Raw genomic sequence first — 230,686 nt, forward strand, 5'->3', positions numbered from 1 at the left:
CGTATGGAACCGGGTTTTCCTTCCAATTGGGAGCGATTGCAAAAGTCACTAAAGAATTTCGCTTAGGGGTAGCATACGAATCTCCAACCTGGTATGAGTTAACGGATGAGAGATATCAAATACTTACCACCCGTGGATTTAACTATGACGGAAATCCTGCTCTTTCAAATGCAACTCCTGATTCCGATGTGGTCCTTATATATGATCCTTATAAACTTCAGACCCCAGGCAAATGGACCGGAAGTTTCGCTTATGTATTTGGAAAAACGGGACTGTTGAGCATCGATTATTCCCTAAAGGATTATAGCAATACACAGTACAGACCAAAAGATAATTATTTCAGACCTTTAAATAATCAAATGGCAGAACTACTCGATGTCAGCAGTGAAATACGTATTGGTGGTGAGTATAAAATAAACCAATGGAGTTTAAGAGGCGGTTACAGAATCGAGCAAAGTCCTTATAAAGATGGAAAAACGGTAGGTGACCTAACCGGCTATTCTGGCGGTTTGGGTTATAATTTTGGCTCAACCCGATTGGATGTTGCTTATTCCCGTACTGAAAGAGATATTCAGAAACAATCTTTCTCCCATGGTTTCACAGACAGTGCCAAAATCAATAGTATTAATGATAATGTGACCGTGACACTGACTTTTGAATTGTAACATACCTATTTACAAATCAGCCATCCGTTTCATCTTTGGGACGGATTTTTTTTAGCCCTGATGGCAGCGGCATCCTTTGCTTGCTTCCTTTAAGCAAGGAAAGATAAAGCGCACAGCAGGATTAGCTTCATAAAATTTGCTTAACGATAGTGCTTCTATGTATAAAAAGCGTAATTTTGCACTCCAATTTATAATTCTATGAGAACCAAGTCTTTAAAAAAGAACAAAATCAACGTAATCACTCTTGGATGTTCGAAAAATGTGTATGACAGTGAAGTACTGATGGGGCAATTGAGAGCCAGCGGAAAAGATGTCGCGCACGAAGCTCCTGCGGCCGAGGAGGGGAACATTATCGTAATCAACACTTGTGGGTTTATCAATAATGCGAAAGCCGAGTCGATCAATACGATTTTGGAATACGTTGACAAAAAAGAACAAGGTCTTGTAGATAAGGTATTTGTGACCGGATGTTTGTCCGAGCGTTACAGACCGGACCTGGAAGCAGAAATACCAAACGTAGACCAATATTTCGGAACTACAGAGCTTCCCGGATTATTGAAAGCTTTGGGTGCCGATTATAAACATGAATTATTAGGAGAGCGTTTGACGACAACTCCTAAAAATTATGCGTATTTAAAAATTGCCGAAGGTTGTGACCGTCCGTGTAGTTTTTGTGCTATTCCGATTATGCGTGGAAAACACGTTTCGCAGTCGATTGAGAAATTAGTTAAAGAAGCGGAAGGTTTGGCAAGAGATGGCGTAAAAGAGTTGATTCTTATCGCACAGGATTTGACCTATTATGGTTTGGATCTGTACAAAAAACGTAATTTGGCTGAATTGCTTGAAGCGTTGGTAAAAGTAGAAGGAATAGAATGGATTCGTTTGCATTATGCCTTCCCTACCGGTTTTCCGATGGATGTGTTGGAAATCATGAAGCGTGAACCGAAGATTTGTAATTATATTGATATCCCGCTGCAGCATATTTCGGATAATATCCTGAAGTCGATGCGTCGTGGAACCACTAAAGAGAAAACAACGAAGTTATTGAAAGAATTCCGCGAAGCAGTTCCGGGAATGACCATCCGTACGACTTTAATCGTAGGATATCCTGGGGAAACACAGGAAGATTTCGAAACCATGCGCGACTGGGTTCAGGAAATGAAATTTGAACGCTTGGGTTGTTTTACTTATTCTCACGAAGAAAACACCCATGCTTATTTGTTGGAAGATAATGTTCCGGAAGAAGTAAAACAAGCACGGGCAAATGAAATCATGGAGATTCAATCGCAGATCTCATGGGATTTGAACCAGGAGAAAATCGGCCAGACATTCCGTTGTATCATTGACAGAAAAGAAGGCGCCCATTTTGTGGGAAGAACTGAATTTGACAGTCCGGATGTGGATAATGAAGTATTGATCGATGCTGCTAAATTCTATCTCAAAACGGGAGAATTTGTAGACGTTAAAATATTGGACGCTACAGAATTTGATTTGTACGCCGAACCGGTATAATTCTTAAGAAATATTAAAAAAAAAACGCACAATAAATTGTGCGTTTTTTTTGTTTATCAACACATTTTCATCATGAATGCTGAAAATTTTTTATGTAAAAGTAAGGAAAAATCTTATAGCAGCATTTTTATCACATGCGTGTTGCTGGTCAAATTTGAAAGGCTAATCTTATATTTTTTACTTTTAGTAATCTAATCCCATCTGCATTTAGTTTTTTTAACATTTCATGCGGAAAAACCGTAATCTACTTTCTTAGGATAATATTATTATTGCGGAACAATTACTAACAAACATACTGTAATTGCGTTAAAAAAGAAAAAATCTATAAAGAGATAAATTATGATTCCAGAAACTCTATCCGTTGTTGAAAGACAAATTTTAGCCAATCAATTTCGCATCTTGTCGAAGATGGAAAATGATCCCCAAGCCTATGAAACTAAGATAGAAATCCTTGAAAATGGCTTTACTGAGAAGTATATTGAAATTTTCGATTTAAATACTGAAGAAATCCCGATGGATATCTGTGAGGAAACCACGCAGATTTTGCACATGTTCAGACGAATTAATACAGCCATTGAAGCGTTATCCCATATCGAGAAAACGGAACTGGAGTTGGATAAATTGCACTTCGAAGGCTTTGACGCCAAAAGAGATCCGCATTATCATTACCTGCAGTATTTAATCAATACAAACGAATGGAGGGACTTTAACGTGATTTATTCGGGTGGTGAATACCAATTATCGAAATACAGAAGCATGTTGGAATACCAAATATTCTTATTGGATAATGACCATTACGATTTAAAGAAAGAAAATTTGGAGCATTTTATTGATGTGGTCATCAATCCAACTAAAAAGAGTGCATTTAAATTAGTAGTATAGATATCTGTTTAAAAAATCCCTGTTCTGCAGGGATTTTTTAATACCAATGGACCCAATCAATTAATACTTGAGAACACAAATCTTATGGCGAGAACTCTATTTGGGATTATTAGTATACATCCGTATTTAACGCCTCAGCGATTAAAGCAAATAATTTTTCTTTATTAATTGGCTTACTGATATAACCAACAAAACCGGCTTTTTTTATCTTTTCATATTCATCTGATGACGAATAAGCCGTTTGAGCAATAACAGGAAGTGCAGGTCTTATTGATTTAATTCTTTCAAATGCTTCGTAACCGCTCAGCTTTGGCATTTTTATATCCATCAGAACTAAATCGATTTCCTCGTTATTTTTACATATTTCTACTGCTTCGTGTCCGTTTACAGCCCTGATGATTTTACATTTTTTTAACTGCATCATTTTCTGTAACAATAAAAAATTGATGTTATCGTCTTCGGCAATTAGAATGGTTGTATTTTCTTTAAAAACCGGATCATAAATTCCGCCGGGCTGTTCTGGTTTCGATTTCGTACTTAAATCTGGATTTAAAGGTATAGAAAACGAAAAAACAGACCCTACTCCTACTTGAGATTGAATAGAAATTGTTCCTCCCAGCAATTCTGCATAAGCTTTACAAATAGCCAATCCCAGACCCAGACCGCCAACTTTTATTGAATAATCACCGTCTACTCTTCTAAATCTATCAAAAACTATATTATGAAATTCTTTATCGATTCCTAAACCGGAATCCTTAATGGTGAATTGTATCGTTGCGTCTGTTCTATTTATTTCATAACCAAAAGCCACAAATCCTTCGTCTGTAAACTTTATGGCATTGGTTATTAAATTGTTTAAAATTTGTTTTAATTTTATTTCATCAGTAAATATTCTAAAAGGACCCGGATTTGTATTTTCAATTAAATAAAAATCTATTTTTTTTTCTTTTGGAATGGTTATTTTGATCGTATCATACAATTCTTTTATACAAGATTCAAGGTCCACACTCCCATAATTGGGCTTAATCTGATTGGTTTCAATCATTGACATTTCAATAAGATCGTCAATTATCGAAACCAAATCGGCACCACTTTGATTGATTACTTTTATATACCCTAATCGGTCCTCTATCTCCAGATTAGGATTATTAAGCAAATTAGAAAAACCGATGATAGCATTCATCGGGGTTCTGATCTCGTGAGACATATTAGTTAAAAATGCTGATTTAAGTTTTTCACTTTCTTCCGCTTTATCCTTTGCGATTTCCAATAACTTCCTCTGGTGTACATTTTCTTCAAAAAGATTTCCAATATATCCAAATTCACCCGGAATTTTAATCAGAGATGCTATCGCATTTTTGTTACCCGTTTCTAAAACACTGGTAATTAATTTTAATGGTCGATTTATCCATTTTTTAGAAAAAAACAGATATAAGAATAGTCCTGTAAGAAAAGCTATAATAAATATATATAGTATGTTTTTTGTGCCCTTAAAACTAATGTCGAAATGTCTTTTAAAAAGTAACGTAGCAACAGTGTGATTTTGCCAATCTTTTAAATTTACTGACACCAAAATAGATTTCTTATCCTCAAAATTTGGAACTTTATCACCGATAAAGGTGATCTTAGAGCTACTTATTTTTTCCAGATTATTAAAATAATTCGCATCTAATACCCTAGCCATAAAGAAGTATCCCCGGGGTCTGGATTTTCTTAATGGGTCATTCGAAGGATGAATTGTTGCGCCAAAAACCTCAATAATCCCTTCAGGCATTTTCATGTAAAATTTAGTGAACTTTGATTTATGCAATCTACGAATGACTTCCTTTGGAATAAAATCATCTGACTTGATTTTAGAAGAAGACGCTCTTGTTATAAAATCCGCATTTAAATCGTAGATAGAAATGTAATCTACTTTATTCAGAGCTAAAGTACTCCTTATGGATTCATCAAACCATTTTGGGCTTTTGGTGTCAATAAACTCAACCAATTCATCCCAATAGGTCATATCCTGAATGCTCGAATTTTGAGGGGATGAATTAAGCGCCAACAGCGAATGTGCCTCTTTTTTAAATTGTTGCAGTGTCGTTTCGTAAACTTCCTTTTCCTGCTGAACGGTGTAATAATAAATAGATATCAGTAATAAAATAAAAAACACACTTGATAAAACTATCAGCGATATTATTTTGGAATAAGTGGATGTGAAATTAAATTTTATCATAATGCCTATTTAATGTAGCATAACAAAAAGCGAGTTTTATTTTAACTCAGAACAAGCAATCCAAATTCTCTCAGCACATGAATTGGTTTCGAATACCAAAATAGTTCAAAATTCTCTAAATCAGTCTCGTAATTTCCTTTAATCTCATTAAATGTATGAACTTTATTATTGGAAACAGCTATTTTCTGCAGTATTTCTACCAGCCACGCGCCTTCCTTTTTGTCGGTCTGGATACTGAAGCTTTCTTTTTTATCATGAAAAGTGAGCGTCATCAGCTCCCAGGAATTTCCTTTTTTGGATTTTGTAAAGGTTTCCACCAGAGGCTTCCCTCCTAACCAAACGACTTTTGCCGACGGTTTGATATTAAATTGGGTATCATCCTGTAATGCTTCAAAGATGAAGTCTTCGGGGATTTTTGTTTTGGGGATCTTAAAGTCAAACCAATCCTGCAGCGAATAGTCGAAACAGATTCCGTGCATATAATTGAATAATGATTTCTTTAATCCAAAACTAAATTTGCCGTGGTCAATGCCGGTAGCATCGGTATAATTAATGTCATTATTGGCGAAAGTTCCAATAGTTTCGGTTTCTTTCACAACACCAAATTTTTCGGGATACAAACCGACGGGACTGTGGGCCGTCATGGCAAACTGATGCCAGAATCCCGACTGCAATACGCCCGCTTCAAACAATTGACGGACCATTTCGAGACTGTCTATTGTTTCCTGAATCGTTTGCGTTGGATAACCGTACATTAAATATGCGTGAACCATGATGCCCGCTTCGGTGAAATTGCGCGTCACTATGGCAACTTGTTCCACTGTAACTCCTTTATCAATCAATTGTAATAAGCGGTCGGAAGCGACTTCCAATCCACCGGAAACTGCGATACAACCGGATGCTTTCAACAACAAACACAAATCTTTCGAGAAGTTTTTCTCGAATCGGATGTTCGTCCACCAGGTCACGGTGAGTTTTCTGCGGAGGATTTCCAATGCCAAGGCGCGCATTAATGCCGGTGGTGCCGCTTCATCCACAAAATGAAAACCATTCTGACCTGTTTGCAGCATCAATTCTTCTATCCGGTCGCACAGTATACTGGCAGCTACGGGTTCGTATATTTTGATGTAATCCAGTGAAATATCACAAAAGGTGCACTTTCCCCAATAGCAACCGTGCGCCATCGTTAATTTGTTCCATCGGCCGTCACTCCACATGCGATGCATCGGATTGACGATTTCGATAACGGAAATATATTTATCCAAAAGCAAATCGGAGTAATCGGGTGTACCGACTTCGGATTGCTTGTAGTCTTTTTTAAGCGAATTGTTTTTAAACACCACCTTACCTTCTTCCAACAAAAAGGTTCTTTTATAGGAGTTGTGCGTTGAATCCTGAATATTGGCAACCAATTCTTCAACTGGGGCTTCGCCATCATCGAGGGTGATGAAGTCGAAGAACTCGAATACCCTTTCGTCGGACAGTGACCGCAATTCGGTATTCGGGAAACCGCCACCCATCGAAATTTTGATATCCGGATACTGCTTTTTGACCCATTGTGCACAACGGAAAGCCGCATATAAATTCCCCGGAAACGGAACAGATATCAGAAACAAGGAAGGTTTTATGGTTTCTATCTGGTGTTTCAGAAGGGAGATAAACAGTTCGTCAATGTACGTGTATGGCTGTTGTAATGCATGGTACAATTCATCAAAACTGTTTGACGAGCGACCCAAACGTTCTGCGTACCGACTGAATCCGAAGTTCTCATCGACACATTCGATAATCAGATCGGAAATATCTTCCAGGTATAATGTCGCGAGATGTTTGGCTTTATCCTGTGTTCCCATGCTTCCGAAAGCCCAATCCAATTCTTCCAATTGGGAAAACCGGGAAGCTTCAGGCAGGAAATCTTCCTGGCAAATCTGTAGCGCCAATGTTGGATTTTTACCCTGAAGAAAAAGAATAACCGCATCAATGGTCTTGATGTAATCGTCCTGCAAGGCCACGAGACGTTGCGCGTTGAACGACAAGGTTTGGTTCTGTCTTTCGACATACTGAAATAAATCCGTCAGGCCTTGTTTGGAGAACAGCTTCAATATCGTTTCAATCCCCAAGTCTGCCTGCACTGATGCGATACCTTTCGTATTCAGAAAGCCTTTGATATAGGCCGTTGCCGGATACGGAGTATTCAGTTGGGTGAAGGGCGGGGTGATGAGAAAGATGCTTTTCATTGGATATTATTGGGTTGCAAAATTACTCCATATTTTTAATGATGTCATGAATTTGCTGAATTTTATCGACGGGCATCGCATTTATTTTCTCTGTGATTTCGTTCGAAATAAGTTGTTTGGTCAAGGAACGCAGAGGATGATCCTCGGCTATTGTGTCATTGACATACAGACGGAAATCGAGGATGTCGTTGGGTGTGCAATTAAAATCCCTGCAGAATTTTTCCAGTCGGTCGAGGTTGATTTCATGTACCCTGTTATTGGCAAGCTTAGTGGCATAACCGCCGGAGTATCCTATGGACGTGAGGTATGAGAACGGCCTGTTGATACCTTTGAGTTTGAAAATGCGGGCGAAATTGAAGAATAGCATGGGTTATATTTTTAAATGTTGATTGAAAATTTCCGTTAGGAGAAGCTAAAAGTACACATTTATTCGTTAGATGCAAAAACAAACCCACAAGTAACAGCAATAAAGTCGCAAGTAGCAGAAACAAACTCGTAAGATGTCTTAATAAAACCTTAAGATATCTAAATAAACTCGCTTTAGGTAAAAACAAAGTCGCAAGTAGCATAAATAAAATCGCAAGAGGTCTGAATAAACTCGTAAGATGCAGAAACAAAGTCGTAAGAAGTCGAAACAAGGTTGGCATATTTCCCAATAAGGTAGCGTGTATTATAAGTGTACCCGCTAATTATCTACGACATCCGCATTTTATCTTATGTGAAGTACCGAAATCACTGGGATGAGCTGAAATAATTCAATATTAAGTTGCAAAAAATGAGGTTTATCTTTCAAAGTGCTTTATTTTTGCCGCCTTAATCCACCTTCTACTGTTAATGATTATGGATGTAAATACATTGTAACTTTTCACAAAAGATTGGAGACTTCATTACCCTAATTAAAAATAACCATAGCTCATAAATGTTAAATTTTCAAAAATTTATTTGTTGTATCCTTCTAATTTCAATATTTTCTACCAAACTGAATGCACAAACAATTCAATGGCAAAATACGATAGGTGGCAGTAATGTAGAATGGACAGATTTTATCGAGAACACAAGGGATGGAAATCATATAATTGGCGGTTATTCCTATTCCAATATTTCTGGTGATAAAACTGCAAACTCTAAGGGACAAGGCGATTTTTGGTTAATAAAAATTGATGATACTTCTGGCAACCTTTTATGGCAGAAAACTATCGGAGGAAATAATTTTGACCACCTTGTATCAGGGTCAGAAACGCAGAATGGAGACTATATACTGGGAGGTTACAGCTCCTCTGCAATTTCGGGTGATAAAACAGAATCCTGTAGGGGAATGGATGATTTTTGGGTTGTAAAACTGGACGCCAACCGCAATATTATCTGGGACAAAACCTATGGTGGCAGCGGTGTTGACCGACTTGAAAAAGTCATAGAAACAAATGACGGTGGTTATCTCTTGGGAGGATTTTCAGATTCTAATATTTCTGGTGAAAAAAGTGAAAATTCAAAAGGAGATTTAGATATGTGGATTATAAAAGTTGACCAATCAGGCAACATAATGTGGCAGAAAACTTTGGGGGGAAGCGGATTGGATTGGTTGGATTCCATGATTAAAACACCGGATGGGGGTTACATTTTAGAGGGGTCATCTCTGTCTAATATTTCCGGAAATAAAACTGAAAATTCAAGAGGTCTGGGAGATTATTGGATTGTAAAAATAGATTCTTCAGGAAATATTGTATGGCAACGTACCATTGGGGGTGATAATGGTGATTATTGCAATTCCATAGTCGCTACTTCAGATGGTAATTATATGGTTAGCGGGTTTTCTGCTTCTAATATTTCAGGTGAAAAAAACGAAAATCGTTTTGGCAATTCCGATGATGCCTGGCTCATAAAAATAGACGGCAATGGACAAATTCTTTGGCAAAAAACCATCGGTGGAAACGGGTCAGAGCATAACCCAAAAATAATAAACACAATAGATAATGGTTACGTTCTTATAATGATATCTGGTTCGGGCATTTCTGGTTATAAAACAGAAGCCTTACGAGGAGGCTCCGACTATTGGATTGTAAAACTTGACAGTTCAGGTACTGTACAATGGGACAAAGACCTGGGTGGCAGTCTATATGATGATGCCAAATCCATTGTTCAAACCAACGATGGAGGCTATATTGGTATAGGGCGCTCAATATCTAATGTTTCGGGGGATAAAACAGAGAACTCCAATGGAGCAGATGACTTTTGGGTTGTTAAACTTCAGGTATGTGCTCAAAATAACACCAGTATTTCTGCCAATGGCCCAATTTGCAACGGGAACAACCTGGAATTATCAGCTACTGGCGGCACCACTTATTCCTGGACGGGGCCAAATAATTTTGTTTCTACTCAACAAAATCCAATTATTGTCAATGCAAATGCATCACATAGTGGTCTTTATAGCTGCTTAATTACAGGAACTGGCGGATGTGACGGCACCACTACTGTTACAGTTACTTTTGGTCAACCGATTCCAACTCTAACATCTCCTCAAACCTTTTGCATCCAACAAAATGCTACCCTAAACGATGTTATCATTTCCGGACAAAATATAAAATGGTATGATGCCTTAACTGCAGGTAATCTGTTGCTTACTACTCCTGTTTTACAGAATAACGCTACTTATTATGCTTCGCAAACGATTGCGGGTTGTGAGAGTACCCGTATTCCTGTTGCAATAAATATTCAAAATACACCAGCTCCAAGCGGAACGTCGGTTCAAAATTTTTGTGCCAATTTTAATTTGACTTTGAGTAATTTGGCTGTATCCGGAACGTCTATCATTTGGTATGACAGTGCTGTGGGTGGATCTGTTTTGCCACTTTCATATCCGCTTGCAGACGGCATGACCTATTATGCTTCACAAACGTTGAATGGTTGCGAAAGTCCGCTTAGACTGGGTGTTACCATTATGTTAATAAGTTCGTTACCCTCAAATAATTATGCGGTATCGTTATGTGATAATTTAAATGACGGTTCCGAATTTGTAGAGCTGACGAGTTACAATGCCAACCTAATTGCGAATCCGACCAGCTACACTTTTACCTATTATAATACTTTAATAGGTGCAGAAAATCAGGACACTGCCGATGCGGCCAATTCTTCATTCAATCCCGCTACAGGATTAAATACGATATATGTCCGCATTACAAATTCGAGCGGGTGTGCAAGTATTGTTACGCTGGCGCTTACGTTAGTGCCAAGTCCGATTATCACGATGCCAGACGAATACTATTTGTGTAAAAATTCGGTTTTACCCATCACCGCTCCTAATGGATTTGAGACCTATACCTGGTCTGACGGATCAATAAACCAGAGCATAATCATCAATCAGGCGGGCGTTTATACGTTAACCGTAACAAAAAACCACAACACCCCATCGGGTATCATTACTTGCAGCACGACGAAAACATTTATTGTCATACTTTCGGATGCGGCAACAATACTGCCTTTTGAAACCAACGATTGGACTTCAGACAATAATATCATTACGGTGAATGTAACTGGCTTGGACTTGGGTGATTATGTATATTCTTTAAATGGAATCGATTACCAGCAAAGCAATGTTTTTTATGATTTAGGAAACGGGGAATACACGGTGTATGTGAAGAATAAAAATGACTGTGGCATTAAGACGGCCGACACCTATTTATTGATGTATCCGAAGTTTTTCACTCCTAATGGAGACAGTTATAATGACTATTGGAAAATTAAATTCTCGGACAACGAGCCCAATCTGACCGTCAAAATTTTTGATCGTTATGGCAAATTCATAAAGCAGTTCGGAATCAATTCGGCAGGATGGGATGGGACTTATGAAGGATTGCCAGCCGTTTCAACCGATTATTGGTTTGTGGTTACCCGACAAAACGGAAAGGAACACCAAGGTCATTTTACATTAAAGCGATAAAAAATGTAATGTTTCATTCGGTGTTAAACCCATTTTCGATACCTTTACTTTCGTGAATTCAGCAAAAAACCAAACTATGCCAAGCGACTGTATCAGCTATCAGAAATCCGGATATTTTTCAAAACTCATTGTCGATTATCTGAATCAGGATGCCAACTTACAGTCGTTGTACCATCGTTTCCCCACCGTAGAAAATTTCGAACAACAAATCCTGGAGAAAAGAGACAGCTTTGACCTAACCCACAGAAATGTGCTGGTATCGGTGTTGAAAAAGCAATATGATAAAAGCGCCGTGTCAGCGTTGACCCAACAAAACATTGAAGCTTTATCCCAACCGAATACGTTCACTGTTACTACAGGCCACCAGCTGAATTTGTTTACGGGCCCCTTGTATTTTTTGTATAAGATTATTTCGACGATCAATCTAACCAGGGAACTAAAAGAAAAATATCCCACTTATCATTTCATTCCGATTTACTGGATGGCAACCGAGGATCATGATTTTGAAGAAATCAATTATTTCAGTTTCAAGGGTAAAAAAATCCGATGGAACAAAGAAAGCAAAGGTCCCGTAGGGAGATTATCCACCGAAGGCCTTGACAAAGTATTGGACGCTTTAAAACTGGAATTGGGTACCGGGAATAATGCGACTTCCATAAAAAAATCGTTTCAGGATGCCTACCTGAACCATGATAATTTAACCGATTCCACCCGATATTTGGCCAATATGCTTTTTGGAGACTACGGGATTGTCATTTTGGATGCTGACAATGCCGACCTTAAGAGGGAATTCATTCCTTTTATCAAAGACGAATTATTACATCAGACTTCAAACAAATCTGTGTTGGAGACAGCGCAAAAATTAAAAGAGTACACTATACAGGTCAACCCCAGGGAAATCAATCTTTTTTATTTAGAAGATAATTTGAGGGAACGTATTATTTTAGAAGGTGGAACTTATAAAATCAATAATACTTCAATAGCATTTACGCGGGCTGAAATTATAGCCCTGCTGGAATCTCATCCTGAAAAGTTCAGTCCCAATGTGATCATGCGGCCCTTATATCAGGAAGTCGTTTTACCCAATCTCTGTTATGTTGGAGGTGGAGGAGAAATTTCATATTGGCTGGAGTTGAAATCCTATTTTGATGCTGTAAACATCACTTTTCCTATTTTGCTTTTGCGAAACTCGGTTCTGTTAGTTACTGAAAAACAATACGATAAGGCAGAAAAATTAGATTTGACCTGGGAAGATCTTTTTGCCGGACAAGAAGATTTGGTGAATAAAAAAGTGAAAGTATTTTCCGAGTTTCCGATAAATTTTTCGGAGCAGAAATATTTTTTAAAAAAACAGTTTGAAGATTTACATCGTATTGCAAATCAAACAGATAATTCATTTTTGGGTGCTGTAAATGCGCAGGAATCAAAACAATTGAAAGGATTAGAACATCTGGAGAAGAGATTACTGAAAGCACAAAAAAGAAAACACAGCTCCGAATTGCAAAGAATCACCGACCTACAAAACGAACTTTTCCCTAACCACGGACTACAGGAGCGGACTGCTAACTTTTCTGAATACTATATTGAATATGGAATTGGACTCATAAAAAGACTTACTGACGAGCTCCAACCTTTAGACAAGAATTTTTCGATAGTTAAACTTTAGACCTCCATTGCTTCCCTTTATATTTCTGATTCCACAAATTGGTCAGGTTTGTCATACAAAATAAAAACATCATTTTTTAGCCTTAAATTAGAATTAAAAAAAAATATTTTTAATTCACAAATTAATGTTAGTTTTGCCATCTATTTAACAATTTATTAAACTTTCGTTAATATGAAGAAAAGCTACTTATTAATTTCTTTTTTGATTACCACATTATGCCCAATCGGCGCTTACGCCCAAATGACTGATCTGGTTAAAATTGAGGGAGGCACCTATTTGATGGGTTCCAAAGACAAAGACGATGTTGCTGATACGGACGAACAGAAACAACATGAAGTCAAGGTTAATAGTTTTGAATTAAGCAAATTTGAGGTTACGGTATGGCAATGGAAAACATTTGTTAAGGAAACCAAAGCAAAAATGCCACAGAAACCAATTTGGGACTGGAAAGAGAACTTCCCAATTAACCAAATAACTTGGGAAGAAGCAGTTGCCTATTGTAACTGGTTAAGTAAAAAAGAAAAACTACAACCCGTTTACTCAAAAAAAGGTCCTAATTATGTTTGCAATTTTAAAGCAAACGGGTACCGTTTACCTACTGAGGCAGAATGGGAATATGCTGCTAAAGGCGGAAAATTATCTAATAAGACACCATATAGCGGTGGTACTAATCCAGACAAATTATCCTGGCATAAAACAAACAGTAATAAGGCTCCCCATACTGTGGGAACAAAAATGCCTAATGAATTGGGTTTGTATGATATGAGCGGGAATGTTTGGGAATGGTGCTGGGACTGGTACAATGAAGATTTTTACAAGACCGAAACCAAAAACAACCCCACTGGTCCTCAAATGGGAGAAAAAAGAACGGTAAGAGGTGGTTCTTGGGATAGTGATAACAAGTACCTGCGTCCGGCAAACAGGATTTCAACCTATCCAGACAAAACACATGAATTTTACGGATTTCGTGTTGCACGATCAATCGTACAATAAATTTGATTAAATTGTCGGTTTTAGACAATAAAAGCCTAATTTTGCAAAAAATTAAAAACATATAATGGCAACGAATAGAACATTTACAATGATTAAGCCAGATGCTGTCGCTAACGGACACATCGGTAACATTTTAGCAATGATTACAGACGGAGGTTTCAAAATTGTTTCTTTGAAATTAACGCAATTGACAACAGCTGATGCACAGGCGTTTTACGCAGTACATTCTGCAAGACCATTCTACGGAGAATTAGTAGAATTTATGTCAAGAGGTCCTATTGTTGCTGCAATCTTAGAAAAAGAAAATGCGGTAGAAGACTTTAGAACTTTAATTGGTGCTACAAACCCAGCTGAAGCGGCAGAAGGAACTATTAGAAAAGCATACGCTACTTCTATTGGAGAAAATGCGGTTCACGGTTCTGACAGTGATGAAAATGCAGCTATCGAAAGCGCATTTCATTTTGCAGGAAGAGAGCAGTTCTAATATAGAATTATAATTGCATAAAAAAAATCCCATTTCAATTGAAAAGGGATTTTTTTTGTGTTGTAATTTAGAATTTATCTCAAAATAACGTCTTTAACCAAATCCCTGCGCAATTCCTCGTTGATCATCGCAATGATTTTGGATTTGCCATGTGATAACTCCTCCCGAAGTACCGCAGAGGTCAATTCTACGTACAATGTCGTTCCTTTTAAGACAACATTTTTGGTATAACTGTTTACGCCATTACCCATTAATGACGCCCAGGCCTCTTTGACAGAAATCTGGTCCATTCCGGGTTGGAGTTTGTTTTGCTGGATGATTTCTTTCAGAACATCTCCAATAGAACTTTCGTTATTGAGTCTTTTTGCCATCTTCCAAAAGATTTATAGGTCCTGCTTTTTTGTAATGATAGGCAGAATTTTGTGAATTTATTATCACCATCTTTTCATCGGAAAGCGATTTTAATTCTTCTTTCCACTTTGCATATGCAGTGCTGTAATTTATATAGGTTTTTTCGTTTTTAAAGACGATCTCCAATTTTCCGGATTGGTCATCCACTATGAAACGTCCATTCAATTGCGGCTTTACTTTTTTTCTGAATCCTATATTATTTTTTATTTTAAAATATTCAAACGTTTCATTAATAGAATATTCCTTTTCACTGCCATCAGGAAGAACGACTTTTTCAATTTCCCAATACCCATTCATTTTTGAAATATCTTTTTCAGTAACTTTTTGCTGACATGACATCAAAACCAAAAGACATAATAGTGCATATATTTTTTTCATTGAAAAGCATTTGCTACAAATTTACTTTTTATCCGTTTGAAAACTACATTTAGTTATGAACAAAAAGACTTTCCATTAAACTATTTTATACTTTTAAAGTCCTATCCCGAACATTCATCGTATGAAAAAAATATACATCCCGTTTTTACTACTGACCTTATTTATAGGTTGCAGTTCAGAAGAAAGTCCCACTGCCACTCAGAGCATGTATTTCCCGCCGATTGATGGAAGTACAATTTGGGAAACGAAATCTGCAAACAGTCTCGGTTGGAATGCCAATGCCGTTCAGCCCTTATTGGACTATCTGGAAGCAAAACATTCCAGATCCTTCATAATACTTGTCGATGGTAAAATTGTAATGGAGAATTACTTTAACGGACATTCAGCGTCCACGAACTGGTATTGGGCCAGCGCCGGTAAAACATTGACCTCAGCCACGGTAGGGATTGCACAACAGGAAGGTTTTTTAGATATCAACGATAAAGTTTCGGATTATTTGGGAACCGGATGGACCAATGAAATCCCGGCAAAAGAAAGCCTCATTACCAACAAACATTTATTGACTATGACTTCCGGCCTTAACGATGCGATCGGAGATGATGTTTCTCCTTCCAATCTGCAATATACCGCAGATGCCGGTACCCGCTGGGCCTACCATAATGTTTTCGTGAAGCTTCAGGATGTTGTGGCTGCCGCAACAAACCAAACATATGACAGTTATTTCAACACCAAATTAAGGGACAAAATTGGCATGAATGGATTCTGGTTTACCTCCGGAAGCAACATTGTCTACACCAGCAGCACCAGAAGCATGGCCCGTTTTGGATTACTGGCACTGAACAAAGGCAAGTGGGAAAATGAGCAAATTATAGAGGAAGATTATATTACCCGGGCAACCACAACCTCTCAGGACATTAATCAGGCATATGGCTACTTGTGGTGGCTCAATGGCAAAAGTACCTTTCACTTACCGCAAACACAATATCAATTTTCGGGAAGTATAATCCCGTCTGCACCTAACGATATGTACATGGCTTTAGGCAAAAACGATCAAAAAATCTATGTAATTCCAAGCAAAAAAATGGTCGTTATCCGTATGGGAGATGCTGCCGATGAAGTGAACGCGGCGTTATCTACTTTTGACACTGATTTATGGGTAAAAATAAAAGCGCTGTATGAATAATACAACGCTGTTTTGGATTATTGTTTCAGTACTTTTTTACTGATTACTTCTTTAGTGGTAGTCACGTTAACTAAATAAACACCTGGCGCCACATTGAATGGAATTTCAATAGTTTTAGTGTTTGGCACTTTTTTCATAGTAAACAGTTGCCTTCCGTTAATATCATAAACTGAAATTTCTCTTATTTCAACTGACTTATTTTTAACGACATACAATTTATTTTGTAAGTCATTATTATAAACCAGTAAATTTGATTCCGATAATTCATTTTCTCCTATTATTGTTGATGGCCTGTCTGTCTGAAAAGTTAGTTCAAAACGATTATTAAAAGTCCCCGCCGACAATTTTACTTCAGCAGGTGTTTGAGTAATATCATAATAAATAGAGGTTTGCTTATCGTAGATGTATATTTTTTGATTTGCAGGTAAGAATTGTGATTCATCAATCATAAACTTAACCCGACCTATTGTGTCCATTTTTACCCCTAACGGATACTTTTTCCCAACACCAAATGCGCCAACTCCTTGAATAGTAAATTCCTTATCATTAATCATAAAATAAACATCGCTAATCTGAGTATCCAATTGACGCCCATCATATCCCTGATCTAAACCGTCTGTGGCGTTTTCATTCATAAACCCAATTAATAATTGTCTGTGCAAATTAGTAGTGGTAACAAAACCTAGCCTAATTTTTGGGTTTTTAAAATTATAAACCCGATCGTTAGAATTATCAGAAAAAGGGTCAACTGTTATATTACTATTATTACGGAACGTCGTATTAGAAATTTGCAGACCGGCATCATCAAAGGCATCTTCCTTAATAAAAGATCGTTGATTATTGTTAAACAGAATAGGTTCAGCGCCGCTGATTCCAATTTCTCCCTTCACAAAAAATCCTTGACCAACAGGAATATATTGGTATGGCACCTTAGTAGTTCCCGCTCCAACACCATTAATACCAGCGGGCGCAATTGGAGGAGTTCCACCTGTCAGCGTCAACATCGCATAACCGCCGGTATACCCCGCGAGGTAATGAGAATTGTTATTAGGGGAATGCTGCCAAAAATAAAGTGCTCCTGTAATAATTCCCGTTGCGCGATACCCTCCGTTAGCTATCGATATGTTATCCTTTATAAATTCGAAAGCATCTATAGCGGAAGGATATGGGTTTCCAACCAAAAATAAATTATCTGCTAATATTGAAGTGCCATTTATAAAACCATTATTTGGTTTCCCCACAAAGGTATAATTTTGGGTTATCGTATTGGTTTCATCTACGGGCCCATCTCCTTTCAGAGTGAAACTTTGTGAAGGGCGGATAGGGGAATTTTCATCAATTTGCAGCCAATTGGCATATTGTGTACCATTTTCAAATTTATACAACCAATATCTGGCTAAACTAATTGGCGTACCCGATGAACCGTCATATCCGCCAATCCAGTTTATGTTTGAAGGTGTGGCTGTTGTACCATCTTTAAATACTCCATTTATCGTATAATCATTATTATTTGTAACAGCATTAATAGGACCTACGGGGGACGACCAGTAGTTATAGTTGTATTTATTAACGGTACCTTGTTGGCTTCTTTTTATAAAACCTTTACTTGTGGGATCCAAATCGCTGTTGAGAGTCTGCACCAGTTGAGAACGGCCTGTTAAGTTAAGTAGACCGTCTAATTTTAAATAGTGCGAAACTTCCACCTTAGTGTTATTATTGGCTAATAAGGTTTTATAGGTTACTACATCCGTACCTTCTATAATCAACCCTAAAAGAGTTTTATTTCCGGTCGATTCTACGTTGTGCAGTATTTTGACAATGTTACCATTTATCTTTTGGTTGGGAAGATCCGTTATAATCGAAAGATTATTAGGTATCGTTTGTAAAGATCCGTTTTTCCAAATTGCCGAATTGCTCCACAATCCGTCCGCAACTGTTTCATAAGGAAGCGGTGCGGTTTGTGAGCTTAACATTTGCTTGTTTTTATTTAAATATTTTATTCTTAAATAATTGCGATCATCGGTCAAACCTTCCGCTACTGTACCATAATAGGCGTTAAAATCGTAATATGCGCGGAGTTTACTCCACAGAATTGTTTTCAGTTCATTCTTTGCTATATTCTGAGGAATAACTTTTCCGGTGACGGTATTGTCCGTATGCTTCATGATTTCCTGATTCATGATATAATTTATCTGGTCTGACGTCAATGCCAAATCCCAGATTTGAAGTTCATCTATTTCACCTCTAAATGGAGAGACTACGTTATTTTTATCAATATAAAGATTCCCAAGTGAAAACCTAGAATAGTTAGGGGTTGGATTCGAAAGATTGAAAGTAGACGTTTCTACAACGCCATCTATGTAAAGATCCGCACTACCCACATAAAATACTCCAACGATATAATGCCATTTACCATCTGCTACCGGCGTTTTCGAAACAAAACGGGAAGCACCATCCCAAAAAGCCTCCACTTTATGTTCCGCATTTAATTTTAACTCTAAATTGGCCCCTTTACTAAATATAGTTCTACTAGCGGTACTGGAACCGTCATTTCTTAGCCAACAGGCCACTGTAAATGAACCGCTATTTAGATTTAAGGCATATTCTCCAACTAAGAAATCAGGGCCAGCTGCAATATTAACATGGTATTTTCCCTCTAATTTTAGGGCCTTACCAAAAGTAAAATACTTCGTTCCATCAAAATCATACCAGGTTTGCAAATTACCAACTCCGTCCGATTTCAAAGGTATAATATCAATTATATCAGCATCACTAAAATTGGCATTGTCACTAACAATTAAAGCGTACTCTTCATTAGATAGTTTTGGAAATGCACTAAAGGCCGCAGCTGGAATACCTATGTATATATTTTCAACATCTCCGGCGGCATCCGCTTTTGTTTCAACAACTTTCCATTTTTTGTTAATTCGGGTAGTCGAAGTAGTTACTCCGGCACCTAAAGTTGACGTATTGGTGCCGCTTGCTGTATAAGTACCATTATCCGAACCCCATATTAAGAAATCGCGGTTCTTTTTAAATTGGTTTATATTGGCTTTGTTAGTGGTGGAAATGACTCCCAAACCAATCGTAACTTCATTACTATCATTAAGGCTTTTTGATTGTTTTTGACTTAAATCAGAACCTACATCCTCGCCAATACCTGCAATGTTATAGTTGTAACCCGCATTTGTGGTACTGTTCCATATGACACTTCCACCAGAATCCACATAATTTTTACTGGTTCCGTTTACACCTAAAGTGATACCATATTTTAACGCCAAATACGTTTCTATCTTAGGACGATCGGCGTCAGGAACCCGGGAAGCATATGAAATTACCTCAGCCACTCTACCGTTTAGATTGCCATAGGTGGCGTCATTTATATTCTTACCGATATTGTAAGGAGTACCTTTCCATAGTCCACTGTCATCATAACCAACATTGGTATAAGTAAGACTGGTACTTATATTAGTTTGATTGCTGACGTTATTAGAATTAAATAATAAATCGATCCCGTTAGCCGGAGTACTGGTTTTATTTCGAGTGTTTATAATCCCTGCTTTGATATAACTTCCTAAATCATCCGCAATAGTGTAGTGAGGATCGCCCGTGGTTTGCCATTGATTAAACCATAATTTTTCATTTGATAATCGGCCGGTAAAATCGCCTAATCCGATTCCTGTATGTTCATTAGGAACTGTTGGATAGGCCGGAAATGCAGCGGAAGTTCCAGAAATAATTGTCATGGGGCTACCTATGGCGCCATCAGCTTCCATCACTATGAATGTTTCGTGAGTGTAATATCCATTTTCTGTGTTATATAAAAATTGGTTAAGCATACTCCCATTATTTTCAAATTTCACTACCGGGTTAAAATTGATGTTACTACTGGCGGCATCAATATAGGTTGGCTGGTTTGCAACTACCGTTTGTGTGGCATCTTTACCTGTTGACCCCAAATCTTTCCAAAGCGCAACTTTAGAGCCTGTGGCCAAATTGATTCCTCTCGTGGCCTTTAGCCAAAGCCTGAAATCTGCATTTACACCACCCGGTCCGGTTATCGTTGGGTTGTATCCATCTCCTTTGATAACAAAATTATATGGATTTTTGGTTGCATCATTATTGGGAATTGTGATAATGGCCCATTTAGTACCAGTGGACTGCGGTGTAAACCGGACGACCAGATAACCAACCCCTCCGGGGGCAATATTAGCTGAAGTAAGCGCAATGATTGCAAAATCCGGAGATGGCAATCCCGTTTCAGGATTGTAGGTTAAACACGTTAAAGAATTAAGCGTTAAAGGACATGTACCTGCATTGACAATCGCATATGTTCTTGTTGTGGAGGCCAATACATCAACTGTTCCAAATAATGTTCCATTAAAAGAAGTAGGGATGGTTTGTTCATCTGGAACAGGTTGCGTTGGCGTACCGCCCAACACAGAAATTAACGGGGCGTTGGTAAAATTTATTGTAAAAGAAAATACCGGATAATTATTCGCGTTAGAATTGATCGTAATCACCGTAGATGCCGGAACGGAATTGCAATTAAAATTATTTTTTCTTATCTTAAAAACACTAAATTCATCTCTTTTAATATTAACTCTTGTAGGCGGAGATGAAATTACAAAATTTGTATTACTTAAGGTAATTGACGGATTTTGCAAAACCAGAGACGAATTACCATTCGTGGGAACATTTATTATGGTAAATGAAATTTCTGTTGAGGCACCAAAACTAATGGTTCCATTGTTTGGAATATTAATCGCAGGATTGCCATAACTTACAAAAATTTGCGGACTGCCTTGAGAAAAAAGCACGGAAGACCAAAGAAATGTAAAGGCAAGTAGGAATTTGGTGAGGGTAGAGAATTTCATAAGTTACTATTTTTAAAATGTATAAAAATTAACACAATTCTGCTTCCTTTAAGGTAAGACAATTATTAACCAATATACAATTATATCGACAAAATCACATGTTTAATCGACGAAATACATGGTTTTTAACATTTATGGTCTCTTTTATAAGCTGTGATAATGATTTTATCTTTATATTCTTACGAACTTCATTTACCATATCATCATCAATAAATCATAATAAACAAAAACCCATTTCAGGGTGAAATGGGTTTTTGTTTTGTCTTACGCATGGTCAAATTTTTTGATATAAAAAATGACAAAAATTTAAAGATGTTTACTATTTCTTAATTCTTTTCGTCATTCCCCAAAAGAACAGGATAACTCCCAACACCAGAAAGACAATATAAAACGTGTGATAGTCATTTTTAAGAAGACTCGACCCGACAATACAGATAATACTGGATAAGTATAGGTGCATCGGTTTTAAATTATTGAAAAAATTCATGTTTATTATTTAAAAAAAGAATCTACGAATTCATATTTGTTAAACACCTGAAGATCTTCGATACCTTCCCCTACTCCAATATATTTCACCGGAATCTGGAATTGATCGGAGATTCCGATTACGACACCGCCCTTTGCCGTTCCGTCGAGTTTGGTAACTGCCAATGAGGTTACTTCGGTAGCGGCAGTAAATTGTCTGGCCTGCTCGAAAGCATTCTGTCCGGTAGAACCATCCAAAACCAACAATACATCGTGAGGTGCTTCGCCAATTACTTTTTGCATAACGCGTTTCACTTTGGTCAATTCATTCATCAGATTGATTTTGTTATGCAGACGCCCTGCAGTATCAATGATGACAATATCGGCATTTTGAGCAACCGCAGATTGCAGCGTATCGAAAGCTACGGAAGCAGGATCGCTACCCATACTTTGTTTTACCAAAGGCACTCCTACGCGATCAGCCCAAACCTGAAGCTGATCGATGGCAGCGGCACGAAAAGTATCCGCAGCGCCTAAAACGACGTTAAAGCCCTGCTTTTTGAATTGGTATGCTAACTTACCGATTGTAGTAGTTTTTCCCACACCGTTAACGCCAACCACCATTAAGACATAAGGCTTGGTGTTTATTGGAATTATAAATTCGGTTGCATCTCCGGAATTGGTTTCCGATAAAAGTCCTGCTATTTCTTCCCGGAGAATCTGATTGAGTTCGTCGGTGCCTAAATATTTATCTTCGGCAACGCGTTTTTCGATTCGGGTGATGATTTTAAGAGTCGTATCGACACCTACATCGGATGAAACCAGGATTTCTTCGAGGTTGTCCAATACCTCATCATCGACTTTGGTTTTTCCGGCAACAGCTTTGGTTAATTTGGAAAAGAAAGTGGTTTTCGATTTTTCGAGACCCTTGTCCAAGGTTTGCTTCGCCTGTTCGCTTAGGTTCGTCTCTTTTTTTTCTGAAGAAAATATTTTTTTAAAAAAACTCATTTTTATGGATTGTTAGATGGTTAGATCTTTAGATTTCCGAAAAAACGGAAATTTAGTTTTAGCAATCAACTTTAGCCCTGATAGAAGCGGCATCCTTTTTCTGGCTTCTTTAGCCTGGAAAAGATATAGCGTATAGCAGGAAATAGCTCCGTATTAGAAACTACTGTAAATATAAAAAATAAAAAAGCTACTTCCGAATGAAAGTAGCTTTTCTATATACTGTTATGCTGAATTATTTCTTTTTCAAGAATTCATCAACTGCTTCAGGAGCCATAATAGATTCTACGAATGTATATGCGCCAGTCTTAGGAGATTTCACCATTTTGATGGCTTTTGATAATCTCTTTGAAGATGTTTGTAACGATGCTACGGTTTTCTTTGCCATGATTCAATGTTATTTAAATTTCAATAAAACTTCAAATGTGGACCATTTGAGATTTATAAAAATCTCTAATTATTACTTAATTTCTTTGTGAACTGTTACACGCTTCAAGATTGGATTAAATTTCTTAATCTCTAATCTGTCCGGAGTATTTTTTTTGTTCTTTGTTGTTATGTATCTAGAAGTTCCCGGAACACCTGAAGTTTTGTGCTCTGTACATTCTAAAATTACCTGAATTCTATTACCTTTCTTTGCCATCTTGCTATATATTTATCTGGAATGGATTATTTAATAAATCCTTCAGTCTGCGCTTTTTTCAAAACTGCAGCGATTCCATTTTTATTAATTGTTTTTATTGTAGATGCTGCTACTCTAAGAGTAATCCATCTATCTTCTTCAGGAAGATAAAAACGCTTCTTAACTAAGTTTACAGAAAATTTTCTCTTAGTTTTGTTCATAGCGTGAGAAACGTTATTTCCTACCATCGCTCTTTTACCTGTAAGGTCACAAACTCTTGACATTATCTTATCTTTTATCGTTATTCAAAATCAGGGTGCAAAGAAACAAAAAATAAACCTATAATACAAAATAATTAAAGCAGATTTTTTAAAATTTCTTTCTGCAGCAGCTCTAAACTTTTATTTACCGCCCTATCTATCACTTTTTCACGGGGTTGACCGAAATTAAATTCTTCGACAATAACTTCGTCCGGCGTTGCCAAAGCGATAAAAACAGTACCGATTTCGGCATCTGAATCGCCTTTGGCCGGTCCCGCGTTTCCGGTTGTCGCAATCGCGTAATCCGTTTTCATCAAACGTTGGACTGCCAGTGCCATTTCTTTCACTACCGGAGCACTTACAACCGAATACTGCTTTATCAGCTGTTCCGACAATCCTAAAACATCAATCTTAGCTTCCGTTGAATACGAAACAATACTCCCTCTAAAATACGCCGAAGCGCCACTAACCGAGGTCAGAACCTGGGCTATCCCCCCCCCGGTGCAGCTTTCTGCTGTCGCGATAGTTTTCTGCTGCTGGGTTAATAACCGGCCCAAAACGACCTCAATCGTGTCTTCTTCTTCAAAGCCAACAATGATGTCTCCGATGATCTGGGTTAAAGTATTTACGTTTTCAGCAATAGCTATTTCCAGCATTCCTTTATCGGTTCCCCGGGCCGAAAGCCGCAACCGTACTTTCCCCGGGCTTGGCAGATACGCCAACTTGATGAACTGCGGTAGGTTATTTTCCCATTCCTCAATACGTTCGGCGACCAGACTTTCGCCTTGCCCGTAGGTCAGGATTGTTTTATGGATGATGTAGGGACGTTGATATTCTTTCACGATTTTAGGGATGATTTCATTTTCAACCAGGTATTTCATTTCATACGGCACACCCGGCAACGAAATAAAAACGGTGTTTTCCTTTTTCATCCACATTCCGGGAGCCGTTCCTACCTGATTGTGCAGCACCGTGCATGTCGAAGGAACCAAAGCCTGGTCCTTATTGATTTGTGAAGCGGGACGATTCATTACCCGTTCAATAAGATCGATGACATGAGCCTCAACTGCTGCATTGACCACCAAAATATCGTCCAGGTACTCACATAATGTTTTTTTGGTAATATCATCCTTTGTAGGACCTAAACCACCAGTAATCACCACCAGATCAACCTGATTCTGAAGTGCCGACAACGTATCTAAAATGTGCTGTTTATTGTCGCTGATCGAAAGTATTTCCTGAATCTCGACTCCGACGCGATCCAATGATTTGGCTATAAAAGCCGAATTGGTATCTACGATCTGCCCTATCAGAATTTCATCCCCAATAGTTACTATGGTTGCTTTCATTGGTATTTTATATAATGCAAAAAGACAAAAAATACCAAGATGATAGTTTTTGCCTTCCAATTAATTTTTTATCTATAAATTAAAATCTTTCTTTATCTCTTTGACAGCTTTCTCGACCTGGTTGGCCACGCTTTTAAAAGTTTCCTTGATTTCTTTCTTCTTTCCTTCTGTTTTGGACCAGGCCTCAATCTGAAGTATGTCCTCGTATGCGAGATTCAACCCAAGCAAATCAAGAGAAGGTTTTATCTTATGGGCGAAACTATACGCCATTTTATAATCTTTCTCTTCAATTCCCTGTTTTACCTGTTCCAAATCCATTGGGACTTCAGTAACAAATAAATTAATTATTTCAGATACAAATTCCGGATCGTTGTCCGAAAGTGCATACACTTTTGCTAAGTTGTAATGTAAAGCCATTATTTTACCTGGATTCTAAATAGTTTATTTCCCTCTAAATACCCTTCTAAAACATCTTCCGATTTCACAGCCGCAACGCCTTCCGGTGTTCCGGTAAAAATAATATCCCCGATTTTCAGTGTGAAAAATTGCGACACATGAGCAATCAGCTCGTCTATCTTCCACAACATATGACTGGAATTTCCTTTTTGGACTGTTTCCCCGTTTTTTGTTAATTCAAATGTAAGATTTTCTATCGAACTAAACGTGTTTTTTGGCATAAATTCTCCAATAACGGCCGAACCATCAAAAGCTTTGGCTTTTTCCCATGGCAACCCTTTGTCTTTCAGTTTTTGCTGTAAATCCCGGGCCGTAAAATCAATCCCGACGCCTATTTCATCATAGTATTTCCCGGCAAATTTTGCATCGATATACTTCCCTACTTTATTGATTTTCACGATTATTTCGAGCTCATGGTGAATATCATCCGAAAATTCCGGAATCACAAACGGATGCTGCTTCAATAAAACGGCCGAATCCGGTTTCAGGAACACAACAGGCTCTTCCGGTCTTTCGTTTTGTAATTCCTCAATGTGTTTGGTGTAATTCCTACCGATGCAGATAATTTTCATAAGGCTTATTGGAGCTATTCCTGCTGTCCGCTATATCTTTTCCTGGCTAAAGGAGCCAGAAAAAGGATACCACTGCTATCAGGGCTATTTTGATTCTAGCTTAATTTATTGTTCAGTTTTCTGAGTTTAATGGCGGTCAGGACTTTTTTGGTATACAGCGGGAAATCAGCATTCTGAATCCAGCTGAAATAGCCGGGTTCGCTTTCCAAAATATGATCCACCTTAATGCCTTTGTGCTTCCCGAAAGCAAAAATTTCCTCTCCATCTTTGTCAAATGCAATCATTCCTGCAAAATCCGCAATCTTTTTTCTGGTCGAGAATTCCGATAGCGATTTCACGTCATTTTCCAATTCAGGGTAACGGTCGAGTTGCGCTTTCAGTATTTCGTATGTTGCCATCGTATCTGCCTCCGCAGAGTGTGCATTTTCCAAGGTCTGTCCGCAATAAAATTTTAAGGCAGCACTCAATGTACGTTCTTCCTTTTTATGGAAAATAGTCTGAATATCAACCGAAACACGGTTCTTCATGTCAAAATCTACTCCGGCGCGCAATAATTCTTCGGCCAATAACGGAATATCAAAGCGATCCGAATTGAATCCAGCCAAATCCGAATCTTTAATCATATTATAGACCTGCGGCGCCAATTCGTTAAAGGTTGGCTCATTGGCTACTTTTTCATTTGTAATTCCGTGTACGGCTGTAGTTTGCGACGGAATGGGAATAGTTGGGTTAACCAGCCATGTTTTGCTTTCTTTATTTCCGTTTGGAAAAACCTTAAAAATTGATATTTCTACAATTCGGTCTTTTCCGATGTCAATCCCTGTAGTTTCCAGGTCGAAAAAACAAATTGGCTTGTTCAGTTTGAGTTCCATGGTTTCGTTTTAAAAAAGCAAATATACTTCAATATAAAACAATATGAAAAACAAACGGCAACACGTCTTTTACTCTTTAACGATTTTGACAACAGAAGCCTTACTCCCATCTGAAATATTCAGGAAATAAATACCTTTTGACAATGTTGACGGCAGTTCCAGTTTTTGGAAATTACTACCTTCAGCAAATGTTTTGTCGTTTATCAAACGGATAATTTTCCTTCCACTTGTATCATACAAATCTATTGATAACAGTTGAGAATGTTTTAGTGTGAAAGTCAAATTTACAGTCTGTTGAACGGGATTAGGATACACCGAAAACGACTCCGCCATATTAAATTCCGAATTATCCAGTTTTAAGGTGGAATTAAACCGCGAAACCGCAAAATCGACATGAATAGGATTTCCCGAGCCTCCGCCTATCAAAATCTTACCGTCATCTTGAACAGTGATTGCATTTGCCTGACTGTTTTGATTGATAAAATCAGTGGTGACTATACCGTCTTCTCCAAAAGTCAAATCCAACCCTCCGGTGGCTAAAAAACGTATCAATTGAATATCCGCACTGGAAATACCTCCAGTAGCATGATATTGAGCGAGCAAGATTTTCCCATCGGTTTGCATTTCCATGGCGGTTACTTCCCCGACGGACAGGGGTTTAATTATCACTCCACCCGTTCCAAAATCGGGATCCAATTCGCCTTTCGGCAAAAGATGCATCATCAGGAAATTATTTGGCCCTCCGGTCGGTCTGGCATTACCTGCAACTATTATGGTACCATCCGCCAGACTTTCAACCAGCAAAGCAGTATCAAACTCTTCATTGCCTTCTGCAATAAGTTTTCCATTGATTCCAAAAGTGTTATCCAGACTTCCGTTACTATTATATCTCACTACAGCAAAATCCTGTGCATAATAACCCAGTATCGGATCATATACAGCACGGGAAGATCCTGCCAGAATAATTTTACCGTCAGCCTGTAAGGTCATCGCTTTAACAACATCATCTGCCTGTAGCGATGTAATGACAACACCATTATGCCCGAAGCCCGTATCTAAAACACCATTGTCCAGATATCGCAGCACCACAAAATCAGAGGTTGGATCACTGTAAATCATGGTGTCTCCCCCCACAATTATTTTTCCGTCGGCTTGAATAATAACAGCTGCCATATTACTAACATCGCCAATTGTAATTGACAATACTTTTCCGTTTACACCAAAACCGGTATCAATACTCCCATTACTATTGAATCGCATGATTTCGAATTGCTCATAAGGCAGTCCGTTGAAAAACGTATGCGAACTCCCCACCGCGACTATTTTACCATCGCTTTGAATAGCCATCGCAGTAAATTCGAGACGTAAGTCTGAAAAGTCAGATACTGCTTTTCCGCCAACCCCAAAAGCCCCATCGAGCGATCCGTCCTGATTGTATCGCGCCAAGGCAAATTGATTATAAATAGTGGAAGTTGCAAAAACACTTCCGCCTGCTATTATTTTACCATCAGGCTGGACTGCCAAATCGTGTACACTGGAAAGATTGGATCCGAAAAGCGTAACAACTTTCCCATCTACATCAAAAGTGGTATCAAGAGTACCATCCTGGGCAAATGAAATCATTGTTGTGGTTAAAATCGATACTAAAAATAAACGTTTAATTCTTTTCATAATTTCTGCAATTTTATCATCATTATTAATGGATAGCTGTGCAAGTGATTAAAATAGATAGAAATTGGAGCTGTTATTTTACGATTTTTACGACGGCCGTATATTCCGCGTCTGAGACGCTTAAAAAATAAATCCCTTTGGACAGGGTTCCGGGCAAATCTAATTGTTGGGAATTATGCCCAGATTGAAAATTTTTATTCTTTAGCAAATTCGAAATTTTTCTACCGTTGACATCGTATAAATCGATTGACAAATCCTCCGATTGATTAAGATTAAAATCCAAATTGACGATTTGACTGACAGGATTGGGATACACGGAAAATGTATTTTTATGTCCTTCAAATTCATTGTCGGTTAATGTTTGACCTAAACCATATCTTAACAATAATGTGTGAGGATGACAGGAAAGATGTGCTTCACAGAATGTAGATCCAATGACAAGTTTCCCATCAGACTGCAGGCAAGTTGAATTTGACATATTTCCACCACCTAAATTATCATTTGGAATAAGCAGAAGACTATTCTCTCCAAAAGTAACATCCGGAACACCAGTCACTAAATACCGGACGATTCCGATTTGATCAAGACTATACCCATATTCATCAATATAGGGATGTCTGCCGATGGCGACAATTTTTCCGTCAGATTGTATCACTATTGAATCCGGGGCATTATCAGTCAATGCAGAATCAGGTGAAACAGTTAATACAATCATACCATTTTCTCCAAAGTTCGCATCCAAATCCCCATTAGGCAAAAGCCTGAATATTCTATAGTGGTCATCGGAAATGGTGTACGGTGAATCGATAAAATGATAGGAACGGCCAATAAATAAAATTTTATTATCTGGTTGAATTTTTACAAAACGCAAATTATCCACATCAATATCTATGGTTAGAGTGCCATTATTACCAAACGTAGCATCTAGTGTACCGTCATTTAAATATCTTGTAAAAACAAAATTCCCATCACTACTTGAAATTAGTATTTTCCCATCTTTTGTCAGTGCTACTTGTCCTATCGCAGTAATTGGTACAGCACCATTGATGCCAAAACTACTGTCCGGATTTCCATTAGAATTATAGCGAATGAGGCTGTGGGTCACGCCCAAAGCAGTACTTCCATAACTTTCGGCAGCCAATATTTTTCCATCAGGCAGCAGTGCCAGCGAGTTTATGCCATTTGTATTTTTAATAATTACACCGTTAACACCAAAAGTACTGTCTAAAATGCCGTTTTTATCGTATTGGACTAAAAAAGACCTGCTTGCAAAAATGCCTTCAAAATAGTCATATTCGCGGGTTGCGACAATTATTTTACCTTCAGATTCCTGTAACATTCCATTTACATAATACCCTCCAAAGTCATTAATCACTTTTCCATCTGCACCAAATTCGTTGTCCAACGAACCATCTTTATTGTATCGCAACAAAGCAAATTTGTTATACCCACTTTGGTTAAAGATTCCACCCGCCGTTATTATTTTACCGTTGGACAAAACCGCTATATCTTTTATATCCGATAAATATCCTCCAAAATCAGTCATTACAACTCCGCTATTCCCAAATGTTGTGTCCAGCGTTCCATCTTGCGCAGAAGAGTCCGTTGCGACCATTAAGATGAATGTCCAAAATAAATGTTTAATTCTCCCCATAATATCTCCATTTTTGATTTATAACAAAAGCCTGTCCGTTCCGAAAAACAAATGCTTCGGGTGAACAGAAAAACTAACAAATTGATTAAACAGAAATCTGGGGATTATTTAACAATTTTAATATTTGTGGTATTTATGCCATTTGAAATTTGCAGGAAGTAAATACCGTTCGCTAAAGTTCCGGGCAGTTCCATTTTTTGGGAATGTTTACCTGATTCAAAAGCGGTTTCTTTTAACAGATTTGCGACCTTTCTTCCGTTGCTATCGTATAAATCAATGGACAGTTCGTCGGATTGATTAAGATTAAAATCTAAATTAACAACTTGATTTACCGGATTGGGATAGGCTACAAAGTGCTTTTTTTGCATGTCAAATTCAGAATTTGACAACAATCCTGAATTATAGCGCAGTATCACAGAATGTGGATGTGACGAAAGGAATGCCTCGCTCACGCTCCCCCCTACTATTATTTTACCATCAGTCTGCATCGACACTGCGTTGGCACCACTTCGTGAACTTGCTCCCAAGGACGTAGTGACAATTCCGCCTGTTCCAAAAGTGGAATCTAAATCACCACTACTTTCATAACGTGCTAATGCAATATCACTGGAACCTAGCGAATTTTCATAAGTTCCGACAGTTACTATTTTTTCATCGGGTTGTATTTGGATCTCATTTCCTAAGGGCAACGTAACTATTCCGTTTGTCCCAAAACCAGTGTCAATATTCCCATCTGACATCAGACGGAATAATTTGGAATAACCTAAGAAAACAATTTTTTCATCTTTTTGAATTTTTACAGATCGTGCTACATCGCTATCCTCCATATCAAACATTACGATACCATTACTGCCAAAACCGACGTCTAAAATTCCGCTTTCAAAATACCTTGCGATCACATAATCAGTTGTAAATCCGCTGCCGGAAGATGTGGCCCCGGAGAGAATTATTTTCCCGTCCGTTTGCAGTGCTGCTGAATATCCAAAATCCCGATCCCCAATAGATGTGGTTACTATTCCGCCGATACCAAAACCAGCATCCAACATTCCTTCTTTTGTATATCGAATTAACTGTATATCCCTGTCGGACCCATCAAATGAAATTCCGGCACAGACAATTTTTCCATCGGGCTGTAACACTAACGAACTAATATTATTGGAGTTTGTAATTACTTTCCCTGCAACTCCAAAAGTGGGATCTATAGTACCATTTGAATTATACCGCACTAGAAGAGATTGAAAATTTGGGTACACACCAGACACATTGCCTCCTGCTATAATTTTACCGTCTGTTTGTAATACCATACAATTCAAAAGTGAATTCTCCAAAAAGGCACTTATGATGATCCCGTCAGTACCGAATGTGCTGTCAAGTGTTCCATTGGCATTGTATCTAGCCAAGCCAAATTGGTTGTATCCACCATGATCAAATACGCTCCCTGCGGCTATAATTTTCCCGTCTGGTTGTATTGCTAAAGAGTGTACTTCTGATTCGTATTGCCCAAAAAAGGTGATCACTTTCCCCTCATCCCCAAAAGTATTATCAAGTGTCCCATATTGGGCGCATATTACATTTGAGTAAAGTAGAGGTACTATAAACAGAAATATTTTAATTTTTTTCATGATGGCTGCTGTTGATTCGCACATTCACTTCGTCCAAACAATTGCTATTCATTTGCATACTTTTAAATATATGTACGCTCCACTCTAAAAATGGAGGGTTTTATATAATTTTATTTAACAATTTTCAGGTTTGAGGTACTTTTACCATTTGAGATATTTAAAAAGTATATCCCTTTAGTTAAATTTTCGGGTAACTCAATTGTATAGGAATTGGTCCCTGCCGGAAAATCTTTGCGTTGAAGGACATTTTGAATTTTTCTTCCATTGAAATCATATAAATCCACCGTTAATCCTTGGGAATATTTCAGATCGAATGCTAGATTGACAGTTTTATCAACAGGATTTGGAGATATGGAAAAGATATTTTTCTCATCAGCCTGCCCTTCCACTTTTACTCCTGAAATATACCGAAGTAATGCAAAATCCACTTTGGAACTACCACCCGCATAACCTCCGGCCATAATTCTACCGTCAGCCTGCATGGCCATTGAGGCAGTCCCGCTTCTAAGATCAAAATCAGTAACAACGACACCATACTTCCCAAAGGTCCAATCTAATATTCCATCGGAACCGAATCGTTTCAAAATAATCTCTTCATCTTTTGTTGCATAGCGAACCAGACCGCAAGTCAAAATCATTCCGTCTGATTGTACCACTAACGATTTTAATTGTTCACTATTTGCTGCCTCCGTAATTGCTAGACCGGAATCCCCAAAATCGGAGTCAAGATCTCCGTTTGGCAATAGACGCGCCAGCATGAAAGAATAACTCAAAGGCGGTTCCGATGTACCACCAACTACGATTTTCCCATCAAGAGGCTGAATTTTCACAGTTTCGGCAGCATTATCATATTTGGCATCCACAACTACTACTCCTTTATTTCCAAAATCAGTATCAAATGAGCCATCAGACAGATAACGCAAAATAATAATATCTCTATCGTTAATTCCAAGGATATCAGCAGATACGACTATTTTATTATCATTTTGTACAGCAACGGATATTTGGGCGCCTAAACTTCTTATTTTGGTTTGTACCACCCCATTGACGCCGAAGCTATCGTCCAAAGTTCCGTCCTGATTAAATCTCATTACCATCAATACATAATTGTTGGGTTTGAAAAAATGGTGAACGGAATAACCAACCAAAATAATTTTCCCATCCTCATGGACGGTCATAGAGGTAGAAAAAATTGAATTTAGAAGCACTTTACCCGCGGTGCCAAATGATAAATCTACAGTACCTTCAGAATTGTATCTTCTGAGTAATGAAAATGATGTTTTACTTTTACTGGGAAATTCAATTCCTGCCACTAAAATTTTATCATCAAGTTGTAAACTCATGGAATGTAAATGCATTTGCGTACCGGAATTTTCAATTATTCTTCCTTTTAAACCAAATTCCTCGTCGAGCGATCCATCGCTATTGTAACGGGATAATGCGAATTGAGAAAATGGACGGTTAGTGTCAAAGATATCTCCTGCAGCAATAATTTTGCCATCAGGCTGAATAACTATAGATCGTACCGATGAATGAAATTCACCAAAAGTTGTTAAAACTTTTCCATCGTCACTAAAATCTGAATCCAGCGTTCCAAATTGAGAAAAAGACGCTGGCGCTAACAGTAAAAGGACGGATAAAAATAAAAGTCTAAATTGTTTCATAATTTCATCTATTTGATTATTAATTGATTACTACTAATTTACAACTTTTTAAAATAGTATTTAATAAATTGACACCAAAAAAAAATGACCTCAAATGAGGTCATTTTATATCAATTTATTTATTATATTTTAGAAATCACGATTGCTGTCGAAAGCTTCCAGGTAATCTGCTACGCGTTTTACGAACGAACCTCCAAGAGCTCCATCTACAACACGGTGATCATAACTGTGTGACAAAAACATTTTTTGGCGGATACCGATAAAATCACCCTCCGGAGTTTCAATAACTGCAGGTACTTTTCGGATGGCTCCAAGAGCTAAAATCCCCACTTGTGGCTGGTTGATGATTGGTGTTCCAAAAACACTTCCAAAGGTACCCACATTAGTAACAGTATATGTACCTCCCTGAGTATCGTCAGGTTTCAGTTTTCCTAATTTAGCACGGTTTCCTAAATCGTTTACCGCTTTTGCCATTCCCACCAGGTTCAATTGGTCTGCATTTTTAATTACGGGAACAATCAAATTTCCATTTGGCAACGCTGCTGCCATTCCCAAATTGATATTCTTTCTTTTGATGATATAATCGCCATCTACAGAAATATTCATGCCAGGGAAGTCTTTTAATGCTTTGGCAACCGCTTCCATAAAGATTGGTGTGTAAGTCAATTTCTCCCCTTCTCTTTTCTCGAATGCATTCTTAACTTTATCTCTCCATTTCACGATGTTCGTCACATCCACTTCGATGAACGATTGGACGTGTGCTGAAGTTTGAACAGAGGCCACCATATATCCGGAAATCAGCTTACGCATTCTGTCCATTTCTACGATTTCATCACCACCATTTACCGAAACAGGAGCTGCTTTTTGCGCAACCATTGCCACTTTTGGTGCTTCAGCTGCAGGAGCAGGAGTAGCTGGCTGGGATGATCTGTTTTTAACGTATTCTAATATATCATTTTTAGTAACTCTTCCGTCTTTACCAGCGCCTTGAATGGCTTCCAGTTCAGCAATAGTAACCCCTTCTTCTTTGGCAATATTTTTCACTAAAGGTGAAAAGAATTTTTCTGAATCAGAAAAATTTACAGGAGCAGCTACTGCATCTTTAGCAGTTTGCTTCGCCTGTTCGCCGCTCAAGTCAACTGTTTTAGATACTTCAGTTACCGCCTGAGCCGTTTCTTTCGCAACCTCAACAACACCGCCTTCAGTCTCAATGATTGCAATTGTCTGCCCTACTAGAACCACGTCGTCTACATTGAAAAGAATTTCAGTCAATACGCCGCTTACTTCCGAAGGAACTTCACTGTCAACCTTATCAGTTGCAATTTCCAATACGGCTTCGTCCGCGTCGATTTTTTCACCTACTTTTTTTAACCAGTTGGTAATGGTTGCTTCCGCAACGCTTTCGCCCATTTTGGGTAATCTCAATTCAAACTTTGCCATATCTTTAAACTAAAGTTGTTTTTTCGTATTTGGTTTGCAAAATTACTAATTATTTTAAATTATTATTCCACAAAATGTAAATTTTTACTCTATCAGAATAATCTCTCCCCGATCATTACTACTATTGCTTCCAATGATAAAAGAAGCGTTTTTGGGTATGATTTTGAAAGTGAATCCCTGATTTTTATTTTTTTCAAAAAAAGAAATGATTTGACGGAATGAAAAATGAGCATTATCCAGTATCAATTCGCTTTGCCTGACTTTTGAAATTTCATGCGAAAATAAAACATTTTCGTCTACGTTTGTTAAACAGTGGAGCTTTTTTTGAAACTGTTTTTTCAATTTCTGCTTCAGATTTTCGTCCGAAGAAAATAGAAAATATTCTTCCGGTTTTATATTGGCAGCGGTCTTATTTTTCTTTGCCAATGCAAAAAACCACGTTCCGACCCTCATAAACCAATCAAACAATAAAGAGGCACCGAAATGTTTCCGGTAAAAAAACTGCATGGCTTCGCGGAATCGTTGCATGTACGTCCCATCCTTAACGGTACTTTCTCCTTTATAGTGGATGACTGTTGTTTCGTGGAAATAATAATTCGTTTTACCTTTCTGCAATACCATGTAAGACAGATCAATATCATCGGAATACATAAAACAATCCTCATCAAAACCACCGACTCCAAGATATAATTCACGTTTCATCACCATAAAAGCCCCCACCAGGATATCCACTTTTCCTGTTTGATTCTCCATCAGATTTTGGGCGTAATATTTATTGAACAAGGTTGATTTTGGGAATATTTTATAGAGCCCAATAATCTTGGTAAAAGCAACCCAGGGAGTTGGAATCCCTCTTTTGCTTTCGGGAAGAAAATTTCCCGTTCCGTCAATCAGTTTGCAGCCCACAATTCCTAGGTCGGATTGTTTCCTGGCGAAGTCCAACACTTTGGTAAAAGTATCTTCGGCAACCACAGTATCCGGATTGAGAATGCAAATATACTCTCCTTTGGCAGCTGCCACACCCATATTATTCCCTTTTGGAAAACCGGAATTTTCTTTGTTTTCAATAAGTTGAACATTGGAGAAGCGTTGTTTCATCATTTCGCAACTGTCATCGGAAGAATTGTTATCGACTACAATGATTTCGCCGTCAATGCCTTCGAGTGCATTTTGGACACTTAAAACACATTGTTCCAGAAAATACCGAACGTTGTAGTTGAGAATAATGACGGATAGCTGCATTTTTCAAAGGTATATTTAAAGTCGTAAAGTTGCAAAAAATTAAAAACACAAAAGACATTTATCTTTTAGCCCCGATGGAGCCGGTATCCTTTGTGAGGAACGAACAAAGATAAAGGGGAAGGCGGGAAAAGCATTCCTGAAAAATCCCAAACTTTTCGCTTCAGACTGCCTAGTTCCTCGCAATGACAAGAAAAGATTGCTTCGTTCCTCGCAATGACCTACTTTTGCACCCGAGACCGCGAAGGTCGAACTGTACGAAGTAAAAAAATTACCGCTGTGAATTACCTATCTGTTGAAAATATCTCGAAATCTTTTGGTGAACGTACTTTGTTTAAAGACATCTCGTTCGGAATTAATAAAGATCAGAAAATTGCTTTCATTGCCAAAAATGGTTCTGGAAAAACGACCATTATGAATATTATCAATGGTTTCGATGAACCCGATACAGGAAAAGTAGTTCTGAGAAAAAGTATCAAAATGGCATTTTTGTCGCAAGTAGGCAACCTTCAGGATGAGCTGACTATTGAAGAAAGCATTTTTGCTTCGGATAACGAGACTCTAAAAGTCATTGAACAATACGAGAAAGCATTGGAAAACCCGGATGATTCTGAGGCGTACCAAAAGGCTTTTGACCTAATGGACCAGCATGATGCCTGGGATTTTGAAACACAATACAAACAGATTTTATTCAAATTGAAGTTGGAAGACTTCAAACTGAAAGTAAAAAACCTTTCGGGTGGGCAGAAAAAACGGCTGTCATTGGCCATCATATTAATCAACCGTCCGGATTTACTAATTCTGGATGAACCCACGAATCACCTTGATTTGGAGATGATTGAATGGCTTGAGAGTTATTTTGCCAAAGAAAACATTACGTTATTCATGGTGACACACGACCGTTTCTTTCTGGAACGTGTCTGTAATGAAATCATCGAATTGGACAATGGAAAATTATACCAATACAAAGGAAACTACTCCTATTATTTAGAGAAAAAAGAGGAACGCATTGCCTCAGAAAATTCCAGTGTCGATAAAGCACAGAATCTTTTTGTAAAAGAACTGGAATGGATGCGCCGTCAGCCAAAGGCGAGAACAACCAAATCGAAATCCCGCCAGGATGATTTTTATACAATCAAGGAAAAAGCACAAAGCCGTCGTAAGGAGAATGTGGTGGAACTTGAAATCAATATGGAACGCATGGGCAGCAAGATTATCGAGCTTCATAAAATCTCCAAACGTTTTAAGGACCGTGTGATTTTGGATAATTTCAGTTTCGATTTCCAACGAGGAGAGCGCATTGGAATCATCGGGAAAAACGGAACCGGAAAATCAACTTTTTTAAATTTACTGACTGGGAATGTTCCGTTAGATGGCGGAAAAGTCGTTGTGGGTGATACGATTAAAATCGGTTATTATACCCAAAGCGGAATCAATCCAAAACCGGGACAGCGCGTCATCGACGTAATCAAAGAATATGGCGAATTTATTCCGCTGACCAAAGGAAAAATTATTTCTGCTTCCCAATTATTGGAACGTTTCCTTTTTGACAGCAAAAAACAATATGATTTTGTAGAGAAATTGAGTGGTGGTGAACTGAAACGGTTGTATTTGTGTACGGTTTTGATTCAGAATCCGAACTTTTTGATTCTCGATGAGCCTACCAATGATTTGGATATTGTTACCTTAAATGTTCTAGAAAGCTTCCTTTTGGATTATCCGGGATGTCTGGTAGTAGTGTCACACGACCGTTACTTTATGGATAAGATTGTCGATCATTTATTTATCTTCCGAGGTGAAGGTGTAATCGAGAATTTCCCAGGTAACTATTCTGATTTCAGGGCGTATGAAGACAGTACTGATGTGGCCCAGAAAGAAGAAAACAAAGCCGAAAAGAAAGACTGGAAACAAAATAATCCGACAGGAAATCTGACGTTCAACGAACAAAAGGAATTTCAGAAAATTGAGAAAGAAATCAAAGATTTGGAGGTTCAGAAAATTGCTATTGAACACCTTTTCTCTGAAGGCAAAGTAGCCGATGCTGATATTGAGAAAAAAGCGAATGAATTACAAAACATCATTGCTAAAATTGAAGAGAAAGAAGAACGCTGGTTTGAACTTTCGGCGAAAATTGAAGGGTAAAACTTAGTCAGCGACTGATATATACTTATGCTGTTTCATATAAAAGCTTATCTGAAATTTCTTTGGCACTCCAAAAACGAGCATGGAGTCCATTCCCCTTTTGTGTTTAGTCTTGTCACGAAATGTTTTTATGATAAAAAACCAAAGACAGACTATATTCTTCTAAAAAAATACAGAAATTCCCTTTTAGAAAACAACAAAACGATTAACGTAATAGATTTTGGTGCGGGTTCGCGTGTTTTTAAAAGTAACATGAGATCCATTTCCAAAATTGCACAAACTGCGGGAATTACAAAAAAGAGGGCTGAATTACTGTATCGGATTGTTCATTATTTTAAACCGAAAGATATCTTAGAAATAGGGACTTCATTAGGATTGGCGACAGCAGCACTGGCGTTGGGAAATAAAAATTCAAGTATTGTAACGCTTGAAGGCTGTCCTGAAACCGCTACTATTGCCCAGCAACAATTTAAGAAGTTTGGTTTGGACAATGTAAATGCTGTCGTAACCGAATTCGGAAATTACTTGCAGACTGTTTCTGATTCATTTCAATTCATATACTTTGACGGGAATCATTCCAAAACGGCCACTTTGGATTATTTTGAATTGTTACTCCCAACCATCACCAATGACAGCGTCTGGATTTTCGATGACATTCATTGGTCCCCCGAAATGGAAGAAGCGTGGAATGTCATAAAGCAAAACCCTAAAGTAACGGTTACAATCGACACCTTTCAATGGGGATTGGTTTTCTTCAGAAGTGAGCAGGTAAAAGAAAACTTTGTTATTCGGGTCAATTAATATCAAAAAAAAAATGACAGCCATTACTGACTGTCATTTCTCTCGAATTAATAAATAACTTATTAGTTTGCTTCTTCTTTGGCTCTTTCGTTTTCTCCAGATTTAGCACCTATTCTGTTAACTTTTAACATTGGTGCAAATTTGATTTTCAAACTAGCGATTTTTCTGTTGTCTTCAGAAGAAAGACCTTCTCTTTCAACAGTATTTTTTCTAGTGTCAAGTGCTTCATACATAACTTTGATTTCATCCCAGTCTTCACGGGAATAACTGTCTTTATTGTTCTCAACAGTGTGAATGAATTGTTGGTAGACACCATGGATATTATCTTTATTTACCCAGTCAAAATTCATATCGTCACCCACTTTTCCTTCACCGAATAAGGCACTTCTTAATGCCATTTTAGGGTTTGCAGGTGCTGCTGCTTCCGCTGGCTGCATATCTGCTTGCATTTTAGCTTTTAAAGCTTCATATTTAGCTTTACTTGCATTTATTCTTTCTTGAGCTTTTTCTCTATCTTTCAGATTTTCCAAAGCTGCTTCAGCTTCGCTCATTCTTAATTGGTAAGAAGCATCAATGGCCTGCCAATTTGTTTTTGCGTCAGCTTCGGCTACGTTCCCTAATGAATCAACGTAAACAACGTACGTATCAACCTGTTTCTCTGCTTGTGTTTCTTTTTCATCTTTACAAGATGTAAATGCTAAAGCGATTATCGCTAATCCTAAAAACAAATTTCTGTTTTTCATAATTAATTGGGTTTTAAATATTATATAAGTAAATGTAAGAAAATTTGTTTGTTAAACAATGTTTGCCTTAAAAATTTAATAATAATTTAATATTTAACTTAAAATTATTTTAAAATATGAGTATAACATAACAAAAATATATAATTGTATAACAATTATGTAAGAATTTTTATTCAGCACAGTTTAAAAAAAACACTTACTTTTATCTCAAATTAAAAAAAATGACTGCGCCACTTATAAAAATCAAAAATATTACGAGAGATTTTATTCTGGGAAATGAAATCGTTTATGTATTAAAAGGTATCGATTTAAAAATAAACAAGGGAGAATATGTCGCTTTAATGGGACCTTCAGGTTCTGGAAAATCTACTTTAATGAACCTTTTAGGCTGTCTCGATACGCCTACATCAGGACAATATATCCTAAACGGCAAAGATGTCAGCCAGATGAAGGACGACGAACTCGCCGGAATCAGGAACAAGGAAATCGGTTTTGTTTTTCAGACCTTTAACCTTTTACCAAGAACAACTGCCCTGGATAATGTGGCCCTGCCAATGATTTACGCCGGGCATTCGAAAGCGGACAGAAAAGCACGTGCCGAAGAAGTTCTGACACAAGTAGGATTGGCCGACCGCATGGATCACCAGCCCAATCAGCTCTCGGGAGGACAAAGACAGCGTGTGGCCGTTGCCCGTGCTTTGGTAAACCGTCCTTCCATTATTTTGGCAGATGAGCCTACCGGTAACCTCGACAGTAAAACGTCGGAAGAAATTATGGGACTGTTCAATGAAATTCATGCTCTTGGAAACACCGTTATTTTGGTAACACATGAAGAAGAGATCGCCAAACACGCGCATAGAATCATTCGTTTACGCGACGGAATTATTGAAAGTGACAATTCAAACATTATTGAAAAAGAACTTGCTTCTTTGTAAACCGTCATGAATGTAGCTTTACTTACCTGTGCCAAACTGCCGTATCTTAACCCTGAAGACCAGCTTTTAATTCCAGAATTGGCGAAACATCAGATTCATGCAAAAGCAGTGATTTGGGATGACCCAACAATTAATTGGAACGAATTTGATTGGCTGATTTTTCGGAACACCTGGGATTATTTTGAAAAGGAACAGGAGTTCAACCTTTGGCTTGACCAAATAGAACGTTCAGGGATTAAAACCTTAAATCCGATTGCTGTCATTAAACAGAACAAGCATAAATTTTACCTTCGTGACCTCCAGCAGCAGGGAATTGCTATCATCCCTACTGTTTTTATTGATAAGACTTCTAATCTGAACCTTTCCGAAATCATTCCGGCTCATTGGAAAAATGCAGTTATCAAACCCGCTTTTTCGGGAGGTGCTTATCAGACAACTCTTTTTGATGTTATCGAGACAGCATATATGAATGAAGAATACCGTACAATTGCTTCCGAAAAAGAATTGCTGGTACAGGAATTCATGCCGGAGATTAAGGAATTCGGAGAAACATCATTTATCTTTTTCAATAAAAAATTCTCGCATTGTGTCAACAAAAAACCAATGGCAGGTGATTTTAGGGTGCAGGTACAATTCGGCGGGCAATACACCGCAGTAAAACCCACTGAAGAATTGATCCAAAAGGCACAACAAATTGTCAACACATTCGATGACCAGTTGTTATATGCCCGGGTTGATGGCATTGTCATTAATAATGAACTGCATTTAATGGAAGTGGAATGCATCGAGCCTGATTTGTATTTCAATTTAAGTGAGGGCTCACAAACCAGATTCGTTTCAGAATTACTGGAACTTATACACTAAATGCTATTTTTTTCAAAAATCATCAAACAAATACCTCAATGAAAGTATATACTAAAACAGGAGACAAAGGAACCACGGCACTTTTTGGAGGCACACGGGTACCGAAAGACCATATCCGAATCGAAAGTTACGGCACCGTCGATGAACTCAATTCCCACATTGGACTAATCCGAGATCAGGAGATGAATACGCATTATAAAGAAATATTGATCCAAATCCAGGATCGGTTGTTTACTGTTGGCGCAATTCTGGCCACTCCGCCAGAAAAAGAAATCCTAAAAAACGGCAAGCCAAGATTAAATATTCCCAAAATCATAGAGGGTGATATTGAATTGCTTGAAAATGAGATTGATGAAATGGAGAAAAGTTTACCTCCCATGACTCATTTTGTACTTCCGGGTGGTCATACGACCGTGTCATATTGTCACATTGCACGTTGTGTTTGCCGCAGGGCAGAGCGTCTGTCTGTCCATTTAAATGACATTGAGCCTACAGATGAGCTGGTGATTAAGTATCTGAACCGACTTTCTGACTACCTTTTTGTCTTGGCACGGAAGTTGTCCCATGATCTAAACGCTGAAGAAATAAAGTGGATTCCTCAAAAGGGTTGATCCATTTTTTTGAAGCTGTTTCCTGCTATCCGTTGCAATCTTTTGCTTTAAAAAAAGCAAAAGGATTTCCACTGCTATCAGGGCTAAAAAACACAAAAAATTGACGTTCTTAACTTTTTTTAAAATAAATCGATTTTTACTTGACTTTTTCAGTAAAAAATTTATTTTTGCATAAACTAAAATCGATATCAAATGTATTGGACATTAGAATTAGCATCTTATTTAAGTGATGCACCGTGGCCTGCGACCAAAGATGAACTTATCGACTACGCTATTAGAGCTGGTGCGCCACTTGAAGTGGTTGAAAACCTACAATCTATAGAAGACGAAGGGGAGATTTATGAATCGATGGAAGAGATTTGGCCTGATTATCCAACCGACGAAGATTATCTTTGGAACGAGGATGAATATTAAAAAATAAAATCAATGAAAAAGTCTCATCAGAGGCTTTTTTTTTGGTTAATTTTACACACTTGATTATAAATAGAAATAGAGATAAATAATATGAGTTTCATAAATAGCATTCTTAAAGTTTTTGTTGGGGACAAATCCGAGAAAGACGTCAAAGCCTTACAAGGTAATATCACGAAAATAAAAACTTTCGAAAGTGCCTTAGAAGCATTATCTCATGATGAATTGAGAGAAAAAACTGCCTATTTCAAGGAAAAAATAAAGCAGGCCCGTGCCGAGAAAGATGCGAAAATAGCCGCACTTCAGGTGGAAGTGGAAACCATCGAGGACATCGATAAAAGAGAAGACCTTTACATGGCCATTGACGCTTTAGAAAAGGAAGCTTACGAGATTTCTGAAAAAACATTGGGCGAATTGCTTCCTGAAGCTTTCGCAGTAGTGAAAGAAACCGCCAAAAGATTCAAAGACAATACTTCAATCACAGTCACGGCTACTCCAAAAGACCGCGAACTTTCTGCCACAAAAAGCTATATTACATTGGATGGGAATAATGCAATTTGGGCTAATTCCTGGAGCGCTGCCGGAAAAGAAATCACTTGGGACATGGTGCATTATGATGTCCAGTTGATTGGTGGTATGGTACTTCATGGAGGTAAAATTGCAGAAATGCAGACTGGGGAAGGAAAAACGTTAGTGGCAACTTTGCCTCTTTATCTGAATGCCCTAACCGGAAACGGGGTGCACTTGGTAACCGTGAATGATTATTTGGCAAAACGTGATAGTACTTGGAAAGCGCCACTGTTTGAGTTCCACGGTCTGACAGTAGATTGTATCGACAATCACCAGCCTAATTCTGACGAAAGAAGAAAAGCATACGAAGCCGATATTACCTACGGGACTAATAACGAATTTGGTTTTGACTACTTAAGAGATAACATGGCGCATTCGCCGGCAGATTTGGTTCAGAGAAAACACAATTACGCCATTGTCGATGAGGTCGATTCGGTATTGATTGATGATGCGAGAACGCCATTGATTATTTCGGGTCCGGTTCCACAAGGAGACCGTCATGAATTTAATGAGCTGAAACCAAAAATCGAAAACCTGGTAAGTCTGCAAAGACAATTGGCCAACGGGTTTTTAGCGGAAGCGAAAAGATTAATTAAAGAGGGTAATACCAAAGAAGGTGGTTTCAATTTATTGAGAGCCTACAGAAGTTTACCAAAAAATAAAGCCTTAATCAAATTTTTGAGTGAAGAAGGGATCAAGCAATTGCTTCAAAAAACCGAAAATCAGTATTTACAGGATAACAAACGTGATATGCATATTGCAGATGAAGCGTTGTATTTTGTAATTGAAGAAAAGAACAATCAGGTCGAATTAACTGACAACGGAATCAAATTTCTTTCTCAGGATACCGACAGTAGTTTCTTCGTTCTTCCGGATATCGGAACCGAAATTGCGGCTATCGAGAGAAAAAAATTAGACAAGGATGCCGAAGCCGAAGAGAAAGAAAGACTGTTTCAGGATTTCAGCATCAAAAGCGAAAGAATCCACACGTTAACGCAACTACTGAAAGCGTATAGCTTATTCGAAAAGGACGTGGAATATGTAATCATGGACAACAAAATCATGATTGTAGATGAGCAGACTGGACGTATCATGGATGGCCGTCGTTATTCTGACGGTTTACACCAGGCGATTGAAGCGAAAGAAAACGTAAAAATTGAAGCGGCAACCCAAACTTTTGCAACAGTCACATTGCAGAACTATTTCAGAATGTACAGCAAATTGGGCGGTATGACCGGAACAGCTGTTACAGAAGCAGGTGAGCTTTGGCAAATTTATAAATTGGATGTGGTAGAAATTCCTACCAACAGACCAATGTCGAGAAAAGACAAAGAAGATTTAATTTATAAAACGACACGCGAAAAATTCAATGCTGTTATTGAAGATGTATCTGAATTATCTAAGGCCGGAAGACCAGTATTGATTGGTACCACTTCGGTAGAGATTTCGGAATTATTAAGCCGAATGCTGAAAATGCGCGGTGTAGCCCACAACGTTTTGAATGCCAAAATGCACAAGCAGGAGGCACAAATTGTTGAGGAAGCAGGAAAAGCCGGAGTAGTGACTATCGCAACCAACATGGCCGGTCGTGGAACGGATATTAAATTATCTGCTGAAGTGAAAGCTGCCGGTGGTTTGGCAATTATCGGTACTGAACGTCATGATTCGCGTCGTGTCGACAGACAGTTACGTGGTCGTGCAGGACGTCAGGGAGATCCGGGAAGTTCCCAATTCTATGTTTCTTTAGAAGATAACCTGATGCGTTTATTTGGTTCTGAAAGAGTAGCCAAAGTAATGGACAGAATGGGATTGAAAGAAGGGGAAGTGATTCAGCATTCAATGATGACCAAATCCATCGAACGTGCCCAGAAAAAAGTAGAGGAAAACAACTTTGGTGTCCGTAAACGTTTATTGGAATACGATGACGTTATGAACGCACAGCGTGAGGTAGTTTACAAACGTCGTCGTCACGCATTGCATGGGGAACGTCTGAAACTGGATATTGCCAACATGATGTATGACACTTGCGAGGTGATCGTGAATGACAATAAGATGAACAATGATTTCAAAAATTTTGAATTCGAATTGATTCGCTATTTCTCCATCACTTCCCCGGTATCAGAAAGTGATTTCGGTAAATTGACAGAAATAGAACTGACCGGTAAAATTTACAAAGCAGCTTTACAGTATTATGCTGAGAAAACGGAGCGTAGCGCCCGGGAAGCTTTGCCTATCATCAAAAATGTTTACGAAGATAAAAACAATCAGTTTGAACGTATTGTAGTACCATTTACAGATGGTGTAAAATCACTAAGCGTGGTTACCGATCTGAAGAAAGCCTACGAAACAGAAGGAAAACAACTGGTTGCCGATTTCGAGAAAAACATCACTTTAGCAATTGTGGATGAAGCCTGGAAAAAACATTTACGTAAAATGGACGAGTTGAAACAATCGGTTCAATTAGCCGTTCACGAACAAAAAGATCCATTGCTTATCTATAAATTTGAAGCTTTCAATTTGTTCAGCAGTATGCTCAATGGGGTGAATAAAGAAGTTATTTCATTCCTGTTCAAAGGAGATTTGCCACAGCAAACGGCTCCCGCAATTCAGGAAGCAAGAGAAGTTCATCATCAAAAGGAAGATTATCAGACTACCAGAAATGAAATTCAAAGCAGCGAAAGTGCCAATCGTGAGGCCGGACAAACACAGCCTCGCCAAGTGACGGAAACGATTGTAAGGGATATGCCAAAAATCAACCGTAATGACAATGTTACCATTAAACATGTAATGAGCGGTAAAACCGAAACCATGAAATTCAAAAAAGCGGAAACGATGTTGGCTTCAGGTGAATGGGTTATCGTGAATGAATAGATTTCAGTTGAAAATAATAAATAGTACAATCCCCAATTACAAAATGTAGTTGGGGATTTTTTTTAAAACCAATTCTAAAATAGTTCATATTATTCCACATGCGTTTTTTCGTATCTTAGTCATTACTAAACAATAATACATTTGAAATACATCACGCGTACTGTCTGGATACTTTCATTGGTCAGCTTATTTACTGATATGGCAAGTGAGATGCTGTATCCAATAATGCCGATTTATTTGAAGACCATCGGGTTTTCCATTGTGCTGATTGGTATTCTGGAAGGCGTGGCTGAAGCTACTGCAGGTCTGAGTAAAGGCTATTTCGGAAAACGATCGGATGCATCCCAAAGGCGCGTGCCGTTTGTTCAGCTGGGATATACGTTCAGTGCAATTTCAAAACCCATGATGGCCGTTTTGGTACATCCGATGTGGATTTTCTTCGCCCGGACGGTGGATCGTTTTGGAAAAGGAATACGGACCGGTGCCCGGGATGCAATTCTTTCCGACGAAGCCACTCCTAAAACGAAAGGGAAAATCTTTGGTTTTCATCGCTCGATGGATACGTTTGGAGCCGTATTGGGTCCTTCATTGGCGTTACTGTATCTCTATTATTATCCGGAAGATTACAAAACATTATTCTTGATCGCTTTTATTCCGGGTGTTTTGGCAGTTTTGGCTTCGCTATTTCTAAAAGAAAAAAAACATCTCGTTCACAAAGAAAAGAAGTCCGTTTCATTTTTTTCCTCTTTCAGTTATTGGAAAACTGCACCCATCGCCTATCGCCAAGTGGTCATCGGATTATTGGCATTTACATTGTTTAATAGTTCAGACATATTCTTGCTTTTAAAAGCAAAGGAATCCGGTTTGAGTGACATCCAGGTCATTGGCCTTTATATTTTTTATAATTTGGTTTATGCCTTGTGCGCTTTCCCTATTGGGATCCTGGCAGATAAAATTGGGCTGAAGAAAATGTTTATCTACGGCCTATCCCTCTACGCTATCGTCTATTTAGGTATGGGATTGAGCTCTCATACTTATGTCATTGGCGGATTTTTTCTGCTGTATGGAATATATGCGGCGGCGACTGAGGGTATTTCAAAAGCCTGGATCAGCAATATCACCGATAAAAACGATACCGCGACAGCCATCGGAACGTATTCGGGATTTCAAAGCATCTGTTCGATGTTGGCCAGTTCGTTAGCGGGATTGATTTGGTATCAATTTGGTGCTGAGGCAACGTTTCTGGTTACCGGAACTGTATCATTATTAATCATACTTTATTTCAGGTTTTCCGTAAAAGAATAAGATGAAACATTTTATTCGTGCAATCTATTTCCTATGACAAAAAATAATTTTACATTTACTTCTTATAAAGAGATAACAATAATCAAAAATAAATATCATGGCAAAAAGTCAAGACGCAAAGAAAACAGAAAAAAAAGAACCTCTTAAGACCGCCAAGGAAAAGAAGGAAGCAAAAAGAGAAAAGAAAAACAGTCCAAAAAGAGACTAGAACATTAACCCTTTCCAAAATCAGAGAGGGTTCTTTTTTACAAGTAAACGCAAAATTTAAACCTACTATTCAATGCCAAATACAGCAGTATTCAATAGCTTTTTCAATCATGTAAGGAGCAGTATCAGCGAGGGTACTTTCGCTAAATTAACCTTGGCAAAGACTATCGGCAATACCGATCTGATGAATATTTACATGCGTTCCATTCTGGAAGAGGATATATTGAAATTCACCTTGACCTTCAAATTCCAGCAGGAAGAAGTAGTGGAAACGCATTCTTTGGAAACGGCCATTGAGAGGATGATCCCGTATATAAACAAGCCTTTTTTGTCCGCACTTTTGTTTACCACGAAAGCGGACATTACGATGAAACTGAATAAAAAAAGAGTCGCATCCATTACGGAGCAATCCAATACTTTTAAAAATGCCGATCCGGTTTTACTGGAGTATTTGGCAAAATAACCAAAAGAAAATTCATCTATGGGAATATTTGACAAGCTTTTTGGTAGCAAATCAAAACAACCTGATCCAGAAAATTCAAGACTTTTTGAATTACTGAGCATTTATGAAAAGCAGAATGGTGAAGGTGATAGCTATAAAAATGTTGTTTTAGAATTAATGAACGGTAATTCATTTTTACTATTACCTTCAAAAAACGACAACCAATTTTCGGACTCCTGGACCACCACAAAAGGCGATACAACGTTGCAACTTTCATCTGTTTTTAATTTAGACGGATTAAAAGTTTTAGGTGCATTTACTGACGAAAAGGCGTTGTTAAATTGGGCAAATAAACCAACTCAATATACTGCATTATCTTCAAAAGATGTTTTGAGCCTTTGTGAAAGAGAATTAATGGACCGGATTGTAATTAATTCTGATTTACCAACCATGTTTGTTTTAGAAAAAAATAGGGACAATATTGAAACTTTAAACATCGAGGAAGACACAACTGTCCAAGTCGGCACACCAAATAATCCTTTAGAAAATAAAATTATCCAAAAACTTATCCAAAATTTTAAAAGAATTACAGTCATAGAAGAAGTTTATCAATATGGACAAACCAAGAACAATGAATTTAGCTTGGTTTTAGGCTTCAAACTTTTAACTAATTCTGAAAATGCAAAGACTGCGACAATTAATTCAGTTCAGAATGCATTACAAGGAGAGAAACTTAATCAACCCTTAGACTTATTCTTTATTGAAGATGCTAATTGGTATCAGACAATTCAGAATGTTGAAAATTCATTTGTATATAAAAAATAATCATAGAAAAATTACATTTGATCGGGGAATATTTTTCCGGGATTTAAGATTCCATGAGGATCAAATACTGATTTAATTCCTTTCATCAGCTGAAGTTGCGCTTGGTTAAACGCAATATCCATATAGTTTTTCTGAACATAACCGATACCATGCTCTCCGGATAAGGTTCCTTTCAGGGAAACTGTCAATTCAAAAATTTGACGGATTCCTTTGGGTATTTCTGTTGTCCAATCGGCATCGGACATCTCCCCTTTGACGATATTCACGTGCAGGTTTCCATCGCCGGCGTGACCGTAACAAACCGATTTGAAACCATATTTATTTCCGATTTCCTTTATTCCGTACAATAATTTTGGCAATTCGTAGCGTGGCACCACGGTATCTTCCTCTTTATAGATGGAATTTGATTTTACCGCTTCACCGACCGCCCGACGCATTTTCCATAATGCGTTTTTCTGGTCTTCGGTGTCTGCAAACAGTACTTCATCAATTTTAAATTGTTCTACGACTGTCATAATTTTTTCGGCTTCCGTAAAAAGAACATCCGGATAATTACCATCCACTTCAATTAGTAAATGGGCCTCTATACCGTCTTTTATTGTTACACTCACATTGGGAACAAATTTCAGCGTCCAGTCAATTGCATCGCGTTCCATGAACTCCAAAGCACTTGGGACAACTCCGGCCCTGAATATGGCAGAAACGGCTTCACAGGCCTCATTGGCAGAATAAAAAGGAACCAACATCAAAACATTGTGTGTGGCTTGTGGCAATAATTTCATAACAATTTTAGTGATTACTCCCAAAGTGCCTTCACTCCCGACCATCAATTGGGTCAGGTTGTAACCGGTAGAGTTTTTCAACGTATTGGCGCCTGTCCAGATAATTTCCCCGTTGGCAAGCACCACTTCCAGGTTCAGGACATAATCTTTGGTGACACCATACTTCACGGCACGGGCGCCTCCGGCATTTTCGGCGACATTCCCTCCTATCCAACAACTTCCCTGACTGCTGGGGTCCGGTGGATAAAAAAGACCTTTCTCGGCCACGCTTTCCCGGAGCACCTGCGTGATAACTGCCGGTTCAACGGTAACCTGTAAATTCTGCTCATCAATATGGAGGATTTTATTGAAGCGTTCCATCGATAAGCCAATTCCCTGATGGATTGACAATGCGCCTCCGCTAAGACCGGTCCGGCCGCCAATTGGCGTTACAGGAATTTTATTTTCGCTTGCTATTCTCATAATAGCCGAAATTTCTTCGGGAGTACCTGGTTTCAAGACTACGGCAGGAGGAAAAACATAATCTTCCGTTTCATCGTGACCGTAATGGTTCCTGGTTTCCTGATCCAAAAAAATAAAAGAGGACCCCACAATTTGTTCCAATTGGGCAATCACGGCAGTATTTAATTCATTATAAGACATAGCAGTAAATTCAACTGTAAAGGTATTAAAAATACTATTATTTGGGGTAATTGGAAACCGAAATCCCTAGCCCTGATCGAAACGGCATCCCACGCTTTTTTTGCGTGGATACAGTGGAGAGCAGGAAAAGCTCCTGAAAAACTATTTCTTTTTTAAATTGGGTAAAAAGAAAGCGATTATTCCAATTAATGGAAGGTAGGCGCAGATGTGATAAACATAGATGATGCTGGTATGATCGGCTAAGTTTCCTAATAAGGCTGAGCCTAAACCGCCCATTCCGAAGGCGAATCCGTAAAAAAGACCGGAAACCATTCCTAATTTTTTGGGTAATAATTCCTGTGCAAAAACCAATATTGCCGGGAAGGCTGAAGACATAATGGTTCCGATGATGACCGATAATATTCCGGTCCAGAATAAATCGGCATACGGTAATAATAACGTAAATGGCGCTGCGCCTAAAACAGAAAACCAAATAACATATTTTCTACCGAAACGGTCGCCCAATGGTCCGCCAATCAAGGTTCCCAATGCGCAGGATGCGAGAAATAAAACTAAATGAAACTGTGCTTCCTGAACTGACAAGCTGAATTTTTCCATTAGATAAAAGGTAAAATAGCTCGACACACTGGCCATGTAAAAGAATTTTGAAAATATCAGTACCATCAACACTACCACCGAAAGTATAATCTGATTCTGCGATAACTTGGGCAGATCAATAACTGCCTTTTTAGTAGAACGCAGATTCAAGTGATGTTGGTACCACAGAGCAATCCTGCTTAAAACCATTAAGCCAATAATAGCGAAAACGGCAAACCAAATGATATAATATTGCGTATTGGGAACGACAATCAACGCCACTAAAAGCGGACCCAGTGCAGTTCCTGCGTTGCCTCCCAACTGAAAAATAGACTGTGCGAGTCCTCTCTTACCGCCGGATGCCAGAAACGAAATCCGGGACGCTTCGGGATGAAAAATAGAAGAACCGATACCCACAAAAATCACCGAAATAATAATCATCTGAAAACTGGACGCATATGACAAAAGCACGATACCGGACATGGTAAAAAGCATGCCGATGATCTGGGAATAAGGTTTTGGTTTTTTATCAGTATAATATCCTACCATTGGCTGCAGTATTGAGGCCGCCATCTGATAGGCGAAAGTGATTAACCCGATTTGGGTAAACGATAAATTGAAGTTTTCTTTCAATATTGGATACGATGCCGGAATAACCGCCTGCAGCAAATCGTTCAATAAATGCGCAAAAGCAATGGAAAACAGAATGGAATAGACCGTTTTTTTGGCTACTTCCTGGGTATCCATCGGGGCATTCATTTCTGCTACAGCTTTCATAATCCTAATTTTATGCAAAAATACTAAATTCAAAGACGGATTTAAAGTAATTTATTTTTTTAAGGCAATTAGTGTAATTCGGCTTTAAGTACTAATTTTACTAAAACGATTTAAGTTTTGGAAAACAAAAAAATAAAACATTCGGCATTGCAGGTAAAAGATGGTGTATCACCACCTGAAATTATCAGTTCGAGTGCTGCGGAACATATCAAAAACCTTAAAAAGAAGCAGCCTTCTTCAGCCGAATTAATTTCAGGAATACTAGCGGGGAATATTACTGCTCTAAGCCGGGCGATTACCTTGGTGGAAAGCACTAATGTATCTCATTTAGCCAAAGCTAATGAAGTCATCAATGCGTGCCTGCCGCATGCGAACAATTCGGTGCGCATAGGCATTACCGGGGTTCCGGGTGTCGGGAAAAGTACTTTTATTGAAGCCTTTGGAAAATACCTGACGGGCTTAGGAAAAAAAGTAGCCGTGTTGGCAGTAGACCCGAGCAGTACGATTTCGCATGGAAGTATTCTTGGTGATAAAACACGGATGGAGGAATTGGTAAAAGATACAAACGCGTATATCCGTCCGTCCGCTTCAGGGGAAACCTTAGGAGGAGTGGCGCGCAAAACCAGGGAAGCAATTACCCTTTGTGAAGCCTGTGGTTTTGATACGATTATCATTGAAACGGTGGGTGTCGGGCAAAGTGAAACGGCAGTACACAGCATGGTGGACTTTTTTCTGTTGCTGAAAATTTCCGGTGCCGGAGATGAATTGCAAGGGATCAAAAGAGGTATCATGGAGATGGCCGATGCAATCGTTATCAATAAAGCCGACGGGGATAATATCAAAAAAGCCAATTTGGCCAAGACGGAATTTAATCGGGCGCTTCATTTGTTTCCCGCAAAAAAATCAGGCTGGACACCTACCACTTCGACCTGTAGTGCGATCACACATGATGGTATCGATGCGGTTTGGGAAACGATTCTGAAATTTTTGGAACTGACCAAGAACAATGGATATTTCTTTGAAAAAAGAAAAGAGCAGAATCAATACTGGATGCTTGAAACCATTAATGAACAGCTGAAACTGAACTTTTACAATCATCCGACCCTTTTGAAATTATTGGAAGAAAATAAAAAAGCAGTGCAAAACAATGAAATATCACCTTTTGCAGCTGCTCAGTTATTATTGGAAACGTATTTTAAAAAATAAGCTATTCTTTTTCGTAACGCTCCATTTCGCGGTCATAAAACGCATTGGCCAGTTCGATTAAGCCTTCCATTTCGGTATTTAATTCGGCTTCATCCAAGTCTTCCGCCTCTTCCATAAATTCTACCTCATCATCTTTGAGGTTGATTATAAATCTTGGGTAATCAAGATGAATAATGAATATATCGTCCGGAAAATCGGTATTGTCGCCTAGTAAAAATTTTGGTAATTCCATGTATTGATTTTGTAATTTATAATTGTTCGAAATTATTTGTCGGAAATAATTACCGGTGCATTTCCTTTACTGTTCATAAAGATGATTTTCGTATTCGGAGAAGCAGCCAATTCCTTTTGTGCCTTTATTTGTTCGTATTGCAATTGTTTATCAGACAATCCGGTTGAAATTATACGCTGGTAATCTGCAATACCCTGTGCTTCCACTCTTTTACGTTCGGCTTCCTGCTTTTCTTTTTGCAGGACAAATTGCATTTTCTGGGCTTCCTGTTCAGCGTTGATTTTAGACTCAATCGTAGTTTTTACAGAAGCAGGAAGATTGATATTCCTAATTAATAATTGCTCCAAAATCAATCCTCTGCTTTTGAAATCATCTTCAATGCTTTTGAAAATCCGTTGTTGGAATTCATTTCTTTTCGTCGAATATAATGCGACAGCATCATAATAAACAGCATTGTCCCGAATACGGGTTCGGGTTACCGGGCGGACAATCTTATCGGCATAATTAATACCAATCTGTTTGAATATTTTTGGGGCATCATTTGGTGAAATACGATACAAAACGGTCAGATCGATGACCACTTCCAGTCCATCATTTGATAGCACACGGATCGCGTCATCTCCTTCTTGCGCACCTTCAGAATGAATAGCCGACATCGTGTAGTTTTGCGTCTGGATGTCAAAATTAGTAACGTCAACTAATGGATTTATGATATGCAGTCCACTTTGAAGAATGTCTTTTTCCACGCTTCCGTACAACGATTTTACGCCCACATTTCCGGCATCAATCTGTTTGAACATCGAGGAGAACAATCCTAAAGCGATAATAAGAGCCGCCGCAACCTTAAAAAAAGCGGAGTATTTGGACATTGGCGAAGCATTGCTTTTTAATAATGTTCCCACTATAAATAAAATAAGACCGAGTATTATTGTAAAAATGACCATAATAATTTTAATAAGTTAATGGGTTATCCCTAACGAGTTTTTTTGTGAGTTTATCAAAGCGAATATACAAAAATATCGCGGCAGCTGTAAGTCCGGCTAAAAGTCCAATCCATACGCCTACGGATTTTAATTCGGTATATTTCCCCAGGTAAAATGAAATCGGAAAACCGACAATCCAATACGCCACGAAAGTAATGTACATTGGAATTTTCACGTCCTGCAATCCACGTAACGCCCCCAAAACCACTACCTGTATCCCATCTGAAATCTGAAAAACCGCCGCTACCAATAATAATTTGGATGCTATGGCAATAACTTCAGAATTATCTAGTGCTTGCGTAGTATCGTTCATATTAAGGAAGAAATGAGGCAGGTAATTATGGAAAACCACGAATGCGATGGCGAAAATCACTTCCAAAATAATGGCCAGCAAAAATATGGATCGGGCAATAACAATGAGGTTTTTGAAATCCTTCAATCCTTTTTGGTTACTGACCCTGATCATTGCCGTTACATTAAGTCCCATCGCAAACATAAATGTAATGGTGGCCAATGTCAGCGCAATCTGATTTGCCGCCTGACTGGTTTTTCCAATCGAACCCGTAAGCCAAATGGCAGCAGTAAACAATGCCACTTCAAACAACATCTGCATGGCAGAAGGCATTCCAAGATTGATTATCTTTCTTAAAATCGATTTTTTTATTTCCTTAAAGGTGAAATTTTTGAAATAACGGTTAATCTCTTTGTTGTTTTTTAGCAGATAATGCATGAAAACCAGCATCATAAACCTTGAGATTACCGTTCCCAATGCTGCCCCAGTAATTCCCAGTTTTGGAAAAATCCATACCCCGTAAATTAAAACGTAATTGAAAAAGATATGGACCACATTGGTCATAAAAATGGCATACATCGAATATTTGGTTTGCGACAGACCATCAGCAAACTGTTTATAGCCTTGGTAAATAATCACTGGTATCAATGAAAAAGCTACCCAGTCTATATACGGTGATGCCAGATCAATTACCTCTTGCGGCTGATGCATCAGATACATTATTGGTTTGGATAAAACAATCAGGATAAACAGTACTACTCCCAAAACAGTACACAAAAGCAAACCATGGTGGAAAATGGTACGGATTTTCTTTTCATCTTTTTCGGCATCAGCAACAGCGATTATCGGTGTTATCGCAGTGGAGAACCCGATTCCGATAGACATGGCAATAAAAATAAAACTGCTGCCCAACGAAACTGCGGCTAATTCGGTAGAGCCCAAATTGCCGACCATGATATTATCTACAATACCAATTAACGTATGTCCCAGCATTCCTAAAATGACCGGATATGCCAGTTTAAAATTATATGAAAACTCTTTGGTATATTTTGAAAAATTCACTTTGATTTTATTTATGTCCGCAAAGGTAAGCAGAACAATTTGAAGAAAAATACGCAAAATTAAGGCAAATTTAACAAGTACCGTAACTTGTTACAAACCAAATACTTATAAGCTAAATAATTACACAATTAGCAATTTTTGACTACTATTCAAGAGCATTATTACAATAAAACATCATAAACAAGGGTTTTAATACTGAAACAATAATATTTATGTAACAAATTGAAATAATTGTGTAAGACCGGTCCCTTATCCAAGTATTACATTTGCAACGTTGATTTGATAGGGTTATCATCAACGATTTTTTAAACACTTAAATTCTTTTATTATGAAAATCCACACACTAGTATTATCCGCTATTTCGCTTTTATTTGCAAGTACTGCTATCGCACAAGATGTGCCAGCGGCAGAAAAAAATTATGATCAAAGTTTCCGTTTAGGATTCGGTTTAAATGGTGGAATTCCGACTGATTCTGACACGTACAACTTTTCTCTAGGTGCAGATGCCCGTATCCAATATGACTTAACCAAAAGAACTTCATTGACATTCACTACAGGTTTCACCAATTTGTTCATGGATAAAGACGTTAAGGACTTAGGTTTTATTCCGCTGAAAGCAGGTTTTAAAGCCTTTATTTGGGAAGATCAATTCTATGTTTTAGGTGAAATTGGTGGTGGTATTGCCGTTACGAATGATTATACTCAAAACACGTATTTATGGGCTCCTGGAATTGGGTATGCTAATAAAAATTTCGATTTGAGTTTACGTTATGAAGCGTATACAGAATATGATACAGATCAGATTGCATTGCGTATAGCATACGGTTTTGAATTGTAAAACCTGATTTACACATATAAAAATGCCCTGATTGATTTCAGGGCATTTTTTATTTAGACGATTTTTTGTCAGTCAGCGTTTTCATAAAGGCAATTAATTGTTTCTTTTCAATTGCAGTCAGATTCAGTTTATCTTCAGGCAAGGTTTGATTAGGAAGTTTGAAACCCAAGCCATTCCCTCCGCCATCGTTATAAAAATCTACAACCTCTTCTAACGTTTTAAAAACTCCGTTATGCATATAGGGAGCCGTTAACGTTATATTTCTAATCGTAGGCGTTTTAAAAGAATGCCGGTGAATTATCGCTTTTGTCAATTCGAATTTTCCCAGATCTGCATCCAGTTTTTTGTTTTTATCCGGAACACCTAAAACTTCGCTTTCAGATTTTTCAAAATGTGGAGGCACCGTTCCGTTTGTTAATGGAATAAAATGGCAGGTCGCACATTTCGCCTTTCCGGAAAACAAATTGAATCCCGCTTTTTCATAGGCATTCAACCGCGCTCTTCCCCGCATGTATTCATCAAACCTGGAATCGTATTTACTCAACGACCGGATATAGGAAGCCAACGTATTTTTAATTGTAAATTCACTGATCTCTTTTTCAGGAAAAGCTTTCTTGAATTTTGCTGCATACCTTGGATCCTTTTTTAATACCAAAGCAGATTTGTGTAATGATCCGTGCATTTCATTCTTGTTGGCAATTACAGCCAACGCTTGGTCCTCCAAATAATTCACTCTCGAATCATAAAAGAAAACCCTCTGAAAGGCAATATTAGAAAGAGTAGGCGTATTTCTTTTTACCAAAGATTTACCATCAAGTGCAACTGCCTTTTCCCGACCATCTGTAAAAGCATTTTCGGCATTATGACAGGAAGCGCATGAACGCAAATTATTCCCTGACAGAATAGGATTATTGAACAGCAGCTTGCCTAATTCTATTTTTTCAGGTGTTGTTTCATAGTCCGGGAATGCCGAAAAAGCTTCCTCATCAAAGGCATCTTTATCAAATAATGTTTGAGCTGTCGATTTCAATCCTCTTGGCTCTTTGATAAAAGGGATTTTAAGTGCTCTTTGCGTACTGTATATATCTATACTTAACGGATTGGCAATTTTCAAAATAAAATCGGCCCTGTCAAATGTGTTAAAATCACTGTTCTTTGTCAGATACTGTTTTCCCTCTTGGATTATTTTTAAAACTCCTTTAAAATTGGAATCATTTTCGGCATACACCTTAAAATACTTTTCAATACTTTTTAAAGAAACAATCGCTTCGGGAATGGAATTTTGCGCAATCGGAGAATCAAATCCCGTAATTCCCAAAGTGATGATTCTGAAAACCTCCAAACGCATCGCATCAAAAACATGTGAATCCGTTAGCTGATTGGTTTGAGCAACTTTATCTAATCTTTTTAAATTGGCCGACAGGATTCCAATCTCTTGCAGGAGTTGGGCTTTACTTTCTTCATTATAGGCTGGAAAAATAAATTCCTCAATTACCTGAAAGCCTTCCGGTGGAATTGCTTTTGAATCGTCCTCTTCAAACTCATCTACTGCAGGACCATTAATGGCTTTCGATACGGCCGGAAAATAATATTCGCTAATCATCTCCACACGCTTGTAGCTCTGATGGGCTTTTAAAAAATGCGCCTGGATTTGGGCCACTGATGAGTCGGAAGCAACTACATGTTCCAACTGGGATACTTCCTGAATTAAAAAAAGAATATCCGTATTATATAATTGGCTTATTTTGGCGTGCTTTTGCTGATTTTTGCAGGAGAAAAATGAAAATACTATTAAAAAGAGAAAAAACTTTTTCATATGAAGTTTAAAAATGTTGGAATGATAAAAGCAGCAGCCACAATTCCGTATTGAAACCGTGGACAACTGCAAGGATTTAATTTAGAAGTAAATTATCTTGGTAAACCTTTAATTACAACAATTTGGCTTGCCTGATCTTCGTTAGGACGGTTTGAACCACCATCAACACTTTTATACTGTGCTCCTCTCCAAGTATGAGGCTGAACACTCAATAAGAATGTATCTTCAATTCCTAATTGTTCAGAAACATCAATTAAAGCACCATATTCCCAATCCCCAAAATTAGACATTCCACTTGCATTATATTTAGTACCATCTGTTTCCAAACGACGGTGATCTAATTCGAACACAATCTTCAACTCTTTTGTAGTTAAATTATATTGATAGATGTAGGCATCGTGCGTTTCATCACCATAACCATTGGCATCTTCCTGTATGTAGGCATAGTTTTTGGTCACGCAAATATTATCCGGATTTTGGAATTTCCCGCTAATTCCGGTACGAACATCTCCATCAACTGCAACTTGTAGAGTTCCTGTTAAAGGATTGGCAGGGTCTAAATTCAATTTGTAAACTCTTCCGTATTTTGCCCGTGAACCATCTGCATTGTTGCCGGAAATCTGTTGGCCTGTTACATTAAAATAAATTTCACGATCGGCAGACTGCCCTCCTTTTCTATAATCCAAATCTTCTACTCTACCGAATTTTATAGCTTTTAATGTATTTACAGAAGCATTAATCTGGGCTCCGGTCATCGTCTTGTGATTATCAATTTTCACAAAAGTGACATTGTAAGTCTGATTTAAAACCAAATCCTTTTCTCTTTGATTGTCGTCGTTTCTTTTCATCATGTATAAAGAGCCGTTTTCTAAATCCCCGACGGTATTCGAAACATACATAAAAAGCTGGCCACCATTGGTTCCTGAATCGTCATCACCGATCACAATTACCGTTTTTCCTGCAAATGCCGTCTTGTTTAATGGTAAAGCATTTTCAGCGCTTAATCGGCCTAAACCTGGCAACTCTCTGGAAACACTTGCTGAGCCAACAGTTCCAAAGGGATCCAAACCATGCGTACGGGATTCTTCACCGGATTCCCCACAAGTTAAATAAAGCGGCCCAAAACCATGTTCCGCAACAGTAGCCATCGAGGCACCGCAAAGTCTCCATGTTCCTCCGTTAGAATTTAACAAATATTCCCCTTTGGTAGGTTTGAATGTTTTGTCTAGCGTGATTCTTGAAACCGAGAAATTATCTTCATGATTCACTAAAAAAGTAAAAGTTCCATCTGTGTTTTTCAACAAGCCTGATCCGTCAGCTGACCCTCCAAAAACAAAAGCAGGGCTGCCTGTCAAAACATCATCAGATGCAATAAGAGAAAAAAGATTCAGATTCTCAAAACCGCTTTGTTTTTTCAATAAAACTGGCGTTACAGAGTGGCTGGCCAAAACTACCTCAGTAGTTTCAGTCGCAGATTTAGAATCATTCTCACAGGAGATCAATGACGCTAAAAAAAACAGTGGTAAAATAATTCTTTTCATTTTGGTATAATAGTTTTTAATTCGAAGCAAAGTAATAGCCTGAATTTTAACTCCAAATGAATAGAATATTAAAAAAATATGAAGTGTTTTTTTTTAATAGACTTAAAGAAACCAATAAGTTTACATGCTAACTTTAAGATGACTCAAGCATAAACTTGAATTAACATTATGTCAGAAAATACGCTTAATTTATTTTTCTTCCTTCAGCATTTGTTTATACATTTTAATATTGTCCAGGATTTCGTCATCCATTTTCGGTTCCTGAATATCGGTATGCTTCTGCATTTCTTCCCAGATAATCTTCCCTACAATATAACGTGCCATTTCCTTATCATCTGCCGGAATGATATACCAGGGCGCAATTTCAGTTGATGTTTTATTGATAGCTTCTTCATAACAATGCATATAGTCATCCCAAAGTTCGCGTTCCTTCAGGTCGCCGGTCGAAAACTTCCAATTGTGTTCCTTTTCTTCCAGTCGGCGTAACAACCGTTGTCTTTGCTCCTCTTTACTCATGTGCAAGAAGAATTTCAAAACCAGCGTTCCATTTTGCGATATATGCTTCTCAAAATTTCTGATCTGCTCCATTCGGTTTTCCCAAAATTCGGGCGTGATGTCATCGACCTTTTCAATTCCCGGAAGGTTTTCATTCAGAATATACTCGGGATGCACCCTGGTAACCAAAACATTCTCATAATGCGAACGGTTGAAAACGGCAAATTTGCCCTTTTCGGGCAATACCAGATAATGCCTCCATAAATAATCATGATCCAATTCGGCCGAGTTCGGTGTTTTAAAACTATGGACCACCACTCCGCGGGAATTGAGTTCCTTGAAAACCTCCCGTATCAGACTGTCTTTACCCGATGTATCCATGCCCTGCAGACAGATCAAGACGCCATAGCGGTTGTGTGCATACATCACATCCTGTATTTCGCTTAATTTCATTCGCACCTTGGCCAGTTTATGTTCCTGATCATCATCATCGCCGCCTCCATCGAAATGCGTGGGTAAATTGGAAAGCTGAATCGGGCCGGTAACTTTATAATCTTCGGGATCAATAGACTTCATGGGAAATAATTTATATTTACAACTCAAATATAAGCAATTATCAGGAGCTATTTCCAGCTATCCGTTGCAATCTGAGCCCAAAAACGCAGGATTTCCACTGCTATCTGGGCTAGGGCTTGACGTTTTCGACTAAAATTATGCAAAAATTCACCTTAGAATTACTATTTCAAATCATCGGGATCGGTTCCGCATCGGGACTTGTTTACAAAGACCATTCGGCATTTATCATTGGCGACAACAGCGGCTATCTTTACGAATACAATCTGGAGAACAAGGATTTAAAACGCCATGCCCTGATACAAAATCCAGCGGAAAACATCGCTAAAAAAGACAAACCTGATTTTGAGGCCATAACGCATTTCGGAAATGACTTCTATATTTTCGGATCGGGTTCTACCGAAAAACGTAATACGATGGTTCAGATCAATGCAACAACAAAAGAAATCATTGCTACTACCGACTTAACTAATTTATACTTGGTCATGCAGAGTTTCGGAAAAATCAAACCAGAAGACTTTAATATTGAAGGCGCCATTTATAACGGGGAGAATTGGTTTTTACTGAACCGTGGAAATGGAAGCGCCTATAAAAACATTGTTTTTACCATTCAGGGAAAGAACCTGACGAATGAATTTAATATCCTTTCCAACGAATTCACCCTGCCCAAAATAAAAGGCGTTCGCTCAAGTTTTACCGATGCGGTTTTGGTGGATAACAAAATCTATTTTTTGGCTACAGCCGAAGACACCAACTCCACTTACGACGATGGTGAAGTATCGGGAAGCCTGATCGGGCGTATTGATATTGATACCATGGAAATCGACTTTACCCATAAAATCAGCGATACCCATAAATTTGAAGGATTGTCGTTATATAAAAGTACTGATGATAAACTGGAATTCCTGCTTTGTGACGACAACGATACTGAGGAACTTAAGGCAAATATTTACAAATTGACTTTAGACAAGTAAAAAATAAAAATTTACAAGACCTTTAATAATAAGGGATTGCGAATAATTTGAATTATTTTTCATTTGGTTTCCAACCTTTTTCCCTTTTTCCACCTCTTTAGTATAAAGACATCAATTGTGATAAACGAAAATCTTATAACCGCCTGTAAAAAAATGCACCGCGATGCCCAGCACCAGGTGTATGCACTTCTGGCGCCCAAATTATATCGTACCTGCAAACGGTACCTTAAAAATGAGGAAGAAATTGAAGAAGCACTATCGGATGCATTCTTTACGATTTTCACTAAAATGGATCAGCTAAAGGAAGTAAAAGCTTTTGAAGGGTGGGCACGGAAGATTACGGTAAACCATTGTCTGGCAACCATCAAGAAAAGCACCAACTTCAATATGTATCTGGATGACGTGAAAATACTTTCCCAACCCTTTACAGCTGAAGTAACTGAACTGGAAGAAGACGATTTACTCAATTTACTCAACCATATTCCGGAAGGATGCAGAGCGATTTTCAATCTCTTCGCTATCGAAGGCTATGGTCATAAGGAAATAGCAACGATGCTTTCGATTTCAGAAGGAACATCAAAATCACAATTGAATGTTGCGAAAACCAAATTAAAGGAATTAGTAAATAATTTGTATTACCAAAAAGCAAGATAGTCATGGACAATCACGATAAAATATTTGAACAATTTAAGACCGCTTCCCATAAAGCCGAAACCAAAGACTTTCCGGCTATGGATAAGGTGTGGTCAAGGATTGACGGAAAACTGGATCGGACCCAGATAAAAAAAGAAACCAAGTTATGGAAGAAAGTGGCTGTTGCGGCTTCCCTGCTTTTGGTCGCCTCTGTCGGATATCAATTTTTAAAATCAGATCCCGAAAACATCCCAAATCAGAATGTCGTTATAATCGACAGTACCCAAACAGTAATTCCAAGTCCTATTTTAGAAAATAATGCAATTGTAGCAAACGAGACCAAAAATGCAATTATAAAAGAAGACGCCAATCAGATTCTGGAAGAACAGATGATAAGCCAACCCGATGTTGCATCGGTAGAAATTGTTCCTGCAGCTGAGAGCATCGCAGATACGGAATATGACAAAAGAGCTGAAAATCTTGAAGAAAAAAGCTCCGCGAGTTTCGTTGCCAAAAAGAATACCAATGATATCGTGAGAGGTCGAAATTACGAGGCGGTAAGTGTTCAGCATAATCAAATGGAAATCCAAACTATGGATAGTGAACCGGCACCCAAAACGGCTGCTAAAACAAATGCCCCATTGGTCGTAATTGATGGCAAGGCAGATAAAAAAGGGCTTTCCAAACTGAAGGACGACAACATTGAATCAATTGTAGAACTGAAGGAACCTTTATATATTATCAATGGCGTTCCTTATTCGGAGAAGGAATTGTTTGGTAAGAATCCCACCAGTCCATATGCACCATTAGACCAACAGGAAATAGAAAAAACAATTGTACTGCAAGGTGAAGAAGCAATCGCACGCTATGGAGACAAAGGAAAAAACGGTGTTTTAATCATTACCACAAAAAACGGGAAACCTGCAAAGACTCCGAAATAAAGTCGTTAAGAAATAATCTAACTTTTTAAAAAATCACACCATGAAAAATCTCAAAACGTTTTCATTAGTCCTTACTATGCTTATATCTTTCCTGACATTTGGTCAGAAAGACAAAGCAGTTATCGGAGAAAAAACAATAACGGGTATCGTTTCGGATGCTTCCGGTCCCTTGCCAGGTGCAAACGTAGCTGTAAAAGGAACTAGCAGAGGAACCCAGACTAATTTGGAAGGGAAATATTCCATTAAAGCAAAAACTGGGGAAATCCTCGTTTTCAGTTTCATCGGCATGAAACAGAAAACGGTAAAAATCGGCACGGCATCTACTATCAACGTAAAATTAGAAAATGCTGTAGCATTACAGGAAGTTGTAGTTACCTCCATGAGCATAAAAAGGAAATCAAAAGAAATGCGCAGTGATCAGATTCAGAATGCTCCTGTGGTCGGATATGTCCAAGGGCTACAGATAAACACACCCAACCCGAGTTCCCATATTACAATAAGAGGAACGTCAATTTCTGATAAAAAAGATCAAATTCAACATCAACAAAACAACCATACAAATCCAATGTATGAAGGTGATGAAGATTATGACACTTTTGTAGAAAACCCTTTCGAAAGTCCAAAAAACGCCCCGTTATCTACTTTTTCTATAGATGTGGACAACGCTTCATACACCAATGTGCGTCGTTTCATAAACAATGGGCAGGTGGTTCCAAAAGATGCAGTTCGTGTGGAGGAAATGATTAATTTTTTTAAATACAATTATCCACAGCCCAAAGACCAGCATCCGTTTTCCATCAATACGGAATACAGCGAATGTCCATGGAACATGAATCATAAACTGGTCCGGATAGGTTTGCAGGGAAAAAATATTCCAACAGATGACCTGCCTACTTCCAATTTGGTCTTCCTTATTGATGTTTCGGGTTCCATGAGTGCGCAGAACAAATTGCCATTATTGAAAGAATCATTTAAAGTTTTGGTGGGGCAATTGCGCCGGGAAGACAATGTCGCCATTATAGTCTACGCAGGTGCTGCCGGTTTGGTTTTGCCTCCTACGTCTGGAAGTGAAAAGCAGACCATCATCAACGCTTTGGATAATCTTTATTCCGGAGGAAGCACTGCCGGTGGTGCCGGAATCGAATTGGCCTATAAAACTGCTGCAGAAAATTTCATCAAAGGAGGTAATAACCGTGTCATTCTGGCAACTGACGGTGATTTCAATGTAGGGTCTTCATCCAATGGTGAAATGCAGACCCTGATCGAAGAAAAAAGAAAATCCGGCGTTTTCTTAACGTGTCTGGGTTTTGGAATGGGCAATTATAAAGACAGTAAAATGGAAATCTTAGCCGATAAAGGAAATGGAAATTATGCCTACATTGATAACATACAGGAAGCCAATCGGTTCCTTGGAAAAGAATTCAAAGGTTCCATGTTTGCCATTGCAAAAGATGTAAAAATCCAGATTGAATTCAACCCCAATCATGTAAAAGCTTACCGATTGATTGGTTATGAAAACAGAAAACTGCGTCCCGAAGATTTTAAGAACGATGCTATTGATGCGGGAGAATTGGGAAGCGGCCACACGGTTACTGCTTTATACGAAATCATTCCGACAGGTTCCATAAGCGACTTGTACAGTGAAAATACCGAATTGAAATATACCAAAGTCGAGCCTACGGGAACAAAATATGCCGATGAACTGGCCACGATAAAATTCAGATACAAAAAAACGGATGGAGACAAAAGTATCGAAATGGTAAACGTGATTGCAGACAAACCTGTAAAATTAGAAAACACACCGGATGACTTTAAATTCAGTTCGGCTGTAGCCTGGTTTGGATTAAAAATCAGGGATTCGAAATTAGTGATCAATAAATCTTCTGATGATATCAAAAAATTGGCGAAATCAGGTTTGGCTTACGATGAGCAGGGATACAAAGCCGAATTTATCCGATTGGTGGAGGCCGTTCTTTAATTGAAAAATGCCTGACAAATTAACTGTCAGGCATATTTTATTTTAATGAAGTTAAACTATTTCTCAATTTCTCGCATGCTGTCCATTTTCTTGTGAGCCAGGAAACCGGTGATATCTTCGAAATGTTCTTTCACGCGCTTGTTACCGAATTCAAAAACCTTGGTAGCCAATCCGTCGAGGAAATCACGGTCATGAGAAACCAGAATCAGTGTGCCGTCAAAATCACGCAAAGCATCCTTGATAATATCTTTGGTCTTCATATCCAAATGGTTAGAAGGCTCATCCAAAATCAATAAATTGACTGGCTCCAACAATAGTTTAATCATAGCCAGACGTGTTTTTTCACCTCCTGAAAGGACTTTTACTTTTTTGGTCACATCATCACCGTGAAACATAAACGCGCCTAAAATATCTTTTATTTTGGTACGGACATCTCCAACAGCAATATCATCAATCGTTTCAAAAATAGTGGCATTCTCATCCAAAAGTGACGCTTGATTTTGTGCAAAATAACCAATCTGAGCATTGTGGCCGATTTCGACACTTCCGCTGTTAATTTCGATTTCTTTCATGATGGCTTTGATCATAGTCGATTTACCTTCACCATTTTTCCCAACGAAAGCAACTTTTTCACCTCTTTCAATTACCATATTGGCATCCTGAAAAACTACATGGTCCCCATATGATTTCGTCAAATCCCTTACAATTACAGGATATTGTCCCGAACGCGCTGCCGGTGGAAATTTCAATTTTAGTGCTGATGTATCAACCTCATCAACCTCAACAATAACCAGTTTTTCCAGCATCTTAACCCGAGACTGAACCGCATCTGTTTTAGAAAATGTTCCTTTAAAACGGTCTATAAAAGTCTGATTATCGGCAATCATTTTTTGCTGTTCGTCGTATGCTTTTTGCTGATGCACGCGACGGTCTTTTCTCAATTCGAGATAATGGGAATATTTGGCTTTATAATCATAAATCCGTCCCATAGTAACTTCAATGGTACGATTGGTAATATTATCAACAAAAGCACGGTCATGCGAAATCACTACTACTGCTTTTGCAGAATTTATAAGGAAATCTTCCAACCATTGGATGCTTTCAATATCCATGTGGTTTGTTGGTTCATCCAGTAAAATCAAGTCCGGTTTTTGCAAAAGTATTTTAGCCAATTCGATTCGCATTCTCCATCCCCCTGAAAATTCAGAAGTCTGACGCGTGAAATCTTCACGTACAAATCCCAAACCTAATAAGATTTTTTCCACTTCGGCCTCATAATTGATTTCGTCAATGGCATAGAATTTCTCGCTCAAATCCGAAACCCGTTCAATGAGCTTCATGTAGGCATCACTCTCATAATCGGTTCGAATAGTCAATTGTTCATTGATTTCATCGATCTCGGCTTTCATGCTGAAAATTTCTCCATATGCTTTTGATGCTTCCTCCATCACCGTTGCCCCGTCAGTAGTCAATAAATGCTGTGGTAAATAGGCAATGATAGCTTCTTTGGGTGCGGAAATATTTCCGGTAGAGGGTTTGCTTTGTCCTGCAATTATCTTTAGAAGTGTCGATTTCCCGGCACCGTTTTTACCCATAAGGGCAATTTTATCATTTTCATTTATGGCAAAAGAAACATCGCTGAAAAGCGTCGTGCCACCAAATTGCACCGAGACATCATTAACTGTAATCATTTTTGTGGAGTATTATGTTTTCCGATATTAAAAAATCGTTTTTTTAAAGGCGCAAAGATAAGCTAATTTGAAAATGTGACAATCTTAAAATGAGGTCCCGCTGTCTGATATTTTTGAGGTTGGAATTTTAGTCCAAGAATAACAGCATAAAAAAAACCACAACTTCAATTGTGGTTTTTTTATGTTCTATTTTTAAATATTTAGACGGAACTCTTCGATAATTGGATGAGCCTTTCCAAAATCGATTTCCTGGATAAACAATTCGACTGCCTGTCCTGAAGTGCCAAAACCGGCCGCTTTCGCGGATTGTATGTTGTTTTTTAAAACCGTAGCAATGCCAATTGCTTCAATTTTTTGCTGCAATGCTTTCGCTAAAATTTCACTGCCTGAAAATATTTTCATTAATCCCATGTCGTTCTGTTTAGATTTGATTTATTATTCTTCGATTTCAAAAAGAACCGGTTCCACCATCATTTTTTCTGCTAAAATTTCTATCCTTTCTGATATTTGTTCTGAGAAAAGAATGCGTTGTGTACGCGTAATACTGTTTGATATCCGCATGATTTTCGTCTCATGACGCAATTTCAGAATCGCGTCGGCATCATCAATAATGAACATTTTCAATCGGTTGACATTGTATCCTGCGGTAGTGAACATATCGCTGAGCTTATTTGGAGTGCCTATCAGCACGTCAATACCGGTAGAGATGTAATTTTTGTCGAATTCCGTATCGCCTTTGTCATGAACTCCATAAACCCTTAAATTAGTATAATTACCTAATTTTTCGAACAGATCTTCCATTTCCAAAACTTTAGCCTTGTCTTCCACAATAATCAATGCACGAGGGGATTCCTCACCTTCTTCGACTAACTGCTGGATAACATTGAGCACGATAGTGGTGGTTTTTCCGCTCCCTTTCGGGGAAAGGATGATGCAATCGGCTCCGCTTTTCAGTGTTGAAAATGTTTCCTGCTGCAGTTCATTGGCTTCGCTTAAACCGTTTTCAAGTAGTGCCTGCTGTAACTTTTCGTTTATTTTTTTTAATTTCATTTTTATACTGGTATATGCTTTGGGTTAAACCAACGCTAATTTATTTACTGGCAAATAATTTGACATCATTTTCCGAAATCTCATTCCCCCCAAGGATAATCAACCGCTCCACCACATTCCTGAGTTCACGGATGTTTCCTGTCCAATCGTATTCTTTTAGTAAATCGATTGCCTTATCAGAAAATTGCTTGATGACTGTTCCCTGTTCCGAAGCAATTTTTTCGGCGAAATGAGAAATCAACAATGGAATATCATCCCTTCTTTCATTTAGTGCAGGCACCTTGATAAGGATAACCGCCAAACGATGGTATAAATCTTCTCGGAAACGCCCTTCGGCAATTTCGGTTTTTAAATCTTTATTTGTGGCGGCTACTACGCGAACATCCACTTTAATGTCTTTGTCGGCACCAACTCGGGTAATCATGCTTTCCTGTAAGACACGCAAAACTTTGGCTTGCGCCGAAAGACTCATATCACCAATTTCATCCAGAAAAATGGTTCCTCTATCCGCTGCTTCAAACTTCCCGGCGCGATCCTTTACTGCCGATGTAAAAGCACCTTTCACGTGTCCGAACAATTCACTTTCAATCAGTTCCGAAGGAATGGCAGCACAGTTTACCTCGATTAAGGGATAAACGGCTCTTTCACTTTTTTCGTGCAATTGGTGGGCCACCAGCTCCTTCCCGGTTCCGTTGGGTCCGGTAATTAAAACGCGTGCTTCAGTTGGTGCGACTTTATCAATCATCACTTTGATATGATTGATGGCATCGCTTTCGCCAATCATCTCATAGTTTTTACTGACTCTTTTCTTCAGGATTTTATTCTCAACTACCAGTTGTTTTTTATCCAAAGCGTTACGTACGGTGTTCAGCAAGCGGTTCAAATCCGGTGGTTTAGAGATGTAATCAAACGCGCCCAGACGCATCGTATTGATGGCCGTTTCCATATCCCCATGACCGGAAATCATAACCATCGGAATTTCTGGTTTTATTTTTTTGACGGCTTCGAGCAGTTCAACCCCGTCCATTTTAGGCATTTTGATATCACACAATACCAAATCGTAATCATTATTTTTTATTTTTTCAAACCCGGCAACCCCGTCTTCTGCATCCTCTACCTGATAGGTGTCGCTTTCTTCTGAAAGTATTTTACTAAGTACCCTTCGAATGGCGGCTTCGTCCTCTATGATTAATATTTTTGGCATCTTTAATATTATAATAATTATTATTTGCTTGATTAAATGAACTATAACTCCTGCTTTTTATTAAAATTACGAAGAAAAGTTACAAGCCAACTATTTCTACATTCTTCCAAAATTAATTTTTTGGATTAATAATGTGAACATCTCTTTGCGGAAACGGAATTGTTATTCCATTCGCTCTGAATTGAGCATCAATTTCAAACCGTAGTTCGCTTTTTATTGCGGGAACCGTGAAGGCATCATCAAAGAAAAAATACAACATAAAGACTAAAGAAGAGTCGCCAAATTTTTCAAAAATAACCATTGGTTCCTCTGACTCCAGCACTGATTTATTATTTTTAGCACTTTCCAAAAGTATTTTTTTTACCACTTCTGTATCTGATCCATAGGCTACGTTAACTTCGATGCTTTCTCGTATAACATTGCTGTTTTGAGTCCAGTTATAAAGGATGTCGGTCAAGAATTTATGATTTGGTATAATCAACACTCTTTGATCTCTGGTTACTGCGATGGTAGAACGAAGGTGTATTCTTTCGACTTTACAGACTTTTCCATCTATTTCGATAATATCTCCCACATGAAGAGATTGGTCCAAAATTATTAAAATTCCTGAAATTAAATCTTGAAATAATTGTTGCAATGCAAAACCAAGTCCCAGGAAAATAGCTGCCGATGCCGTCAACAAAACACTGATGTTTACCCCGGAAGCATTTAAGGTAAACATAATTACAATTATGTAGGCAATATATTTAATGAATTGAAATATACTTACAAATTTACCCTTGTCTTCTTCCGGAATCTGATTCGTCACAAACTTTCTTATCATTTTAAGAATAAAACCGGTAATGATAAATACAGTGACTAAAGCTATTAAAGTTCCCAATGTGAAATTAACATCCTCCGTTTTGATAATACTTAATCCAAAAATATCTCTTATTTTTTCAATGATTTCCATAATTAATACTTCAACCATTTATATAATTCTCCCCACGTCGGCTTTTTGCCGTACATCAGGATACCTACCCGGTATATTTTGGATGCAAACCATACGGTAAAGAAAAATGTTCCAAAAAGAATAAGAATCGAAAGGACCAGTTGCCACCACGGTACACCAAAAGGAATACGCATCAACATCACGATGGGTGACGTGAGCGGAAACATTGAGAATACGGTCGCGATGGTTCCGTGCGGATCATTCATAACCGTAAAAAAACCGATGTAAACACCCAAAATTAATGGCATGATGATTGGCAAAAGAAATTGCTGGGAATCGGTTTCACTGTCAACCGCCGCACCAATAGAAGCGTAGAACGAGCTATATAAGAAATAACCTCCGATGAAATAAATCACAAAGCTGATGAGTAAAGTGGCAATCGGGAGGTTCCACAATTCCTTGATATACATTTGGGCTGTTCCGGTGTATTGTGCTTCGGCAGCCTGCATCACCTCAGGAGATATTTTGGCTGTTGGACTCACATTGACACCAAAAAATGCGGAAGCGGCAAACATTAGCGACATTCCTATAATGGCCCATATCATGAATTGCAGGATTCCGGCTAAAGAAGTTCCGATGATTTTTCCCATCATCAACTGAAATGGTTTTACCGAGGAAATAATGATTTCGACAATACGATTTGTTTTTTCTTCAATGACACTACGCATCACCATATTCCCGTAAATAATGATAAACATCATTATCAGGTAACCAAAAAAGCCACCTATACCAATTTTGATTTCGTTGAGACCTTTGACGCTTTCTTCTCCCGAAGATTTCGACAGGCTGATATTAACTTTAGCTTCAGCATTTTTAATAGCTACAGTATCTAAATTGGCTTTTTCGAAATTGCCTTTAGTGATTTTAGCAGCGATAATATCTTCGACATTTTCAACAAAAGACAAACTTGGACTGTCGTTTGAAATGTATTGTATTTTATTCTCCAGCTGTTTATTATCGGATACTTTTGGGATAAAAATCAATCCTTCATAACTCTCATTGGTAATGCTGTCTTTAATAATTTGTGTATCAATAGCGGACAAATTGATGTACTTATACTCGTCCGAATTTTTGAATTCATTGACAAATAAACCGGTTTCATCGTGAATGGCGACCAATTTCATGTCGGCTTTCAAGGTGCTTAAATAACCCACAAAACCGGCAATACCGACGAAAAGCAATGGACTTAAGAAAGTCATCACGATGAACGACCGATTGCGGACTTTGGCTATGAATTCCCTTTTTATGATTAATGCTATTATAGACATTTTAGATTATTAGATTGTTAGACATTTTAGATTATAAATTCTTAAGAAAGTCTATTTACTTACCGTCTGAATGAAAATATCGTTGACACTCGGAATTTTTTCAACGAAATGTGTTACCTGCCCTCTTTGCGTCAGGATATGCAGCAATTCATTTGGTGTAGCGTTGCCTAACTGGATTTCGAGTTTCAATTCGTCGTTCAGTGATTTGAAATTCGTCTGGCCTACAGTGAATTTCTGGGTAATGTCGTACATCAGACCTTCGATATTATCACTCAAAATACCGACTTCGAAACTATTGGTACGGTATTTTTTCTTGACATCGTCTAATCTTCCTTCAATCAATTTGTTCGACTTGTGAAGCAATGCGATATGGTCGCACAATTCTTCCACGCTTTCCATTCGGTGGGTCGAGAAAATAATCGTCGAACCCTGCTCACGCAAGGCAAGGATTTCGTCTTTAATCAGATTGGCATTGACTGGGTCAAATCCCGAGAACGGTTCGTCAAAAATCAACAATTTCGGCTTATGCAAAACACATACGACGAATTGGATTTTTTGGGCCATCCCTTTGGATAACTCCTGTATTTTTTTGTTCCACCAACCTTGGATTTCCAATCGTTCAAACCAATATTCAAGTTGTTTTTTAGCTTCTGCTTTAGACAATCCTTTCATTTGTGCCAGATACAGGCATTGCTCGCCGACTTTCATACTTTTGTACAAGCCTCGTTCTTCGGGCATGTAACCGATATATTGCACATGATTGGACTGCAGTTTTTCGCCGTCGAGAATGATCTCGCCGCTGTCGGGCATTGTAATCTGATTTATGATTCGGATCAGAGAGGTTTTTCCGGCTCCGTTGGGACCAAGAAGTCCGTAGATACTTCCTTTGGGAACCGTGATTGAAACTTCGTTAAGTGCCGTATAATCACCGTATTGCTTGACGACTTTATTAACTTCAAGTATATTTCTCATCCTATTTTTAAGATTTATGTAAAAGTAAAGAATTAGTATTGAAAAGGGTACGAATGTTTCAAAAAAAACCCATCCTTATTTACACAAGGATGGGAAAAATTGTCATGATTAAAATCATCACAATAAAAAAATTATGAAAACATGTCTTTCACTTTTTCAAAAAAGGACTTATCTCCTTTTTCCGGGTTTGGGATGAAATTTTCATCGGTCAACGCTTTTTCGAAAAACTGTTTTTGTTCTTTATTTAATGTTTTTGGCGTCCATACATTCACATGAACCAATAAATCGCCATTACCGTAACCATTAATACTAGGAATACCTTTTCCTTTCAATCTTAATATTTTACCGGATTGAATCCCCTCTTCCAATTTAATTCTGACTTTTCCGCTAACGGCATCGATTTCTTTGGAAATACCCAGGACCGCTTCCGCAAAACTGATGTATAAATCCAAATGAAGATTCTCGCCTTCACGTTTCAAGGTTTCATGTTCTATTTCTTCAATAACGACAATTAAATCTCCAGGAACACTGTTACCCGGAGCATCGTTACCTTTATTGGCCACTTTCAATTGCATGCCATCCACTACACCTGCCGGGATTTTAATCGAAACGGTTTCGTCTTCCAAAATCATTCCCTGAGTATCCGCCTCGGCTGGTTTTTTATCTAATATCTGACCGGACCCCCCGCAGGTAGGACACGTCGAAGCCGACTGCATTCTACCTAAAATAGTATTGGTAACACGCATTACCTGTCCCTGACCATTACAGGTAGAACAAGTTTTATACGATACACCGGGTGCTTGTGCTTTACGTTTTACTTTAACTTTTTTCTCCACTCCATGGGCAATTTCTTCCAAAGTTAATTTGACTTTGATACGAAGATTACTTCCTTTGGTTCTGCGTTGGCCTCCTCCGCCACCGCCAAATCCACCGAAACCACCTCCGCCACCGAAAGCACTTCCAAAGATATCACCGAATTGGCTGAAAATATCGTCCATATTCATGTGACCGCCACCACCGTAACCACCGTTACCGTCGAAAGCCTGATGACCATACTGATCATATTTTGCTCTCTTTTGTGAATCGCTTAAAATTTCATAAGCTTCTGCCGCTTTTTTGAAGTTTTCTTCAGCAGCTTTGTCTCCCGGATTTTTGTCAGGGTGAAACTCAATCGCTTTCTTACGGTAGGCTTTTTTAATTTCTGCCGCATCAGCATTTTTAGAGATGCCTAATATTTCGTAAAAATCTTTTTTCATTTTTATTTTTCTAATTTTTATGACGATGCAACTTCACAAACGTGTTGTGCATCTAGTAGTGGATCTATTGTCCGATTACTACTTTAGGAAAACGAATGATTTTATCACCCAATTTGTATCCCTTTTCAAGAACGTCAACAATTTTCCCTTTGGAATCCGGAGCTGGGATTTGTGTAATTGCCTCTGCATAATCGGCATTAAATACGTCTCCGGGACGTACTTCAACTTCTTCCAATCCTTTTGAAACCAATGTATTTTTCAATTTGTCATATATCAATTCCACACCTTTCAACAAGACGTCGTCTTCTGACTTTTTGATTTCGATTACCGCTCTGTCAAAATCATCCAAAACAGGAAGCATCGCCTGTAAAACCTCTTGGTTTGCGGTTTTAAACAAATCGATACGTTCTTTGGCAGTTCTTTTTTTGTAGTTTTCAAATTCAGCAAAAAGCCTTAAATGCTTGTCTCTTTCTTTTGCTAGATCCTGTGTCAATTGTTCTTCAATACTTAATTCTTCTATAATGAGCTGCTCCCCATTAGCATTTGTCTCTAATGTTACATCATCCAGTTCCTGTTCCATTTCAGTATTTTCAGTCGTCATCTTGCTTGTATTTTTAAATATATTTTTAAACATCGGTTTTTTATTCTTTTCTTGGGATTGCAAAATTACTGCCATTTCTTTGAAAATGTCAAATTGTCACACTTTTTTTATCAGGTATGTAGAAATAACAGGTTTGGTAAATTTTAATATAAATTTAAGAAAAATTCCTGATGCTTTTGATATGTTTGTTTTGGTAAAAATTCTTTTGACAAAAGTAGGATTGAATTTAACCGACGGTTGCGGAAACGCTTCCATATTAATTATTAATTCAAATTGCAGTATATTAAAAAAAAAGCTCCGTTTTTAAATGGAGCTTTTTTATGGAAAAAGGTTTTCAAATGCTTTGAATAATGTCTTGTATTTAAATAAAAACCCTGCATCGATGACCTTTTGGGGACTTAGCTTTTTATTTTCGAATAATAATTCATGCATGTCACCCAGAATAAATTTCATTACGAACTGCGGAATATTAGGGAGCAGTAACGGTTTCCTCAAAACAGTAGCGATTGCTTTTGTTAATTCTTCGTTGGTTACAGGATTAGGTGCCACAGCATTATAAACGCCATCCAACTTATTTTCGACAGCAAACAAATACAATGCGGCCAGATCATGAATATGAATCCAGGACTGCATCTGTTTTCCGCTCCCAAACGGAGCCCCCACACCCCATTGAATGGGTTTCATCATTTCGGGCAAAGCTCCACCTTTATTGGAAAATACCAATCCCGTGCGTAATATACAGACCTTAACATTTAATCTTTTAAAGGCGTCCACGCTGTCTTCCCACTTTACGACCACAGTACCTAGAAACCCATCATCAAATTCAGGTGAATCTTCGGTGTAGACTATCGTATCGCTGTTCGGATAGATACCCGAAGCCGAAGCGGAAACAATTTGTTGAACCTGATGCGGATTGTTTTTGAGTGCCTTAAAAAGTACGTTAGAGGATAGAATCCTGCTTTCGAGAATTTCCTCTTTATAGGCAGTGGTCCATCGTTTAGCGATAGTGGCTCCTGCCAGGTGAATGATGGCATCGACTCCCATAAGACAATTTTCGTCAATAATTCCCTGTTCCGGATTCCAGAAAAAACCCCTGTAATTCGGTTGGTTTTCAATTTTTTTCTTGGATGTGGTAAGATAATGAATGCTGATTCCGTTTTGCAGTAACAAGGAAACGATTTCATCTCCAATCAAACCTGTTGCCCCTGTAATTAATACTTTCATGGTTTCATTTCTATCGATCCTTAAAATTACGTTCGAACGGATAAAAATAAATGTTAATTAAGTACGATTTAACTTTCTTTTTATTTTATAAGTCTTACAAACAGGACATTACTATTTACTTGAGCCTTATGCTCCATTCGAAATTCATCTCTGAAACGGGATACCCTTTTTCATCGGTTCCGATTGATTTCATCCAAAACGTTTGCCCTTCACCCGTCGCAATCGTTTGTCGAATGGCATCTTCGATAAGGGCTCCGTCTTTACAGGAGAAGGTAATTCTTCCGGTCGCTTTTTTGGTAAAAGTGCTATTGTTATTGGCCACGAGCATCGAAATGTTTTTACCGCTTTTTTTAATCTGATACATTACCAAAGCGCCGGTGGTCAATTCAGCTGCCATTGCCTGCACCGCAAAGTACATCGATTTGAATGGATTCTGATTAAACCATCTGTGTGTTACTGTTGCAACGCATTGTTTATTATCAATTTGTTTTACGCGAACCCCGCACCAGAAGGCGGAAGGTAGCTTAAAGAACAGAAAAGTGTTTAATTTTTGAGGAGAAAGTTCCATGGCTGCGCATTTTTTTATAAAAATACGAAAAATACTATGCACTCATATAAAATTCCAGAAAACCTTCAAAACTCAATAAAGACAAGCAATAAGCAGGAGTTTTGCTTAATTTATAAAAACAAATTTGTTAATTTTTTGTTAATATTTGGTACTATGCAAAACAAGATACTGTCTTTTAGACATATATTTGTATAAGAAATTACTATATACAATTTAAAGTCATGGAAACAACAAAGCACCAGAACACCGCAGCCTTAATTCATTTAAGCACTTTGTCACAGTATTTTATTCCGTTTGGGAATTTTATTTTTCCGCTTATTCTTTGGAATACGAACAAGCATAAATCAGAATATGTGGACCAACAAGGAAAACAGGCAGTAAATTTTCAATTAAGCTTGTTCCTATATGCACTCGTACTTTGTCTGATCTCGCTGCCAATTTTATTTTTCACAATACTGAAAAATCTTCCGCTGAACGAGATTATAAATGGGAATGAAATCGGCATCGAAAATTTCCATATTCCGAATCTAACAGGAATGGCAATACTGGCCGGAGTGGCAATATTTCTGGTTGTCATTATAAAAGTAATTGAATTTTGCTTAATCATCTATGCTACCGTGAGAACATCAAACGGAGAACCATTCAAATATCCGGTAACCATTCCATTCATTAAATAATATATAAGCCGCAAATACGAAGTCAATCATCAAAAATCATCATCAATCATCAATCAAAAATGGACAGTTTAATTAAAAACAAAAAAAGGAATTATGAACATTGAAAACACAAAAGCCCAGATGCGAAAAGGTGTTCTTGAGTTTTGCATCTTATCTGTATTAAAAGAAAAAGATGCTTACACCTCTGAAATATTAGACACTTTGAAAAACGCTAAATTACTTGTGGTCGAGGGAACTGTGTACCCCCTGCTGACAAGATTAAAAAATGACGGACTGCTCAATTATCGTTGGGAAGAATCCACATCGGGACCGCCAAGAAAATATTATGGATTAACCGAGATCGGAAAAACATTTTTAAAAGAATTAAATAGCACCTGGACGGAACTGTCCGATGCAGTAAACATAATAACAACACAAAAATAATAGTCATGAACAAAACGGTAAACATAAATTTAGGCGGAATGTTTTTTCACATTGACGAAGATGCATACCAAAAATTAACGCGTTATTTCGATGCCATCAAGCGTTCATTATCGAACACAGGCGGTCAGGACGAAATTATAAAAGATATAGAAATGCGTATTGGTGAATTAATCACCGAAAAACATACTAGCGAAAAACAGGTAATCAACCTGAAAGAAGTAGATGAAATCATTACCATCATGGGACAACCGGAAGATTACCGTATTGACGGTGATGATGATGTACCAGCAGATTTCAGTGCGCCAAAAAGAAGAAACAAAAAATTATACCGCGATACTGAAAAAGGATTAGTCGGTGGTGTTGCCACCGGATTGGGACATTATTTTGGGGCGGATGCAATATGGTTCAAAATTATGTTTCTGATATTTGTTTTTGCAGGTTTCGGAACGGGAATCATCGCTTATATTATTCTTTGGATTGTAACTCCGGAAGCGGTTACAACCACTGAGAAATTAGAAATGACCGGAGAACCGGTTACGATTTCCAATATAGAAAGAAAGGTTCGTGAAGAATTTGAAAATGTTTCGGAAAGACTGAAAAATGCCAATTATGATGCCATGGGAAACCAGGTAAGAACAGGAATGGGAAGAGCTACCGATAATTTGGGTACCGCATTCATTAAGATTCTCGGGATCGTTGCAAAAATTTTAGGTCTGTTCATGGTATTGTTTTCTTCTGTAGCGCTGATTGCTGTAGCGGTAACATCCATAATCCTGATGTTTTCATCGTCTTTACCGGATATGACTGTCCTAAACCATATTAACACACCGATAGGACTTGAAACACCACTTTGGGTACAGGGAATATTATTTCTTTTAGCGGCCGGAATTCCATTGTTCTTTATTTTAATCTTAGGTTTAAAATTATTGGTAACCAATTTAAGACCTATCTCCACTATGGTGAAATATAGTTTGCTTGCGGTTTGGATTATAGCTATAGGAATCGTTATTTCATTAGGAATAAAAGAGGCCAGCCAATTGGCTTTTGATGGAAAAGTAGTTCAAAAAGAAACGATTGCATTGCAGGAAACCGATACCCTTTTCCTGAAATTTAAAAACAACGATTATTATTCCAAAGACCTCAATAATCGCAGTGATTTTGTTTTTACACAAGATTCAGCCAATACCGAAGTAATTTACTCAAACAATGTTAGATTCTATGTATTGAAAACAGACGAAAAGGTACCCTACATCCAAATTGAAAAATTGGCGGAAGGGAAGTCAATTCAGGAAGCTAAAAAAAGAGCTGAGAAAATCAAATATGCTTTCAAAATTGAAGGAAATCATATCATATTGGACAATTATTTATTGACAGAAGCTGCAAACAAATACCGCAACCAGAAAGTAGAAATCTATTTATACCTTCCTGAAGGTGTGGCATTCCAACCGGATATGAGTGTACAACATTACGACCATTCTGATTACGGTTTAGAATTTAATTCTTCTAATGAAGTGTATAAAATGCACAATGGAGAACTGGATTGTACTAACTGCATCGTCGATAACGAGGGAGAAGATATGGATCCAGATATGGACCCAGATATGATTCAAACTGAAACTATTTCAGGAGATGGAAACGATACTATAAAAACAGTTACTCTAAAAGTAAACGGTAAGGAAATCATCCGCACCGAGACCAAAAAGAAAGGATCCTTAACAGTCGATGGCAACGGCGTAATTATCAAAACCAATTAAAATCTAATGACAACTCAATCATCAATCAAAATCACATTATTAGCATTCACCATATTTTTGACATCGCAAATTAGCAATGCACAGCAGAATATTAAAATCGAGCACAAACCTGAGCGTCCGTTAAAAGAGAAAACAGGGAGTAATTATAGTCTCAATTTTGATTTTGTTGTCGAAAATAATTCGGCTGACACGTTACGACTGACACGATTGGAAGTGCGGTTGCTGGATAAAAACAATATCGTTATCCAACAAAAGTTCCTTGACAATAACGGTACGGCACCAAGTATCAATACCATCCCTTCCATTCAATGGGATGGCGTTTCGAAAAGTATGTTGTTCAACCCGTTTCCGGAAATTAATCCGGTAACGGAAAAGCTCGAGTATATCTTTACTTTCAATGACAACATAGAAGTAAAAGATGTTGTAACCCCAAAAAATTACGAACAAGTTCAGGAATTTATCCTGCCACTTAAAAATAGGATTTTAGTCTATGACGGACACGATTTCTATTCGCACCACCGACGCTTTAATTACGAATTCGTTCCTATCAAACAATTGGGATTCACAGGAAACTTCATGCGTTATGCCTATGATTTTGTTCCCTTGAATGCAGATGGAAAACAATTTGCAAATAAAGGGGAAAACAACACCGACTGGTATGGATTTGGAACTGATGTACTTGCGGTAGCAGATGGAGAAATTGTCGCCTTGGAAACCAACCAGAAAGACGATAAAAAGTTCGATATTCCGGCTTTGAAAAACAACCCGTTAGCCTTGTATGGTAATTATGTCGTCATCAAACATAGTGACAATGTTTACAGCATGTGTGGTCATTTACAAAATCAAAGCTCAGCCTCTCTGAAGGTGGGTGATAAAATTAAAAAAGGTAAAAAAATTGGCGCTATAGGAACATCAGGAAGTGCATTTTTTCCGCATCTGCATTTTGAAGTGCGGAATACGATCGGACATGAATCGGAAGGTATACCGTCCTATTTTAACAATTATTCCCTAATTTTGGGTTCTATAAAGAAAGACATTAACAAAGGAACCCTTGCAACCGGGGATATTATTCAATCAAAATAATTAAGCAACCATAAAACACAAACTCATGATTAATTTTTTAAAACTTTCCGGCAAAGTAGCAGCAATTGCATCAGTAGCACTAGTATTTACATCTTGTAAAGCTGATTTTGGGGGCATAGACGGAAACGGAAATGTTACTACGGAAAACAGAAGTACAACTGGTGACTTTGCAAGTATTGAAGCCAGCAATGGCCTGGATGTGTACTTGGAACAGTCCGCCGCCAGATCAATTACCGTGGAGGCCGATCAAAACCTGCAGGAGCATATCATCACTAAAGTGGAAAACGGGGTTCTGATAGTAGAAACTGATGTAAGTATTGATGAGTCGAAAGCAAAAAAAATAACCGTGAAATTACCGAATATCAGCTCTGTAAAATCAACAAGCGGTTCAAGAGTTTCTGCTAATAATATTTTAAAGAGCGAAGCACTTAAATTGGATTCGGCTAGCGGAAGCGAAATCGAATTAGCTCTTGAAGTAGATACCATAACCTGTGAAGCTTCCAGCGGAAGTAACATTACTATCAGTGGAAAAGCATTAAGCCTGCAAACTTCGTCTTCCAGCGGAAGCGAAATCAATGCCGAAAAATTATTGGCAAACGAAGTATCTTCACACACCAGCAGCGGAAGCTCCACAAGTGTGCACCCAATTGTCAGTTTAAAGGCGAAAGCATCCAGCGGAAGTTCTATCAATTACAATAATATTCCCAAGTCAATCGCCAAAGAAGAAAATTCGGGAGGCAGTATTTCTCAGGAATAACCAAAAACAATCAACAATCAATCAACAATCAATCAACAATCAATCAACAATCAAACAACAATCAAACAATGAAAAACATTTTTTTTAAAGCCGCATTTATTTTGGCATTAGCTTTTGGAGCTTCATCTGTTCAGGCACAACAGCAAAAATCAGCTGCCCTGACTGCGAATAAAGCAGCATCAAAGTACGAAAGTTATTTAGGCCAGTTTTCAAGTAAACAGGCCCCTTTTAAAATAGTCTTATCCGACATTAAAGGTGATCTTGTGGCTACTCCAACCGGGGATATGCCTCCGGTTATCCTGGATTTAATCGGTAAAGACAAGTTTATTGTGGAAACGGAAGGTCTTGAATTCCAGTTCAATGAAGCTAAAACGGAGTTTACTGTGAGCAAAAGAGACGAAACCTATTTGTTTACAAGGGATTAGGCTTTAATTCATAATGAAAAAAAACGCAAACTGAGAAGTTTAGCGTTTTTTTTATTTCTTATTACGAAAATATGTCAGAAAATTAGTCACAATATACACCCGTTTTTAAAAATCAATCAATAATCAATCAATAATCAACTATGAAAAACAATCCAATCAAAAGAAACAAAATCTTAGCTGTGCTATACGTAGCCCTAAGCTTTGGGATGACAGTACAGGCCCAAGAAAAACCAGCAGAAAAAGCAATTTCAAAATACGATTATACTGCTGTCTTTGGACCGAATTTTTATACCAAAAACAGCACCCCAACCCATTCCGCAAGTGGCCAGCCGGGTGCGAAATACTGGCAAAATAAAGCCGATTACCAGTTAACGGCAACCCTGAACGAAAAAAACAATGAGATTATCGGTTCAGAGATTTTAACCTATACCAATAACAGCCCGGACAAAATTTCTTTTTTATGGCTGAATGTAGATCAGAATTTATTCGAAAAAGGCTCCCGCGGAATGGCTACAACACCTGTAAGAGGAAGTAGGAATGGTAGCAATGGTCAGGTTTTTGACGGGGGCCATAAAATCAAATCCGTAAAAATACTGACCAAAAAAAGAGGCAAACTGACAGAGACAGCTGCGCAATTTGAAATTACAGATACCAGAATGCAGGTTTTTCTTCCGGAAGATTTGGATTCAGATGGAGGAACTGTATCTCTTAAAATTGAATTCTCGTTTATTTCCCCAAATTTTGGTGCAGACAGAATGGGTGTTTTGGAAACAAAAAACGGTAAAATTTTTACAATAGCGCAATGGTATCCGACCATGTGTGTGTATGATGATGTACTGGGCTGGAACACAATGCCCTATCTGGGCGCTGGTGAATTTTATATGGAATACGGCGATTTTGAAGTTAACATTACAGCTCCCGCCAATCATATAGTAGTTTGTTCAGGAGAATTAATGAATCCGTCAGAAGTGTATACACCAGAGCAACAAAAACGTTGGGCGGCAGCTTTACAAAGCGATAACACGGTGATGATCCGTTCATCTGAAGAAATCTTAAACCCAGCTTCCCGCCCATCTGGAAAATCAACTTTGACATGGCGTTTTAAAATGACGAACAGTCGCGATGTTTCCTGGGCTTCTTCAACAGCTTTCATTGTGGATGCCGCAAAAATCAATTTGCCAAGCGGTAAAAAATCATTAGCCATATCGGCATACCCTATCGAAAGTTCCGGCGAGAAAGCTTGGGGAAGATCGACCGAATATACGAAAACCTCCATCGAAAATTATTCCAAAAGATGGTTCGAATATCCGTACCCGGCAGCCATAAACGTAGCTGGAATTGCAGGCGGAATGGAATACCCCGGAATTGTTTTTTGCAACTACGAAATGAAAGGACAAGAATTATGGGAAGTTACCGATCATGAATTCGGCCACATTTGGTTCCCGATGATTGTAGGCTCCAACGAACGCCAATTTGCCTGGATGGATGAAGGATTCAACACTTTTATCAACACTTTGAGTTCAGTCGATTTCAACAAAGGGGAATACAAATCACGTGTAAAAAATATGCACCGGATGGCTAAGGTCTTCACCAACCCGGAGTTAGAACCTATTATGACCATACCCGACGGATTAAAAAACAGGAATTTAGGGATTTTGGCTTATGAAAAACCATCTTCAGGATTGGTAATGTTACGGGAACAGGTATTAGGCACAGAAAAATTTGACAGGGCATTCAGGATTTATATCGCCAGATGGGCCTTTAAGCACCCTACTCCGGATGACTTTTTCAGAACAATGGAAAATGCAGCGGGAGAAAACTTAAACTGGTTCTGGAGAGGCTGGTTTGTAAATAATTGGCGTTTAGACCAGGGAATTACTAAAGTAGAATATGTGCAAAACGACCCGAAACTGGGGGCAATTATTACTATTGAAAACCTGGAAAAAATGGCGATGCCTGTAACCGTAGAAATTAAAACCAAAAGCGGAGCAGTGAGCCGTATGCAACTTCCGGTTGAAATCTGGCAACGCACTGCAACCTGGTCATTTAAAAATGCTGCTACTGAAGAAATTGAATCAATCACTTTAGATCCGGATCATGTCCTGCCTGATTCCGACAGCGCCAATAACGTTTGGAATGCAGAGAAAAGTGAAGTAAAAAAAGGGGTCGCTTTAACAGGTTATCTCGGAAATTACTCCAGTAAACAAATTCCATTGAAAATTGCTTTTACAGAAAATAACGGAACGCTCGTGGGCACCCCGGAAGGCGACTCGGGACTTTCTTTTGATTCTATTGGTAAAGATAGATTTGGTGCTGAACAGGCAGGAATTGAAATTCAGTTCACTGAAAGTAAAAAGGAATTTACCTTAAAAATGAACGGTCAGGAATTCTTCTTTACCAGGGTTTAAAATCATCCCGATGCCAATTTGAATAAAAAAACATCCGAATCGCAATTCGGGTGTTTTTTTTTATATTTTTGACAAAACCAATTAGCCATGATGATGAAAAAAATTACTATTCTACTGATCGCCGTTTTATTTACGGCTGTATCATTTGGACAAAAAAGAGAAAAAGTTAAGGGATCCAAAATCGTGACGGTGGAGCAGAAAGAAATTGGCTCATTTGAAAATTTAGAAGTCGAGGATAATCTGGAAGTATTTCTTGTCAAAGGAGATAAATGTGCCCTGGAGATTGATGCTGACGAAAACCTGCATAATGTGATTAATATTAGTTTAACCGGAAATACATTGCGCCTGACCACGGCAAAGGAAGTTTCAGGATTTAAAAAATTCAGCGTGAAAGTAACCTATACGGATGACTTCAAAATGCTGATTGCAAAACATGAAGCAAGCGTGACTACTTTGGCTGATCTGACTTTGAATAATTGCACCTTTAAAAGTTTCGACTATTCAAAAATATTTACCAATGTGAAAGGGAAATCTTTCACACTAATGGCCAATGATAAATCAAAAGTAGAACTGAACCTGAAAACGGAAGATGCCATAATCGAATTAAGCAAAAATGCGCAGTTGAAAGCGATGATCGTTTCTGCAAAATTGAAATTGGATATCTACCAAAAGGCAACTGCTGTTCTTGAAGGAGATGTGACCGATTTAAAACTTCGTGTGGACAACAGTTCGAACTTCACAGGAAAAAACCTGACCGCTAAAAATGCAATGATCGTTGCCGAAGGAAATACCATCTGTAGCGTAAACGTTACCACAAATGCTATTGTGGAAGCTTCCGGAAAATCGGAAATCCAGTTCTTTGGTGATGCCAAAATTGAACTGAAGAAATTTACCGAAAACACCGTGATTATGAAAAAATCATTGAAATAATCGAGATAAAAAAATAGAATAAAAAAATCCCATTCGCCGCGGCGAATGGGATTTTTTATTTAACAATTGGATTATTCCAATGTTGACAAATATCTCTCCGCATCCAAAGCTGCCATACAACCTGTACCGGCTGCAGTAACGGCCTGACGGTATACATGATCCGCTGCGTCGCCCGCTACAAAAACTCCGGGAACATTGGTCTGTGCCGTTCCGGGTTTGTTGATGATATAACCGGTTTCATCAAGGGTGATATAATCCTTAAATATATCGGTGTTTGGTTTATGACCAATAGCCACGAAGAAACCTGTCGCGGGGATATCAATAATTTCCCCGGTGGTTTTGTTTTTCGCCTGAACACTGGTTACGACCTGCCCGTCTCCTAAAACTTCAACGGTATCATGATTCATTAAAATAGTAATATTCTCTGTTTTGCGAACGCGGTCTTCCATAATTTTGGAAGCCCTGAAATGCTCGCTTCTAACCAACATCGTCACCTTAGAACACATTTTTGATAAATAATGTGCTTCCTCACAAGCGGAATCCCCTGCTCCTACTATGACCACTTCCTGATTTCTGTAGAAAAACCCGTCGCAGATAGCACAAGCCGAAACACCTCCACCAGTTAATAAGTAATGTTGCTCTGACTGTAAGCCTAAATATTTAGCCGCAGCACCGGTCGAAATAATTACTGTTTCACAGTGTAGTTCTTTAACGTCATTGATCCATACTTTAAGGACTTCTCCGCTGAAATCAACTTTGGTTGCCCAGCCTTCACGTACCGCAGTTCCAAAACGCTCAGCCTGTCCTTGCAGCTGCACCATCATTTCAGGACCTGTTACCCCGTCAGGATATCCCGGGAAATTCTCTACTTCATTTGTAGTGGTCAATTGTCCACCAGGTTGTATTCCTTGGTATAAAACAGGATGCATATTAGCTCTGGCAGCATAAATAGCGGCTGTATAACCTGCTGGCCCCGAACCTATAATAAGACATTTTATTTTTTCGATTGTATCTGACATAGTATATTCATTTTTGAAGTCGCAAATGTAAGTTTTAATTGAAATAGTTTGATCAAAAAAATATCACATTTAACTATTCAAAAATAAAATTATCCTATTTCCGGGGAATTATTGTTTAAACAAAAAAGTTTGCTATATTTGCACCGCGTTACGGGGTGTAGCGTAGCTCGGTTATCGCGTCCCGCGGGGCGGGAAGACGCAGATAGAAAACCTCTAAGAAATATTATGTACTTAGTATATTTTATATAGTGAAAGTTCTTTAAAATATTACACAGGTCAAACTGATAATCTGGAAAGTAGATTATATAGACATAATTCTGGTTTAAGTATTTCTACTAAATCAGGGAAACCTTGGAAATTGATTTATCACAACCAATTTTCAACACGCTCAGAAGCAATGCTTATCGAGCTAAAAATTAAAAAAAGAGGAGCCAAAAGATATCTTCAAGATATTGGTTTCTTTTAACATTCGGGGTGTAGCGTAGCTCGGTTATCGCGCCTGCTTTGGGAGCAGGAGGCCGCAGGTTCGAATCCTGCCACCCCGACCAATTTATTGTCAATTCATACTAAAGCCTGTAAATATTTTTACAGGCTTTTTTATTTCTTATTCTCAAACATTTCCAAAAAACAAGCCCTCAGTTTCTATTAATTACTATTTTTGTGCCTACAAAACACAACACAACTATTTTATGCTGATTATTGGTATTGCCGGAGGAACAGGAAGTGGAAAAACAACTGTAGTTCACCAGATTATGAACGAACTGCCACAGACGGAAGTGGGGATTATTTCGCAGGACTCTTATTATAAGGAAACAAATAATTTAAGTTTTGACGAGCGGGCGCTGATTAATTTCGACCATCCGCGTGCCATTGATTTTGAATTATTGGTCAGCCACCTTAAAGAATTAAAAGCCGGAAATAATATCAACCAACCGGTGTATTCCTTCGTAACACACAACCGTACAGACGATACCATCTTTACACATCCGAGAAAAGTGATGATTGTAGAGGGAATCCTAATCCTGGCAAATCCGGAATTAAGAGAAATGTTTGACGTCAAAATTTACGTTCACGCTGATTCCGACGAAAGACTGATCCGTCGTCTCAAACGTGATATTGCCGAGCGTGGCCGCGATATGAACGAGGTCCTGAACCGTTATCAGAACACCCTGAAACCGATGCACGAACAGTTTATCGAACCGACCAAAGCCTTTGCCGATATCATTATTCCAAACGACAAATACAACACTGTGGCAATCGATGTGGTCCGCGCCGTTATTAATCAACGAATTTCATAAATATTCCTTATTTTTATCATCAATTTTAAGGAGCCATTTCCTGCTGTCCGCTAAATCTTTTTGTTTTTAAAGAAAAAACAAAAAGGCAATTGCGAGAGCAATTCGACCATCAGGGCTATAATATCCGGTAATACCATGAAAAACCCATTAAAGAAAACCATCGAGAAACGTCCCTGGCTCAAATTCCTGAGTAACAGGTATGTGCTCATTTTATTGCTTTTCATTTCATGGATGCTTTTTCTGGACAACTATTCCTATCTGGACCATCGCGTTTTAAACAAACAGATTGACGAACTGGAAGAAAATAAAAAATACTACCAGGACGAAATCAGTAAAGACCATCAAAACATAAAATTGCTCAAAAACCCTGACCAAATCGAGAAATACGCCCGCGAAAAATACTATATGAAAAAAGATAGCGAAGATATTTACATCATCGAATTCGAAGGCGACACAACTAATGGAATACAATAAATGAAAACAATAGTTTTTTTTACATTAACTTTTCTATTTTTCAGTACTTCTCTACTTTCACAAGTGGGTTGTACAGATCCTTTAGCTTCCAATTATAGTAGCGTTGCAGTAACAAATAATGGTAGTTGCATCTATCCGGATGCCACAGTATCGCCACAAAGTTCCATAAATTTAAGTCCTGTCATTGATGAAACTTCCGGTTTAATCGAATGGAACAATAACCTTTTGACTCACAATGACGATACAGACACCAATATTTATGAATTAAATAAAACCGACGGAAGTATAATTCAAAACTATCCATTGAATTCCATCCAGAACATCGACTGGGAAGAAATAGCTCAGGATGCGGATTATATCTATATTGGAGATTTCGGAAACAATTCCTCCGGGAACAGAACCAATTTGAAAATTTACAGAATAGCTAAAAACTCCATCTCAACCTCACCTCAAATAGACGCCATTAATTTTTCGTATTCCAATCAATTAGATTTTTCGGCTCAAGCAGCAAATAATACCGATTTTGATTGCGAAGCATTTGTAGTAACTTCTTCTGGCATCCTTTTATTTACAAAACAATGGATTAGCAACAATACCAGCGTTTATTTGCTTCCGAAAACCCCTGGAACTTATATCGCAGTCTTATCCGAAACAATAAACGTTTCCGGACTAATTACTGGAGCAACCAGCAAAGAAAACCTAAATTTAATAGCCCTATCCGGTTACACGAGTTCCCTTCAACCCTTTGTTTTTTTGCTTTATGATTATATTGGGGTGGATTTTTCGACTTCAAACAAAAGAAAAATAAATATTTCACTGCCTTACCATCAAGTAGAGGGCATCTCCACAACTGACGGCTTGGAATATTATATCACCAATGAATCGTTTGTCAATGCTCCTTTTGTCAATAATCCTCAGAAATTACATCAATTTTCCTTAGATCCATATTTGGCTGATTATATTAATTCATTATCAAATGAGAGCTTTGACAACAACAAAAAAATCATAGTAGTCCCAAATCCGGTAGGTGACGAACTATTTTTAGAATATACAGATTCGAGAAATCAAGAATATCAAATTTTTGACACACTGGGAAAACTGATAACAAAAGGCATTACTAATAAAAATCAAATTAATGTACAGAGTTTAGAAAAAGGAGTCTATTTTTTGAAACTAAACCCGAGCCAGAAAGTATATAAAATTTTAAAAAAATAAACTTAAATTTCATAATGAAATTAGACCTATTCCACGAATTTAATAATGTATCCTCCAAACAATGGAAACAACAAATCCAGTTTGAACTTAAAGGAGCCGATTACAATGATACCCTGATTTGGAATTCGCCCGAGGACATTAAGGTAAAGCCTTTCTATCACAAAGACGAAGCCGAAAAGCCGCTATCTATAACTACCAAAGCGAAGGATTTCAAAATATGTCAGAACATTTTTGTTTACGATATTGACAAATCCATCGAAAGAGCCCTCGATTCATTGAACCGCGGAGCCGAAAGCATCCGTTTCTCTATTGATGACCAGACCATTGATGTCGCCAAATTATTGGAAAAACTGCCTTTAGACAGGTTTACTGTTTATTTCAACCTGAACTTTCTTTCAGTCGATTTCCTGAAAAAAATTGACAGTTATGCCCAAGAAAAAAACGTCACTGTATTTTGTAACCTCGACCCTATCGGACAATTGGCCAAAGACGGTAATTGGTTTTCAAGTGAAGAGAAAGATAATTTTGCGGTTCTGAATTCCATTTCGAAAGACACGCCAAATATTTCCGTTTTAAGTATTAATGCTACATTGTACCAAAATGCCGGCGCCAATATGGTACAGCAAATTGCGTATGCATTGGCACATGCCAACGAATATTTCAACCGGATACCAAATCTGACTCAGCCTATTGTTTTTCAGGTAGCCGTGGGAACCAATTATTTCTTTGAAATTGCAAAATTGCGGGCATTGCGACTGCTTTTCAATCTCATTGCTAAAGAATATGGTATCACTACCGATTGTCATTTATTGGTTACACCGACCAAACGCAATAAAACGCTGTACGATTACAATGTAAATTTATTGCGTACCACAACAGAATGTATGAGCGCTATTTTAGGTGGAGCCGATGCCGTAGCTAACCTTCCGTACGATGCCTTGTACCATAAGGACAATGAATTTGGCGACCGAATTGCACGAAACCAATTGCTGGTATTGAAACACGAAAGTTATTTTGATAAGGTAAATAATCCGGCGGATGGCTCTTATTATATCGAAAGCCTGACCAGTCAATTAGCCGAAAAAGCCTTAACTATATTCAAGGATATTGAAGACCATGGCGGATTCCTGAAACAATTGAGCGACGGAACCATCAAAAGAAAAATACAGGAAAGTGCCGATAAAGAACAGGAACTGTTCGATTCCGGAAAAGAAATCCTTCTGGGTACTAATAAATATCCTAATAAAGCGGACCGAATGAGCCATGATTTGGAATTATTCCCTTTTGTGAAAATAAAATCCAGGAAAACACTGATTACCCCAATTATTGAAAAACGATTGGCCGAAAAAATAGAACAGGAACGATTGGATATGGAAAAAACTAATACATAATTCACATGAACAGATTTTTTCTAATATTGTTTTTTATTCCATTTTCGCTTTTCGCAAAGTTTTATCCCGGAAGTATAACGCTGTACGATGGGGTGAAAAAAAATGGTTTTTTAGAAATTCCACACAATTATAATGATGACCATATCAGGTTCCGATTGGAAAAAAATGGTAAAACAGAAAATTTTGAAATCGATTATGTCCGGAGTTTTGAAATTGTTAATGATAGAAATACGGCCGAAAATTATATCCCTTTATATTTAGGTAATCCTGATTCGAAAGGGGATATTTACATTGCTAAAAAAAAATCATGGGTAAAAATCATTAAGGAAGGAAAAATCAGCATATACTCAGCAACACTTCCTTTTTTGCCAGATAATGCCAGTCGGGGTATTGGATATTATATCAAAAGGCAAAATGAACATCACGGATTATATCTAGGTGTGGGGAAAAAAGGATTTAATTTTTGCTCCGACTTTAATACCTTGAAAAATATTCTGAAAGTTTATTTTGAAAAAGATTGTCCGGCCTTATTCGATTTGATAATCTCAGCGGATTTACAAAATAATGGATTAGGTCAAATTGTGGAACTTTACGAGCAAAATTGTGGAGCAAAATAGCTATTTAAAAATGAAAAGAAAAGACCTTGGCCATGTAAGCATACCGAAAGATACTTCGAGCGCATCCATTGGCGATACATCCACTTTTGCGACCGCAGAAGGCATCGATTTAAAGGCGACGTATTCTGAAAAGGATATTGAAAATCTGGAACACGTTGATTACGGAGCCGGTTTTGCTCCCAATTTACGAGGACCCTATGCGACCATGTACGTTCGCAGACCTTGGACCGTCCGTCAGTACGCCGGATTTTCAACTGCTGAGGAAAGCAATGCTTTCTATCGCCGTAATTTGGCCGCAGGTCAAAAAGGATTATCCATCGCTTTCGATTTACCAACCCACAGAGGGTACGACAGTGATCATGAACGCGTGGTTGGTGATGTTGGAAAAGCAGGCGTAGCAATCGATAGTGTTGAAGATATGAAAGTATTGTTCGACCAGATTCCGCTGGATGAAATGTCGGTATCGATGACCATGAATGGTGCTGTTTTGCCCATTATGGCATTTTATATTGTGGCTGCCGAAGAACAAGGCGTCAAAACCGAATTACTCTCCGGCACGATTCAAAATGATATCCTGAAGGAGTTCATGGTTCGGAACACCTACATCTACCCGCCTACTCCATCGATGAAAATCATTGCTGATATTTTTGAATTTACGAGCAAGAAAATGCCAAAATTCAACTCGATCAGTATTTCCGGATACCACATGCAGGAAGCCGGGGCCACAGCTGATATTGAATTGGCTTACACTTTGGCTGACGGATTGGAATACATCCGCACCGGACTATCCACAGGGATGAAAATCGATGAATTCGCTCCCCGCCTTTCGTTTTTCTGGGCTATTGGAATGAATCATTTTATGGAGATTGCCAAGATGAGAGCCGGACGAATGATTTGGGCCAAACTGGTAAAGACCTTTAATCCAAAAGATGAAAAATCATTGGCATTACGAACCCATTGCCAAACCAGCGGATGGAGTTTGACCGAACAGGATCCGTTTAATAATGTGGCCCGTACATGTATTGAAGCGGCTGCCGCAGCATTTGGTGGAACCCAGTCTTTACATACCAATGCATTGGATGAAGCGATTGCATTACCAACAGATTTCTCTGCACGAATTGCCCGAAACACCCAGATATTTCTCCAGGAAGAAACCAAAATTACCAAAACTGTAGACCCTTGGGCCGGAAGTTATTATGTCGAAAGCCTGACCAATGAAATCGCTCAGAATGCGTGGAAACTCATTCAAGAAGTGGAAGAATTGGGTGGTATGACCAAAGCCATCGAAGCTGGAATTCCAAAATTACGTATTGAAGAAGCCGCAGCAAGAAAACAAGCCCGGATTGACAGCAGTCAGGACATCATTGTTGGTGTTAACAAGTACAGATTGGAGAAAGAAGATCCTTTGCATATTCTCGATGTGGACAACCAGATGGTTCGAAAACAACAAGTGGAAAGATTAGCCCAGATAAAGGCTTCGAGAGATACAGAGAAAGTAAAACTCACTTTGGATAAATTAATTGCCACGGCAAAATCCGGAGAAGGGAATTTATTGGAAATTGCCGTAGAGGCTGCCCGCTACAGAGCCACATTAGGCGAAATTAGCGACGCCCTCGAAACGGTTTTCGGACGATATAAAGCACAAATTAAATCCTTTAGCGGTGTGTATAGCAAAGAAATAAAAAACGACGAAAGTTTCGAAAAAGCCAAGCAATTGGCCGATCAATTTGCCAAATTAGAAGGCCGTCGACCCCGAATCATGATTGCCAAAATGGGTCAGGACGGACACGATCGCGGCGCTAAGGTAGTGGCTACCGGTTATGCCGACGTAGGTTTTGATGTGGACATAGGCCCCTTATTCCAGACACCTGCCGAAGCCGCAAAGCAAGCTGTTGAAAATGACGTCCATATATTAGGCGTTTCTTCACTGGCGGCAGGACACAAAACTTTGGTCCCACAAGTAATTGAAGAACTCAAAAAGTATGGACGTGATGATATTATGGTTATTGTCGGGGGTGTAATCCCTGCACAGGATTATCAGTATTTATTTGATGCCGGAGCAGTTGCCGTATTTGGTCCCGGAACCAAAATCAGTGAAGCTGCCATTCAAATTTTACAGATATTGATTGACGGAATAGAACAATAAATTAAAAAACACCAATTGATAAATTGGTGTTTTTTTTATACTGTATTTATACATGAACATCCTGCCACTTTTCAGCAAGTTTAGAAAGGTTGGCGCGTTGTAAATCATCAGGTGTCATGGCTATTCTAAATTCGCAATGCGCTTCGAAATTCAAAAACCAAGGTTCTGCAATTGACGGAATCGCCGAAGCATCTTTTACTTCTACAACCATCACCGCGCCTCGATTGCCTTCTTGTTCCGAAAAATAAATACTTTCCGGTTTGATATCATCAACTACACAGCCGATAAGTTCACCAACCGAGCCGTTTCTTACCATCGAGTTGAACGGTTCAATTGGAAAGATAACGTTAACTAACATTTTCATAGCAATTGGATTTAAAAATTAATACTGTCCAAAGTTACAAAATAAGCCTTTCTTTATTGTTTTCAAAATACTAATTACCAATAACTTAACTATTGATTAGTGTTCCATATTGCATCTTGCTTCAGCACCCCAAAATGAATTAAGATACACTTTTCAACTTGCTATGCATGCATAATAATTATTTTATCTATATTTACCTCTATTAAAAATCAAACTATGAATTTTTCAGCTAAAATGCTTCGTGATGATGCCCTTACAGACAAAGTGATTGTCGTAACCGGAGGCGGTAGCGGTTTGGGTAAAGCCATGACCAAATATTTTATGGAATTGGGAGCAAAAGTAGCCATCACTTCTCGCGATTTGGAGAAACTGCAGACTACAGCCCAAGAATTGGAAATCGCAACTGGCGGAAAATGTTTGGCCCTGCAATGCGATGTGCGTCATTATGACCAGGTCGAAGCCATGCTTGCCGAGGTGCTGAAAGCCTATGGAAAAGCAAATGTCTTACTGAACAATGCAGCGGGAAACTTCATCTCTCCTACCGAACGTTTGTCGGCTAATGCATTCGACACCATTATTGATATTGTGCTGAAAGGTTCGAAAAACTGTACATTGGCTTTTGGAAAACATTGGATTGACACGGAACAGGAGAATTCGGTTATTTTAAATATTGTAACAACCTATGCCTGGACAGGTTCTGCGTATGTGGTACCATCAGCGACTGCAAAAGCAGGAGTTTTGGCTATGACCAGAAGTTTAGCAGTAGAATGGGCCAAATATGGCATTCGTTCGAACGCGATTGCTCCGGGTCCATTTCCAACCAAAGGCGCCTGGGACCGATTATTGCCGGGTGAATTAAAAGAAAAATTCGATTTAGCCAAAAAAGTGCCGTTGAAACGCGTGGGCGACCATCAGGAGCTGGCCAATCTGGCTGCATACCTAGTTTCCGATTTTTCGGCGTATATCAATGGCGAAGTAGTTACTATTGACGGCGGCGAATGGCTGCAGGGCGCGGGACAGTTCAATTTGCTGGAAGCAGTTCCGACCGAAATGTGGGATATGCTGGAGATGATGATAAAAAATAAAGGGAATAAGTAATCATTGTGCATTGTGAATGATGAGTTGTGAATTAAAAAACAGACTATTAAATCATTAACTTACAATTTAACATTTAAAAAGAGAGCTGTCATGGTTCTCTTTTTTTTAGCCCTGATCGCAGCGGCATCCTTTTTGTCCCGCTTCTTCAGCGGAATAAAAAGATACAGCGAAGAGCGGGAAACAGCTCCAAAAAACGCCAATGAAATAAATGGAATGACCAGCGAATCAAACCTTAACAATTGTTAACAAATAACATTTTCAAAACCCATAAATAATTGTATTTTTACGGTTCAAAATTCAAAAAAATAAATGGGTAAAATCATTGCAATTGCCAATCAAAAAGGTGGTGTTGGAAAAACAACAACTTCAATAAACTTAGCTGCTTCGCTAGGGGTTTTAGAAAAAAAAGTCCTGCTTATCGATGCTGACCCTCAGGCGAATGCAAGTTCGGGCCTGGGTATTGACGTTGAAGGTGTAGAAATTGGTACATATCAGATATTAGAACACAGTCATAAACCGGAAGATGCCATTGTTAAGAGTTCCTCTCCTAATGTGGATGTGATTCCCGCTCACATTGACCTTGTGGCCATCGAAATCGAATTGGTGGACAAGGAAAACAGAGAATACATGCTGAAGCAAGCTTTGGCAAGCATCAAAGACAAATACGATTATATCCTTATTGACTGTGCGCCATCGTTGGGTTTACTGACATTGAACGCCTTGACAGCTGCTGACTCGGTGATTATCCCGATTCAATGCGAATATTTTGCGTTGGAAGGATTAGGCAAGTTATTGAATACAATTAAAAGCGTTCAGAAAATACACAATCCGGATCTGGACATCGAAGGATTACTATTGACGATGTTTGATTCACGTCTGCGTCTTTCGAATCAGGTGGTCGAAGAAGTTCAGAAACATTTCAACGATATGGTTTTTGAGACCATAATCCAACGAAATGTTAAATTAAGCGAAGCTCCGAGTTTTGGCGAAAGCATTATCAATTATGATGCTACCAGCAAAGGTGCCACCAATTACTTAGGCTTAGCGGAAGAAATTATTAAGAAAAACAGTTAATTGACTTATGGCACAAGCAATAAAAAAACAGGCATTAGGTAGAGGATTATCGGCTTTATTAAAAGACCCTGAAAATGATATTCAGTCGGTTAATGATAAAAACGCGGATAAGGTGGTGGGCAATATTGTCGAGCTTGAATTGAGTGCTATCGAGATCAATCCTTTTCAGCCCAGAAGCAATTTTAATGAGGAATCCTTACAGGAATTAGCTACTTCTATACGTGAGTTAGGGGTAATTCAGCCAATTACCGTTCGTAAAACCGACTTTAATAAATACCAGTTAATCTCCGGTGAACGAAGATTACGGGCCTCCAAATTAGCCGGTCTTGAAGTAGTTCCCGCTTATATCCGTATTGCCAACGACAACGAATCGCTGACGATGGCTTTGGTTGAAAATATTCAAAGACACGATTTAGATCCGATTGAAATCGCGCTATCCTACCAACGGTTAATTGATGAAATTCAATTGACCCAGGAACAGATGAGCGACCGCGTTGGAAAAAAACGTTCCACAATTGCAAATTACCTGCGTTTATTGCGATTGGATCCGATTATCCAAACCGGAATCCGGGATGGTTTCATCAGTATGGGCCATGGTCGTGCCATTATCAATATCGAGGACCACGATGTTCAAACGGATATCTATCAAAAAATAGTAAGTCAGAATCTTTCAGTAAGAGAAACAGAAACCCTGGTAAAAAATTACCAGGAGAGCCTGAAACCGAAACCTGCAACCACTTCAAAAGTGGCTTCATTCAATATTGCGGATGAAGAAAAGAAAGCCATCACCAATTATTTTGGGGCGAAAGTGGATGTGAAGGTAGCCGGGAATGGTAAAGGGAAAATTACGATTCAATTTCATTCCGAAGAAGACTTCAATAGAATTATCAAACTAATCAAAGGGTAATGCATAAACTCATTCCCATATTTTTACTGGTCTTCCTTTTGGGAAATGTTACGCTTTCTGCACAAGAAAAAGTAGGCGATCTGGTAATTATCCAGGATACTATAAAAGGGAAGGAACTCAACGCATTAGCTCCGGCAAAAGCCGCCTTTTATTCGGCCATTTTACCGGGTTTGGGGCAGGCCTACAATAAAAAATACTGGAAAATCCCCATTGTCTATGGTGGTATGGGTGCCGGAATTTATTACTACTCTTGGAACAATACCAAATACCGTCAGTTTCGGGACGAATACAAGAAACGTCTTAACGGAACCTCGAATCCCTTAGACCCTTTATACGGAAATCTGGACAATGCGCGTTTGATCTCGGGGCAACGATTTTATCAACGAAACCGTGACATTTCGGCTATTGTCGCTGTGGCTTTTTATGTCTTGAATATTGTTGATGCTAACATTGATGCGCACTTTTCGCAATTCAACGTCAACGATCGATTATCACTAGGACCGCGGATTTACCAGAATGAATTCAATTACAAGCAAAATGTCGGACTTACTTTAAATTACCAGTTTTAATGAAAATTGCTCTTTTAGGATACGGAAAAATGGGAAAAGTTATCGAAAAGATAGCCATTCAGCGAGGACATGAAATTATACTGCGCAAAACCAGTTCCGATACTTTTGAAGGATTGGAAAATGCCGACGCCGCCATCGATTTCAGTGTACCAAGTGCCGCAGTAACGAACATTTCCGCATGCCTGAACATTGGAATTCCAGTCATTTCAGGAACAACAGGCTGGTTGGAAGACTATGACAAAATGGTGACGCTTTGCAACGATAAAAACGGTGCTTTCACATATGGTTCTAATTTCAGTTTAGGGGTGAATATTTTCTTTGAACTGAATGAGTATTTGGCCAAAATAATGTCCAAATTCAATCAGTATCAGGTAGAAATGGAAGAAATCCATCATACCCAAAAACTCGATGCACCAAGCGGGACAGCCATTTCGTTGGCCAACGGCATCATCAATAACAGCGAGTATAAAAACTGGATTTTAAAAAATCCCGAATCCGATAACCCGAATCCGGAAAAAATTGTAATCGATGCCAAAAGAATCGAAAATGTACCCGGAACACACAGTGTCTTCTATAATTCAGAAGTAGACTTAATCGAAATCAAGCACGTAGCCCACAACCGGGAAGGCTTTGCTTTGGGTTCGGTTGTTGCTGCCGAATGGATTTTGGGCAAAAAAGGGGTTTTCACAATGAAAGATGTACTAAATCTAAAATAATATTGAGTTCAGAATAGTGAACTTTAACCTTAAATAAAAATTATGACACTATATCAATGGTTTGTATTTTTCCTGATTCTTCAGATTGTTCATTTTTTGGGAACCTGGAAATTATATGAAGCGGCAGGGAGAAAAAGATGGGAAGCGGCCATTCCAATATATAATGCTATCGTTTTGATGAAAATCATCAACCGCCCGGCCTGGTGGACCATTTTACTATTCATACCGGTAATCAACCTGATCATGTTTCCGGTAGTTTGGGTTGAAACCTTGAGAAGCTTTGGAAAAAACTCGACTTTAGATACTGTTTTAGCGATCGTTACCTTAGGGTTTTATGTGTATTACGTGAATTACACCCAAAAATTAAATTACATCCCGGAACGAAGTTTAACACCAACAAATAAAACGGCTGATACAATCAGCTCATTGCTTTTCGCCATTGTCGTAGCCACTTTAGTGCATACATATTTTATTCAGCCCTATACCATTCCATCTGCGTCATTGGAAAAAACATTACTGATTGGTGATTTCCTTTTTGTCAGTAAAGTAAATTATGGAGCCCGTGTTCCGATGACAACAATTGCTGCTCCCATGGTTCATGACTCTTTGCCTTTGACCGGGAAATTATCGTATACCAAATGGCCACAATTGCCTTATTTCAGGCTTCCGGGTTTTGAAAAAATCAAAAATAATGATATCGTCGTATTCAACTGGCCGCGGGATACTTTAGATAATATGTACCATCCATCAAATGTGAGAATTGATAAACCCAGAGATAAGAAAACCAATTATGTAAAAAGATGTGTCGGAATTCCAGGTGATTCACTTGCTATAAAAGACGGTATTGTTTTCATCAATGGAAAAGAATTAATACTACCCGAACGCGCTAAACCACAGTATTCGTACAAAATTGGACTTGATGGTAAAACCGGTATTGACTTTGAAAATCTGCTGAAAGATATGAATGTTACTGATGGTGCCGGATTGATAGGCAATAACAGAGACACGCTATACATTCAGGCATTAACTTTCGAAAATGCGGCGCGCATGAAAAATGTACCTGGTGTTACTTCCGTAACCAGAATCATTAACAAAGGTCCTGAAGACGGCGTTTTTCCTGATTTTAAAGACACCAGACCTTCTGTTACCAATAACTGGAGCGGAGACAATTTCGGCCCGATATATATTCCACAGGTCGGTAAAACCGTTACTTTGGATTTAAAATCCTTACCATTTTACAAGATCATTATCACAGAATATGAAGGCAACGATTTAAAAGTAATAGGTGACGATATTTATGTTAATGGAAAAAAAGCGAATACTTATACTTTCAAGCAAAATTATTATTGGATGATGGGAGATAACCGACACAATTCACTAGACGCGCGTTATTTCGGATATACGCCAGAGGATCATATTGTTGGGAAACCAACTTTCATCTGGATGAGTTTGGACCCTAATGGAAAAGGCATCAATAAGGTGCGGTGGGACAGAGTTTTCACTACCGTTAGTGGTGAAGGACAGCCTTACTCCTACTTTAAATTTTTCCTGATTGCATTGGCCGCTTATTTTGGGATTAGTTTCCTGATGAACAAGAGAAAAGAAAAAAAACAGTTGATGTAATTTAACCATTTATTTTTGAATACGATAAAAGTCATAATGTCTAAAACGACTTATGACTTTTTACATTTAATCCTTTTTACTTAAATGAACATTTTACTGCACCCTACCTATTTCCCTTCTATCAGTCATTTCGCTGCCATGGTCCAAGCGGACACCATTACCTTTGAATTGGAAGACAATTTCCAGAAACAAACCAACAGAAACCGTACTTATATTCACAGTCCGAATGGGATTCAAATGCTGAATATTCCCGTAAAACATACCGCCAGCAGGTATCAAAAAGCGAAAGAAACCAAATTGGAAAATGCGTTCGACTGGCAAAAGCAACATTTCAAATCCTTGGAAGCGGCCTACAGAGCATCCCCTTTCTTCGAATACTTTGAAGATGCACTACAGCCTATTTTTACTAAGAAACATACGTTCTTAATGGACCTGAATTTTGAAACGATGGAAATCGTTGCGAAGTGTTTAGCAATGAAATTGCAATATAAAAAAACAGCGGAGTATTTTCATGATGCTCCTGAATATCACGACTTTCGGGCTTTAGCAAATGGAAAAAAAGACACGTTAATCTTCGAACCCTATACTCAGGTTTTTGAAGAAAAACATGGTTTTTTGAACAATCTGAGTGTTTTGGACCTATTGTTTAATGAAGGAAGATTTGCTTTGGATTACTTGAAAAAGCAACAACTTTAGTATTACTCCATTGCCAGTCGGGCGATGACAGGATAGTGATCCGAGTTGATGAATTCCGGGAAACTTTCAAAACTTTTGACTTTCATGGTAGGATCCGAAAAAATATAGTCAATACGGGCCGGATAATATTTGAAGCTGTAGGTTGGTCCAAAACCACTTCCGGCCTCTTCAAAGCTGTCGTTTAATTTCCCTTTGATACTTCTATACACATACGAAAAAGCACTGTTGTTCATGTCGCCACAAATTATAATCGGATATTCGCATTCCTTTTTGTGGTTCATGATAATCTCCGCCTGTTGCTGTTGCTTCTTGAATGCCTTACCGATTCTTTTAATCACCATCTGCGATTTTTCCTGATTGATGCCGTCAATGTTTTCGGAAATTTCATTGACATCGGGGGAAATTTTTATCGACTGTAAATGGATGTTATAAACGCGGATAATGTCCTTACCTCTTTTGATATCGACAAAAATCGCATTGTTATTGGAGTTCGGAAAAATAAGGTTTCCTTCGTCCAAAATAGGATACTTAGAGAATATGGCCTGACCTGTTTTGATTTGGTCTCCCTGCATAAAAACATATTTATACGGGTATATTTTTAAATCAATATCGGCGGAGCCGGAATACTCCTGAATACACAAAATATCCGGATTCTGCTCATTGATGAACTTCACAATTTCCTGCGGAACATAGTCATCATTCAGCCATTTAAAAAGATTGAAAAGCCGGACGTTATAACTCATGACGACAAAGTCATTTTCTTCTTTAGGCAAATCGGGTGACGAAAATTTATAAAATTTATTGATAAAGGTAATTCCCATCAACAGTACCAACCCGGAGAGAACAATCTGCTTTTTAAATTGTATGCCCCAATAAATGAAAAATAGTCCGTTCAAAATTAAAAATAGCGGTAAAATCAATGTCAAGACTGATAACAGCGGAAATAATTTTGGTGCTAAAAATGGCAAAACATATGCAATGAACGTCAATACAGTCAATACTATATTAAAGAAAAACATTACCTTATTAAACCATGACAGGTTTCTCATCATATTGGATTCGCTTATTAATTTCCGGATTTGAACAAAAATTCTTTTTCTTCCTTACTCAGGCTTTCGTAGCCCGACTGACTTATTTTATCTAAAATCTCGTCAATTTGTTGCTGTTTTTTGTCTTTCGTTACAATTTTGGATATCGCTTTTGCCGGTGGTTGATTATAATTGCGATGGACTTTTTTAAACGGTACACTTTTATTTTTGCCAAAGACATTAACCAATCCATCCAAAATCCAGGAAAACAAGCTACAAATATCCCTGCCTTGTTTCAATTGTTGAACATAAATATAACCAAAAAAAGCGCCACCTAAATGAGCCAAATGGCCTCCGGTATTTTCCATTGGAAGTTGCACTAAATCCACTATGATTAAAATCAACGAGATATGCCAAAGTTTTACATTTCCAAAAAACATTAATCTAATGTTCATCAAAGGAGCATAAGCGACAGTAGCGAAAAGAATTGCCATTACGGACGCCGAGGCCCCAACTACAGAAACAGTAATCCCTTCCAAAGCAGGAATAAACCTATAGCTGATTAAATAAATGATTCCTGCGAAAATAGAACCCACAAAGTACAGGCTAAGGAGTTGTTTTTGGGTGAAAAAAATAAGGAATAAACGTCCCACGAAATTCAACATGATCAGATTGAAGAGAATATGAAAAATTCCAGAGTGAAAAAACGAATAGCTAATAAGCGACCATGGTTTCCAAAGCAAATCTGGCGGATCAGAAGATAGACTGACATAACGCAGGAAGTCAATATTTATATGGAACAACTGCAAAATCCCAAAAACGATATAAGGAATGGCAAAAAAAGCAATGTTCCAAAAAATCAATTTGGTCACCACATCGCCACTTTTAATCTGCAATTTTAAATCATCAAGTATACTCATAATAGATGCAAAGTTCTAATTTAACCTACTAGTCCCAACGGTTGGCATGATTTTGCCCCTTTTTCCAATACCACATCATCATAAAACCTACAAAAGCGCCTCCGACGTGTGCAAAATGGGCAATTCCGCCTCCAAAGACTGAAAATCCTGTCACGCCCGAAAATAAATCTAAAGCTACAATTACAGGAACAAAGTATTTTGCTTTTATTGGAATTGGAATAAACATTAATGCCAGTTCAGCGTCCGGAAACATAAATGCAAATGCTACCAAAATCCCATAAATAGCTCCTGAAGCGCCAACCGCAGGAGTTACAAAAGAACTGATAAAACTTTCAAAATCAGATTTTGGAAGAATTTGCTGCCATTTAGTATCAAATTTTCCTTCACTCAAAATCTTCATGATTTCCTCTTTCGGAATACCATTAGCAACCAAAGTGTTTAGCCCATCATGGAAAAAATAATAATTCGATAAAATATGAATTAAAGCAGCTCCCAATCCACAAGATATGTAGAAAAATAGAAATTTCTTTGCACCCCAATAATGTTCCAATGCTGATCCAAATGAAAATAAGGCAAACATATTAAAGAAGATATGCATCAAATTTCCATGCATAAACATATGCGACACGGGCTGCCAAAATTTGAAATCCGGATTTTCAGGATAATACAATGACAAAAATTTATAGGCAACATCCCCAAGAAATTGGGTTCCTATGTAGAAAATAATATTAATAATGATTAATTGCTTAACCGTTTCGGTTACATTTCTCATATAGCGAATTTTTTATCTAAATCTTCCACACGCATCGTGATGAAAGTAGGTTTTTGGAAAGGGGAAACATTAGGTTCTTTACAGGCAAACAGGCCATTGACCAAATTTTCCTGTTCTTTTTCTGTCAGATAGGAACCTGTCTTAACGGCAAGACTTTTCGCCATTGATTTGGCTATGCTGTCGTTTTGGCTAAAGCTGCTCTCCGGAATCCCATCCTGCAGGTCGCTTAACAATTGTTCTAATACAATTGAAGCTTCCCCTTCAGAGACATTGACCGGCAAGCCCGAAATGACCACATGATCATCGTTAGCATCCTCGAAAACAAAACCGGTATTGACCAACGAAAGTTGTAATTCGCTTATCAGTTCCATTTCTGTAGAAGAGAAAAACAAATTAATCGGAAATAACAATTGCTGGCTAGATGCCTGATGTACCGTCATATTGGTCAGAAATTGTTCGTACAAAATCCGTTGATGCGCCCGCTGTTGGTCGACAATGACAATACCCGATTTAATAGGGTTAACTATATATTTTTTGTGTATTTGGTACGTACGGTTTCCCGAATGCTCGATTTCGTTTTCATCAAACAAAGAACCTGTTACTTCTTCGCTTTCAAATTCTATGTCAGCGATATCCGTAATCGTATGCTGCGCCAGTTCGCCTTCTAAACTCGAGTCAGTGTCGTGTTTAAGTCCCACATATAAACTTTCCCAACTGGAAGCATTGTCTGTTTTCCGATGTGTCGAAAAATGTTTGTTGGGTTTGTCATCCGAAAACGGATTGAAATTTCCATCAACCTGAATCGTGGGCGTGGATGCTTCTTTATTTTGATAATTATAAGGCGTATCTAAATTCGAATCCCGGTCAAAATCCAAAACGGGCGCCACATTAAACTGGCCCAGACTGTGTTTTATCGCCGAACGCAAAATAGCATATAAAGCATGTTCATCGTCGAATTTGATTTCGGTTTTTGTCGGATGAATGTTAATATCTATAGTATGGGGCGGGACACTCAAATACAGGAAATAGCTCGGCTGTGCACCGTCTTTCAACAAACCTTCGTAAGCTGCCATTACCGCATGATGCAAATAACCGCTTTTGATAAAACGATCGTTGACAAAGAAAAACTGTTCGCCACGGTTCTTCTTGGCAAATTCGGGTTTGCTGACAAATCCCTGAATGCTGACAATCTCTGTATCTTCATGAACAGGTACTAATTTCTCGTTAGTTTTACCGGAAAAAATATTGACGATACGCTGCCTGAAATTGGATTGGGGCAAATTAAACAATTCACCTCCATTATGATAATAAGTAAAATGAATGTTGGGATGAGCTAATGCCACTCGTTGGAATTCGTCTACAATATGACGGTGTTCCACAGTTTCCGATTTCAAAAAATTGCGTCGCGCCGGTATATTAAAGAAAAGATTTTTGACTGCAAAGGAGGTTCCTTTGGGTAAAACCGCAACATCCTGAGAAACAAATTTACTGCCTTCAATGATGATGTGTGTTCCAAGTTCTTCCTGTTCCTGTTTGGTTTTCATCTCCATATGCGCAATTGCGGCAATGGAAGCCAAAGCCTCTCCTCGGAATCCTTTGGTATGTAATGAAAATAAATCTTCTGCCTGACGGATTTTAGAAGTTGCGTGGCGTTCGAAACACAAACGCGCATCGGTGACACTCATACCTGATCCGTTATCGATGACCTGCACCAATGATTTTCCGGCATCTTTTATGATTAATTTGATGTCGGTTGCTTTGGCATCAACGGCATTTTCCAATAATTCTTTAACCACAGAAGCAGGCCGTTGAACGACTTCTCCAGCGGCAATTTGGTTCGCAACGTGATCAGGAAGCAATTGAATGATACTCGACATTAAAAAATATTCAGTTTTGGGTTTTGGTTTTATACCCTTCTCCCGATTTTCATCAGGAGTAACAAGGGTTGACACTATTTCGGTTTAATTCCGAAGATTACAAATTTAGGTAATTTCTGTTTGGTTTTATTATTAAGTTTATCATAAAAAAACAAAAAAGCCTATACAAATTATGCACAGGCTTCATGAAATATAAATTTTATTTTTATTCCTTCAATTTCAGTGGCAATCCTTCAATCTGAAGCAGTCCTTCGGTTAATAACTGTTGGTTCTGAAACTTATAATTTAACGATGCCTGTTCTCTCAAATAAGCCATTTTAATCGCTGCAATTGCTGCTTCGGTTCCTTTATTGCCGTGGACTCCTCCACTTCTGTCAATCGATTGTTTTTCGGTATTATCTGTAAGAACACAATAGATTACAGGGATATCGGTTTGTACATTCAGGTCTTTTATCCCTTGGGTAACCCCTTCACATACGAATTCGAAATGCATGGTTTCTCCTTTAATGACGCAGCCAATCACGATAACAACATCGACGCTCTGCGTTTCAATCATCTTTTTGGATCCGTATATCAGTTCAAAACTTCCCGGCACACTCCAACGGATAATATTTTCAGGAATGGCACCACAGTCCAATAAGGCCGCTTCCGCTCCGGAATACAATCCGTTTGTTATCTTGTCATTCCATTCAGAAACAACAATCCCAAACCGAAAATTTTTCGCGCCTGGGATTGTATTCTTATCGTAATCTGATAAATTTTTATTTGCAGTTGCCATAGGCTTTTTTTATTGAGCTAACCCAATCATTGCATCGATAGTCGCTGCTTCCGGGCTCGCTTCGTACTTTTCTTTTATTTCAGTGAAATATTTCAATGCGTCTGCTTTATTTCCAGAAGCCAAAGCCGTTTGACCCGCCTTTAATAAGAAACGAGGCGTTGTGAATTCATTTTTATTAGTTTCAGAGGCTTTTACATAATATTCCAAAGCTTCTTTTGGTTGGTTTTTCTGAGAATAGGCATCACCAATAGCTCCTTTGGCCAATGCACTCAAAACCATGTCTTTCGAATCAAATTTCTCCAAATAAGAAATAGCTTCAGTGTATTTACCGGTATTCAGGTATGCCATTCCAGCATAGTAATTGGCTAAATTTCCAGCATGAGTACCAGAATATTTATCAGCAATATCAATAAAACCTAATTTTCCTTCAGAACCTTTTAATGCTAAAGTATACAAAGAATCACTTTTTACACCATCTGTAGCTTTCTGGAAGTTTTGTTGTGCCAAAAACATTTTGGTAGCACCATCATCTTCTTTAGGCTCGGCAATGAATTTCTGATACATCAAATATCCTACAGTAATTAAGGCAATCCCACCAACGATACCAAAAATGATTTTTTGATTACGGGCAACCCAGTCTTCCGTTTTAGAAGCAGTTTCATCCAAAGAATTAAAAACACCGGCAGTTGTACTGTCTTTTTCATCAACATTTACATCTTCAATAAAATTAGCGTCTAATTTTTCTTCTTTTTCTTTTGGAGTTTTATAACCTCTTTTACTATACGTTGCCATTTATTTTAATTTAGTGAATCGCAAAAATAAAATTTTTATTCAAACCGACATAAAAAATATGGTTTTATATTGAAAAAAAATAATAAAGTGGGTCTTTCTTTACAAAGGCAAAATAATTAGTAGAGAAAAAATCTAAAAGGTCTTTTTATCGAAATTTTTCATAATTTGCACACGCTTTGAAAAAAACATCTAATAATTTCAAAGTTCTCACTCTCAGTAAGCCTTGTAGATGTATTTAAAAAATATTTCCTTATTCAATTATAAAAATTTTTCGGAGGCCAATTTCGAATTTGACAGCAAGATCAATTGTTTTGTAGGCAAAAACGGAATCGGGAAGACCAATGTATTGGATGCCATCTATCATTTGTCGTACGGTAAAAGTTATTTTAATCCGTTGGCGGTTCAAAATATCCGCCACGGCGAAGAGTTTTTTGTTATTGATGGCGAATTCGAAAAAAACGGCCGGAACGAACAGATTGTCTGCAGTCTCAAAAAAGGCCAGAAAAAAATCTTAAAACGTAACGGGAAGCAATACGACAAGTTTTCGGACCATATCGGGTTTATTCCGTTGGTGATTATTTCCCCGGCCGACCGTGATTTGATTGTTGAAGGAAGCGAAACAAGACGCCGGTTTATCGACAGCGTTATTTCCCAGTTGGATGCCACTTATCTGCAGCAGCTTATACAATATCAAAAAATCCTCAACCAACGGAATGCCCTGCTCAAGTATTTTGCAGTTAACTATGTTTTTGATGTGGACACCTTATCTATATATAATGAGCAACTCAATGGCTTAGGCCTGGCTATATTTGAGAAAAGAAAACAATTCCTGGAGGATTTCATCCCGATTTTCAATCATCATCACCAGGCTATTACAGGTTCCGAAGAAACGGTGCAATTGGTCTATCACAGTCAGTTATCTGAGAAAGATTTACTTACTCTTCTACAGGAAAGCATTAATAAGGACCGCGCTTTACAATATACCAGCGTCGGAATCCATAAAGACGATCTTTCCTTCGAAATCGATCATTATCCCATTAAAAAGTTTGGTTCCCAAGGGCAGCAGAAATCATTTTTGATTGCCTTGAAACTGGCCCAATTTGAATTTGTGAAAAAATTATCCGGAGAGAAACCGATTTTATTGTTTGATGATATTTTTGATAAACTGGACGAAAGCCGTGTGGAGAAAATTATTGAAATGGTCAATAATGATAATTTTGGTCAGCTTTTCATCTCCGATACGCATCCGGAACGTACCGAAGTCATAGTAAAATCGACACATCAGAGTTATAGAATATTTAACTTATAGTGTGGCTGAAATTTGTAAATTAGCATAATTTTTAAAAATAATAAAATGAGAGCCCAAATCCTCACCCTGTTTTTTATCACCTTCTTTATTTCTTCTTGTAACGGACAATCCCAAAATTACGAAAGTATTCCCGCTACTGCTTTTGCAGAAAAAATAAAAACAACTCCTAAAGCACAAATCCTGGATGTCCGCACCTTAGATGAATATGCCTCAGGACACATTGAAAACGCTGACAACATCAACTGGAACAGCGATAGTTTTGTTGCCAAGACAGACAAGTATGACAAATCAAAACCCGTTTTTGTTTATTGTATGAGTGGCGGACGAAGCAAAAAGGCGGCAGACAAATTGCACGAATTGGGTTTTAAATCTATCTATGAACTACAAGGTGGAATCCTTAAATGGAATGCAGCCGGATTTGCCAAACCAAACGATAAAATCATCGGAATGTGCTCTCAGGAATATGCTGAATTATTGAATTCTGATAAAAAAGTACTCATCAATTTTTATGCGCCTTGGTGTGCCCCCTGTAAAAAAATGGAGCCTTATATTTTGCAGATGCAAAAAAATCTTTCCGATAAAGTAACCATCATCCGATTGAATGCCGATGAAAACAAGACTTTGCTTTCTGAGTTAAAAATAGATGAACTACCTACCATACTAATCTATCAAAATAAGGAAGTAAAATGGAAACATTCCGGTTTTATCACCGAGGAAGATTTAACCAAACAACTGTAAAAATCCAATGCTTACAAAAGATACTTTACAATTTCTGAAAGATTTGAAAGCCAACAATAATCGGGAGTGGTTTTTGGCAAATAATAAGCGCTATGATATTGTCAAAAAGGAATACCATCAACTGATTGGGAATTTTCTGGAGATGATGAAACCGCTCGATTCTTCGCTTGAAATGCTGGAAGTCAAAAATTGCACGTTCCGTATCAACCGCGATATTCGGTTCTCCAAAGACAAATCACCGTATAAATCCCATCTGGGAATTTGGATGAACACCAATCCAAGTGGCTTCAATGCTCCCGGATACTATATCCATATTGAAAAAGGAGCGAGTTTTATTGCCGGAGGTTTTTATTCACCGGAAGCGCCGGATTTAAAAAAAATACGCAAGGAAATTGAATTCTTTCATGATGATTTGCTGGAAATAGTAAACGAACCGAATTTTAAAAAACAGTTTGACGATTTAGACCGATCGGAATCCAACTCTTTAAAAAATGCACCGAAAGGATATGAAAAAGACCATCCTGCAATTGATTTCCTGAAACTGAAAAGTTTTACCGTTTCAAAAAAACTGACCGATGCCGAATTGATTCACCCTGATTTTGTTAGGAAAAGTGCCGAAAAGCTCATCGTTGTAAAACCTTTATTGGAATTTTTGAACCGCGGACTGGCCACGGATTAATTTTCGAACTATAATTATAAATTACAAATGGTTTAAAGTATTTTTGCTTTTCATCATTTTTATGAATTTCAAATGGAAATCCTTTCTAATTTTTCTCTTAAAAATCACAACACATTTGGCATCGAAGCCAAAGCCAAACGATTCGTAGATGTTCATTCTGTGGAAGAATTAAAGAGCGTTTTACAACAAAACCAATCCGAAAAAAAATTTATCCTTGGCGGCGGAAGCAATATGCTGTTGACGCAAGATATTGATGCTTTGGTAATCCATGTTGATTTGAAAGGGAAAAATATTCTTAAAGAGGATGACGATTTTGTCTGGGTGCAATCGCAGGCCGGTGAAAACTGGCATGAATTGGTTCTTTGGACTATTGGTCAGAATTTTGGCGGTTTGGAGAACATGTCGCTTATCCCTGGAAATGTCGGCACCACGCCTATACAGAATATTGGCGCGTATGGAACTGAAATGAAAGATACCTTTGTTTCCTGTGAAGCCGTAAATATCGCTGCTTTGGAAATGAAAACCTTTCACAAAGAAGAATGCAGTTTCGGTTATCGGGAAAGCATCTTCAAGCATGAGGCAAAAGACCAATATGTCATTACGTCGGTGATTTTTAAACTGACCAAACGCAACCACAAAATCAATACATCTTATGGCGATATCACTGCGGAATTGGCAAAAAACGATATTTCCACTCCAACCTTAAAAGATATCAGTAATGCCGTAATTGCGATTCGTCAGAGTAAATTACCGGATCCCAAAGAATTGGGAAACAGCGGTAGTTTTTTTAAGAATCCGATCATATCAAAATCTGAATTTGAAAAAATCCACCACCAGTTTCCGGAAATGAAATACTATAACATCTCGGAAACGGAAGTCAAAGTCCCAGCCGGTTGGCTTATCGAACAGGCAGGTTTCAAAGGAAAACGTTTTGGCGATGCCGGAATCCACAAAAATCAGGCCTTGGTTTTGGTCAATTATGGAAATGCTACCGGACAGGAGATTTTGAATGTTTCCAAAGATATTCAGGAAACGATTTTTAAAACTTTTGGAATCCATATCGAGGCTGAAGTAAACGTGATTTAGTTTCATTATATAATTTCAATTTATGTACATCCCAGACATTCACAAAAACGAAAATCCCCAAGAAATCAACAGTTTTATCCAGACAAACAGTTTTGGAATTTTGGTCAATCAATTGGATGGCAAATTATCGGCGACCCATATTCCATTGGAACTGGATGTGAATGAAGAAGGCAAACAAGTGCTTTACGGACATATCTCCAGAGAAAACCCGCAATGGAAAAGTTTTGTTTCAAACAATGAAGTTTTAGCCATTTTTTCAGGACCACACAGTTATATTTCTTCTTCGTGGTACGACCATGAAAATGTTCCCACGTGGAATTATTCTGCAGTTCACATCTATGGAACCATCAAAGTTATTGAAGGCGAAGCGCTTTTGGCATCCTTGAAAAAATTAGTCGACAAATACGAAGCTCATTCTGAAAAACCGGTTCGTGTGGAAGATTTATCCGAAAAAACGATGCGGCAAACCCGCGGTATTGTCGCTTTTGAAATCGAAATCCGCGAGATTCAGGCGGTTAAAAAATTATCACAAAACCGGGACGATAAAAACTATCAAAATATCATTTCCGAATTAGAGAAAACGGGAGAAACTAATTCGGCCGCTGTTGCGAAAGAAATGTCAAAATGTAAAAAGTAATTAACATTTGGCAATGGAAAATTGATAATTGATAATTACCTTTGCCTATTCCAAAAAGAAGATACGCTTATATGTTGACCATTATTTTTTACACGTTTATCGGTATAGTTGCTATTCAACTTTTTTATTACACGTTTGTTTTCGGGAAGTTCGCTTACGCCAAAGCACAAAAAAGCACGCCTAAAAGAATCCCGATTTCGGTAATTGTCTGCGCAAAAAATGAAGCCGAAAATGTGGCTAAGTTAGTTCCGCTATTGGCCGAACAGAATTATCCTGATTTTGAAATCATCTTAATTGATGATGCTTCAAGCGATACCACTTTGGATGTTTTTGAAGCGTTTGAAAAGAAATATTCCAATGTACGTCTGGTAAAAGTTGCTAATAATGAAGCTTTTTGGGGCAACAAAAAATTCGCATTGACTTTAGGAATAAAAGCCGCCAGGAAAGAATACCTGCTCTTTACCGATGCGGATTGCTATCCAACTTCTAAGGATTGGATTGCGTTGATGAGCTCCCAGTTTACACTCCATAAAACCTTTGTTTTGGGATATGGAGCGTATGAAAGAGTTCCAGGATCATTCCTTAATAAAATCATTCGTTTCGAAACCATGTTAACCGCTGTCCAATACTTTTCATGGGCAAAAATGGGACGCCCTTATATGGGCGTGGGACGTAATCTGGCCTACAAAAAAGAAGAATTCTTTAATGTAAACGGTTTTATTGACCATATGAAAATCCGCTCCGGAGATGACGATTTATTCATCAATCAAGCAGCCGACGGGATAAATACCACGTATTGCTACACGCCCGAAAGCTTTACTTATTCGAGGCCCAAAACTACTTTTAAGGAGTGGTTTACCCAAAAGAGAAGACATGTTGCCACGGCCACGTTCTATAAATCTTTTGACAGAGCTCAATTGGGACTGTTTTTCCTTTCTCAGATCTTGTTTATTCTTTTACCAATACTATTGCTTGCTTTTCAATTCGAATGGATTTTAGTGCTAAGCTTAATTGGTTTCCGTTATCTATTCGCATGGATTGCGTTGGGCTTATCGGCAGGAAAATTAAAAGAAAAAGATGTAATGTATTGGTTTCCCATTATTGAAATTATACTTATATTCACACAATTGAACATCTTTATGACTAATATTTTCTCAAAACCAGTGCATTGGAAATAAAAAAAAATATAGAAAAGGCAAAAAACGGTGACCAGGTTGCCTTTACTTTTTTATTGGATTTTTACTGGAATGAGGTTTATGGATTCATGCTCAAACGAACTGAAAATGAAACCGATGCAGAAGATATTACTATCGAAACTTTCTCGAAGGCTTTTGACAAAATAGCAACATACAACCCCGAATTTCAATTCAATACCTGGCTGATTTCAATTGCCAAAAACGTTCACATCGATTTATTGCGGAAAAAGAAATCTTCCCTTTTTTTGGACATCACTGACGAAGAGGACCATCAGGCCTACAATATCGCCGATACCACGCCATCAGCAGAAGACAAATTGATTACCGAACAGAATTTGTCGCGTTTACTTCAGTTTATAAAAGAGCTAAAACCCCATTATCAGGAAGTGATCCAAATGCGCTATTTCCAGGAAATGAGTTATCAGGAAATAGCCAATCAATTGAATGAGCCTTTAAATAACGTCAAAATCAAATTGCTTCGCGCTAAAAAATTGCTGGCCGAAATTATCGAAAACAAACGCTAAGTTTACACAACATATTACTTATCAGCTTCTTACAAAACAACTCCCTTCACACTTTTATAATTCCATTTTTTACTGTTAAAAAAATCTTAAAATATTTTTATTTTTATATATTAAAACGCAGAATATTTACGTTATAAGTTAAAATATCGAATATCTAAAAATATAAGCATATGATTTAAAAGCTACTTTAACAATTAAAAACCATAAATTATGTCTAAAGTTAGTATTTATGAAAACGGTTGGATTGACGTCGTTTTCGAAGGAAGAAATCAGGAATATGGCGCTTATCAACTGCGCCAGCAAAGTCCAAGAACCACAGTAGCGGCACTTTTCCTAGGTCTGCTATTCATCACGACGGTGGTAAGTATACCGGTGATTATTAATTATTTTAATAAGAGCAATAGCAGTGTTATTAGCGAATCATTGGAAGATGTAAAAATTGTATTAGCCAATATTACTCCTACCCAACCAAAAGCACCCGATCAATTAGCGTTACCGATAATAAAAGATCCGGAAAAAGAAACGGTAACCACTGAAAAAGAACTGAAAGATCCTATTTTAATAGATGCGAGTCAGGAAGATAAAATTGCCGATAATGGCGAAAAAACCAAACCGACTTCTCCTACTACTCCCACTGGCGATGGCAGCAATACTCCTTCAACAGCAACAGGAAAAGGACCTGCCGTAACCGTGTCAACCCCAACGAATCCCGATGGACCGGTTGCTACTCTCGCGTTGGACAAACTACCGGAATTTCCTGGTGGACTTAATAAATTTTACACATACGTTGGAAATCACTTTGAAAAACCGGAAACAGATATCGCCACCATAGGGGTTATAGTATCTTTTGTGATTGAAAGAGACGGAAGCATGACAGATATTCAAGTCAAAAAAGATCCCGGTTACGGTATCGGGAAAGAAGCAATTCGCGTTTTAAAATCATTAAAAACGAAATGGGAGCCCGGTATGATTGGCGGAAAACCGGTGAGAACCTCATACAACCTACCCATTACCGTGAAAATGGAATAAGACACACTTTATGAATCAGGATAATTTAGGCATGGAAAATTTATTTCCAATCTGCCTGGATTATCTTTTTTTGTTTAAAGCTTCTGAGCGCTTTGAAAATCTTTTAAACGAATAAGCTTTTCAATTGTCAAAGGCTTTGAAATGAAATTGAAAACATATTTGGATTTATTGGCTCTGCTTATATCTTCAGGATTTACGGAAGAACTCAGCATATAAATTTTGCAGTCTGGATTTATAAGTTCTGGCGTATCTTCAATTTTGTTTAAGAAACCAAAGCCATCTGTCTCGGGCATCCTAATATCCAGAAAAATGATTTCAGGCTGTTCTTCAGGTAAAGCCGATTTGGAATTCAGATACTCAACTCCGTTGGCAACAGAATCGAATGCAATTACATTTTCGGCAAATTTCGCCAATTCCAGCACTTTTGTAGCAATCAGACGATCAAAATATGAGTCGTCAATTACCATAACATTATTATACATAGTAGGTTTGTTTTTAACTTTGAAACTTGGGGAAATTCCAAAATCATATTTTTTTTTCTTTCGTATCGTTAATTACTTGTATTACTACTTCATCCAGATTGTTTGCCAATATATTAATCCCTTCAATCAGTTCCTTATTGGCAGGATCGTCCGGTTTATTGAAATTAAATAATTGTGACAGTCCCAGAATCGAAGCGATTGGCCCTCTGATTTCATGAGATTGTATCCTGATCAATTTCGCCATCGCATTATCATGCGATCTCATTTGCTTGATAAGATAGCGGACTATGGTAAAAATCACAATGAAAAGAATCAAAATACCGGAGATATACAACATCCGATCATTTTCATCTTCAAGCTGATTGATTTCTAACTCTTTGTTTTTAATGATAATATCTTTATTTTTTAAAGATAAATCCCGTTTGGTTTCCAATTTAGACAACTCAATTTGAGACTGCTTCGAAAATATAGAATCCCTTAATAAAATACTACTTTTTAACGTAGAATATGCCATTTTATAGTTCTCTGCGAGCGTATAGGCCTCAGTAAGGTTTTCGCTAAACTCGATTTGTGGAGCTGAAAAGCCAATGTCTTTGCAAATAGCTACAGCATTTTCCAAATGATGAATTGCCGAACGGATGTTATTTGAATTTTTACCTATTGTAACATTTTTAGGATCCATTTCCATCCGCAGATACGTATTTCCCAAATTACCATTATTGATGGCAATATTATTTTTAAAACCTAATTCTTCACTAATTCGCAACGCTTCAGAATGATAATGAACTGCTTTTTCGTATTCTTTAAGCTTAATATAGACAATCCCGATATTGGCCATATTGCCCTGAACCGAATTCGGCATTCCCAAATCCTGATTGGTTTTTAAAGCTGAAAAAAGATAATCCAAAGCCTTCTGATACTCTTTTCCCGACTGAAAAACACGAGCCATATTCCCCATACAGCGGGCAATATCCCTTTGACTTCCGGATTCATTATAGATATCTAACGCTTGTGAATAATATTTTTTCGTCTTATTATACTTTTTCTGTTCGTAATAAACATGTCCAATATTCTCCAGAACCTGAGCGGTATTAGGATCTTTTTTAAACTCTTCATAAATTTTTAAGGCTTCAAAAGAATTCCTTAATGCTTCGGGATATTTGCTTAGTCCCAAATAAATCTCACTAACATTCGCATAAATGGAAGCTACACTCCTTTTATCTTTCAGTTTCTGATATTGCGCCAAAGCTTTTTGATTGAGTGCTATCGCCTTGCCGTATTCTGTTTTTACATTATAATTGACAGCCAGCATTGCGATTGAGGCAGCTATCCCCTTTGGATAATCCAATTTTTCTGACAATGCCAATGCGACATTCGAATATTTAACACCTTCATCAGGATTTAAATTGGAATATGCAAATGAGATTTCATGGAGGAATTTGACCTTAAGAGTGTCATCTTGTTTTCTGGGAAGTTCAACCAAAAGAGAATCAATCTTCGCTTGTTGCTTGGTCTGCCCCAATAATAAAAAGGGCAACAGCAGAAATATGAAACAGCTAATTCTCATCTGATTTGGTCTTGCGAAACTTTTATTTTCGCTGAACAATATATAAAAATATATTATCCGACAAAAGAAAAATATGCAAAATCCTAAATATAATAATCTTTAAGAATCCAAAATCATGTTATAGAGCATTCTCTTCTCTCTAACATCAAATTAACGAATAAAGAATACACAACTAAATTCCATTGCCTATCTTTGTGCTTTCAAAATTGTTACTATGGAAAGTGTTTTAGATAATGCCTTACCGACGGGAACCCGAGGCGGAGCCGAACTCAGCGGAGCTAAACCGAAATGGTTAAAAGTAAAATTGCCTATTGGTCAAAAGTATACCGAACTCCGGGGTTTAGTTGACAAATACAGCCTTAATACGATCTGTACTTCAGGAAGTTGTCCGAATATGGGCGAATGCTGGGGCGAAGGAACGGCAACATTTATGATTTTAGGGAATATCTGTACGCGTTCTTGTGGTTTTTGCGGTGTAAAAACCGGAAGACCTGAAACGGTGGATTGGGATGAACCTGAAAAAGTAGCCCGTTCCATTAAAATCATGAACATCAAACATGCCGTAGTAACGAGTGTCGACAGGGATGATTTGAAAGATGGCGGTTCGATTATCTGGATTGAAACCATCAAGGCTATCCGAAGAATGAATCCTACGACAACATTGGAAACATTAATTCCTGATTTCCAGGGCATCGAGAGAAATTTGGACCGCATTGTAGAAGCAAATCCGGAAGTGGTTTCACACAATATGGAAACTGTGCGACGCTTAACGAGAGAAGTACGGATTCAGGCAAAATACGACCGAAGCTTAGCGGTGTTGAAATACCTTAAAGAGCAAGGAATTAACCGCACAAAATCTGGGATTATGCTTGGATTAGGCGAACAGGAAGAAGAAGTAATTCAGACACTCTATGATTTGCGTGACGCAAAAGTTGATGTGGTGACTATTGGCCAATATTTACAACCCAGTAAAAAACATTTACCTGTAAAGGAGTTTATAACACCGGACCAGTTTGCAAAATATGAGAAAATTGGATTGGAATTAGGTTTCCGCCATGTAGAAAGCGGGCCGTTGGTTCGTTCCTCTTATAAAGCACAAAAACATATTTTGTAAGCCTCTAAAAATATATTTTTTGGAAAAAGTGAAAACAAGAATTGCTATTAACGGCTTTGGACGAATTGGACGAAATTTATTCCGTTTACTTTTAGACCATCCCCAAATTGAAGTAGTTGCCATCAATGATATCGCTGATAAAAAAACCATGGCACACTTGGTTAAATACGACAGCATTCATGGCGTTCTGCCTTTTATCGTGTCGCATGATGACAACGGAATTGTCGTCGACGGAAAATCCTACTTATTTTCGCAGCAAAAAAAAATCTGCCATTTAGAATGGAAATCATTGGACATTGATATCGTCATTGAAGCTACGGGAAAATACAAAACCTTTGACGAAATTAATGCGCATATTCTGGCTGGAGCCAAAAAAGTAATTCTCACTGCTCCCTCAGAAACCGATGCAATAAAAACGGTCGTATTGGGCGTAAATGAAAATATTCTCGACGGAACCGAAACGATTATATCTAATGCAAGCTGCACAACGAATAACGCTGCTCCCATGATGAAGGTCATTGACGAACTATGCGGAATCGAACAAGCCTACATTACCACAATACATTCATACACAACAGATCAGAGTTTGCACGATCAGCCCCATAAAGATTTACGCCGGGCGCGTGGCGCTTCACAATCCATTGTTCCAACGACAACCGGAGCAGCAAAAGCACTGACCAAAATTTTTCCTAAACTCGACAATAAAATTGGCGGTTGTGGCATCCGCGTTCCAGTTCCTGACGGTTCCCTGACCGACATTACTTTCAACGTAAAAAGACAAGTATCGATAGCAGAAATTAATGCAGCATTCAAAACTGCTTCAGAGTCTAACCTGAAAGGGATTCTTGACTATACCGAGGATCCCATCGTATCCGTAGACATCATAGGCAATAGGAATTCCTGTGTATTTGATGCCCAATTAACGTCCGTAATTGACAAAATGGTAAAGGTGGTGGGATGGTATGACAACGAAATTGGATACTCTTCCAGAATAATTGATTTAATTATTTTAACATTTAACAAATAATTCGCTATATTTAGCTTTTATTATATAAAATACGAGTTTAAATGAAGCAATTTATACTATTCTTTATTTTATTCAGTTCCCTTATATATTCTCGAGAGCGCCCAGCTACCCGTGAATCTGACAGCGTGGGTTATTATTTAGGCCTCGCGAAATTCAACACCAAAACCAACAACTACAAAAACGCCCTTACCAATACTCAAAAATCAATTGATTACGCTAATGCACACAAGAGCGTAATCGACAAAGCATACACCTTTTCGTCGTTAGGTTCTATTTACTTGGAATTAAAAAAGTACGATGATGCTATTATCACTTTCAAAAAAAGCCTGACATTATACAAAACCTTGGTACCATCCTCCGAAGAAGCTTTTTCCTTCTACAGTTTAGGTTTGTGTTATATGGAAAAAGGCAATTATTCCAAAGCCGAAGTGTTTTTTGATAAAGCAGAAACCATTTATGAAAAAATCCGAATCCCCAAAGCCATTGAACTGTTAAATCTGCAGAAAGGCCTTCTATACAGGGCCAAAGGAAAAAACCAATTGGCTGCGACCATTTTTACGTCCATAATTTCTAAAAAAGACAATGACGATAAAATTAAAGCGGAAGCCTTATATCAGATCGGCACCATTGAATCCAAAAACAATAGAAATAATTTAGCGCTAAATTACCTGAATCGGGCTCTGAACCTAAATTCTAAAAACCATGACATTGATTTAAAAGCGAAAATTTATGAAGCTTTAAGTCATGCCTATGAGAAAAATTCTGAAATCCCAAATTCTCTTTTTTACCTCAAAAAACACATCGCACTCAAAGACAGTATCGCTACGCTTAATAAAGAAAAAATTGAGGACCAGGATTATACCAAATTCAAGGACGATGAGCAGTTGAAAACCATTGCTCAAATGGATAAAGAGAAAAAGCAACAGGAAAAAGCCAGCAAATTTGCCAAGCTGATCAGTATTCTTGCGATTGCATTGATTTCTATCCTGTCATTATTAAGTTTGTCTTTGTACAAAAACAATATCATTCGGAACCAATCCAACCTTTTGCTTAAAGAAAAAAATAAAGAATTACAGATAGCAAAAGAGAATGCCGAGAAAGCATCAAAATCTCGTTCGGAATTCCTATCGACCGTAAGCCACGAATTGCGAACACCTTTGAATGCCATTAATGGAATTACTCATCTATTATTGGAAGAAAAACCGAAAAAAAATCAGCTTGATTATTTGAACTCCCTCCAGTTTTCGGGAAATTATCTGCTGACGTTCATCAATGAAATATTGGAAATCAACCGGATCGAGTCCAGCACAGTCGAGGCAGAAAACATCAATTTCAACCTCAAACTATTGTTGGCGAACATTCAGCAATCCTTAAAAGAATTGGCCAGCAACAATAATAACAAGTATTTGATTGAAATAGATGATAACATCCCTGATAATCTGATTGGGGACCCAACGAAACTGTCGCAGATTTTCATGAACTTAATTAATAATGCCTTAAAATTCACGAAAAACGGTGAGGTAAAAGTCATCGCCAAACTTAATTCACTGAACAAAGAATCGGCTTCGGTGTATTTTGAAGTATTGGATACCGGTATTGGAATCCCGGAAGACAAACTGGAAACTGTTTTCGATAGTTTCTCCCAAGGTTCCATTGAAATCAACAGAAAATATGGCGGAACTGGTTTAGGCCTGAATATCGTTAAAAAATTAATTGATATTTTGGGCGGCAAAATCAAATTAGAAAGTAAAGTAGATTTTGGCTCCACTTTTTCATTCGATCTTAATTTTAAATTAGGAACCGAAATGGCTGTTGCAGTTACCAAACAATATGATGAATCTTTGCTTGCCAATAAAAAAATACTGCTGGTAGAAGACAATAAAATCAATCAGATGATTACCAAAAAAATGCTCGAGCATAAGAAAATGATATGCGAAGTAATCGAAAATGGTGAAGAAGCGATTGAAAATGTCAAAGACCACAAGTATGATTTGATATTAATGGACGTCCATCTTCCGGGAATTAACGGAACAATTGCCACTGAAGAAATCAGAAAGTTTGATGACCATACGCCGATTATTGCTTTGACAGCGATATCGTTGGATGAAAACAGGGAAATGCTTTTATCTTTCGGAATGAATGATGTGATTACCAAACCTTTTGACCCAAATAATTTCTACAAGGTAATCGCGCAGAATATTTAAAACTAATATCTTATTATCAGCTCCTTAATCAGGTTTCTAACATGAGGCTCGGCTTTTTCGGCAGCTTTAAGTACTTCCGCGTGGCTCACTTCATCAATGTTATCCTCATCGCCCATATCGGTGATTACAGAAACTCCAAAGCACTCCATATCCATATGACGAGCGACAATCACTTCCGGCACGGTTGACATACCAACACAATCACCACCTAATATTTTGACCATTCTGTATTCGGACAACGTCTCGAAAGTCGGTCCCTGCAAACCTAAATAAACCCCATCTTTAACTTCAATTTGCAGATCTGAAGCTACTTCTTTCGCCTTCCCAATCATTTTTTTGGAATATGGCTCGCTCATGTTCAAAAATCGTGGACCAAAGCGTTCTTCATTCCTACCTCTCAAAGGATGTTCCGGCATCATATTGATATGATCTTTGATAATCACAATATCACCCACTTTATAATTAGGATTCACCCCTCCTGAAGCATTTGAAACTACCACTTTATTGATTCCTAGATATTTCATGACACGCACCGGAAAGGTCACCTCTTTCATGGAATAACCTTCATAAAAATGAAAACGGCCCTGCATCGCGACGACCTTTTTTGTTCCAATGGTTCCAAAAACCAAAGCTCCTTTATGTCCTTCTACGGTAGATACCGGGAAATTCGGGATTTCATTATAAGGCAATGTAAATTCGATTTCAATGTCATCGGTAAAACCGCCTAATCCGGAACCTAAAATAATACCATATTCGGGTGCAAAATTGATTTTTGATTGAATATAACTAACGGTTTCCTGTACTTTTTCCCACATAATTTGTAATAGTTTTATCAAAATCCGAACCTCCGGCCAGAAAAGAACTTTTTATCGGTAAATAAAAAAGCTGATGTCCCGGAATACTGCCTTTCAATCTCATGAAATCCTTCTCGGTAGTAATTATGATCTTGTTTTGTGATTTGTTTTTAATTTCTAAAATATCTTTGTCATCAAAATGATGATGATCCGGAAAAGTCATACAGACATCACCCGGATTTTGCAAATATGCAAAAAACGGTTCAGGTTTCGCAATCCCTGCCAAAAGTAATTTATCAACACTCTGCAGATCACTCACTTTTATCTGCTGGTTTTCGGAATAAACGAAATCATCGTACTCTATATAAGTGAAGTATAATTGCTGACTTTTAGCGAGATTTAATTTTTTGGTAATATTATTTTGCTCTTCGATAGAAAGATCTGGAGGACATTTGGTCACAATCACAACAGTCGCCCGTTTGGCTCCGCTTCTGCTTTCCCGTAAATTACCCGTTGGTAAAATATAATCGTCCACATACAAATCACCGTAAGCGGTCAGTAAAATATATAAACCGGCCTTCACTTTTCTATGCTGAAAAGCATCATCCAATAATATCACTTCCGGTTTTTCAGATTGGGAAAGCAATTGTTCGATACCGTTTTTGCGATTGGCATCAACAGCCACCTGAATGTTTTTGAATTTCTGATAAAACTGAAAAGGTTCATCTCCAAGAATGGAAGCGTCTGATGTGGCATCTGCCAAGATAAAACCTTCAGATTTTCTTTTATACCCACGACTGAGCGTCGCTATTTTATAATTTTTGGAAAGCAGTCGTATTAAATATTCAATTTGCGGGGTCTTACCGGTCCCACCAACACTGAGATTGCCCACGGCTATAATTGGTAAATCAAAAGTATATGATATTAAAATTCCCTTATCGAACAGGAAATTGCGGATACTCGTGATGACACCATACAAAATGGCAAATGGGAAGAGTATTTTTCGCAGTAAAATCATTTTACGAAAGTATAATATTTTATCTTTGAATAGAAATAAATGTGTACTTATTGATTTGCGGCTCATCCAAATAAAATTCCAATAATTCAACAATCTTTTACCATGAAAATTAAAGAAATCCTTACCATACTTGATGAAATGGCGCCCCTGGCCTATGCTGAAGACTTTGACAACGTTGGGTTATTGGTAGGCAATCTGGATATGGAAGCAGCCGGAGTTCTGGTTTGCCATGATGCTTTGGAAAATGTAATTGATGAAGCCATCGCAAAAAAATGTAATCTGGTGGTTTGTTTCCACCCGATTGTTTTTTCAGGATTAAAAAAAATAACAGGCAAAAACTATGTGGAACGTTCGATTATTAAAGCCATCAAAAATGATGTTGCCATCTATGCCGTTCATACCGCTTTAGACAACCATAAGGATGGGGTGAATAAAATATTTTGTGATGCGCTGGGACTAACTAACGCAAAAGTCCTCATTCCAAAATTAAATTTTATCCGGAAGTTAGTGACTTATACGATTCCCGAAAATGCCGAAAAAGTCCGGAATGCCTTATTTGATGCCGGCGCGGGAAACATTGGAAATTACGAAAACTGCAGTTTCAATTCGAAGGGTATCGGAACCTATATGGGCAATGAACACAGCAACCCTGAAATTGGCGAACGTTTTGAGTTTGTAGAAGGCGACGAAATCAAAATCGAAGTCATTTTTGAAAAACATCTGCAGGCCAAAATCCTCAAAGCGCTTTTTAACAACCATGTGTATGAAGAAATTGCGTACGAAATATATGACCTTCAAAATCAGCACCAAAGCATAGGTCTGGGGATGATTGGGGAATTAAAGCACCCGATGAACGAAAAGGATTTTCTCACTTTTGTAAAAGAAAAAATGGAAGCTAACGGTATCCGCCATTCCGAATTTACGGGAAAACCAATCAAGAAAGTGGCCGTTCTGGGCGGCTCGGGAAGTTATGCGATAAAAAATGCGATCATGGCCGGTGCGGATGCCTTTTTAACCGCCGATTTGAAATATCATCAGTTTTATGAAGCTGAAAATCAGTTACTTTTGGCAGATATCGGACATTTTGAAAGCGAACGCTATACAAAAAATTATATTGTTGATTATCTTCGGAAAAAAATCCTTAATTTTGCAATTATTTTTTCTGAAGAGAATACAAATCCAGTTAAGTACTTATAAAATATGGCGAATACGAAAGAACTAAGTGTAGAAGACAAGTTAAGAGCATTATACGATTTACAATTAATCGATACTAGAATTGACGAAATCAGAAATGTAAGAGGGGAACTTCCTTTAGAAGTGGAAGATTTAGAAGATGAAGTGGCTGGTTTAAGCACACGTTTGGAGAAACTTAAGACTGATTTGGATGGTATTGAAGAACTCATCAAAACCAAGAAAAATGCAATTGACGAGCACAAAGAATCAATCAAAAAATATACAAAACAACAAGATACTGTTCGTAACAACAGAGAATTCAACTCTTTAACCAAAGAAGTTGAATTTCAGGAGTTGGAAATCCAATTGGCTGAAAAGCAGATTAAGGAAATGAAAGCTTCTATCGAACATAAGAAAGAAGTGATTTCTGGATCAAAAGAGCGGTTGGAAACTAAATCCAGCCACTTAAAGCATAAAAAATCAGAACTTGAAGCAATCATGTCTGAAACTGCTAAAGAAGAAAACTTCTTATCAGAAAAATCATCCGAGTACCAGGAATTAATTGAAGAAAGATTATTGGCCGCCTACAACCGAATCAGAACAAGTGTTCGCAACGGTTTAGCTGTAGTTTCTATCGAAAGAGGCGCGTCAGCAGGTTCATTCTTTACTATTCCGCCACAAACACAAGTGGAAATAGCATCCAGAAAAAAGATCATTACCGATGAGCACTCGGGAAGAATATTAGTCGACAGCTCTCTGGCCGAAGAAGAAAGAGAGAAAATGGAGCTCTTATTCTCTAAAATTTAAGTAAATTTAAGCCACGCTAAGCGTGGCTTTTTTATTATGAAACAGCTATCTTTTTTCCTGTTCACTAAGACTCTTGGATTGTACATTAATTTACTAAGTTTTGTATATCCAAGGAAGGCCTCTCAATTGGCTTATGCTTTCTTCAGTGAACCGAGAGATGGAAGATTATCGAAAAACAATCTGCCCGGAATCCTGCAGGAAACCCAAACCGAAACGTTCCAAAAAGACGATCATTTCTTTCAAACGTATACCTGGAAAGGCAATGATACCGTAATTTTACTGGTTCACGGTTGGGAAAGCAATGCCTCGAGATGGGAAAACATATTGCCTTACCTGAAAAAATCGGGAAGCACCATCATCGCTCTCGACGGACCCGCACACGGACTGTCCAGCGGAAAGGAATTCAGCATTCCAAAATATGCCGAATTCATTAATCTGGCGGTCGAAAAATTCAAGCCTCACTACCTGATCGGACATTCCATCGGCGGAAAAGCCATCCTTTATTACCAATCGTTATACCAAAATACTACGATTCAGAAAATGGTCATTTTGGGTGCTCCGAGTGATTTCAAAATAATACTCAACAATTATATCACCCTATTGAGCCTGAATGCCAAGATTTCCAAAGCACTGGAAGACCATTACTTTACGCATTTCAAACTTAAACTTGAAGAGTTCTCCGCAAAATTATTCGCTTCCAAAATACAAATCAAAGGTTTTATTGCCCACGATGTGGATGATACCGTCGTCTTATTTGAAGAAGGAAAAAAAATTGCCGGCAGCTGGAAAGACGCCATTTTCATTGAAACCAAAGGATTAGGACACAGCATGCACGATGACGACCTATACCAAAAAGTCTCCCGATTTTTGTTTGAAGCAGAATAACCGGAATTTTAATGACCGTTCTCTCCCGCTATTCGTTGCAATCCGCGTAAAAAAACGCGGGATTTCCACTCTTATCGGGGCTATAAATCAGGGTCTGGATTCCAAAAAAACATCTCCTGACTTCATATTATTAATTTTCTAAACGAGCAAAGCCAACCAACAATCTAAATTGCTTACTTTTGCATTATGGAAGAAAATCTAAAACGTCTTAATAAATTCATCGGTGAAACCGGCTATTGTTCCCGTCGTGAAGCCGACAAGCTTATTGAAGAAGGACGGGTTACCATCAACGGTATCGTACCGGAAATGGGAACCAAAGTGTCGACAACTGATGAAGTCCGTATTGACGGAAAGCTTATCGTCGAAAAAAATGAGAAACCAGTGTATTTGGCCTTCAATAAACCTGTAGGAATTGAATGCACTACCAATCTGGACGTCCGTAATAACATCGTAGATTACATCAATTATCCAAAAAGGATTTTCCCTATCGGACGTTTGGACAAAGCCAGTGAAGGTTTAATATTTATGACCAACGACGGCGATATCGTTAATAAAATTCTTCGTGCCCGAAACAATCACGAAAAAGAATATACGGTTACCGTAAACAGACCGATTACCGATCGTTTTATTGAACGCATGGGAAATGGCGTACCTATTTTGGACACCGTAACCCGAAAATGTAAAGTCGAACAAATCAGCAAATACATTTTTAAAATTATCCTGACACAAGGGCTGAACCGTCAGATCCGTCGCATGTGCGAATATTTGGGTTACGATGTTACAGCGTTGAAGAGAATCCGAATTATTAATATCTCTCTGGACATTCCCGTTGGACGATTCCGTGATTTAACGGATACTGAAATAAAAGAATTAAACCAGCTTATTGAACCTTCGAGCAAAACAGAGGAAGCCAGTCTGCCAAAAGCAGAGCCCGCAATAAAAAAAACAGAATTCATCAAAAGAGATGATCCCCGATTCAAAAAACGAGGGGATTATTAATTATTGGATTTTCCTTCGCTTGGCCTTAACAAGCTTTTCATCAAGTGAGACAGCATCGTAAATCTGCTGTTTTAACAACGGAACGTCAATTTCCTGAATGGAAGTGAAAATCAGTTTGGACATGAAATTTTCCGATTTAAAAGTTTCATCAGAAAGCAAATCACCCTTGCAAAATCCAATCGCCACTCCTTCCTCAACTTTTCCCCACGGAACAGAAGCCGGCCAGATATAACAAATACGGGAATGCCGATAATAAAAAGGGACATTATAGGCCAATTTTTCCTTGCAGTCAAAAATACAGTCCAATATAATTTTGCGCAGAAATTGAACAATTTCCAGTTCCTTTTCCGGCAGGTGATCCAGAAATTCATCGATACTCTTAAACTGCATTCCTTGCGGATTTCCCATATCTTAAAAAAAGCCACGCTGAGGCGTGGCATATGATTTTATAAATTTTTAAATCGTTTCTGTTCCCTTGCCAGCAGCGTATTTTTCAGCAGCATCGCAATGGTCATCGGTCCTACTCCACCTGGAACGGGCGTAATGAAAGATGCTTTTTTGCTGACATTCTCAAAATCAACGTCACCGGTAATCACATAACCTTTTTCGGTAGAACTATCCGCTACTCTTGTAATTCCGACATCAATAACTACGGCACCGTCTTTTACCATTTCGGCTTTCAGATAATTCGGAACACCCAAAGCAGTGATGATGATATCAGCCTGTGTGGTGATTTGCGCAATATTTTTGGTATAACTGTGTGTCACTGTAACCGTGGAATTCCCGGGAAACCCTTTTCTTCCCATAAGGATGCTCATCGGACGTCCTACAATATGACTGCGGCCAATAACTACAGTATGTTTTCCCTGAGTTTCCACATTGTATCTTTCCAATAATTCCAGAATTCCAAATGGCGTAGCAGGTATGAAAGTAGTCATATCCAACGCCATTTTTCCAAAATTTTCAGGATGAAAACCATCCACATCTTTACTTGGATCAATAGCCATCAGTACTTTTTGAGTATCGATCTGATCGGGTAATGGTAACTGAACGATAAATCCATCGATATTATCATCCATATTCAGTTCGCTGATTTTCATCAGAAGCTCCGTTTCGGAAGTTGTGCTCGGCATTTTAACCAATGTAGATTCAAAACCTACGCGTTCGCAAGCAGTAACTTTACTTCCCACATACGTCAGACTGGCGCCATCATTACCTACGATAATAGCAGCCAGGTGAGGCACTTTTTCATTATTTTCCCGCATCTTCTGAACCTCAGCGGTGATTTCAATCTTGATGTCCTCGGATACTTTTTTTCCGTCTAGTAGTTGCATTGTAAATAGTTTAGTTGTGAAGTCCCCACGGAGAATCTTCGTTGTAGTTTTGTTGTTGTTTTATATAAAAAAAAGGTTTAAAGTTTCAACAGACTGAAGCTTTAAACCTTACAAATATTATCTCATCCCATTCATGCCGCCCATCATTTTCATCAGGTTTTTTCCCCCCGGGCCTTGCATCATTTTCATCATTTTACTCATCTGGTCGAACTGTTTCATCAATTGATTGACCTGCTCGATTTTAGTTCCGGAACCTTTTGCGATTCTGGTTTTTCTTTTTACATCGATGATGGACGGTTTCGTTCTTTCACTCGGAGTCATCGAGTGGATGATGGCTTCAATATGTTTGAAAGCGTCGTCTTCAATCTCCACATCTTTCATCGCTTTGGAAGCTCCGGGAATCATACCGACCAAGTCTTTCATGTTACCCATTTTCTTCACTTGCTGAATTTGGGTCAGGAAATCATCAAAACCAAATTCATTCTTTGCAATTTTCTTTTGTAACTTTCTGGCTTCCTCCTCATCAAATTGCTCGTGTGCTCTTTCCACCAACGACACAACATCTCCCATTCCAAGGATACGTTCCGCCATACGGATTGGATAGAATATATCAATTGCATCCATTTTTTCGCCGGTACCAACAAATTTGATTGGTTTGTTAACTACCGATTTAATAGAAATTGCAGCTCCTCCACGGGTATCTCCATCTAATTTGGTAAGGATAACTCCGTCAAAGTTCAATCTGTCGTTGAACGCTTTTGCAGTGTTTACAGCATCTTGTCCCGTCATGGCATCCACAACGAACAAGGTTTCCTGCGGCTGAATGGCTTTATGAACGCGTTCGATTTCATCCATCATTTCCTCATCCACTGCCAAACGACCCGCCGTATCTATAATCACGACATTGAATCCGTTTGCTTTGGCATGCTTGATAGCGTTTTGAGCAATCTCTACAGGATTTTTGTTTTCTGGTTCCGAGTAAACCTCAACTCCGATTTGATCCCCTACAACATGCAACTGGTTGATTGCTGCAGGGCGGTATATATCACACGCTACTAAAAGCGGTTTTTTATTCTTTTTGGTTTTAAGAAAATTTGCCAATTTTCCGGAGAAAGTTGTTTTTCCAGAACCTTGCAGACCCGACATTAAGATTACTGTTGGCGCTCCCGAAAGATTGATTCCGGCTACATCACCACCCATTAATTCGGTCAGCTCATCTTTAACTAATTTGACTAACAATTGTCCCGGCTGAAGCGTGGTCAATACATTTTGTCCAATTGCTTTTTCTTTTACCTTAGTGGTAAAATCTTTGGCAATCTTGAAATTGACATCGGCATCCAACAAAGCGCGGCGCACTTCTTTCAAAGTATCGGCTACGTTTACTTCGGTGATTTTACCGTGTCCTTTTAGTATATGAAAGGCTTTATCTAGTTTATCGCTTAAATTATCGAACATAATAGTGTCTTTTATTGAAGTGCAAATTTAAGGATTTGATTTTGAAGTTTTATCGATTATCTGAATAAAAAAACCAGTCCGAAAAGACTGGTTAGTAATATACTCAATTTTGATTTTTAATTTTTTTCAAAAGTCAGGTAGTCTGTTCCACCATTACCTCCACTTATATCAATAAGTTGGATTTTGGTACTGGTTTGCGAAACGATATCCCAGTCATCTGATAAATCTATAAAATTAATCGGAGAGGCGAATAGAATAGTAAAATCCAGATCACCGCTCGGATCATCATCATCGGTACTATTGTCGGCCGTAACGGACCATGAACCTGTATAGGCATTAACGCCATTGGTAGCTGTTAAAACATTGGAAGCACCAAAGGTAAATGCATACCCCGAAAAATTCGCTGTCTCATTATTATCCGATTCGATAAAACTGGTAATCCGCCATGTTCCCTGCGTCATCAGATTGATTACGGGTGTCGGATTTTGAGAAGAGGACGAATTATCGTCGGAACTACACATCGAGGCTGTAGTCAACATGAAAATCAAAGCTAATAAGGAAAGAAATGATAATTTTTTCAAAAGTAATTTATTTAGGGCATTTTAAGGCTACTAAAGATACAACAATTAACTCACGGAATTACATTCGTTCCGGAACATCAATACCTAATAATGCAAATGCAGAAGCAATGGTTTCTGCAACTTTTTTGGATAATTGTACGCGGAAAATTTTCTTGGTGACATTCTTTTCTCCCAAGATAAATACACTTTGGTAAAACGAATTATATTCTCTGACCAAATCATAGGTGTAATTGGCAATCAAGGCCGGACTGTGGTTTTGCGCCGCATTCTGAATCACTTCAGGATAAAGCTCTAATTGTTTCAGAAGTTCTTTTTCCTTTTCGTGTAATTCGGAAGCTTCTGTTATGGCGCTGTAATCAAAGTTGGCCTTGCGTAAAATCGACTGGATTCTCGCATACGTATATTGAATGAACGGTCCTGTATTTCCAGCAAAATCAACTGATTCTTCCGGATTGAAAAGGATACGTTTTTTGGGATCGACTTTCAGAATATAATATTTCAGCGCACCCATGCCGATCGTGTTGTATAAATTTATCTTTTCTTCTTCCGAATACCCTTCCAGTTTACCTAAATCTTCCGATATTTTTTGGGCGGTTTCGGTCATTTCATTCATTAAATCATCCGCATCAACGACAGTTCCTTCGCGGCTTTTCATTTTTCCGGAAGGCAAATCCACCATTCCGTAAGATAGATGAAACAGGTTTTGAGACCAATCAAATCCTAATTTTTTCAAAATCAAAAACAATACTTTGAAATGATAATCCTGTTCATTTCCAACAGTGTAAACCATCCCTCCTACATCCGGAAAATCCTTGACACGCTGAATGGCAGTCCCGATATCCTGTGTCATGTATACCGCAGTACCGTCCGAACGCAGCACGATTTTTCGGTCGAGCCCGTCTTCTGTCAAATCAATCCAAACCGAACCGTCCGGGTCTTTTTCGAACACGCCTTTTTCCAAACCAATCTGAACCACATCTTTTCCTAATAAATAGGTATTGCTTTCGTAATAATATTGATCAAAATCAACACCCATACTTTTATAAGTAGTCGCAAAACCATCATAAACCCATTGGTTCATCATGTTCCAGAGCGCTTTTACTTTTTCATCACCCGCTTCCCATTTCAAAAGCATTTCCTGCGCTTCTAAAATAATCGGAGCGGTTTTTTTAGCTTCTTCCTCGGTCTTACCTTCTGAGATTAATTGATTGATTTCTTCTTTATAAGCTTTATCAAAAGCAACATAATAGTTACCCACTAATTTGTCGCCTTTTAAACCCGTTGACGCCGGCGTTTCACCATTGCCAAATTTTTGCCATGCCAGCATCGACTTACAGATATGGATTCCACGGTCGTTAATAATTTGCGTTTTATATACTTTCTTCCCCGAGGCTTTGATAATTTCAGCTACAGAATAACCCAAAAGATTATTACGAACGTGTCCCAAATGGAGCGGTTTGTTAGTATTTGGTGAAGAATATTCTACCATAATCGCTTTATCTCCGGGAGTTGGCGTAACGAAACCATATTTGGAATCATCTTTTATTCCATTAAAGAAATTAAGATAATATTGGTCAGCGATGACAATATTCAAAAAGCCCGAAACGACATTAAAGCGATCCACTTCCGCTACATTTTCAACCAAATAGTTTCCTATTTTGTTTCCTAATTCCACCGGATTGCTTTTGATCACTTTCAACAAGGGAAAAATCACCATCGTAATATCCCCCTCAAATTCCCGGCGTGTCGCTTGAAATTCAACTTTGTCAATAGCAATGTCAAATAAGGCCTGAATGGCTTTTTCAATAGAAGGCGTGAGAATCTGAGATAGTGTCATTTGTCTTTTTTTAAGGGCGTAAAGATAGTCAATATGGAGTAAACTCAAAAACAGAAAAAGGAGATAATTATGTTTTAAAAAATACAAAAAGACCGATAAACTGACAATTTCGCATTTTTTTCAAAAATAACTGTAACATTTTATTCATTTTGCAGTCTAGTTGAATATCCCAATTAAAGATACTTGTTAATAAATGTTAAACTTTGTATAAAATAGTACTTTGTATTGCATACTATAGTAAATAAGAATACATTTGCAGCATCAATCAATTTTAAATCAAACAAATCATGAAGTTCAAATTAATGTTACTATGCTTATTCGGAGCCATACTTTCGATGCAGGCACAAAATTCGGCCAAACCCTCACTAATTGAAAGTCCCGGCAGTATCAATGGAAAAGTGGTGGACAAAACTACCAACGAACCACTACCATATGTAAATATTATTGTAAAGGAAAGTGACAAAGTAATAACAGGCGGTATCACCTCTGACGCGGGAACCTTTGCTATTAAAAATTTAGCATTAAAAAATTATACTGTAGAAATCCAGTTTATCGGATACAAAACAATTTTCAAGAATGTTGTTTTAACTGCGGATAACAAAACTGTCAATCTAAACACCATCAATCTGGAAGAGGAAGCCGTACAATTGGAAGGTGTTGAAGTGGTTGCCGAAAGAACAAGTGTCGTTCAGAAAATAGACCGAAAAGTATATCATATCGGCAAGGATATAATAGCATCCGGAACGACAGCAGCGGCAATTTTAAACAACATTCCAACAGTAAGTGTGGATGCACAAACCAAAGAAATTAGCCTTAGAGGAAATGCAAATGTCCGTGTCTTAATCGACGGAAAGCCATCAAACCTAGATCCAGCCCAATTATTAGAACAGATTCCATCGTCCTCAGTTAAAGATATTGAAACGATTACCAATCCGTCTTCAAAATACAATCCGGAAGGGATGAGTGGTATCATTAATATCATTTTGCACAAAAGTGCCAATCAAGGTTTCAATGGTTCATTAAATACAGGTATCACTTTTGCCAAAACACCAAAACTGAACACTGCCTTGAACTTAAATTACAAAGTTGGCAAAGTAAATATGTACAGTAATTACGGTATTAATCACGGTATTAACGCCAATCATGGTTTTGTATTCAGCGAAAAACCAACTTTTGAAAATCATCAGACATTTACATTCAAAAATAAAAACACTTCTCATTTACTGAAACTTGGTGTAGATTATTATATCAATGAAAAAAACACCTTTTCTTTTTACACTATCCAAAATATTACTGATGGTAGCGGAAATGGAAGCACACCGGTAGACTATTTCGATAATACAACTCCGAATGCAAATAATGGCGGTGCACCAAATCGTGATTCAGAACAATTATTCGACTCTACAAGTGATGACAAATCGCAAACGTATGATATGGATTTCAAACATGACTTCAAGAAAAAAGGGGAAAATTTAGAATTACAAGCCAATTTTTCGCATTCGAAAGAAGATGAAAACACACGTTACGACAACACCATTTTCACTCCAACCACCACTTCAACGAATACCAATATAGTGGATGGAAAAACGAATTCTTTTCAGTTTAATTTAGATTACACGAACCCTTTATCCGAAACTGCAAAATTGGAATTAGGAGCAGAAAGCCGAATTCAAAATACAAAAAGTGACTTTCAGGATATTGCTCCTTCCAATATGACTCATAATTATTTTGATTTCAACAGAAACATTCATGCGGCCTATACCAATTACAGCAAACAATGGAATAAATGGAGCGCACAAATTGGAGTTCGTTTGGAGAATTACGCAATCGAGGCGGATTTTGAGAAAAATGAAACCAATCCAATGTTCAATAGTAACGAAAAAGTAACCGATAATATTTTCTCCTTTTATCCATCCGCATTCTTAACGTATACGGCGAGCGAGAAAAACTCTTTCAATTTTAATTATTCCAGAAGAGTAGACCGCCCTAGTATTGGACAAATCAGTCCAATCAGAGAATGGACAACATCATTGATGGAATCTCGTGGAAATCCTTCATTGAAACCACAATTTACCAATTCATTTGAAGTAAATTATACCCGAACTTCTGCATTAGGTTCGATTACAGCAGGTGTATTCTACAGACAAATCAACGACGAAATATCCAGAGTTATCTTTAATGACCCTAACGATCCGAACAGAAGAATTCTTTCTTATGATAATTTCGATGACAACAATGCTTTTGGGGTTGAAACCTCAGCAAACTTAAAATTCACCAAATGGTGGTCGGCAAACACCAGTGTCGATGCTTATTTTAAAACAGTGAAGGGAACCGTTCAAAATGCTACAACTGATGAATTTGAAACAGGTGAAATAGATGTCACGTCTTTCAATGCCAGGATCAACAATACTTTCACAGCAACAAAAAATCTTCGTTTTCAATTATTTGGAATGTACAGAGGTCGTGATTTGAGTTTGCAATTCGAAAGAAAAGCGATGTACAAAGCAGATTTTGGAGCTACCTATAACGTTCTAAAAGGAAAGGGAACCATTACAGCCCGTATGAACGACGTATTCGACACGATGAATTTCTCTTTCGACGGAAGCAATCCATACAGACAACATGGTGCCTTCTATTGGGAAAGCCAGTCCGTATATGTTGGGTTCAACCTGATGTTTGGTGGTGGAAAAAACAAAGCCATGCAAAGAAAAGATCGTGATGCCAATGAAACCCAAGGGGGCGGAATGTTCTAAAAATAAGAGTAGTTAGTTATTAATAAAAAACTCGAAGTGTCATGCTTCGAGTTTTTTTATACTTAATATTTTATCTCTTTAAATTACCATTTGATAATGGCACTTCCCCACGTAAATCCGCTTCCGAAAGCAGCCAAAACTACCGTATCTCCTGATTTGATTTTCCCTTGTTCCCACGCTTCTGTCAACGCAATCGGAATCGAAGCTGCAGTTGTATTTCCGTATTTCTGGATATTATTAAAAACCTGGTCATCCGTCAATTCGAATTTCTTTTGTATGAATTGTGAAATCCTTAAATTCGCCTGATGCGGAATCAGCATGTCAATATCGGAAGTCTTCAGATTATTGGCTTCTAAACCTTCGTTTATCACTTCGCTAAAACGAACCACCGCATTCTTGAATACAAACTGACCGTTCATATACGGAAAATAACTGTCGTCTTCCGGGCTTTGGTCCTTCAGGATATCGGTTACCCAGCGTCCGCCCATTCCCGGTGCTTTCACAATCAGTTCCGCGGCATGTTCCCCTTCCGAATGCAGATGTGTGGAAAGGATTCCTTTGGTCAGATCTTCTTCCCGGCTTAAAACCGCTGCTCCTGCCCCATCGCCAAAAATCACCGAAACACTACGGCCTCGGTCTGTCATATCCAATCCTGTCGATTGTACTTCCGATCCAATAATCAGAATGTTTTTATACATTCCCGTTTTGATATACTGGTCGGCCACTGACAAGGCATAGATAAATCCGGAACATTGGTTTCTGACATCCAACGCGCCCACTGTTCTCAACCCTAAATCACGTTGCACCAAAACTCCCGGTCCCGGAAAATAGTAATCCGGACTCAGGGTTGCAAAAACCACAAAATCTATATCTTCTTTGGCAACACCGGAACGCTCAATAGCAATCTCGGCGGCCTTAACTCCCATCGAAGTGGTCGTGTCTTCTCCCTGAATTATATGTCTTCTTTCCTTAATTCCCGTCCGCTCCTGAATCCACTCATCATTGGTGTCCATCAATTTCGACAAATCGTCGTTGGTCACTATATTATCGGGAACATAATAACCCAGTCCCGTAATTTTGGAATGATACATCATTTTATTTTAGATTAAATACAACTACAAATTTAAGCTATTAAACCAATACACTCACAAATTACCACTATTTTAGCAATTGCTTTTTAGGAGCTGTTTCCTGCTGTCCGTTATATCCACACAGAAAAAGTGTGGGATGCCGCTTCCATCAGGGCTAGGCAATTATGATGAAAAACAAAATATTGTTTCCGGATGTAACAAGATTGAAGTACTTTAGACCAATTAATTCTATCAACCATTCATTAATACAAATAGTTCCGCACATGAAATTAAAAGTCATTTTATTACTATTGTTATGTCTTGGGTATTCCGGTTTCTCGCAGGAAAACCTGACCTACCAAAAACCATCCAAATCGATCCTGGACCTGGCCGATTACGAAAGAGCTCCGTCGGTATCGATGGATACCAAAAAAGAATACATGCTCCTCACCTACCGAAACACCTATAAATCATTGGACGATTTAAATCAGGAGGAGTTGCGTCTGGGTGGATTGCGGATCAATCCGATCACCAATATTTCGAGCACGGTGACCTATATCAACAACATCAAATTACGGAAAATTAAGGACAAGAACGAAGTACAGGTTTCTGGCCTGCCGATTAATCCGAGAATCAGTAATTTACTTTGGTCACCAAACGACAAAAAGATTTTATTCTCCCACACAACTAATACCGGAGTTGAACTTTGGGTTTTGGATGTCGCTTCTGCAAAAGCAGTAAAATTAACCGAGGCGAATGTGAATGCCAATATGGGTAATCCATTCAGCTGGTACAACGACAATGAAAATATTTTGGTGAAAATGCTGCCAAAAAACAGAGCCGCTCTTCTGGATGCCAAAAAAGATTTGCCAACCGGCCCGATTATCTCCAATACCGATGGCGCCAAATCACAAAACAGGACCTATCCGGATATGTTGAAAAACAAAAATGACGAGGTGAATTTCGAAAACATCAGCACTTCTGAACTGTATAAAGTGAACATTAACGGAACAGCGGCCTTATATAAAAGCGCCGATATGTATGCCGGCGAAAGTTTCTCTCCCGACGGAAATTATTTGATGCTGAACACGATTCAAAAACCATTTTCGTATATCGTTCCCTTGAGTCGTTTTCCATCTAAAACGGTGATTTACGATAAAAACGGAACTGCAGTTAAAACCGTAAACGAAGTGCCGCTAAACGAAATCATGCCTAAAGGTTTCTCTTCGGTAAGAAAAGGAAAAAGAAGCATGGGTTGGAGAGCCGATAAACCGGCAACATTAAGTTATGTGGTGGCTCTTGACGGTGGTGACCAGGCGACGAAAGCGGCATTGCGGGACGAAGTTTTCCTTTGGAACGCTCCTTTTACGACTGAACCGCTTTCAATATTGAAAACCCAACAACGTTATGGAGGCATTATCTGGGGTAATGACAATATTGCCATTGCTTCCGATGACTGGTACGACACCCGTAATACCAAAACCTATCTGATAAATCCATCAAATCCAAATGAAGCACCAAAAGTGATATCCGACAGGAACTCACAGGATATTTATTCTGATCCGGGGAATTTTGAAACCATCGAAAACCAATACGGAAAACGTGTTCTGGCTTTGGAAAAAGACAATGCTTATTTGGTTGGGGACGGATATACAAAAAACGGACAATTTCCTTTCATTGATGAATTCAACCTGAAAACTTTAAAAACAAAACGTCTTTACACGTCTACATACAAGGATAAGAAAGAAGATTTGTTATCGATTGAGGATTTCAAAAAAGGAGAAGTCCTGGTACAGATCCAATCTAAAAACGATTACCCGAATTATTATTTCAGAAACATCAAAAGCAATAAACTCACACCAATTACCGCTTTCCAAAATCCATTTGTAAGCATCAAAAATGTCAGCAAAGAAGTAATCAAATACAAACGAAAAGACGGAGTGGAATTGTCCGGAACCTTATATTTGCCAGCTGGTTATGATAAAGTAAAGAAAGAAAAGCTGCCATTGTTGATTTGGGCATACCCGGCAGAATACAAAGACAAAAACTCTGCCGGACAAAGCAGTCAAAATCCAAATGAATTCACTTTCCCAAATTATGGTTCGTTCGTGTATTGGGTAACCAAAGGATATGTAGTTTTAGACGATGCGGCTTTTCCAATTATTGGAGAAGGCACAACAGAGCCAAATGATAATTTCATGTCGCAATTGGTGGATAATGCGGAAGCAGCAATCAATGCGGTAGACGCTTTGGGTTACATCAACAGAAAAAAAGTGGCTGTGGGCGGACATTCGTATGGGGCCTTCATGACCGCCAATTTATTGACGCATTCGAATCTATTTGCCTGCGGAATTGCACGAAGCGGAGCGTACAACAGAACACTGACACCTTTTGGTTTCCAAAGCGAGCAACGTAACTACTGGGAAACACCAGAAGTGTACAACACAATGTCACCTTTCATGAATGCGGACAAAATGAAAACCCCTTTATTGTTGGTTCACGGGGAAGCCGATAATAATCCGGGTACTTTTACACTACAGACCGAACGCTATTTCCAGGCTTTAAAAGGATTGGGTGCTCCGGCCAGAATGGTGATTTTACCAAAGGAATCACATGGTTATGCCGCGAAAGAAAACATTCTGCACCTGCTTTGGGAACAAGACCAGTTTTTGGAAAAATACCTGAAAAACTAACAGAAAATTAAATAGAATAAAAAAACCCCGAAAGTAACATTTCGGGGTTTTTGTTTTTTATGCAATCATGAGGGTCACTTCCTGATTGTTATCTAATGCAGTGTCATGCTCAAAGAAAATCACTTTCCGGTCAAAAACGGCCTTAATCAAATAATGGCTTCCCTTAAAATAGGATTGTTTGACGACAACTTTCAAAAGGCCGTTGTCGACTACTTTCAATTGGTGTGGATACAGTAAAATGGTTTCATCTTCTGCTTCGACAAAAGTCAGTTGTGACAATAATAATTCGTTTACTTCTCCAAAAAGCGATGCTACATATTTATTTAACGGCGCATCATATATTTCATCGGACTTCGATTTCTGCATCATCTTACCTTGATAAAGTACTATTGTTTCATCGGCAAACGAAAGGGCATCCGTGCTGTCATGAGTCGCAATCAGAACGGTAATATCTTTAGACTTCAAATAAGCGAATAAATTTCGGCGCAGCGCATTCTTCCTGAAATTATCAATATGGCTGAAGGGCTCGTCGAGCAATAAAACTTCCGGTTCCAGAGCCAATACCCTCGCAAGGGCCACACGCTGCTGCTGCCCTCCGCTTAAATATTGGGCCTTAACATTTGAATACCCGGTCATTTCAACAATTTCAAGCAATTCCTGAATACGTTGTTTTTTCTGTTCCGGATTGGTATTGGAAAGAAATTTGCCGACATTTTCCCCCACAGTGATGTAAGGCATCAGATCGAAATCCTGTGACAGGTATTTCATGAAAGGCATTCCGGGAACCAAATGAAACTTCGGTCCTAAAACTTCGGTTTCATTCCAAAAAACCTGGCCTCCGCTTAAATCATACAAACCATAAATCAGTTTCAATAATGTGCTTTTACCGCATCCGCTTTCCCCAATTATCGCAATATTCTGTCCTTTACTGACAGAAAAATCAATATGGTGTATGACGTTTTTATCGGTATAACCGAAAGAGATGTTCTGGACCTGAAGCATGTGGTGGAAATAAAGATATGAGTGTGCAAAGATAGTCGCTTTATTAAAAATATGGAACCGAAAAACATTATACCGCATAAAAAAACCGTTCACAGAAGCGAACGGTTTCAATAGATTCAGTATCAATATATTTTAGTTTCCAGCCTCTTTTTTCGCATCCTGGATCATCTTCTCATTAGCGGTAATTGCAAATTCCACACGACGGTTTTGACTTCTTCCGTCAACCGTTTCGTTAGATGCAATTGGATCAGCAACTCCTAAACCGGTAACGCTGAATCGGCCTGAAGCCACTCCTTTATTAATCAGATAACTTCTTACTGAAGCCGCTCTTTCACCGGAAAGTTTTAAGTTATGCTCCACAGATCCTGTGCTGTCGGTATATCCATAAATTGTAATGTTCGTATCTCCGTATTCTTTAAATACAGGAACCAATTTGTCAAGATTCGCTTTTGCGGTAGCAGTCAATGTCGATTTATCTGTATCAAAACGCACCGCATTTTCATTCAGCACCAACTTAATCCCTTCACCCACACGAACCACATCTGCACCCGGAAGCGCCGCGTCTATTTCTCTGGCTTGTTTATCCATTTTGTTCCCGATAACTCCACCGGCAACTCCACCAATCACACCTCCTAAAACAGCTCCAAGAGCTCCTTTTCCACCTTTTCCAAGGTTGTTTCCTAACACCCCGCCGATTACTGCACCACCTACGGCTCCGATTGCAGCACCACGTTGTGTTTTATTCGTATTTTTTACCGATTCGCAACCTGTGAAAACGGAACTTACCGTCATAACTACTGCCAGTATTGCTATTGAAATCTTTTTCATATTCTGTATTTTTTTAATTAATTAACTTTTTGAAATTGGTAAACCACGTCTGTCATTTTTCCACCGACGTCAATCTTATCAATCAGCTGAAATGAATTTTCATTTTGATTGGCTATTTTCAGGATGTAACCATCCCTAACTTTTCTTGCTTTTTCCCCGGCATTTAATACCTTTAATACAAATTGGCTGTCTCTGTTGACAAACCAGGTGATTGGAGATGCGAAAGATGTACAGCCCGCTTTATTCAAAGCCATATCCCCTTTATTATTATTGGAAATAAATTTCCATGTGCTTCCTTCAAAACATTTTGAATCTGCCAATTGGAAAGAATTCACCTTGATATATTCGGAACCCGGATAAGTCACGGAACTGATTACCCAGTTTCCTTTCATGGCCACTTGAGCGTTTCTATCCAGTTTTGTTTCCGTTGCGGACTTTGATTTACAGGCAAAAAATAAAATTGCCATCATGCTTAAAAAAATTACTTTTTTCATTCTATTACGTTTTAGGTTAGTAATATTACAAATATACGGAGCTATGCAATTTAAATTGTTGTAAAATTACTTTTTTTACTTACAAAATTTATGCCGCGACAATTTGTCACTTCAACCTTAATTGGTATCTTATTTGACCGAACTATAAAAATTTAACCTTAAAAATCAAAATATGACAACTGGAAAAATTAATGTTTCGGTAGAAAACATCTTTCCCCTTATCAAGAAATTCTTATACAGTGATCATGAAATCTTTTTAAGAGAATTGATTTCAAACGGTACAGACGCGACACTGAAATTAAAGCATTTAACAAGTATCGGTGAAGCCAAAGTAGAATATGGCAACCCAATTATTGAAGTAAAAATCGACAAGGAAGGAAAGAAACTTCACATCATCGATCAGGGTATTGGTATGACTGCCGATGAAGTGGAAAAATATATCAACCAATTGGCATTTTCAGGGGCGGAAGAATTTTTGGAGAAATACAAAGACTCCGCTAAAGATTCGGGAATCATTGGTCATTTCGGACTCGGTTTTTATTCGGCATTCATGGTGGCTTCCCAAGTGGAAATCATCACCAAATCATACAAAGACGAACCGGCAGCGCATTGGACCTGTGACGGTAGCCCTGAATTCACTTTGGAACCAAGTGACAAAACCACTCGTGGAACGGAGATTATACTGCACATTGCTGAGGATTCATTAGAATTTTTGGAAGAATATAAGATTAAGGAATTGCTGAACAAGTATAACAAGTTTATGCCTATTCCAATTAAATTCGGGACCAGAACCGAAAACATTGAACAAAAGAAAGGCGAATTTGTAGAATCAGAAGACAAGGACGAACCCTTCAAAACCGTTGAAGTAGATAACATCATCAACAACCCGAATCCGGCGTGGACGAAACAGCCAACGGAATTGACGGATGAAGATTATAAAAGTTTCTACCACGAGGTTTATCCTTTGCAATTTGAGGAGCCACTTTTCCATATCCACTTAAATGTTGACTATCCGTTTAATTTAACTGGGATTTTATACTTCCCGAAATTAGGTGCCGATTTACAAATCCAAAAGGACAAAATCCAATTGTACCAAAATCAGGTCTATGTAACGGATAATGTGGAAGGAATCGTTCCTGAATTTTTAACGATGCTGAAAGGGGTGATCGATTCACCGGATATTCCTTTGAATGTTTCCCGTTCCAGCTTACAATCGGATGGCGCCGTAAAGAAGATTTCAAATTATATCACTCGTAAAGTAGCCGATAAATTGAAAGCATTGTTTACCGAAAACCGTGCGGATTTTGAAGAAAAATGGAATGACATTAAAATTGTTTTGGAATACGGAATGCTGTCAGAAGATAAATTCTATGAAAAAGCCGGAACGTTTATGCTGTATCCTACCGTGGACGACAAGTATCTCACTTTAGATGAAATCAAGGAAAACCTCACTGCCACGCAAACCGATAAAAACGGAAAATTAGTGGTGCTTTATGCTTCCAATAAAGATGCGCAACACAGTTACATTGAAATCGCAAAAGAGAAAGGCTACGAAGTTTTATTATTGGATTCCCCAATTATCTCGCATCTGATTCAGAAATTGGAATCGGATAACAATCAGTTGACGTTCGTCAGAGTGGATTCGGATCATATTGATAATTTAATCAAGAAAGAAGAAGAAACGATTTCGAAATTATCGGAAGAAGAAAAAAACAACCTGAAATCTGTTCTTGAAACCTTAGTTCCAAAAACAAAATATTCAGTACAGTTGGAAGCTATGGACAGCCAGGCGGCACCGTTTATCATCACGCAGCCAGAATTTTTGCGAAGAATGAAAGAAATGAGCCAGTCCGGTGGCGGTGGTATGTTCGGAATGGGCAATATGCCAGAAATGTACAATCTGGTGGTGAATACTAACTCTGATTTGGCTTCCAATATCTTGAACACAAGTGATAAAGAAACTCAGGAAAGTTTGGTGAAACAAGCGCTTGATTTAGCCAAATTATCGCAAAACCTTTTGAAAGGCGAAGAGTTAACTGCTTTTGTAAAAAGAAGTTTTGATATGATTAAATAAGAAAAGTAATTCTATCCGAGAACCTGTAAGTAATCCTGATATATAGGCACTTACAGGTTTTTTTGTATTTCATACCTACTACAGTTTCATGATTTTGTAATAAATTTATTTTAATAGTTAGTGAATTATTTATCATTAAAAACGTTAATATAATTAATACCTTTATAGTGATTTAACAAAATCTATTTTAATTCTTAAAAATTCAAAATCATGAAAAAAAGTTTAAATTTTATGAGATGCATTTTTACGTCTGTCATGGTGATGACACTAGCATTTGCAATTATTAGCTGCACTTCATCCCAAAAAGACAAGAAAATCACCTTTGACAAGGTCGCTGTAACCCAAGCGATAGAAAAAGAACGTCAAGTTTTTATGGATGCCTTTAATAAGGGCGACTCTCTGGGTGTTGCCAATTGCTACACATCCGACGCCAAGTTCATGCCTCCCAACCAAAACACGGCGTCAGGAAGAGACCCTATTCAAGCTACAATATCAGGATTTATGAAAGCCGGGGCGAGTAATTTAACGCTAAAAGCTGTGGATGTGTGGGGCGACGAAACAATGGCATTCACAGAAGACACATGGGTTCTAAAAGACAAAGAGGGAAAAGAAATCGATCATGGGAAAGCATTGGTTCTATGGAAAATGGAAGACGGAAAATGGAAACTTTTCCGAGACATGTTTAATTCGGATTTGCCTTGCTCGCCTCCACCCAAATAAATTATTTATTTTTCAGATATAACCTGTATGTGAAAGCTTACAGGTTTTTTTTATGCAAAAACATTCCGTACAAACGTCTTAATTCACAACTATAGTCTATCTTTGCCCGCTTTTTAATTTTGAAAAAATGTTTGGAAATAGAGTCTTAAAGGGAGTTTTTTTAGTAGGATTGGGTGCCACGAGTTACGGAATGCTGGCCACGTTTGTAAAGTTGGCATATTCGGCTAATGGAGTTTCAGGATACCCCTTCACACCTGCTGAAGTAACTACTTCCCAGTTTATTTTGGGAATCATTGCCATACTAATCATTAATGGATTTCAGAAAGTAAAAAAAGGCGATACCGTTTTGAACGCATCCCGCAAAGACATCAGACAATTGATGATTGCAGGGACTTCCACTGGATTGACAAGTATCTTTTATTATATGGCTGTCAAATACATTGATGTTTCGATCGGAATAGTGTTGCTCATGCAGACCGTTTGGATGGGCGTTTTGTTGGAGTATGTATTAGATAAGAAATCTCCCTCATTACAAAAAATATTTTCAGTCGTAATAGTATTAGGAGGAACCATTTTGGCAATAAACATCTTAGACATCAATTTTAATGACCCAAAAACAAATTGGCCATATGGCATAATTCTAGGACTTCTTGCCGCCGCTTCTTTTACCACAACTATGTTTACGGCAAATAGAGTGGCTGTAGTAATTTCCTCAGCACAGCGCAGTTTGTATATGCTTTTAGGCGGTGCCGTAATCGTTTTTATTTTTGCGGTGGTTACCCAAAATACGCCCATTAATTACGATATTTTTTACAAATGGGGAATTCTGCTGGCTCTTTTTGGGACCGTAATTCCGCCTATGTTAATGAACGCCGGGTTTCCGTTGACCGGAATTGGTTTAGGAAGCATCGTTTCGGCATTGGAACTTCCTGTTTCTGTTTTGATGGCATTTTTTATTTTAAATGAAACTGTAATTCTGTCACAATGGATTGGTATCGTTTTGATTATTGTCGCTATCGTGATTATGAATATCAATTTCAATAAGAAGGTAATTTCATCAGATACTTAAAAATACTTTAGCATAAATCCATAATTTAGCATAAATTAGTACTATCTAATTGACATTACTTATGGACTCACCCTGGCATATATATTTGATGGCCGTATTGTATATTCTTGCTGGAATAAATCACTTCAGGAAACCACACATTTACATCAAGATCATTCCGAACTACTTTCCAAATCCGGCATTATTAAATGCAATCAGTGGTGGGACAGAAATTTTATTGGGGGTTTTATTGTGCATTCCAGTAGTAAGTCAGTACGCCGCATTGGGAATTATTGCCTTACTTATTGCCATTTTTCCGGCTAATTTATTTATGTATTCAAATATGGAAGCAAGTCTCGGCATCCCAAAATGGGTTTTATTGCTTCGCTTACCATTGCAGATTGTACTGATTATTTGGGCATACCAGTATACTTTCTTCATTCACTAATGAATTCTCTTTTTCCATCTAAAAAAATAGTCTTTGATTTACCTGATGCCATCATCGGTTATTATCCTAATTTATTTGACAAAACGGAGGCCGATACGATTTTTAATGAATTGCTTCAAACAACGCTCTGGCAACAGGATGAAATAACACTATTTGGGAAAACCCATCCCCAACCGAGACTGACCGCTTTATACGGAAATGATGGCAAACCCTACTCCTATTCTCATATAACCATGCAGCCTCATCCGTGGTCATTGTTATTACATAAGATTAAACACAAAATTAAAACCGTTGTGGACACGAATTTCACGAGTGTATTACTTAATTTATACCGCGACGGGAAAGACAGTAATGGCTGGCATGCCGATAATGAAAAGGAATTAGGGGAAAATCCAGTGATTGCTTCAGTTAGTTTTGGCGCAGAACGAAGTTTCCATCTGCAACATAATCTGGACAAAAATTGCAAACAAAAAATAATCCTCGAACACGGCAGTTTACTAATTATGGAAGGAACCACCCAGCACTTTTGGAAGCATCAAATCGCAAAAACAGCCAAACCAATCGGGCCGCGAATCAATCTGACGTTCCGGCTTATTAAATAATTTAGTGTTTTTAACCAAATTAGCTGTTATGACCGAGATAATCAATTACTTTACTACCATTCCCTCCTCACACCGAAGCCTGATATTGGTTTCTGGGATTGCTTTATTTGGGCTGATTGAGAATGCTTTCCCGTTATTTCGCTTCACTTATAATAAATGGCAACATGCGGGTCTCAATATATTTTTTACCCTTACCACCATTATCGTGAATTTTTGCCTGGCCTTTATTTTATTGAAAACAGCAGATTGGACGATTCACAACAATTTCGGCCTGTTACAATGGCTTCCAGAACTTCCATTGATTTTACACTTATTAATTGGATTGCTGTTATTGGATCTCATTGGGGCGTATGCGGTACATTGGGTCCAGCACAAAATCAAATGGATGTGGAATTTTCATCTGATTCATCACACCGATACCTGGATTGACACTACTTCGGCCAACCGTCATCATCCAGGCGAAAGCGTCATTCGGTTTGTTTTCACAACAGTTGCCGTTTTGCTTATCGGCACGCCAATGTGGATGGTTTTTCTATATCAGACTTTGTCGGTAGTTGCCACCCAATTTAACCATGCCAATATTTCACTACCCAAAACACTGGATAAATGGCTAAGCTACTTCCTGGTTTCTCCGGACATGCACAAAGTACATCATCATTATGTCCTGCCTTATACTGATAGTAATTACGGAAATATATTTTCGGTATGGGACCGCCTGTTTGGAACTTTTATGATTCTGCCGCCTAATGAAATTATTTACGGAGTGGATACTCATATGGACCCTCAGGAAAACAACAAATTGGCGCATTTAATGAAAATTCCGTTTCAAAAACTGAAATCTTCTGAGAAAAATGAAATTGGATAAAAAAATAATATTACTCGTGAAGAAGTGATTGTTTTTTTTATTAATATTGATATAGAAATTATAAACTTTAAAAACTTATCCGGAATTTATTTTCAAGTAATGAAAAAGAATAAACACATAGACTTAAACTGGGAACAAACCGAAAGACTAATCACAATGGCTTTGGAAGAGAGAAATCCGTTTGAAATCATCAAGAAAGATTTTGGACTGGGCGAAAAAGAAGTTCTCGAAATAATGAAAAAGAAGTTGACGGCCGATAAGTTTGAATTATGGAAAAAAAAGGCCAACGCGGGAAAGCCAAAACCGAAACCCCTGAAAATTGACGATTTCGATGAAGATTTGGATGGAAAATATTACATCAAAAATAAGCTCGACTAAATATACAGACTCCTGAAAAATCAGGAGTTTTTTTATATCACTCTTCGAATTATTAATACTAAAATTACTGTTAAAGAGTAACATTTTTATACTTTTGGCTACTTATAGCAAACCAATCAATTAAGATTATGAAGAAAATAATTTTTGCTTTTGCATTTACTGCCATCCTTTGGAGTTGCAAAACCGCTAGTTCAGCAACGTCTGCTTCTACACCAGAAGAAATGAAAGTGGCTATTGACCTGAATGTAGTAAAAGACGACAAAGTAATGGTGACTCTCGCTACACCCAAATTCGCAACGGACCAGGTAACATATCACATCCCTAAAATGGTTCCCGGAACGTATTCAGTAGATGATTACGGAAAATTTATTGAAGGTTTCACTGCTTGGGATGCTAATGGAAAAGCATTAACATTCAATAAATCAGATGATAATTCATGGGTAATCAATAATGCAAAAACACTGGCAAAGATTACATATTGGGTAAATGATACTTATGATACAGAATCCACCCATGATATTTTCTCTCCGGCGGGTACCAATATTGAGGAAGGAAAAAACTTTATGTTGAATACACATGGCTTTATAGGATATTTTTCAGAAAAAAACACTATACCGTATGTACTGACAATTTCTCATCCGGCAAGCCTTTCTGGTGCGACATCGATGGTAGATACTGATGCTACAGATTCAAAAGATGTATTTACAACAAGCCGTTATGCTGAATTAGTAGAAAATCCAATTATGTATTCCAAACCGGATTTCACCTCTTTCACTATCGACGGTATGGATATCCTAATTAGTGTTTATTCACCAAATGGTTCTATCACCGCACAAAGCATTACTCCTGAAATGAAAACGATGATGGCTGCCCAAAAACGTTTTCTGGGTAAATTCAATGCTACAAAAAAATATACCGTTTTATTATATTTATCGGATATGAAAAAGAGTGATGCCCATGGTTTTGGAGCATTGGAGCACCCGACAGCAACCACTGTGGTAATGCCGGAAATGATGCCTGCGGAGCAATTAGCAGAGCAATTGAAAGATGTGGTTTCCCATGAGTTTTTCCATATCGTGACGCCATTGTCGATCCATTCAAAAGAGATACAGTATTTTGATTACAACGCTCCAAAAATGTCAGAACATTTATGGATGTACGAAGGAGTAACTGAGTACTTTGCAAATTTATTTCAGGTAAACCAGGGATTGATTTCAGAAGATGAGTTTTATATGCGTATGGCGGGAAAAATTAACAGTGCCGATCGTATGAATGACACGATGCCATTCACCAAAATGAGCGCAAATGTATTGACAAAACCATACAAAGACGAGTATCTGAATGTTTATGAAAAAGGAGCTCTTATCGCTATGTGTCTTGATATCCAAATTAGAGAAAGCAGCAATGGAGAGAGAGGAATTTTGGATTTAATGCAGAAACTTGCTGTTGTTTACGGTCCGAACAGACCTTTCGATGACAACGAACTTTTCGCTAAAATCACGGAATTAACATATCCTGAAGTTGGCCAGTTTTTAACGACTTATGTTTCCGGTCCGACACCAATTCCGTACGATAAATATTTCGCAAAGGTTGGAGTTATGAAAACTACCAAAAAAGTACCTGGAAGTGTGTTTTTAAATGGGCAGACCCCATATGTTACGATAAAACCGGACACTAAGGAAATTGTAATTCTGAAAGAAATAGAATTAAGCGCATTTATGACAACCTTAGGATTGAAAGGTGACGATATTATCACAGCTATAAATGGCAAAAACTACAATCTGGATAACGTTTATGAAATGATTATGGAAAGCCAGAAGTGGAAAGAAAACGACGATGTAACGGTAAAAATCAAACGTGGAGGAAAAGAGCAAACCATCAAAGGAAAGGTAAAACTTTCATATGTTGAGACAGCGGGATATGAAGCAAATGATAGCTCTAAAGCGAAAGTTAAACAAGCTTGGTTAAAAGGGTAAATCTGTTAAAACAAAACATTTAAAAATCCTCAATTTGCATGTCAGATTGGGGATTTTTTCATTATTTTGCCGAAAATAAAAATTCCAAAATTCAAATATGAAAAATTCAATAATTACTTTATTTTCTTTAATACTATTGGTTTCCTGTAAAGAGAAAGAAACTGAAAAAGGCCTGAACATCACCGGGAACATCAAAGGACTTAATAAAGGGACATTATATATCAAAAAATTAGAAGATACGACGATGGTTCTTTTGGACAGTATCAAGATTGACGGTAATTCTGCTTTTGAAAGCAATATCGATTTGAGATCACCGGAAATGCTATATCTGTTTGTTGACAGAGGAGCAACCAATACCATTGACAACACACTAATGTTTTTTGCCGAACCCGGCAAAATGACCATAAACACCGAATTGGAATATTTTTACGCCAAAGCTGTCATTACCGGTTCTAAAAATCAGGAGCTGTACGAAACGTTTAAGAAAGTTAATTCGAGGTTCAGCGACCAGCAATTGGCATTGACCGCACAAAGACTGAAAGCGATCAGGAACAATCAGACTGCGAATCTGTCCGGTAATGAAACATTATCAGAGTCGAATATTAAAAGAAAGTATTTGTATGCGATTAATTTTGCGGTAACCAACAAAGACTATGAAGTCGCACCGTATATTGCTTTATCCGAAATCAATGATGCTACCCTTAAATATTTAGATACGATTGAAAAATCAATGTCGCCTAAGGTGGCAAAGTCCAAATATGGCGTGATGCTGACCAAATACATTGCCGAAAGAAAAAAGACGGAGTAAAACCAGTATCAAAAATCAAAAAGCCCTGAAAATTTCAGGGCTTTTTTTGTGCAATAAACTCTTGTATGATAAAAACTGAAATTAGGATATACAAAAAAACCACCCTTGAAAAAGGATGGTTTTACGATGAGCCGGCGGAGGGACTCGAACCCACGACCTGCTGATTACAAATCAGCTGCTCTAGCCAACTGAGCTACGCTGGCGTCTCATTGTGGGTGCAAATATAATCCTGAATTTTAATTTTCCAAAATTAATTCGCACTTTTTTTATGATTTTTTTACTGTAATTCGTTGATTTTAGCAATCAATTGATTAGCAGTTTGTTCCAATTCAACATTAATTTGTTTGAAGTGCGCTTTTTTGTTTTCAACATTCTTAGCGTTCACTTTTGTAATCAAAGTATCAAAACTTCCGATAGCTTCATCAATCAAAGCGTTAGTTGCATCAGTTGGTTTTCCTGTAGTTGACATTTCAAATAAGTAAACTGCTTCAATAATATCTCCTAAAACGTAGTTGATGTCTTTCTTTAAATTCTTAACGTTTGCCATTTTATTTTTTATTTTAATTTGCGTTTGCAAAAATACATATAATCTTTCTATTACCGACTATGAAATATAAATTTCTAAAAGCGAAGCATTTCCATTCAGCACAAATTTTTTCATGGCTGCGGGAATTAAAACGGTATCGCCTTTTTTGTACGGATAATTAACATTCTCAAAATCCAATCCAAAACTGCCTTCTACACACATGTATACCGTAAAACTGTTTCCGGTTTTATCAACTGCAATCTTTCCATCCAAAGGAACATAATTGGTCGTAAAATAGGGACACACCACCATTGGATTGGATTCATTGTTTTCCTTGTCATATTCCTTTTGAGTGTCAACTACATCATAATTTATCGCGTCCAGCGCCAAATCCAGATGCAGTTCGCGAGGGTTTCCGTTCTGATCTACCCGGTCCCAATCGTATACGCGATACGTGACATCTGAAGTCTGTTGGATTTCTGCCAAAACAATTCCGGCACCAATAGCATGTATGGTTCCTGTTTGTATAAAAAACACATCTCCTCTTGTCACCACTTTTATATCAAGAATGGAGGGAAGGGTTTTATCTTTTAAATTTTGAAGGAATTCAGAAGTATCGGAGTTTTTTTTGAAACCGGTAATTAATTTCGCATTTTCGTCAGCCTGCATAATATACCACATTTCGGTTTTCCCATAACTATTGTGGCGTTTTTTGGCCAATTCGTCATTAGGATGTACCTGAATTGATAAATCATCCTTGGCATCAATGTATTTGCACAGTAAAGGAAATTGTTTTCCAAATTTGGAAAATACCCCTGCACCTAAAATTTCTTCAGGATAAGTCTCGATAATATCCAAAAGCGACTGCCCGGTAAAAGCACCATTGGCAATTACACTCACATCTCCCTCAACAGTCGAGACTTCCCAGCTCTCCCCAATAGTATCTGAAGCGATTGGTTTGTCTAAAAGTGCCTTTAATTTGGAACCGCCCCAAATCCGTTCTTTGAAAATGGGATTGAATTGTAGTGGATATATCTTAAAATTCATACTTAAACTAATTTTTTAATCGCTTCAAGTGATTTCGGAATATGTTGGGTAGCAATCATGTTATCTAAAATCGAAACAACTACTCCATTTTTATCCGCGACGTAGGTTACCCTTCCTGGAAGTAGTCCAAAGAGACCGGATTTGACCCCAAAAAGATTCCGGATACTTTTATCTGAATCTGACAAAAGTTTAAATGGCAGTTTATATTGTTTGGCAAATTTCTGGTGAGAAGCTATACTATCACTGCTGACTCCTAGGATTTCTACGCCTAAATCCTTAAAATCTTGATACTGATCCCTGAAGCTGCAGGCTTGGGCAGTACATCCGGGCGTGTGGTCTTTTGGATAAAAATAAATGACGACAGGCATCTTGCCTATTACATCAATACTCTTAAAATCATTCCCGTCAGTATCTTTTGCTGTGAAATGGGGAATGGTATCTCCTATTTTTATAGCCATTATTCCCCTTTATAAGTTACGAAGTTTCTTGGAGTTTCATAAAGAACCACTTCTAAATCAAACTCCGGCTTTATTCTGGTGCGGATTTTATTCCAAATCACCACCACTATGTTTTCAGCAGTCGGATTCAAATCATGGAATTCCTGAACATCCAGATTTAGGTTTTTATGATCAAATTTCTGCTCTACTTCTTCCAGAATAATATCGCTTAATTCCTTGATATCCATAACATAGCCGGTATCGGGATTGATTGCACCGGTTACACTCACGGTCAATTCATAATTGTGCCCATGAAAATTGAGATTATTACATTTCCCAAAAATGGACTCGTTTTTCTCGAATGACCAGTCTTTTCGATACAATCGATGGGCGGCGTTAAAATGGGCTTTTCTGCTTATGGTTACTCTCATGCTATTCGTGTAATGATTACAATGATGGACATTTATATTTGATGCGCTTCTAAAAAATAATAAAATTTATCGAAAATTATTTTAAACCAAATGGTGTAAATTTCCGGATGGACAGTCATGTCTTCCTTTACATCTTCGATTTTCATCCATTTCCAATCTTCCACTTCGTCTTTATTGATTGAGGGATTTTCGTTGAAACGGCCAATCATTACATGATCCAGTTCATGTTCAGTCAATCCATTATCGAAAGGCGCCTTGTAGATGAAATGAAACAATTCTTTCAATTCGGTTCTAAATCCCATTTCTTCAAATAATCTGCGGCTTCCGGCCTCAATATTGGTTTCGCCCTCACGCTGGTGACTGCAACAGGTATTGGTCCATAATAATGGGGAATGGTATTTTTGACGTGCCCTTTGCTGCAGCATAATTTCATTTTTATCATTCATAACAAAAACGGAAAATGCGCGATGTAAAATTGCTTTTTCGTGGGCTTCCAATTTGGGCATTAAACCTATTGGCTCGTCATTTTCGTTCACCAATATTACTTTTTCTTCTGTCATAACAATTATATCGCTTGTCAAAAATACGAAAAAAGAAATGGTCTCCATAATGATTTCGAATTTGTAAAAAGTTTAACGATTGTAACAATTTTATTACACAATCGTCAGTAGGGAACAAAGAGCTAACTTCAGTATAAACCAAATGCCTTCAAAATGAAATTATTCAAAAAATTACTATTGCTCGTTACCGGAATTATGTATAGCTATTCCATTCATGCACAAATAGATAACGTTGATGCTTTTCTGAAAAATGAAATGCAAAAACGAAATATTCCCGGCTTGCAATTGGCTGTTGTTAAAAATGGCAAAATTGTAAAAATCGGAAACTACGGATTGGCAGATCTTCAAAACTCAATTCCAGTATCGGAAAATACCGTTTTTATAATTAACTCTATTACTAAAGCTTTCACCGGTGTCGCCACGATGCAATTAGTAGAAGCAGGTAAATTAAATTTATCGTTACCCATTTCCACTTACCTGAATGATGTGCCGGATGCCTGGAAAAATGTAACTACACAACAATTGTTATCGCATACTTCCGGGATTCCGGATATCGTTGATGAAGAAACGAATATATTAGTCCCGGAAAGCGAAGAAGCTTCTTGGGCAAAGGTGCAAACCCTTCCGATGGATTTCAAGCCAGGAGAAAAATTCAGATACAATCAAACCAATTATTTATTATTAGGACTTATTATTGACAAACTAAGCAATATGCCCTTTACCGAATTCATAGTAAAAGAGCAGTTGCAAAAAGTAGGAATGCCCCATACGATCCGGGCTGGATTTGGAGGTTCGAGAGATGTTGTATTAAATTCTGCCGGTGAATATCGATTTACAAGAGGAAAATATACGAATATGTATTTCTCATTGCCACCCACTTTGCAAGCGGCAGGCGGCATGGGTGCCACAGCCAAAGAAATTGCAAGCTGGATCATCGCATTACAAAACAAGCAATTGCTTAAAGAAAATAAAAACCTTGCTGCGCTTTGGACTCCGGCGATACTCAACAATGGCAAAACAGGTGGTTTTGATAATTTATTAAACGGATATGCTGCTGGTTGGCCTACGGTGGAAAGACCCTTACATCCTGCCGTGGCTCCGGTTGGCGGAGGTCGTTCTGCTGTGATGGTTTACCCAAAAGATAATCTTTCGATTGTTGTGCTTACCAATTTAAATGGTGCATCTCCAGAGCGATTTATAGATGAGCTTGCTGCATTTTATATTCCGGATATGAAAAAATTAAAGGAAAATGGTTTTTCACCGGCTGTTACCGTTTTAAGAAATACATTGGAGAAATCAGGATATAGAAATGCTATTGAAGAGGCAAAAAGAGCAAACACATCATTTGATGAGAGTGAATTGAACAATTGGGGTTATGCACTTTTAAAAGAAAAAAGAATTAAGGATGCCATTGAAATATTCAAGTTGAACGTATTTCTTTTTCCAAAGAGTGCCAATACCTATGACAGTCTGGGAGAAATGTATGCGTTTATGGAAGAAAAAGATTTGGCCATCACAAATTACGAATATAGTCTTAAGTTAGATCCAAAGAATAAGAATGCTGAAGAACAATTGAAAAAATTAAAAAAATAACAATCTTTTAGCTAATCAAGCGAAGGTGATACATTTATAATATGCACACTAATATTAATAAAATATTAATCTAAAATCCATTAAATATTAACTAAAATATCCGTCTAAAACCTATATTTTTCTGTAGTAAAGTATACTTGTATTTCTAACATAATTATTTTAAGTTCGTAAACTTATCAAATACTAAATTTAGGATGGGAATAATTAGATTTTTGTTAGCATTATCAGTAGTAATTACACACTGCGGCCCTATTTTTGGTATTAGACTAACCAGCGGTGAAGTAGCCGTTCAATCTTTCTATATTATTTCAGGATTTTATATGTCAATGATTTTAAATGAAAAATATATTGGTATTAACAACTCCTATAAACTGTTCATCACCAACCGATTCATAAGACTTTATCCAATATACTGGGCAGTAGTGCTTTTAACATTGATGATTTGTGTGACTGCACTCTTTACAAATAAGGATATAATTACTCCTTTTAGCAGCTATGCTTCAGTACATCAAAACGTATTTTCATTTAGTTATCTGATATTGACAAATATTTTATTAATTGGACAGGATATTGTAATGTTTCTTGGAATAGACCCTAGCAATGGGATTTTATTTTTGACCAGTGATTTCAGGAACACTTATCCTCCTCTCTACTCTTTTTTATTTATCCCTCAGGCCTGGACGCTTGGTTTAGAAATCACCTTTTATTTAATAGCCCCGTTTATTTTAAGAAAAAAAACGACAATCATCATTTGGCTGATTTTACTTTCATTTTTGCTAAGGCTTTATATTTTTAACTATTTAGGTTTCAAAAACGACCCTTGGTCTTATAGGTTTTTTCCAACCGAAATAATGTTTTTTCTACTGGGATTTCTATCTTATAAAATGGGTTTAAAATATAAACTAAAATCGAAACGTCACAATTACGTGATACTGGGTTACATGTTGTTTTTAATTTTTATCTATTCATATCTTCCGTCGACAAGGTTAGCTTATATTCCGTTCAAATTAAAAGATGTAATTTACTTTACTTCAATTATTTTTTCAATCCCGTTCCTTTTCAATTTTTTTAAAACCAACAAAAGAGATGCCAAAATAGGAGAATTATCATACCCAATTTATATTTCGCATATGCTTGTTTCATTAGTCTGTTTAATGTTACCTTTTACTTTTTTAAAAAATGGCAGTTCAATAGCTTTCATTACAATAGTATTATCCCTTGCATTAAATTATTTTATTGCAGCACCAATTGAAAAAATACGACAGTCCCGATTAAAAAAAACACAAGCCGTTTCTATTTAATACAGATGAAATATTAAACAATACGTTCCGCAATCTTAAGTGCACATTTCTCCCCATCAATTGCCGCTGAAATAATTCCGCCTGCATACCCTGCCCCTTCGCCGCATGGATATAATCCTTTGATCTGCAAGTGCTCCAAAGTGTCATCATGACGGGGAATACGAACCGGCGAGGAAGTTCTCGATTCGGGTGCATGAAGAATCGCTTCATTTGTCAGGTATCCTTTCATAGATTTCCCAAATTCTGTAAAACCATCGCGCAAAATCTGGGTCAAAAAACCGGGGAATACCTGTCCCATTTCTACCGACGTCGTGCCGGGAACATAAGACGTTTTCGGGATTTCGGAAGAGACTTTGTTTTGGGTAAAATCAATCATGCGCTGTGCAGGAACTTTTTGGGTTTGTCCTGCCAAATGCCATGCTTTTTGTTCGATTGCCTTTTGAAATTCCATTCCGGCTAAGGCTCCAAATTTAGCATACGGCTTAAAATCTTCCAGTTTTAATTCAATCACAATCCCTGAATTGGCAGTAGCCTGATCTCTTTTGGAAGGTGACCAGCCATTGGTAACCACTTCGCCCGGACTTGTCGCACAAGGCGCAATTACACCACCGGGGCACATGCAAAAAGAATACATTCCGCGTCCGCCCACCTGTTTCACAATAGAATAAGGAGCTGGCGGAAGCAGCGCTCCGCGATAATCACAACTGTATTGAATGCTGTCAATTAACGATTGCGGATGTTCGGCCCTTACACCCAGGGCAAAAGGTTTTGCTTCTATAAATATTTTTTTTCTGTCCAATAATTCAAAGATATCCCGGGCAGAATGCCCTGTAGCAAGGATAATATTATTAGCATTAATCGTATCACCATTCTGGGTAACGATACCCTGAACTTCATTATTTTTTATAAGAATATCAGTCAGTCGGGTTTCAAAAAGGACTTTACCGCCCATTTCAATAATTTTCTCCCGTATATCCTGAATAATCTGAGGCAGTTTATTGGTTCCGATATGGGGATGGGCTTCGACAAGTATGTCTTCAGTAGCACCAAAGGCCACCAACAGTTCCAGAATTCGGGTTACATCACCCCTCTTTTTCGAACGCGTATATAATTTCCCGTCTGAATAAGTTCCTGCACCACCTTCACCAAAACAATAATTACTGTCTATATTGACAATATGATCCACATTTATCGCCTTTAAATCCCTTCTTCTGCCACGGACGTCTTTTCCCCGCTCAATCACAATTGGTTTTAATCCCAATTCAATTAATTGCAAGGCGGCAAACAATCCAGCGGGACCGGCTCCAACAACAATTACTTCTTGGGCAGTAATTACATTTTTATACTCTGGCAATTGAATTTTTTCTTCAAAAAAGGGCTCATCCTGAAAAAAAACTAACGCTTTCAGGTTGATTTTTATCGCTTTCTGCCGAGCATCAATGGACCGTTTCAGGATGGTTAAATGCTGTATTTCTTTCGGGGAAACGCGTAATAATTTTCCAATATGTTCTTTGAGCAGCTGTTCATTGGCAGCGACTTCAGGAGATACTTGAGTAAGAAGTTCTTTGGGCATTGATGTAATTTTAATAGTGCAAACTTATAACAATATTTATGCAGATAAGACAGAAAAGGCCTAATACAATGTTTAGGCCTTTCGTTGATCATTTAATTTTAATTTATTTCTTGATCAATTTTGTATTAATGATTTTATCTTCTAATTGAATTTTTACAAAATAAATTCCGCTTTGCAAATCAGAAATTGAATAATTTTGAACTTCCTTATCTGAACTTAGAGTTTTTACCAACTGTCCGTTTACATTGTAAAAGGAAACTTTTTTAATCGCTTTTGCAGTATGATTTTCGATAAAAATAAGGTCTGATGCAGGATTTGGGTAAATGGAAACACCAGGTTCTGACTCCCAATTATCTGTTCCTAAAGCCACATTGGCATCTAAATAATCTTTTATTCCATTAGAATTTGTATCGTCATCGATTGGATTATTATTCCCATTGTAATCCTCGTTAATGGTAAGAACACCATCTCCGTCATCATCTTTATCAAGATAATTTAAGATTGTATCTCCATCAGTATCTAAATAAGCACTGGTGTTTTTACTATTTTTTCCTGAAGAAAACACATATTCAACTTCCGTTAAAACCATATCGCCGTCATCATCATTATCGGCAAAATTTGGAATACCGTCATTGTCCGTATCATCATTAGCGAAATTACCATCTCCATTTAAATCTTCCGCGTTTGTCGCAACAGAATCTAGATCAAAATCATTATTACAATTTAAGACCCTTAGCACCACTTCTTTAATTTGCCCGCTATTGTTGGCATAAATCGTTTGTAATGAAGTTACAGAATTGGTATAATTAATAGCCGAAATTGCATTTGTCTGTGATTGAGCATCACTTAGCGTTGCGTAAAATGATACTGCAGCAGGATTTCCAACTGATAAATCATTTTGGGCTATTTGAAGATTAAAACTTTCAAAACCGTCCGAATTCGAATCACACTTTGTATAAAAATATTTATTTGCATCGACAGGTCTTTTGTATCTCCAGCCTTCCTGTAAAGCGGTCCATGCACCTGTATTGCGATTTGGAGGCGTAAATGCAATGGAACCTGTACTATTAATAATTCCCGACACCGCTTTTCCTGCATTCCAGGTAGGACACAACTCCTTTTTAATAATCTGAATATCAATTAGATTAAACGTTTCATACAATACCATTTGAAAAGAACTTTTTGGTGTAGTACAACTATAATGAGAATGATTATTAAAAATTACTACAAACTTTCTGTAAGGAGCGCTGCCTACCACTCCATAAGTTAATGTTCCCTGCGCGTTACTATTATCCAAATCATGAAAACTACCTAAAATAGAATTTTTCACTGGGAAAGTTGTGCTAGGAATTGACCCATTAAATGACCATGGTGAATTTGCTGCCGCAAGATTAGTTCTGAAATCTATAAATCCATTGGTACTGACAACTGCCTGATTGTATAGATTTCCGAAAAAATCAAAATCAAATGGTAATTGAATGACTGCAGAATATTTATCATCAGCTGTTCCCTGAATCGGAACGGAGGCGGAATATATCTGGTGCGGAATTGGCACTACTGAATAATCATTTTGTGCGTTAGATTTTATAAAGATGAAAAGCAACAGGAGCGTTAAGATGTTCCCTTTTAGAACCAAGTGCTTAATTATGTAATTATATTTCATTTAATTTTTTTTCAAATATACTATAATATCACATCAGGATTAGCGTTCTTAATTATCTTTGAAAAAAAAATATGTCTCGACAAATCAAACTCATTTGGGATTTCCGAGGTCCTGCCTCCACCAAAACCGCGGAACATCATGAAATCCATCTGAAAGAATATATCGCAGCAGAAAAACTGCCTGTGGACATTACCGGAGTTAAAATCATAGATGACCTGTATGCAATTGCCTTTATGGTAGTAACTGATGAAAACATGCTTCAGGTGCGGGATGCATTAAGGCCACATCGGGGTGAGGTTTATAATCCTCAATAAAAAAAGGATATTTTGTAAATCAAAATATCCCTTTTTTTAGTTTGCCACTTCGCTGATAAACTTAATCCGCATCAGGCGCAGTTCGTCGATGTCATATTCGCCATCAAATTCCTTTAAGGCATCTTCAATTTTATCAGTATCGGATTCCATGAAATAGTCGTGGATTTCTTCCTGCTGGTCGTCATCCAGCATTTCGTCCACCCAATATTTAATATTCAGTTTGGTTCCGGCATAAACAATCTGTTCCATTTCCTTAATCAGGGTATCCATCGTAAGCCCTTTCGCCTTGGCAATATCATCCAAAGATAATTTTCGGTCTATATTCTGAATGATGTACAATTTGTTAACTGAATTTGCTCCTGTGGATTTCACAACCAAATCATCCGGACGGACAATATCATTCTCGTCCACATAGCGATTGATCAGATCAACAAAATCCTTACCGTATTTTTTTGCTTTCCCTTCACCTACTCCATGTATATTACCCATTTCATCCAGGGAAACCGGATATTTCAGCGCCATATCTTCCAAAGAAGGATCCTGGAAAACCACGAATGGCGGAACTCCAAGCTTTTTCGCCACTTTTTTACGCAGATCACGCAGCATATTCATCAATGCTTCATCCGCTGTTCCTGAGGATTTGGAGGCTGTCACAATAGCTTCGTCTTCGGTTTCGTTATATTCATGATCTTCAGACATCATGAAGGAAGCCGGTTTATCTATAAAATCCAGTCCTTTTTCGGTTATTTTAAGGATTCCGTACGTTTCGATATCTTTCGACAATAGTCCTTCCACCAATACCTGGCGTATCAGTGCCATCCAATGGCGTTCTTCCAGATGTTCCCCACTTCCAAAGAAACTTTGAGCATCTGTTTTATGAGCTTTTATTACGGCATTGACTTTACCAATCAGCGTGTAAACAACTTCTTTTGATTTGTATAAATGTTTGGTATCCCGGACAACCTTAAGTAATTTAAGCACTTCATCCTTCGCCTCCTTTTTGGTTTTCGGATTGCGTACATTATCATCCATGTCGGCACCTTCCCCGTTTTCACCGTCAAATTCCTCTCCGAAATAATGCAGAAGGAATTTTCGACGCGACATCGAGGTTTCCGCATAAGCGACTACTTCCTGCAACAGGGCAAAACCAATTTCCTGTTCGGCCACCGGTTTCCCGGACATGAATTTTTCTAATTTTTCAACATCTTTATAAGAATAATAAGCCAGACAATGACCTTCGCCGCCGTCTCGCCCTCCACGACCCGTTTCCTGATAATAGCTTTCCAGAGATTTTGGAATATCATGATGAATCACGAAACGAACGTCCGGTTTATCGATTCCCATTCCGAAAGCGATAGTTGCCACTACCACATCAACATCTTCCATAAGAAACATATCCTGATGTTTGGCTCTGGTTTTCGCATCAAGTCCCGCATGATACGGAACAGCGCTGATGCCATTAACTTGTAAAACCTGTGCAATAGCTTCCACTTTTTTACGGCTCAGACAATATATAATCCCTGATTTTCCTTTATGTTGTTTGATGAAACGGATAATATCCGATTCTATGTTTTTTGTTTTGGTGCGTACTTCATAAAATAAATTAGGCCTGTTGAAAGAGGCCTTGAACGTATTGGCATTGGACATATCCAGATTTTTAAGGATATCTTCCTGTACTTTTGGAGTAGCGGTTGCCGTCAGGCCGATAATAGGCACATCTCCCAATTGCTTGATGATGTGTCGCAGATTTCTATATTCCGGTCTGAAATCATGCCCCCATTCGGAAATACAATGCGCTTCGTCAATGGCAACAAAAGAAATAGGCACCGATTTCAGGAAGGTAACATATTCTTCCTTGGTTAAGGATTCCGGAGCAACGTAAAGCAATTTGGTCAAGCCGGACAAAATATCTTTTTTTACCTGTGTAATCTCAGTTTTAGTAAGGGAGGAGTTCAATACGTGAGCGATACCGTTTTCTGAAGATAAACTTCGGATGGCATCGACTTGATTTTTCATTAAAGCAATAAGAGGAGAAACAACAATAGCGGTTCCTTGATGAATCAGGGCTGGCAGTTGGTAACATAGTGATTTACCTCCGCCTGTAGGCATAATAACGAAAGTATTGTTCCCTGTGATGATACTTTTGATAACTTGTTCCTGCAATCCTTTGAATTGGTTGAAACCAAAATACTTTTTTAATTCTTTATGGATATCAATTTCGTTTGAATTCATTCGTTGTTAAGGGTATTTTATATAAATTTGTGGCATATAAAGATACAACTTTCTTTAATAAATACAAACTTTATACCCTTTCTGTTTTGACAACAAGAGAAAACATATTGGCTACAGCCAAAAAAACTATTTTATCTGAAAGTAAGTCAATTAAAAAACTTGCTGAGTTTCTTACCGAAGATTTTGCAAAAACTATCGAAATTATTTTCAATTCCAAAGGACGTGTCGTGGTTACCGGAATCGGGAAAAGTGCCATCATCGCACAAAAAATTGTTGCCTCCTTAAATTCGACCGGGACGCCATCAATGTTTCTCCATGCCTCGGAAGCCATTCACGGTGATTTGGGAATGGTTCAACCCGATGATGTGGTTATCTGTATTTCAAAAAGCGGAAACAGTCCCGAAATTAAAGTTTTGGTGCCGTTATTACAACGCTTCGGAAATACGCTGATTGCCATTACCGGAAATACAACTTCATTTCTGGCAAAAGGTGCCGACTTTGTTCTCGATACCACTATTGATTCGGAATCCTGCCCTAATAACCTAGCGCCCACCAACAGCACTACGGCTCAATTGGTCATGGGAGATGCTTTGGCAGTTTGTTTGATGGAAATGAGGGATTTCAAAAGCGAGGATTTTGCCAAATACCATCCGGGAGGCGCATTGGGTAAGAAACTATTGCTGCGGGTGGGCGATATGCTGGACCAGACGCACAAACCAACAGTTGCACCAGATTCAAATATCAAAAAAGTGATTTTTGAAATTTCGGAAAAAAGACTCGGCGTAACGGCTGTAGTCGAAAACAATCGTGTCATCGGAATCATTACCGACGGAGATATCCGTAGAATGTTGACGGATCGTGATACCTTTGCGGATTTAACAGCTAAAGACATTATGACCAAAAACCCAAAAATGATCCAGCTCAGCGATATGGTCGTTCATGCCTTGAATATCCTGGAAGATTTCTCCATTACGCAATTAGTTGTTGTGGATAATGATGAATACAAAGGCGTACTGCATTTACATGACATTTTAAAAGAAGGAATCGTATAATGAAAAAGAAAAACCTTAACGAAATGTCATTCCTGGATCATCTTGAAGAATTAAGATGGTTATTGGTAAGAAGTACCCTTGCCATTGTCATCATGGCGGTTGCGACCTATTTTATCAGTGATTATCTATTTGAAACGATCATTTTCGGCCCTACCAGACCGTCTTTTTTCACCTATACTTATTTTTGCGAATTATCGCATCAAATAGGTTTTGCTGACAGTATCTGTATCACCGAGATGCCATTTATCATTCAGAATACCGAAATGGAGGGACAGGTAAATGTATTTTTATGGATTTGTATCCTCGCCGGATTCATCCTCAGTTTCCCTTACATTTTATGGGAAATCTGGAAATTCATCAGTCCGGCTTTATACCCGAAAGAAAGAAAAAATGCTAAAGTATTTATCTTTTTTTCGTCGTTATTATTCTTTTTTGGAGTGCTTTTCGGTTACTTTGTTGTGATACCGATGTCAATCAATTTCGTTGCCACTTTTAAAGTCAGCGAAGTGGTGCAGAATCAATTTACCCTCGACTCCTATATTGGCATGGTAAAAACATCGGTGCTTGCCGGCGGACTGTTTTTCGAATTACCAATCATCATCTTTTTCCTGACCAAATTAGGATTAGTAACCCCTAAATTCTTGAGGAAATACTGGAAATATGCTGTGGTGATCATTCTGATCGTTGCCGCCATCGTTACGCCGCCGGATGTCGTAAGCCAAACAATTGTCGCTATTCCTATGCTAATAATCTATGAAGTGAGTATCTTTATTTCGGTACTTGTTTATAAAAATAAAATTAAAGAAAATGTCTGATATTGTAAAAGAATTCAACGACTATCGCGCTAAAATGAATGAAAAATTATTAGCGGATAACAACAAAATCGTGAAACGGATCTTCAATCTGGACACCAATGCGTACGCGGCTGGTGCTCTTGATGTAAAAACCAAAGAACTGCTAGGTTTGGTGGCTTCTGCTGTTTTACGGTGTGATGATTGTATCAAATATCATTTGGAAACCAGCCACAAAGAGGGCGTGACCAAAGAAGAAATGATGGAAGCAATGGGAATTGCAACCCTCGTGGGCGGGACTATTGTGGTTCCCCACTTACGCAGGGCTTACGAGTTCTGGGAAGCTTTGGAAGACAACGCATAATAATCTATTGTTAATTTGTTGATGCATTCATTCCTTTATTTGTTAATTTGCCGAATAATCGAATCAACCTTCATCTAATAATCGGAACATGATTTTAAGAGCAGAACATTTAGTCAAAACATACAAGGGAAGAAGCGTCGTAAAAGGGATCTCCGTAGAGGTAAACCAAGGCGAGATTGTTGGACTTTTGGGGCCTAACGGTGCCGGAAAGACCACGTCGTTCTATATGATTGTAGGATTGGTAAAGCCGAATGCCGGAAATATTTTTCTGGATGACATGGATATCACTGACTATCCGATGTATAAGAGAGCCCAGCAGGGCATTGGCTATTTGGCACAGGAAGCTTCCGTTTTCCGAAAATTAAGCATTGAGGATAATATTCTCAGCGTTTTACAACTGACGAAGTTGTCTAAAGCAGAGCAGGAAGCAAAGATGGAATCCTTGATTGATGAATTCGGCTTACAGCACATTCGTACCAACAGGGGCGATTTGCTTTCCGGAGGAGAAAGGCGCCGTACCGAAATTGCACGCTGTCTGGCTACGGATCCAAAATTCATATTATTGGATGAGCCTTTTGCTGGAGTTGACCCGGTGGCGGTTGAAGATATCCAGAGAATTGTAGCCCAATTGAAAAATAAAAACATCGGAATTCTAATCACTGACCACAACGTTCAGGAAACACTGGCCATTACTGATAAAACGTATCTAATGTTTGAAGGCGGAATTCTTAAAGCCGGAATCCCGGAAGAGCTGGTGGAAGATGAAATGGTACGACGTGTTTATTTAGGTCAGAATTTCGAATTAAGAAAGAAGAAAATAGAATTTTAATCAATTATATTTCTAAGTACGGAGAACAAGATGAATATTCTTAGTTCTTCGTATTATTTTAATTAGTTCCTGGTGTTGTATCCCAGCTGTTTTGGAGTTCCGTTATAGATATTTACATCTACATTTCCTTTAATTCCCGGAACTGATGCTTTTTCTGTAAACTGCCAAAACAACCACTTTTTATCAATCTCCTCAACAAAAAAATTATAATTGGCAATCCAGAACGGGTATTCACTAAATTCGTCTTTGAGGAAATCATTATAATAACTTTCGCCGGTATAAATAATCGGTTTCATGTTGTAATGTTTGTCGACGGCCTTCAGCCAACGTCTTAATCCCACTTTCAGACTGTCAACGGATTGGTCTTTGGGTAATTTCTCGATATCTAAAACCGGAGGCAGATCGCCTTTTTGAAGTTCTACAGTTTTTATAAAAAGCTCGGCTTGTTCCAAAGAATTTTCGTTCGGACGGTAGTAATGATAAGCGCCACGGATAATTTTCCTTCTTTTGGCACCGCGCCAATTCCGGCTAAACTGACTGTCAACTTTATCCTTCCCAGCTGTAGCCCTAATGAATACAAAGCCAAGAGGATAATCTTCTTCAATTTTTCCTACTAAAGTCCAATTGATTTTTCCTTGAAATTCGGATACATCAAAACCGATGACTTTGTCTTCATGTTTGTGAAGCACCTGAAAATTACGAACATCTGACATCTTTTTTTCTTCGGCGCGTTCCCTTAAAAATTTATCGGATTTGAAACTGAAATAATACGCCAATCCGTCTCTGTAATGATAAATCGTTCCGAATAAAAATAGGATAAAAAAAACGATCGACCCATAACGCAAACGCTTTCCCGAGAAAGAAGAAGTTTTTTTCTTTGCTCTGGATTTACGTCTTACAGGTGTTTTTTTTCTTGCAACCGGCTTTTTCATGCAACAGTATTACTTTTTTTGAAAGCATTCATTACCACAGATAACAAAACATAAAATACAATTACCAAAGCAATTCCTAAATACTCAAAGAAAAACAACAGCAAAAGAGAAATCAACAGAAAAAACATCTGCAGGGCATTATCCTTAATGTTGAATTTTTTAATTTTTAAAGAAAATAATGGTATCTCTGCATTCAGAATAATAGCACTTAGGACCGCAATCCCCAATAAAACCCATTGATTAGTTAGCGTTCGGTATACAATATCCGATTCTGTATAGTGAAGAATCAAGGGTAAACTCAGGATGAAAAGAGCGTTTGCAGGTGTTGGCAAACCAATAAAGGAATCCGTCTGACGGGTATCAATATTAAAATTGGCCAAACGATAGCACGAACCTAAAGTTACGATAAATCCTAAATAAGGAATAAGGTTATAGGGAGATGTATCAAATTGTGTGTTGGACAGTAAATAATACATCGCAAAACCGGGGACAACACCACTGGTAACCATATCGGCCAAGGAATCCAATTGCAAACCCAGCGGACTGGAAACCTTAAATAACCGGGCAAAAAAACCATCAAAGAAATCAAAGAAGATTCCCAGGCAAACAAAGTAAAAAGCCATTTCAAAATTTACCGCAGTAATAAAAACCAACGCTATACAGCCGCAAAAAAGATTTAAAAGCGTAATTAAATTCGGAATATGTTTCTTAATGTTCATTTGATATCAAATATTTTGAAAGTTGAACAAATTTAGTACAATAAGTTAAAGAGAAGAGCGTTTTTTAATTGATATTTTAACGGACTTAAACTTCTTTAGTATTTATTTAGTTAAAGGAAGAATACACCTCATTAAAAATCCATATTTTTGATAAAAAATACAAACCGTGGTTTGTAAAAATAATTTGCTTTGAAAAAAAATTTATTCTTTCTCTTCCTTCTCACATCAACTTTAGGCTTTAGCCAAGCGGTCAGGAAGTACTCGAACGAATTCATGAATATTGGGGTCGACGCCGCAGCCTTAGGAATGTCTAATGCAGTGACATCCAGTACAAATGATGTGAATTCAGGGTATTGGAATCCTGCGGGTTTGATTGCTTTGGAAGACAAACAGGTTTCCTTGATGCATGCCAGTTATTTTGCCAACATTGCCCAATATGATTATGCGGCATTTGCAATGCCGATAGATGAACGAAGTGCCTGGGGCGTTTCCATGATTCGTTTCGGGGTCGATGATATCTTAAACACTACCCAATTAATTGATGACCAAGGCAATATCGATTACAATCGTATCAGTTTATTTTCCACTGCGGATTATGGAGTGACTTTTTCCTATGCTCGAAAACTACCTGTTCCAGGTTTCCAATATGGTGTCAATGCTAAAGTTATCCGACGTATAATCGGAAAATTTGCCAATTCCTGGGGTTTTGGTTTTGATGTGGGGTTACAATTTGAACGAAATAACTGGAAATTCGGCTTAATGGTGCGTGATATCACAACCACTTATAATGTTTGGACCATCGATGAAGAGGAATACAATAAAATCAAGGATGCAGTAGAAGGGCAAAATCAGGAGCTTCCTGAGAGTACCGAAATCACGCTTCCGAAAGCGCAATTAGGAATGTCCAAAAAATTTGATTTTCATAATGATACCAGTCTTTTGGCCGCATTCAATTTAAATATGCGGTTTGCTAAGACCAATGACTTAATTTCAACGGACGGTTTAAGTATCGATCCTGCTTTGGGGCTAGAATTTGGGTATACCGATTTGGTGTTCCTACGTGCAGGCGTGGGTAATTTTCAACTTATTGAGCAAATTGATAATACCGTTTATAACCCGTCCTATAGAGTAGGTTTTCAACCCAATGTCGGATTGGGATTCAAGTACAAAGGCATTGAAATTGATTATGCCCTGACAGATTTAGGAAACCAAAGTGCCGCACTTTATTCGAATATTTTTTCTGTAAAAGTGGATCTTAGTATTTTCCGATAAACACAGCCGTTTAATTGTATTGTTTCATATATCCATTTCAATGTATCGCTTAAAAATTATTTTTTTATCTTTCCTTTTTCTTTTTACTGCTGTAATTACTAAAACCCAAAGCCAGGTTTTGCTTTCGGAAGGTAGCAAAGTCAGTGTCCTCACCTGTGGTACCGGGAACGAAATGTATTCGTTGTTTGGCCATACCGCCATCCGGATTATGGATGACGAAAACCACATTGACCAAGTGTATAATTATGGTACATTTGATTTCAATACGTCCAACTTTGTGCTTAAATTCACAAAAGGCGATTTGCAGTACATGGCAAGCAGCAACACATATAATGATTTCTTCAATGAATACCTATATGAAAAAAGAGCCGTTTATGAACAGATATTAAACTTATCATCACCCCAAAAACAAGACTTATTTGATCGATTAGACAGGGCGCTCCTTTCTGATGAACGTTATTATACCTACAAATTTATTGACAAGAACTGCACCACAATGGTAGTGGATATACTGAATGAAACTTTAGGAAAGAAGGTAATTGTAAAAACAGCCGATACCGAAAAAACATACCGTGAAATATTGTATCCTTATTTTGCAGATCACTTTTTCGAAAAATTAGGTACGAGTATCATCTTCGGCAAAAAAGTAGATCAAAAAGGCACCTTACTTTTCCTGCCTTTGGAATTAAAACAGAGCCTCAACACGATAAAGTATAATAATCAGCCTATCAGTTCACCAGAAAAAACTATACTGGAATTCCAAAAAGAAGAAGCACCGTATTCTTGGTGGAATAACATGTATACATACTTGTTAATTCTTTCAGCTATCGTTATCGTCAACAATAAAAAAGTATACATAAGTTACTTTTTCCTGTTGGGATTATTAGGATTGTTCTTGTTTATTGTTGGATTTTATTCGTTTCATAAGGAATTGGAATACAATTACAACATCTTGTTGTTCAATCCGGCCTTCATGCTTTTGACTTATTTTTATCTGAAAAACAGAAGAACAGGCATGTATTACACTGCATTGTTCAGCATTATTTCATTAGCAGTTTATTTCCTACTGCTAATGAATAAAGTACACTTATTGATAGCGCTACCGATAATAGTTGTGAATAGTATTGGTTTAATCAGGCTGATTATTCAAAATCGGAATCAGGCGGCAGCTTAAAGTGTGACTTATTGGCCTCTGTAGAATAAAATAGTGCTTACGGTTTTAATTGCAATATTGACATCCAAGAAAATACTTCTGTGCTTAATGTAATAAAGGTCATATTGCAGTTTAATCAAACTTTCCTCAATAGTTTCCCCATAAGAGTAATTTACTTGCGCCCAACCTGTCAAACCAGGTTTTATCACATGGCGGGTTTCGTAAAAAGGCATTACCTCAGCAATAGCACTAACAAAAAAAGGTCTTTCCGGTCGTGGTCCGATTACAGCCATATCTCCTTTTAGAATATTGATAAATTGAGGAAATTCATCGATTCTGGATTTACGTAGAAATTTTCCAAATGGTGTAATGCGCATATCGTTTTGGACAGCAAAAATTGCCTCCCCTGTTTCGGCATTCTGAACCATGGTTCTGAATTTTAATATTTCAAAAACAACTCCATTCTTTCCTACCCTTTGCTGGGTATAAAATAAAGGTCCACGGCTTCCTAAAAAATTTCCGATTAAAATAAAAGGCACCAAAGCCAATCCAAGGGTAAGTCCTACTACGGAAATCAGGAATTCTAAGATGCGTACACCTACGAGGTATAATTTGTTTTGATTACTCCTGCTAAAAGGGAAATATCTATAGAAATCCCGAGCTACGTATTGAACGGGGATTCGGTGCGTGCTGCTTTCATAGACTTGGGTATACTCCCGAATGACAAAGCCATTTTCAAGTAAATGCAGAAGCTTATTGTAAAGCTGTACCGTAATTCCTTCGGTATGTTGGGAAGCAATAACAATATCGCAAATGGAATGTTTTTTAACAAATTCCTCTATAGTGTCAATGGTAATGTTCTGGATATTATTATAATGGCATATATTTCCATTTTCTTTATCAGAATCAATGTATCCCAATACCCTGTAATGAGGGTCGGCACTTTCCAAAGCGGTTATCAATTCTTCCGCCTGATTACAATCGCATACTAAAACTACATTTTTCACAAAACGATGGGAAGCAAAAAACTTCAGGTACAACATGCGCCATACAAACAATGCCGAAGAAATAGCGATAAAAAAATAAATGATCTGCAAACGATTGCTAGGTAGTTCCGGGGTATAAAATGGGGTCAATAAATAGAATAGTACCGTCGTGGAAGCAGTAAGGATAATACTTTTAATAATTTGGTACTGATTGGCAGCTGTTTGCAGGTTGTACATTTCGAATACTGCACCAAAAAAAGTAATATAAAAGCCCAAAACAATTACCCAATAGTAATTATCTCTTGTCATTTTAAAATATCCGAAATCAAAAATAGAACCGACAAGGTAGAGTGACAGAAAAACAGACAGTACATCAAAAACCCTTAAAAGAATTTTGCGTTCCGATATTTCAAAATGAATTTTTTTCTGCGATAACATAGTGTGGTAGCCTATTTGCATCGCAAGATAACCAAATAACTTAAAAAAGAAAGACTATTGTAAAATTTTAAGCCAATTTTCTTTTACCATTTTCCAGTCAAAAGACTCTGCTTTCGTTCGTGCTCCAGACGTCAATTTCTTATACAACTCGGGCTTTTCCAAAAGTTTTTGAATTCCTGAGACCATACCATGCGTGTCTTTATCTGCTACTAAAATTGCGTTGCCCTCATGCTCTAAAAGAAAGGGGATTCCGCCAACATTTGTAGAGACTATAGCCATTCCTAAAGCCATTGCTTCGATTACGCTGACAGGCATATTGTCAAAATGAGTGGTATTGATGAAAATGTCGTATTCCTGAGCCAACTTTGTCCAAGCCTTTTTACTCAATTTTCCGGTAAAGACAATATCTAATTTCTTATCATGGGCCATCTTTTGCGTAAGAAACAAACTGCCGTCCTTATCCGGTCCTACCATACACAAGACCGCTAACGGGTAAGTTTTTTTTATGGCGTCGAGAACTTCAACCGCCATTGCAGGGTTGTAGATTTTGGCGAAAGACCGTACCCACAATATCTTCGGCTGTGGGTTGTTCCTCTCTTTATATGGATACTGCCTGATTTCAATTACATTAGGGATGTATAGGACATTTGTATAATGCTTTCTGAAGGCTTCCAATAAATAGTGTGAGGGCGCAACATTATAATAGGAATGCTGAAAAATCATTTTACAGATTTCAGGGTTTTTCGTAAGTCTTCGCGGTAAATTTCCACCATGTAAAAAAGGAATGTATTTTTTTCCCAATAAGCGACAAAGCTGGCTCGTTGCAAAAGCATACCAAAAGCTAGATGTACTGTAGGTATCAATTATTACATAATCACTTTTGCGATTTTGAAGCACAGACAAAAGCATATGCAGCATTCTTACGTACTCATTTTTTTTTGTTGAAGCATAAATTACTTTATATCCTTCGTTCTCCAAAAGTGGTCCCAGCGTTTCTATAGTAGTTTCGGTGATACCGTGCTGGGCCAATTTATTCCCTATGTACAGTAGGTGTTTCAAAGTTAATCACTTTTATTAAAGAAAGTCCATAAACAAAGGCGGGTGCGGCGAGACGCATAGCCGCATGATTGATTGTCAGTATCCAGAACACCAAAAAGGGGAGTATAAAAATATTTTGCTTATTGTCTAAATATTGGGTTAATGGTGTGAAGAATAAGATAAGCAAACCTAGAATCCCTAAAGATCCATGCTCAGCCAGCATTCTTGTTAATTCGTTATGGGAAGCCGCATCAATACCCGTGAGCTGTTCTCGATATTCCCTGTTTTTACCAACCCCAATTCCTAAGATAGGGTTATCCAAAAACATTTGGAGTTCTGTTTCAATTAACTCTTCCCTGCCTGAAAGACGACTGGCTTTCTTTCTTCCCGCAGCATCCTCATTCGCATAACGCTTATTGATAAAGCCACTGGTTTGCACGGAACTGTATGTCCAAACCGCTACCGAACCTATAAAAGAAAAAAGAACAATAACTCCGATTTTAAATTTTCCAAAAGGACTTGTATAGACATATACCGCCCCTAAAAGCAAAATAATCATAAGTATACCTGTGATTATACCACCTCGTGAAAATGTCACGACACCCCGAAAAGCGAAGAATAAAACCAGACCGGCATTTACCAGTTGCAACTTTTTTGTTGGAGAATTGAGCAACATTTGTACAAAGAAAAGAAAAATACCAAATCCCAATATTGTTGCCATTTGATTTGGACCATATCCTCCTGAAGTTTCAAAATTGGAATATGTTCCTGTTACCACCTCTTTAACACTGGGGGCAAACAGATAAATAACGACTACAATTGCTATCAATGGCATACAGAATGCAGTAATTACATCTTTTACCCGTTCAAATGTGATTTGGCGTTGATAACAATAGATTGCCGAAATACCTAAACAGACTGGCCCCGTTATATTGAACGCTATTGCTTTTCGGATATTAGTTTCAAAATTAAGTGTGACTGTAGACACCACAATGCCGGGAACCAGCAAAACGAGAAACAACCAATACATATATGAATTCTTTGACAGGCCTGTAAAAATCATTCCCGTAAATAAAAAAATCATGATGGTATACTTGGCGAAATCATTAAAAAACATTCCGTCAGTCATTCGGAGAAGTACCTCTGCCCCTACCACGTAGGCAGATAAGACAAGCGCTTCATTATTTTTATTGCGGGTCTTAACCAAATGGTACATTCCAAAACCAAATATGAAAATGGTGTAGATTTTTGATAATGCAGGTATCAGAAAGATCGCAAATCCGATAGCAGCATGTATCAAAAGTAATACAATATAATTGTTGGGATTTCTAGCTTTCATTATTTAAAACTGCGAAAAAATTTTTAAAAACGGTCTCTTTGGTATAGTTCAAATGTATGTCTTTTTTTAATTGTTCACCAAGCGAATTTCTCAAATCAACATTTTCAATTAAATCTTCTAAGGCTTGTTGAAATCTGACTTTGTCTTTAGGCGGCACTAATAATCCATTCTTCTGGTTGATTACTTTTGGGATTTCCCCCACCGCTGTGATTATAACAGGCAACCCGAAATACCCATATTCTAATAGTGAGACCGGAAGACCTTCTGAAATAGAGGTCAAAACTCCTATAGTTGATTGTTGTATAGCCGTAGCTACTGCATTAGAAGACCCATAAATAAAAACATTGTTTTCGAGTCCATTACTGACAATTTGGTTATGAATATCCGCAGAATACTGATCTCTAAAATCTTTTCCAATCAAATGAAAAGTCCACTCGGGATGAGAAAATTTTATGTTTTTAGCTATTTCCAGCAACATGCTGTGGTTTTTTTGCGGACGCAAATTAGCGAGACAAAGTATTCGTTTACCTATTTGCCCCTGTAGCACAATACTTTCTTTATTTGCATCCATGAGGACAAAATTAGGCTGGTAAAATACCTGCTTGCAAAAAAGATTTTTAATAGCCCATTTTTTCAGAAGTTCATTTACGACAATAATTCTGTAAAAAAATAATGAGCCAAATTGAAGTAGTACTTTTTTTCTTTTTTCTAAAAATTCACTATTCCCGTAATGATCATGCCATACAATTTTAATTTTTGGATAAACCAGTTTTAAGAATATGGCTAATAAAAATGAACTGCTGTGTGCCTGAATAATACTTATCTGATTTTTTTTTACAAAATCGCGTAAAAGCAAAAGGGCCTTAATATCAAATGTTGATTTTCTATCCAAGAAAAGATAATGAACACTATTATGCAATTGGGTTTTCAAGGGACCTTCCTTACGGGTAGCAACTAATCCTGAGAAAGGTACGTGATCTACCAGACCATTAGCATAATTAACCGCCATCCGTTCCGCGCCGCCCGCCTCTAAACTATCTATTAATTGAAGAATGCGCATTATTTTTTTAATGATTTAAGATGGACCAATTTTTCAATTTCTTCTTCAAAATAATCTAACGTATATTTTCTGGACCATTCTTCTGCCTTTAAAACCTGCGATTGATAGATATCTTCATTGTCCAACAGGTTTTTAATCTGCTGCACATCTTTTCCATTTTCCATCGTCAATACAATTCCTCTTTCTCCTTTATCTAACATATTTGGAACACAGGATACCGGACTTACAATTGGCAAACATCCCCAGAACATAGCCTCAGCAACCACTTTAGGCCAGCCTTCACTTTGCGAGGGTAAGATTAAAAAATGGCTGTGCTGATAAGCGTTTCGAATAGTCTCCGAAGGCATATTGCCATGCAAAGTCACCTGAGTTTGCAACTGTTTTTCCGCAATGATTTTTTCAAGTACGGTTCTTTCATTGCCCTCCCCATAATAATCGAGTTTTACATTATAACCCATCTGTTGTAACTGTTCCACCAGCGCAATTGCATATTGTGGTCGCTTCCCATGTGATAGTGTACCGATAAATAAAAACCGTATTGTTCCTAGAAAGTCTTTTGCTATTATTGGTATTTTGTCGCTTTCGTTATAAGTAGCGGTAAAAAAAGGTTTAATGTTTTCGGTACTTCCATCCCATTCACCATAAACTAAAACCTGCATGTTTTTCGTAAGGAAAGTATTACTCAGAATCCATTTTTGTAAGCGGTAACTCCAGGGCTGTGCACTGTTCGGATCCCAATTTCCCGCGTATTTAGCCGTTTTTGGTGTATTTGGAAAAGCGATTTGAACAATAGCCCCCAATAAACCGATATTTCCCGGGCATCGCAAATGAATATGATTGGCTTGACGCATGGCCTTGAAAATCTTAACACTGTTCTGCACTGCGGCATTCATGGCATTAAAAAGTTGGCCGAAGGATTTTATATCAAAATCTTTTAAGATAATATTATTTGGGGTCGAAAACGGAATGGTTTTTACCAATAACCCTCTGTTGGTTTCCCACGTCGGAGAACAGAATTGCAATTCGCCCGCGTGCTTATTCCATATTTCCATTTCTTTGACATAGGGGCTGTATGCTTTCCATCGGTTGCCCGAGGGAATTAAAGGCGCTGATGAGACTACAAGTACTTTCATTAGATATATCCCTCGCTTCCTTTATCTGAAATTATTTTGGCTGGAACGCCCAACATCACACTATTGGATTCCACATTTGTTGTAACCAAGGAACAGGCGCCTATGAGCACATTATTACCGATTGTAATTCTACCTGCAACAATGGAATTGGCTCCAATATAGACCTTATCCCCAATCACCGGAACACCTCTATTATTTTCTACACCTGAGACACCGATTGTAACTCCGTGCGATATATTGCAATTACTTCCAATAGTACTGCTTCCATTGAGTATGATTCCGCCAAAATGCCCTATATAAAAAGAACTACCAATTTTAGCCGAAGCCGGTATGGAAATCCCTGTAATCATTTCAATGAATTTTTGCCAGAACAGGCACGATAAAAGCAAAAGCTGCCTCAAAACCGGAATACGGATTCCTACATAAATCGCATGCGCAATACGGTATTGGAAAATAGCCCAAAATCCCTGCGTAAAAAAAAGAATGGAGAAGAAATGCCCTCCATATTTTTTATATTTTTTATAATCGGATTGTATCAGTTGGAAAACGGTCATGTTTAAGCTGCATTTCTGTGCGGTAAATATAGTATTTCTTCTTCTAACAGAATGTCTCTTATCCGATTAAAGAAACATCAATTTGCAAAAGTCAATGGATTTAATTTCTTTACAAATCGACTTTCGGTTTATTAGTAATAAGGCTCCACCAACCCGCTGACCTACCCAACGCCTCCGTTAAAGCTGTCTTTCTGTTTTTTGTCGTCAGGCTGTTGCCAAAACGGATACCCATAAGTAATAATGTGATGGCATGCCATTTCACTTGAGCTAACAATGATGGATTTGGATTTTTTACGCGCCAGACATACCAGCCGTTGCGCACCACCATCTTTCCGTATGAGTATTGGTTGGGTCTTCCGGAAGGATGATGATAATGACCTAAACGTGCGGCTGTATTGACGTAGAGTTTACCTAATTTCGCAAGTCGTAAGGTAAAATCCGCATCTTCGTAAAGTCCGTACCCTTCGAAATAAGTCGAAAACTGCAGTGTCTCAAAAATGGTTTTACGGAATGAAGACACGCCTCCCATCAATTGTTCCACTTCATATGTTTTTCCGGATGGGGGAAGAAACCCCACACTTCTGCCATGGGAAAACTCGGGCGAAAACCCAGGTGGCCGATCACTGTCCAATCCTACTCTTTTTCGTAAAACAAAACGGCTCCCATCCGTTCTTTTCCAGCCGTCGAAATAAAATTCATTGGGAAGCGGACTGTAATTCTTACCAATATGATCCCATTTTGTCTCATTAAATATATATCCGCCAACACCCAAAGCTTCGGGATGAAGCTGATAAGTTTTTAATAATTGTTCAAAATAATCCGGCTCCAAAATGGTATCATCATCGAGAAAACAAACAATGTCCATCCCATCTCCCACTCGGGCGATTCCATAATTCCTTTGTTTAGTTAAACCGCGATGAACGGGGTCTACTACAAAATAATGAAGATTTTCAAATAGGTTCTCATTTAATGCCAATGCAGTTTTCGCATCATCTGACCCATCGATAATCAGAATCTCATCCGGATACAGACTTTGCTGCTGGACGGAATTTAACAATTGCAGTAGTGGTTTCGGACGTTTATACGTACATATGATTAAAGAAAATTTCATAATGAAGGTTCATTTTTCAACACGTTGGCCCAATGCAAGCTCTGCATCCATTGGTCTTGAAAAGTATTGTAATATTGAATTGGGTTTTTAGTTTTTTGGCGCTTGTAATACTTAAAAAACAACGTGGTTTTATACCCAAAGAGTTGTTGCTTTGTACGATGCTCCAGCAGAAAAAGCATTACAGTTGGTGATGGTTTTGGTTGAATCACATCCGTTTGCCATCTCAATACCGGCTTGGTCCTGAAACCACCGATTGGCGCTTTCAAATGCGTTATGAATGGCTGCGGTAAGTACAAAACATCACACCCCTGATTGCGCAGCTGCATTCCGAAATCGCCATCTTCTCCGAAACCAAATTCGTATCCAGTTGAAAACCTACAGTCTTTTAAACTTTCGGCGAGGACAAAACTACAACCGGAACCAAAACCGACCCATTGAAAAATAGTATTACACAAAGGTTTTTCACCCTTTTGAAAACAAGCAATAGAAACCGCCTTTGCACTTATATGATGGATGTTCAAAATTGTTTTTTGGATAAAGTCAGGCTCAATCCGGATATCGTCATCAGCAAAGAAAACCCATTCCCCGGTTATTTGGTCCAACGCAAGATTACGGGCATTGCAAACTCCGGCTTGTTGCGTAAAAGTATGCTTTATAGTAAATGGCCAGCTTTCCTCTGTAAGATATTCCAATTCAGAAACACTTCCTGGCATCGGATTTTGCTCTACTATTATTACGTTTGAAGGTAAAAACGTCTGTTGTTTTAAATCGGACAAAAAATCATATAAATATTTTTTTCGTCCTATCGTGGGAATAATAACATCAATGACAGACGGAGCAATTGAATCCTTGAAACTCATTTCGATTCCTTCCAAATGTAAAGGTATTTTGGTTCGGCTCTTGTAAAAAAGAGCTGAAATCATCGCAATCATCGGGAATCGCTTTTGATACATCATGAAATTCAGCAGCAATAAAAATATCCATTGTACTTTGTAATGCTGCTTTACAAAACGAAAAAGCGTTAAATTATCCGCTTTAGGCGAAAAATGACTTTCTTGATTTTTTAATAATCGCGGTTCGGAATAACATAACAATCCCAAGGGCATCGCGATTTTTGCAACGGAATTTAAATAATAGTCAAAATCCTTCCCAGGTTTAATTTTCTTGGCCGCTAAAAGTACTGAAGTATGAATAACCCCAACTATACTGCTCATTTGCCAGGTCGCATACCTAACATCCTTTTTCACATTGACAAACAAGGAATCTTCAACATACCCTAAAGCATCATTCAAAAAATTACCATTCGGATTATATGATAGCAGCATTTTATTATGATGAAAAAGACTGCTGATGGCCTCTATATTCAAATTTGGTTTATATTCAATATGGCACCAAGCTATAATCTCTTCCGGAAATTGAACAGCGAGTCGCTGTAAAACGACGGCAATGGATTGATTTGCATCAAAATCAATGTTTTGAGCACTCGATTGTACTTCAATAATTTTATTATCCGAATGATATGCTACAATCAATGCTTTTCAATTAATGATTTATAAAATGTCATATTCTTTTCGGCGACTTTTTTCACATCAAATATAGCTGTAACCCTTTTGTGAGCATCCAATTCCATTTGTTTTCTTAAAGCCAAGTTTTGCAAAAGTGAGATGATTCTATCGGCAAATAAATCATGTTCTTTCGGATGAACCAAAAAACCAGAATTTCCGTCTGTTATGATTTCTGTCGCCCAACCAATATTGGAAGCCACTACCGCTTTTTCCATAGCCATGGCTTCTAACCAGGAAAGTGGTAATGCTTCTGCAAAAGTAGGGAAAACACAGACTGTCGCTTTTTGTATGTGAGCTTTTATTTCGGCAAAGGGAACCCCACCAAAATAGGTTACATTTTGAAGTGCGCCTTTTGAAAATAAGGGTTGCATCATTTCCCAAGTAGAGGAAGATCCTGAAATAATATCTGCAGAATCCCGTCCTACCAAATACAATTGGGCGTTGGGTTGCTGCTCGATCACTTTGTTAAAAATCAGAGGGAGTTCAAATAATCCTTTTTTACGAATCAGGGTCCCAAAATAAAGAATAATAGGCAAATCCGAAATAATATTTGAAACATTTTTAAAATCGGCAATATTTATACCATTGGGAATAATGGTAAAATTTTTATTTAGCCCAAAAAGACGGTTGGTCATTGCGGCGGTATAGGCACTTACAGATACGTGCTTATCAGCTTTTTGAAGAGCTCTTTTTTCGTGAAAACGATTCAGCCATTTAACCGGACGATTGTCCAAATGGCAAAAATAGGTGTCGCTGCCGTGCAAACGGATAACTACTGGGCAGTTGGGCTGGATAAAGGACGTGATTCCGGTCCAGTCTGGTGCTTCCAGGATATCTAATTCGTTATTGGCATGCAGCGAATTGATCGTTTTTTGGAGTTTTTTTCTGGTCAGATACCATGAAAGTCCTTTCAGTTTTATGTTTTTTATTTGATGAATAGTGATTCCTTCGTCATCAAATATAGTATCTGCCTTTTGACCATACACCAAAACATGGACTGAACAGCCTTGTGCTTTAAGTCCTAATGCAAGGGTTTTGATGCTCGATCCAATACCTCCGGAAGCGCCTGTTTTAGCGTGTGGGTATTCGGGGGTCAGGAAAGCTATTTTCATATAGTTATCATTATTGGAAATTAAATGCAGAACATCTACTTCCTGAAGGCGAAAGGTCTATTTGATCTTATTTTTTAATATCTCCTTGTTCGAGTAACAGATTAAAATGATTCTCAACCATTTTTTCCAAAGAAAAACTATTTTCTATTAATTCGTTAGTGTTGACCTCAATTTTTTCATGTCCTAAGTATAATTTTTCCAAAATATCCCTTAGGCTTTTTACGTCTTTCGCTTTATAAATGGAACCGTTTTCTCCATCCACTATAACTTCTTCATTCCCTCCAACATTTGTGGTTATTACAGGAACATTGGCCGCCAGACTTTCTAATATCGACAAACTGAAACATTCCATATGTGTGGGTTGTAACATATAATCATATTGACAAAACAATTCACTCAGATTGGGCCGGCTTCCCATAAATTGAAAGACATTTGACAATTGGTTTTCCTGTACTTTTTGAACTAAGACGTCTCTATAAGGTCCGTCTCCATAAATATCAATTTTAATTTCATTTTTAATAGATTCGGGTAGTAGGGACACTGCTTCAATTAAATCCTGAATCCCTTTGGATTCACGCAAATGAGACGCCACCAAAAAAGTAGGCTTAAGTACATTTCTATTTGTCCTGACCTTAATACCTTCGATAAGTACACCATTATAGATAGTTTTTGTCTTGGGGTTGAGATGATTCCCAAAATCCTTTAAAATTTCGTTTACCGTATAATCTGACACCCCAACAAATAAATCGATATATCTTGAAAACAAGATGCCTTTAACTTTTTTCTCTACTATTTTCCGAATTGGATATCCTTTGATAGGCCGCGGATTATGATCGATTGCGATAATTTTGGCCTTCGAAACCTGTTTCAATTTATAATAAAACGGAGTACACAGTTCAGCAAAATGGGTAATCACATGAGAATATTCATGCTCATTGTCGCTGCAGGTCTTTAGAAGGAAAGCTTCTACACTTTGCTGGTTCCCTTCTTTAATTGTTAACTTGGAATAAGCGCCATGATTCGAAACATTTGGAAAAAACCAATCTATATGGATATCATGGTCTTTGCATTTCTGGTCAAAAAGCCAGAAAAAATGATCCATTCCACCAACCCTGTCCGGAAGGAGTTGGTAATTACATAATAAAGCTATCTTTTTTGGGGATGTATTCATAATTATTTTATTTACCTACATTTTCCGTGAAGAAAAACATTGCAGTCATACCTTGGTAGTGCTTGTGGGCGATTAATAATATCATCAATACTTATATCTCTATGCTCGACATTAAAGGAAAAAAGACAATTGGCCTGATCAAGTAATTTTTCCGATTCGGTTGTAAAAGTATGAAATCCTCCATAAGGATAACAAAATGTTTTTATTTCTAAATTATTTGTAACGGAGTTCAAAAAATCAAATGAACGGTTAATTTCGTCATGCTGTTCATCTAAATTTAATTTAGACATTACCGGATGTGTAACCGTATGACTTCCAATAATCATATTATTGTTACTCATTTCATTTATTTCTTCTACAGTTAAGTAAAAATTCTCAATTGAATATAATTCTTCCGGAATTAAGTTTCTCATTAATTGATCAATTACCTTTTCTCTAAATTGATAATCAATGTAATAATTCAGAATCCTTTTTACCCATTGTGTGCTGTCATCATTTTCCTGCAGATGATATGTTAATTCCTGAAATTCAGCCACAAGATCATGGTTAAGCATCTCATTTGTAACCAATTCCATTAGCTCAACGTATACTTCATTCCCGGAATACATTCCTAAAAGTAAATGGATTCTGTGAACATCTAATAACTTATTTGTTTGGTAAGGAGCAGTCGGGATATAAAAGATGCCCCAGAGATTTCTTTTTTTAAGTTCCTTGAAAGCATACTCATAATGGCACTTTAAACCGTCATCAAACGTTAAAAGCACCCCTTTCGGGACAACGCCTGTTTCAAAAGAATCTAAAAAATCCTCTTTGGAAACGAAGCCATATTCTCTTTCAAAAAAGTCTAATTGTTTTGCAAAATCATCCGCATGCAGATTCTTGAAGAATGGTAATTCTTCATTAAACGGACGAATATAGTGATACATTATTGCTTGAAACATTTTACTTTAGACTTGGGTTGCGCAAGATAGGAAATTGTAAATCAAGATTTACTTTATTATTGAGATATTTAGCAATGATTCCTGACTCAAACCTCTCATACATAGCACGTACCATCTCTTCCGTGAAGTCTTTTTTACGATAAATCTTACCAATGCTTTCTATAAAAATAATAGGATTCATATTTGCCAATTCATCAAAATGAATGATTATTTTTTCACAGACCGCTGCCATTTCCGCTATTAATCGGTTTCCAATCTGGTGAATGGTATCACCCGGGGAAATCGTTGGGCGCATCTGATGAATAATAGTTCCGGTGTCAATTCCTGAATCGATATGCATAAATGTAGCCCCTACGCATGATAGTTCCTCATTGATAAAAGGAAAAAAATTAGTGGCAGTACCCCGATAATATGGAGATAATCCTAAATGGATATTTACAAACTTGCCTTTAAAATCGTTTAATAAAGATGATTTTATTATGGAACAGCCAAAAGAAATAATAATATCCGGGTTTAATTCCGTGACTTCATTTACAATTTCAGTCGAATTGATTGCACCTTTTGAAATATATTTCGGATTAGAATTATCTATTATTTTGGTACAAAACGCACCGAAAAAATCTTTTTCTGTTTGGGCCCTCATTAGCAGATGCTGAATTCTTGAATCATGGATGTCTTCGGCCATAATTGTTTGTGAAAGATTTTGTTCGGGGACTTCACAATAGCTTCTTATAACACTGAATTCAAGCGAAGAAGCCAAAAAAGTCCTCAAAAAATCATGCCTTAGCTCATTAGCTGTAAGTATTACAATTCTTTTCAAATCTCATTAATTAGGACACCATTCGGATAGTGAATTAGCAATTCTTTTGCTTGTGTTTTTCAAGGGCTTTCCAATTTCCAGAGACAATAATTCCTTTTGAAATTTTAACCTTTCGGCAGGAAAGGAAATTGTTGCATTGATAGCATGCAATAAATCGGTTTCTGTATAGGCAATCGTAACTGCATTACTGTTTTTTACATATTCCAAATGCTTGAAACTTAAAAAACGTCTGTCATTATATAGTCCATTCTCTCCTGTTCCAAAAACAGGAAAAATTACAGGTTTATCAAAAATCATAAAATCCAGTGTCATGGTTGAAACTACATTGATATTGATATCACTAAATTCTAAGATCGACCTTAAATCTTTTAAATCTTCAGAAAGTGGGACGCGCTGTGACCATGCTTCCTGATGGCCTTCTCGTGACAAACTCCACTTGGGATAATTCCAATTTATAAAAGGAAATTTTTCTGCCATTTTTGCAAACCGAATAGGGTCTTCCGCTGGCGACGTTCTAATTAAGAGATTTACATCCGGAATTTTATTATTTAACATCGCAGAAGCAATAATATCAATATATAACTCATCATTTTTGCTGGTAGAGATATCACCGCAGCTGAAACAAATTGTTTTTTTAGAAGGATCTAAATGAAATTTCTCATGGAATGTTTTTTTATCCGATTCGTATCTTTGTAAAACATACGGTTCAAATTGAGGGGTGCCGACAATAGCAATCTGATTTTCATCAATGGCTTTGTAAAAATGCATCAATTCCTGTTTCATTAAATCGCTCCACACTAAATAATAATCAAAATCTCCTGCCATCCTGCCTTTGGAGGCCAAATTATCCCAACTGAAAATAAAAGCTGTCGTTTTAATTTTCAATTGCTGGGCAGCATATATCAGCGGTGCAATATAGGAGGGACGCTGATGTGTAAAAAACAACATCGAAATTTTATGTTCCTGAAGCAACTCTTTGTATTTGTGTGTAATTGAATGAGAATGAAAAGTCTTTTGCTGGATTCGGTTATAACGTTGCACCCATTTTTCTGAATGGCTTTTTTTTACCCATGTGTAAATAATGCGGGTTGCAATACCACGCGGGTTAATGGATGCCGAATAATTGGCGCGGAGGTTGTCCTGAATACCGTAGTTATCATTCGCATGCATTTTCAGATGCGTCACTTCCTTCGCTTTTCTAAAAAACCAGGTTACAAAAGATTCTTTGAAAACTTCGAGCTCCACAACAGTGCAGTTTAAGTTTAAATTTTCATAAACGTGTTTTGACAAACAGGAAAAAATGATGACCTCATCAAATGTCCGGCATGCCTCTGTAATAAAATCACTTAAAATAAAATTACGATACCCTACACCATCCGTTATTACAACTCCTAAAATTCTCATGCAAATTTTCTTTTCGTTAGCAAATATATTACTATTTAAATGGCCTAATGCTTAATTTGATGAAGTTTTATCATTAGATAGCTGTATTTTAAGCATTTACACAATTTCATTGAATTAAAGCAAATAAAAATACTTAAATTATAAGTTAATTTGTTTTTTTAAAACCTTTTACTTAAATCAACATTTTTAAAATTATTTTTCTCTCGTTTTAATCTGTAGAAGAAAATTTTTGATTTTTCATCTTTAAGAATACTTATAACATCTGATTTAATATATTCTGGCAAACTATCCCTGCTTACCCTAGAAATACAAAAACCAAATGGGTATGCGTTATAAAAATCTTCTCTGCCCAATTTTTTGACTGTATTTGACGTGATTCTAGTATTATGAAGCCAAATATTGAGTGCATTCTTTTTTATATAGGAATTTCTTTTTTGATTTAATTCGTTACTGTAATCCATTTCCAATGAGTCTGCTTCTATATTAAACACATCATAATTCCTCCCATACAATTTAAGAAAAGTAGAGTCATATTGGGGAAAGTCTTCAATCGGATATTTTTGCAAATCCTTCCCATAATAGACAACTCCGAATACATAGTCTAACTCTGAAAGTTCATTTTTAACATCTCTAATGAATTTTGGGCTGTAAAATTGAATTCTTGATGTCGAATGAAATACATTATTACCTCCAATTATCTGCTTCATTCCAATAAATGAGACAATTATCAACATCGTTAATTTAATTTTGCCAAAAAGCGAATTGTATGGCGCTTCTATTAACAGGTAAATAATTAAAGCCAGGACGAATGGGCCGCAAACATTAGTTGAGAATTGATAGGCATTCCCCATTTTGTTAAACTTAGCATAGACAATAGTACTGCAGAAAAAACAGATTATTAGTATTACAAACAACTCCCAGCGAATGACTTTAGCCAATGATTGTGCACTGATTAATAAAACAGTTGCCAGGAAAAAACTAAGCCAATAGTATGAAATAAGCAATAAGACTGATTTTTTTACAAATTGAATTATAAAACCAATAACACCATCGTTATTCACAATGCCCATATCTGTATTGCCCAAATGCAAAAATTCTTTTTGTTGGTTGAGCAGATAAAAACCCAAAAAACAAAAAAGCAAAAAGGCAAAAGCACCAATGATCGGTATATAGTTCCTAAAACTTTTTTTGGACACTTGCACGTCTTTATAAATACACAGTAAAAAAATGGCCACAATTAACAAAAAGACCGCAATTGCTGACTGTACTAAAAATGGGATTAGAATTAAAAAATAAATTGCTTCCAATTTCTTTTCTTTTCCATATAGATAAAAAAAATGGAACATAATTGAAAAAACGGCAGCCAACTTGGTATAGGCAACTATTCCTATCGGATCATATGATCCGGCATTAGGTGCATAAAATAAATTTATAATATCCCTATACCAAGTTCCGGAAAAAGCAAATAAAACTAAAACTGATAAAATCAAAGACCAAATTAGGCTATACTTTTTTATAATGAAAGCAAACAGACTCAAGGAACAAATAAAAATCAGAATCGTACTGTAAAATAATTCCCATATGTATATCGTATCAATATTTGTCAGGTCTAAACCTAATGAAACTAGCCAAATATCATTACTCCTATAAGGTTGCGCGAAATCTAAAAATTGAAGTAGGCCATTTTTTAATCCCAATGCATTTTCATGACCACTTATATTATAACCTTCGGCTATTTTCATGTAAAACTCATAATCAATAAACAGTAAATTAGGACAATTATAATCCGAATTCCAAAAAAAACTTACTTTAAGTGCGAATATTAAAGTCCACAGCGTACTTATTATAAGTAATCTTTGAAGATATTCTTGCTTATTTATTGTGGGTGCTTCGTTGTTTTTCTTTATTATAAAAATATACCCTAAAATCCATATTATGACAAATATTCCGATACTGTCCAAGGAAGACTTTACAATTGCATATGTACTTATTATCATTAAATACCCAATTAAAACTCCTGCGAACATATTAATTTTACGAAAACGCAAAAGACAAAGTCCTAAAAAATCTGATAAGAATAACAGTGAAAGACCTAAAATGTAAAGAATTAAAATATTTAAAAACATGGATGGGTTGAAATTTAATTGTAAAACATTTAATAACTTTTATTTTTCAGTCAACTTACTTACTATATTAGTTGTTTTTTGATTGCCGGTGTCAAATGATTAAATTAATTTATTGAACTTATTTTTTATTTTAAATATATTCTTTTCGAGTATGACATTCAACGGATAATTATCGAAATAGGCGTTTCCACCCATGAAATCCATTTTCTCTTTATTGCGGGAGGCATGAACGCCTTTTACAGCTTCCATTGCCTTTATTTGCGAGAATAAAAACGGAAATAGTTGATATTCATTAAGGACCAATTCCCTAGCCTTTGTGATAGCATCCAAATTTTCTTCCCATTTATTAGAGGCAATTATTTCTTTTAAAAACAAATCTGCATGTTTGTCTTTGGGGTCGATTTGAATATAAGAATCTTTTGGAAAGAAATTATCAATCGAATTGCATCCAAAATACAAAGGCATAGTATAGCTCAGGTAACAATCCATAATTTTTTCTGTCCAATAATAATCACTTTGAAAATTTTCGTAAGCAATGGCATATTTAGCCTGGTACAACACGTCCCATTTGCTGTCCACGGGATTAATCCCCCTACCATAAACATCAACAAAGGGCAACTCCTTAATACTGTCTAAAAAATCCATCCGAACATTATGACCTTTGGATGTCCTTTGATTGCTGGTGACCCAAACTATTTTATTTTCTTTCTGTATATCATCCCGTTTCAGATTCGTCAAAAAATCAAAATCTTTGTCAATATGCCATGGTAGCGCACCATGAGACAATACGTTGTTTTTCTTTATGTCTAACTGATTGAAAATTAATTTGACATTCTTATTGCCGTATTGTCTGTATTTGGATATTTCATTTGGCGGTTCCATGCACAAATGGATAATATTATTTTTATTTACATTAATAGAAAAATCATCTTTGGGATAGTCCAGAATAATTAAATAATCGCATTCAGCAACATCATCTTCGGTAAAGGTAAATTCTTTCCACTTAAAGGAATTGTTAGGAGTTTGTCTTTTTAAATCAGGATATTTAAAATACCTTTCTATTTTTATTATCATTTATTTTTTACATTTTAAATAGGTTTCAGGCGTTCAATAAATAATTCCTACAGATTATCCGACCACCACGCTTTAAATAAGTTTTTGCCCAATTTTTCGCTAAAATAAATATTTTAAAAATCAAAATACCTCAAATAATCAATCATTTTTGTTCCTTCAATATTGGGCATTAATATCCGGTTGATTTTTCCAGTCGCCTTATTAGTTCCGTTCGAATAATAATTATTAGCCAGAAAGACTCCTTTTAAACCGAAACCCTTTATCACTTGAAAAGTAAATTCATTATAGGAACCATGTGGTAATGCCAGATATGGTAATGACGAATCTGCAAATTTTTTCAATTCCCCGATAGAGGTACTCATTTCCTGAATTTGCTCCTGCTCTGTCAAATAACCCAAAGGATAATGATTATGGGTATGCAAACCGATATCAATCAAAGGATTGTTTTCTAATTTTTTTAGTTCTTCGATTGTTAAAGAACGATAGTCTTCTCTGCCTCTAAATTCGATATGATTTATTTTTTCCCACTCTAAAAACCACTCTTCCTTTTGACTATTATCCAATTCGGCCAGCATGTTTTCAAAATACGAGTAGCTGTATTGTTCTTTTGAAACTTTCTCAGCTATTTTTGGAAAAAAGAATAAAACATCCATTTTTTCATAATCGAACACCAGTCGGTCCCACCAAAATTCGTTTTGTGTATTTATATTTATAGTTGTGACAAAAACAGTTGCGGGAATTTGGTGTTTTTCTAATAATGGTAATGCGTTTATAAAGTTATCCGCGTATCCATCGTCAAAAGTAATCACCAACCCACTTTTTTTCAAAGAGGACCAGTTGTCTGTTAATCTAAGGATTTGATATTTTTCTTTAAAATATACTAACTGCTTCTCGAAAGTAGCAGGAGTAACTGTCAGACGAGCCGTTTTCTTATCAGAAACATCACTAACTCTGTGGTACATCAAAACCAAGACAGGGCGACCGTGAAAAATCCTGTTTTTTAATTTTAAAAATCGATAATATGGTTTCTTAAGTGCTTTTTTCACCAATATTGATATTTTGATATTATAAAATATTTATCCTGTTACTAGATGAATGTAAAAAAAATAAAGCATAGCGTACGCTAATTGATAAGTTTTTCAATTATTTATCCAAAACTACGCTATTTACCCATTGCCAGATAAAAAAACTGTTGTCCTGATTTCCTTTACAATAGTTTTGCCATATCACAGTGGTTTGTGTTGCGTTGACAAAGGTAAATTGGGAAAATTGTTCTATTTTTTCTGAAACATACCCGTTTAATTCCTTGGCAATCCATTCTCTTTGAGGAGTTTGAAGTGCCCTTTTGGGGGCCAGCGAAATTGCATCACCGAGTTTTTCCCGTACCAAGTCGCGTAACAACCATTTGGTTTGTCCATTATGCAATTTGGTCGAGGCCTTTTGGGCAAAAGCCAGTTCGACTAATCGATAATCCAAAAAAGGTTCCCGAAGTTCCGTACTGTGCATCATGCTGATCCTGTCATTAAAACGAAGTGCCCGCGGTATTTTTGTATAAAATAAATCCCGGTACTGAAGATTCTGCAAGGCATTATCAAACGGGCTATCGTATATTTCTTTTTGGGCCGAATGTTTAAAACCATCTGTTAAAGCTTCCGGTCGAACCGGGCTCGTAGTAAGTCCTTGTATGATATTATTGCTGTTATTGTGATAATAATCGTAACCAGCCCATGCCTCATCCATACCCTGCCCATCAAGTATAACCTTGATACCATTTGCTCTGGCTTCTCTAAACAACAGACTGTATGCCAAGGTTGGAAACCCTCCAAAAGGTTCGTCCTGATAATAGCTTACTTCTTCAATTAATTTAGGTATTGCTTCCTGCGTCAATAGAACTTTATGAAGTGGATATTGCGTCTTTTCCATTAATTCATGAACCCAGGGTAATTCATCATAATTTTCATTACCGGTATAAAATGTAAAGGCTTCAATAGATTGTTCGGAAGGCAGGTTCTCGTGTACTAAACTGATCAAAGTCGAAGAATCTAAACCACCGCTTACATTCATCCCTAAAGGAACATCCGCCCGGAAACGCAATTGGATAGCGTCCTTCAATAAGGATTCATATTGTATTTTCAATTCGGCTTCAGGCAATTGATCGATCATCGCAATTCTTTTAGGAAAGTCGTACCATTTTTGGATGTGGAGCGTCTGCTTTGTTATTTTCTCGGCAAAAGAAACTTCCATAAAATGTCCTCCAGGCAATTGATGAATGGATTCCCAAAATGTTTCGTAAGGCATTCCATAGGTCCCGTAAACAAAATAATTAGCCCAGACTTTCTGATTTTTAATTTTAGGGATTCCGGCTGCAAAAAGGGTTTTGATTTCACTTGCAAAATACAATTGATTTTCCCAAACCGTATAATAGAAAGGCTTTACGCCAAAACGGTCGCGGGCCGCAAATAATTTTTCTTTTTCAGCATCCCAGATTACAAAACTGAACATGCCGTTGAGCTTTTCTAATGCCTCATTACCCCAGTAAAGATAAGCTGCCAGAAGTACTTCGGTATCAGAATGGGTTTTGAACTGATAAAAGTCCTTCAGCTGTTCTTTCAATTCCAGATAATTATAAATCTCGCCATTAAAAATAATACGATAGTCACCACAATTACTGATCATGGGCTGATTCGCCTCATCAGACAGATCGATAATACTCAATCGGTTATGGCCTAAAACAATTTTATCGTCGTTCCAAACATTAGTGGCATCAGGTCCCCGGTGCTTTTGCGCCTCGAGCATCGCCAAAATAGTGTCGCTATTACTCTGTTTTCCTAATATGCCAGCAATACCACACATTAAATTTGAGATAAAATATTAGGTAATTTTTGTTCGGCCAAAAACCAGTCTCCCATCGTATCTATATTAATGTATAAATCTGGGTTGCTTTCGATATAACTTAAAGAATCCCCATAAAAAGACTCCTTTTTGATAGTTTCCATATTGGTAATATAGATGGATCCGTCTCTAAAAAAAGCTGGAGGAAGTTCCTGTCTGCGTTTGATAATTTCTTTTTCACCTGTGGAAATTCCTAAAAATCCGGACTCATTCAGTTCAAAAACCCAATGGGGATTCAATTCATGCGGAACGGTGAGTACACTAATCAGGGCGTCTGCTTTTTTTTCGGTAAAAGCAGCAATGGCCTTGTCAATAAAGCCCTTTTCTCTAAAGGGAGAGGTAGGCTGTAGAAGGCAAATGGCATCAAAAAACTCGCCTTGTTCTTCTAAAAAAGCCACAGTATGTTGCACCACCGCAATACTCGACGCGGCATCTGTTGCCAAGTGTTCCGGCCGAACAAATGGAACTTCCGCGCCAAAATTTTTGGCCATTTCAATAATGGCATCACTATCACTGGAAACAATTATTTTGGATAATAATTTACTTTCCAAGGCCTGCTGGATCGTATAGGCAATCAAAGGTTTATCTCCGAGAATTTTAATATTCTTATCCGGAACTCCTTTAGACCCTCCTCGCGCAGGTATTATGCCCAATATACGCATCAGTATGTTATTGTTTTATGGAATTGTAAAGGTAATGTATTCAATATCTCTGCAATTTTAACTCCCGCATCTCCTCCTCCATATACATCTGAAGTTTTGGATTTTCCGTTCTGCAGAATAGCATTTACTGCAGTAATAATTTCATCTTTATCGTAGGTAACATCAACTACATTCTCTCCTCGGTCACGTCTGTTCTGTCTGGAACCGATATTAATTACCGGGACACCTAAAAAAGCACATTCCCGGATACCGACACTGGAATTACCCAATAAACCGACTGCGCTATTTAATAAAACCAGAAAATCATCGCCCTCCATATTCTTGAAGAAATGGACATTCTCTAATTTATTTTTTTCCCTGAAACTTCTGATACCGGTTGAAGTCCCGTCGGCACCAGCATCAACGTTTGGCCAAAACCACAACGTCGGGATATTCAGTTCGTTAATTGCCAAAAGCGTTTCTTCGATATGTTTTCTGGAATTTTGATATTCTGTGGTTACAGGATGCTGCATTACGACCAAATACCCTTTCGAAAGATCGGGTTGTGAGCCCACACCACCATATTTTTGATAAGGATTGAAATTAAGTGTTTTTATAGTGGAAACTTCTAAAGCAATATCAATGGAAGGACAGCCTGTATTGAAAACAAAATCAGGGTCCTCTCCTAATTTCAACACTCTCTCCTTGGCATTTTCTGACGCTACAAAATGATAATCCGATAATTTGGTTATTGCATGGCGCACTTTCTCGTCAATGTTTCCAGTTACTTCTCCTCCCTGGATATGAGCCAGCGGGATATTCATGTAAGCAGCGGAAATAGCCGTTGCCATGGTTTCAAAACGGTCGGCTACGGTTACGACAATATCCGGTTTGAGATTATCAAAGACTGTAGAAAGTTCCAAGATGCCAATTCCGGTTGTTTTAGCAGAAGCCGTAAGGTTCTCTCCTTCCAAAACATTAAAAACTTTGGCAGCAATGCTGAACCCGTCCTTTTCAATATAATTTACCGCCGATCCATACCGCTCCAGTAATGCCGATGCGGCAATGATGAGTTGTAACTCTAAATCGGGATGATTTTTTATGGCCTGCAATACCGTTTTTACGCGGCTATAGGATGGTCTGGCAGTGATGACCACCGCTATCTTACGTTGTATTTTCATTCTAAATCTTCTTCATTTAAAAAATCCCACTGAATTTTGTCAAATTTAAGTTTTTTACCAATTACTTCATGGTATTTACTTGCCAAAATGCCATAGCCTTTTGGTTTTTTGGCTTCCAAATCTTCAAAAGTTATGGAATGTCCCTTGGGCAAATTTTTGTTTATTGCTAATGATTTTTCAAATATCTGTTTCAATGTTTGAAAGTCTGAGTTGTTATTCTTATCGATGGGTTGGGTCATAGCCAATGTAATATTCTGAACTGCAAAAACCAAATCTTTGGTTTCCTGAATCGTCAGTGATGCTTTACTGTCAGGTCCAAAAAGCTGTCGGTCAAAAACCACATGAAATTCTAAAATAGAAGCTCCCAGTGCGGTGGCAGCGATGCAGGTCTCCATTTTTGCGGAATGATCCGAAAAACCTACAGGCACCTGATATCTTTTTTGCAATTCGGCAATAACATTTAAACCATATTGTTCCGGTTTTGTGGGATAGGCTGTAGTGCATTGCAATATAGAAAAATCAACATTTCTGGATTTCAGAAAATTTACAGTCTCATCCATTTCAATATATGAACTCATTCCAGAGGATAAAATTACTGGTTTCCCGGTCTGCGCGATTTTCTCTAAAATTAAAAAATTATTCACCTCCCCTGATCCGACTTTATAACATTTCACCCCAATTTCTTCTAGCCATTCTACTGCCAGATTACTGAACGGAGAACAGATAAAATCGAGTCCAACTTCATCACAACGTTGTTTGATACCTTTCCATTGTTCCAAAGAAAATCCCATGCGCTTCCAATAATCGAATCGTGTTTCGTCCTCTACAGAGAACTTCACGCGAAAGGGTTCAAATTCGCTGCTCTCCGCTTCGGCGATGTGCATTTGGAATTTAACAGCATGGACGCCTGTTTTCACTATCGCATCAATATAAGAATATAAAATCCCCAGACTGCCTTCGTGTGCTTGCCCAATCTCAGCTATAATATATGGAAATGGTTTTTTTAGTGACATTTTATGTTTCGGGTTAATCAAACTGGTTTTGATGAATCGGCAGAAGAAGTTTCATCTTCCGGAGACCAATATAATTTTGTAGTAGGCAATTTACTAAATTCTTCGAACTCTTTTACCGATAATCGGTTACGATTCCCAATTATCCTGGGTATATTAATTAATAAATCTCCGATTGCCTGTAAAATTGCAATTGCTACCTGAAAATCCCCTTTAAATACTTTTATTTTTATCTGCACCCATAAGGTATAGACTAATTTTTTCGGAATCACTTTCCATGGAAAAAACATAAAATACAAATACCATCCTGAACGAATGGCCCTTCGCACTCGCTGTCTATAATCCGTGTCCTTTTTCCGACCTTTGATATCGACGCGATGGTTGGCCAAAACTTCTGGTAAATAAATAATATCCCAGCCTTTTTTAAACAAGTGAAAAGACGCAAAATCTTCTTCCCCATAAAATATGAACCAGGCCGGGTAATCGGGTATATCTTTCCATGCTTTCATATTCCATGCATGACCACCTCCCACAAATCCTCTTACTTTTTCGGATTGGTCTGAAGTATACACCGTTTCGGGTTCTTTCCTACCCCAAAACATTCGAAAGGCAACGATACCACAACGTTCATTTTTATCAAAACACTCTTCTATTTTTTCCAGAGGATGCTCCGATAAAAAATGGGCGTCATCATCTAAAGAAATAGCGTACAGTCCTTTTGTTAACTCTAAAAGGACATTCCTGCTGTAAATTAGACCGCGGCTTTTAGCATTTCGGAGCAATTGTATTTTTGGGAAATTTTCAGCAACCATTGCATAGGTTCCATCAGTGGAACCATCATCGCAAATAATACATTCAACATCCGGCCTGTCCAGCAGATTCTGGATTTTATCCAATGTGAACTTCAAATCAGGCTTCCGATTTTTGGTAGTAATCAATATAGAAAATTTAATCTGGGACATATCTAATTGGGATTTTTTCTGTAAACTGTCATTACTTTTTTCAAATACGCACCTGAAACATATTCCTCTAAATCATTCCTGTTTAAAAGTAAATTTTCAGGATTTTGTTTCCACATCAGATATAATTTCTCTATTAATTCTGCTATTTTTTCAACTGCGTCTGCTTCAGCCCAAAAAGAATAATCGTTTCCAAGTAACCTTCGCGTTTCGCTGTAATAAGGCGCCAGGGATAGTATAGCCTTATTAGCCTCTATACAGTTGGGAAACTTAGCAGGAAGAAAAGGGCTTATTTCTGATTTTGCCTCCAGAATTATATTAACTGAGGCGTTTTTCTGAAGATTATATACTTCATCAAATGGGACATTACCATTGTAAATATATATTTCCGGACTGTTTTTTTGATACATCTCGAGCATTTGAGTATGATACGAAGCTGGTCCCAGCAACAACAGTCGCGCATCCTTAACTGCATCAGGGTTAAGGCGTAAAAACAATTTAAATCCCTCAATTAACCCTTCAGGAGAGCGTTGTTTCATCAAATTACCCGCATGCAGCAGGTTAAATTTTTTACCGTCAAAATAGGATGGAAAAACAGAATTTTGAACAGCATAACTCATATTCTGATGAGGAATAATTACCCCTGTATTCAAAAAATCAGGAAAATAACTGCCCATCCACTCTTTCAGCAACTGACTCGGAAAACCACTGTATTTGGCTTTTTCGGATACCTGACGAAAGAAATTTTCTTTCTTGTCGTAACCTGGTTCCACCCAGTTGTAGGGTCTCGGATAATAATGAAAAGGGTATGGGTCATGGACATACGCCATCCATTTATCATGGAGTTCGGGCATTTTCAATACGGCATAATGTGGTCTGAAACTAGCTCCTTTACTAAGAGTAATTATAAGATCAGGTTGAAAAGTCATTTTTCTTAATGCCTTTATGATACTTCGGGTATCATTGAAAAAAGTGAAGGAAAAACCAAATTTTTTTTCTAGAAATGGCATTAGGTTCCACTTCAGATTTCTGGTTATAACGCGTTGAGCCCGGCTTAAAAAATACGTAGGACTATTTTTGATTTCACGAATAGCATGACAGCTCACATCCGGTAAATTTATCTTTTTTAAAGTGTAGTGATATACTGTTACTTCGAAACCAGATGTCTGCAGATTATGAATAAGGGCAACATTGGCCTTGGAGCCACTGCTGTCTTCAATATTAATGGAATCTACTACTACGAGTATTTTCATCTTAGTTTTGATTTATTAAATAGGCTGTAATTATCTTAGAAGCATCTCCCTTTCCATATGGATTCACTGGATTTTCGAACCCGGTAAAATGATCTAAAAGCATTTGGATATTGTCTATGATTTTCTCGGTAGAGGTTCCTACCAAAGTTGAAAAACCACTATTGACTCCCTCAGGCCTTTCTGAAACATTTCGGGTTACCAATACTGGTTTGCCCAATGTAGGTGCTTCTTCCTGAATGCCGCCAGAATCCGTTACAATCAAAAAGGATTGCTTCATTAACCAGACAAATGCAGGATAAGAAACCGGAGGTATCAGATATATGTTTTTTTTATTGGCTAATTTATCATGAACCACGTCTCTCACATTGGGATTCAGATGTACCGGGTAAATAATGGCAACATCGTTTCTTTCTGATACTGACAACAATGCCTGGCAAAGATTTTTAAATCCTTCCCCAAAATTTTCCCGCCGGTGTCCCGTGACCAGGATCAGTTTTTTACTAGCAGGAATATTTTTTTTCAATTCCTCAATTTCCGGGTGTGAATAGGAATGGGATTCTATTTTTTCCACTGTCCATAAAAGCGCATCAATAACAGTATTGCCTGTTGCAATTATATCCTTCTGTAAAATGCCTTCTTTCAGTAAATTTTGAGTTGCTGCTGTTGTTGGCGTAAAATGAATATCCGCAATCCTGCTGGTCAGCTGTCTGTTGATTTCCTCGGGAAAAGGAGCCCATTTATTGTAAGTCCTCAGTCCGGCTTCTACATGTCCTACTTTGATCCCTAAATGGAAGGCGGCCAAAGCAACCATGGAAGATGTCGTCGTATCACCATGTACCAAAACCAAATCTGGCTTTGCATGGGTCAGGACTTTGTCAATTTTGGATAAGATATTCGCCCCAAGTTCATTTAATGACTGGTTGGGCTGCATCAGATCCAGGTCGTAATCCGGATCAATCTCAAAGAAATCCAATACCTGATCCAACATTTCACGGTGCTGTGCGGTGACACATACCTCTATATCAAAAGGACTCTTTTTCAGTTCATGAAAAAGTGGCGCCATTTTAATGGCTTCCGGGCGTGTCCCAAAACAAAGTAAGATTTTCTTAGGATGTCCCATTTCCATTTTTATAAGCATTGTAATTCCCTCCAATAACTATGAATGCTATGCCCTGACAGGTTTGGCTGAAAACAGTCGTTGCTGTATCATAAAAAGTGATTGCAATTATTGAAATTTTAGTCATTAAGAAATTTTTCTGTATACACCTGCTGAATTCCCTGTTTCAAAGAAATGGTATACTTCCAGCCCAGAGCATTTAGTTTTGTGGTATCGGTTAATTTCCTTGGGGTTCCATCGGGTTTAGAGGTATCAAAACTGACTTTACCCTGATAACCCACAATCTCTTTAATTATGTATGCTAACTCATGAATACTGATTTCTTCTCCGGAGCCAATATTTACAAAACCTTCCCCATTATATTTTTGCATCAGATAAACGCAGGCATCCGCCATATCCGAAGCATGCAGAAATTCCCGCAAAGGATTCCCGGATCCCCATACGATAACTTCCGCTGTATTATTTTGTTTCGCTTCATGAAATTTCCGCAACAAGGCAGGTAAAACGTGCGAATTCTGCAGGTCATAATTATCATTGAAGCCATATAAATTGGTTGGCATCACTGAAATAAACGAACAGCCATATTGCGCCCGGTAGGCATCGCACATTTTGATCCCCGCAATTTTTGCAATCGCGTAAGGTTCATTGGTTTCCTCTAACAATCCGGTCAGAAGATAGTCTTCTTTCAGGGGCTGAGGCGCTAGTTTTGGATAAATGCACGAAGAGCCCAGGAAAAGCAATTTTTTGACATTATTTTTATAACTCTCATGAATCACATTACTTTGTATCAGTATGTTTTGATAAATAAAATCCGCCCGAAACGTATTATTGGCAACAATCCCTCCTACTTTGGCCGCAGCCAAAAAAACATACTCCGGTTTTTCGGTTTCAAAAAAAACAGCAACATCATGTTGATTAATCAGATTCAATTCTGTTGACGTCCGGGTAATAATATTCCGGAAGCCTTTGGAGTTAAGGTTTTGAATTATTGCGCTTCCCACCATCCCCAGATGACCCGCTACATAAATCTTTGAATCGAATTGCATTTCCTATTGTTGTTTATTTGTGTATTCCTTAAGATATTTTTCTTTTCTGAAGAGTTCCACATCAGCCTCCATCATCTCTTTGACCAACATTGGCAGACTGTATTTCGGTTTCCATCCCAGTTTGTTTTTTGCTTTGGTATTATCACCAATTAACAAGTCCACTTCGGTAGGGCGGAAATACGCAGGGTCGATTTGTATGGCTTTTTGGCCAATCTTGAATGCGTAAGCAGGATTTGATGAAGCTATAATAGCTCCGATCTCATCAACACCTGTACCTTTAAATTCGAGCTCTACGCCTACTTCGGCGAAAGCCATACGGATAAAATCACGCACTCTGGTAGTAGTTCCGGTTGAAATAACGAAATCTTCGGGCTGATCCTGTTGCAGCATCAGCCACATCGCTTCAACATAATCCTTTGCGTGACCCCAATCTCTTTGAGAATCAATATTTCCCATATAAAGCGTGTCCTGCATCCCTAAAGCCATTTGTGCAATTCCTCTTGTAATCTTTCTGGTAACGAAAGTTTCCCCACGCAATGGACTTTCATGGTTGAACAGAATTCCGTTGCAGGCAAACATGCCATAGGCTTCGCGATAATTTACGGTAATCCAGTATGCATACATTTTAGCCACCGCATACGGAGACCTTGGATAGAAAGGAGTGGTTTCTTTTTGAGGCACTTCCTGAACCAAGCCATACAACTCAGAAGTTGAAGCCTGGTAAATTTTGGTTTTCTTTACCAATCCCAGTAACCTCACGGCATCCAAAATTCGCAGGGTCCCGATACCGTCAGTATTTGCGGTATATTCCGGAATGTCGAAACTCACTTTCACGTGGCTCATGGCTCCTAGATTGTAGATTTCATCCGGCTGTGTTTCCTGGATAATCCTGATCAGGTTCGTAGAATCACTCAAATCGCCATAATGCAAAATAAAGTGTTGGTTATCAATATGCGGATCTTCATATATATGGTCAATTCTCTGCGTATTAAACAAAGAACTTCGTCTTTTCACACCGTGGACCTTATATCCTTTAGAGAGCAGAAGTTCGGCCAAATAGGCTCCGTCCTGTCCCGTTACTCCTGTTATTAAAGCTACTTTCATTTTTATTACTGCATTATTTTATAATTCTGTTCTGAATTGTATGATTATGTATTTTTAATTTTCTTCCATTTTCTGAAAGCGGATAAACGCAAAGGCAAAGTAACAAAGAAAATTTGCCATTTTAACTTTTCGAAAACCGGTAATTGCAATTGATTTAAAATTTGTTCAAACAAATTGTATTCTTTAAAGGCTAATGATTGTTGGATAAAATAACGCATTAGAGATGGGGAAAGCAATTGTTTTTTATTCAGATTTTGAAATACGAACAGAATCGCATCTTTTTTTGAGGCTTTTCTTACCGGATTGTTCCGAAAGAACTCTCCAGTATTCGAGTTTGCGTGTTTTCTGTTGTAATATAAAACGGTATCGATAATTACTCCCCTCAGATTGTCCGAAATTAATCGGATATAACATTCCCATTCTTCTGCATAAAACAAATTTTCATTAAACCGGTGCTGTTCAAAACAATGTTTTTTCCACATTACGGTACAGGAAGCCAAACCAATTTGCTGTGTAACAATTTCATCAATATCCTTTATGGTAAACGCCTGTTGTTTCGTAATCGCGCTTGTCCCAATCTGGGGCCTATCCTCCTCAAATCCTGTTTTTTGATAATGGCAAAAATCGATATCATTTACAGTGAATACATCCAGACACGTTTTCAAATTATCCGGATGCACAAAGTCATCATCATCAAAGAAAATAATAAAATTGCCTTTTGCCAAATCCAATCCATAGTTTCTGCAGCCCGGCAATCCTTTTCGGTATTTTTCGGGGCGCTTTAAAAATTTAAAACGCCTGTCATGCTCCAGAATGGGCGTGATGACTTCTAAAGTATTGTCAGTTCCGCCGTCATCTATAATCAGGCATTCCCAGTCCAAAAAAGTCTGAGCCTGGATGGATAGCAGGGATTCAAGAATATAATGGGCTCTGTTATAAGTCGCCGTAATGATGGTTACTTTCGTCGGGACTGTAATCATTTGAACAATGATTTAATCCATCGAAAAGGCTTCAAAAAAGCATGACCTATCTGGAATTCTATACTTTGGGTTTTTTTAATCTTTTCAAGCTCCTCCCTCTTTATTTTTGATAGTAAATGATTTGTGAAAACATCAAAATGAGCCGCATAGATTTCTCTATGCTTCGTATAAATGTATTTCAATAATTCGTATTTTACTTTATTGGCCTTCGTTGTTGTGGAATCTTTCTTCAATCGATACTTGAACAGGTACTCCGGGATAATCGAAGCTTTACCTCCGTCCTTCAATAACCGGATATAAAATTCCCAATCTTCGAATCCACTTCGCATACTCTGGTCATAACCTCCTGCCGCAATAAAATCTGTTTTCCGGAACATGGCACTGCCCGTGGCTTCGTTATTTAATATGAATGCTGCTATATCTCCACCATGGGGAGTTATCCTGTCTTTATTTTTATCGTCAGTAAATCGAGTAATATAAGACGTGACTAATTTCACGTTATTGCTTTTTAATTCCAGGACAGCTTTTTCGCAAAATGTTGGTTCGAAATAATCATCGCTATCGAATACTAATATATAATCTCCTTCAGCTTGTTGAATCCCGACATTTCTCGCTGTGCTTTGCCCTTTGTTTTCCTGGGTAATCAGTTTGGTGATTGTAGGCGCTAATTTTTGCAATACGGTTTTGGTTGCGGCATCGGACCCGTCGTCAACCACAATAACTTCCTTATAAGGATACGTCTGAGCCAATGCAGAATTCACCGCATGCTCAATGTAATGAGAATCGTTATAACATGGTATTATGATAGAAATCAATATGTTCTCCATACCTAATCTTTAAATAAATTTAAAAGGGCGTTGCCTTTATTGCTGTTACTTAAACTGACAATATAATGATTTCTTACTTCTGACAATAAGTTGCTTTTGGCAAAAGGTTCCAAGTCCATAAAATTCAATACCGACGTACATAGTTCATCAAAATTCGTATTGACCATGTATGGTAAATGTCCGAAACGCTCTTTCATTGCGCCAATATCATATCCCATAACCATTCTCCCGCAGGCTGCTGCTTCTAGGGCTGTCATTGGTCCTCCTTCATTTTTGGAAGTTACTAAGAAAATATCTATTTTTTCAAAAAAATAATGGGTATTGGTCGGACTTAAGAATTCATTTTCCAGTGTGACTGTTTCCGTTAAACTCAGTTCTTTTATTAAAGTATTAATTTCCTTTACATATGTTTCCTCCCCTTTTCCCTGAATAATCAATTTACAGTTCCGGTTATGTTTGTTGTTTAAAAAATCAAGAAGATAAAGCATATCCTCGATATTTTTTTCCCTTGAAATCCGGCCCAAATAACCAAAAGTAAGGTTGGCCTTATTGAAATCAAAAGGGTTGGCCTCTAACAGTTGTTTTTCATTAGGGATCATGATATCCAGCGAAACGGTATTCTTCAATTGGTTTTTTGACTGCCAAAAATATTTTTGCTCCCTATTGAAAACAATGATGTTCCGGAGTTTTTTATAATAGGGAATATGCGCTGAAGGCAGCGGCTCGAATTGCCACATCGTTATTTTGGCAATGTATTTCTTTAACTGGGATTTGTTCTTTATTATTGGAAAAAAATAGGTGCTTTTGGGATACGTCAGAATAAAAAAATCATCAAACTTCACGCTGTTATATTTCCAGAACAGGTATTCAGAACAATTTAGGGACGCTCCCATTTTATAAAAAAGCCGGTTAAAAAGACCGACCCATTGTGTTTTAAAAAAAGAAGGGTATTTTAAATATGTAATGGCCCTGGTGCCAATCATGTCCAGAAACAGTTCGGCGTTTATTTTCTCCGGTGAGAATAAGGTAACTTTATTGTACTCTCCGCTATCCCAAAAATGCACAGCAGTGGTGACTGCTTCGATTTCAGTACCTCCAATATTATCCAAATATGGCGCTGCGATGAGTAAGGATTTTGTCAAAATCAGTGAAGATTAATATTCTATATACTTTTTATTAAATAAGCCGCATTTTATCAGAAAGCGTAATATCCGGGAATTGGCCAGGCCTTTGAATTTATTATTAATCACATTAAAGCGATTATAATCTTCCATAAAGAAACCGTAATCGGCGTTGAGAACTGCCTCTTTCTCCAATCGTAACAGTTCCTTGTTTGCCGCTATTGAAGAGATCCCGTTCATGTCGTATTTACACAAAACGATATTGATTTTTTTATAGGTTGCGGAATAAAAGGACAATGCTTTCAGAACAAACTTCCAATCTGAAACGAGCTTCAGATTTTCATCATATAACCCGACCTTTTCAAATAATTCCCTTTTAAGTAAAAGCGCCTGATGAGGAATTGCGTATTGGTGCAAATAATCAAAGGTAATTTTTTCGGGGCATGATCTTAATTCACTGCTTTCAATGTAATCTAAACAGATATCGCAGGCAATGATATCCTTTGACCCTAAAGATTCGTTGTTCAGCTTTTCTAATGTGGTGGCGTCATTTAAAACATCGCCACTATTTAAAAAAAACAAATAATCTCCGGTAGCGGCCTTGATGCCTTTGTTCATAGCATTGTAAACGCCTGAATCGTTTTCACTAATCCAATGGTTTATGTTTGCTGTCTGGCTTTCGATGTAAGCAGCACTTCCGTCTGTTGATGCTCCATCAATGACAATATATTCAAATGGCGGATACGTTTGACCGATTACACTATTAACTGTTTTTTTTAACCCTTCCAGGTCATTGTAGTTAATTGTTATAATTGATAATTTACTCATTAATGCTTTTTTGATTCTGTCCTCGCGGTTTTGGATTCGTCGCCATAAATAGCGCGGAATCATTGCAAATATAAACCAAACTTTAAATTATCAGTGTATTTTCTAACGAATGAGTGAATTAAGTCCATCGAAATTGGGTAAGGATATTCCTAAGTCGGGTGAGGATATTTTTTACCGCGAATTCACAAATTTTTTCTGGTAGGAATAAATACAAAGCGGGGTGGGATATTCCTAAGTCGGGTGAGGATATTTTTTACCGCGAATTCACAAATTTTTTCTGGTAGGAATAAATACAAAGCGGGGTGGGATATTCCTAAGTCGGGTGAGGATATTTTTTACCGCGAATTCACAAATTTTTTCTGGTAGGAATAAATACAAAGCGGGGTGGGATATTCCTAAGTCGGGTAAGGAAATTTTTTACTGCGAATTCACAAATTTTTTTTCTTGTCGGTATAAATTCAAAGCGGGGTGGGATATTCCTAAGTCGGGTGAGGCTATTTTTTACCGCGAATTCACAAATTTTTTCTGGTAGGAATAAATACAAAGCGGGGTGGGATATTTCTAAGTCGGGTAAGGAAATTTTTTACCGCGAATTCACAAATTTTTTTTCTTGTCGGTATAAATACAAAGTGGGGTGGGATATTCCTAAGTCGGGTGAGGCTATTTTTTACCGCGAATTCACAAATTTTTTTTCTTGTCGGTATAAATTCAAAGTGGGGTGGGATATTTCTAAGTCGGGTAAGGAAATTTTTTACCGCGAATTCACAAATTTTTTTTCTTGTAGGAATAAATACAAAGTGGGGTGGGATATTTCTAAGTCGGGTAAGGAAATTTTTTACCGCGAATTCACAAATTTTTTTTCTTGTCGGTATAAATTCAAAGCGGGGTGGGATATTCCTAAGTCGGGTGAGGATATTTTTTACCGCGAATTCACAAATTTTTTTTCTTGTAGGAATAAATACAAAGTGGGGTGGGATATTTCTAAGTCGGGGGGCTATATTCCTAAATCAGGGAAGGATAAGTGCAAATCGGGGAAGGATAATTGCGAAACAGGTAGGCATAATTGTAAATCAGGGAATAATAATTGCAAAACGGGGAAGGATAATTGCGAAACAGGTAGGCATAATTGTAAATCAGGGAAGGATAATTGCAAAACGGGGAAAGATAATTGCGAAACAGGTAGGCATAATTGTAAATCAGGGAAGGATAATTGCAAAACAGGGAGGTATAATTGCAAATCGGGGAAGGATAATTGCAAAACAGGAAGGCATAATTGCAAATCGGGAAGACATAATTGTAAATCGGGGAAGGATAATTGCACTTCGACAGGCTCAGTGTGACAGTGGAGTGCTTCTATTTCTTGGCTTTGGTGAATTGTATTCCTTTTACCTGAGTAAAATACGGCGATGTTCCTCCGTATATTGATTTGATATACTTTTTTACTTCTGCGGCGGTATCCACCAATCCGTTGCCGGAGGCATATAATGTAGTATCGCGCGCAATTCTTGCATTACTAATTTTTGCATATGCTGATGACACTGCCTCATTTTTGGAAATCAGGTCGGTTTGTTTTACTATCAGTGCCGCCATTTTTAAATCGGTTTCGTTTGGCGCGTAAGTGGGTTCAGATTGCAATGTCGCTATTAATCCTGCGAAGTGTTGTATTTGGTGTTCGTACGATTGCTGACTAGTCGATATTGTTGTGGTTTCGCCCTCATTTACATTTGAAGGCTTTCTGCGTGTTCTTGCAGTGGGACCCTGAATTTTTTTGTTATATGCTTTTGCGTCTGCTACTTTTTGGGGAGTTGCCTCTGTGGTTTGCAATGCGCTCATTAATCGTGTTGCTAATGGTTTCAGACCCCTGAAAGCGATCACCCTTTCGTTTACCTTGTTGTTGTAAGCCGTGTTTATGTTTATCACATTTGTCAGTTGTGCATTTGCATTTGCTGCCAACGTATGGAGCTGTGCCAGTTTCAGGCTTGGTTTATTGGGGTTGTATGTGACTCCGCATGCGGTTACGAAAGCGATTAATTCCTGAAGATTGGCGAGGTTTATGGCATGGCCTGTTTCGCGTGTACTTTTCTTTGGAGTTGCCGGTGCTTCAGTAGTGGATGCCATGTTGGATTTTTGATGATTTTATGGCGGCAAACTTAAATAAATAAAATCTTACAATTATAAATTATTTTAAGATTTTTGTATAATATGTGCACGGATTACAAATCCGCGCTATCAAGTTACAAATCCGCGCTATCGAGTTACAAATCCGCGCTATCGAGATAACTATAAGTCGTGATCGGTTAGTGTGCTGTCAGGAGCTTTAAGTTTGACGCAAACCTTTTAATGTTCTCAGCATAATCCAAATCATATTTTAATTTCTGAGTTGGATTATTGATGACTTCGACCATTTTAAGAGCTAATGCATTGTAATCGGATGGTGCGAAAAAATACCCTTTACCTTCTAATTGTTCGTGATGTACCGCGATATCAGAAACGATTAACGTCTGGTTTAAAGATTTGGCGTCTTCTACAACAGTGCCCCACCCTTCAAATAAAGAGGGCTGAATCACCGCCTGTGCATATTTCATCAGTGTCAGCTGATCCGTTCTGTCTATAAAACCTAAAAAGACGATTTCATTTTCTAATTGATATTCTGACACCTTTTGTTTTAAAAGATTGGTATACTCCGGATTTCTGTGATCGTGTTCTTTGCCGGTGAAGATGATTTTTACAGAAATCCCTTTCTCCTTTAAAATCTTCGTTGCTTCAATGATTGCAATTTGATTTTTATGCTGCCAAAACTGATTCGGAGAAATAAAATAGTCTACTTCAATACCATACTTTGCCTTCACTTCATTTATATCCCTAACTTCCAAATCCGAATGTACTACGGCAAACTGTAGTACTTTTTTTTCGTTTTTTGAATGGGGATAAAATGTATGGAAATCATTTAGAGCCGCATGACTGCTAAAAACTATGGGATGATTTAAAGCGATCATTTTCTCATAACTATCATGGCGGTACTGTAGATCTTCCGGAGAGAAAAAATCGGGCAAGTGTTTTTCCTGCAAATCGGGTATCCAAAATACGAGGTTCCTGATGTGTTTTAAATTATCCGGGACATCATAAAGCGGAAACAACCAGTCGAGGTCAATTTTTTTAAAGATCAGTTTCCTTTTTAAGATTTTCTTGGAAACCTTGTTGATAAAGGTTTCAATTTTATTGTAGTGGACCTTACTACAGACAAACTTTAATTGCGGATATCCCGTAACTGCTTTTAATTCCTGAAAAACCTGTTCATCAGCAGCAAGAATATACAACTGAATTTGTTCTTTTTCAGGCAGACAATGCAGTGACCTTATCAGGTTCTGAATATAATAAGAACCGCCGATCCAGTTCTCATCATAGATATATCGGATTCCTATACGTTTTGTCTGAGCCATTCCGCGTATTTTTTTAATCCCAAAGCCAAATCATATTGCCGTTTAAAACCATACCCTTTGATGATTTTCATGTCGGCTAGCCAATTATTGGGGTCCCCTACTTTGGATTCACCAGTAAATAAGATCTTTTTGTCAGGACAAAATGCATTTGTAAATAGCTGCGCTGCTTCGGCAATAGTAGTTTCGACCTGGCTGGCTACATTATAAATAGAGCCCTGGAATGTTCCTTTTTGAATCACCAAATCAATAATTTGTATCAAATCATCGATATAAATAAAATCTCTGGTTTCGTTTCCTTTTCCAAACAGCGTTATGACATCGCTCTTTAGTGCTTTTTGATATAAATCCCAAAACAATTGCTTTCTCAGGCCTGGGCCATATGCTGAAAAAACGCGGAGGCTACAGGTGTTTAATCCGAAAAATTTATGGTATTCTGCTAACAGCAGTTCGCTTTGAAGTTTGTGAAATCCATAAGGTGATAACGGTTTAGCCACACTATTCTCTGCAATTGGCAACGACTGTGGATTCCCATATACGGCAGCACTTGAAAAATTGATAAACTTGCATTCCGGATTATAATCCCGGATGGCGACTAATATTTTCTGGACATTGACCACATTAAGTTCAAAATCTTTAGAAGGGTTCTCAAACGAAAATCCGACATGGGCAGAACCGGAGGCATTGATACAGACATCAAATTGCTGTTCTTTGAATATGGAGGAAAAATCGGAATTCTGGCGATTAATGATAAAGAATTTGGTTGCCGAAGATGCATTGACGTCGGCTTGCCATACTTCGAAGTTTTTAGATTCGAAATATGTAACACAATGGCTTCCTATAAATCCTGTTGAACCTATTACTAAAATTTTCATTTGGTACTTTTATATTCAGGCAAATATTTTACAACTACTGCTGGATTTCCTGCCACAACGGTCCATGGTTCCACATTTTTGGCAACCACGCTTTTTGCACCGACTACGGCTCCTTCTCCTACTGTTACTCCTTTGAGAATCGTAGCATCAAACCCTATCCAAACTTTGGACTTAATAACTATCGGTTTGTCTTCCACATTGGACCAATCTTTTGACACTACATTATTTCCGTTGTATTTTATGTAATCCTCATAACATCGGGCATTGTCGTTTTTTCTTTCTTCCCAGTATATGCTATGTGAATTGTGGTCATCGATTGTTATTCCCCAGGCCATCGTCACATCATCGCCTACTTCGATCCTGTTTCTGCTGATAAAAGTAACTCCTCCCAAATGTACATTATCACCTATGATTACTTCACCTTTTTCAGATTCAAAAATAAAATTGGCATTTATTAATCCTTTCTCACCTATAGTGACATATTTCCTGTTTTGGATTTTTTCTGGTACATCAAAACGTATGTTGGCATATCGGTCCATAAATGTAGAATCCTCCTTCTGGAAATAATTATTATATTTCTGGAAAGAAGTCATTTCCGGTGCTTTTTTTTTCTTAAATATGTTCAGGATTTTACGAATCATTTACTTCTGTATCATTTTTAAAATTCTCAATACTTTAAAACCAATTCTGACTATTTTATATTTACTGTATTTTTTTTCGAGTTTTGTTAAAAGTATAAATCTATTTTTCTTCAGACTTTTAAATTTTTTGTAAAGATTAAAATACTCGTTGGCTTGTATTTTAATATTAAATTCTTTTTCTACTTTATTAATGGCATTCGTGCTTTGTTCAAAAAGACGGTTTCTATCGTTATGAAGGAGTATGATTTTTTCGGCAACACTATTAATATCCCCAATATTTTCAACATATCCAATATCATTGGTAATCACTTTCTTTATTCCTTCGCTAAAATTATAGACAATTGGAACGCAACCTACACTCATTGATTCGAGTAACGATACCGGCAAACCATCAAGGCTAGATGGTAATATATAAATATCCTGGCGCTTCAAGATTTCAATAACATCTGCATTTGTTTCAGGAGTTTCAAATTGAAAATTGGAGTAGGCGCTTACTTCTTTTTTAAAGTTTTGCTTTTCTTCTCCATCGCCCAAAATCATCCAGTTCACTTCAATATTGTTATTTACAAGTATCTGGTTTATTTTCGGCAGATCATAAATTCCTTTTGATTTAACATGCCGCGCCAAAAAAACTAAATTTAATTTTTGAGACTCCTTTTTTTCCCTTTTGTAATTTTGAATTTCGACACCATGCTGAATAAAGTGTACGTCCTTTAATCGTTTCGGCAAAAGTTCCCTTATGCTTTCATACACTTCAAAATTATGCGCAATAAATATATCGATTAAATACTCATATTTCTTAACCAGATATAAAAATCCTTTATCGTGACAAATGAAGTAAACGGTTTTATTGGATTTCGGGAAATGGTCGAGTGTTATTAATTCTTCGGGAAGATTCGCGACAATTGCACCCTTTTTATTTGAAATATGTTTGTTTAGTTTTTCCGCCAGTTGCTCATCCGGTTGCTGTGTGAATTCAAAGATACTATCGTTTTCACCCAGGGAATGGTTTTCAAGTCTTTTGGCAGCCCAGTCCAGCGGATCTAGATAAATACATTTGACATCAAAATATTCATCAGGTCTGTGGGCCAGCATGTTCCTGTGAAAACTGGAACCCCCTCCCATTAGGTTTTGACTGATGACTATTAATTCGGGCTTAGAGTGCATTAATTAATTCTGTTTTATTAGTTCTTGTATTGTATACAGTTTTACCAACTAATGAATTTCTTTTTTCTATTTCCGAATATTGTTCCCCGTTTGGTTTTCTGTTTAAGGAGAATTTTGCTTTAAGGAACCCTTCTTCACAAGACAGTTTTTTAAGATCTTTCATCTTATCATTTCTAATAAAATAAGCATTGTTCCCTTGAGAATTACATCCTATAAAGCTGTATCCCTTTTGCTCTGCTAAATCACACAGACTGCATAAAGAAGTTCCCCAATAATGCATACCATTACTTTTATCCCACACAAAATCTTCCTTATAAGGGATTGTCCAAGGATTCAAACCAAATTCAGCATTATACTCAGAAATTACAATAACTGGGTTTATGTTTTCTAACGCATTCCAAATCCAGTAATCATTACCATCAATATCAATACTCAATAAGCCGAGTTCTTTATCAAAATTTCTGGATTTGATCAGTTCATTTATATTATCTTTTGTAATAAATGAATTTATAGAGTGGAGGTTAAAAAAATAACTAACAGCATCGTTTTTTATATAATTAACATTGTTCTCATCGCCGTCAATAACTAAACCATCCCATTTGTCATTGAATAATAAAAATCGGGTGTTCGATTCAATATATTTTTCGACACCAAATTCAACAAATGTCTTGTTCTCGATATCCAGATAATTAATCAGCCATTGAATAATACCATCATCTCCGAACTGTGAAAAAACCTGGAATTCAACTTCAGACAGTTTGGATATTTTTGTTTTTTGTAAATTTAAATGAGATTGAATGTGTCCTAAATTTACTTTTACATTTTTATAACCATATAAATCATTTTCATGCTCTCTATTTTTTTTTAAAATTGCATCATAAATGAAGTTGACTTTTTTAAACAAACTTTTGAACTGATCAATTTTTTTAATTACTACATTCATGGTAAACAATTTATTATACTCATTTATTGAGACACATTATTTTTTTATAATAACCCCTTGTCCTGTTGGTAAAGACAAAATGTTTTGCCCTTTTTCTACAGCAAATGCATCAAAAGCTTTCTTTTGCTCAATATGCAAAGGAAAACCATAATCATCCAAAACTATTACGCCTCCGGTTACAATTTTATCCCAAAAGTAATTAGCCGCAGCAATTTCTGGCTCCACACAATTCATATCTATGGATAGGTAACAAATCTTTTCTGCTTTACATAGCGGTAAGGTTTCCGGAACGATTCCTTTAATCACTTCAACATTGAATGGAGCAAAAGTTTTAACCACCTGTTCGTATACATTTGTATAATGTCCTTTTAAGTAAACATCAATCCCAGCTTTTCTCTCCGCTTCCGAAATCATACCCGGCACTAAACCTTCGTATGTATCCAATAAATAAAACTTTTTTGAAAGATTCTGAAAATCAATATAATCTATTACCGCGCTTGAATAGGCACCTGTATATACCCCGCATTCGACAAAATCACCTTCTAGATTTTTTACTAAATCTGCAAACCAGCACACGATGTATGTTCGCCATTGTAACGTATATCCCTCCCACGGTTTTGTATCGGCCGCAGCTTGATATGCCTTTGCAAATCGGGGTTCTGTTATGAAATCACAATTATTACTTGTTGTTAGGCTATCGGTATCATAAGTGATTGGGCCTAAATAATGGTTAGATCTGAAATCCCTTCTATTCAAAGTATTTTGTATACTATCTATTTTTTTGAAATTCTTTAAAAACCATTCAATTTTATGAATTTGCCTTTTAATTTTGTCTATCATGATAATGGATTGTTAAATGAATTTAGGGAATATCGTCCTAACCCTAGGCATAGAATCATTCAGAGGTCTCATACTCTTAAATTGTACTTCAAATTAAAATAACCATAATTGGTGCCCTCAAACTTTGCCATGTCCGTACCTTCATCATTTATTTTAAATGGGCAAATCATTTCCTGCAGATCATAAACTTGAGACGTACTCGCATCAAAAATGGCAAGTCGTAAAAAATAACTGTTGGCAGCTAATATGCTGCAATCGATATCAAATGTTATTCTATTACTATTTTTCCCAACTAATAACTCATCAATAGATTTGACAAATGTTGACAAATAGTCTCCTGTGTTGGATTGTATCGTAAAGGAAAATGAAGCTTTTTTAATATCTTTATTTTTAAAGATTTCAAACTCGACGGACATTATATCACTAGATAAAAATTCATTTGTACCAATAGTCTCATTTTTGTATAAAGTACAACTATCAATAAAAAGATCTTTTGTTTTATCTAAAGCTACATATGATAATCCTTTATCATTAAGTAAGCTGGTGTAATTTTCTAAAATACTAGAAATATTACTATAACTAACAAGCTTTCCCTTATCCATTAACATTCCTTTGTTGCATAAAGTGGCTACGGATCCTAATTGGTGGCTCACAAACAACACGGTTCTGCCTTCCCCTTTGCTGATGTCCCCCATTTTACCGAGGCATTTTTTCTGGAATTCGGCATCACCAACAGAGAGCACTTCATCCACAATCAGGATTTCGCTTTCTAAATGTGCCGCCACTGCAAAGGCTAAACGAACATACATTCCGCTACTGTATCTTTTTACCGGCGTATCGATATAGCGTTCAACTCCTGAGAAGTCAATTATTTCGGCTAATTTTTTAGAGATTTCACTTTTACTCATCCCTAAAATTGCGCCATTGAGATATATATTTTCTCTTCCGGTCAATTCCGGATGAAAACCGGTTCCTACTTCGAGTAAGGAGGCAATACGTCCTTTGGTTTTGATTACTCCTGTGGTAGGGGCAGTCACTCTGGACAATAGTTTTAGCAGTGTTGATTTTCCGGCACCGTTTTTTCCAATAATACCTACTGCATCTCCCTGATTGATTTCAAAATTAATATCCTGCAAGGCCCAAACATAATCGCTGGTTCCTTTAGAACTGCGGTCATTTACATCCCCGATTTTGAGATACGGATTTTCTTTGCCGCGTATACTATGCCACCAACGGTTGATATCATGACTGATCGTACCGGTGCCGACTTGTCCGAGACGGTATTGCTTGGAAATGTTTTCGGCTTTTAATATAATGTCTTTACTCATTTAATAGTGAATGGTGAGTGGTGAATGGTGAGTAGTGAGGGTGGGTGAGGACAAACTATTCACTTTCCACTTCTGCCTATTCTTCTCACTAATTTTTATTTATATAATTCTTAAATCCTAATAAAAGTTTTTTTACTTCAATCAATTGTTTTTCAAAAGTTTCTTCCTTTTCAATAAATGTTAATCGCACCGCAATCAAATATTGTGTTTCTAGTTCTGAAAGCGAACCAATTGCAATATACAGAAATTGTAGCAATTCTTTATTCCCTTTTCGTGCAGCGCCTTCAGCTATGTTAGATGGAATAGATACGGCTGCCCTTGTCATTTGACTCGTTAAACCATATTTTTCTGAATCAGGAAACCGTTTCGTAATTTGATATAAACTAACAACCAAATCCATACTTTTTTTCCAAACCTCTAAATCTTTATGATCCATATCTTTAATTATTAGTGAGTGGTGAATGGTGAATGGTAGAAGAAGGCAAACTATTCACTTTTTCTATTCACTTCACTACTCAATTCTCACTAATTACTTCTCACTATTTACTTCTCACTATTTACTTTTAACTATACGGTATCAATGAAACTCTTCTCGGTTTTATTAAAAATCAACAAACCAATAAAAAATACGATGAGGGTTACTGCAATTGTATACACCAATCCTGAAACAGAAATCTGACCTACATCCAATAACATATATCGGGTGCTTTCTATTACATAGGCTAATGGATTGTATTCTACCAGCCAGGCATAATTAGGAATCTTGTCCTTGATTAATGCCATGGGATACATCACCGCAGATATATACATCAGCAATTGTACACCAAACCCAATCAGGTAGCTAAAATCCCTGTATTTAGTCACGAGGGAGGAAATCAGCATACCAAATCCCAATCCCAAAATTCCCATCAATACAATGAGTAATGGAAAAAAAGCCGTCGCACTATTTAAAGCCACAGCCGCGCCCTGCATATAATAATAAATATAAAATACTATAAAAATCAGGAACTGAATTCCAAATTTCAAAAGATTAGAAATCACAATAGAAATAGGCACAATAAGACGCGGGAAATACACTTTCCCGAATATACCGGCATTGCTTCGGAAGGTATCTGAAGTAGCATTCAGGCAGGACGTAAAATAATTCCACACGGTAATCCCCGCCAGGTTAAACAAAAATGGAGGAACAGTCCCGGTGTCGATTCCGGCCACATTATTAAAAATAATCGTGAAGGTTATCGATGTAAATAAAGGCTGTATCAAATACCAAAGCGGTCCTAAAACGGTTTGCTTGTATACCGTCACCACATCTCTTTTTACAAAAAGCATCAGCAAATCACGGTATTGCCAAATTTCTTTCAGGTTGAGTGAAAAGAATTTGTTTTTTGGCGTTATTTCAAAAAGCCATTCTGAATTGGTATTGTCCTTGTTCATTTTTTTATTTTAAACTAAATCACTGGGTAAGCGCATTGTTGCTAATTTTTAAGCTTCATACTGTTTTTCGTAGTACTTTGCATATTCCCCTGAGGTTACGTGTTTAAGCCATTCTTCATTATTCAAATACCAATCTACTGTTCTTTCCAATCCCTGTTCGAAGGTAACGGAAGGTTTCCAGCCTAATTCTTTATTTATTTTAGAGGCATCAATTGCGTAGCGCAAATCATGTCCGGGTCGGTCTTTAACATAAGATATCAACTTTTCTGAAGTACCTGTGGCTCTTCCTAATTTTTGGTCCATGATTCCGCACAATAACTTCACCAGATCAATGTTCTGCCATTCGTTAAAACCGCCAATATTGTAGGTTTCGTGGTTTCTTCCCTGGTGGAACACCAAGTCAATAGCCACGGCATGATCTTCAACAAAAAGCCAGTCACGGGTGTATTTACCATCTCCATAGACCGGTAATGCTTTGTTGTTAATAATATTATTGATGAAAAGCGGAATTAATTTCTCCGGAAAGTGGTTGGGTCCGTAATTGTTGGAACAATTGGTAATGACATAAGGTAATCCGTAAGTTTCGCCATAGGCTCTTACAAAATGATCCGAACTTGCTTTGGAAGCAGAATAAGGGGAATTGGGGTCGTAGGATGTGGTTTCGGTAAATAAACCCTCGGCGCCTAAACTTCCATAGACTTCATCGGTACTGATATGGTAAAAACGTTTTCCTGCCTCCTGCCCTTTCCATTGATTTTTGGCGGCATTCAATAGATTCATCGTTCCGATAACATTTGTTTTCACAAAGGATAACGGATCCTCTATGGAACGATCCACATGCGATTCGGCAGCCAGATGCAGTACCCCGTCAAATTGATGCTCTTCGAACAACTGGTTGATAAATGTGTCGTCTACGATATCCCCTTTAACAAAGGTATAATTTGGTGCTCTCTCTATGTCGGCAATATTTTCAAGATTCCCTGCATAGGTAAGCGCATCCAAATTAAAGATGTGGCAATTCGGATAGTTCTGAACAAACCTTCTTACTACATGAGAACCTATAAAACCAGCCCCGCCTGTTATTAATATCTTTTTCATTATGCTGCTACTTTTTAAAACTTATGAGCCGATTCCCTGGTAAACAAAACCAATTTCTGATAATTTTTTGCCGTTCAGTACATTACGCCCATCAAAAATAAATGCTGGCTTTTGCATATTATCATATATACGTTGCCAGTCATACTCTTTAAATTCATCCCATTCCGTCAAAATTGCTATAGCATGCGCGTTGTGGCAGGCATCGTAGGAATTATCAAAGACAGTAATTCCCTCTTTATTTTTTTCTGATGATCTGGTTTCCAAATAGTCCAAATCAAAAAGGATTTGTTTTTCTGATACTTTCGGATCATAAACAGCGATATGTGCCTGTTCGTTCATCAAATCATCTGCTACAGAAATAGCTGCTGATTCTCTGGTATCATTCGTGTCTTTTTTGAAAGCCCAGCCTAAGAATGTTATTTTTTTATCCGAAATGGTATTGTACAATGTGCTGACAATATTTCTGGAGAATCTTCTTTTCTGATGATCATTCATCACAATAACCTGTTCCCAATAATTGGCTACCTCGTCTAATCCATAGGATTTGGCAATATAAACTAAATTCAGAATGTCTTTTTGAAAACATGATCCTCCGAAGCCGACGGATGCTTTCAGAAATTTCGAGCCAATTCTGCTGTCCATCCCGATGGCACGGCCTACTTCATTGACATTGGCGCCTGTTTTTTCACAAAGTTCTGAAAGGGCATTTATAGAAGAAACTCTTTGAGCCAGAAAAGCGTTGGCTGTCAGTTTAGATAATTCAGAAGACCATACATTTGTAAACAATATCCGATCCGCGCTTACCCAATTCGAATATACATCTGCAAGTGCCTGGATTGCTTTTTGTCCTTCCTCTGTGCTGTCCCCTCCAATCAATACCCTGTCGGGATACAATAAATCCTGAACTGCGGTACCTTCGGCTAAAAATTCCGGATTGGAAAGAATTTGAAACTGCACACCGTTCCCGGTATGATTTAAAATACTTTTAATAGCTTCTGCCGTTCGGACAGGCAACGTGGATTTTTCAACCACAATTTTATCATCTTTGGAAATCCTGGCAATTTGTCTGGCGCAGAGTTCAATATATTTCAAATCGGCAGCCATTCCCTTTCCGGAGCCATAGGTCTTAGTGGGTGTGTTTACAGATATAAAAATCAATTGTGCCTCATCGATGGCTTTGTCTACATCCGTAGAGAAAAACAGATTTCGATTTCGCGCTTCTGCTACAATGGAACTTAACCCGGGTTCATATATAGGTATGTTATCAACGTTAGGATCATTCCAAGCGGCAATCCGCGCTTCATTCAAATCCACAACTGTTATTTGTATATCCGGACATTTTTGAGCAATAACTGCCATTGTAGGGCCTCCTACATATCCTGCTCCAATGCAGCAAATCTTTGTAATTTTCATTTTTTGTTCACTTTTTTTCAATCCTTCATTATCAGTTTTCCTTTTGACAAAAGCGGCATTAGCCTTTAGTCGGTCACGATTTCTTAAAGAATCTTTGTAATTTATCTATAATATTTTTGGGTTCGTCTTCATAGTAACCATATGAATAGTTACCGTAACCATAACCGTACTTGGCTTTGTTTTCAAATCCATTCAGAATAATACTAACATTGGTTAATTCTTTTTTACGATGTTTGTCGTTGATAATATTCAGCATACGTTTCTTGGTTATATTCTGTCTCACGATATAAAGAGTTACATCGCAATATTGAGCTAATTCCAAAGCATCAGATACCAAACCTACCGGCGGCGTATCCAAAATTATGTAGTCATATCTCGTTTTAAGATCATCTAATAATTCTTTCATACTGTCGCCCAAAATCAATTCGGAAGGATTGGGTGGGATTGGTCCGGCAGTGATGACATCCAAATGAGGGACATGCGTCTTTTGGATCACTTCATCAATTGTTTTCTGGCCAATCAGGTAATTCACCACTCCAAACGTGTTGGGCAAATTAAAATCCTGGAAAATTTTTGGTTTTCTTAAATCCAGTACGACAATTACGGTCTTTTTCCCGCTCAACGCAAATACAGTAGCAATATTAGTGGAACAAAATGATTTTCCTTCCCCACTAATAGAAGAGGTAATCATTAATGTTTTTGCTCCGATGACCTTCTGTTTTTTGTATAAGAATTGTAATGAGGACCGGATGGAACGGAATGATTCTGCTAATGCGGATTTGGGTTTTTCGAAAACAGCCAGATTGGTTTTACTCGGGTTTTTTCCCGTAACCCCTATCACCGGAATTTTTGTTAATTTCTCAATATCGTCCATATTCACAATACTGGTTTCCATTATTGTCAGGGTAAAAGCAAGTAACAACGGAATTAACAACCCTAAAAAGGATGCCAGTACATAATTTACACTCGTCTTCGGTCCTAATAAACCTCCCCCAACATCTTTCGCAGGATCAATAAACTGGATATCGGAAACATTCGCCGCCTTTACAATATTGGCTTCGCTTCTTTTTTGAAGAAAAGTATTATATATATTATCACTTAAGTCGTACTTTCTTTTGATTTTAACCAACTCCTGCTGATCTTCAGGCAGATTTTTCATGTCCGATTCCGCTTCGCCGATATTCCGGTTTATCGCGGACAAATCATATTGGATAGCTGCTTTTGCAGAAGTAATATTTTCGAGCAGAACGCTTTTAACAGCTTCCATTTGGTTGTCAAAATTATTGAAAATCTTATCGTTCTTGACCGTGTAGGCCATCTCGGAACGCTCTATGGACAAGGCAATCAACTTGGAAACACCGCCTATAATGTTGGGATCATCAATTCCCGCAACGGCAGGGGCCGGAAGCTTTGAATAATCGGTGCTGTTCAAAAGATATGATTTCAACCTGTTATAATAGGCTAGTTTTCTGTTAATGGCATCCCGTTCGACGTCAAATCCGGACAATCTCATCGAAACTTCGCCTCCACCACTTTCTAATTGAAAAATATTTTTATCTCTTCTGAAGTCTTTTAGTTCTCCTTCGGTAGTTTTTATTTGTTGCTCCATTGCAATCAGCGTGCTGTCAATAAAGGCAATAGTATTTTTGGCAAATTGGTTTTTACTGTCTAACTCATTTTTACGTAATACTTCAACCGTAGTGTTGAGATAATCAACCATACGGGCTTTATTATGCCCCTGCATGCCCAGTTTTAGTATGGACCCACCTTTATCATCTGTCTGAATATCGATGTTTTTATAGTTGGACACCACCCCATTGAAATCACCGAAACGCACAAAATATTCTTTACCCACATAATCTGCTGCATTATCACCCAATTCCAGCGTCCAATTTAAAAAAGGCAGTGAAACATGTTCCCCAATTTTGTACCTCTTTACAAATTCTTCCTGGGCTACACGCGCCTGACTATTAAGATTAGTTGAATAGTTGACTACGGAAACCTGATCTGTTTCAAAAGGAATTCTGATCTCATATTGGGTCTGATTCAGGAATTTGATACGAATAGGCATCCCCAAAAGCTGTCCTTTACTCTGATCAATGTTGACCAAAAACGGGGCTTCGCCATAAGCATCCTGCAAATTGTACTCACCCTGTTTAAGATAGTCGATATAAAACTGTAATCTTGCCACAACCAATTCGTTATGCGAACGGCTTTTTAGTATGGTAATAACCGCTTGCACTTTATCGGAAGTTCCCCCCCAGTTAAAAACCAAACTCGTATTTGCGGTAAAAAAAGGATTATTTACCTCTTTAATATTAATTACACTTTCAACGCCGTAAATTTTTTCTTTTCTGATATTTACCTGGTATGCAATGGAATAGGCTATAATCAAACTTACAATAAACCACTTCCAATAGCTTAAAATTTTGATTAGAAATCCTTTAAAGTCAAAGTTACTCTGGTTTTCGAAAAACGAAAAATCTTTTGTGTCAAGCATATTGTTTGGTAATTATAAGCTTTTAAAAACTAAATAGGTTGAAATAATCAGGGTCAAACCTGATACAATAGTCGTAAAAGACTGTATTCCGGTAGTTCCTGTACCCCAGGTTTTTTGTTTAAGGGGTTTAATATAGATAAAATCATTGGGCTGCAAGTTATAATAGGGCGATTTCATCACATTCACATCTGTCAGATCGATAGTATGCATTTCTGTACCCTGAGGAAATTGTCTGATGATTACTATTTCTTTTCTATTTCCCGTGATGGCTATATCCCCAGAGTTCGCAATGGCTTCCATAATATTGACTTTATCGCGGTACAGTATTTTGGAACCAGGAGACGATACCTCGCCATTAATAGTATATCGAAATCCGGCTAACTTTACATTGACAAAAATATTGGCCTCTTTATTAAAATAATCTGAAAGTAACAGGGCTTCAACTTTAGTCCGTATTTCATCTGCAGTAAATCCTAAAACGTTTAGTTCCCCTAATACCGGCAGCCTAATGTTCCCATGATCATCGACACTATATCCTTCAAAATATGCCCCCGATTCTGTTTGACCATTTGCTCCCGTATTAAACATAGCAACTAATTTTGGATCCGTCGCATTGATGGTGATTATTATGATATCATTGGTTTGCATCCGGTAGGGCTTAGACATCACCTGATTAATCGACTGATCTCCAGTAGAATCGTCCTTGTTTTGAAGATAGATTAAGTCCTTAGTGGGAATGCAGGAAGTAAAAGAAAAGCCAACCAGCAGCAGAAAATATATCGTTATTCTATTCATTATTTATTTATTAGCAAACAAATATAGTTTTTCCTTTATAATTATAAAAATGAAGTTAAAATAATAACCATATTAATTGTTTTTGAAGGAATTTTCGAAGGGCACGCGTTGTAAAATACTTCGCCCTAAAGTGACTTCGTCCGCATATTCCAACTCATCTCCAACTGAGATTCCCCGTGCAATTGTGGAGGTGATAATACCGGAGTCTTTAATTTGTTTGTAGATATAAAAATTAGTTGTATCGCCTTCCATTGTTGAACTCAGTGCAAAAATAAGTTCCTGCACCAGCCCCGCTTTTATTTTATCCACCAAAGAGGTAATTTTTAGCTGACTTGGACCCACGCCATCAATGGGTGATATTTTTCCGCCTAACACATGATAAATGCCCCGATACTGACCGGTATTTTCAATTGCCATTACATCGCGTATATCTTCAACAACACATATAATCTGATGATTTCTATTAGGGTTAGAACAAATTTCACAAACTGCCACATCAGAGATGTTGTGACATTGTTCACAAAACTTTATATCTTCCCGCATATTAACCAATGCCTGTGATAAGAATCCCGTTTGTTCTTTGGGTTGTTTTAATAAATGCAACACCAAACGCAAGGCCGTCCGTTTTCCTATTCCCGGTAGCTGCGCCATCTCGTTAACCGCTTTTTCCAAAAGTTTTGATGAGAATTCCATTTGGTAAAGGTACTGATTTGTTCAATTGATTAATTGCTGATGCACCAAATTTGATTATCAAAGGGAACACTGGCTGAGGTAAAGTAAGTATATTTGCGTACCAAATAAAATAACGTGATTTCTTTATTCAAAAGTAAACCTATACTGGCCGACCTGATTCCTGAGGGTTATGTTGACATTCACTCCCATGTTTTGTTTGGGATCGACGATGGCGCCCAAAATAGCACTGAAAGCGAGTTTTTGCTTCAGGCAATGATCGGCTTGCGGTTCGCCAAATGCATTACTACTCCCCACACGATGAAACACGTCTGGGAGAATACCAGAGAAGGCATAGTCTCACGCTTAGATGATCTACGAGACGCCTTGCCGGATTTAACTACGAAATTGAATTTGGCGGCAGCCTCGGAATATCTTATTGATAATGATCTGATAGTACATTTTCAGTCTGAACCATTATTGACCTTAAAAGACAATTACGTATTGGTTGAAATGTCCTATTTAAATCCGCCCATGCAATTGCACGAGATCCTATTTCAACTTCAAGTGGAAGGATATATCCCTGTATTAGCCCACCCGGAACGATATACCTTTTATCATAATGATTTTAGACAGTACGAGAAATTAAAAAAAACAGGCTGTCTCTTTCAATTGAATTTGCTGTCTACAGTAGGTTACTATGGAAAAGGAGTCGCAGAGACAGCACAAAAACTCCTCCAAAAAGGGATGATTGATTTTGCAGGTTCGGATATTCATCATAAAAAGCATGTAGAAGCTTTCGCTAAAAAAGTCATTATTAAAGAATCGAAATCACTGATTGAAGTTATGGGAAACAATTCCATATTTAAATAAAAAAGAGGCATCAGCCTCTTTTTTATTTAAATATTCTTTTATACCAAGGTGCTTTTTCAATTTCGACACCATACCCATAGCCATAGCCATAGCCATAGCCATAGCCTTTGTTTGTATCAGTGTCATTTAGCAATAGTGCCATATTAGGCAATTTACTTTCTTTATACAATCGATCCGGAATATGCAGCATCCTCTTGTCTAAATAATTCGCACGGACAACATATACAAATGTATCCGCATGTTTTGCGATAATTAATGTATCAGTCACCAGACTCACCGGCGCGGTATCTACTACTATATAATCGTATTCTTTTTTTAATTCGGTAAAAAGCTCATCTACTTTTTTGTTCATTAATAGCTCGGCAGGGTTCGGAGGAATAATTCCGGCAGGAAATACGTGGAAATCTTCAAAGCCATTTTGTTTGGCAATGTAGTCCTTACAACTCCCCTCTTTGGCAGCCAGATAGTTGGTAATTCCTTTATTAGGAAGGTCCAAATAGTCATTAAGTTTTGGATTTCGGATATCCATTCCTAACAACAGCACTTTTTTTCCCGAAAGGGCTATCGTACCTGCCAGGTTTACAGCAATAAATGTTTTTCCTTCTTTAGGTAAAGTAGAAGTAACAAATATAGTTTTCGCTATTCCATCAGGTACCTGATTCAGCATAAATTCGAGATTGGTCCGGATAATCCGGAGTGCCTCAGCGGCCCCGGTCCGGGAAGAAGCGGTGATTATTTCATTATGAGTCTCGGAAGTGGGAACGTCGCCCAAAAAGGGAACAGCAAATTTACTTTCAATATCAAAACGGCTTTTAATTTTTGTATCGAGCAGATCAATCAGATAAATAATCCCAAAAGGAATTAATAACCCCAATACCAATGCTCCTAAATAAATAATATTTTTCTGGGGAGATATAGGAGACTTCATTGCCAATGCGGAATCAATTACTTTAGCATTTGGCTCCGTAACCGCCAGTGAAATCGCTGTCTCTTCTCTTTTCTGTAACAGATACAGGTACAAAGTTTCTTTAATCTGTTGCTGACGTCCTAACGCACGAGATTCTCTTTCGAGTGTGGGTATCTTAGAAATTTTTCCGTTTACAAGTGCATTTTGTCTTGACAAATCATTTCTACTAATTTCTAAAGCCGTTCTTTGCTGTATTAAACTGGAATTTATGCTGGTTTTTAATGCTCCAATTTTACTAATGATGTTCTGTACTACTACATTGTCAGGCCCTGCATTTTTTAATAAACGATTTCGTTCCAAAACCAATTGATTGTATTGGTCTATCAATCCCGCAGCCTCTGTGTCGGATGTTAAAATATTAGCGGGAATCAAATCCGAAATATTGCTTTTAGACACAAATTCCCTCATTGATTTTACCACTTTTAATTGGGTTTCAATCTCAATTTCCTTTTTTTCAAAATCACTGGCATTTTGCATGAACAACCCGGCATCTGAAGTAATATCAGTAATACGATTCGTTTTCTTGAAAGTTTCGGCTTCTTTTTCTACACCATCCAATTCTCTTGTAATCAACTCCAAACGCTGTTCAATAAACTTTGAAGTGTTTTCTGAAATAAAATTTTTATCTGCTATAGCATCCTGATTATAATTTGAAATCAGTGAATTCAAAAAATCTTCCGCCTTTTCCGGAACGGGGTCAATAAGCGAAAGTTCGACAATGCTGGTAGTTTTACTCAATGCCATTACAGACAATCTGCCTTTAAAGCTATCCGCCGTATTTTCTACCGGATTTATTACAATATTGATTGTAAAGTTGCCCCAATTTAATTTTTGGTCTTGTTTTTTAAAAATTACAAATGTTTCATTTCTGTGATTTACTACTTGTCCAAAACTAAAATTTCCAATTTTACTACCACCATCAGCATATAAGTTAAATTTTGAATCAGATGTACTTTCCACGCGGTACAAATGGCTTCTCTTATAAAAGTCATCGGATACTTTTGAAAATACAATTTCTATTGGAACATTTTTATATATTTCTGCAGAATTAACTCTTCCTATATTTAAATAATTTATATTCAATCCCAACTCTTTCACAGCCGCTTGTATTAATGTCCTCGATTTGAGGATTTCGATTTCATTATCTACATTGCTTTTATTATTGGAAAGCATACCGAGGTCGGAAAATGCCGCAAGTTCAGAAATGCCACCTTTTTTTTCGTCTTTGATTGAAATTGTTATCGCTGCCTTGTATTGAGGAACTAAATATCGCAAATAAAAATAAGCTAGCGACAGCATAATGAAAACGCCTAAAGCGAACCATTTCCATTGCATTAAATAACGTTCTATCTGTTCTCTAAAACTAAATTTATTCTCCTCTATGTCTGATAAAAAGGGTTGATTGTATTGCATGGAAATTATCTAGTAGTTAAAGTAATCACAGTAATAAGCAATGAGACCAGCGAAAATGCAATTCCTATATTGGGACCAAAAACGGAAGAGTTTATTTTAGTTTTATTGGGCTCAACGTATATAACATCATTTTGTGCGAGGTAATAATAAGGAGAATTTATGAAGTCACTTTTAGTTATATCTACTTTATCTATTGTCTTAACACCGTCCTTTTCCCGAATAATCATAATATTTTTTCTTTTCCCATATATGCTCAAATCTCCAGAGAGACTTAATGCTTCCAGAAATGTGATTCGCTCACTTTGGATAGGGTAGATTCCAGGTCTGCCGACTTCGCCTAAAACTGATATTTTAAAATTAAGAATCCTTAGATTTACAATAGGTTCCTTAATATGATTCTCTAAAAGCGTCTTCATTTTTTGAATGGCATTCAATCGGGTCAAACCAGCTAATTTTATTTTTCCCAACATCGGAAAATCAACATTTCCTTCTTTATCAATTAAATAAGACTGCAACTGGTCTTGTCCTCCTAAAGTTCCTGAATTACTTTGAATCATGTTATAAGGCGCTGCAATTTCAGGATTTTCGGCAGAAACCACGATCATAACTACATCATCCGATTGCAATACGGGTTCAAAATTGGCCACTGAAGCTGCAATTTGCTGTCCATCAGATTGCAAATAAATAAGATTTTTTTTTGAAGTACAGGAAAACAAGGTGCCTATTAAAAGAAAGAGTATAATGATTTTAGATTCGAATTTGACTGTCATGTATGTAATTTAAGATGCAAAGATATAATTTTAATCTATCGTTTTTTGAACATTCCAATTTTGTAGCCAATCTTCGACTATTTGTCCAGAATTTCAAAAGTGGAGTTCATACTGATAAATTCAGGCACAATTTCTTTCATCTTGGTAACTATCTTTTGGTTTTGAAAGGATTTTGCTATTGAAATCAATTCATTTATTTCTATCTCCAATTCTACAAAATGATCACTGATTACTTCTGCAATCATTATCTTTTCATGATACGTAGGCAGTGCCTTTGAAGAATCATTCAATAATTCCTCATATAATTTTTCGCCAGGACGCAATCCTACGATTTTAATAGAAATGTCTTTATCAGGGATAAGTCCGGCCAATCGAATCATTTTTTTAGCCAGATCAATTATTTTTACAGGTTTACCCATATCAAAAATATAGATTTCGCCTCCATTACCCATCGCCCCTGCTTCCAATACCAATTGACAAGCTTCAGGAATGGTCATAAAATATCGGATAATTTCGGGATGCGTAATGGTAATTGGTCCTCCACTTGCAATTTGTTGCGTAAACAATGGCACCACTGAACCATTTGATCCCAATACGTTGCCAAAACGTGTTGTGATAAACTTGGTCGTTTTACGGTCATTATTTTGAAAATTATAAAATAGTGATTGCACATATTTTTCAGCTATTCTTTTGCTGGCTCCCATAACGTTACTGGGATTCACGGCTTTGTCTGTGGAAACCATCACAAATTTATCAACATTATATTTTTTTGCTAAATCGGCCAGATTTTTGGTTCCAAGTACATTCGTAAAAACGGCCTGGGCGGGATTCTCCTCCATTAAAGGCACATGCTTATAGGCCGCGGCATGATAAACGATATGGGGCTGATGCTGTTTAAAAATTTCTTCCATAACGCCATAATTCCTAATGTCTGCAATAATCGAGCATATTTTAGCGGTAATGTCAGTCTTACTGAGTTCCAGACTCAAATGATGGAGCGGTGTTTCGGCCTGGTCAAGCAGTATGATTTTTTCAGGATTAAATGATTTTACCTGCCAGACAATTTCACTTCCGATAGATCCTGCTGCTCCGGTAATTAGAATCGTTTTTGATTTAATCTGCGTTGAGATACTTTTGTTATCCAAAACAATCGGATTACGCTCCAGTAAATCCTGAATTTGAATATTCTTAACCTTTTTTGAAATTTCATTCGGATCTTCCCAGTCGGTAACCGCGGGAAGAGTAAAAACTTTAAAATTATATTCAAGACATTCATCAACTATTGCCATTTTATCGGCTATGGTTAGACTTCTGTCGGCTAAAATCAAAGCCTCAACATTCATAGCACGCAACAGAACAGGAATTTTCTTTTTCTGATTCAGAATAGGCAAATCGAGTATTGTTTTGGCGGAATTCTGACCGCTTCTATTTAGGAAACCTACCAATTTAAATCGCGTGGGAATTTCTGCTTGTAAAGCGTTTGCTACAGAAATAGCATTGGCATCCGAACCGTAAATCACCGCTCTGATTAATCCTCCCTTACTCTTTTCCGCGGTATAAAACTCAAACATTTTCTTGACAAAAATCCTAAATAAGAATAACAGCGAGAACGAAATCAGATAATTGACCACCAGTCCCGGGACAAGATATATCTTTTTTCCTATTAGGAAATATGCACTGTAGTTAAAAACGACTAAGGAAACAAAGGCAGAAGTGGTCGAGAACAGCAATTTTATACCATCTATAAAAGTGGAATGTCTGATGATTCCAGAGTAGGTCCTATAGACCAAAAAGAAAATCATGTTAGCCAATACCACAATACCATAGCGTACCGGCACATCCAGTGTGTCGTAAAAAGACATTGTCAGATTAGAAATCAACAGATAGGTAATGATGTTGGAGCAGATAACTATCACAACATCAATACAAAATATAATCCATCGCGGAAGATAATTTATTTTACTTAAACTTTTCTCCAAAATAGTTCTGGAAAGATTTTGGTTAAGCACTCTTTTTATATTTTCTATTAGCTTCGAATTCAATGACACCAAGTTTTATTGAACAAATTTATACAAATGCAATCCAAAATCACAATTTTATCAAAAAATAGCACTCTTTATAACAAAATTTATCAAATTTGAGTCTATTTACTTATTAAAAAACAAGTCAAATGTTTGTTTAATACGCTCTCTCTCAATATCTGTAATATTGGACCCGGATGGAAGACAGAGCCCGTCTTCAAACAGACTCTCTGCGACATGCTTTCCATAATATGGATATTTTTCAAAGATAGGTTGTAAATGCATCGGCTTCCATAAGGGACGGCTTTCTATATTTTGCTGCTCCAACGCAAGTCGCAAATCTTCTCTTGTTCTACCATTCAATTTTTCAGGCTGCATTACAATGGCCGATAACCAATGATTGGACTTATAATCAGAGTTCGGCTCGGTGAATACGGTAACGCCCTCGATAGCCGCAAAATAATCTTTATAAAACTGATTCATCGCTCCCCGCAGCGCTACATGTTTATCCAGCACTTCCATTTGACCCCGGCCAATTCCAGCGCAAATATTGCTCATTCGATAATTGTACCCTATCTCACTATGCTGGTAATGAGGCGCATTGTCTCTGGATTGTGTGGCAAAAAACACCCCTTTTTCTTTTAATTCTTTGGTTTTAGTCACCAGGGCACCACCTCCTGATGTGGTAATAATTTTATTTCCGTTGAACGAAAGGATTCCAAAATCCCCAAAAGTTCCACACTTACGTCCTTTAAAAGTACTTCCTAATGCTTCGGCACTATCTTCAATTACAGGAATCTGATATTTATTAGCTACGAATTGAATGGCGTCGACATCAAAAGGCATTCCATATAAATGGACCGCGATGATAGCTTTAGGTTTCTTCCCTTTTGCTAGTCTGTCAATGATAGCGTCTTCCAGCGCTTTTGGACACATGTTCCAGGTTTCGCTTTCACTATCAATAAAAACCGGTATTGCCCCCTGATATAAAATCGGGTTGGCCGAAGCCGAAAAGGTCATGCTTTGGCAAATAACCTCATCGTTTTCTTTGACACCAAGTAAAACTAGTGCCAGATGTATGGCGGCGGTACCGGAACTCAAAGCGCCCACGTGGATTTCGTGGTCCAGGTATTTTTCTAAATCGAGTTCAAAACCGTTGACATTTGGTCCTAAAGGTGCAATCCAGTTCGTATCAAATGCTTCTTGTACATAAAGTAGTTCTTTTCCACCCATATGAGGTGAAGACAGCCAGATTTTCGAATTATTCATTTGATTTGTTTTCTTTGTATTTTATTATTTTCCCTGGATTGCCTACAACAACAGCGTAATCCGGAACATCTTCAATTACTACTGTTCCTGCACCTATGACAGCCCATTTCCCAATTTTAATTCCCTGAATGACAGAAGCCCCGATTCCGATATGGGTTCCCTTTTCAACAATTATATCGCCTGCCATAGCAACATTGGGAGAAATATGGACGAAATCATGAATCTCGCAGTCATGTTCAATGACAGCTCCCGAATTAATAATACAATGTGCTCCAATTGTTGTTGCCGCATTGATTATTACGCCCGCCATCACAACCGTTCCCTCCCCTATTTCTGAATATGGGGAAACAATGGCCGAAGGATGAATGGCAGATAGAAAGGTCGTATTTACTTTTTTTACAATTTTTTTCCGGATGAGATTATCGCCGATAGAGATAATCATACTTTTATCTAAAAAATCCTTGCAGTCCATTGTGTGCACAATGGGTATATTGAAGATGGAATTTTCTCTGGGATTATCATCCAAAATAGCCTCAATTTGCTGATTGTTCGACTGTAAAATATCGATAATTACTTTGCAGTGCCCGCTGGCACCGTATAGATAAATTTTATTTTCCATTAAATGGCTCTATTGTAGCAGCATCGGCCGCATTAATTCCTTCTCTTTTAATTACTTTTTGAACGGTCTTCCATAAAATTTTCATATCCAAAGCAAATGAAATATGATCTACATACCAAACATCCAATTCAAATTTTTTATCCCAGCTTATGGCGTTACGCCCATTGACTTGAGCCCAGCCGGTAATACCTGGTTTAACTTCGTGCCTTCGGTTTTGAAAACCGGAATACAGATGCAGGTAATGTACCAGTAATGGCCGAGGTCCTATTAAACTCATACTGCCCATTAAAACATTCCATAACTGGGGAAGTTCATCGAGAGAAGTTTTTCGGACGAAAGTCCCCACTTTTGTTAAGCGTTCTTTGTCAGATAACAGATTACCTTGCGAATCTTTTTTATCGTTCATCGTTTTGAATTTCACAATCCTAAAAATATTCCCGTTTTTACCGGGACGCGATTGAAAGAAAAAAGGATATCCCTGATTAGCAACAAAAAGACAGATGGTGACCATTATAAAAATTGGGCTCAATACCAGTAACCCCAGTAAACTGGAGCAGAAATCGAAAATTCTTTTTATATAGTGTTGGTACATCCGTTAAAATTTAAGCGTCAAATTTACGATATTCCAGCAATAAAGCTTCCCATACCAACTTTTGTTCATAACGCGAAATTATCAGATTACGGGATTGCTGTTGCAGATGATTTCTGAGGTCAGTGTCTTGCAATAATTTTTGCATCGCATCCTGCACCGCCTTTGAATCTTTGGCCGGTATGATAATTCCATTTAGATTATCGATAACAATTTCATTGCAACCATTGATATCCGTTACTATAGCAGGCAAGCCCATCGCTCCGGCCTGAAGGACTACATTGGGAAACCCCTCGCGGTAACTCGGAAACACCAGAACATCGGCAATAGCCAAATACGGACGTATATCATTCTGAAAACCTACCGATATAATATTTTTATGTTGTTTTATTTCCTGTAAGGTATCCGCATCCAAAGGATCCAAATCATTTTCGAACGGTCCGACCAATAGTAACTTTACATCATCATGGTTTGCATTCAATTTTTTAAATGCAGTCACAAGTTCATTCATTCCTTTGTCACTGACCAAACGGCCAACAAAAATAAAGACAAAATCCCCGGTATTTATCCCTAACCCGTGTTTTAACATTGTATTGACTTCCGCACTATATAAATTAGGGTCAAAATAATTGCTGTCAATACCGTTTACATTGCCGTTGGCCAATACGTTCAATGGTTTAGCAGTGATTTTATACCGTACTAAATCGTGCTTTACGCCTTCGCCTTCCGGGTAAACATTGGTAGCAAAATGACATAATAATTTATCCATTCTGATTAGTATTTTTTGAAGCATTCCGGTTTTTGACGGAAAAATCAAACCGGTAAAAGTGTGCATTCGGACCGGAACGCCGGCAAAATAAGCCGCGGTCATACTGAGTAATCCGGCTTTTGGCGTGATGGAATGAACAATAAATGGCTTCTCTTTTTTAAATAACCGATACAATTTCCACAAGGAAATGATATCCTTTACCGGACTAATCGCGCGCTGCATCTGAAGATTTACCGTGCGGACTCCTTCGCGCAAAGCGACCTCATCCAAATGATGATCGGCACCCGAAACCGCTATCACTTCATAATTTTGTTTCAAAAATGCCAATTGGCCTTTGAGTAAAAAATTCAGAGACATAGCGATAGTGGAGGTCCGAATGATTTTTTTTTTATTCATTATAACTGAACTTTGAAGAAGCACTTTTTATAACAGCAAACTTCGATTTTATTTTTATAAATGGCTTTTCAAAATAATTATAAGAAAAGTAGGCAATAAGAATTGTAGAAACAAAAACACTACTGTAGACCAATGCATATTTTAATGGTGATATGATGGTACTATTTTTCAAAAGCATCCCACAATAAAAAATTATCAATGGATGGTAAACATACACCCCATAAGAAATTTTCCCAAAGAAGTCAAAAAAGGAACTGTTCAAATTCAACAATCTATTTTTTACATTGATCTGACCAACAATTATCGTTAAGGTCACAATAGATATTATAAATGTATCCACAATAGCATTCAAATGGTATTTATTAATTATCAATAGCCCTAAAATTGACAATGCGATAAACTGAGCATACTTATTATCAAATATTTTTAGGAAAAGCTTATTCTTGTTAAGATACAGAATTGCTCCTAACCCTCCAATCATCATACAATCAAATCTATTCACAACAGAAAACACAGCACTGTTAGAGAAAGGATACAGATACCATAAAACGAGCCTTAGTAGATTTTGGAGAATAATAAAAATCAAAATAATCAGTGTTATATTTTTTTGAACTTTCTTTATTAGCCACGGCCAGAAAGAATAAAATTGTTCTTCAACACCGATTGACCAAAAGTGATCTAAAAAAGGGATTGCAAACTGAAAAATGAAAGGAATATTTGCCGTAAAAAACAGATAGAAAATCAAACTATAAAAGGAAACTAATTCGTCTTTAAAAAAATACAACGTTAGCAGCACTGCAAACAAATATAAATAATAAAGAGGCCATATTCTGAGGATTCTCCTGATATAAAATTTCTTTATGTCTATTTGGTGTTTTTCTTTTTCTATTTGTAACAAATAGGTGATTAAAAATCCACTTAAAACAAAAAATATCGTTACTCCATATTCAGCTAATCTGTAACCTTGGGGACTTCCGTCTCTCCCTTCACCTAATATGTAAGCGTTTAGATTAAAAGTACCTAAGGCTAAAGTAGTATGCGAAAACACAACAGCTAAGGAAGCAATTGCCCGTAATCCGTTTAATCCGGGAAGAAATAATGGTTTATCTTTCATTTTTTATGTAAATGAATTATATAATTTTATATGTTGTTCTATCATTTTATGAATGTCATATTCAGAAGCTCGTTGCTGACAAGCCTCTGCAACAGAATGATAATGGTTGGGGTTTGCAAGCAGAAGTGAAATTTCCTCCGCAAGTTGTTTTGCATTTCCTGCCGGAAAAAGTATACCGGCCCCATTTACTATTTCCTTCAGCCCGGGAACATTTGATGCTATAAAGGGTTTCCCGGACGCCATTCCTTCGATGCTGGATAATGATAACCCTTCATATTTGGATGAAAGCACTACTATATCTGCCATTTTTAACAACTGTGGCACATCCATTCTCAATCCCAAAAACACTACTCTTTTTTCCAAACCTAACTTCGCCACCAGTGTTTCAGCATCCTTTTTCATAATTCCGTCGCCAATCAAAATCAATTTCACATTATCTGGAAGCAAAGCTAAAGCATAAATCAACGTGGCCTGGTCTTTAGGCTCCTGGAAAGAGGAAACCTGTATTACTATTTTGGCATCGTTTTCCGGTAAAAAAAATATCTTCGGCAATGCCTCGGCGTTTCTTACTTTACTGATGTTAACCCCATTTGCTATCACTTCAAATTTTTGAGGAGGCATTTGGGTATGATTGACCTGTACTGCCAATACTTCGGGAGTGATACAGATAATTTTGTCATATCTCCGATAAAAAAACTTGTCAATTAAACGCACTAAAACATTATTTTCAATTCTTCTGTTCGATGTGCTGTGCTCGGTAAAAATCAATTTAACTTTTGAAAATGAGATTATTTTAGCGAGTGCAACCCAGTATTGTGCCGGAAACAAATGCACGTGAATCAGATCGTATTGCTTTAAATAGGGAATTATTTTAAAAATATTCAGCGGATTGTATACTGAATCCGTTCCTAAAGAATAAATAGTACAGCAATCAAGTGCTTTTAATTCGGCCATAAATGGAACATTACTGCCATTTAATACCAAAAGATCCATATGAATGCCTCTTTCATTGTAAATCGGAAGAGTTTCTAAAAGAAGTTTTTCGGCTCCCCCAGTGGCTAAACTATTGATTACTTGCAGTATTTTCACGTTGCTCGAGTTATTTTCTGGTTTTAAAACGGACGTATAAGTTCAACAATAACCCCGCAGGTAAAGCTAAAAGTACCACTTCCGGTTTTTGGGTTTGTTTTAGCAATGAAAAGTCTTTAACAAATAAAGCAGATGAAACTAAATGTATCGCATTTTTGAATTGTTCTTTAAATGTATTGCCGTATTGTATTCGGCTAAGTCTTGAAAAAGCAAAGCCGCGCGGATTTTTGCGATACTGCCGAAAAATATTCAAAGTGGAACCATCAGGTTGGTATTCTACAATGCAGAACACTTCATTTACCGGTTTCAAATCATAAGCCTGATCGATCAGAAGGCATTTGTAATCCAGAGGCACGAATTTTTCACCCCGAAATTCTGGATATGCAGGATATTTTTTAACCACATCCGTTCTGTAGACTAACTTTTTATCTCCCTGGACGCCATATTTGGTATACAATTCATTCAGTTTACAATGGGTCAGCTGGGATGGAATTTTAGTCCCAATAATATTTCCGTTTTTATCAGCATCCAAACCAATGATTCCGGCATATTCCTGGGATAAATCCTGTGTTTCTTTTACAATAGTTTCTACAGCATTGTCAGGCATAAAGTCGTCTGAATCAATACAGACATTAAATTCCGTTTTTATCAATTCATACGCTTTGTTGTGACCCGTATGCATTCCGCCATTTTCTTTATAACAATATTGGATTTCTATTTTAGACTCATTGATCCAGGACTGAACTAACTCACGGGTATTATCAGTCGAACCATCATCAATAATCAACCATATAAAATTCGTACTAGTCTGACGGAGCAAACTTTCATATACTTGATTCAGACAGTAGGCTCTGTTATAAGTTGGCGTAAATACAGTCAGTGTTTTCATATTAGGCCAGAATTACATTCATAAGATAAGTAAAAGTAAAATAAGCAATCAACACATAACCAATAACCTGATGTTGTTTGAGGAAAAAACGTTGTTTCAGGAAAGGGTAAATAATTACAAGGGCCAACATAAACCAGGACAGGTATGCAAAGCGGTTGGAGAAATTAGCCCGGATGACTAAAATCCAAAAAGCATTGACAATTAAATAAATATTTAATAAATGGTGGTATAACTTATCTTTAAAACCTTTTTTTATCACAAAATAATAACCCGCAAATACACCTGTAGCACTATAAATCAAGAAATCCCAGCGGAAGCCTGTACTGCTAAAATCATCCTCATTTATATTTCCTTCGGTTAAATAACTCATTCGATCATCTCCAAAGCCCAAACCCGCAAAAAAGTTTTCCCAAAAACCACCCAAAGCTAATGAAAGTGGTATGGCTGCCAACCAGACATAAAAATACTTTTTGGGATTATTTTGGACCAAGGTTAATCCATATGCTACAGTTGGCAGTAGTATGGATTTGTGCACAGCACATGCCAATAATAAAAAAAAGATCATTACCGCCTTTCGTTCGGTAAACACTAATGCTATGATAAACAGTGAAGTTGCCATCCCGTTTCTTATTCCGTTGGTTCCATATGCCCAAAAGGAAAAAGAACCTACCAGCAACAGAAAGGCATAAAACCAATAGTCTGCAAACCATTTTTTGGACAAATACCACAACGGTAAGACATATATAGCGGCGCAAAGAAGAAAAAATGTACCCGCTGTCATTACATACGAACACGCTTTCATGAATAGATGAAATGCAACATCATCTTTGGCTATGATCGGGTTACCTTCCTGATAGCT

212 protein-coding genes and 2 tRNA genes (2 of these 214 only partly in view) are annotated in these 230,686 nt (G+C 37.6%); 85 read left to right on the forward strand and 129 right to left on the reverse strand.

Annotation, left to right across the window (positions count from 1 at the left end; translation table 11 throughout):
* From FNW07_RS04855 to FNW07_RS04865, 3 genes are all read left to right on the forward strand, one after another.
* Positions 1-665 carry the end of an OmpP1/FadL family transporter gene (locus FNW07_RS04855; protein WP_126745204.1) on the forward strand. Its footprint begins 829 nt before the window's first position, so the window shows 665 of its 1,494 coding nt (coding positions 830-1,494); the start codon falls outside the window, past its left edge; its stop codon occupies positions 663-665.
* 198 nt (positions 666-863) lie between these two features.
* A complete protein-coding gene (gene rimO, locus FNW07_RS04860) occupies positions 864-2,177 on the forward strand; it encodes a 30S ribosomal protein S12 methylthiotransferase RimO (protein ID WP_126745203.1) in 1,314 nt (437 codons plus the stop codon).
* A gap of 339 nt (positions 2,178-2,516) precedes the next feature.
* Entirely contained in the window at positions 2,517-3,059 is a 543-nt protein-coding gene (locus FNW07_RS04865) for a YfbU family protein (protein WP_126745202.1), read from the forward strand.
* A gap of 109 nt (positions 3,060-3,168) precedes the next feature.
* Here the strand turns inward: FNW07_RS04865 and FNW07_RS04870 are convergent, their stop codons facing one another.
* From FNW07_RS04870 to FNW07_RS04880, 3 genes are read right to left on the reverse strand one after another with little or no spacing between them, the layout of a single operon-like run.
* Complete coding sequence (locus FNW07_RS04870) at positions 3,169-5,280, reverse strand: ATP-binding protein (RefSeq protein WP_126745201.1); 2,112 nt, start codon at positions 5,278-5,280, stop codon at positions 3,169-3,171.
* Positions 5,281-5,321: 41 nt separating this feature from the next.
* Positions 5,322-7,514 (reverse strand): radical SAM protein, encoded by a 2,193-nt coding sequence (locus tag FNW07_RS04875; RefSeq protein WP_126745200.1) that lies wholly within the window; start codon positions 7,512-7,514, stop codon positions 5,322-5,324.
* 22 nt (positions 7,515-7,536) lie between these two features.
* Positions 7,537-7,881 (reverse strand): helix-turn-helix transcriptional regulator, encoded by a 345-nt coding sequence (locus tag FNW07_RS04880; protein ID WP_126745199.1) that lies wholly within the window; start codon positions 7,879-7,881, stop codon positions 7,537-7,539.
* Between the two features lie 552 nt (positions 7,882-8,433).
* On the opposite strand from FNW07_RS04880, the gene FNW07_RS04885 reads away from it, so the two are divergent.
* The 4 genes from FNW07_RS04885 (at position 8,434) to FNW07_RS04900 (ending at position 14,591) form a co-directional block, all read left to right on the forward strand.
* Positions 8,434-11,448: a T9SS type B sorting domain-containing protein gene (locus FNW07_RS04885; RefSeq protein WP_126745198.1), complete on the forward strand. Its 3,015-nt coding sequence runs from the start codon at positions 8,434-8,436 to the stop codon at positions 11,446-11,448.
* 76 nt (positions 11,449-11,524) lie between these two features.
* Positions 11,525-13,114, forward strand: coding sequence for a bacillithiol biosynthesis cysteine-adding enzyme BshC (gene bshC / locus FNW07_RS04890; protein ID WP_126745197.1), 1,590 nt, complete (start codon positions 11,525-11,527; stop codon positions 13,112-13,114).
* Between the two features lie 171 nt (positions 13,115-13,285).
* On the forward strand, positions 13,286-14,107 hold the full coding sequence (locus FNW07_RS04895; protein ID WP_126745196.1) for a formylglycine-generating enzyme family protein: 822 nt from the start codon (positions 13,286-13,288) through the stop codon (positions 14,105-14,107).
* 64 nt (positions 14,108-14,171) lie between these two features.
* The gene (locus FNW07_RS04900; RefSeq protein WP_126745195.1) at positions 14,172-14,591 is read left to right on the forward strand and encodes a nucleoside-diphosphate kinase; all 420 of its coding nucleotides are present in this window, start codon (positions 14,172-14,174) and stop codon (positions 14,589-14,591) included.
* A gap of 74 nt (positions 14,592-14,665) precedes the next feature.
* Here the strand turns inward: FNW07_RS04900 and FNW07_RS04905 are convergent, their stop codons facing one another.
* On the reverse strand, positions 14,666-14,962 hold the full coding sequence (locus FNW07_RS04905; protein WP_126745194.1) for a DUF721 domain-containing protein: 297 nt from the start codon (positions 14,960-14,962) through the stop codon (positions 14,666-14,668).
* Positions 14,943-15,380, reverse strand: a complete 438-nt coding sequence (locus tag FNW07_RS04910) for a lipocalin family protein (protein ID WP_126745193.1) — start codon at positions 15,378-15,380, stop codon at positions 14,943-14,945. The genes FNW07_RS04905 and FNW07_RS04910 overlap by 20 nt, the downstream gene beginning before the upstream one ends.
* 121 nt (positions 15,381-15,501) lie before the next feature.
* Between FNW07_RS04910 and FNW07_RS04915 the strand changes: the two genes are divergently transcribed.
* Positions 15,502-16,563 carry a serine hydrolase gene (locus FNW07_RS04915; protein ID WP_126745192.1) on the forward strand — a complete coding sequence of 354 codons (1,062 nt, stop codon included), beginning with the start codon at positions 15,502-15,504 and terminating at the stop codon, positions 16,561-16,563.
* Between the two features lie 17 nt (positions 16,564-16,580).
* Here the strand turns inward: FNW07_RS04915 and FNW07_RS04920 are convergent, their stop codons facing one another.
* The 16 genes from FNW07_RS04920 to FNW07_RS04990 all read right to left on the reverse strand — a co-directional run bounded on the left by FNW07_RS04920 (position 16,581) and on the right by FNW07_RS04990 (position 36,334).
* Positions 16,581-21,440 carry a LamG-like jellyroll fold domain-containing protein gene (locus FNW07_RS04920; protein ID WP_126745191.1) on the reverse strand — a complete coding sequence of 1,620 codons (4,860 nt, stop codon included), beginning with the start codon at positions 21,438-21,440 and terminating at the stop codon, positions 16,581-16,583.
* A 319-nt stretch (positions 21,441-21,759) separates the two neighbouring features.
* Positions 21,760-21,927: a hypothetical protein gene (locus FNW07_RS13750; RefSeq protein WP_185964619.1), complete on the reverse strand. Its 168-nt coding sequence runs from the start codon at positions 21,925-21,927 to the stop codon at positions 21,760-21,762.
* 5 nt (positions 21,928-21,932) lie between these two features.
* Positions 21,933-22,913 carry a signal recognition particle-docking protein FtsY gene (gene ftsY / locus FNW07_RS04925; protein ID WP_126745190.1) on the reverse strand — a complete coding sequence of 327 codons (981 nt, stop codon included), beginning with the start codon at positions 22,911-22,913 and terminating at the stop codon, positions 21,933-21,935.
* Positions 22,914-23,145: 232 nt separating this feature from the next.
* Positions 23,146-23,298: a DUF4295 domain-containing protein gene (locus FNW07_RS04930; protein WP_073370281.1), complete on the reverse strand. Its 153-nt coding sequence runs from the start codon at positions 23,296-23,298 to the stop codon at positions 23,146-23,148.
* Between the two features lie 72 nt (positions 23,299-23,370).
* The gene (gene rpmG, locus FNW07_RS04935; protein WP_008253902.1) at positions 23,371-23,553 is read right to left on the reverse strand and encodes a 50S ribosomal protein L33; all 183 of its coding nucleotides are present in this window, start codon (positions 23,551-23,553) and stop codon (positions 23,371-23,373) included.
* 26 nt (positions 23,554-23,579) lie between these two features.
* Positions 23,580-23,816 carry a 50S ribosomal protein L28 gene (gene rpmB / locus FNW07_RS04940; protein WP_144265613.1) on the reverse strand — a complete coding sequence of 79 codons (237 nt, stop codon included), beginning with the start codon at positions 23,814-23,816 and terminating at the stop codon, positions 23,580-23,582.
* A 71-nt stretch (positions 23,817-23,887) separates the two neighbouring features.
* Positions 23,888-25,141 carry a CinA family nicotinamide mononucleotide deamidase-related protein gene (locus tag FNW07_RS04945; RefSeq protein WP_126743636.1) on the reverse strand — a complete coding sequence of 418 codons (1,254 nt, stop codon included), beginning with the start codon at positions 25,139-25,141 and terminating at the stop codon, positions 23,888-23,890.
* Between the two features lie 72 nt (positions 25,142-25,213).
* Positions 25,214-25,558, reverse strand: coding sequence for an Hpt domain-containing protein (locus tag FNW07_RS04950; RefSeq protein ID WP_126743635.1), 345 nt, complete (start codon positions 25,556-25,558; stop codon positions 25,214-25,216).
* Positions 25,558-26,169: a fumarylacetoacetate hydrolase family protein gene (locus FNW07_RS04955; RefSeq protein ID WP_126743634.1), complete on the reverse strand. Its 612-nt coding sequence runs from the start codon at positions 26,167-26,169 to the stop codon at positions 25,558-25,560. The genes FNW07_RS04950 and FNW07_RS04955 overlap by 1 nt, the downstream gene beginning before the upstream one ends.
* Positions 26,170-26,264: 95 nt before the next feature.
* Positions 26,265-27,041, reverse strand: coding sequence for a 3'-5' exonuclease (locus FNW07_RS04960; RefSeq protein WP_126743633.1), 777 nt, complete (start codon positions 27,039-27,041; stop codon positions 26,265-26,267).
* 69 nt (positions 27,042-27,110) lie between these two features.
* Positions 27,111-28,712, reverse strand: a complete 1,602-nt coding sequence (locus tag FNW07_RS04965) for a T9SS type A sorting domain-containing protein (protein ID WP_126743632.1) — start codon at positions 28,710-28,712, stop codon at positions 27,111-27,113.
* Between the two features lie 73 nt (positions 28,713-28,785).
* On the reverse strand, positions 28,786-30,366 hold the full coding sequence (locus FNW07_RS04970; protein ID WP_126743631.1) for a T9SS type A sorting domain-containing protein: 1,581 nt from the start codon (positions 30,364-30,366) through the stop codon (positions 28,786-28,788).
* 104 nt (positions 30,367-30,470) lie between these two features.
* On the reverse strand, positions 30,471-31,988 hold the full coding sequence (locus FNW07_RS04975; RefSeq protein ID WP_158626842.1) for a T9SS type A sorting domain-containing protein: 1,518 nt from the start codon (positions 31,986-31,988) through the stop codon (positions 30,471-30,473).
* A gap of 110 nt (positions 31,989-32,098) precedes the next feature.
* Positions 32,099-33,652, reverse strand: a complete 1,554-nt coding sequence (locus tag FNW07_RS04980; protein ID WP_126743629.1) for a T9SS type A sorting domain-containing protein — start codon at positions 33,650-33,652, stop codon at positions 32,099-32,101.
* 129 nt (positions 33,653-33,781) lie between these two features.
* Positions 33,782-35,092 (reverse strand): dihydrolipoamide acetyltransferase family protein, encoded by a 1,311-nt coding sequence (locus tag FNW07_RS04985; protein ID WP_126743628.1) that lies wholly within the window; start codon positions 35,090-35,092, stop codon positions 33,782-33,784.
* A gap of 84 nt (positions 35,093-35,176) precedes the next feature.
* Positions 35,177-36,334 (reverse strand): glycosyltransferase family 2 protein, encoded by a 1,158-nt coding sequence (locus tag FNW07_RS04990; RefSeq protein WP_126743627.1) that lies wholly within the window; start codon positions 36,332-36,334, stop codon positions 35,177-35,179.
* 276 nt (positions 36,335-36,610) lie between these two features.
* Between FNW07_RS04990 and FNW07_RS04995 the strand changes: the two genes are divergently transcribed.
* Positions 36,611-38,473: an ABC-F family ATP-binding cassette domain-containing protein gene (locus FNW07_RS04995; RefSeq protein ID WP_126743626.1), complete on the forward strand. Its 1,863-nt coding sequence runs from the start codon at positions 36,611-36,613 to the stop codon at positions 38,471-38,473.
* Positions 38,474-38,500: 27 nt separating this feature from the next.
* Positions 38,501-39,274, forward strand: coding sequence for an O-methyltransferase (locus FNW07_RS05000; protein ID WP_126743625.1), 774 nt, complete (start codon positions 38,501-38,503; stop codon positions 39,272-39,274).
* Positions 39,275-39,336: 62 nt separating this feature from the next.
* On the opposite strand, the gene FNW07_RS05005 is transcribed toward FNW07_RS05000, so the two are convergent.
* Positions 39,337-40,017: a DUF6565 domain-containing protein gene (locus FNW07_RS05005; protein WP_126743624.1), complete on the reverse strand. Its 681-nt coding sequence runs from the start codon at positions 40,015-40,017 to the stop codon at positions 39,337-39,339.
* Positions 40,018-40,238: 221 nt separating this feature from the next.
* On the opposite strand from FNW07_RS05005, the gene FNW07_RS05010 reads away from it, so the two are divergent.
* From FNW07_RS05010 to FNW07_RS05050, 8 genes are all read left to right on the forward strand, one after another.
* A complete protein-coding gene (locus tag FNW07_RS05010; protein ID WP_126743623.1) occupies positions 40,239-40,952 on the forward strand; it encodes an ABC transporter ATP-binding protein in 714 nt (237 codons plus the stop codon).
* A 6-nt stretch (positions 40,953-40,958) separates the two neighbouring features.
* Positions 40,959-41,816, forward strand: coding sequence for a RimK family alpha-L-glutamate ligase (locus FNW07_RS05015; RefSeq protein WP_126743622.1), 858 nt, complete (start codon positions 40,959-40,961; stop codon positions 41,814-41,816).
* Between the two features lie 38 nt (positions 41,817-41,854).
* Positions 41,855-42,427, forward strand: a complete 573-nt coding sequence (locus tag FNW07_RS05020) for a cob(I)yrinic acid a,c-diamide adenosyltransferase (protein WP_126743621.1) — start codon at positions 41,855-41,857, stop codon at positions 42,425-42,427.
* A gap of 192 nt (positions 42,428-42,619) precedes the next feature.
* Entirely contained in the window at positions 42,620-42,841 is a 222-nt protein-coding gene (locus FNW07_RS05025; RefSeq protein WP_022828503.1) for a DUF2795 domain-containing protein, read from the forward strand.
* A 90-nt stretch (positions 42,842-42,931) separates the two neighbouring features.
* Positions 42,932-46,279 carry a preprotein translocase subunit SecA gene (gene secA / locus FNW07_RS05030; RefSeq protein WP_126743620.1) on the forward strand — a complete coding sequence of 1,116 codons (3,348 nt, stop codon included), beginning with the start codon at positions 42,932-42,934 and terminating at the stop codon, positions 46,277-46,279.
* A 141-nt stretch (positions 46,280-46,420) separates the two neighbouring features.
* The gene (locus tag FNW07_RS05035; RefSeq protein ID WP_126743619.1) at positions 46,421-47,584 is read left to right on the forward strand and encodes an MFS transporter; all 1,164 of its coding nucleotides are present in this window, start codon (positions 46,421-46,423) and stop codon (positions 47,582-47,584) included.
* 280 nt (positions 47,585-47,864) lie between these two features.
* Positions 47,865-48,254 carry a hypothetical protein gene (locus FNW07_RS05045; protein ID WP_126743617.1) on the forward strand — a complete coding sequence of 130 codons (390 nt, stop codon included), beginning with the start codon at positions 47,865-47,867 and terminating at the stop codon, positions 48,252-48,254.
* Positions 48,255-48,272: 18 nt separating this feature from the next.
* Positions 48,273-49,058 (forward strand): SseB family protein, encoded by a 786-nt coding sequence (locus FNW07_RS05050; protein WP_126743616.1) that lies wholly within the window; start codon positions 48,273-48,275, stop codon positions 49,056-49,058.
* A gap of 11 nt (positions 49,059-49,069) precedes the next feature.
* Here the strand turns inward: FNW07_RS05050 and FNW07_RS05055 are convergent, their stop codons facing one another.
* On the reverse strand, positions 49,070-50,482 hold the full coding sequence (locus FNW07_RS05055; RefSeq protein WP_126743615.1) for an FAD-binding oxidoreductase: 1,413 nt from the start codon (positions 50,480-50,482) through the stop codon (positions 49,070-49,072).
* Positions 50,483-50,623: 141 nt separating this feature from the next.
* Complete coding sequence (locus FNW07_RS05060) at positions 50,624-51,835, reverse strand: MFS transporter (RefSeq protein ID WP_126743614.1); 1,212 nt, start codon at positions 51,833-51,835, stop codon at positions 50,624-50,626.
* Between the two features lie 117 nt (positions 51,836-51,952).
* Between FNW07_RS05060 and meaB the strand changes: the two genes are divergently transcribed.
* Positions 51,953-53,041 carry a methylmalonyl Co-A mutase-associated GTPase MeaB gene (meaB, locus tag FNW07_RS05065; RefSeq protein WP_126743613.1) on the forward strand — a complete coding sequence of 363 codons (1,089 nt, stop codon included), beginning with the start codon at positions 51,953-51,955 and terminating at the stop codon, positions 53,039-53,041.
* 1 nt (position 53,042) lies between these two features.
* Here the strand turns inward: meaB and FNW07_RS05070 are convergent, their stop codons facing one another.
* Genes FNW07_RS05070 through FNW07_RS05080 form a run of 3 tightly spaced genes read right to left on the reverse strand, consistent with a single transcriptional unit; the run spans position 53,043 to position 55,610 of the window.
* Positions 53,043-53,273, reverse strand: a complete 231-nt coding sequence (locus FNW07_RS05070; RefSeq protein WP_126743612.1) for a hypothetical protein — start codon at positions 53,271-53,273, stop codon at positions 53,043-53,045.
* 32 nt (positions 53,274-53,305) lie between these two features.
* Positions 53,306-54,217, reverse strand: a complete 912-nt coding sequence (locus FNW07_RS05075) for a prohibitin family protein (RefSeq protein ID WP_126743611.1) — start codon at positions 54,215-54,217, stop codon at positions 53,306-53,308.
* A gap of 7 nt (positions 54,218-54,224) precedes the next feature.
* A complete protein-coding gene (locus FNW07_RS05080; RefSeq protein ID WP_126743610.1) occupies positions 54,225-55,610 on the reverse strand; it encodes an MATE family efflux transporter in 1,386 nt (461 codons plus the stop codon).
* A gap of 328 nt (positions 55,611-55,938) precedes the next feature.
* On the opposite strand from FNW07_RS05080, the gene FNW07_RS05085 reads away from it, so the two are divergent.
* Positions 55,939-56,448, forward strand: coding sequence for a hypothetical protein (locus FNW07_RS05085; protein ID WP_126743609.1), 510 nt, complete (start codon positions 55,939-55,941; stop codon positions 56,446-56,448).
* A 49-nt stretch (positions 56,449-56,497) separates the two neighbouring features.
* Here the strand turns inward: FNW07_RS05085 and FNW07_RS05090 are convergent, their stop codons facing one another.
* The 3 genes from FNW07_RS05090 to FNW07_RS05100 form a co-directional block, all read right to left on the reverse strand.
* Positions 56,498-58,264, reverse strand: coding sequence for a cytochrome c peroxidase (locus FNW07_RS05090; RefSeq protein WP_126743608.1), 1,767 nt, complete (start codon positions 58,262-58,264; stop codon positions 56,498-56,500).
* Positions 58,265-58,356: 92 nt separating this feature from the next.
* Complete coding sequence (locus FNW07_RS05095; RefSeq protein ID WP_126743607.1) at positions 58,357-59,805, reverse strand: hypothetical protein; 1,449 nt, start codon at positions 59,803-59,805, stop codon at positions 58,357-58,359.
* A 189-nt stretch (positions 59,806-59,994) separates the two neighbouring features.
* Positions 59,995-60,876 (reverse strand): PPK2 family polyphosphate kinase, encoded by an 882-nt coding sequence (locus FNW07_RS05100; protein WP_126743606.1) that lies wholly within the window; start codon positions 60,874-60,876, stop codon positions 59,995-59,997.
* A gap of 137 nt (positions 60,877-61,013) precedes the next feature.
* Between FNW07_RS05100 and FNW07_RS05105 the strand changes: the two genes are divergently transcribed.
* The 4 genes from FNW07_RS05105 to FNW07_RS05120 all read left to right on the forward strand — a co-directional run bounded on the left by FNW07_RS05105 (position 61,014) and on the right by FNW07_RS05120 (position 65,399).
* Positions 61,014-61,847: a hypothetical protein gene (locus tag FNW07_RS05105; RefSeq protein WP_126743605.1), complete on the forward strand. Its 834-nt coding sequence runs from the start codon at positions 61,014-61,016 to the stop codon at positions 61,845-61,847.
* Between the two features lie 153 nt (positions 61,848-62,000).
* A complete protein-coding gene (locus tag FNW07_RS05110) occupies positions 62,001-62,501 on the forward strand; it encodes an RNA polymerase sigma factor (protein ID WP_126743643.1) in 501 nt (166 codons plus the stop codon).
* 2 nt (positions 62,502-62,503) lie between these two features.
* Positions 62,504-63,421 carry a hypothetical protein gene (locus FNW07_RS05115; RefSeq protein ID WP_126743604.1) on the forward strand — a complete coding sequence of 306 codons (918 nt, stop codon included), beginning with the start codon at positions 62,504-62,506 and terminating at the stop codon, positions 63,419-63,421.
* Positions 63,422-63,461: 40 nt separating this feature from the next.
* Positions 63,462-65,399, forward strand: coding sequence for a VWA domain-containing protein (locus tag FNW07_RS05120; protein ID WP_126743603.1), 1,938 nt, complete (start codon positions 63,462-63,464; stop codon positions 65,397-65,399).
* Between the two features lie 56 nt (positions 65,400-65,455).
* Here FNW07_RS05120 and FNW07_RS05125 read toward each other — a convergent pair whose 3' ends face one another.
* From FNW07_RS05125 to FNW07_RS05175, 11 genes are all read right to left on the reverse strand, one after another.
* Positions 65,456-67,090 (reverse strand): ABC-F family ATP-binding cassette domain-containing protein, encoded by a 1,635-nt coding sequence (locus FNW07_RS05125; RefSeq protein WP_126743602.1) that lies wholly within the window; start codon positions 67,088-67,090, stop codon positions 65,456-65,458.
* A gap of 192 nt (positions 67,091-67,282) precedes the next feature.
* The gene (locus FNW07_RS05130; RefSeq protein ID WP_126743601.1) at positions 67,283-67,501 is read right to left on the reverse strand and encodes a putative signal transducing protein; all 219 of its coding nucleotides are present in this window, start codon (positions 67,499-67,501) and stop codon (positions 67,283-67,285) included.
* Positions 67,502-67,525: 24 nt separating this feature from the next.
* Entirely contained in the window at positions 67,526-68,140 is a 615-nt protein-coding gene (locus tag FNW07_RS05135; RefSeq protein ID WP_126743600.1) for a DEAD/DEAH box helicase, read from the reverse strand.
* Between the two features lie 40 nt (positions 68,141-68,180).
* A complete protein-coding gene (locus FNW07_RS05140) occupies positions 68,181-69,344 on the reverse strand; it encodes a sigma-54 dependent transcriptional regulator (RefSeq protein WP_126743599.1) in 1,164 nt (387 codons plus the stop codon).
* A 112-nt stretch (positions 69,345-69,456) separates the two neighbouring features.
* Positions 69,457-70,314 carry a mechanosensitive ion channel family protein gene (locus FNW07_RS05145; RefSeq protein ID WP_185964620.1) on the reverse strand — a complete coding sequence of 286 codons (858 nt, stop codon included), beginning with the start codon at positions 70,312-70,314 and terminating at the stop codon, positions 69,457-69,459.
* Positions 70,299-71,603, reverse strand: a complete 1,305-nt coding sequence (locus FNW07_RS05150) for an ABC transporter permease (RefSeq protein ID WP_126743597.1) — start codon at positions 71,601-71,603, stop codon at positions 70,299-70,301. The genes FNW07_RS05145 and FNW07_RS05150 overlap by 16 nt, the downstream gene beginning before the upstream one ends.
* A 51-nt stretch (positions 71,604-71,654) precedes the next feature.
* Positions 71,655-72,575: an ABC transporter ATP-binding protein gene (locus FNW07_RS05155; protein ID WP_126743596.1), complete on the reverse strand. Its 921-nt coding sequence runs from the start codon at positions 72,573-72,575 to the stop codon at positions 71,655-71,657.
* 131 nt (positions 72,576-72,706) lie between these two features.
* A complete protein-coding gene (dnaJ, locus tag FNW07_RS05160) occupies positions 72,707-73,831 on the reverse strand; it encodes a molecular chaperone DnaJ (RefSeq protein WP_126743595.1) in 1,125 nt (374 codons plus the stop codon).
* Positions 73,832-73,895: 64 nt separating this feature from the next.
* Positions 73,896-74,465 (reverse strand): nucleotide exchange factor GrpE, encoded by a 570-nt coding sequence (locus FNW07_RS05165; protein WP_126743642.1) that lies wholly within the window; start codon positions 74,463-74,465, stop codon positions 73,896-73,898.
* Positions 74,466-74,750: 285 nt separating this feature from the next.
* Positions 74,751-75,656: a TIGR01777 family oxidoreductase gene (locus tag FNW07_RS05170; protein WP_126743594.1), complete on the reverse strand. Its 906-nt coding sequence runs from the start codon at positions 75,654-75,656 to the stop codon at positions 74,751-74,753.
* A 115-nt stretch (positions 75,657-75,771) separates the two neighbouring features.
* Positions 75,772-76,224, reverse strand: a complete 453-nt coding sequence (locus FNW07_RS05175) for a DUF4442 domain-containing protein (RefSeq protein WP_126743593.1) — start codon at positions 76,222-76,224, stop codon at positions 75,772-75,774.
* A gap of 221 nt (positions 76,225-76,445) precedes the next feature.
* Here FNW07_RS05175 and FNW07_RS05180 point away from each other — a divergent pair, with 221 nt between their 5' ends.
* From FNW07_RS05180 to FNW07_RS05215, 8 genes are all read left to right on the forward strand, one after another.
* Positions 76,446-76,901 carry a DUF4870 domain-containing protein gene (locus tag FNW07_RS05180; protein ID WP_126743592.1) on the forward strand — a complete coding sequence of 152 codons (456 nt, stop codon included), beginning with the start codon at positions 76,446-76,448 and terminating at the stop codon, positions 76,899-76,901.
* A gap of 93 nt (positions 76,902-76,994) precedes the next feature.
* The gene (locus FNW07_RS05185; protein WP_126743591.1) at positions 76,995-77,324 is read left to right on the forward strand and encodes a PadR family transcriptional regulator; all 330 of its coding nucleotides are present in this window, start codon (positions 76,995-76,997) and stop codon (positions 77,322-77,324) included.
* A gap of 5 nt (positions 77,325-77,329) precedes the next feature.
* Complete coding sequence (locus FNW07_RS05190) at positions 77,330-79,078, forward strand: PspC domain-containing protein (RefSeq protein ID WP_126743590.1); 1,749 nt, start codon at positions 77,330-77,332, stop codon at positions 79,076-79,078.
* 6 nt (positions 79,079-79,084) lie between these two features.
* Entirely contained in the window at positions 79,085-80,161 is a 1,077-nt protein-coding gene (locus tag FNW07_RS05195) for a M23 family metallopeptidase (RefSeq protein WP_126743589.1), read from the forward strand.
* A gap of 25 nt (positions 80,162-80,186) precedes the next feature.
* Positions 80,187-80,918: a head GIN domain-containing protein gene (locus FNW07_RS05200; RefSeq protein ID WP_126743588.1), complete on the forward strand. Its 732-nt coding sequence runs from the start codon at positions 80,187-80,189 to the stop codon at positions 80,916-80,918.
* A gap of 68 nt (positions 80,919-80,986) precedes the next feature.
* Positions 80,987-81,343, forward strand: coding sequence for a hypothetical protein (locus FNW07_RS05205; protein WP_126743587.1), 357 nt, complete (start codon positions 80,987-80,989; stop codon positions 81,341-81,343).
* A 140-nt stretch (positions 81,344-81,483) separates the two neighbouring features.
* A complete protein-coding gene (locus tag FNW07_RS05210; protein ID WP_126743586.1) occupies positions 81,484-83,751 on the forward strand; it encodes a M1 family metallopeptidase in 2,268 nt (755 codons plus the stop codon).
* 87 nt (positions 83,752-83,838) lie between these two features.
* Complete coding sequence (locus tag FNW07_RS05215) at positions 83,839-84,681, forward strand: GIN domain-containing protein (RefSeq protein WP_255512727.1); 843 nt, start codon at positions 83,839-83,841, stop codon at positions 84,679-84,681.
* Between the two features lie 71 nt (positions 84,682-84,752).
* Here the strand turns inward: FNW07_RS05215 and trxB are convergent, their stop codons facing one another.
* Complete coding sequence (gene trxB, locus FNW07_RS05220) at positions 84,753-85,700, reverse strand: thioredoxin-disulfide reductase (protein WP_126743585.1); 948 nt, start codon at positions 85,698-85,700, stop codon at positions 84,753-84,755.
* A 238-nt stretch (positions 85,701-85,938) separates the two neighbouring features.
* Between trxB and FNW07_RS14000 the strand changes: the two genes are divergently transcribed.
* From FNW07_RS14000 to scpA, 8 genes are all read left to right on the forward strand, one after another.
* Positions 85,939-86,166: a GIY-YIG nuclease family protein gene (locus FNW07_RS14000; RefSeq protein ID WP_199745226.1), complete on the forward strand. Its 228-nt coding sequence runs from the start codon at positions 85,939-85,941 to the stop codon at positions 86,164-86,166.
* A 4-nt stretch (positions 86,167-86,170) separates the two neighbouring features.
* Positions 86,171-86,248: transfer RNA gene (locus FNW07_RS05230), tRNA-Pro, on the forward strand.
* 141 nt (positions 86,249-86,389) lie between these two features.
* Complete coding sequence (gene udk / locus FNW07_RS05235; RefSeq protein WP_126743584.1) at positions 86,390-86,998, forward strand: uridine kinase; 609 nt, start codon at positions 86,390-86,392, stop codon at positions 86,996-86,998.
* A 135-nt stretch (positions 86,999-87,133) separates the two neighbouring features.
* Entirely contained in the window at positions 87,134-87,472 is a 339-nt protein-coding gene (locus FNW07_RS05240) for a septum formation initiator family protein (protein WP_126743583.1), read from the forward strand.
* Positions 87,473-88,687, forward strand: coding sequence for a T9SS type A sorting domain-containing protein (locus FNW07_RS05245; RefSeq protein ID WP_126743582.1), 1,215 nt, complete (start codon positions 87,473-87,475; stop codon positions 88,685-88,687).
* A gap of 14 nt (positions 88,688-88,701) precedes the next feature.
* Positions 88,702-90,078: a methylmalonyl-CoA mutase subunit beta gene (locus FNW07_RS05250; RefSeq protein ID WP_126743581.1), complete on the forward strand. Its 1,377-nt coding sequence runs from the start codon at positions 88,702-88,704 to the stop codon at positions 90,076-90,078.
* Between the two features lie 5 nt (positions 90,079-90,083).
* On the forward strand, positions 90,084-90,695 hold the full coding sequence (locus tag FNW07_RS05255) for a hypothetical protein (RefSeq protein WP_126743580.1): 612 nt from the start codon (positions 90,084-90,086) through the stop codon (positions 90,693-90,695).
* A 10-nt stretch (positions 90,696-90,705) separates the two neighbouring features.
* Positions 90,706-92,841: a methylmalonyl-CoA mutase gene (gene scpA, locus FNW07_RS05260; protein ID WP_126743579.1), complete on the forward strand. Its 2,136-nt coding sequence runs from the start codon at positions 90,706-90,708 to the stop codon at positions 92,839-92,841.
* A gap of 46 nt (positions 92,842-92,887) precedes the next feature.
* Here scpA and FNW07_RS05265 read toward each other — a convergent pair whose 3' ends face one another.
* Entirely contained in the window at positions 92,888-93,205 is a 318-nt protein-coding gene (locus FNW07_RS05265; protein WP_126743578.1) for a panthothenate synthetase, read from the reverse strand.
* Positions 93,206-93,421: 216 nt separating this feature from the next.
* Here FNW07_RS05265 and FNW07_RS05270 point away from each other — a divergent pair, with 216 nt between their 5' ends.
* From FNW07_RS05270 to FNW07_RS05300, 8 genes are all read left to right on the forward strand, one after another.
* Positions 93,422-94,303 (forward strand): SDR family oxidoreductase, encoded by an 882-nt coding sequence (locus tag FNW07_RS05270; RefSeq protein WP_185964621.1) that lies wholly within the window; start codon positions 93,422-93,424, stop codon positions 94,301-94,303.
* Between the two features lie 90 nt (positions 94,304-94,393).
* Positions 94,394-94,549 (forward strand): hypothetical protein, encoded by a 156-nt coding sequence (locus FNW07_RS13755; RefSeq protein ID WP_158626841.1) that lies wholly within the window; start codon positions 94,394-94,396, stop codon positions 94,547-94,549.
* Positions 94,550-94,612: 63 nt separating this feature from the next.
* Entirely contained in the window at positions 94,613-95,377 is a 765-nt protein-coding gene (locus tag FNW07_RS05275; RefSeq protein ID WP_126743577.1) for a ParA family protein, read from the forward strand.
* Positions 95,378-95,384: 7 nt separating this feature from the next.
* On the forward strand, positions 95,385-96,284 hold the full coding sequence (locus FNW07_RS05280) for a ParB/RepB/Spo0J family partition protein (RefSeq protein ID WP_126743576.1): 900 nt from the start codon (positions 95,385-95,387) through the stop codon (positions 96,282-96,284).
* Positions 96,284-96,853, forward strand: coding sequence for a DUF5683 domain-containing protein (locus FNW07_RS05285; protein WP_126743575.1), 570 nt, complete (start codon positions 96,284-96,286; stop codon positions 96,851-96,853). The genes FNW07_RS05280 and FNW07_RS05285 overlap by 1 nt, the downstream gene beginning before the upstream one ends.
* Positions 96,853-97,569, forward strand: a complete 717-nt coding sequence (gene dapB, locus FNW07_RS05290) for a 4-hydroxy-tetrahydrodipicolinate reductase (RefSeq protein WP_126743574.1) — start codon at positions 96,853-96,855, stop codon at positions 97,567-97,569. The genes FNW07_RS05285 and dapB overlap by 1 nt, the downstream gene beginning before the upstream one ends.
* A 42-nt stretch (positions 97,570-97,611) precedes the next feature.
* On the forward strand, positions 97,612-99,192 hold the full coding sequence (gene lepB, locus FNW07_RS05295) for a signal peptidase I (RefSeq protein ID WP_126743573.1): 1,581 nt from the start codon (positions 97,612-97,614) through the stop codon (positions 99,190-99,192).
* Positions 99,193-99,276: 84 nt separating this feature from the next.
* Positions 99,277-99,888 carry a WbqC family protein gene (locus tag FNW07_RS05300; protein WP_126743572.1) on the forward strand — a complete coding sequence of 204 codons (612 nt, stop codon included), beginning with the start codon at positions 99,277-99,279 and terminating at the stop codon, positions 99,886-99,888.
* 2 nt (positions 99,889-99,890) lie between these two features.
* Here FNW07_RS05300 and FNW07_RS05305 read toward each other — a convergent pair whose 3' ends face one another.
* The 6 genes from FNW07_RS05305 to FNW07_RS05330 form a co-directional block, all read right to left on the reverse strand.
* On the reverse strand, positions 99,891-100,937 hold the full coding sequence (locus FNW07_RS05305) for an endonuclease/exonuclease/phosphatase family protein (protein ID WP_126743639.1): 1,047 nt from the start codon (positions 100,935-100,937) through the stop codon (positions 99,891-99,893).
* 17 nt (positions 100,938-100,954) lie between these two features.
* A complete protein-coding gene (locus FNW07_RS05310; protein ID WP_126743571.1) occupies positions 100,955-101,836 on the reverse strand; it encodes a rhomboid family intramembrane serine protease in 882 nt (293 codons plus the stop codon).
* A 28-nt stretch (positions 101,837-101,864) separates the two neighbouring features.
* On the reverse strand, positions 101,865-102,608 hold the full coding sequence (locus tag FNW07_RS05315) for a rhomboid family intramembrane serine protease (protein ID WP_126743570.1): 744 nt from the start codon (positions 102,606-102,608) through the stop codon (positions 101,865-101,867).
* A complete protein-coding gene (gene mutL / locus FNW07_RS05320) occupies positions 102,605-104,485 on the reverse strand; it encodes a DNA mismatch repair endonuclease MutL (protein ID WP_126743569.1) in 1,881 nt (626 codons plus the stop codon). Before mutL ends, FNW07_RS05315 begins: the two co-directional genes overlap by 4 nt.
* Before the next feature lie 205 nt (positions 104,486-104,690).
* On the reverse strand, positions 104,691-105,263 hold the full coding sequence (ribH, locus tag FNW07_RS05325; RefSeq protein ID WP_126743568.1) for a 6,7-dimethyl-8-ribityllumazine synthase: 573 nt from the start codon (positions 105,261-105,263) through the stop codon (positions 104,691-104,693).
* Positions 105,264-105,272: 9 nt separating this feature from the next.
* Positions 105,273-106,055: a tetratricopeptide repeat protein gene (locus FNW07_RS05330; RefSeq protein ID WP_126743567.1), complete on the reverse strand. Its 783-nt coding sequence runs from the start codon at positions 106,053-106,055 to the stop codon at positions 105,273-105,275.
* A gap of 229 nt (positions 106,056-106,284) precedes the next feature.
* On the opposite strand from FNW07_RS05330, the gene FNW07_RS05335 reads away from it, so the two are divergent.
* The 8 genes from FNW07_RS05335 (at position 106,285) to FNW07_RS05370 (ending at position 113,253) form a co-directional block, all read left to right on the forward strand.
* Positions 106,285-107,364, forward strand: coding sequence for a DNA replication/repair protein RecF (locus tag FNW07_RS05335; protein ID WP_126743566.1), 1,080 nt, complete (start codon positions 106,285-106,287; stop codon positions 107,362-107,364).
* Between the two features lie 45 nt (positions 107,365-107,409).
* Entirely contained in the window at positions 107,410-108,102 is a 693-nt protein-coding gene (locus FNW07_RS05340; protein ID WP_126743565.1) for a thioredoxin domain-containing protein, read from the forward strand.
* A 7-nt stretch (positions 108,103-108,109) separates the two neighbouring features.
* Entirely contained in the window at positions 108,110-108,781 is a 672-nt protein-coding gene (locus FNW07_RS05345; RefSeq protein ID WP_126743564.1) for a DUF2461 domain-containing protein, read from the forward strand.
* Positions 108,782-108,853: 72 nt separating this feature from the next.
* On the forward strand, positions 108,854-109,867 hold the full coding sequence (gene murB / locus FNW07_RS05350; protein ID WP_126743563.1) for a UDP-N-acetylmuramate dehydrogenase: 1,014 nt from the start codon (positions 108,854-108,856) through the stop codon (positions 109,865-109,867).
* Between the two features lie 22 nt (positions 109,868-109,889).
* Positions 109,890-110,504, forward strand: coding sequence for an FMN-binding negative transcriptional regulator (locus tag FNW07_RS05355; RefSeq protein WP_126743562.1), 615 nt, complete (start codon positions 109,890-109,892; stop codon positions 110,502-110,504).
* A 71-nt stretch (positions 110,505-110,575) separates the two neighbouring features.
* Positions 110,576-111,682: a glycosyltransferase gene (locus tag FNW07_RS05360; RefSeq protein ID WP_126743561.1), complete on the forward strand. Its 1,107-nt coding sequence runs from the start codon at positions 110,576-110,578 to the stop codon at positions 111,680-111,682.
* Positions 111,673-112,224 (forward strand): RNA polymerase sigma factor, encoded by a 552-nt coding sequence (locus FNW07_RS05365; RefSeq protein WP_126743560.1) that lies wholly within the window; start codon positions 111,673-111,675, stop codon positions 112,222-112,224. Before FNW07_RS05360 ends, FNW07_RS05365 begins: the two co-directional genes overlap by 10 nt.
* Positions 112,225-112,434: 210 nt before the next feature.
* Positions 112,435-113,253, forward strand: a complete 819-nt coding sequence (locus tag FNW07_RS05370; RefSeq protein ID WP_126743559.1) for an energy transducer TonB — start codon at positions 112,435-112,437, stop codon at positions 113,251-113,253.
* A gap of 74 nt (positions 113,254-113,327) precedes the next feature.
* Here FNW07_RS05370 and FNW07_RS05375 read toward each other — a convergent pair whose 3' ends face one another.
* Together FNW07_RS05375 and FNW07_RS05380 are read right to left on the reverse strand one after the other, a co-directional pair.
* Complete coding sequence (locus tag FNW07_RS05375) at positions 113,328-113,735, reverse strand: response regulator (RefSeq protein ID WP_126743558.1); 408 nt, start codon at positions 113,733-113,735, stop codon at positions 113,328-113,330.
* Positions 113,736-113,778: 43 nt separating this feature from the next.
* Positions 113,779-115,302, reverse strand: coding sequence for a tetratricopeptide repeat protein (locus tag FNW07_RS05380; protein WP_126743557.1), 1,524 nt, complete (start codon positions 115,300-115,302; stop codon positions 113,779-113,781).
* Positions 115,303-115,516: 214 nt separating this feature from the next.
* Here FNW07_RS05380 and lipA point away from each other — a divergent pair, with 214 nt between their 5' ends.
* From lipA to FNW07_RS05395, 3 genes are read left to right on the forward strand one after another with little or no spacing between them, the layout of a single operon-like run.
* A complete protein-coding gene (gene lipA / locus FNW07_RS05385; protein WP_126743556.1) occupies positions 115,517-116,416 on the forward strand; it encodes a lipoyl synthase in 900 nt (299 codons plus the stop codon).
* A gap of 28 nt (positions 116,417-116,444) precedes the next feature.
* Entirely contained in the window at positions 116,445-117,443 is a 999-nt protein-coding gene (gene gap / locus FNW07_RS05390) for a type I glyceraldehyde-3-phosphate dehydrogenase (protein ID WP_126743638.1), read from the forward strand.
* Between the two features lie 41 nt (positions 117,444-117,484).
* Complete coding sequence (locus tag FNW07_RS05395) at positions 117,485-119,647, forward strand: response regulator (protein WP_126743555.1); 2,163 nt, start codon at positions 117,485-117,487, stop codon at positions 119,645-119,647.
* 2 nt (positions 119,648-119,649) lie between these two features.
* Here FNW07_RS05395 and FNW07_RS05400 read toward each other — a convergent pair whose 3' ends face one another.
* Positions 119,650-120,462 (reverse strand): purine-nucleoside phosphorylase, encoded by an 813-nt coding sequence (locus FNW07_RS05400; RefSeq protein WP_126743554.1) that lies wholly within the window; start codon positions 120,460-120,462, stop codon positions 119,650-119,652.
* A complete protein-coding gene (lpxK, locus tag FNW07_RS05405) occupies positions 120,434-121,459 on the reverse strand; it encodes a tetraacyldisaccharide 4'-kinase (RefSeq protein ID WP_126743553.1) in 1,026 nt (341 codons plus the stop codon). The genes FNW07_RS05400 and lpxK overlap by 29 nt, the downstream gene beginning before the upstream one ends.
* 102 nt (positions 121,460-121,561) lie before the next feature.
* Between lpxK and FNW07_RS05410 the strand changes: the two genes are divergently transcribed.
* The 4 genes from FNW07_RS05410 (at position 121,562) to rluF (ending at position 125,323) form a co-directional block, all read left to right on the forward strand.
* The gene (locus tag FNW07_RS05410) at positions 121,562-122,656 is read left to right on the forward strand and encodes a Nif3-like dinuclear metal center hexameric protein (protein ID WP_126743552.1); all 1,095 of its coding nucleotides are present in this window, start codon (positions 121,562-121,564) and stop codon (positions 122,654-122,656) included.
* 3 nt (positions 122,657-122,659) lie between these two features.
* Positions 122,660-123,439: a zinc ribbon domain-containing protein gene (locus tag FNW07_RS05415; protein ID WP_126743551.1), complete on the forward strand. Its 780-nt coding sequence runs from the start codon at positions 122,660-122,662 to the stop codon at positions 123,437-123,439.
* Between the two features lie 36 nt (positions 123,440-123,475).
* The gene (locus FNW07_RS05420; protein ID WP_126743550.1) at positions 123,476-124,324 is read left to right on the forward strand and encodes an alpha/beta hydrolase; all 849 of its coding nucleotides are present in this window, start codon (positions 123,476-123,478) and stop codon (positions 124,322-124,324) included.
* 186 nt (positions 124,325-124,510) lie between these two features.
* Entirely contained in the window at positions 124,511-125,323 is an 813-nt protein-coding gene (gene rluF, locus FNW07_RS05425) for a 23S rRNA pseudouridine(2604) synthase RluF (RefSeq protein ID WP_126743549.1), read from the forward strand.
* On the opposite strand, the gene FNW07_RS05430 is transcribed toward rluF, so the two are convergent.
* The 5 genes from FNW07_RS05430 to argS all read right to left on the reverse strand — a co-directional run bounded on the left by FNW07_RS05430 (position 125,324) and on the right by argS (position 130,530).
* Entirely contained in the window at positions 125,324-125,731 is a 408-nt protein-coding gene (locus tag FNW07_RS05430) for a DUF1801 domain-containing protein (RefSeq protein WP_126743548.1), read from the reverse strand.
* Positions 125,732-125,769: 38 nt separating this feature from the next.
* A complete protein-coding gene (locus FNW07_RS05435) occupies positions 125,770-126,657 on the reverse strand; it encodes a bifunctional 5,10-methylenetetrahydrofolate dehydrogenase/5,10-methenyltetrahydrofolate cyclohydrolase (RefSeq protein WP_126743547.1) in 888 nt (295 codons plus the stop codon).
* Between the two features lie 117 nt (positions 126,658-126,774).
* A complete protein-coding gene (ffh, locus tag FNW07_RS05440) occupies positions 126,775-128,112 on the reverse strand; it encodes a signal recognition particle protein (RefSeq protein ID WP_126743546.1) in 1,338 nt (445 codons plus the stop codon).
* Positions 128,113-128,228: 116 nt separating this feature from the next.
* Entirely contained in the window at positions 128,229-128,693 is a 465-nt protein-coding gene (locus FNW07_RS05445) for a hypothetical protein (RefSeq protein WP_126743545.1), read from the reverse strand.
* Between the two features lie 58 nt (positions 128,694-128,751).
* On the reverse strand, positions 128,752-130,530 hold the full coding sequence (gene argS / locus FNW07_RS05450) for an arginine--tRNA ligase (RefSeq protein ID WP_126743544.1): 1,779 nt from the start codon (positions 130,528-130,530) through the stop codon (positions 128,752-128,754).
* 287 nt (positions 130,531-130,817) lie between these two features.
* On the opposite strand from argS, the gene FNW07_RS05455 reads away from it, so the two are divergent.
* Positions 130,818-133,283 (forward strand): TonB-dependent receptor domain-containing protein, encoded by a 2,466-nt coding sequence (locus FNW07_RS05455; RefSeq protein ID WP_126743543.1) that lies wholly within the window; start codon positions 130,818-130,820, stop codon positions 133,281-133,283.
* An 83-nt stretch (positions 133,284-133,366) separates the two neighbouring features.
* On the opposite strand, the gene FNW07_RS05460 is transcribed toward FNW07_RS05455, so the two are convergent.
* Complete coding sequence (locus FNW07_RS05460) at positions 133,367-134,374, reverse strand: 3-oxoacyl-ACP synthase III family protein (protein WP_126743637.1); 1,008 nt, start codon at positions 134,372-134,374, stop codon at positions 133,367-133,369.
* A 263-nt stretch (positions 134,375-134,637) separates the two neighbouring features.
* Between FNW07_RS05460 and FNW07_RS05465 the strand changes: the two genes are divergently transcribed.
* Positions 134,638-137,046, forward strand: coding sequence for a S9 family peptidase (locus FNW07_RS05465; protein ID WP_126743542.1), 2,409 nt, complete (start codon positions 134,638-134,640; stop codon positions 137,044-137,046).
* Positions 137,047-137,103: 57 nt separating this feature from the next.
* Here the strand turns inward: FNW07_RS05465 and FNW07_RS05470 are convergent, their stop codons facing one another.
* The 3 genes from FNW07_RS05470 to FNW07_RS05480 form a co-directional block, all read right to left on the reverse strand.
* Positions 137,104-138,048, reverse strand: a complete 945-nt coding sequence (locus FNW07_RS05470; protein WP_126743541.1) for an ABC transporter ATP-binding protein — start codon at positions 138,046-138,048, stop codon at positions 137,104-137,106.
* Between the two features lie 132 nt (positions 138,049-138,180).
* Complete coding sequence (locus tag FNW07_RS05475; protein WP_126743540.1) at positions 138,181-138,876, reverse strand: OmpA family protein; 696 nt, start codon at positions 138,874-138,876, stop codon at positions 138,181-138,183.
* A gap of 17 nt (positions 138,877-138,893) precedes the next feature.
* Positions 138,894-139,370 carry a lipocalin family protein gene (locus FNW07_RS05480; RefSeq protein ID WP_126743539.1) on the reverse strand — a complete coding sequence of 159 codons (477 nt, stop codon included), beginning with the start codon at positions 139,368-139,370 and terminating at the stop codon, positions 138,894-138,896.
* 172 nt (positions 139,371-139,542) lie between these two features.
* Between FNW07_RS05480 and htpG the strand changes: the two genes are divergently transcribed.
* From htpG to FNW07_RS05525, 9 genes are all read left to right on the forward strand, one after another.
* On the forward strand, positions 139,543-141,444 hold the full coding sequence (gene htpG, locus FNW07_RS05485; RefSeq protein WP_126743538.1) for a molecular chaperone HtpG: 1,902 nt from the start codon (positions 139,543-139,545) through the stop codon (positions 141,442-141,444).
* A 231-nt stretch (positions 141,445-141,675) separates the two neighbouring features.
* Complete coding sequence (locus FNW07_RS05490; protein WP_158626840.1) at positions 141,676-142,164, forward strand: nuclear transport factor 2 family protein; 489 nt, start codon at positions 141,676-141,678, stop codon at positions 142,162-142,164.
* 127 nt (positions 142,165-142,291) lie between these two features.
* On the forward strand, positions 142,292-143,233 hold the full coding sequence (locus FNW07_RS05495) for a DMT family transporter (protein WP_126743536.1): 942 nt from the start codon (positions 142,292-142,294) through the stop codon (positions 143,231-143,233).
* A gap of 61 nt (positions 143,234-143,294) precedes the next feature.
* Positions 143,295-143,660: a DoxX family protein gene (locus tag FNW07_RS05500; protein ID WP_126743535.1), complete on the forward strand. Its 366-nt coding sequence runs from the start codon at positions 143,295-143,297 to the stop codon at positions 143,658-143,660.
* Positions 143,660-144,262, forward strand: coding sequence for an alpha-ketoglutarate-dependent dioxygenase AlkB (locus FNW07_RS05505; RefSeq protein ID WP_126743534.1), 603 nt, complete (start codon positions 143,660-143,662; stop codon positions 144,260-144,262). The genes FNW07_RS05500 and FNW07_RS05505 overlap by 1 nt, the downstream gene beginning before the upstream one ends.
* A 28-nt stretch (positions 144,263-144,290) precedes the next feature.
* On the forward strand, positions 144,291-145,127 hold the full coding sequence (locus tag FNW07_RS05510) for a sterol desaturase family protein (protein WP_126743533.1): 837 nt from the start codon (positions 144,291-144,293) through the stop codon (positions 145,125-145,127).
* A gap of 99 nt (positions 145,128-145,226) precedes the next feature.
* Positions 145,227-145,505 (forward strand): TIGR03643 family protein, encoded by a 279-nt coding sequence (locus tag FNW07_RS05515; RefSeq protein ID WP_126743532.1) that lies wholly within the window; start codon positions 145,227-145,229, stop codon positions 145,503-145,505.
* Positions 145,506-145,633: 128 nt separating this feature from the next.
* Positions 145,634-147,481 carry a peptidase M61 gene (locus tag FNW07_RS05520; RefSeq protein WP_126743531.1) on the forward strand — a complete coding sequence of 616 codons (1,848 nt, stop codon included), beginning with the start codon at positions 145,634-145,636 and terminating at the stop codon, positions 147,479-147,481.
* Positions 147,482-147,578: 97 nt separating this feature from the next.
* Complete coding sequence (locus FNW07_RS05525; RefSeq protein WP_126743530.1) at positions 147,579-148,289, forward strand: DUF4369 domain-containing protein; 711 nt, start codon at positions 147,579-147,581, stop codon at positions 148,287-148,289.
* 129 nt (positions 148,290-148,418) lie between these two features.
* Here the strand turns inward: FNW07_RS05525 and FNW07_RS05530 are convergent.
* From FNW07_RS05530 to idi, 6 genes are all read right to left on the reverse strand, one after another.
* Positions 148,419-148,492, reverse strand: a tRNA-Thr gene (locus FNW07_RS05530).
* A gap of 74 nt (positions 148,493-148,566) precedes the next feature.
* A complete protein-coding gene (locus FNW07_RS05535; RefSeq protein WP_126743842.1) occupies positions 148,567-148,836 on the reverse strand; it encodes a hypothetical protein in 270 nt (89 codons plus the stop codon).
* 57 nt (positions 148,837-148,893) lie between these two features.
* Positions 148,894-149,862, reverse strand: a complete 969-nt coding sequence (locus tag FNW07_RS05540; RefSeq protein WP_126743843.1) for a type I phosphomannose isomerase catalytic subunit — start codon at positions 149,860-149,862, stop codon at positions 148,894-148,896.
* 2 nt (positions 149,863-149,864) lie between these two features.
* Positions 149,865-150,320 carry a peroxiredoxin gene (locus tag FNW07_RS05545; RefSeq protein WP_126743844.1) on the reverse strand — a complete coding sequence of 152 codons (456 nt, stop codon included), beginning with the start codon at positions 150,318-150,320 and terminating at the stop codon, positions 149,865-149,867.
* Positions 150,320-150,730 carry a 6-carboxytetrahydropterin synthase gene (locus FNW07_RS05550; protein ID WP_126743845.1) on the reverse strand — a complete coding sequence of 137 codons (411 nt, stop codon included), beginning with the start codon at positions 150,728-150,730 and terminating at the stop codon, positions 150,320-150,322. Before FNW07_RS05550 ends, FNW07_RS05545 begins: the two co-directional genes overlap by 1 nt.
* A 32-nt stretch (positions 150,731-150,762) precedes the next feature.
* Entirely contained in the window at positions 150,763-151,290 is a 528-nt protein-coding gene (gene idi / locus FNW07_RS05555; protein ID WP_126743846.1) for an isopentenyl-diphosphate Delta-isomerase, read from the reverse strand.
* A 153-nt stretch (positions 151,291-151,443) separates the two neighbouring features.
* Between idi and FNW07_RS05560 the strand changes: the two genes are divergently transcribed.
* Positions 151,444-152,883 (forward strand): serine hydrolase, encoded by a 1,440-nt coding sequence (locus FNW07_RS05560; protein ID WP_126743847.1) that lies wholly within the window; start codon positions 151,444-151,446, stop codon positions 152,881-152,883.
* A 194-nt stretch (positions 152,884-153,077) separates the two neighbouring features.
* The gene (locus FNW07_RS14005; RefSeq protein WP_126743848.1) at positions 153,078-154,184 is read left to right on the forward strand and encodes an acyltransferase; all 1,107 of its coding nucleotides are present in this window, start codon (positions 153,078-153,080) and stop codon (positions 154,182-154,184) included.
* 13 nt (positions 154,185-154,197) lie between these two features.
* On the opposite strand, the gene FNW07_RS05570 is transcribed toward FNW07_RS14005, so the two are convergent.
* A complete protein-coding gene (locus FNW07_RS05570) occupies positions 154,198-155,757 on the reverse strand; it encodes an NAD(P)/FAD-dependent oxidoreductase (protein WP_126743849.1) in 1,560 nt (519 codons plus the stop codon).
* Positions 155,758-155,860: 103 nt separating this feature from the next.
* Positions 155,861-157,420, reverse strand: coding sequence for a T9SS type A sorting domain-containing protein (locus FNW07_RS05575; RefSeq protein WP_126743850.1), 1,560 nt, complete (start codon positions 157,418-157,420; stop codon positions 155,861-155,863).
* 71 nt (positions 157,421-157,491) lie between these two features.
* Between FNW07_RS05575 and FNW07_RS05580 the strand changes: the two genes are divergently transcribed.
* Positions 157,492-157,734, forward strand: coding sequence for a hypothetical protein (locus FNW07_RS05580; protein WP_126743851.1), 243 nt, complete (start codon positions 157,492-157,494; stop codon positions 157,732-157,734).
* A 36-nt stretch (positions 157,735-157,770) separates the two neighbouring features.
* Here the strand turns inward: FNW07_RS05580 and recQ are convergent, their stop codons facing one another.
* Positions 157,771-159,966, reverse strand: coding sequence for a DNA helicase RecQ (gene recQ / locus FNW07_RS05585; protein WP_126743852.1), 2,196 nt, complete (start codon positions 159,964-159,966; stop codon positions 157,771-157,773).
* Positions 159,967-160,052: 86 nt separating this feature from the next.
* On the opposite strand from recQ, the gene FNW07_RS05590 reads away from it, so the two are divergent.
* From FNW07_RS05590 to lptB, 4 genes are all read left to right on the forward strand, one after another.
* Positions 160,053-161,018 carry an SIS domain-containing protein gene (locus tag FNW07_RS05590; RefSeq protein ID WP_185964626.1) on the forward strand — a complete coding sequence of 322 codons (966 nt, stop codon included), beginning with the start codon at positions 160,053-160,055 and terminating at the stop codon, positions 161,016-161,018.
* Positions 161,018-161,833, forward strand: coding sequence for a twin-arginine translocase subunit TatC (gene tatC, locus FNW07_RS05595; RefSeq protein ID WP_126743853.1), 816 nt, complete (start codon positions 161,018-161,020; stop codon positions 161,831-161,833). Before FNW07_RS05590 ends, tatC begins: the two co-directional genes overlap by 1 nt.
* Positions 161,826-162,173, forward strand: coding sequence for a carboxymuconolactone decarboxylase family protein (locus FNW07_RS05600; RefSeq protein ID WP_126743854.1), 348 nt, complete (start codon positions 161,826-161,828; stop codon positions 162,171-162,173). Before tatC ends, FNW07_RS05600 begins: the two co-directional genes overlap by 8 nt.
* 88 nt (positions 162,174-162,261) lie before the next feature.
* Positions 162,262-163,002 (forward strand): LPS export ABC transporter ATP-binding protein, encoded by a 741-nt coding sequence (lptB, locus tag FNW07_RS05605; RefSeq protein WP_126743855.1) that lies wholly within the window; start codon positions 162,262-162,264, stop codon positions 163,000-163,002.
* A gap of 62 nt (positions 163,003-163,064) precedes the next feature.
* Here lptB and FNW07_RS05610 read toward each other — a convergent pair whose 3' ends face one another.
* Both FNW07_RS05610 and FNW07_RS05615 read right to left on the reverse strand, forming a co-directional pair.
* Positions 163,065-163,934, reverse strand: a complete 870-nt coding sequence (locus FNW07_RS05610; protein WP_126743856.1) for a glycoside hydrolase family 25 protein — start codon at positions 163,932-163,934, stop codon at positions 163,065-163,067.
* A complete protein-coding gene (locus FNW07_RS05615) occupies positions 163,931-164,653 on the reverse strand; it encodes a phosphatidylcholine/phosphatidylserine synthase (RefSeq protein WP_126743857.1) in 723 nt (240 codons plus the stop codon). The genes FNW07_RS05610 and FNW07_RS05615 overlap by 4 nt, the downstream gene beginning before the upstream one ends.
* 273 nt (positions 164,654-164,926) lie before the next feature.
* On the opposite strand from FNW07_RS05615, the gene FNW07_RS05620 reads away from it, so the two are divergent.
* Together FNW07_RS05620 and FNW07_RS05625 are read left to right on the forward strand one after the other, a co-directional pair.
* A complete protein-coding gene (locus tag FNW07_RS05620) occupies positions 164,927-165,925 on the forward strand; it encodes a PorV/PorQ family protein (protein WP_126743933.1) in 999 nt (332 codons plus the stop codon).
* Between the two features lie 40 nt (positions 165,926-165,965).
* The gene (locus FNW07_RS05625; protein ID WP_255512728.1) at positions 165,966-167,099 is read left to right on the forward strand and encodes a DUF4105 domain-containing protein; all 1,134 of its coding nucleotides are present in this window, start codon (positions 165,966-165,968) and stop codon (positions 167,097-167,099) included.
* 8 nt (positions 167,100-167,107) lie between these two features.
* Here the strand turns inward: FNW07_RS05625 and FNW07_RS05630 are convergent, their stop codons facing one another.
* From FNW07_RS05630 to FNW07_RS05770, 30 genes are all read right to left on the reverse strand, one after another.
* A complete protein-coding gene (locus FNW07_RS05630) occupies positions 167,108-168,502 on the reverse strand; it encodes a sugar transferase (RefSeq protein WP_126743858.1) in 1,395 nt (464 codons plus the stop codon).
* Positions 168,503-168,556: 54 nt separating this feature from the next.
* A complete protein-coding gene (locus FNW07_RS05635; protein ID WP_126743859.1) occupies positions 168,557-169,561 on the reverse strand; it encodes a glycosyltransferase family 4 protein in 1,005 nt (334 codons plus the stop codon).
* Positions 169,533-170,879, reverse strand: coding sequence for an O-antigen ligase (locus FNW07_RS05640; RefSeq protein ID WP_126743860.1), 1,347 nt, complete (start codon positions 170,877-170,879; stop codon positions 169,533-169,535). Before FNW07_RS05640 ends, FNW07_RS05635 begins: the two co-directional genes overlap by 29 nt.
* Positions 170,869-171,939: a glycosyltransferase gene (locus FNW07_RS05645; protein WP_126743861.1), complete on the reverse strand. Its 1,071-nt coding sequence runs from the start codon at positions 171,937-171,939 to the stop codon at positions 170,869-170,871. Before FNW07_RS05645 ends, FNW07_RS05640 begins: the two co-directional genes overlap by 11 nt.
* Entirely contained in the window at positions 171,939-173,072 is a 1,134-nt protein-coding gene (locus tag FNW07_RS05650) for a glycosyltransferase family 4 protein (RefSeq protein ID WP_126743862.1), read from the reverse strand. The genes FNW07_RS05645 and FNW07_RS05650 overlap by 1 nt, the downstream gene beginning before the upstream one ends.
* The gene (locus FNW07_RS05655; RefSeq protein ID WP_126743863.1) at positions 173,072-173,626 is read right to left on the reverse strand and encodes a serine O-acetyltransferase; all 555 of its coding nucleotides are present in this window, start codon (positions 173,624-173,626) and stop codon (positions 173,072-173,074) included. Before FNW07_RS05655 ends, FNW07_RS05650 begins: the two co-directional genes overlap by 1 nt.
* A gap of 109 nt (positions 173,627-173,735) precedes the next feature.
* The gene (locus FNW07_RS05660; protein ID WP_126743864.1) at positions 173,736-174,737 is read right to left on the reverse strand and encodes a glycosyltransferase family 2 protein; all 1,002 of its coding nucleotides are present in this window, start codon (positions 174,735-174,737) and stop codon (positions 173,736-173,738) included.
* Positions 174,734-176,269 (reverse strand): glycosyltransferase family 2 protein, encoded by a 1,536-nt coding sequence (locus tag FNW07_RS05665; RefSeq protein WP_126743865.1) that lies wholly within the window; start codon positions 176,267-176,269, stop codon positions 174,734-174,736. The genes FNW07_RS05660 and FNW07_RS05665 overlap by 4 nt, the downstream gene beginning before the upstream one ends.
* Positions 176,266-177,414, reverse strand: coding sequence for a glycosyltransferase family 4 protein (locus FNW07_RS05670; RefSeq protein WP_126743866.1), 1,149 nt, complete (start codon positions 177,412-177,414; stop codon positions 176,266-176,268). The genes FNW07_RS05665 and FNW07_RS05670 overlap by 4 nt, the downstream gene beginning before the upstream one ends.
* A gap of 67 nt (positions 177,415-177,481) precedes the next feature.
* A complete protein-coding gene (locus tag FNW07_RS05675) occupies positions 177,482-178,585 on the reverse strand; it encodes a glycosyltransferase family 4 protein (RefSeq protein WP_255512729.1) in 1,104 nt (367 codons plus the stop codon).
* Positions 178,586-178,596: 11 nt separating this feature from the next.
* Entirely contained in the window at positions 178,597-179,526 is a 930-nt protein-coding gene (locus FNW07_RS05680; protein ID WP_126743867.1) for a polysaccharide deacetylase family protein, read from the reverse strand.
* 1 nt (position 179,527) lies between these two features.
* Positions 179,528-180,346, reverse strand: a complete 819-nt coding sequence (locus FNW07_RS05685) for a formyltransferase family protein (protein ID WP_126743868.1) — start codon at positions 180,344-180,346, stop codon at positions 179,528-179,530.
* Positions 180,347-180,352: 6 nt separating this feature from the next.
* Positions 180,353-181,750, reverse strand: coding sequence for a hypothetical protein (locus FNW07_RS05690; RefSeq protein ID WP_126743869.1), 1,398 nt, complete (start codon positions 181,748-181,750; stop codon positions 180,353-180,355).
* 158 nt (positions 181,751-181,908) lie between these two features.
* Complete coding sequence (locus FNW07_RS05695; protein WP_126743870.1) at positions 181,909-183,876, reverse strand: hypothetical protein; 1,968 nt, start codon at positions 183,874-183,876, stop codon at positions 181,909-181,911.
* A 99-nt stretch (positions 183,877-183,975) separates the two neighbouring features.
* Positions 183,976-184,950: a glycosyltransferase family 10 domain-containing protein gene (locus FNW07_RS05700; protein WP_126743871.1), complete on the reverse strand. Its 975-nt coding sequence runs from the start codon at positions 184,948-184,950 to the stop codon at positions 183,976-183,978.
* A gap of 113 nt (positions 184,951-185,063) precedes the next feature.
* Positions 185,064-185,996, reverse strand: coding sequence for a polysaccharide deacetylase family protein (locus FNW07_RS05705; protein ID WP_126743872.1), 933 nt, complete (start codon positions 185,994-185,996; stop codon positions 185,064-185,066).
* A 97-nt stretch (positions 185,997-186,093) separates the two neighbouring features.
* A complete protein-coding gene (asnB, locus tag FNW07_RS05710; RefSeq protein ID WP_126743873.1) occupies positions 186,094-187,803 on the reverse strand; it encodes an asparagine synthase (glutamine-hydrolyzing) in 1,710 nt (569 codons plus the stop codon).
* The gene (locus FNW07_RS05715; RefSeq protein WP_126743874.1) at positions 187,803-188,504 is read right to left on the reverse strand and encodes a cytidylyltransferase domain-containing protein; all 702 of its coding nucleotides are present in this window, start codon (positions 188,502-188,504) and stop codon (positions 187,803-187,805) included. The genes asnB and FNW07_RS05715 overlap by 1 nt, the downstream gene beginning before the upstream one ends.
* A complete protein-coding gene (neuC, locus tag FNW07_RS05720) occupies positions 188,504-189,664 on the reverse strand; it encodes a UDP-N-acetylglucosamine 2-epimerase (protein WP_126743875.1) in 1,161 nt (386 codons plus the stop codon). Before neuC ends, FNW07_RS05715 begins: the two co-directional genes overlap by 1 nt.
* Positions 189,661-190,677: an N-acetylneuraminate synthase family protein gene (locus FNW07_RS05725; RefSeq protein WP_126743876.1), complete on the reverse strand. Its 1,017-nt coding sequence runs from the start codon at positions 190,675-190,677 to the stop codon at positions 189,661-189,663. The genes neuC and FNW07_RS05725 overlap by 4 nt, the downstream gene beginning before the upstream one ends.
* 17 nt (positions 190,678-190,694) lie before the next feature.
* A complete protein-coding gene (locus FNW07_RS05730) occupies positions 190,695-191,636 on the reverse strand; it encodes a glycosyltransferase family 2 protein (protein ID WP_126743877.1) in 942 nt (313 codons plus the stop codon).
* 2 nt (positions 191,637-191,638) lie between these two features.
* Entirely contained in the window at positions 191,639-192,886 is a 1,248-nt protein-coding gene (locus tag FNW07_RS05735; RefSeq protein ID WP_255512730.1) for a UDP-glycosyltransferase, read from the reverse strand.
* A 1-nt stretch (position 192,887) separates the two neighbouring features.
* Positions 192,888-194,006, reverse strand: coding sequence for a non-hydrolyzing UDP-N-acetylglucosamine 2-epimerase (gene wecB / locus FNW07_RS05740; protein WP_126743879.1), 1,119 nt, complete (start codon positions 194,004-194,006; stop codon positions 192,888-192,890).
* Positions 193,993-194,130, reverse strand: a complete 138-nt coding sequence (locus FNW07_RS13760; protein ID WP_158626846.1) for a hypothetical protein — start codon at positions 194,128-194,130, stop codon at positions 193,993-193,995. Before FNW07_RS13760 ends, wecB begins: the two co-directional genes overlap by 14 nt.
* Complete coding sequence (locus FNW07_RS05745; protein WP_126743880.1) at positions 194,123-195,049, reverse strand: GDP-L-fucose synthase; 927 nt, start codon at positions 195,047-195,049, stop codon at positions 194,123-194,125. Before FNW07_RS05745 ends, FNW07_RS13760 begins: the two co-directional genes overlap by 8 nt.
* 3 nt (positions 195,050-195,052) lie before the next feature.
* Positions 195,053-196,153 carry a GDP-mannose 4,6-dehydratase gene (gmd, locus tag FNW07_RS05750; RefSeq protein WP_126743881.1) on the reverse strand — a complete coding sequence of 367 codons (1,101 nt, stop codon included), beginning with the start codon at positions 196,151-196,153 and terminating at the stop codon, positions 195,053-195,055.
* 44 nt (positions 196,154-196,197) lie between these two features.
* Entirely contained in the window at positions 196,198-197,133 is a 936-nt protein-coding gene (locus tag FNW07_RS05755) for a glycosyltransferase family 2 protein (RefSeq protein WP_126743882.1), read from the reverse strand.
* Complete coding sequence (locus FNW07_RS05760; RefSeq protein WP_126743883.1) at positions 197,130-197,960, reverse strand: glycosyltransferase family A protein; 831 nt, start codon at positions 197,958-197,960, stop codon at positions 197,130-197,132. Before FNW07_RS05760 ends, FNW07_RS05755 begins: the two co-directional genes overlap by 4 nt.
* 2 nt (positions 197,961-197,962) lie before the next feature.
* Positions 197,963-199,102, reverse strand: coding sequence for a glycosyltransferase (locus FNW07_RS05765; protein WP_126743884.1), 1,140 nt, complete (start codon positions 199,100-199,102; stop codon positions 197,963-197,965).
* A gap of 12 nt (positions 199,103-199,114) precedes the next feature.
* Positions 199,115-199,909, reverse strand: coding sequence for a glycosyltransferase family 2 protein (locus FNW07_RS05770; RefSeq protein WP_158626847.1), 795 nt, complete (start codon positions 199,907-199,909; stop codon positions 199,115-199,117).
* Positions 199,910-200,874: 965 nt separating this feature from the next.
* Between FNW07_RS05770 and FNW07_RS14010 the strand changes: the two genes are divergently transcribed.
* Positions 200,875-201,249 (forward strand): hypothetical protein, encoded by a 375-nt coding sequence (locus FNW07_RS14010; protein ID WP_370511494.1) that lies wholly within the window; start codon positions 200,875-200,877, stop codon positions 201,247-201,249.
* Positions 201,250-201,262: 13 nt separating this feature from the next.
* On the opposite strand, the gene FNW07_RS05775 is transcribed toward FNW07_RS14010, so the two are convergent.
* From FNW07_RS05775 to recR, 15 genes are all read right to left on the reverse strand, one after another.
* Positions 201,263-202,027, reverse strand: a complete 765-nt coding sequence (locus FNW07_RS05775) for a hypothetical protein (protein ID WP_126743886.1) — start codon at positions 202,025-202,027, stop codon at positions 201,263-201,265.
* A 179-nt stretch (positions 202,028-202,206) separates the two neighbouring features.
* Positions 202,207-203,349 carry a glycosyltransferase family 1 protein gene (locus tag FNW07_RS05780; protein ID WP_126743887.1) on the reverse strand — a complete coding sequence of 381 codons (1,143 nt, stop codon included), beginning with the start codon at positions 203,347-203,349 and terminating at the stop codon, positions 202,207-202,209.
* Positions 203,328-204,221 (reverse strand): NAD(P)-dependent oxidoreductase, encoded by an 894-nt coding sequence (locus FNW07_RS05785; RefSeq protein WP_126743888.1) that lies wholly within the window; start codon positions 204,219-204,221, stop codon positions 203,328-203,330. Before FNW07_RS05785 ends, FNW07_RS05780 begins: the two co-directional genes overlap by 22 nt.
* Positions 204,218-204,862, reverse strand: a complete 645-nt coding sequence (locus FNW07_RS05790) for an acyltransferase (protein WP_199745228.1) — start codon at positions 204,860-204,862, stop codon at positions 204,218-204,220. The genes FNW07_RS05785 and FNW07_RS05790 overlap by 4 nt, the downstream gene beginning before the upstream one ends.
* Entirely contained in the window at positions 204,863-206,029 is a 1,167-nt protein-coding gene (locus FNW07_RS05795) for a glycosyltransferase family 4 protein (protein ID WP_126743889.1), read from the reverse strand.
* A complete protein-coding gene (locus FNW07_RS05800) occupies positions 206,019-206,972 on the reverse strand; it encodes a hypothetical protein (RefSeq protein ID WP_126743890.1) in 954 nt (317 codons plus the stop codon). Before FNW07_RS05800 ends, FNW07_RS05795 begins: the two co-directional genes overlap by 11 nt.
* Positions 206,973-207,008: 36 nt before the next feature.
* A complete protein-coding gene (locus FNW07_RS05805; RefSeq protein ID WP_126743891.1) occupies positions 207,009-207,812 on the reverse strand; it encodes a TylF/MycF/NovP-related O-methyltransferase in 804 nt (267 codons plus the stop codon).
* A gap of 68 nt (positions 207,813-207,880) precedes the next feature.
* Positions 207,881-209,140, reverse strand: a complete 1,260-nt coding sequence (locus FNW07_RS05810; protein ID WP_126743892.1) for an ABC transporter ATP-binding protein — start codon at positions 209,138-209,140, stop codon at positions 207,881-207,883.
* 88 nt (positions 209,141-209,228) lie between these two features.
* Positions 209,229-209,576: a four helix bundle protein gene (locus tag FNW07_RS05815; RefSeq protein ID WP_126743893.1), complete on the reverse strand. Its 348-nt coding sequence runs from the start codon at positions 209,574-209,576 to the stop codon at positions 209,229-209,231.
* A 131-nt stretch (positions 209,577-209,707) separates the two neighbouring features.
* Positions 209,708-210,574: an ABC transporter permease gene (locus FNW07_RS05820; protein WP_126743894.1), complete on the reverse strand. Its 867-nt coding sequence runs from the start codon at positions 210,572-210,574 to the stop codon at positions 209,708-209,710.
* Between the two features lie 48 nt (positions 210,575-210,622).
* Positions 210,623-211,672, reverse strand: a complete 1,050-nt coding sequence (rfbB, locus tag FNW07_RS05825; RefSeq protein WP_126743895.1) for a dTDP-glucose 4,6-dehydratase — start codon at positions 211,670-211,672, stop codon at positions 210,623-210,625.
* Between the two features lie 21 nt (positions 211,673-211,693).
* A complete protein-coding gene (locus FNW07_RS05830; RefSeq protein WP_126743896.1) occupies positions 211,694-213,085 on the reverse strand; it encodes a UDP-glucose 6-dehydrogenase in 1,392 nt (463 codons plus the stop codon).
* 73 nt (positions 213,086-213,158) lie between these two features.
* Positions 213,159-215,585, reverse strand: coding sequence for a polysaccharide biosynthesis tyrosine autokinase (locus tag FNW07_RS05835; protein ID WP_126743897.1), 2,427 nt, complete (start codon positions 215,583-215,585; stop codon positions 213,159-213,161).
* A gap of 12 nt (positions 215,586-215,597) precedes the next feature.
* Positions 215,598-216,380, reverse strand: coding sequence for a polysaccharide biosynthesis/export family protein (locus FNW07_RS05840; RefSeq protein ID WP_126743898.1), 783 nt, complete (start codon positions 216,378-216,380; stop codon positions 215,598-215,600).
* 72 nt (positions 216,381-216,452) lie between these two features.
* The gene (gene recR / locus FNW07_RS05845; protein ID WP_126743899.1) at positions 216,453-217,073 is read right to left on the reverse strand and encodes a recombination mediator RecR; all 621 of its coding nucleotides are present in this window, start codon (positions 217,071-217,073) and stop codon (positions 216,453-216,455) included.
* Positions 217,074-217,187: 114 nt separating this feature from the next.
* Between recR and FNW07_RS05850 the strand changes: the two genes are divergently transcribed.
* Entirely contained in the window at positions 217,188-217,922 is a 735-nt protein-coding gene (locus tag FNW07_RS05850) for a tyrosine-protein phosphatase (RefSeq protein WP_126743900.1), read from the forward strand.
* 22 nt (positions 217,923-217,944) lie between these two features.
* Here the strand turns inward: FNW07_RS05850 and FNW07_RS05855 are convergent, their stop codons facing one another.
* From FNW07_RS05855 to FNW07_RS05905, 11 genes are all read right to left on the reverse strand, one after another.
* Entirely contained in the window at positions 217,945-220,302 is a 2,358-nt protein-coding gene (locus FNW07_RS05855) for a polysaccharide biosynthesis tyrosine autokinase (protein WP_126743901.1), read from the reverse strand.
* 5 nt (positions 220,303-220,307) lie between these two features.
* Positions 220,308-221,072, reverse strand: coding sequence for a polysaccharide biosynthesis/export family protein (locus tag FNW07_RS05860; RefSeq protein ID WP_126743902.1), 765 nt, complete (start codon positions 221,070-221,072; stop codon positions 220,308-220,310).
* A gap of 77 nt (positions 221,073-221,149) precedes the next feature.
* Positions 221,150-223,114 (reverse strand): polysaccharide biosynthesis protein, encoded by a 1,965-nt coding sequence (locus FNW07_RS05865; RefSeq protein WP_370511491.1) that lies wholly within the window; start codon positions 223,112-223,114, stop codon positions 221,150-221,152.
* Positions 223,115-223,219: 105 nt separating this feature from the next.
* The gene (locus FNW07_RS05870; RefSeq protein WP_126743903.1) at positions 223,220-224,362 is read right to left on the reverse strand and encodes a DegT/DnrJ/EryC1/StrS aminotransferase family protein; all 1,143 of its coding nucleotides are present in this window, start codon (positions 224,360-224,362) and stop codon (positions 223,220-223,222) included.
* Positions 224,355-224,981, reverse strand: a complete 627-nt coding sequence (locus FNW07_RS05875) for an acetyltransferase (protein WP_185964622.1) — start codon at positions 224,979-224,981, stop codon at positions 224,355-224,357. The genes FNW07_RS05870 and FNW07_RS05875 overlap by 8 nt, the downstream gene beginning before the upstream one ends.
* Complete coding sequence (locus tag FNW07_RS05880; protein WP_126743904.1) at positions 224,971-225,573, reverse strand: sugar transferase; 603 nt, start codon at positions 225,571-225,573, stop codon at positions 224,971-224,973. The genes FNW07_RS05875 and FNW07_RS05880 overlap by 11 nt, the downstream gene beginning before the upstream one ends.
* Before the next feature lie 10 nt (positions 225,574-225,583).
* Positions 225,584-226,735, reverse strand: coding sequence for a glycosyltransferase family 4 protein (locus FNW07_RS05885; RefSeq protein ID WP_126743905.1), 1,152 nt, complete (start codon positions 226,733-226,735; stop codon positions 225,584-225,586).
* Positions 226,728-227,849 (reverse strand): acyltransferase, encoded by a 1,122-nt coding sequence (locus tag FNW07_RS05890; protein ID WP_126743906.1) that lies wholly within the window; start codon positions 227,847-227,849, stop codon positions 226,728-226,730. Before FNW07_RS05890 ends, FNW07_RS05885 begins: the two co-directional genes overlap by 8 nt.
* A gap of 3 nt (positions 227,850-227,852) precedes the next feature.
* Positions 227,853-228,938, reverse strand: a complete 1,086-nt coding sequence (locus FNW07_RS05895; RefSeq protein ID WP_126743907.1) for a glycosyltransferase — start codon at positions 228,936-228,938, stop codon at positions 227,853-227,855.
* A 10-nt stretch (positions 228,939-228,948) separates the two neighbouring features.
* On the reverse strand, positions 228,949-229,827 hold the full coding sequence (locus tag FNW07_RS05900; protein ID WP_126743908.1) for a glycosyltransferase family A protein: 879 nt from the start codon (positions 229,825-229,827) through the stop codon (positions 228,949-228,951).
* A gap of 1 nt (position 229,828) precedes the next feature.
* Positions 229,829-230,686, reverse strand: the 3' portion of a protein-coding gene (locus FNW07_RS05905; RefSeq protein WP_255512731.1) for an EpsG family protein. 180 nt of this gene lie beyond the right edge of the window; the window shows 858 of its 1,038 coding nt (coding positions 181-1,038); its start codon lies beyond the right edge, outside the window; the stop codon is at positions 229,829-229,831.

The sequence above is a fragment of the Flavobacterium sp. GT3R68 genome (assembly GCF_007109225.1).
Lineage (GTDB): Bacteria > Bacteroidota > Bacteroidia > Flavobacteriales > Flavobacteriaceae > Flavobacterium.

Coding starts and splice junctions, on each gene's coding strand:
- rimO (WP_126745203.1), top strand. CDS start 864: ATGAGAACCAAGTCTTTAAAAAAGAACAAAATCAACGTAATCACTCTT.
- FNW07_RS04865 (WP_126745202.1), top strand. CDS start 2,517: ATGATTCCAGAAACTCTATCCGTTGTTGAAAGACAAATTTTAGCCAAT.
- FNW07_RS04870 (WP_126745201.1), bottom strand. CDS start 5,280: ATGATAAAATTTAATTTCACATCCACTTATTCCAAAATAATATCGCTG.
- FNW07_RS04875 (WP_126745200.1), bottom strand. CDS start 7,514: ATGAAAAGCATCTTTCTCATCACCCCGCCCTTCACCCAACTGAATACT.
- FNW07_RS04880 (WP_126745199.1), bottom strand. CDS start 7,881: ATGCTATTCTTCAATTTCGCCCGCATTTTCAAACTCAAAGGTATCAAC.
- FNW07_RS04885 (WP_126745198.1), top strand. CDS start 8,434: ATGTTAAATTTTCAAAAATTTATTTGTTGTATCCTTCTAATTTCAATA.
- bshC (WP_126745197.1), top strand. CDS start 11,525: ATGCCAAGCGACTGTATCAGCTATCAGAAATCCGGATATTTTTCAAAA.
- FNW07_RS04895 (WP_126745196.1), top strand. CDS start 13,286: ATGAAGAAAAGCTACTTATTAATTTCTTTTTTGATTACCACATTATGC.
- FNW07_RS04900 (WP_126745195.1), top strand. CDS start 14,172: ATGGCAACGAATAGAACATTTACAATGATTAAGCCAGATGCTGTCGCT.
- FNW07_RS04905 (WP_126745194.1), bottom strand. CDS start 14,962: ATGGCAAAAAGACTCAATAACGAAAGTTCTATTGGAGATGTTCTGAAA.
- FNW07_RS04910 (WP_126745193.1), bottom strand. CDS start 15,380: ATGAAAAAAATATATGCACTATTATGTCTTTTGGTTTTGATGTCATGT.
- FNW07_RS04915 (WP_126745192.1), top strand. CDS start 15,502: ATGAAAAAAATATACATCCCGTTTTTACTACTGACCTTATTTATAGGT.
- FNW07_RS04920 (WP_126745191.1), bottom strand. CDS start 21,440: ATGAAATTCTCTACCCTCACCAAATTCCTACTTGCCTTTACATTTCTT.
- FNW07_RS13750 (WP_185964619.1), bottom strand. CDS start 21,927: ATGAATTTTTTCAATAATTTAAAACCGATGCACCTATACTTATCCAGT.
- ftsY (WP_126745190.1), bottom strand. CDS start 22,913: ATGAGTTTTTTTAAAAAAATATTTTCTTCAGAAAAAAAAGAGACGAAC.
- FNW07_RS04930 (WP_073370281.1), bottom strand. CDS start 23,298: ATGGCAAAGAAAACCGTAGCATCGTTACAAACATCTTCAAAGAGATTA.
- rpmG (WP_008253902.1), bottom strand. CDS start 23,553: ATGGCAAAGAAAGGTAATAGAATTCAGGTAATTTTAGAATGTACAGAG.
- rpmB (WP_144265613.1), bottom strand. CDS start 23,816: ATGTCAAGAGTTTGTGACCTTACAGGTAAAAGAGCGATGGTAGGAAAT.
- FNW07_RS04945 (WP_126743636.1), bottom strand. CDS start 25,141: ATGAAAGCAACCATAGTAACTATTGGGGATGAAATTCTGATAGGGCAG.
- FNW07_RS04950 (WP_126743635.1), bottom strand. CDS start 25,558: ATGGCTTTACATTACAACTTAGCAAAAGTGTATGCACTTTCGGACAAC.
- FNW07_RS04955 (WP_126743634.1), bottom strand. CDS start 26,169: ATGAAAATTATCTGCATCGGTAGGAATTACACCAAACACATTGAGGAA.
- FNW07_RS04960 (WP_126743633.1), bottom strand. CDS start 27,041: ATGGAACTCAAACTGAACAAGCCAATTTGTTTTTTCGACCTGGAAACT.
- FNW07_RS04965 (WP_126743632.1), bottom strand. CDS start 28,712: ATGAAAAGAATTAAACGTTTATTTTTAGTATCGATTTTAACCACAACA.
- FNW07_RS04970 (WP_126743631.1), bottom strand. CDS start 30,366: ATGGGGAGAATTAAACATTTATTTTGGACATTCATCTTAATGGTCGCA.
- FNW07_RS04975 (WP_158626842.1), bottom strand. CDS start 31,988: ATGAAAAAAATTAAAATATTTCTGTTTATAGTACCTCTACTTTACTCA.
- FNW07_RS04980 (WP_126743629.1), bottom strand. CDS start 33,652: ATGAAACAATTTAGACTTTTATTTTTATCCGTCCTTTTACTGTTAGCG.
- FNW07_RS04985 (WP_126743628.1), bottom strand. CDS start 35,092: ATGGCAAAGTTTGAATTGAGATTACCCAAAATGGGCGAAAGCGTTGCG.
- FNW07_RS04990 (WP_126743627.1), bottom strand. CDS start 36,334: ATGCAGCTATCCGTCATTATTCTCAACTACAACGTTCGGTATTTTCTG.
- FNW07_RS05000 (WP_126743625.1), top strand. CDS start 38,501: ATGCTGTTTCATATAAAAGCTTATCTGAAATTTCTTTGGCACTCCAAA.
- FNW07_RS05005 (WP_126743624.1), bottom strand. CDS start 40,017: ATGAAAAACAGAAATTTGTTTTTAGGATTAGCGATAATCGCTTTAGCA.
- FNW07_RS05010 (WP_126743623.1), top strand. CDS start 40,239: ATGACTGCGCCACTTATAAAAATCAAAAATATTACGAGAGATTTTATT.
- FNW07_RS05015 (WP_126743622.1), top strand. CDS start 40,959: ATGAATGTAGCTTTACTTACCTGTGCCAAACTGCCGTATCTTAACCCT.
- FNW07_RS05020 (WP_126743621.1), top strand. CDS start 41,855: ATGAAAGTATATACTAAAACAGGAGACAAAGGAACCACGGCACTTTTT.
- FNW07_RS05025 (WP_022828503.1), top strand. CDS start 42,620: ATGTATTGGACATTAGAATTAGCATCTTATTTAAGTGATGCACCGTGG.
- secA (WP_126743620.1), top strand. CDS start 42,932: ATGAGTTTCATAAATAGCATTCTTAAAGTTTTTGTTGGGGACAAATCC.
- FNW07_RS05045 (WP_126743617.1), top strand. CDS start 47,865: ATGCCAAATACAGCAGTATTCAATAGCTTTTTCAATCATGTAAGGAGC.
- FNW07_RS05050 (WP_126743616.1), top strand. CDS start 48,273: ATGGGAATATTTGACAAGCTTTTTGGTAGCAAATCAAAACAACCTGAT.
- FNW07_RS05055 (WP_126743615.1), bottom strand. CDS start 50,482: ATGTCTTATAATGAATTAAATACTGCCGTGATTGCCCAATTGGAACAA.
- FNW07_RS05060 (WP_126743614.1), bottom strand. CDS start 51,835: ATGAAAGCTGTAGCAGAAATGAATGCCCCGATGGATACCCAGGAAGTA.
- FNW07_RS05070 (WP_126743612.1), bottom strand. CDS start 53,273: ATGGAATTACCAAAATTTTTACTAGGCGACAATACCGATTTTCCGGAC.
- FNW07_RS05075 (WP_126743611.1), bottom strand. CDS start 54,217: ATGGTCATTTTTACAATAATACTCGGTCTTATTTTATTTATAGTGGGA.
- FNW07_RS05085 (WP_126743609.1), top strand. CDS start 55,939: ATGAAAATCCACACACTAGTATTATCCGCTATTTCGCTTTTATTTGCA.
- FNW07_RS05090 (WP_126743608.1), bottom strand. CDS start 58,264: ATGAAAAAGTTTTTTCTCTTTTTAATAGTATTTTCATTTTTCTCCTGC.
- FNW07_RS05095 (WP_126743607.1), bottom strand. CDS start 59,805: ATGAAAAGAATTATTTTACCACTGTTTTTTTTAGCGTCATTGATCTCC.
- FNW07_RS05100 (WP_126743606.1), bottom strand. CDS start 60,876: ATGAAGTCTATTGATCCCGAAGATTATAAAGTTACCGGCCCGATTCAG.
- FNW07_RS05105 (WP_126743605.1), top strand. CDS start 61,014: ATGCAAAAATTCACCTTAGAATTACTATTTCAAATCATCGGGATCGGT.
- FNW07_RS05110 (WP_126743643.1), top strand. CDS start 62,001: ATGCACCGCGATGCCCAGCACCAGGTGTATGCACTTCTGGCGCCCAAA.
- FNW07_RS05115 (WP_126743604.1), top strand. CDS start 62,504: ATGGACAATCACGATAAAATATTTGAACAATTTAAGACCGCTTCCCAT.
- FNW07_RS05120 (WP_126743603.1), top strand. CDS start 63,462: ATGAAAAATCTCAAAACGTTTTCATTAGTCCTTACTATGCTTATATCT.
- FNW07_RS05125 (WP_126743602.1), bottom strand. CDS start 67,090: ATGATTACAGTTAATGATGTCTCGGTGCAATTTGGTGGCACGACGCTT.
- FNW07_RS05130 (WP_126743601.1), bottom strand. CDS start 67,501: ATGGGATTAATGAAAATATTTTCAGGCAGTGAAATTTTAGCGAAAGCA.
- FNW07_RS05135 (WP_126743600.1), bottom strand. CDS start 68,140: ATGAAATTAAAAAAAATAAACGAAAAGTTACAGCAGGCACTACTTGAA.
- FNW07_RS05140 (WP_126743599.1), bottom strand. CDS start 69,344: ATGCCAAAAATATTAATCATAGAGGACGAAGCCGCCATTCGAAGGGTA.
- FNW07_RS05145 (WP_185964620.1), bottom strand. CDS start 70,314: ATGGTTGAAGTATTAATTATGGAAATCATTGAAAAAATAAGAGATATT.
- FNW07_RS05150 (WP_126743597.1), bottom strand. CDS start 71,603: ATGTCTATAATAGCATTAATCATAAAAAGGGAATTCATAGCCAAAGTC.
- FNW07_RS05155 (WP_126743596.1), bottom strand. CDS start 72,575: ATGAGAAATATACTTGAAGTTAATAAAGTCGTCAAGCAATACGGTGAT.
- dnaJ (WP_126743595.1), bottom strand. CDS start 73,831: ATGAAAAAAGATTTTTACGAAATATTAGGCATCTCTAAAAATGCTGAT.
- FNW07_RS05165 (WP_126743642.1), bottom strand. CDS start 74,465: ATGTTTAAAAATATATTTAAAAATACAAGCAAGATGACGACTGAAAAT.
- FNW07_RS05170 (WP_126743594.1), bottom strand. CDS start 75,656: ATGAAAGTATTAATTACAGGGGCAACAGGTTTGATTGGAGATGAAATC.
- FNW07_RS05175 (WP_126743593.1), bottom strand. CDS start 76,224: ATGGAACTTTCTCCTCAAAAATTAAACACTTTTCTGTTCTTTAAGCTA.
- FNW07_RS05180 (WP_126743592.1), top strand. CDS start 76,446: ATGGAAACAACAAAGCACCAGAACACCGCAGCCTTAATTCATTTAAGC.
- FNW07_RS05185 (WP_126743591.1), top strand. CDS start 76,995: ATGAACATTGAAAACACAAAAGCCCAGATGCGAAAAGGTGTTCTTGAG.
- FNW07_RS05190 (WP_126743590.1), top strand. CDS start 77,330: ATGAACAAAACGGTAAACATAAATTTAGGCGGAATGTTTTTTCACATT.
- FNW07_RS05195 (WP_126743589.1), top strand. CDS start 79,085: ATGACAACTCAATCATCAATCAAAATCACATTATTAGCATTCACCATA.
- FNW07_RS05200 (WP_126743588.1), top strand. CDS start 80,187: ATGATTAATTTTTTAAAACTTTCCGGCAAAGTAGCAGCAATTGCATCA.
- FNW07_RS05205 (WP_126743587.1), top strand. CDS start 80,987: ATGAAAAACATTTTTTTTAAAGCCGCATTTATTTTGGCATTAGCTTTT.
- FNW07_RS05210 (WP_126743586.1), top strand. CDS start 81,484: ATGAAAAACAATCCAATCAAAAGAAACAAAATCTTAGCTGTGCTATAC.
- FNW07_RS05215 (WP_255512727.1), top strand. CDS start 83,839: ATGATGATGAAAAAAATTACTATTCTACTGATCGCCGTTTTATTTACG.
- trxB (WP_126743585.1), bottom strand. CDS start 85,700: ATGTCAGATACAATCGAAAAAATAAAATGTCTTATTATAGGTTCGGGG.
- udk (WP_126743584.1), top strand. CDS start 86,390: ATGCTGATTATTGGTATTGCCGGAGGAACAGGAAGTGGAAAAACAACT.
- FNW07_RS05240 (WP_126743583.1), top strand. CDS start 87,134: ATGAAAAACCCATTAAAGAAAACCATCGAGAAACGTCCCTGGCTCAAA.
- FNW07_RS05245 (WP_126743582.1), top strand. CDS start 87,473: ATGAAAACAATAGTTTTTTTTACATTAACTTTTCTATTTTTCAGTACT.
- FNW07_RS05250 (WP_126743581.1), top strand. CDS start 88,702: ATGAAATTAGACCTATTCCACGAATTTAATAATGTATCCTCCAAACAA.
- FNW07_RS05255 (WP_126743580.1), top strand. CDS start 90,084: ATGAACAGATTTTTTCTAATATTGTTTTTTATTCCATTTTCGCTTTTC.
- scpA (WP_126743579.1), top strand. CDS start 90,706: ATGAAAAGAAAAGACCTTGGCCATGTAAGCATACCGAAAGATACTTCG.
- FNW07_RS05265 (WP_126743578.1), bottom strand. CDS start 93,205: ATGAAAATGTTAGTTAACGTTATCTTTCCAATTGAACCGTTCAACTCG.
- FNW07_RS05270 (WP_185964621.1), top strand. CDS start 93,422: ATGAATTTTTCAGCTAAAATGCTTCGTGATGATGCCCTTACAGACAAA.
- FNW07_RS13755 (WP_158626841.1), top strand. CDS start 94,394: ATGGTTCTCTTTTTTTTAGCCCTGATCGCAGCGGCATCCTTTTTGTCC.
- FNW07_RS05275 (WP_126743577.1), top strand. CDS start 94,613: ATGGGTAAAATCATTGCAATTGCCAATCAAAAAGGTGGTGTTGGAAAA.
- FNW07_RS05280 (WP_126743576.1), top strand. CDS start 95,385: ATGGCACAAGCAATAAAAAAACAGGCATTAGGTAGAGGATTATCGGCT.
- FNW07_RS05285 (WP_126743575.1), top strand. CDS start 96,284: ATGCATAAACTCATTCCCATATTTTTACTGGTCTTCCTTTTGGGAAAT.
- dapB (WP_126743574.1), top strand. CDS start 96,853: ATGAAAATTGCTCTTTTAGGATACGGAAAAATGGGAAAAGTTATCGAA.
- lepB (WP_126743573.1), top strand. CDS start 97,612: ATGACACTATATCAATGGTTTGTATTTTTCCTGATTCTTCAGATTGTT.
- FNW07_RS05300 (WP_126743572.1), top strand. CDS start 99,277: ATGAACATTTTACTGCACCCTACCTATTTCCCTTCTATCAGTCATTTC.
- FNW07_RS05305 (WP_126743639.1), bottom strand. CDS start 100,937: ATGAGAAACCTGTCATGGTTTAATAAGGTAATGTTTTTCTTTAATATA.
- FNW07_RS05310 (WP_126743571.1), bottom strand. CDS start 101,836: ATGAGTATACTTGATGATTTAAAATTGCAGATTAAAAGTGGCGATGTG.
- FNW07_RS05315 (WP_126743570.1), bottom strand. CDS start 102,608: ATGAGAAATGTAACCGAAACGGTTAAGCAATTAATCATTATTAATATT.
- mutL (WP_126743569.1), bottom strand. CDS start 104,485: ATGTCGAGTATCATTCAATTGCTTCCTGATCACGTTGCGAACCAAATT.
- ribH (WP_126743568.1), bottom strand. CDS start 105,263: ATGGCAACTGCAAATAAAAATTTATCAGATTACGATAAGAATACAATC.
- FNW07_RS05330 (WP_126743567.1), bottom strand. CDS start 106,055: ATGGCAACGTATAGTAAAAGAGGTTATAAAACTCCAAAAGAAAAAGAA.
- FNW07_RS05335 (WP_126743566.1), top strand. CDS start 106,285: ATGTATTTAAAAAATATTTCCTTATTCAATTATAAAAATTTTTCGGAG.
- FNW07_RS05340 (WP_126743565.1), top strand. CDS start 107,410: ATGAGAGCCCAAATCCTCACCCTGTTTTTTATCACCTTCTTTATTTCT.
- FNW07_RS05345 (WP_126743564.1), top strand. CDS start 108,110: ATGCTTACAAAAGATACTTTACAATTTCTGAAAGATTTGAAAGCCAAC.
- murB (WP_126743563.1), top strand. CDS start 108,854: ATGGAAATCCTTTCTAATTTTTCTCTTAAAAATCACAACACATTTGGC.
- FNW07_RS05355 (WP_126743562.1), top strand. CDS start 109,890: ATGTACATCCCAGACATTCACAAAAACGAAAATCCCCAAGAAATCAAC.
- FNW07_RS05360 (WP_126743561.1), top strand. CDS start 110,576: ATGTTGACCATTATTTTTTACACGTTTATCGGTATAGTTGCTATTCAA.
- FNW07_RS05370 (WP_126743559.1), top strand. CDS start 112,435: ATGTCTAAAGTTAGTATTTATGAAAACGGTTGGATTGACGTCGTTTTC.
- FNW07_RS05375 (WP_126743558.1), bottom strand. CDS start 113,735: ATGTATAATAATGTTATGGTAATTGACGACTCATATTTTGATCGTCTG.
- FNW07_RS05380 (WP_126743557.1), bottom strand. CDS start 115,302: ATGAGAATTAGCTGTTTCATATTTCTGCTGTTGCCCTTTTTATTATTG.
- lipA (WP_126743556.1), top strand. CDS start 115,517: ATGGAAAGTGTTTTAGATAATGCCTTACCGACGGGAACCCGAGGCGGA.
- FNW07_RS05395 (WP_126743555.1), top strand. CDS start 117,485: ATGAAGCAATTTATACTATTCTTTATTTTATTCAGTTCCCTTATATAT.
- FNW07_RS05400 (WP_126743554.1), bottom strand. CDS start 120,462: ATGTGGGAAAAAGTACAGGAAACCGTTAGTTATATTCAATCAAAAATC.
- lpxK (WP_126743553.1), bottom strand. CDS start 121,459: ATGATTTTACTGCGAAAAATACTCTTCCCATTTGCCATTTTGTATGGT.
- FNW07_RS05410 (WP_126743552.1), top strand. CDS start 121,562: ATGAAAATTAAAGAAATCCTTACCATACTTGATGAAATGGCGCCCCTG.
- FNW07_RS05415 (WP_126743551.1), top strand. CDS start 122,660: ATGGCGAATACGAAAGAACTAAGTGTAGAAGACAAGTTAAGAGCATTA.
- FNW07_RS05420 (WP_126743550.1), top strand. CDS start 123,476: ATGAAACAGCTATCTTTTTTCCTGTTCACTAAGACTCTTGGATTGTAC.
- rluF (WP_126743549.1), top strand. CDS start 124,511: ATGGAAGAAAATCTAAAACGTCTTAATAAATTCATCGGTGAAACCGGC.
- FNW07_RS05430 (WP_126743548.1), bottom strand. CDS start 125,731: ATGGGAAATCCGCAAGGAATGCAGTTTAAGAGTATCGATGAATTTCTG.
- FNW07_RS05435 (WP_126743547.1), bottom strand. CDS start 126,657: ATGCAACTACTAGACGGAAAAAAAGTATCCGAGGACATCAAGATTGAA.
- ffh (WP_126743546.1), bottom strand. CDS start 128,112: ATGTTCGATAATTTAAGCGATAAACTAGATAAAGCCTTTCATATACTA.
- argS (WP_126743544.1), bottom strand. CDS start 130,530: ATGACACTATCTCAGATTCTCACGCCTTCTATTGAAAAAGCCATTCAG.
- FNW07_RS05455 (WP_126743543.1), top strand. CDS start 130,818: ATGAAGTTCAAATTAATGTTACTATGCTTATTCGGAGCCATACTTTCG.
- FNW07_RS05460 (WP_126743637.1), bottom strand. CDS start 134,374: ATGTATCATTCCAAAATTACGGGACTGGGTTATTATGTTCCCGATAAT.
- FNW07_RS05465 (WP_126743542.1), top strand. CDS start 134,638: ATGAAATTAAAAGTCATTTTATTACTATTGTTATGTCTTGGGTATTCC.
- FNW07_RS05470 (WP_126743541.1), bottom strand. CDS start 138,048: ATGCTTCAGGTCCAGAACATCTCTTTCGGTTATACCGATAAAAACGTC.
- FNW07_RS05475 (WP_126743540.1), bottom strand. CDS start 138,876: ATGAAAAAGATTTCAATAGCAATACTGGCAGTAGTTATGACGGTAAGT.
- FNW07_RS05480 (WP_126743539.1), bottom strand. CDS start 139,370: ATGAAAAAAGTAATTTTTTTAAGCATGATGGCAATTTTATTTTTTGCC.
- htpG (WP_126743538.1), top strand. CDS start 139,543: ATGACAACTGGAAAAATTAATGTTTCGGTAGAAAACATCTTTCCCCTT.
- FNW07_RS05490 (WP_158626840.1), top strand. CDS start 141,676: ATGAGATGCATTTTTACGTCTGTCATGGTGATGACACTAGCATTTGCA.
- FNW07_RS05495 (WP_126743536.1), top strand. CDS start 142,292: ATGTTTGGAAATAGAGTCTTAAAGGGAGTTTTTTTAGTAGGATTGGGT.
- FNW07_RS05500 (WP_126743535.1), top strand. CDS start 143,295: ATGGACTCACCCTGGCATATATATTTGATGGCCGTATTGTATATTCTT.
- FNW07_RS05505 (WP_126743534.1), top strand. CDS start 143,660: ATGAATTCTCTTTTTCCATCTAAAAAAATAGTCTTTGATTTACCTGAT.
- FNW07_RS05510 (WP_126743533.1), top strand. CDS start 144,291: ATGACCGAGATAATCAATTACTTTACTACCATTCCCTCCTCACACCGA.
- FNW07_RS05515 (WP_126743532.1), top strand. CDS start 145,227: ATGAAAAAGAATAAACACATAGACTTAAACTGGGAACAAACCGAAAGA.
- FNW07_RS05520 (WP_126743531.1), top strand. CDS start 145,634: ATGAAGAAAATAATTTTTGCTTTTGCATTTACTGCCATCCTTTGGAGT.
- FNW07_RS05525 (WP_126743530.1), top strand. CDS start 147,579: ATGAAAAATTCAATAATTACTTTATTTTCTTTAATACTATTGGTTTCC.
- FNW07_RS05535 (WP_126743842.1), bottom strand. CDS start 148,836: ATGGCAAACGTTAAGAATTTAAAGAAAGACATCAACTACGTTTTAGGA.
- FNW07_RS05540 (WP_126743843.1), bottom strand. CDS start 149,862: ATGAATTTTAAGATATATCCACTACAATTCAATCCCATTTTCAAAGAA.
- FNW07_RS05545 (WP_126743844.1), bottom strand. CDS start 150,320: ATGGCTATAAAAATAGGAGATACCATTCCCCATTTCACAGCAAAAGAT.
- FNW07_RS05550 (WP_126743845.1), bottom strand. CDS start 150,730: ATGAGAGTAACCATAAGCAGAAAAGCCCATTTTAACGCCGCCCATCGA.
- idi (WP_126743846.1), bottom strand. CDS start 151,290: ATGACAGAAGAAAAAGTAATATTGGTGAACGAAAATGACGAGCCAATA.
- FNW07_RS05560 (WP_126743847.1), top strand. CDS start 151,444: ATGAAATTATTCAAAAAATTACTATTGCTCGTTACCGGAATTATGTAT.
- FNW07_RS14005 (WP_126743848.1), top strand. CDS start 153,078: ATGGGAATAATTAGATTTTTGTTAGCATTATCAGTAGTAATTACACAC.
- FNW07_RS05570 (WP_126743849.1), bottom strand. CDS start 155,757: ATGCCCAAAGAACTTCTTACTCAAGTATCTCCTGAAGTCGCTGCCAAT.
- FNW07_RS05575 (WP_126743850.1), bottom strand. CDS start 157,420: ATGAAATATAATTACATAATTAAGCACTTGGTTCTAAAAGGGAACATC.
- FNW07_RS05580 (WP_126743851.1), top strand. CDS start 157,492: ATGTCTCGACAAATCAAACTCATTTGGGATTTCCGAGGTCCTGCCTCC.
- recQ (WP_126743852.1), bottom strand. CDS start 159,966: ATGAATTCAAACGAAATTGATATCCATAAAGAATTAAAAAAGTATTTT.
- tatC (WP_126743853.1), top strand. CDS start 161,018: ATGAAAAAGAAAAACCTTAACGAAATGTCATTCCTGGATCATCTTGAA.
- FNW07_RS05600 (WP_126743854.1), top strand. CDS start 161,826: ATGTCTGATATTGTAAAAGAATTCAACGACTATCGCGCTAAAATGAAT.
- lptB (WP_126743855.1), top strand. CDS start 162,262: ATGATTTTAAGAGCAGAACATTTAGTCAAAACATACAAGGGAAGAAGC.
- FNW07_RS05610 (WP_126743856.1), bottom strand. CDS start 163,934: ATGAAAAAGCCGGTTGCAAGAAAAAAAACACCTGTAAGACGTAAATCC.
- FNW07_RS05615 (WP_126743857.1), bottom strand. CDS start 164,653: ATGAACATTAAGAAACATATTCCGAATTTAATTACGCTTTTAAATCTT.
- FNW07_RS05620 (WP_126743933.1), top strand. CDS start 164,927: ATGAATATTGGGGTCGACGCCGCAGCCTTAGGAATGTCTAATGCAGTG.
- FNW07_RS05625 (WP_255512728.1), top strand. CDS start 165,966: ATGTATCGCTTAAAAATTATTTTTTTATCTTTCCTTTTTCTTTTTACT.
- FNW07_RS05630 (WP_126743858.1), bottom strand. CDS start 168,502: ATGTTATCGCAGAAAAAAATTCATTTTGAAATATCGGAACGCAAAATT.
- FNW07_RS05640 (WP_126743860.1), bottom strand. CDS start 170,879: ATGAAAGCTAGAAATCCCAACAATTATATTGTATTACTTTTGATACAT.
- FNW07_RS05645 (WP_126743861.1), bottom strand. CDS start 171,939: ATGCGCATTCTTCAATTAATAGATAGTTTAGAGGCGGGCGGCGCGGAA.
- FNW07_RS05650 (WP_126743862.1), bottom strand. CDS start 173,072: ATGAAAGTACTTGTAGTCTCATCAGCGCCTTTAATTCCCTCGGGCAAC.
- FNW07_RS05655 (WP_126743863.1), bottom strand. CDS start 173,626: ATGACCGTTTTCCAACTGATACAATCCGATTATAAAAAATATAAAAAA.
- FNW07_RS05660 (WP_126743864.1), bottom strand. CDS start 174,737: ATGAAATTTTCTTTAATCATATGTACGTATAAACGTCCGAAACCACTA.
- FNW07_RS05670 (WP_126743866.1), bottom strand. CDS start 177,414: ATGAAAATAGCTTTCCTGACCCCCGAATACCCACACGCTAAAACAGGC.
- FNW07_RS05675 (WP_255512729.1), bottom strand. CDS start 178,585: ATGAATACATCCCCAAAAAAGATAGCTTTATTATGTAATTACCAACTC.
- FNW07_RS05680 (WP_126743867.1), bottom strand. CDS start 179,526: ATGTTTCAAGCAATAATGTATCACTATATTCGTCCGTTTAATGAAGAA.
- FNW07_RS05690 (WP_126743869.1), bottom strand. CDS start 181,750: ATGAGAATTTTAGGAGTTGTAATAACGGATGGTGTAGGGTATCGTAAT.
- FNW07_RS05695 (WP_126743870.1), bottom strand. CDS start 183,876: ATGTTTTTAAATATTTTAATTCTTTACATTTTAGGTCTTTCACTGTTA.
- FNW07_RS05700 (WP_126743871.1), bottom strand. CDS start 184,950: ATGATAATAAAAATAGAAAGGTATTTTAAATATCCTGATTTAAAAAGA.
- asnB (WP_126743873.1), bottom strand. CDS start 187,803: ATGTGTGGTATTGCTGGCATATTAGGAAAACAGAGTAATAGCGACACT.
- FNW07_RS05715 (WP_126743874.1), bottom strand. CDS start 188,504: ATGCGTATATTGGGCATAATACCTGCGCGAGGAGGGTCTAAAGGAGTT.
- neuC (WP_126743875.1), bottom strand. CDS start 189,664: ATGAAAATACAACGTAAGATAGCGGTGGTCATCACTGCCAGACCATCC.
- FNW07_RS05725 (WP_126743876.1), bottom strand. CDS start 190,677: ATGTCACTAAAAAAACCATTTCCATATATTATAGCTGAGATTGGGCAA.
- FNW07_RS05730 (WP_126743877.1), bottom strand. CDS start 191,636: ATGTCCCAGATTAAATTTTCTATATTGATTACTACCAAAAATCGGAAG.
- FNW07_RS05735 (WP_255512730.1), bottom strand. CDS start 192,886: ATGAAAATACTCGTAGTAGTAGATTCCATTAATATTGAAGACAGCAGT.
- wecB (WP_126743879.1), bottom strand. CDS start 194,006: ATGGGACATCCTAAGAAAATCTTACTTTGTTTTGGGACACGCCCGGAA.
- FNW07_RS13760 (WP_158626846.1), bottom strand. CDS start 194,130: ATGACTAAAATTTCAATAATTGCAATCACTTTTTATGATACAGCAACG.
- FNW07_RS05745 (WP_126743880.1), bottom strand. CDS start 195,049: ATGCAATTCGATTCAAAGATTTATGTAGCGGGTCATCTGGGGATGGTG.
- gmd (WP_126743881.1), bottom strand. CDS start 196,153: ATGAAAGTAGCTTTAATAACAGGAGTAACGGGACAGGACGGAGCCTAT.
- FNW07_RS05755 (WP_126743882.1), bottom strand. CDS start 197,133: ATGATTACAGTCCCGACGAAAGTAACCATCATTACGGCGACTTATAAC.
- FNW07_RS05760 (WP_126743883.1), bottom strand. CDS start 197,960: ATGGAGAACATATTGATTTCTATCATAATACCATGTTATAACGATTCT.
- FNW07_RS05770 (WP_158626847.1), bottom strand. CDS start 199,909: ATGAGTAAATTATCAATTATAACAATTAACTACAATGACCTGGAAGGG.
- FNW07_RS05775 (WP_126743886.1), bottom strand. CDS start 202,027: ATGGCATCCACTACTGAAGCACCGGCAACTCCAAAGAAAAGTACACGC.
- FNW07_RS05780 (WP_126743887.1), bottom strand. CDS start 203,349: ATGGCTCAGACAAAACGTATAGGAATCCGATATATCTATGATGAGAAC.
- FNW07_RS05785 (WP_126743888.1), bottom strand. CDS start 204,221: ATGAAAATTTTAGTAATAGGTTCAACAGGATTTATAGGAAGCCATTGT.
- FNW07_RS05790 (WP_199745228.1), bottom strand. CDS start 204,862: ATGATTCGTAAAATCCTGAACATATTTAAGAAAAAAAAAGCACCGGAA.
- FNW07_RS05795 (WP_126743889.1), bottom strand. CDS start 206,029: ATGCACTCTAAGCCCGAATTAATAGTCATCAGTCAAAACCTAATGGGA.
- FNW07_RS05800 (WP_126743890.1), bottom strand. CDS start 206,972: ATGAATGTAGTAATTAAAAAAATTGATCAGTTCAAAAGTTTGTTTAAA.
- FNW07_RS05805 (WP_126743891.1), bottom strand. CDS start 207,812: ATGATAGACAAAATTAAAAGGCAAATTCATAAAATTGAATGGTTTTTA.
- FNW07_RS05810 (WP_126743892.1), bottom strand. CDS start 209,140: ATGAGTAAAGACATTATATTAAAAGCCGAAAACATTTCCAAGCAATAC.
- FNW07_RS05815 (WP_126743893.1), bottom strand. CDS start 209,576: ATGGATCATAAAGATTTAGAGGTTTGGAAAAAAAGTATGGATTTGGTT.
- FNW07_RS05820 (WP_126743894.1), bottom strand. CDS start 210,574: ATGAACAAGGACAATACCAATTCAGAATGGCTTTTTGAAATAACGCCA.
- rfbB (WP_126743895.1), bottom strand. CDS start 211,672: ATGAAAAAGATATTAATAACAGGCGGGGCTGGTTTTATAGGTTCTCAT.
- FNW07_RS05830 (WP_126743896.1), bottom strand. CDS start 213,085: ATGAAAATTACAAAGATTTGCTGCATTGGAGCAGGATATGTAGGAGGC.
- FNW07_RS05835 (WP_126743897.1), bottom strand. CDS start 215,585: ATGCTTGACACAAAAGATTTTTCGTTTTTCGAAAACCAGAGTAACTTT.
- FNW07_RS05840 (WP_126743898.1), bottom strand. CDS start 216,380: ATGAATAGAATAACGATATATTTTCTGCTGCTGGTTGGCTTTTCTTTT.
- recR (WP_126743899.1), bottom strand. CDS start 217,073: ATGGAATTCTCATCAAAACTTTTGGAAAAAGCGGTTAACGAGATGGCG.
- FNW07_RS05855 (WP_126743901.1), bottom strand. CDS start 220,302: ATGCAATACAATCAACCCTTTTTATCAGACATAGAGGAGAATAAATTT.
- FNW07_RS05860 (WP_126743902.1), bottom strand. CDS start 221,072: ATGACAGTCAAATTCGAATCTAAAATCATTATACTCTTTCTTTTAATA.
- FNW07_RS05870 (WP_126743903.1), bottom strand. CDS start 224,362: ATGAATAATTCGAAAATCTGGCTGTCTTCACCTCATATGGGTGGAAAA.
- FNW07_RS05875 (WP_185964622.1), bottom strand. CDS start 224,981: ATGGAAAATAAAATTTATCTATACGGTGCCAGCGGGCACTGCAAAGTA.
- FNW07_RS05880 (WP_126743904.1), bottom strand. CDS start 225,573: ATGTACCAACACTATATAAAAAGAATTTTCGATTTCTGCTCCAGTTTA.
- FNW07_RS05885 (WP_126743905.1), bottom strand. CDS start 226,735: ATGAATAAAAAAAAAATCATTCGGACCTCCACTATCGCTATGTCTCTG.
- FNW07_RS05890 (WP_126743906.1), bottom strand. CDS start 227,849: ATGAAAGATAAACCATTATTTCTTCCCGGATTAAACGGATTACGGGCA.
- FNW07_RS05900 (WP_126743908.1), bottom strand. CDS start 229,827: ATGAAAACACTGACTGTATTTACGCCAACTTATAACAGAGCCTACTGT.